General features: G+C 62.4%; 162 protein-coding genes and 1 tRNA gene (1 of these 163 cut by a window edge). 103 read left to right on the forward strand and 60 right to left on the reverse strand.

What is annotated here, in order from left to right; genetic code table 11:
- The 5 genes from C7I85_RS15725 to C7I85_RS15745 form a co-directional block, all read right to left on the reverse strand.
- Window positions 1-374, reverse strand: partial view of a type II toxin-antitoxin system VapC family toxin gene (locus C7I85_RS15725; RefSeq protein WP_106724939.1) — the 5' portion only. The gene continues 28 nt to the left of window position 1, outside the view; only the first 374 of its 402 coding nucleotides appear in the window; it begins with the start codon at window positions 372-374; the stop codon falls past the left edge of the window.
- Window positions 364-618 (reverse strand): FitA-like ribbon-helix-helix domain-containing protein, encoded by a 255-nt coding sequence (locus tag C7I85_RS15730; protein WP_106724940.1) that lies wholly within the window; start codon window positions 616-618, stop codon window positions 364-366. The genes C7I85_RS15725 and C7I85_RS15730 overlap by 11 nt, the downstream gene beginning before the upstream one ends.
- Window positions 619-682: 64 nt before the next feature.
- A complete protein-coding gene (locus C7I85_RS15735) occupies window positions 683-1339 on the reverse strand; it encodes a DUF1345 domain-containing protein (RefSeq protein WP_106724941.1) in 657 nt (218 codons plus the stop codon).
- Window positions 1336-1815: a YaiI/YqxD family protein gene (locus C7I85_RS15740; protein WP_106724942.1), complete on the reverse strand. Its 480-nt coding sequence runs from the start codon at window positions 1813-1815 to the stop codon at window positions 1336-1338. The genes C7I85_RS15735 and C7I85_RS15740 overlap by 4 nt, the downstream gene beginning before the upstream one ends.
- 14 nt (window positions 1816-1829) lie before the next feature.
- The gene (locus C7I85_RS15745) at window positions 1830-2957 is read right to left on the reverse strand and encodes an S-(hydroxymethyl)glutathione dehydrogenase/class III alcohol dehydrogenase (RefSeq protein WP_106724943.1); all 1128 of its coding nucleotides are present in this window, start codon (window positions 2955-2957) and stop codon (window positions 1830-1832) included.
- Window positions 2958-3086: 129 nt separating this feature from the next.
- Between C7I85_RS15745 and C7I85_RS15750 the strand changes: the two genes are divergently transcribed.
- Window positions 3087-3521: an ion channel gene (locus tag C7I85_RS15750; RefSeq protein WP_106724944.1), complete on the forward strand. Its 435-nt coding sequence runs from the start codon at window positions 3087-3089 to the stop codon at window positions 3519-3521.
- A gap of 93 nt (window positions 3522-3614) precedes the next feature.
- Complete coding sequence (locus C7I85_RS15755; protein WP_106724945.1) at window positions 3615-5627, forward strand: acetyl-CoA carboxylase biotin carboxylase subunit; 2013 nt, start codon at window positions 3615-3617, stop codon at window positions 5625-5627.
- 38 nt (window positions 5628-5665) lie between these two features.
- On the opposite strand, the gene panC is transcribed toward C7I85_RS15755, so the two are convergent.
- The gene (gene panC / locus C7I85_RS15760; RefSeq protein ID WP_106724946.1) at window positions 5666-6526 is read right to left on the reverse strand and encodes a pantoate--beta-alanine ligase; all 861 of its coding nucleotides are present in this window, start codon (window positions 6524-6526) and stop codon (window positions 5666-5668) included.
- Entirely contained in the window at window positions 6523-7368 is an 846-nt protein-coding gene (gene panB / locus C7I85_RS15765) for a 3-methyl-2-oxobutanoate hydroxymethyltransferase (RefSeq protein WP_106724947.1), read from the reverse strand. The genes panC and panB overlap by 4 nt, the downstream gene beginning before the upstream one ends.
- 239 nt (window positions 7369-7607) lie before the next feature.
- Between panB and dnaE the strand changes: the two genes are divergently transcribed.
- A complete protein-coding gene (gene dnaE / locus C7I85_RS15770) occupies window positions 7608-11144 on the forward strand; it encodes a DNA polymerase III subunit alpha (protein ID WP_106724948.1) in 3537 nt (1178 codons plus the stop codon).
- Between the two features lie 60 nt (window positions 11145-11204).
- Here the strand turns inward: dnaE and C7I85_RS15775 are convergent, their stop codons facing one another.
- The 3 genes from C7I85_RS15775 to C7I85_RS15785 form a co-directional block, all read right to left on the reverse strand.
- The gene (locus tag C7I85_RS15775) at window positions 11205-11924 is read right to left on the reverse strand and encodes a 3-keto-5-aminohexanoate cleavage protein (RefSeq protein ID WP_106724949.1); all 720 of its coding nucleotides are present in this window, start codon (window positions 11922-11924) and stop codon (window positions 11205-11207) included.
- Window positions 11925-11986: 62 nt separating this feature from the next.
- The gene (locus C7I85_RS15780; RefSeq protein WP_106725100.1) at window positions 11987-12586 is read right to left on the reverse strand and encodes a DUF922 domain-containing Zn-dependent protease; all 600 of its coding nucleotides are present in this window, start codon (window positions 12584-12586) and stop codon (window positions 11987-11989) included.
- Window positions 12587-12683: 97 nt separating this feature from the next.
- Window positions 12684-14012, reverse strand: a complete 1329-nt coding sequence (locus C7I85_RS15785) for a DNA polymerase IV (protein ID WP_106724950.1) — start codon at window positions 14010-14012, stop codon at window positions 12684-12686.
- 69 nt (window positions 14013-14081) lie between these two features.
- Here C7I85_RS15785 and C7I85_RS15790 point away from each other — a divergent pair, with 69 nt between their 5' ends.
- Window positions 14082-14654, forward strand: a complete 573-nt coding sequence (locus C7I85_RS15790) for a GNAT family N-acetyltransferase (protein ID WP_106724951.1) — start codon at window positions 14082-14084, stop codon at window positions 14652-14654.
- Window positions 14655-14669: 15 nt separating this feature from the next.
- On the opposite strand, the gene C7I85_RS15795 is transcribed toward C7I85_RS15790, so the two are convergent.
- Window positions 14670-15323 (reverse strand): hypothetical protein, encoded by a 654-nt coding sequence (locus C7I85_RS15795; RefSeq protein ID WP_106724952.1) that lies wholly within the window; start codon window positions 15321-15323, stop codon window positions 14670-14672.
- Window positions 15320-15619 carry a DUF3572 domain-containing protein gene (locus tag C7I85_RS15800; RefSeq protein WP_106724953.1) on the reverse strand — a complete coding sequence of 100 codons (300 nt, stop codon included), beginning with the start codon at window positions 15617-15619 and terminating at the stop codon, window positions 15320-15322. The genes C7I85_RS15795 and C7I85_RS15800 overlap by 4 nt, the downstream gene beginning before the upstream one ends.
- Window positions 15620-15879: 260 nt before the next feature.
- On the opposite strand from C7I85_RS15800, the gene C7I85_RS15805 reads away from it, so the two are divergent.
- Window positions 15880-16236 carry a response regulator gene (locus tag C7I85_RS15805; protein ID WP_280821061.1) on the forward strand — a complete coding sequence of 119 codons (357 nt, stop codon included), beginning with the start codon at window positions 15880-15882 and terminating at the stop codon, window positions 16234-16236.
- A 37-nt stretch (window positions 16237-16273) separates the two neighbouring features.
- Window positions 16274-17647: a PleD family two-component system response regulator gene (locus C7I85_RS15810; RefSeq protein WP_106724955.1), complete on the forward strand. Its 1374-nt coding sequence runs from the start codon at window positions 16274-16276 to the stop codon at window positions 17645-17647.
- Window positions 17648-18026: 379 nt separating this feature from the next.
- On the opposite strand, the gene rpmG is transcribed toward C7I85_RS15810, so the two are convergent.
- The 6 genes from rpmG to topA all read right to left on the reverse strand — a co-directional run bounded on the left by rpmG (window position 18027) and on the right by topA (window position 25696).
- A complete protein-coding gene (gene rpmG / locus C7I85_RS15820) occupies window positions 18027-18194 on the reverse strand; it encodes a 50S ribosomal protein L33 (RefSeq protein WP_019173400.1) in 168 nt (55 codons plus the stop codon).
- Window positions 18195-18295: 101 nt separating this feature from the next.
- Window positions 18296-19438, reverse strand: coding sequence for an MFS transporter (locus C7I85_RS15825; protein WP_181257196.1), 1143 nt, complete (start codon window positions 19436-19438; stop codon window positions 18296-18298).
- Window positions 19439-19498: 60 nt separating this feature from the next.
- Window positions 19499-20239: an NUDIX hydrolase gene (locus C7I85_RS15830; RefSeq protein WP_106724957.1), complete on the reverse strand. Its 741-nt coding sequence runs from the start codon at window positions 20237-20239 to the stop codon at window positions 19499-19501.
- A gap of 73 nt (window positions 20240-20312) precedes the next feature.
- Window positions 20313-20747, reverse strand: a complete 435-nt coding sequence (locus tag C7I85_RS15835) for a DUF983 domain-containing protein (RefSeq protein WP_106724958.1) — start codon at window positions 20745-20747, stop codon at window positions 20313-20315.
- A complete protein-coding gene (gene rnr, locus C7I85_RS15840; RefSeq protein WP_181257197.1) occupies window positions 20747-23068 on the reverse strand; it encodes a ribonuclease R in 2322 nt (773 codons plus the stop codon). The genes C7I85_RS15835 and rnr overlap by 1 nt, the downstream gene beginning before the upstream one ends.
- A gap of 6 nt (window positions 23069-23074) precedes the next feature.
- Window positions 23075-25696, reverse strand: a complete 2622-nt coding sequence (gene topA, locus C7I85_RS15845) for a type I DNA topoisomerase (RefSeq protein WP_106724959.1) — start codon at window positions 25694-25696, stop codon at window positions 23075-23077.
- Between the two features lie 295 nt (window positions 25697-25991).
- On the opposite strand from topA, the gene C7I85_RS15850 reads away from it, so the two are divergent.
- On the forward strand, window positions 25992-26195 hold the full coding sequence (locus C7I85_RS15850; protein WP_106724960.1) for a hypothetical protein: 204 nt from the start codon (window positions 25992-25994) through the stop codon (window positions 26193-26195).
- Here C7I85_RS15850 and dprA read toward each other — a convergent pair.
- From dprA to C7I85_RS15870, 4 genes are read right to left on the reverse strand one after another with little or no spacing between them, the layout of a single operon-like run.
- Window positions 26157-27290, reverse strand: coding sequence for a DNA-processing protein DprA (dprA, locus tag C7I85_RS15855; RefSeq protein ID WP_106724961.1), 1134 nt, complete (start codon window positions 27288-27290; stop codon window positions 26157-26159). The two genes, C7I85_RS15850 and dprA, sit on opposite strands and share 39 nt — an antisense overlap.
- A complete protein-coding gene (plsY, locus tag C7I85_RS15860) occupies window positions 27287-27898 on the reverse strand; it encodes a glycerol-3-phosphate 1-O-acyltransferase PlsY (protein WP_181257198.1) in 612 nt (203 codons plus the stop codon). Before plsY ends, dprA begins: the two co-directional genes overlap by 4 nt.
- 37 nt (window positions 27899-27935) lie before the next feature.
- Complete coding sequence (locus tag C7I85_RS15865) at window positions 27936-29222, reverse strand: dihydroorotase (protein ID WP_106724962.1); 1287 nt, start codon at window positions 29220-29222, stop codon at window positions 27936-27938.
- Window positions 29219-30184 carry an aspartate carbamoyltransferase catalytic subunit gene (locus C7I85_RS15870; protein WP_106724963.1) on the reverse strand — a complete coding sequence of 322 codons (966 nt, stop codon included), beginning with the start codon at window positions 30182-30184 and terminating at the stop codon, window positions 29219-29221. The genes C7I85_RS15865 and C7I85_RS15870 overlap by 4 nt, the downstream gene beginning before the upstream one ends.
- 169 nt (window positions 30185-30353) lie before the next feature.
- Between C7I85_RS15870 and C7I85_RS15875 the strand changes: the two genes are divergently transcribed.
- Window positions 30354-31979 (forward strand): DNA alkylation response protein, encoded by a 1626-nt coding sequence (locus C7I85_RS15875; protein WP_106725104.1) that lies wholly within the window; start codon window positions 30354-30356, stop codon window positions 31977-31979.
- Here the strand turns inward: C7I85_RS15875 and C7I85_RS15880 are convergent.
- Window positions 31964-32899, reverse strand: a complete 936-nt coding sequence (locus tag C7I85_RS15880; RefSeq protein WP_106724964.1) for an AEC family transporter — start codon at window positions 32897-32899, stop codon at window positions 31964-31966. The genes C7I85_RS15875 and C7I85_RS15880 overlap by 16 nt on opposite strands.
- Before the next feature lie 275 nt (window positions 32900-33174).
- On the opposite strand from C7I85_RS15880, the gene C7I85_RS15885 reads away from it, so the two are divergent.
- Window positions 33175-33471: a DUF6105 family protein gene (locus tag C7I85_RS15885; protein WP_106724965.1), complete on the forward strand. Its 297-nt coding sequence runs from the start codon at window positions 33175-33177 to the stop codon at window positions 33469-33471.
- On the opposite strand, the gene ruvX is transcribed toward C7I85_RS15885, so the two are convergent.
- The gene (ruvX, locus tag C7I85_RS15890) at window positions 33468-33953 is read right to left on the reverse strand and encodes a Holliday junction resolvase RuvX (protein ID WP_106724966.1); all 486 of its coding nucleotides are present in this window, start codon (window positions 33951-33953) and stop codon (window positions 33468-33470) included. The genes C7I85_RS15885 and ruvX overlap by 4 nt on opposite strands.
- 78 nt (window positions 33954-34031) lie before the next feature.
- Here ruvX and C7I85_RS15895 point away from each other — a divergent pair, with 78 nt between their 5' ends.
- From C7I85_RS15895 to C7I85_RS15915, 5 genes are all read left to right on the forward strand, one after another.
- Window positions 34032-34736 (forward strand): metal-dependent hydrolase, encoded by a 705-nt coding sequence (locus tag C7I85_RS15895; RefSeq protein ID WP_106724967.1) that lies wholly within the window; start codon window positions 34032-34034, stop codon window positions 34734-34736.
- A gap of 99 nt (window positions 34737-34835) precedes the next feature.
- Window positions 34836-35123 carry an Asp-tRNA(Asn)/Glu-tRNA(Gln) amidotransferase subunit GatC gene (gene gatC / locus C7I85_RS15900; RefSeq protein WP_106724968.1) on the forward strand — a complete coding sequence of 96 codons (288 nt, stop codon included), beginning with the start codon at window positions 34836-34838 and terminating at the stop codon, window positions 35121-35123.
- A gap of 6 nt (window positions 35124-35129) precedes the next feature.
- Window positions 35130-35594, forward strand: coding sequence for a GNAT family N-acetyltransferase (locus C7I85_RS15905; RefSeq protein WP_106724969.1), 465 nt, complete (start codon window positions 35130-35132; stop codon window positions 35592-35594).
- A gap of 2 nt (window positions 35595-35596) precedes the next feature.
- Entirely contained in the window at window positions 35597-37078 is a 1482-nt protein-coding gene (gene gatA / locus C7I85_RS15910; RefSeq protein ID WP_106724970.1) for an Asp-tRNA(Asn)/Glu-tRNA(Gln) amidotransferase subunit GatA, read from the forward strand.
- A gap of 122 nt (window positions 37079-37200) precedes the next feature.
- The gene (locus C7I85_RS15915; protein ID WP_106724971.1) at window positions 37201-37995 is read left to right on the forward strand and encodes a YdcF family protein; all 795 of its coding nucleotides are present in this window, start codon (window positions 37201-37203) and stop codon (window positions 37993-37995) included.
- On the opposite strand, the gene C7I85_RS15920 is transcribed toward C7I85_RS15915, so the two are convergent.
- Complete coding sequence (locus C7I85_RS15920) at window positions 37947-38690, reverse strand: DUF599 domain-containing protein (RefSeq protein ID WP_106724972.1); 744 nt, start codon at window positions 38688-38690, stop codon at window positions 37947-37949. The genes C7I85_RS15915 and C7I85_RS15920 overlap by 49 nt on opposite strands.
- Before the next feature lie 295 nt (window positions 38691-38985).
- On the opposite strand from C7I85_RS15920, the gene C7I85_RS32020 reads away from it, so the two are divergent.
- The 5 genes from C7I85_RS32020 to C7I85_RS15940 all read left to right on the forward strand — a co-directional run bounded on the left by C7I85_RS32020 (window position 38986) and on the right by C7I85_RS15940 (window position 42711).
- A complete protein-coding gene (locus C7I85_RS32020) occupies window positions 38986-39114 on the forward strand; it encodes a hypothetical protein (RefSeq protein WP_280819087.1) in 129 nt (42 codons plus the stop codon).
- Between the two features lie 191 nt (window positions 39115-39305).
- Window positions 39306-40706 carry an L-serine ammonia-lyase gene (locus tag C7I85_RS15925; protein WP_106724973.1) on the forward strand — a complete coding sequence of 467 codons (1401 nt, stop codon included), beginning with the start codon at window positions 39306-39308 and terminating at the stop codon, window positions 40704-40706.
- A gap of 83 nt (window positions 40707-40789) precedes the next feature.
- Window positions 40790-41227 (forward strand): DUF1489 family protein, encoded by a 438-nt coding sequence (locus C7I85_RS15930; RefSeq protein ID WP_106724974.1) that lies wholly within the window; start codon window positions 40790-40792, stop codon window positions 41225-41227.
- A 63-nt stretch (window positions 41228-41290) separates the two neighbouring features.
- On the forward strand, window positions 41291-42019 hold the full coding sequence (locus tag C7I85_RS15935) for a hypothetical protein (RefSeq protein ID WP_106724975.1): 729 nt from the start codon (window positions 41291-41293) through the stop codon (window positions 42017-42019).
- The gene (locus C7I85_RS15940) at window positions 42016-42711 is read left to right on the forward strand and encodes a DnaJ domain-containing protein (RefSeq protein ID WP_106724976.1); all 696 of its coding nucleotides are present in this window, start codon (window positions 42016-42018) and stop codon (window positions 42709-42711) included. The genes C7I85_RS15935 and C7I85_RS15940 overlap by 4 nt, the downstream gene beginning before the upstream one ends.
- Window positions 42712-42757: 46 nt before the next feature.
- Here C7I85_RS15940 and C7I85_RS15945 read toward each other — a convergent pair whose 3' ends face one another.
- Window positions 42758-44203 carry a D-alanyl-D-alanine carboxypeptidase gene (locus tag C7I85_RS15945; RefSeq protein ID WP_245444966.1) on the reverse strand — a complete coding sequence of 482 codons (1446 nt, stop codon included), beginning with the start codon at window positions 44201-44203 and terminating at the stop codon, window positions 42758-42760.
- Between the two features lie 263 nt (window positions 44204-44466).
- Here C7I85_RS15945 and C7I85_RS15950 point away from each other — a divergent pair, with 263 nt between their 5' ends.
- From C7I85_RS15950 to C7I85_RS15970, 5 genes are all read left to right on the forward strand, one after another.
- A complete protein-coding gene (locus tag C7I85_RS15950) occupies window positions 44467-44796 on the forward strand; it encodes a phasin family protein (protein WP_106724977.1) in 330 nt (109 codons plus the stop codon).
- A 266-nt stretch (window positions 44797-45062) separates the two neighbouring features.
- Window positions 45063-45392, forward strand: a complete 330-nt coding sequence (gene clpS, locus C7I85_RS15955) for an ATP-dependent Clp protease adapter ClpS (protein ID WP_106725106.1) — start codon at window positions 45063-45065, stop codon at window positions 45390-45392.
- 8 nt (window positions 45393-45400) lie between these two features.
- On the forward strand, window positions 45401-47863 hold the full coding sequence (gene clpA, locus C7I85_RS15960; protein ID WP_106724978.1) for an ATP-dependent Clp protease ATP-binding subunit ClpA: 2463 nt from the start codon (window positions 45401-45403) through the stop codon (window positions 47861-47863).
- Between the two features lie 239 nt (window positions 47864-48102).
- The gene (locus tag C7I85_RS15965; RefSeq protein WP_106724979.1) at window positions 48103-48864 is read left to right on the forward strand and encodes an AzlC family ABC transporter permease; all 762 of its coding nucleotides are present in this window, start codon (window positions 48103-48105) and stop codon (window positions 48862-48864) included.
- Entirely contained in the window at window positions 48861-49109 is a 249-nt protein-coding gene (locus C7I85_RS15970; protein WP_428832865.1) for an AzlD domain-containing protein, read from the forward strand. The genes C7I85_RS15965 and C7I85_RS15970 overlap by 4 nt, the downstream gene beginning before the upstream one ends.
- 106 nt (window positions 49110-49215) lie before the next feature.
- Here the strand turns inward: C7I85_RS15970 and C7I85_RS15975 are convergent, their stop codons facing one another.
- Window positions 49216-49641 (reverse strand): HIT family protein, encoded by a 426-nt coding sequence (locus C7I85_RS15975; RefSeq protein ID WP_106724980.1) that lies wholly within the window; start codon window positions 49639-49641, stop codon window positions 49216-49218.
- Between the two features lie 78 nt (window positions 49642-49719).
- Between C7I85_RS15975 and C7I85_RS15980 the strand changes: the two genes are divergently transcribed.
- Complete coding sequence (locus tag C7I85_RS15980; RefSeq protein WP_106724981.1) at window positions 49720-50055, forward strand: DMT family transporter; 336 nt, start codon at window positions 49720-49722, stop codon at window positions 50053-50055.
- A 4-nt stretch (window positions 50056-50059) separates the two neighbouring features.
- Here the strand turns inward: C7I85_RS15980 and C7I85_RS15985 are convergent, their stop codons facing one another.
- From C7I85_RS15985 to C7I85_RS15995, 3 genes are read right to left on the reverse strand one after another with little or no spacing between them, the layout of a single operon-like run.
- The gene (locus tag C7I85_RS15985; protein ID WP_106724982.1) at window positions 50060-51283 is read right to left on the reverse strand and encodes a GNAT family N-acetyltransferase; all 1224 of its coding nucleotides are present in this window, start codon (window positions 51281-51283) and stop codon (window positions 50060-50062) included.
- A 53-nt stretch (window positions 51284-51336) separates the two neighbouring features.
- A complete protein-coding gene (locus C7I85_RS15990) occupies window positions 51337-52062 on the reverse strand; it encodes a glycerophosphodiester phosphodiesterase (protein WP_106724983.1) in 726 nt (241 codons plus the stop codon).
- A gap of 11 nt (window positions 52063-52073) precedes the next feature.
- Window positions 52074-52538 (reverse strand): RidA family protein, encoded by a 465-nt coding sequence (locus C7I85_RS15995; RefSeq protein ID WP_106724984.1) that lies wholly within the window; start codon window positions 52536-52538, stop codon window positions 52074-52076.
- A 135-nt stretch (window positions 52539-52673) separates the two neighbouring features.
- Between C7I85_RS15995 and C7I85_RS16000 the strand changes: the two genes are divergently transcribed.
- The 16 genes from C7I85_RS16000 to lpxB all read left to right on the forward strand — a co-directional run bounded on the left by C7I85_RS16000 (window position 52674) and on the right by lpxB (window position 67806).
- Window positions 52674-53501, forward strand: a complete 828-nt coding sequence (locus tag C7I85_RS16000) for a cell envelope integrity EipB family protein (RefSeq protein ID WP_106724985.1) — start codon at window positions 52674-52676, stop codon at window positions 53499-53501.
- A gap of 7 nt (window positions 53502-53508) precedes the next feature.
- Window positions 53509-53793: a DUF4031 domain-containing protein gene (locus tag C7I85_RS16005; RefSeq protein ID WP_106724986.1), complete on the forward strand. Its 285-nt coding sequence runs from the start codon at window positions 53509-53511 to the stop codon at window positions 53791-53793.
- Window positions 53790-54404, forward strand: coding sequence for a LysE family translocator (locus C7I85_RS16010; protein ID WP_106724987.1), 615 nt, complete (start codon window positions 53790-53792; stop codon window positions 54402-54404). The genes C7I85_RS16005 and C7I85_RS16010 overlap by 4 nt, the downstream gene beginning before the upstream one ends.
- A gap of 193 nt (window positions 54405-54597) precedes the next feature.
- The gene (gene rpsB, locus C7I85_RS16015; protein WP_106724988.1) at window positions 54598-55371 is read left to right on the forward strand and encodes a 30S ribosomal protein S2; all 774 of its coding nucleotides are present in this window, start codon (window positions 54598-54600) and stop codon (window positions 55369-55371) included.
- Between the two features lie 126 nt (window positions 55372-55497).
- Window positions 55498-56421, forward strand: a complete 924-nt coding sequence (tsf, locus tag C7I85_RS16020; protein WP_106724989.1) for a translation elongation factor Ts — start codon at window positions 55498-55500, stop codon at window positions 56419-56421.
- A gap of 162 nt (window positions 56422-56583) precedes the next feature.
- Complete coding sequence (pyrH, locus tag C7I85_RS16025) at window positions 56584-57306, forward strand: UMP kinase (RefSeq protein ID WP_106724990.1); 723 nt, start codon at window positions 56584-56586, stop codon at window positions 57304-57306.
- 46 nt (window positions 57307-57352) lie between these two features.
- Window positions 57353-57913 (forward strand): ribosome recycling factor, encoded by a 561-nt coding sequence (gene frr, locus C7I85_RS16030; protein WP_106724991.1) that lies wholly within the window; start codon window positions 57353-57355, stop codon window positions 57911-57913.
- Window positions 57914-57945: 32 nt separating this feature from the next.
- Window positions 57946-58665, forward strand: coding sequence for an isoprenyl transferase (locus C7I85_RS16035; protein WP_106725107.1), 720 nt, complete (start codon window positions 57946-57948; stop codon window positions 58663-58665).
- Between the two features lie 5 nt (window positions 58666-58670).
- Window positions 58671-59486 carry a phosphatidate cytidylyltransferase gene (locus C7I85_RS16040; protein ID WP_106725108.1) on the forward strand — a complete coding sequence of 272 codons (816 nt, stop codon included), beginning with the start codon at window positions 58671-58673 and terminating at the stop codon, window positions 59484-59486.
- Between the two features lie 114 nt (window positions 59487-59600).
- Complete coding sequence (gene rseP, locus C7I85_RS16045; protein ID WP_106725109.1) at window positions 59601-60740, forward strand: RIP metalloprotease RseP; 1140 nt, start codon at window positions 59601-59603, stop codon at window positions 60738-60740.
- Window positions 60741-60958: 218 nt separating this feature from the next.
- Window positions 60959-63334, forward strand: a complete 2376-nt coding sequence (gene bamA / locus C7I85_RS16050) for an outer membrane protein assembly factor BamA (RefSeq protein WP_106724992.1) — start codon at window positions 60959-60961, stop codon at window positions 63332-63334.
- Window positions 63335-63386: 52 nt separating this feature from the next.
- The gene (gene lpxD / locus C7I85_RS16055; RefSeq protein ID WP_106724993.1) at window positions 63387-64430 is read left to right on the forward strand and encodes a UDP-3-O-(3-hydroxymyristoyl)glucosamine N-acyltransferase; all 1044 of its coding nucleotides are present in this window, start codon (window positions 63387-63389) and stop codon (window positions 64428-64430) included.
- 6 nt (window positions 64431-64436) lie between these two features.
- Window positions 64437-64907, forward strand: a complete 471-nt coding sequence (gene fabZ / locus C7I85_RS16060; protein ID WP_106724994.1) for a 3-hydroxyacyl-ACP dehydratase FabZ — start codon at window positions 64437-64439, stop codon at window positions 64905-64907.
- Between the two features lie 13 nt (window positions 64908-64920).
- Window positions 64921-65754: an acyl-ACP--UDP-N-acetylglucosamine O-acyltransferase gene (gene lpxA, locus C7I85_RS16065; RefSeq protein WP_106724995.1), complete on the forward strand. Its 834-nt coding sequence runs from the start codon at window positions 64921-64923 to the stop codon at window positions 65752-65754.
- Window positions 65729-66631 carry an LpxI family protein gene (locus tag C7I85_RS16070; protein ID WP_106724996.1) on the forward strand — a complete coding sequence of 301 codons (903 nt, stop codon included), beginning with the start codon at window positions 65729-65731 and terminating at the stop codon, window positions 66629-66631. Before lpxA ends, C7I85_RS16070 begins: the two co-directional genes overlap by 26 nt.
- On the forward strand, window positions 66628-67806 hold the full coding sequence (gene lpxB, locus C7I85_RS16075) for a lipid-A-disaccharide synthase (protein WP_106724997.1): 1179 nt from the start codon (window positions 66628-66630) through the stop codon (window positions 67804-67806). Before C7I85_RS16070 ends, lpxB begins: the two co-directional genes overlap by 4 nt.
- 56 nt (window positions 67807-67862) lie before the next feature.
- On the opposite strand, the gene gltA is transcribed toward lpxB, so the two are convergent.
- Together gltA and gltX are read right to left on the reverse strand one after the other, a co-directional pair.
- Window positions 67863-69152: a citrate synthase gene (gltA, locus tag C7I85_RS16080; RefSeq protein ID WP_106724998.1), complete on the reverse strand. Its 1290-nt coding sequence runs from the start codon at window positions 69150-69152 to the stop codon at window positions 67863-67865.
- A gap of 181 nt (window positions 69153-69333) precedes the next feature.
- Window positions 69334-70755, reverse strand: coding sequence for a glutamate--tRNA ligase (gltX, locus tag C7I85_RS16085; protein WP_106724999.1), 1422 nt, complete (start codon window positions 70753-70755; stop codon window positions 69334-69336).
- 159 nt (window positions 70756-70914) lie between these two features.
- Here gltX and C7I85_RS16090 point away from each other — a divergent pair, with 159 nt between their 5' ends.
- Complete coding sequence (locus tag C7I85_RS16090) at window positions 70915-73491, forward strand: ComEC/Rec2 family competence protein (protein ID WP_106725000.1); 2577 nt, start codon at window positions 70915-70917, stop codon at window positions 73489-73491.
- A gap of 31 nt (window positions 73492-73522) precedes the next feature.
- Here the strand turns inward: C7I85_RS16090 and lexA are convergent, their stop codons facing one another.
- From lexA to C7I85_RS16120, 6 genes are all read right to left on the reverse strand, one after another.
- Window positions 73523-74245 carry a transcriptional repressor LexA gene (gene lexA / locus C7I85_RS16095; protein WP_106725001.1) on the reverse strand — a complete coding sequence of 241 codons (723 nt, stop codon included), beginning with the start codon at window positions 74243-74245 and terminating at the stop codon, window positions 73523-73525.
- Window positions 74246-74603: 358 nt separating this feature from the next.
- On the reverse strand, window positions 74604-75809 hold the full coding sequence (locus tag C7I85_RS16100) for a molybdopterin molybdotransferase MoeA (RefSeq protein WP_106725002.1): 1206 nt from the start codon (window positions 75807-75809) through the stop codon (window positions 74604-74606).
- A gap of 1 nt (window position 75810) precedes the next feature.
- Window positions 75811-76299 carry a cyclic pyranopterin monophosphate synthase MoaC gene (gene moaC, locus C7I85_RS16105; RefSeq protein ID WP_106725003.1) on the reverse strand — a complete coding sequence of 163 codons (489 nt, stop codon included), beginning with the start codon at window positions 76297-76299 and terminating at the stop codon, window positions 75811-75813.
- 3 nt (window positions 76300-76302) lie between these two features.
- On the reverse strand, window positions 76303-77121 hold the full coding sequence (gene trpC, locus C7I85_RS16110; RefSeq protein ID WP_106725004.1) for an indole-3-glycerol phosphate synthase TrpC: 819 nt from the start codon (window positions 77119-77121) through the stop codon (window positions 76303-76305).
- A gap of 4 nt (window positions 77122-77125) precedes the next feature.
- On the reverse strand, window positions 77126-78139 hold the full coding sequence (gene trpD, locus C7I85_RS16115; protein WP_106725005.1) for an anthranilate phosphoribosyltransferase: 1014 nt from the start codon (window positions 78137-78139) through the stop codon (window positions 77126-77128).
- 2 nt (window positions 78140-78141) lie between these two features.
- Window positions 78142-80034, reverse strand: coding sequence for a SurA N-terminal domain-containing protein (locus tag C7I85_RS16120; RefSeq protein WP_106725006.1), 1893 nt, complete (start codon window positions 80032-80034; stop codon window positions 78142-78144).
- 150 nt (window positions 80035-80184) lie between these two features.
- Between C7I85_RS16120 and tpiA the strand changes: the two genes are divergently transcribed.
- From tpiA to C7I85_RS16140, 4 genes are all read left to right on the forward strand, one after another.
- On the forward strand, window positions 80185-80949 hold the full coding sequence (tpiA, locus tag C7I85_RS16125; RefSeq protein ID WP_106725007.1) for a triose-phosphate isomerase: 765 nt from the start codon (window positions 80185-80187) through the stop codon (window positions 80947-80949).
- 136 nt (window positions 80950-81085) lie between these two features.
- Window positions 81086-81544 carry a preprotein translocase subunit SecG gene (gene secG / locus C7I85_RS16130; RefSeq protein ID WP_106725008.1) on the forward strand — a complete coding sequence of 153 codons (459 nt, stop codon included), beginning with the start codon at window positions 81086-81088 and terminating at the stop codon, window positions 81542-81544.
- Window positions 81545-81839: 295 nt separating this feature from the next.
- On the forward strand, window positions 81840-82739 hold the full coding sequence (locus C7I85_RS16135; protein ID WP_106725009.1) for a L,D-transpeptidase: 900 nt from the start codon (window positions 81840-81842) through the stop codon (window positions 82737-82739).
- Window positions 82740-82884: 145 nt separating this feature from the next.
- Window positions 82885-84513 carry a CTP synthase gene (locus C7I85_RS16140; protein WP_181257200.1) on the forward strand — a complete coding sequence of 543 codons (1629 nt, stop codon included), beginning with the start codon at window positions 82885-82887 and terminating at the stop codon, window positions 84511-84513.
- A 98-nt stretch (window positions 84514-84611) separates the two neighbouring features.
- Here the strand turns inward: C7I85_RS16140 and C7I85_RS16145 are convergent, their stop codons facing one another.
- The gene (locus C7I85_RS16145; protein WP_106725011.1) at window positions 84612-86069 is read right to left on the reverse strand and encodes an NCS1 family nucleobase:cation symporter-1; all 1458 of its coding nucleotides are present in this window, start codon (window positions 86067-86069) and stop codon (window positions 84612-84614) included.
- A gap of 261 nt (window positions 86070-86330) precedes the next feature.
- Between C7I85_RS16145 and C7I85_RS16150 the strand changes: the two genes are divergently transcribed.
- The gene (locus C7I85_RS16150; RefSeq protein ID WP_106725012.1) at window positions 86331-86606 is read left to right on the forward strand and encodes a hypothetical protein; all 276 of its coding nucleotides are present in this window, start codon (window positions 86331-86333) and stop codon (window positions 86604-86606) included.
- Between the two features lie 53 nt (window positions 86607-86659).
- Here the strand turns inward: C7I85_RS16150 and C7I85_RS16155 are convergent, their stop codons facing one another.
- From C7I85_RS16155 to uvrA, 3 genes are all read right to left on the reverse strand, one after another.
- Complete coding sequence (locus C7I85_RS16155; RefSeq protein ID WP_106725013.1) at window positions 86660-87475, reverse strand: DUF72 domain-containing protein; 816 nt, start codon at window positions 87473-87475, stop codon at window positions 86660-86662.
- A gap of 27 nt (window positions 87476-87502) precedes the next feature.
- Window positions 87503-87973: a GNAT family N-acetyltransferase gene (locus C7I85_RS16160; protein WP_106725014.1), complete on the reverse strand. Its 471-nt coding sequence runs from the start codon at window positions 87971-87973 to the stop codon at window positions 87503-87505.
- 156 nt (window positions 87974-88129) lie between these two features.
- Window positions 88130-91054, reverse strand: coding sequence for an excinuclease ABC subunit UvrA (uvrA, locus tag C7I85_RS16165; RefSeq protein WP_106725015.1), 2925 nt, complete (start codon window positions 91052-91054; stop codon window positions 88130-88132).
- Window positions 91055-92051: 997 nt separating this feature from the next.
- On the opposite strand from uvrA, the gene ssb reads away from it, so the two are divergent.
- The 8 genes from ssb (at window position 92052) to C7I85_RS16205 (ending at window position 100655) form a co-directional block, all read left to right on the forward strand.
- The gene (ssb, locus tag C7I85_RS16170; protein ID WP_106725016.1) at window positions 92052-92585 is read left to right on the forward strand and encodes a single-stranded DNA-binding protein; all 534 of its coding nucleotides are present in this window, start codon (window positions 92052-92054) and stop codon (window positions 92583-92585) included.
- 122 nt (window positions 92586-92707) lie between these two features.
- On the forward strand, window positions 92708-93985 hold the full coding sequence (locus C7I85_RS16175) for a tyrosine-type recombinase/integrase (RefSeq protein WP_146148886.1): 1278 nt from the start codon (window positions 92708-92710) through the stop codon (window positions 93983-93985).
- The gene (locus tag C7I85_RS16180) at window positions 93982-95508 is read left to right on the forward strand and encodes a site-specific integrase (protein WP_146148887.1); all 1527 of its coding nucleotides are present in this window, start codon (window positions 93982-93984) and stop codon (window positions 95506-95508) included. The genes C7I85_RS16175 and C7I85_RS16180 overlap by 4 nt, the downstream gene beginning before the upstream one ends.
- On the forward strand, window positions 95505-97568 hold the full coding sequence (locus C7I85_RS16185) for a hypothetical protein (RefSeq protein ID WP_106725019.1): 2064 nt from the start codon (window positions 95505-95507) through the stop codon (window positions 97566-97568). Before C7I85_RS16180 ends, C7I85_RS16185 begins: the two co-directional genes overlap by 4 nt.
- A 2-nt stretch (window positions 97569-97570) precedes the next feature.
- Window positions 97571-97999 carry a hypothetical protein gene (locus tag C7I85_RS16190; protein WP_106725020.1) on the forward strand — a complete coding sequence of 143 codons (429 nt, stop codon included), beginning with the start codon at window positions 97571-97573 and terminating at the stop codon, window positions 97997-97999.
- Complete coding sequence (locus tag C7I85_RS16195) at window positions 97996-98382, forward strand: hypothetical protein (RefSeq protein ID WP_106725021.1); 387 nt, start codon at window positions 97996-97998, stop codon at window positions 98380-98382. Before C7I85_RS16190 ends, C7I85_RS16195 begins: the two co-directional genes overlap by 4 nt.
- On the forward strand, window positions 98379-100265 hold the full coding sequence (locus C7I85_RS16200) for an AAA family ATPase (protein ID WP_106725022.1): 1887 nt from the start codon (window positions 98379-98381) through the stop codon (window positions 100263-100265). The genes C7I85_RS16195 and C7I85_RS16200 overlap by 4 nt, the downstream gene beginning before the upstream one ends.
- 99 nt (window positions 100266-100364) lie before the next feature.
- Complete coding sequence (locus tag C7I85_RS16205) at window positions 100365-100655, forward strand: hypothetical protein (RefSeq protein ID WP_106725023.1); 291 nt, start codon at window positions 100365-100367, stop codon at window positions 100653-100655.
- Window positions 100656-101116: 461 nt separating this feature from the next.
- Here C7I85_RS16205 and C7I85_RS16210 read toward each other — a convergent pair whose 3' ends face one another.
- From C7I85_RS16210 to C7I85_RS16235, 6 genes are all read right to left on the reverse strand, one after another.
- Window positions 101117-102811, reverse strand: a complete 1695-nt coding sequence (locus C7I85_RS16210; RefSeq protein WP_106725024.1) for a SulP family inorganic anion transporter — start codon at window positions 102809-102811, stop codon at window positions 101117-101119.
- 105 nt (window positions 102812-102916) lie between these two features.
- A complete protein-coding gene (gene ppk2 / locus C7I85_RS16215; protein ID WP_106725025.1) occupies window positions 102917-103729 on the reverse strand; it encodes a polyphosphate kinase 2 in 813 nt (270 codons plus the stop codon).
- A 33-nt stretch (window positions 103730-103762) separates the two neighbouring features.
- The gene (locus C7I85_RS16220) at window positions 103763-104194 is read right to left on the reverse strand and encodes a hypothetical protein (RefSeq protein ID WP_428832867.1); all 432 of its coding nucleotides are present in this window, start codon (window positions 104192-104194) and stop codon (window positions 103763-103765) included.
- A gap of 279 nt (window positions 104195-104473) precedes the next feature.
- On the reverse strand, window positions 104474-105703 hold the full coding sequence (locus C7I85_RS16225; RefSeq protein WP_106725027.1) for an HlyD family secretion protein: 1230 nt from the start codon (window positions 105701-105703) through the stop codon (window positions 104474-104476).
- 3 nt (window positions 105704-105706) lie between these two features.
- Window positions 105707-106240, reverse strand: coding sequence for a hypothetical protein (locus C7I85_RS16230; RefSeq protein WP_106725028.1), 534 nt, complete (start codon window positions 106238-106240; stop codon window positions 105707-105709).
- 271 nt (window positions 106241-106511) lie between these two features.
- Entirely contained in the window at window positions 106512-107141 is a 630-nt protein-coding gene (locus tag C7I85_RS16235; protein ID WP_106725029.1) for a MarC family protein, read from the reverse strand.
- Window positions 107142-107379: 238 nt separating this feature from the next.
- On the opposite strand from C7I85_RS16235, the gene gyrA reads away from it, so the two are divergent.
- The gene (gene gyrA, locus C7I85_RS16240; RefSeq protein WP_106725030.1) at window positions 107380-110145 is read left to right on the forward strand and encodes a DNA gyrase subunit A; all 2766 of its coding nucleotides are present in this window, start codon (window positions 107380-107382) and stop codon (window positions 110143-110145) included.
- Between the two features lie 156 nt (window positions 110146-110301).
- Here gyrA and C7I85_RS32025 read toward each other — a convergent pair whose 3' ends face one another.
- Window positions 110302-110436: a hypothetical protein gene (locus C7I85_RS32025; RefSeq protein WP_280954380.1), complete on the reverse strand. Its 135-nt coding sequence runs from the start codon at window positions 110434-110436 to the stop codon at window positions 110302-110304.
- A 274-nt stretch (window positions 110437-110710) separates the two neighbouring features.
- On the opposite strand from C7I85_RS32025, the gene coaD reads away from it, so the two are divergent.
- From coaD to glpK, 9 genes are all read left to right on the forward strand, one after another.
- Complete coding sequence (gene coaD / locus C7I85_RS16245) at window positions 110711-111211, forward strand: pantetheine-phosphate adenylyltransferase (protein WP_106725031.1); 501 nt, start codon at window positions 110711-110713, stop codon at window positions 111209-111211.
- Between the two features lie 20 nt (window positions 111212-111231).
- On the forward strand, window positions 111232-111819 hold the full coding sequence (locus C7I85_RS16250) for a peptidylprolyl isomerase (protein WP_106725032.1): 588 nt from the start codon (window positions 111232-111234) through the stop codon (window positions 111817-111819).
- A 25-nt stretch (window positions 111820-111844) separates the two neighbouring features.
- A complete protein-coding gene (locus C7I85_RS16255; RefSeq protein ID WP_106725033.1) occupies window positions 111845-112360 on the forward strand; it encodes a peptidylprolyl isomerase in 516 nt (171 codons plus the stop codon).
- Between the two features lie 13 nt (window positions 112361-112373).
- Window positions 112374-112823, forward strand: coding sequence for a DMT family transporter (locus C7I85_RS16260; protein WP_106725034.1), 450 nt, complete (start codon window positions 112374-112376; stop codon window positions 112821-112823).
- Entirely contained in the window at window positions 112823-113899 is a 1077-nt protein-coding gene (queA, locus tag C7I85_RS16265) for a tRNA preQ1(34) S-adenosylmethionine ribosyltransferase-isomerase QueA (RefSeq protein WP_106725035.1), read from the forward strand. The genes C7I85_RS16260 and queA overlap by 1 nt, the downstream gene beginning before the upstream one ends.
- Window positions 113896-115026, forward strand: coding sequence for a tRNA guanosine(34) transglycosylase Tgt (gene tgt / locus C7I85_RS16270; RefSeq protein WP_106725036.1), 1131 nt, complete (start codon window positions 113896-113898; stop codon window positions 115024-115026). Before queA ends, tgt begins: the two co-directional genes overlap by 4 nt.
- Before the next feature lie 37 nt (window positions 115027-115063).
- Window positions 115064-116479 (forward strand): pyridoxal phosphate-dependent decarboxylase family protein, encoded by a 1416-nt coding sequence (locus C7I85_RS16275; RefSeq protein WP_106725037.1) that lies wholly within the window; start codon window positions 115064-115066, stop codon window positions 116477-116479.
- 88 nt (window positions 116480-116567) lie between these two features.
- Entirely contained in the window at window positions 116568-117332 is a 765-nt protein-coding gene (locus tag C7I85_RS16280) for a DeoR/GlpR family DNA-binding transcription regulator (protein ID WP_106725038.1), read from the forward strand.
- Window positions 117333-117423: 91 nt separating this feature from the next.
- Window positions 117424-118917 (forward strand): glycerol kinase GlpK, encoded by a 1494-nt coding sequence (gene glpK / locus C7I85_RS16285; RefSeq protein ID WP_106725039.1) that lies wholly within the window; start codon window positions 117424-117426, stop codon window positions 118915-118917.
- Window positions 118918-118983: 66 nt separating this feature from the next.
- On the opposite strand, the gene C7I85_RS31675 is transcribed toward glpK, so the two are convergent.
- Window positions 118984-119238 carry a BA14K family protein gene (locus tag C7I85_RS31675; RefSeq protein WP_428832866.1) on the reverse strand — a complete coding sequence of 85 codons (255 nt, stop codon included), beginning with the start codon at window positions 119236-119238 and terminating at the stop codon, window positions 118984-118986.
- Between the two features lie 737 nt (window positions 119239-119975).
- On the opposite strand from C7I85_RS31675, the gene C7I85_RS16295 reads away from it, so the two are divergent.
- Window positions 119976-120051, forward strand: a tRNA-Lys gene (locus C7I85_RS16295).
- 95 nt (window positions 120052-120146) lie between these two features.
- Here C7I85_RS16295 and C7I85_RS30990 read toward each other — a convergent pair.
- On the reverse strand, window positions 120147-120308 hold the full coding sequence (locus C7I85_RS30990) for a hypothetical protein (RefSeq protein ID WP_181257204.1): 162 nt from the start codon (window positions 120306-120308) through the stop codon (window positions 120147-120149).
- 428 nt (window positions 120309-120736) lie between these two features.
- Between C7I85_RS30990 and C7I85_RS16300 the strand changes: the two genes are divergently transcribed.
- From C7I85_RS16300 to C7I85_RS16310, 3 genes are read left to right on the forward strand one after another with little or no spacing between them, the layout of a single operon-like run.
- Complete coding sequence (locus C7I85_RS16300; RefSeq protein ID WP_106725041.1) at window positions 120737-121132, forward strand: (R)-mandelonitrile lyase; 396 nt, start codon at window positions 120737-120739, stop codon at window positions 121130-121132.
- 15 nt (window positions 121133-121147) lie between these two features.
- Window positions 121148-122137: an aldo/keto reductase gene (locus C7I85_RS16305; RefSeq protein WP_106725042.1), complete on the forward strand. Its 990-nt coding sequence runs from the start codon at window positions 121148-121150 to the stop codon at window positions 122135-122137.
- A gap of 29 nt (window positions 122138-122166) precedes the next feature.
- Entirely contained in the window at window positions 122167-122907 is a 741-nt protein-coding gene (locus C7I85_RS16310; protein WP_106725043.1) for an SDR family oxidoreductase, read from the forward strand.
- A 60-nt stretch (window positions 122908-122967) separates the two neighbouring features.
- On the opposite strand, the gene C7I85_RS16315 is transcribed toward C7I85_RS16310, so the two are convergent.
- From C7I85_RS16315 to C7I85_RS16325, 3 genes are all read right to left on the reverse strand, one after another.
- Entirely contained in the window at window positions 122968-123147 is a 180-nt protein-coding gene (locus C7I85_RS16315; RefSeq protein WP_106725044.1) for a hypothetical protein, read from the reverse strand.
- Between the two features lie 102 nt (window positions 123148-123249).
- Window positions 123250-124236: a DUF1402 family protein gene (locus tag C7I85_RS16320; protein WP_106725045.1), complete on the reverse strand. Its 987-nt coding sequence runs from the start codon at window positions 124234-124236 to the stop codon at window positions 123250-123252.
- Between the two features lie 154 nt (window positions 124237-124390).
- On the reverse strand, window positions 124391-124906 hold the full coding sequence (locus C7I85_RS16325) for a DedA family protein (RefSeq protein ID WP_106725046.1): 516 nt from the start codon (window positions 124904-124906) through the stop codon (window positions 124391-124393).
- 211 nt (window positions 124907-125117) lie between these two features.
- Between C7I85_RS16325 and C7I85_RS16330 the strand changes: the two genes are divergently transcribed.
- The 4 genes from C7I85_RS16330 (at window position 125118) to C7I85_RS16345 (ending at window position 130202) form a co-directional block, all read left to right on the forward strand.
- Window positions 125118-125864, forward strand: coding sequence for a cytochrome c biogenesis CcdA family protein (locus C7I85_RS16330; RefSeq protein ID WP_106725047.1), 747 nt, complete (start codon window positions 125118-125120; stop codon window positions 125862-125864).
- A gap of 164 nt (window positions 125865-126028) precedes the next feature.
- Entirely contained in the window at window positions 126029-127378 is a 1350-nt protein-coding gene (glmU, locus tag C7I85_RS16335) for a bifunctional UDP-N-acetylglucosamine diphosphorylase/glucosamine-1-phosphate N-acetyltransferase GlmU (RefSeq protein WP_106725048.1), read from the forward strand.
- Between the two features lie 159 nt (window positions 127379-127537).
- Window positions 127538-129361 (forward strand): glutamine--fructose-6-phosphate transaminase (isomerizing), encoded by a 1824-nt coding sequence (glmS, locus tag C7I85_RS16340; RefSeq protein WP_106725049.1) that lies wholly within the window; start codon window positions 127538-127540, stop codon window positions 129359-129361.
- A gap of 82 nt (window positions 129362-129443) precedes the next feature.
- Complete coding sequence (locus tag C7I85_RS16345; RefSeq protein WP_106725050.1) at window positions 129444-130202, forward strand: DUF502 domain-containing protein; 759 nt, start codon at window positions 129444-129446, stop codon at window positions 130200-130202.
- Here the strand turns inward: C7I85_RS16345 and recG are convergent.
- Window positions 130154-132262, reverse strand: a complete 2109-nt coding sequence (recG, locus tag C7I85_RS16350; RefSeq protein WP_106725051.1) for an ATP-dependent DNA helicase RecG — start codon at window positions 132260-132262, stop codon at window positions 130154-130156. The two genes, C7I85_RS16345 and recG, sit on opposite strands and share 49 nt — an antisense overlap.
- Before the next feature lie 93 nt (window positions 132263-132355).
- On the opposite strand from recG, the gene C7I85_RS16355 reads away from it, so the two are divergent.
- The 15 genes from C7I85_RS16355 (at window position 132356) to C7I85_RS16425 (ending at window position 148413) form a co-directional block, all read left to right on the forward strand.
- Window positions 132356-132643 carry a succinate dehydrogenase assembly factor 2 gene (locus C7I85_RS16355; RefSeq protein ID WP_181257201.1) on the forward strand — a complete coding sequence of 96 codons (288 nt, stop codon included), beginning with the start codon at window positions 132356-132358 and terminating at the stop codon, window positions 132641-132643.
- Window position 132644: 1 nt separating this feature from the next.
- Complete coding sequence (mfd, locus tag C7I85_RS16360; RefSeq protein ID WP_106725053.1) at window positions 132645-136145, forward strand: transcription-repair coupling factor; 3501 nt, start codon at window positions 132645-132647, stop codon at window positions 136143-136145.
- A gap of 499 nt (window positions 136146-136644) precedes the next feature.
- Window positions 136645-137529: a VOC family protein gene (locus C7I85_RS16365; protein ID WP_106725054.1), complete on the forward strand. Its 885-nt coding sequence runs from the start codon at window positions 136645-136647 to the stop codon at window positions 137527-137529.
- Window positions 137529-138362 carry a 3-deoxy-8-phosphooctulonate synthase gene (kdsA, locus tag C7I85_RS16370; RefSeq protein ID WP_106725055.1) on the forward strand — a complete coding sequence of 278 codons (834 nt, stop codon included), beginning with the start codon at window positions 137529-137531 and terminating at the stop codon, window positions 138360-138362. Before C7I85_RS16365 ends, kdsA begins: the two co-directional genes overlap by 1 nt.
- 96 nt (window positions 138363-138458) lie before the next feature.
- Window positions 138459-139733, forward strand: a complete 1275-nt coding sequence (gene eno, locus C7I85_RS16375) for a phosphopyruvate hydratase (RefSeq protein WP_106725056.1) — start codon at window positions 138459-138461, stop codon at window positions 139731-139733.
- Between the two features lie 144 nt (window positions 139734-139877).
- Entirely contained in the window at window positions 139878-140204 is a 327-nt protein-coding gene (locus tag C7I85_RS16380; RefSeq protein ID WP_106725057.1) for an FtsB family cell division protein, read from the forward strand.
- Window positions 140205-140379: 175 nt separating this feature from the next.
- Entirely contained in the window at window positions 140380-141420 is a 1041-nt protein-coding gene (gene pdhA / locus C7I85_RS16385) for a pyruvate dehydrogenase (acetyl-transferring) E1 component subunit alpha (protein ID WP_106725058.1), read from the forward strand.
- Window positions 141421-141432: 12 nt separating this feature from the next.
- Entirely contained in the window at window positions 141433-142818 is a 1386-nt protein-coding gene (locus C7I85_RS16390; RefSeq protein ID WP_106725059.1) for a pyruvate dehydrogenase complex E1 component subunit beta, read from the forward strand.
- A gap of 12 nt (window positions 142819-142830) precedes the next feature.
- Window positions 142831-143112, forward strand: coding sequence for a hypothetical protein (locus C7I85_RS16395; protein ID WP_146148888.1), 282 nt, complete (start codon window positions 142831-142833; stop codon window positions 143110-143112).
- A 3-nt stretch (window positions 143113-143115) separates the two neighbouring features.
- Entirely contained in the window at window positions 143116-144492 is a 1377-nt protein-coding gene (locus C7I85_RS16400) for a pyruvate dehydrogenase complex dihydrolipoamide acetyltransferase (protein WP_106725061.1), read from the forward strand.
- Between the two features lie 12 nt (window positions 144493-144504).
- Window positions 144505-145143, forward strand: a complete 639-nt coding sequence (locus C7I85_RS16405) for an SGNH/GDSL hydrolase family protein (RefSeq protein ID WP_106725110.1) — start codon at window positions 144505-144507, stop codon at window positions 145141-145143.
- A gap of 15 nt (window positions 145144-145158) precedes the next feature.
- Entirely contained in the window at window positions 145159-146604 is a 1446-nt protein-coding gene (lpdA, locus tag C7I85_RS16410) for a dihydrolipoyl dehydrogenase (RefSeq protein WP_106725062.1), read from the forward strand.
- An 80-nt stretch (window positions 146605-146684) separates the two neighbouring features.
- On the forward strand, window positions 146685-146969 hold the full coding sequence (locus C7I85_RS16415; RefSeq protein ID WP_106725063.1) for a GlsB/YeaQ/YmgE family stress response membrane protein: 285 nt from the start codon (window positions 146685-146687) through the stop codon (window positions 146967-146969).
- A gap of 8 nt (window positions 146970-146977) precedes the next feature.
- Window positions 146978-147952, forward strand: coding sequence for a lipoyl synthase (gene lipA, locus C7I85_RS16420; protein WP_106725064.1), 975 nt, complete (start codon window positions 146978-146980; stop codon window positions 147950-147952).
- Window positions 147952-148413, forward strand: coding sequence for a type II toxin-antitoxin system RatA family toxin (locus C7I85_RS16425; protein ID WP_106725065.1), 462 nt, complete (start codon window positions 147952-147954; stop codon window positions 148411-148413). The genes lipA and C7I85_RS16425 overlap by 1 nt, the downstream gene beginning before the upstream one ends.
- Here the strand turns inward: C7I85_RS16425 and C7I85_RS16430 are convergent, their stop codons facing one another.
- Both C7I85_RS16430 and C7I85_RS16435 read right to left on the reverse strand, forming a co-directional pair.
- Window positions 148414-148899 carry a CinA family protein gene (locus C7I85_RS16430; protein WP_106725066.1) on the reverse strand — a complete coding sequence of 162 codons (486 nt, stop codon included), beginning with the start codon at window positions 148897-148899 and terminating at the stop codon, window positions 148414-148416.
- Window positions 148896-150119, reverse strand: a complete 1224-nt coding sequence (locus tag C7I85_RS16435) for a bifunctional 2-C-methyl-D-erythritol 4-phosphate cytidylyltransferase/2-C-methyl-D-erythritol 2,4-cyclodiphosphate synthase (protein ID WP_106725111.1) — start codon at window positions 150117-150119, stop codon at window positions 148896-148898. Before C7I85_RS16435 ends, C7I85_RS16430 begins: the two co-directional genes overlap by 4 nt.
- A 139-nt stretch (window positions 150120-150258) precedes the next feature.
- Here C7I85_RS16435 and dusB point away from each other — a divergent pair, with 139 nt between their 5' ends.
- The 8 genes from dusB (at window position 150259) to hflX (ending at window position 160950) form a co-directional block, all read left to right on the forward strand.
- Window positions 150259-151275, forward strand: coding sequence for a tRNA dihydrouridine synthase DusB (gene dusB, locus C7I85_RS16440; protein WP_106725067.1), 1017 nt, complete (start codon window positions 150259-150261; stop codon window positions 151273-151275).
- Entirely contained in the window at window positions 151272-152408 is a 1137-nt protein-coding gene (locus C7I85_RS16445; protein WP_245444967.1) for a two-component system sensor histidine kinase NtrB, read from the forward strand. The genes dusB and C7I85_RS16445 overlap by 4 nt, the downstream gene beginning before the upstream one ends.
- Complete coding sequence (ntrC, locus tag C7I85_RS16450) at window positions 152405-153862, forward strand: nitrogen regulation protein NR(I) (protein ID WP_106725068.1); 1458 nt, start codon at window positions 152405-152407, stop codon at window positions 153860-153862. Before C7I85_RS16445 ends, ntrC begins: the two co-directional genes overlap by 4 nt.
- Window positions 153863-153979: 117 nt before the next feature.
- Window positions 153980-156268, forward strand: a complete 2289-nt coding sequence (locus tag C7I85_RS16455; RefSeq protein WP_106725069.1) for a sensor histidine kinase NtrY-like — start codon at window positions 153980-153982, stop codon at window positions 156266-156268.
- On the forward strand, window positions 156258-157619 hold the full coding sequence (locus tag C7I85_RS16460) for a sigma-54-dependent transcriptional regulator (protein ID WP_106725070.1): 1362 nt from the start codon (window positions 156258-156260) through the stop codon (window positions 157617-157619). Before C7I85_RS16455 ends, C7I85_RS16460 begins: the two co-directional genes overlap by 11 nt.
- 35 nt (window positions 157620-157654) lie before the next feature.
- On the forward strand, window positions 157655-159031 hold the full coding sequence (trkA, locus tag C7I85_RS16465) for a Trk system potassium transporter TrkA (RefSeq protein ID WP_106725071.1): 1377 nt from the start codon (window positions 157655-157657) through the stop codon (window positions 159029-159031).
- 278 nt (window positions 159032-159309) lie between these two features.
- On the forward strand, window positions 159310-159558 hold the full coding sequence (gene hfq / locus C7I85_RS16470; RefSeq protein WP_008838101.1) for an RNA chaperone Hfq: 249 nt from the start codon (window positions 159310-159312) through the stop codon (window positions 159556-159558).
- On the forward strand, window positions 159559-160950 hold the full coding sequence (gene hflX / locus C7I85_RS16475; RefSeq protein ID WP_106725072.1) for a GTPase HflX: 1392 nt from the start codon (window positions 159559-159561) through the stop codon (window positions 160948-160950). It abuts the gene before it with no gap.
- Window positions 160951-160961: 11 nt separating this feature from the next.
- On the opposite strand, the gene mazG is transcribed toward hflX, so the two are convergent.
- Together mazG and C7I85_RS16485 are read right to left on the reverse strand one after the other, a co-directional pair.
- Window positions 160962-161786, reverse strand: coding sequence for a nucleoside triphosphate pyrophosphohydrolase (gene mazG / locus C7I85_RS16480; protein ID WP_106725113.1), 825 nt, complete (start codon window positions 161784-161786; stop codon window positions 160962-160964).
- Window positions 161787-161880: 94 nt separating this feature from the next.
- The gene (locus tag C7I85_RS16485; RefSeq protein ID WP_106725073.1) at window positions 161881-162930 is read right to left on the reverse strand and encodes a LacI family transcriptional regulator; all 1050 of its coding nucleotides are present in this window, start codon (window positions 162928-162930) and stop codon (window positions 161881-161883) included.
- A 239-nt stretch (window positions 162931-163169) separates the two neighbouring features.
- Here C7I85_RS16485 and C7I85_RS16490 point away from each other — a divergent pair, with 239 nt between their 5' ends.
- The 6 genes from C7I85_RS16490 to C7I85_RS16515 all read left to right on the forward strand — a co-directional run bounded on the left by C7I85_RS16490 (window position 163170) and on the right by C7I85_RS16515 (window position 169169).
- Window positions 163170-164423, forward strand: coding sequence for an ABC transporter substrate-binding protein (locus C7I85_RS16490; RefSeq protein ID WP_106725074.1), 1254 nt, complete (start codon window positions 163170-163172; stop codon window positions 164421-164423).
- Window positions 164424-164556: 133 nt separating this feature from the next.
- On the forward strand, window positions 164557-165438 hold the full coding sequence (locus C7I85_RS16495; RefSeq protein ID WP_106725075.1) for a carbohydrate ABC transporter permease: 882 nt from the start codon (window positions 164557-164559) through the stop codon (window positions 165436-165438).
- Window positions 165435-166316, forward strand: coding sequence for a carbohydrate ABC transporter permease (locus C7I85_RS16500; RefSeq protein WP_106725076.1), 882 nt, complete (start codon window positions 165435-165437; stop codon window positions 166314-166316). Before C7I85_RS16495 ends, C7I85_RS16500 begins: the two co-directional genes overlap by 4 nt.
- A 3-nt stretch (window positions 166317-166319) precedes the next feature.
- The gene (locus tag C7I85_RS16505) at window positions 166320-167435 is read left to right on the forward strand and encodes an ABC transporter ATP-binding protein (RefSeq protein WP_106725077.1); all 1116 of its coding nucleotides are present in this window, start codon (window positions 166320-166322) and stop codon (window positions 167433-167435) included.
- Between the two features lie 10 nt (window positions 167436-167445).
- Entirely contained in the window at window positions 167446-168483 is a 1038-nt protein-coding gene (locus C7I85_RS16510) for a hypothetical protein (protein WP_106725078.1), read from the forward strand.
- The gene (locus C7I85_RS16515) at window positions 168480-169169 is read left to right on the forward strand and encodes a D-lyxose/D-mannose family sugar isomerase (protein ID WP_106725079.1); all 690 of its coding nucleotides are present in this window, start codon (window positions 168480-168482) and stop codon (window positions 169167-169169) included. The genes C7I85_RS16510 and C7I85_RS16515 overlap by 4 nt, the downstream gene beginning before the upstream one ends.
- A 75-nt stretch (window positions 169170-169244) precedes the next feature.
- On the opposite strand, the gene C7I85_RS16520 is transcribed toward C7I85_RS16515, so the two are convergent.
- Window positions 169245-170189, reverse strand: a complete 945-nt coding sequence (locus C7I85_RS16520) for a phytanoyl-CoA dioxygenase family protein (protein ID WP_106725080.1) — start codon at window positions 170187-170189, stop codon at window positions 169245-169247.
- Window positions 170190-170308: 119 nt separating this feature from the next.
- Here C7I85_RS16520 and C7I85_RS16525 point away from each other — a divergent pair, with 119 nt between their 5' ends.
- Window positions 170309-171175: a helix-turn-helix domain-containing protein gene (locus C7I85_RS16525; protein WP_181257202.1), complete on the forward strand. Its 867-nt coding sequence runs from the start codon at window positions 170309-170311 to the stop codon at window positions 171173-171175.
- The last annotated feature ends 169 nt before the right edge of the window (window positions 171176-171344 follow it).

A 171344-nucleotide genomic window follows, 5' to 3' on the forward strand; every position in this document is an offset into this window, starting at 1 on the left:
GGTATGTTGAGCGTGCCGGCAAGCGCCGCCAGGCGCCGGTCGGCGGTGATGAGCGTCTCGCGTCTTTCGAGCGCGAGGGCGAGATAGAGGCAGTCGTAGATCTTGTGTCCATTCTTCGCCGCGATCCTGGTCGCGGATGGAAGAAGTTGATGATCAGGAACAAACTGCGAAACGGCGACCTTCAGCGCCTCAATCCCAGCGAGAATGCCATCCAGTGAAATCATGTCGATGCGGGCATATTTGAGCAGCGCATTCGTCGCCTCAACTAGCATCAAATCCGGTGCGGCGCATCGGGCAGAACGCAGTCGGCTTGCGGGTTCGGAGAACGGTGTTTTGACGAGCCAGGAAACAGTAACGCTTGCGTCAACGATCATCGTCTGTTCCGTCCCGCTCGGCGCGCGCTTCTTCCATGATCCTCAAGGCCGTATCGAGGTCTACGGGCTTACTGTCTGCCCGGATCGCGTCGATGGTTGCCCAGGCTTCTTGTGGGGTCATTCCGGCTTCGCGCGCAATCACATCGCGAGCCATTTGCTCCGCCGACTTTCCCTCGGCTCTGGCGCGAGCCTTGAAACTCTCGAGCACATCGTCGGGAATGTTCCTGATGACCATGCTGCCCATGGGCGCCTCCTGGCAAATGATATCACCACGATATCATGCGGAGCCGGTTTCGCAAAACAGGTTCTCAGCCCGCCAGTGACACGACGAGGTTGACCGCGGCTGCGACGATCACCGTGTTGTAGAAGAACGAAATGATCGAATGAACCATCGCAGAGGTGCGCATGGCCGTCTTGGTGATGCCTGTGTCGGCAGTCTGGGCCGTCATGCCGATCACGAGGGCGAAGTAGAGGAAATCCCAGCCGCACGGCCTGCTGGTTCCCGGAAACTCGAGCCCGCCGGCCGGTTTCCTGCTGCGCGTGTCGTCGGATTCGGGGACCTTGTCGCCCTTCCAGTAGAGGTTGGCGTAGTGCAGCGCTGCCATGCAATGGATGGTGAACCATCCGAGCGGCAGCGAAAACATTGCGAATGCAAGCCAGTAGGGATGCGGAATCCGCTTTGCGTTCATCAGCACGAAGAGCGATCCGATCGCAATGCACACCACCGCGAGCGTTACCAGGAAGATGATCCAGACCGGCTCGTCCGCCTGCTGAGCGCGGCGGCTCAGGAAGTCGGGCGTGAGACGCGGCATCTGCCGCAACACCAGAGCGATGTAGGAGATGAAATACGCATTCGCGCCGATCGAATAGGCGAGCGGATGTTTCACCACCAGGGCGATGACGAACGCTATGATCCCGACGGTAGCGCTGACCAGGAAGATCACATGGCGGCCGAAAGGCTTCATTTCATGTCCTCTCCTTTGTGAGCTGCCTCCAGCGCACGCCGCGCCATCTGGTCAAGCGCGCCCAGGAAGCGCGAACGATCCTGGGGGGTGAAGGAGGCGTTGTAGCCTTTGCTTTCGCCGGTCTCACGCAGATGCTGCTTCAGGTCCCGCATGGCGACGGCCATGCCGATCGTCTCGGGCGTGAAGGGCTTTCCGGTCACGCCAAGCACATGAGCGCCGAGCGCCACACTCCGTGCGGCCAATGGAATGTCGGCCGTCACGACGATGTCGTTGGGGCGCGCATGCTCGACGATCCAGTCGTCGGCCGCATCCGCGCCCTTGGAAACCACGACATGGCGCACCATCGGGTCACGCGAGGGGCGCAAGCCCCCGTTGGACACGAAGGTGACCACCAGTCCCAGCCGGTCCGCGACCTTCTCGGCTTCCGCCTTCACCGGGCAGGCGTCGGCATCGACATAGATGATCGGGTCCGGCATGGCGCTGTCTCGGCTTAGTAGACCACCACCGAGCGGATGGACTTGCCTTCGTGCATCAGGTCAAAGCCCTTGTTGATGTCTTCCAACGGCATGGTGTGCGTGATCATCGGATCGATCTGGATCTTGCCTTCCATGTACCAGTCGACGATCTTCGGCACGTCGGTGCGGCCGCGCGCGCCGCCGAAGGCCGTGCCCTTCCAGGTGCGGCCGGTAACGAGCTGGAACGGACGGGTCGAGATCTCCTGGCCGGCGCCGGCCACGCCGATGATGATCGATTCACCCCAGCCGCGATGCGCCGATTCGAGCGCCTGGCGCATGACCTTCACATTGCCCGTGCAGTCGAACGTATAGTCGGCGCCGCCGATCTGGTCGGCTCCGCGCTTGGTCATGTTGACCAGGTAGGGCACGATGTCGCCGTCGACTTCCTTCGGATTGACGAAATGGGTCATGCCGAAGCGCTCGCCCCATTCCTTCTTGTCGTTGTTGAGGTCGACGCCGATGATCATGTCGGCGCCGGCAAGACGCAGGCCCTGGATGACGTTGAGGCCGATGCCGCCGAGACCGAAGACGATGGCGGTCGAGCCGATCTCGACCTTTGCCGTGTTGATGACTGCGCCGATGCCGGTGGTGACGCCGCAGCCGATGTAGCAGATCTTGTCGAAGGGCGCGTCGGGGTTGACCTTGGCCAGCGCGATTTCGGGCAGAACGGTGAAGTTCGAGAAGGTCGAGCAGCCCATATAGTGAAAGATCTTGTCCTTGCCGATCGAGAAGCGGCTGGTGCCGTCGGGCATCAGGCCCTGGCCCTGCGTCGAGCGGATGGCCGTGCACAGGTTCGTCTTGCGGCTGAGGCAAGACGGGCAGGTGCGGCACTCGGGCGTGTAGAGCGGGATGACATGGTCGCCCTTCTTGAGCGAGGTGACGCCCTTGCCGACATCGACCACGACGCCGGCGCCTTCATGGCCCAGAATCGCCGGGAAGATGCCTTCCGGATCGGCACCCGAAAGGGTGAACTCGTCGGTGTGGCAAATGCCGGTCGCCTTGATCTCCACGAGGACTTCGCCCTCGCGCGGCCCTTCCAGGTCGACTTCCATGATCTCCAGCGGCTTTCCGGCTGCCACGGCCACGGCGGCGCGAGTCTTCATCAGGCAATTCCTCCTGGGTAATCGGTCTCAAAATGTCAGTTGCTGGCGCTTTGACGCGCCCTAGCCTGATTAGGCGAAATGTCCCCATTTTGCCATAGCAGGGCCAACTTCTACCCTATAGGTTTATGGATGCTGGCAAATCTCGCACTTGCGACGGTTTTTGACGTCATCACATTTCTGGTCCATGCCGCCGGTCTCATCGCACTCACCCATATGGTTTCGTTCCTTCTGGCCCACCCCGTGTTGAATGGGAAGCAGGGCGAGACGGTCGTGGCCATGGCCTTGCTGGCGGTGGGGCTGTTCATTCTCGTGGGCGTGGAGATTGCGATATGGGCGGCGGGAATGCGCATCGTCGGCGCGTTCCAGGATTTCGACACGGCCTTCTATTTTTCTGCATCCACCTTCGCGACCATCGGCTTCAACGACGTGGCGCCCGCCAAGACATGGCGTCTGCTATCTTCGCTCGAGGGCGTGACCGGCCTTCTGATCGTGGGCTGGACGGCAGCCTATCTGGTCACCTCCGGCGTGCGCTTCGGCCCCTTCGAGCGCGACAAGCATTTTTGACATCCCGCTTCTACCCTGGCCCACGACACCGGCACTTGAGGCATGGCCGGATAGTCCATAAAACAATTCGGCCATCAGAGGAAAAGTGCCTCCATGTTCAAGAAGATACTGATCGCCAATCGCGGCGAGATCGCCTGCCGCGTCATCAAGTCCGCCCGGCGGATGGGCATCGCCACGGTCGCCGTCTATTCGGACGCTGACCGAGATGCCGTGCATGTCGAAATGGCCGACGAGGCGGTGCATATCGGCCCGGCGCCGGCGGCGCAGAGCTATCTGGTGGCGGAGAAGATCATCGAAGCCTGCAAGGCGACCGGCGCCGAGGCCGTGCATCCGGGCTACGGCTTCCTCTCCGAGCGCGCTTCCTTCTGCGAGGCGCTGGAAAACGAGGGCATCGTCTTCATCGGCCCAAAACCCAAGGCCATCCGCGCCATGGGCGACAAGATCGAATCGAAGAAATTCGCCAATGAGGCCAGGGTCAGCACCGTCCCGGGCTATCTCGGCGTGATCGAAAATGCCGACCATGCCGAGCGGATCGCCGGCGAGATCGGCTATCCGGTGATGATCAAGGCCTCTGCCGGTGGTGGTGGCAAGGGCATGCGCATCGCCTGGGACAAGGCCGAGGTGCGCGACGGTTTTGAGCGCGCCCGCTCCGAAGCAAAGAGCTCATTCGGCGACGATCGCGTCTTCATCGAAAAATTCATCGTCGACCCGCGCCACATCGAAATCCAGGTTCTGGCCGACGCGCATGGCAATGCGATCTATCTCGGCGAGCGCGAATGCTCGATCCAGCGCCGCAACCAGAAGGTTGTAGAGGAGGCCCCATCGCCTTTCCTCGACGAGAAGACGCGGCGCGCCATGGGCGAGCAGGCTGTGGCGCTGGCGAAAGCCTTCGACTACCAGAGCGCGGGCACGGTGGAATTCATCGTCGACCGCGACCGCAATTTTTATTTCCTCGAAATGAACACCCGCCTGCAGGTGGAGCACCCCGTGACGGAGCTCGTTACTGGCGTTGACCTCGTCGAGCAGATGATCGACATCGCCGCCGGCGAGAGACTGGCGATCCGCCAGGACGACGTGAGGCTGAACGGCTGGGCGGTGGAAAGCCGGCTCTATGCCGAAGACCCGTATCGCAACTTCCTGCCGTCCATCGGCCGGTTGACCCGTTACCTTCCGCCGGAAGAGGGAAAGTTCGGTGACATCGTCGTCCGCAATGACACGGGCGTGACGGAAGGTTCGGAAATCTCGATGTTTTACGATCCGATGATCGCAAAACTCTGCACATGGGCGCCGACCCGGCTCGAAGCCATCGACGCCATGTCGGAAGCGCTGGACGAGTTCGTGGTCGACGGCATCGAGCACAACATCCCGTTTCTCTCGGCGCTGATGCAGCATCCGCGCTGGCGCGAAGGACGGCTTTCGACTGGCTTCATCGCCGAGGAATATCCGGACGGCTTTACACCGATGAAGCCGAACGACGAGGAAAAAGCGGTGCTCGCTTGCGTGGCGACCGTGATCGAGCTTCTGCGCCGAGACCGCCTGGACAGGCTGACCGGACGGCTGGCACCGCATTCGGGTGTGCTGAAGCCCGAATGGGTGGTTCGCCTGGATGATGAATATATCCCGGTGTCCATCGGCGAAGGCATGGTTTCGATCCCGATGGAAATCGATCTCTCGGTCGCCGGCGGCGAGCCGCAGACAGTGGTTTCGGACTGGCGTCTCGGTGAGCCGGTGTGGCGCGGAACGGTCGGTGGGCGCGTTGTTGCCGCACAGATCAGGCCCATTCTCAACGGCGCCCGCATCGCCTGGAGGGGCCTGTCGGTCACAACCCGCACCATGCTGCCGCGCACGGCCGCTCTCGACAAGCTGATGCCGGTAAAGGTTGCGCCGGATACGTCGAACCTGCTGCTTTGCCCGATGCCGGGGCTGGTCGTTTCCATCGCGGTGACCGAAGGCCAGGAGGTCAAGGCGGGCGAGACGCTTGCGGTGGTCGAGGCGATGAAGATGGAGAATGTTCTCCGCGCCGACCGCGACCTGACAGTGGAAAAAATCGTCGCAAAGCCAGGCGACAGCCTCGCCGTCGATGCGGTGATCATGGAGTTCGCGTGAGGGAACGCCGCGCCTGACTCGGTCCGGCGCGGCAAACCTCAATTCGAACGTGCAGCGCCGACCTCGACATTGTCGATGAGCCGCGTTTCGCCGAGCCACGCCGCGACCAGCAGGCGGGCAGGGCGGTCGAGATGGTCAAGCGGCGAAAGGTCGGCCTCTGCGCGCAATTCCAGATATTCGACCTCGCGGAAGCCGGCGGTCAGGATGGCTGCTTTCGCTCCCTCCAGCGTCGAAGCTAGAGGTGCGCCTGCGGCAAGGCGTTCGGCGGTCGCAAACAGTATCTGCGGCAGCTTCGAGGCAACTGCACGCTCCGCTTCTGACAGCCGGACATTTCGCGACGACATCGCCAAGCCGTCGGCCTCGCGCACCGTCGGGCAGCCGACGACCTCGATCGGGATATCGAGATCGCGCGCCATGCGCTTGACCACATGTAGTTGCTGATAGTCCTTCTCGCCGAACAGCGCCACGTCGGCACCAGTCTGCAGGAAGAGTTTTGCTACCACCGTCGCCACGCCGTCGAAATGGCCGGGCCGGAACGCGCCACACAGGCCTTCGCTGACGCCCGTCACGGACACCGTGGTGGCAAAGCCCTCAGGATAAATCTCTTCGGCGTTTGGTGCGTAGAGCACATGTGCGCCGACTGGGCCGAGCTTTGCCGCGTCCTCCCTTTCGGTACGCGGATAGGCGGCAAGATCGGCCGCGCTGTTGAACTGTTTTGGGTTGACGAAGAGCGTGACGATCACCCGGTCCGCCCGAGAGAGCGCGGCCCGCACAAGGCTGAGATGCCCCTCGTGAAGTGCGCCCATGGTCGGTACGACCGCGACTTTCGCGCCCTCGCGGCGCCATCTCGCGACCGTCGCACGAATCTCGGCCAGGGTGCGGATGATCGGTGCGCTCATTGGGTGTCTCCCTTGGGGACGGCCTTCGGCGCGTCACCGAATACGTGTTCCGCGGCTGGGAAGATCCGTGCCCGCACCTCCGCCGCATACATCTCGATCGCCGAAGCCGCTTCGGTGCCCAACTCGGCATAGCGCTTGACGAATTTCGGCCGGAAGTCGGTGAACATGCCCAGCATGTCGTCCACCACAAGAACCTGCCCGTCGCATGCAGCCGACGCGCCGATGCCGATTGTGGGAATGGCGAGTTCTTTGGTGATCCGGCTCGCAAGCGACTCCGGCACCTTTTCCAGCACGACTGAAAATGCGCCGGCGTCCGCGACGGCCTTGGCATCTCGTATAATCCTGCTGGCGGCCTCGCCGCGCCCCTGCACGGTGTAGCCGCCAAATGTGTTGACGGCCTGCGGGGTCAAGCCGACATGGGCCATGACGGGAATGCCGCGCCGGGTGAGGAAGCGGATCGTCTCGGCCATCGTCTCGCCGCCTTCGAGCTTCACCGCCGCGCAGCCGGCTTCGGCCATGACACGGGAGGCATTGCGAAACGCCTGTTCCGGCCCTTCCTCATAGGAGCCGAAGGGCATGTCCACGACCATGAGCGCGTGTTCCAGCCCGCGCCGCACCGCCTTGCCATGCATGATCATCATGTCGAGGGTGACGCCGAGCGTGGACGGCAGGCCATGGAGAACCATGCCCACGCTGTCGCCGACCAGCGCGATGTCGCAATGCGCATCGACGAGCCGCGCCATAGGGGTGGTGTAGGCGGTCAGGCAGACCAGTGGCGTCCCGCCCTTGGCGGCAACCACTTGTGGCGGCGTTACCGCGCGTGAGTGTCCGGTTGCGCTCATGGCTGCTGCTCCTTGGCGTAGGGACGACCGTGTTGCACATATTTGTGCAATTGCGAAGGCGAATGTGTGCAATTGCGAACACTCGGCGCCGTCGCGAGCGATAATCATTCAGGACTATATTTAGGTCGTGGACGCATGCCGCGTTGAACCACCTTCCTGTGATCGTTATCTGTTCGGACTCGACCGGGCCATTTTCATTCGCGAAGATGCCTGCATCCGACTCTTGAAGCGATGTGCCGATGACCAGCGAACGACCGCCGCGCGATCCGATTCTGCGGAGTGCCCTTGCATCGCAAGCCGGTGCCGCCGCACCGCGGACGCCTGAAGCGCCGACGCGCGCCTTTGTGCATCTGCGCGTGCATTCGGCCTATTCGCTGCTGGAGGGCGCGCTGCCGCTCGGCAAGATCGTCGGCCATGCGGTGAAGGACGAAGCGCCGGCCATCGCCGTCACCGACTCGAACAACCTGTTCGGTGCGCTGGAGTTTGCCCAGAAGGCCACCAAGGATGGCGTGCAGCCGGTGGTCGGCTGCCTGCTTGCCGTCGATTTCGGCGACGGCAACGATGGCGGCCCCCGCAAGCAGGGCATCGAACTGCACTCGCTGGTGCTGATCGCCGCGACCGAGGCCGGCTACGCCAATCTGGTTCGCATCGTCAGCCGCGCCTATCTGGAGACGCCTTCGGGCGAGCCGATACATGCCAAGCTCGACTGGATCGGCAATCTGTCCGAAGGCATCATCTGCCTCACCGGCGGACCACGCGGGCCCATCGGCACGGCGATCAAGTCCGGCCATGCCGACCTCGCGGAAAGCCGCCTGCTTGCCCTGCAGGAAATGTTCGGCGACCGCCTTTATGTCGAGCTGGAACGTCTGGTCGGCTACGATAGGGCCATCGAGGCCGCGACGGTAGAGCTTGCCTACCGCCACCGTCTGCCGCTGGTCGCCACCAACGAGTCGTTTTTCCCCGCACGCGAGGACTATGAGGCACATGACGCGCTGATCGCCATCGCGGAAGGCTCCGTGGTCGCCGAGGACAATCGGCGCCGCCTGACGCCGGACAATTATCTCAAGTCGCAGAAGGAGATGTCGCAGCTTTTTGCCGATCTGCCCGAAGCGATCGACAACACGATCGAGATCGCCCAGCGCTGCTCCTACTACACGCAGACACGGAAACCGATCCTGCCGCGCTTCGCCGGTGCTGACGTGGCCGATGCCGAAGCCGCCGAAAAGGCGGAGTCCGAGGAACTGGCGCGCCAGGCCCGCGAGGGCCTTGCGCAGCGCATCGCGGAGCGCGGTCGCTACGCCGGCTTCACCGAGGAACAGTATCGCGAGCGCCTGGAGTTCGAGATCGGCATCATCCAGCGGATGAAGTTCCCGGGCTACTTCCTCATCGTCTCGGACTTCATCAAATGGGCCAAGGCGCAAGGCATACCTGTCGGGCCTGGCCGCGGCTCGGGTGCAGGCTCGCTGGTCGCCTATGCGCTCACCATTACCGACGTCGACCCTCTGCGCTTCTCGCTGCTGTTCGAGCGCTTCCTCAACCCGGACCGCGTGTCGATGCCGGACTTCGACATCGACTTCTGCCAGGACCGGCGCGAAGAGGTGATCCGGTACGTGCAGGGCAAGTATGGCCGCGACCAGGTCGGCCAGATCATCACCTTCGGTACGCTGCAGGCGCGCGCTGTGCTGCGCGACGTTGGCCGCGTATTGCAGATGCCCTATGGCCAGGTCGACCGGCTATGCAAGATGGTGCCGGCCAACCCGGCCAATCCGGTCAAGCTCAAGGATGCCATCGAGGCCGAGCCGCGCTTTGCCGAGGAAGCCGAAAAGGAACCGATCGTCCAGACGCTTCTCGACACGGCGCAGAAGCTGGAAGGCCTCTATCGCCACGCGTCGACCCACGCTGCCGGTATCGTGATCGGCGACCGCCCGCTGTCGGAACTGGTACCGATGTACCGCGATCCGCGTTCGGACATGCCGGTCACCCAGTTCAACATGAAATATGTCGAGCAGGCCGGGCTGGTAAAGTTCGACTTCCTCGGCCTGAAGACGCTCACCGTCCTGCAGACGGCCGTAAAGCTCATCAGCCGGCGCGGCGTCGACATCGACCTCGCGCAGATTCCGCTCGACGACCCAAAGACCTACGCCATGCTGTCGCGGGGCGAGACGGTCGGCATCTTCCAGGTTGAAAGTGCCGGCATGCGCAAGGCGCTGATCGGCATGAAGCCCGACTGCGTCGAGGACATCATCGCGCTGGTGGCGCTCTATCGCCCGGGCCCGATGGAGAACATCCCGATCTACAACGCCCGCAAGCATGGCGAGGAGGAGATCGCCTCCATCCATCCCATGATCGACCATCTGGTGAAGGAGACCCAAGGGGTTATCGTCTACCAGGAGCAGGTCATGCAGATCGCGCAGGAACTCGCCGGCTACTCGCTCGGCGAAGCCGACCTTCTGCGCCGCGCCATGGGCAAGAAGATCCGCGCTGAGATGGACAAGCAGCGCGAGCGTTTTGTCTCCGGCGCGGTGGAAAAGGGTGTCAGCAAGCAGCAGTCGGACTTCATTTTCGACCTGCTGGCAAAGTTCGCCGACTACGGCTTCAACAAGTCACACGCCGCGGCCTACGCAATCGTTTCCTACCAGACGGCCTATCTGAAGGCACATTACCCGGTCGAGTTCCTCGCCGCGTCGATGACCTACGATATGTCCAACACCGACAAGCTGTCGGACTTCCGTCAGGATGCGATGCGGCTGGGCATCGAGGTGCTGCCGCCGTCGGTCATGACCTCGTATCGTCCGTTCGAGGTGGGCGAGAACCGCATCTACTACGCGCTCGCCGCCATCAAGGGCGTGGGCGAGGCGGCGGTCGATCACATCGTCGCCAAGCGTGCCGAAAAGCCCTTCGAGGACCTCGAGGATTTTTGCGAGCGCATCGATCCGAAGGTCGTTGGCAAGCGCGTCTTCGAAAGCCTGATCAATGCCGGTGCACTGGATTGCTTCGGCCACGACCGTGCGTCCCTGATGGCCGGCGTGGAGCGCATGATGGGCCTTGCCTCGCGCTCGCAGGCCGATGCCGCCGCCGGCATCACCGACATGTTCGGCTCGGCCTCCGTCAGCAAGCAGAAGCAGTTGCGTCTGCCCGCCGCCGAACCGTGGCTGCCGGCCGACCGGCTGCATCGCGAGTTCCAGGTTGTAGGCTTCTATCTCTCCGCGCACCCGCTCGACGAGTACAAGAAGGTGCTGGAGAAGATGCGCGTCCAGACCTGGACCGAATTTGCCGCAGCCGTGAAGCGCGGCGCCAGCGCAGGGCGGCTTGCCGGCACGGTCACGTCCAAGCAGGAGCGCAAGACGCGCACCGGCAACAAGATGGGCGTGGTGATGTTTTCCGACACCTCGGGGCAGTACGAGTCGGTGCTGTTCTCCGAGGCTTTGGCGCAGTATCGCGACTTGCTCGAGCCGGGCAAATCGGTGGTCATCACCGTTGCGGCCGAAGACAGGCCCGAGGGCGTCAATCTGCGCATCCAGACGGTGCATTCGCTGGAGGATGAGGCGAGCCGCGTGCAGAAGGCGCTACGTGTCTACCTGCGCGACGCCTCGCCGCTCAACATCCTGGCCAACCAACTCAACACCAAGGGCGAGGGGCAGGTGAGTTTTGTCCTGATCAAGGACAACGCCCAGGGCGAGATCGAGATCGAGTTGCCCACCCGGTACCGCATCTCGCCGCAGATCGCTTCGGCCATGCGGGCGGTGCCGGGCGTGGTCGAGGTGGAACTGGTGTAGCGACACTCTGCGCTGATGCATGGAGGCAATGACGCTCGATCCGCGTCATTGCCGTTCAGGCTACCGGCCTCGGCGGAATATCGCGAGCGCGGCGGCCACCAGCGCCACGTTGTCGGCGGCCGTCGTTCCGTCCGGAAGATTTTTCCCATCTTCCAGTCCGACCCGCGTCGACCAACGCTCTTGATATGCAAGCTCCACGAACTGCCAGACCGTAGCATCGAAGCCGTGCAACAGGATGGGGCGCCTTACGCCTGCGCGATCGAGTACCATGGCAATTTCGTTGGCCACTTTGCGCGCGATGCCCGCATCCTGCTCCTCGATCTCGATCAGGATGCGAAGAACGCGCCTGTGATCCTTGAGACCTACAAAGCGTTGTGCGTCGGCGGCCGAAGCGAGCCCGGCCTCAATGCCCACGCCTCGCTGGCGAAGCAGGTCCATGATGGCGGGTGCGTCGGGCTCCGAGAGATTCACCGAAGCGTAGTCGGGCAGTCCGGTCCAGCCCGTGATGCAATCGCGGGTTCGCTGCTTATCATTCTCAATCCAGGCGCCGGTCGAAACCCCGATGAGTGTGCCGGGGCAGGCACGGCGAAGGGCGAGCATGGTTGCGTCCACCGCCAGCAAGCTCTCACGGCCGTCCGGTGCGCGCGCGTGGACGTGCAATTCGGCGGCACCAGCGTCCACGCAAGCCGCGCCATGGCGCGCTATTTCCTCCACGGTAGACGGCAGTTGGGGGTGAAAGTCTCTCGATCGAGCGCCGTTGAGGCATGCCTGCACAATCATGACCGCCGTTCCGTAAAAGGAAGATCACCTTAGCATTTGCTCGCCGAAAAAGCCTGCCGCCCCTATTCCCCATTCACCAGCCCGAGGATCAGTCGGTGGATATTGCCGCCATCAGCCATTTCCATTTTGTCGAAGTCGCGGCTGCGCTGGCGCTGCGCCAGGGAGAGTTCCGACAGCTTTTGTGTCAGTTCGGTCCTGATTTTGCTGCACTTGGGATCGTCCGGTACCGTCAAGCCCACACTCACGGCTTCGATCGATTTGACCAAGTCCTTGATGAAGTCGCCATGCACCATCTCGTGCTTGCGCACGCCGGCGGCGAAAACGTCCCACTTGTCGCGGGTCGTGGCCGGCAGCTTTTCGGCAGGCTTGGGCAATGTGTAGGTGATCGTTAGATTCGGCATTGCCGAAGCGAGGATGCAGGAACCATCCGGCTGCGGCTCATATTTCCTCGACCAGGTCAGCGTGAAATTGGTGTGGGCGATGGCGCGAACCAGGCCGGCCTTGGGGCCGCGCTCACCGATCGACCGATAGAGCTCGATGCCGGTCTTGCCGGAGACGACATAGGTCTGCACTTTTTCGACTGCCTGCCAGTCGGCATGGGCGACCGGGAGGAATGACGCGAAGCAGGCCACGGCGAGCCAGAACCGAATAGCTGCTTTCACGCGAATCCCCGCACCCTGATACTTTGTCGCGCGCAAACTAGAGCATGACCCCGAAAAGTTGCAGGCTTTTCGGACGATGTGATGCGTCTTGGCGACTTCAGCGCTCCATATCCTCCGGCGGATGCGCGTTGCGGCCTTTGCCGAAGGTATAGCCGGTCTCAACCGCCTTCTTGCCGAACTTGTCGCGCAGCGCGTCGATGGCGCCTTCGGCCATGGCGCGTTTGCGGGCCTGCAGATCGACCAGGTCCGGCGGATCGGCGCGCTGGGCGTCCGAGAGATCGCTGACGCCGATGCCGAGCAGTCGGTATTTCGTGCCGTCAGTTTCCTTTTCTAGCAGCTGCAGGCCGGTCTGGAATATCCGGTCGGCCAGCCGCGTGGGATCGGTAAGCTGGCGGTTGCGGGTGCGGAGCTTGAAGTCGTGAGTCTTGAGCTTCAGCACCACGGTGCGCCCGGCAATGCCGGCCTTCTTGAGCCGCGCCGAGACTTTTTCGGACAGCGCCCGCAGCACCGGCACGAGATCGGCAGCCGAGGCGAGGTCGGTGTCGAATGTGGTTTCGGCCGACACGCTCTTGGCGTCGTGGTCGGGCACCACGCGGCGATCGTCCTGCCCGCGCGCCAGCCGGTAGAGCCGGTCGCCCATCGTGCCATAGCGGCGCATCAGTTCGCCCCGCTCCATGTGCTGGAGCTGGCTGATCATGCGGATGCCATCCTGCTCCAGCGTGGCCGCAAAGGCCTTGCCGACGCCCCAGATCATCGTCACCGGCTGCTCGGCAAGGAAGCCCACGGCCTCGGCCTGGCCGATGATCGAAAAGCCACGCGGCTTGCGGAAGTCGGAGGCGATCTTGGCGAGGAACTTGCAGTAGGCGAGGCCGGCGGAAACGGTGATGCCGATCTCCTTTTCCACGGCCTGCGAAAAACGCGCCAGCACCAGGGCCGGTGGGCGGCCATGCAGCCGCTCGGTGCCGGAAAGGTCCAAAAAGGCCTCGTCGATGGATAGCGGTTCGACCAGCGGGGTCAGCGCCTGCATCATGGCGCGCACCTCGCGCCCGACGCGGACATATTTTTCCATGTCGGGTTTTATCACGACCGCCTCGGGACAGGCTTCCAGCGCCTTGAACATGGGCATCGCCGAGCGCACGCCGTGGATGCGGGCGATATAGCAGGCGGTGGAGACGACGCCGCGTTTTCCCCCGCCGATGATGACCGGCTTGTCTTTGAGTTCCGGGTTGTCGCGCTTTTCCACTGCGGCATAGAAGGCGTCACAGTCGATATGCGCGATGTGCAGCGAATAGAGCTCCGGATGTCGCGCCAGCCGCGGGCTGCCGCAGGCGCTGCAACGCAGGCCGGCACCGCGCTGAAAGGTCAGGCAGTCGCGGCAAAAACCGTGGCTCGGATCGTTGACAGGCGTGGGCATCGCTGCGAACATAAGTGGAACATCGCGATTTTATGGCAGCCGGTCGTCGCCCACAAGCGGCAGGATGGAGGGAGCGTGTCTGTGCTGACAATTGTGCCGGTTACCGGCGATCTATGGCCGAAATTCGAGGATTTGTTTGGCAAGCAGGGCGCCTGTTACGGCTGCTGGTGCACGCATTATCGCCTGCCGCCGGCAATGCGTCGCGAAAACGATCGCGTCCGCAACAAGGAATTCATCAAGGCCCGAATCGAATCAGGGCCGCCGCCCGGTCTGCTTGCGGTCGAGGATGGTGTCGCCATGGGCTGGATGCAGATCGGTCCACGCGCCGACGTGCCGGAGTGGAATAAGGCGGGCAGGGTGTCGACGCCAGTCGAGCCGGACGATGCCGCCGATCCCGCAGTTTGGGCGATTTCCTGCTTCTTCATCCGCAATTCTGCTCGAGGCAAGGGGCTGACCCATCGGCTGGTCGAGGCCGGTATCGGCTTTGCCCGGGAAAACGGGGCGCGGCTTCTGGAAGCCTGCCCGATGACCGAATCGAAGGATTCGCGCTCGGTCGGGCTCTGCGTCGGTTCGACGCGGGTGTTCGAGAAGGCCGGCTTCGAGCAGATGGCGGAACGCAAAGCGGGACGTCCGCTGATGCGCCTGACTATCTGAAGGCGGGGCCGTGGGTCAGAAGCCGAGCGCCCTGGCGATCTTAGGCGTCGCTTCCTGCCAGTTCTCCACCTCAATAATGCCGTCAGGCAGCGGCGGCATCAGTTCGCGTAGGCCCTTGTGCGCCATGATGTGGAAGAGATGCGCATCGGCCACGCAGGCGCGGGCCGAGACCAGATTGTGCGCAATGTCGTCGACGAAGGCCACCGGGCGCGGATGCTCGCCGCGCAGCTGCAGGATAGCCGGTCCTTTGGCCCGCTCGGTGGTCAGAAGCGGGTAGGGGAAGCCGAGCCGGTCGAGCAATGCACGTCGCGTTGCGCGATGGCGGTGCGGCATCGCCGTCAGCATCACGATCTCGGCACGCTCGGCCAGCGTCGCGATGGCTTCCGTCGCACCCTCCGGGCAGTTCTGCCAGTCGGACTGGACGGTGAAGAACTCCTCGATCAGGTCCGAAACGCGCTCGTCGGCGATTGCCGCCTGCGTTTCTCGGTCAAAGACGTTTCCGTGCACCCGAAACGAATCGATGCGCAGTTCAAGGCCCAGCGTGCCGATGTAGCCGATGAAGGGCTGGATGAATTCCAGCACGACCTCGTCCACGTCGAGCACCAGAAGCGGGCGGTCGTCACGGGCCAGTTCGGCGATCTGGCGTGCTGTTTCCTGGTCTTCGCTCATATCGATGTCTGATAGCTGCTATCGCCCAACGGCAGATGCCGCAGTGCCTTGCCGACCTCGCCCGGCGCGATGTTGGCGGCCTCAGAGAAGCTGATCAGCGTCGGCTCGTGAGCCAGCACGAATTGCAGCACGCCGGCCAAAAAACCTGGTTCGCGGGCCACCTGCCGTATGGCCGAGGCCTCAATGCCGGTGATCGACAGGAAGCGCGGCAGCAGTTCTGGATCCGAGGCAATGAAGCCGAGCGCCTGGATGGCGATGGCTTCGGCGCCCTCATGTACCGCGGATTGCTTGATCATCGCCACATTTCCCTGTCCAGGTGAAACCTGTTTTGAAGTAGCGATTGCTGGCCGCGCGGGCAAGTGCGGCGGACAGTCGTCGCAAAAATGGTGTAGGAAGCAGGTCAACTGGGCGACCGGCAAACCTCTCGGAGGTTTCCGTTTCGTCAATGATCTTGCGCTAGTCTTGCTACGGGTTTGGTGCCATCGGCAGGCAGCGCAGGAGTTTTGGATAACGCGCGATCGGCATTCGGGACGGGATTTCAATGGCTAAGAAGGTAATGATCGTCGAGGACAATGAGCTCAACATGAAGCTCTTCCGCGACCTGATCGAGGCGAGTGGATACGAGACCGTGCGTACGCGCAACGGTCTTGAGGCGCTGGATCTGGCGCGTGCCCATCGGCCGGACCTGATCCTGATGGACATCCAGCTTCCCGAGGTTTCCGGACTCGAAGTGACCAAGTGGCTGAAGGAGGACGACGATCTCCATGTCATCCCCGTCATTGCTGTGACGGCCTTCGCTATGAAGGGCGACGAGGAGCGTATCCGCCAGGGCGGCTGCGAGGCCTACATCTCCAAGCCCATTTCGGTGCCACGCTTCATCGAGACGATCAAATCCTATCTGGGGGACGCGTGATGTTCATGCGCCACCATCTGTCTGGACAGTAACGACCATGACCGCGCGCATCCTCGTCGTCGACGACATCCCTGCCAATGTGAAGCTGCTGGAAGTGCGGCTGCTCGCCGAATATTTCGAGGTGCTGACCGCCACCAACGGTCCCGATGCCATCGAAACCTGCGAGAACGGCAAGGTCGATGTCGTGCTGCTCGACGTGATGATGCCCAATATGGATGGCTTCGAGGTCTGCCGCCGGCTGAAGAACGATCCGGCCACCGCGCACATTCCGGTGGTGATGATTACAGCGCTCGATCAGGTCTCCGACCGCATTCGCGGGCTCGAGGCCGGCGCCGACGATTTCCTGACCAAACCGGTCAACGACCTCCAGCTCATGACCCGGGTGAAGAGCCTGGTGCGGCTGAAGATGCTGACCGACGAGATTCGCCTGCGAGCCTCGACCACTCGCAATATCGGCATCGAGGAATTGTTGAGCCGTGGCCTGCCGAATGATGGCGAAGCGCCGCGTGTGCTGCTGGTCGACGAACGGCCGGCATCCTACGAGCGCATCCAGAAGATGCTTCGCAACAGCATGGATGTCGACCTGGCAACCGATCCGCACAGCGGCTTCTTCCAGGCTGCCGAAAACTCTTACGATTGCGTGGTGATCTCGACCGCGCTGACCGACTTCGATCCGCTGCGGCTTTGCTCGCAGCTGCGCTCGCTCGACCGGACGCGGTTCCTGCCGATCGTCCTGCTGGCGGATATGGGCGAGGAGGAGCGCATCATTCGCGGCCTCGAGCTCGGCATAAACGATTATCTCGTCCGTCCCATCGACCAGCAGGAGCTGACGGCGCGGCTGCGCACCCAGGTGCGGCGCAAGCGCTATAACGACCATCTGCGCGCCAGCGTGGCCCAGACGATCGAAATGGCAGTGACGGACGGTCTGACCGGCCTGCACAACAGGCGCTATCTCGACAGCCACCTGCAGACGCTGTTCGACCGCGCCGTGGCGCGCCGCCGCTCGCTTTCGGTGATGATCACCGATCTCGACCGCTTCAAGTCGATCAACGACACCTATGGCCACGACGGCGGCGACGATGTCCTGCGCGAATTTGCCCGCCGGCTGCGCCAGAACGTGCGCGGCATCGATCTCGCCTGCCGCTATGGCGGCGAGGAATTCGTCGTGGTGATGCCCGACACGGAAGGCCATATCGCCGAGAAGGTTGCCGAACGCATTCGGGCCGAAATCGCACGCACGCCGTTTGCCGTGGGCAAGGATGGCCAGACGCTCGACGTCACCGTTAGTGTGGGCGTTTCGTCGCTCAAGCGCGGCTCCGACACGGTCGCCGACATGATGAAGCGTGCCGACCTTGCCCTTTACGAAGCCAAGTCCGCCGGCCGCAATCGCGTGGTCGCAAAGGCCGCCTGAGTAGCGAGCGCAAACCCGCATCAACCTGTAATGGTTAGGGGTTTACCTTAATTCATTCGATTCGGCGGGTGTGGTTAAGAAACGGTTGATTTTCACCCGGCCATGCGCAACTGTCGCAGCAAGACAGACTGAACGGCGTTTCGACGCCCAAAGTAACCCCATGATGCTCAGGTCCGCCGCATCTCCTGGGTCCATGGGGTCGGCCGGCCGGCTCTGGCACACAGTGGCCTCCTCGTACCGCTGCCAGATAGCCGACCGGCCCCCAAACCACCCTCAAATCATCCGATAGTTTCGAGCGCGCCTTCGTTGGCGTTGATGTTTGCACAAACGAAAACGCCGCCCAGAGGGCGGCGTTTCGAAGTCTCTACCGGATCGAAGATTACTTGATCTTCGTTTCCTTGAATTCGACGTGCTTCTTGGCAACCGGGTCGTACTTGCGGAACGACAGCTTTTCGGTCTTCGTGCGGCTGTTCTTGCTCGTCACGTAGAAGAAACCCGTGTCGGCGGTCGAAAGAAGCTTGATCTTGATGTTTGCGGCTTTGGCCATGATGTTCGTCCGTCTATCTTTGGAGTTCGGGCCGCGTGACCACGGCTAAAAGGCCGGATGCGGAAAACTTGGCGCGACACATAAAGAACGTGTGCAGAAAGTCAAGAGCGCCCGCCAAGAACGAGCCTGCTCCCGGCCAAGATGATGTAGGCGGCAAAGAATGCGCCGAGCGTCCAGGCAAAGCCGCTGGTGCCGAAAACATCCATGCCGATGCCGATCGCCTGTGGGCCGAGGATCATGCCGAATCCGTAGCAGAGCACGAAGGCGGCATTGGCATTGGCCAGTTCGTGGCCGGAGAGCCGCGAGCCGAGATGGGCGAGCCCGATCGTGTACAGAGCCGCCACCACGCCGCCCCAGAGGAACAGCAGGCCTGCCATCACATACCAGTTGGCCTGGATGTGGGGCAGTAGGATCATGCCGGCGAAGCCGACGACGGCACAGATCAGCAGAAGGTACCGCCTGTCACTGACACGGTCCGAGATCATGCCGAGCGGAATTTGCATGAAGACGTTGCCGAGGCCGATCATCGTCAGAAGCAGGGCGGCATCGCCCTCCGAATAGCCGATGCGGTTGCCGAACACTGGAAACAGCGCAAACCCGCCCGTTTCCACCGCGCCGAAGACCAGGACGGCGGCTGTGGCCGTGGGCACGATCCAGATGTAGCGGATGAAGCCGCTGGAACCTCCCTCAGGCACGATATTGGGGCTTTCGCGCCATGCCGCCAGAACGGGAATCGCTGCGATCATGACCAGCACGAATACGGTGCCGAAGGGCATGAAGCCGCCGCTGCCCATCTGCGAGAACAGCCAGGGGCCGGCCGCGAATCCGAGCGAAAGCACGGTCGCATAGATGCCCAGAACCAGCCCGCGGCGATGCGGCGGCGCTGAGGTGCTGATCCAGAACTCCGAAAGGATGAACAGCACCGTCAGGGCGACATGGAGCAGGACGCGCAGCGGAAACCACATCCAGAAGGCTGGGGCGAAATAGAACCCCATGAAGGCCAGCGCCCCGAGCAGGATCATGCCGAGCATGGTCCAGACCACGCCAAATCGCACCGCAAGCGGTGTAGCCAGGGGCGCGGCGGTGATCGACGCAATGCCGGCGATGGCCGTGTTGAGGCCGATCATGGAGGCCGAGTAGCCGCGCGTTTCCAGAATGATGCTGAGCAACGGCATGCCGAGCCCGATGGCAATGCCGACGACGCTGATGGACGCGATGGCCGCCGAAATCGACAACCAGCGCATGGGCATGTCTAAGGCTTGCGATTCGATGCTGCCTGTCATGGATCGTTTAGCCTATGAATTTCAGAAGATGTCGCGGACGAAACTATTGCGGACCATGCGGTAGAAGGGAATTGGTCCGCCGGGGCGCAGCAGGGGATCGGCTGTCAATCGCTGCTGGAGTTCTTCCAATATGGTCCTCGTGATGGCCGGGATATCGGCCTGGCGGGCCTCGCCGAGCGGAAGCCAGACGAGTTCTTCGAGTTCGTTGGTAGGGCCGCCATTTGGCAATTCTACGGCCACGTCGCTGCGCCACGCGGCCAGAAAGCGCGTATCGAATCGGCGAACGCGGCCGGGCGGGGTGATGGCGCGGGCAACAAGCCGCAGCGGCTGCAAGGTGGGCTGCACGCCGTTCTCGACAAAGCCCTGCCAGTCGGCCTTGGCGGTGGCGAAGGGCGCCTTGCGGCCAATCAGGAGACCAGCTTCCTCATAGGTTTCACGGATGGCCGAAAGTGCGATGGCGCGGGCGCGCGTGAGGCTGCGGCGCGCGATGGTGGAAAGCAGCTTGGCCTCCACCTGCGGGTCCAGAGCGTCCGTCACGGGCACGCGCCCGTCGTCCGGATCGGTGCGACCGCCGGGGAAGACGAATTTTCCGGGCATGAAGGCATGGCTTGCATGGCGCCTGCCCATCAGCACGAGCACGTCCTCGCCCTTGCGATCGAGCAGAATCAGGGTCGCCGCGTCGCGCGGCCGCTTTGGACCTGGGCCGAGCGCGAAATCGCGCCCTTCGGCCTTGTCCACCTGGGCTTTGGTCAGTCCTTGCATGCAAGCACCTTAGGGCAATCTGTCGTTGGACGAAATTGTCCCAGCCAACCGAGCGTTGCTCCAGCGGTGGGCTTCACACCTCAGGATGCATCTCGATCTGGTCTTCTTCGCCGCCGAACCCGTGCATATACAGCGCCCATTGCAGGCCGACGACAGCGCCCTTGACTGGGCGCAAAAGTGCAAGCGACATGAAGATCGTAAGCGGCACCCAGATCGCCAGATGCTGCCAGGTCGACAGAGTGCTGGTGGCTTCCACGCCCATGAAGGCGCCAACGACGACGTGACCGACGATGACGACGACGAGATAGGCGGGCAGGTCATCGGCGCGGTGATGGAACATTTCCTCGCCGCAGCTTTCGCACTTGTGGGCGATCGTCAGGAAGGAAGAGAACAGCTTTCCCTCTCCGCAATGCGGGCACCGACCCCTGAAGCCGCGCTTCATCGCCGTCCACAACGGACGTACCGGACGGCTGACGCGCTGCTCTCCGCCAAAAACCTCAGTCTGCATCAACGTCTCCTGCTACGGGTTGCGGCGCGCAATTGCGTTGCCCGCGCCCGCGTTCTTTGTGCCTTTGCCTTGTGGAACGACCGCTTGGAGCCGGGAAGCGGCTTCGGTTCAGTCAGCATCTCGAAGCGCATGGCGCCTGCGAGCGGGGCTACCTCGACAAGGCGAACCTCGACTCGGTCGGCCAACTGGTAGCCTTTCCCTGTACGATCTCCAAAAAGCGCCCGGGCAGTTTCGTCATAAACATAATAATCGCCATCCAGGGATGACACCGGGATGAAACCATCGGCGCCGAACTGCGGCAATTGGACAAAAAGCCCCGCCTTGGTGACGCCGGAAATGCGCGCGTCGAAGGTGTCGTTGAGGCGTCCGGCAAGATAGCCGGCGATCAGCCGGTCGATCGTATCGCGCTCGGCGGACATGGCGCGGCGTTCCGTGGCCGAAATCAGCTCGGAAATGTCTTCCAGCCGCTCTTCCTCGCTGCGGGTGATGCCATCCGAGCCGAGCGACAAGGCGCTGATCAGCGCCCGGTGCACGATCAGGTCGGCATACCGGCGAATCGGCGAGGTGAAATGCGCATAGCGGCGCAGGTTCAGACCGAAATGGCCGAGATTCTCCGGCGAATAGAGCGCCTGGCTCTGCGCGCGCAGCACCACTTCGTTGACCAGCGCTTCATGCTCTGCGCCCTTCACGTGGCTGAGAATCTGGTTGAATTGCGCAGGCTTCATCTGCGCGCCGCGCGCCAGCGACAGGCCGAGCGTAGCCAGGAACTCGCGCAGGCCCTCCTGCTTGGCGAGCGAGGGCGCATCGTGTGTGCGATAGACCAGGCTTTGCTTCTTGGCTTCAAGCGTCTCCGCGGCCGAGACATTGGCCTGGATCATGAACTCTTCGATCAGCTTGTGGGCGTCCAGCCGCTCCGGCACAACGACGCGGTCGACCGTTCCGTCGGGCTTCAGCAGGATCTTGCGCTCGGGCAGGTCGAGTTCGAGCGGCTGGCGCGAATCGCGGCCACGCTTCAGCACGTCGTAGGCTGCCCAAAGCGGCTTCAGGATGGTGTCGAGGATCGGACGCGTCACATCGTCGGGCACACCGTCGATGGCCGCCTGTGCCTGGCTGTAGGCGAGCTTGGCGGAGGACCGCATCATGACGCGGTGGAAGGAGTGGCGGATCTTCCGCCCGTCGGCGGAGAAGGTCATGCGCACAGCAAGCGCTGGCCTATCGACGCCAGCCTTGAGCGAGCAGAGATCGTTCGAGATGCGCTCCGGCAGCATCGGCACGACGCGATCCGGGAAATAGACCGAATTGCCGCGCTTCAGCGCCTCGCGGTCGAGCGGCGTGCCTGAACGGACATAGGCCGCGACATCGGCGATGGCGACATAGGCAACGATCCCGGCCGGATTCTTTTCGTCGGTGTCCGGCTCGGCGAACACCGCGTCGTCATGGTCCTTGGCGTCGGCCGGGTCGATCGTCACCAGCGGCAGGTCGCGCCAGTCCTCGCGGCGATCCATCGCGGCGGGCTTGGCCTCGTCCGCCTCCTCGATCACATCGGCCGGGAAGATGTGCGGAATCTCGTGCATGTGGATGGCGATCATCGAGACCGCCTTTTCGCTCGCCAGCGACCCGACGACGTTCAGAACCCTGCCGCGCGGCAGGCCGTAGCGCGGTGCCCGCTGCGGCAAGACCTCGACCAGATCGCCGCTCTCTGCTCCGTTGCGGAACTCTTTCTCGACGACGAGTTCGGTCTGGCGGCGCTCCACCGGCTCGACCCGGAACGTGCCGTCCTGAAGGATGCGGAAGACGCCGAGAACCGCGTCATGGCGCTTCTCGAATATCTTCATCACGCGAGCGGTGTAGGCCGGCCCGGTCTCAGCATGGGTGGGGAAAGTCTTGGCCAGCACGCGGTCGCCGACGCCTGGCGTCGGCCCGCTGCGCGATACCTTGACCGCCACGACCGTGGGCACGTCGTTATCCTGCTGTTCGACTGACCGAGCTAAAAGCCCGCCGTCTGAATCGCGGCCAAAAATGTCGAGCACAGCGACGGAGGGCAGGGAACCCGGGCGGACGAGCCGCTTGCGCTCCTTCTGCAGCAGCCCTTCGCCCTGGAGGTCGGCCAGCGTGTCCTTCAGCCAGATGCGGTTCTCGCCCTTGATGGAGAAGGCCTTGGCGATGTCGCGCTTGCCACTCTTTTCGGGATTTTCCGCGATATAGCGCAGGATGTCGTCGCGCGAGGGCAGGAAAGCGCCAGCCTTGCCTCCGGAACGGGTGGCGTCGGACGAGCCGGTCTTCGCGCCAGCGCTTTTCCGCCCGGAGATGCTTCTTGCCAAGGCTTGCTATTCCTCTTTCTTCGCCGCGGCCTTCTTGGTCGCCGTCCCCTTGGCTGCCGGCTTCTTGGCGGCAGCGGCCGTCTTGCGCGCGGGCTTCTTGCCGCCGCCCTTGGCTTCCTTCTCGGCAATCAGCGCCAGCGCGTCTTCCATGGTGACGCTCGCCGGGTCCTTGCCCTTGGGCAGGGTCGCGTTGATCTTGCCGTAATTGACATAGGGCCCGTAGCGGCCGTCGCGTACGGTGATCGCGCCGCCGCCCGCTGGGTGGTCGCCGAGTTCCTTGAGCGCAGCCGCCGCCGTGCCGTTGCGGCCGCCCTTTGCCTTCGACTGCTTCTCGGCCAGCACCGAAACGGCGCGGTTGAGGCCGATCGAGAACACGTCCTCGATGCTTTCGAGATTGGCATAGGTGCCGTCGTGCAGCACGAACGGGCCGTAGCGGCCGAGACCGGCGGAGATCATCTTGCCGGATTCGGGATGCTTGCCGACATCGCGCGGCAGCGACAGGAGCGCCACCGCCTTCTCATGGTCGATGCTTGCGGGTGTCCAGCCCTTTGGCAGGCTGGAGCGCTTGGCATCTTTGCCTTCGCCACGCTGCAGGTACGGACCAAAACGGCCGCTGCGCAGCGTGATCTCTTCGCTGGTGTAGGGATCCTTGCCGAGCGACTTGGTGCCGTCCTCGAGGCCTCCCGCTTCACCATTGCCGTTGCCGTCGCCGCCCAGCTGGCGAGTATAGCCGCATTCCGGGTAGTTCGAGCAGCCGACGAAAGCTCCATACTTGCCAAGCTTCAGCGACAGGTTGCCGGTGCCGCATTTCGGGCAGATGCGCGGGTTCGAGCCGTCCTCGCGCTCGGGGAATACGAGCGGCGCAAGCTCTTCGTTCAGCGCGTCGAGCACGTCGGTAACGCGCAGTTCTTTGATGTCGTCGACGGTTGCCGAAAACGCCTTCCAGAAGTCGCGTAGCACATCCTTCCAGGAGAGCTTGCCGTCGGAGATTTCGTCGAGTTTTTCTTCGAGCGAGGCAGTGAAGTCGTATTCGACATAGTGCTCGAAGAAGCTTTCCATGAAGGCCGTGACCAGCCGTCCCTTCGGCTGCGGCATCAGCCGCCGGTTCTCGATCGTCACATATTCGCGGTCTTCCAGCGTTTTCAGCGTGGCGACATAGGTCGAGGGGCGGCCGATGCCGAGCTCTTCCATCTTCTTGATGAAGGAGGCTTCGCTGTAACGCGGCGGCGGCTCTGTGGTGTGGCTGGTGACGTTGATCGACTTGCGGTCGAGCGCGTCGCCCATACGGATTTCCGGCAGGCGCCGGCTTTCCTCGTCCTCCGAGTCTTCGTCCTTCTGTTCGGTGTAGGCGGCGATGAAGCCGTCGAAGCGGACGACCGAGCCGACTGCGCGCAGTTGTGCCGCGCGCGAGCCATTGCGGGCTTCGATCTCGACGGTGGTGCGCTCGATCTCGGCCGGCTGCATCTGGCTGGCGATGGCGCGCTTCCAGATCATCTCATAGAGCCTCGCCTGGTCGGCATCGAGATATTTGCGCATCTCGGCCGGCGTGCGCGAAAAGTCGGTGGGGCGGATAGCTTCGTGCGCTTCCTGCGCGTTCTTGGCCTTGGTCGAGTAGTAGCGCGGCTTCTCGGGAACGTATTTGTCGCCGAATTCGCGGGCGATTGCCGAGCGGGCGGCACTGATCGCCTCAGGCGCCATCTGCACGCCGTCGGTACGCATATAGGTGATGAGGCCGGTGGTCTCGCCGCCGAGGTCCATGCCCTCATAGAGGCGCTGCGCCACCTGCATGGTGCGCACGGCCGAGAAGCCGAGGCGCGAGGATGCGGCCTGCTGCATCGTCGAGGTGGTGAAGGGCGGGCCAGGGTTACGCTTGGTCGGCTTGGCCTCGACCGACAGCGCCTTGAAGGCAGCGCCGTCGAGCATGGTCTTGATCGCGTCGGCCTGTTCCTGGCTCTTGATGTCGAGCTTCTGCAGCTTCTTGCCTTCGTAGGTCGTCAGCTTGGCTTCGAAGGTCTCGGCGCGCGGCGTGGCCAGCATGGCGGCGACCAGCCAGTAGTCCTCGCGGACGAAGCGCTCGATCTCGTTCTCGCGGTCGCAGACGAAGCGCAGTGCCACCGACTGGACGCGGCCGGCCGAACGGGCGCCGGGGAGCTTGCGCCACAGCACCGGGGAAAGCGTGAAGCCGACGAGATAGTCGAGCGCGCGGCGGGCCAGATAGGCGTCGACCAGCGGTGGGTCGATGTCGCGCGGATTGGCCATCGCGTCGAGCACGGCCTGTTTGGTGATGGAGTTGAACACCACGCGCTTGATTGGCTTGTCCTTCAGAACGCGCTTCTGCTTCAGCACTTCCAGCACGTGCCAGGAAATGGCTTCTCCCTCGCGATCAGGGTCGGTTGCGAGGATCAGGCCGTCGGCATCCTTGACCGCCTTGGCGATGTCGGTGAGCCGCTTGGCCGAGGCGCCGTCCACCGACCACGACATGGCAAAGTCCTCGTCGGGCTTCACCGAGCCGTCTTTGGCAGGGAGGTCACGCACATGGCCGAACGAGGCCAGAACTTTGTAGTTCTTGCCCAGATACTTGTTAATGGTTTTGACCTTGTTGGGCGACTCGACGACGACGACGTCCATGTTTTCTCTTATTTCCAATGAGGTCGCCTGCGGGGATCAAGGCGACGCGCGGCGAAAATTTCTGTCAACTGGCCCGTCACATGGCTGTGGTTTTCCGTCCGGTCAAGGGGCGGGGGGCAAAAACGCCTTTTGCGTCTTTAGACGCAGCCATGAAGCGGCCATGTTAGCCGATTGCAATTTAGAGTATATTCAATATAGTGATTATTATCAGGGGTTGTATTAGTTCGGATAATTCATCCTTTCCTTGAGCCTGCTTGGGGTGACCGCCCTTGCGAGACATTGCGGAGTATTGCCGATGCGGCAGTCCTTTACAACGAGGCGTACGGATACGCTCGATTACATCCAGACGCTGCTCGGCCAGCTGCGGGCCATGGCGGAAGCGGAGCGCTGCGACATGCTCACCTATCTGATCGAGATGGCCTATGTCGAAGCGAGCGACATCATAAGGGGCGAACGGGCGTCACGGGTCCAGCAGGACAAGCGAGACCGCGCCTCCTGAATGGCGTTCGAGCCGGCCGGCAAGATCAAGCTCCAGCAGAATCATGAAAACCTGGGACGGATGCAGTCCGGTGTGGCGGATGATCTCGTCCACGCCGACTGGCACGGGGCCCAACGCTTCCACCACCCGATCCCGGTCGTTGTCGCCCGGAGGCGGCGTGACCGAGAAATCCGGCGGTTCGTCGAGCGACAATGCAAGAGGCGACGGTGCCCCGGTCAGCGGCGAGAGCGCGGACATGACATCGCTGGCCTCGGTGACGAGGATCGCGCCGTCCTTGAGAAGACCGTTCGTGCCGGCCGCACGCGGATCGAGCGGCGAGCCGGGCACCGCGAACACCAGCCTTCCCATCTCACCCGCCAGCCGCGCGCTGATGAGCGAGCCGGAGCGTTTGGCAGCCTCCACCACAACCAATCCGAGCGTCATGCCCGCAACGATGCGGTTGCGTCGTGGGAAATCTTGGGCGCGCGGCTCCCAGCCGAACGGCATTTCCGAGACGATGGCGCCGGCGCCAGCGGCGATTCCCTCCATGAGGCCGATGTTCTCGGGCGGGTAGGGTTTGTCGAGCCCTCCGGCAAAGACGCCTACGGTGCCGGTCGCAAGGCTGCCTTGATGTGCTGCGGTGTCTATGCCGCGCGCAAGGCCCGATACGATCGAATAGCCCTCGCGCCCCAGTTCGGCGGCGAGCGAGCGCGCCATCTTTATCCCGGCCAGCGAAGCGTTGCGGGCGCCGACGATTGCTGCCGCGGGCAAGCCGAAGACGGCGCCCGTTCCCTTGATCGCCAGTAAGGGCGGCGGGTTGTCCAATTTTCGCAGCAGGGGCGGATAATCGGGCTCGCCGATGCAAACGAAGCGCGCGCCGTGGCGGCGCGCCATCTCCATCTCGGCCTCCGCTTCATTAACGGAAGAAATGCGAGCTATGCGATTGGCGCCGCCGGAGATCATCAGTTCCGGCAGCATTTCGATGGCTGTTTCGGCTGAGCCGAAGCGGTTGATGAGATCGCGGAAACTGGCGGGCCCGACATTCGGGGTGCGGATAAGGCGCAGCCAGTTCAGTCGCTGCCGGTCGCTGAGGCGGGGACCGGCAGTCTTGTTCATCCCTTGGCCCCGATGCGCGATTCAGTGCCCGCAAGCAGCCGCGATATGTTCGCGTGGTGTTTGATGAACACGATCACGCTCATGAGCACGAAAAGGGTCGCAGTGTCGCGCAGGCCGAGGAAGTAGAGCGCAACCGGCACTGCCACCGCTGCGACCAGCGCGGCAAGCGACGAGTAGCGGGTGAGGAAAGCGACCAGCAGCCAGACCACGGCGAAGACCAGCGCGCCCTGCCAGGCAAGCGCGATCAGCACACCTAGATAGGTGGCGACGCCCTTGCCACCCTTGAACCCGAGCCAGACAGGGAAGAGATGGCCGAGAAAGGCGCCAAGGCCCGCCACCAGCGCGGCTTCCGGAGCATAGAGGCCGGCGATCAGCACGGCTGCGGTGCCCTTCAACGCGTCGAGCAGCAGCGTCAGCGCCGCGAGTTTCTTGCTCCCGGTGCGCAGCACATTGGTTGCGCCGATATTGCCCGAGCCGATCTTGCGGACGTCACCCAGCCCGGCCGCGCGCGTGACCAGCAGGCCGAATGGGATCGAGCCGAGCAAGTAGCCGAAAATCAGCGCTACAATGAGGTATGGCAGCGGCAGCTGCCACGTCAAAGAATCCATCTATCTCCCCCTCGGAGCTGCGTAACCAGCCTCCGGCCTACACCGAAAACACTGTGCGGCCCGAAACCATCGTTTGCAAGACCCTGCCTTGCAGGCGCGCACTCTCGAAGCAGGTGTTTTTCGAGCGCGAGCGAATGTTCTGCTCCTGCACGATCCAGGGTTCGTTCAGATCGACGACCGCGAGATCGGCGCTCGCGCCCGGCTTCAGCGTGCCGACCGGCAGGCCGAACAGTTTTGCCGGCGCGGTCGAGAGCACCTCGATCAGCCGAAGCAGCGGGATTTCGTCGTTATGGTAGAGCCTGAGAGCCGCGCCCAGCAGCGTTTCGAGCCCGATCGCGCCGTCGGCCGCATCCGAGAAGGGCAGCCGCTTGGTGTCGACGTCCTGCGGGTCGTGCGACGAGACCACGATGTCGATCGTGCCGTTGCGCACCGCCTCGATCATCGCCTGCCGGTCGTCTTCGGTGCGAAGCGGCGGTGAGAGCTTGAAGAAGGTACGGTATTCGCCGATGTCGTTCTCATTGAGCGACAGATGGTTGATCGAAACACCTGCGGAGACATTGGCGCCGTCCGCCTTGGCACGGGCAACCGCATTGGCGGAAAGCCCGGTCGAGATCTTGGAGGCGTGGTAGCGGCCGCGCGTCAGGCGGGCGAGCGAGAGGTCGCGTTCGAGCGGGATCAGTTCCGCCTCGCGCGGAATGCCCGAAAGGCCGAGCCAGCTTGCATAGAGCCCTTCGTTCATCACGCCCGAGCCGGCCAGATGCGGGTCCCGCGTCTCATGCGCAATCACCGCGCCGAAATCGCGTGCATAGGTGAGCGCGCGGCGCATGGTCAGCGAGTTGGCGATGGTGTGGCGGCCGTCGGTGAACGCGACCGCACCCGCTTCGCGCAGCAGGCCGAATTCGGTCATCTCGCGGCCTTCCAGGCCCTTGGTAACGGCGGCGGCGGGGAACACGTTGACATGCGCAGTGTCGCGTGCGGTCCGCAGCACGAATTCCACCAGCGCGACATTGTCGATCACCGGATCGGTGTCCGGCATCATGACCACCGAGGTCACGCCGCCGGCGGCGGCGGCAAGGCTTGCGGAGGCGATGGTTTCGCGGTGCTCCGCGCCCGGCTCTCCGATGAAGACGCAGCCGTCCACCAGTCCAGGGATGATGGTCTTGCCGGTGCAGTCGACGATCTTCGCACCCTCCGGCGCGCCCTGGTTCAGGGCAGCGGCGCCAGTGGCGGCGATGGTCTTGCCGTCGACGATTACGGAGCCGATTTCGTCGATGCCGCGCGAGGGGTCGACGATGCGGGCGTTCTGGAAGACGGTGACGCTCATGCCTGGTCTCCGTCCTGGTTGCGGCGCGGGTCGAGCAGCGCCTCCATCACGGCCATGCGCACGGCCACTCCCATTTCCACTTGTTCCTGAATGACGCTTTGCGGACCGTCGGCGATTTCGGACGCGATCTCGACGCCGCGGTTCATCGGTCCGGGGTGCATCACCAGCGCGTCTGGCTTCGCGGCCCTCAGCTTTTCGGCATCGAGGCCGAAATAGCGGAAATATTCGCGCACCGAAGGCACGAAGGCGCCTTCCATGCGCTCGCGCTGCAGGCGCAGCATCATCACCACGTCGGCGTCCTTAAGCCCTTCGGCCATGGTGGGGCAGACCTCGACGCCCATTTGGGCGATGCCCGAGGGCAAAAGCGTGGACGGCGCCACCACGCGCACCCGGGCGCCCATGGCGTTGAGCAGCAGGATGTTGGAGCGCGCCACGCGCGAATGCAGGATATCGCCGCAGATCGCGACGGTGAGCCGCGCAAGTGTGCCCTTGGCGCGGCGGATGGTCAGCGCGTCGAGCAGCGCCTGTGTCGGGTGCTCATGGGCTCCGTCGCCGGCGTTGACGACCGAGCAGCCGACCTTTTGCGCCAGAAGTGCTGCCGCACCCGCAGAGGCGTGGCGGATGATGAGGATATCAGGGCGCATCGCATTCAGCGTCATCGCCGTATCGATCAGCGTTTCGCCCTTCTTCACCGAGGAGCTTGCCACCGACATGTTCATCACATCCGCGCCCAGCCGCTTGCCGGCGAGCTCGAAGGACGATTGCGTACGGGTGGAAGCCTCGTAGAAGAGGTTGATCTGCGTGCGCCCCCGCAACGTCGTCGTCTTCTTCTCGTTGCGGCGGGAAATCGCCACCGCGGCATCGGCGCGGTCGAGAAGCAGTTCTATGTCGATGGGGGAAAGATCGCGTATGCCAAGCAAGTGGCGGTGCGGGTAAAGCGGCAGGGCTGAAGCGTCGGTCATCTTAAAGCCGTCCTATAGGCGCGCAGTGGGGCAATCGCAAGCGCCGGAGGGGGATGAAGGGCCCACTTTCCCGGGATTTTCATCGCGTGGTAAGGATCCCTTGGTTTATAAAGCTTCGACGAAACTTCGGATTCGCATGATGCGCCGAAGAGCACCCTAAGGATTGCGCGTGAGCGACGAGGTAACGAACCAATCTCCGCCCTTGACCGGAGGCAACGCCTGGCGGGGCGATCCGTTGCTGGTTCAGCTTGCCGAAGATTTTTCGGAACCGGTGCGCAAGGACCTCGATGGCATTGGTCGCTTCGTGCTGAGCGCCGAGGCGCAGGATCTCGCGCGGCTCGCCAACACCGAAACGCCGAAGCTCAGGACGCATGACCGGCAGGGCCGGCGGCTCGACGTGGTCGACTACCATCCGGCCTATCACGCCTTGATGCGCCGGTCAGTCACCAATGGACTGCATTCGTCGATCTGGGAGAATGGCGCGCACGAGACCGGCCGCCGCCACCAGGCGCGCGCTGCGCGCTTCTATCTTACCGCGCAGCTGGAAACGGGGCATCTTTGCCCCATCACCATGACCAGCGCGTCGCTGGCGGCGCTGATGGCGAGCCCAAAACTGTTTCGCGAATGGGCGCCGCGCATCACGACGCGCAAATACGACCAGGCTCAGAAGCCGCCGGTGGAAAAGACCGGGCTGACGCTCGGCATGGGCATGACCGAGAAGCAGGGCGGCACCGATGTGCGCGCCAACACCACCCGCGCCGAGCGCGCGGGCAGCGGCTTTTATCGCATCACCGGCCACAAATGGTTCATGTCGGCGCCGATGTCGGACGCCTTCCTGGTGCTGGCCCAGTCGCGTGAAGGACTGTCGAGCTTCCTGGTGCCGCGCATCCTCGGGGACGGCAACAGCAATGGCTTCCGCTTCCAGCGTCTCAAGGACAAGCTGGGCAACCGCTCCAACGCGTCTTCCGAGGTCGAGTTCGTCAACACAATCGGCGAGATGGTTGGCGAGCCGGGGCAGGGCGTGAAGACCATCATGGACATGGTGACGCTTACGCGACTCGATTGCGCCGTCGCTTCCTCGGGCATCATGCGCGCAGGCTTGGCCGAGGCCGTCAATCACACGCGCCATCGCCAGGTGTTCGGCGCCAATCTCATCGACCAGCCGCTGATGCAGCGCGTTCTGGCCGACATGGCGCTCGACGTTGCAGGTGCCACGGCGCTGTCGTTCCGCCTTGCGCGCTCTTTCGACGAGGCCGCGACCAATCGCGGCGAGGCGGCTTTTGCGCGCGTCATGACACCGGTGGTGAAATACTGGGTGTGCAAGATCGCTCCGGCGCTGCTCTATGAGGCGATGGAGTGCCTGGGCGGCAACGGCTATGTCGAGGAAATGCCTCTCGCCCGCTACTATCGCGAGGCCCCGGTCAACGCCATCTGGGAAGGCTCGGGCAATGTTATGGCGATCGACGTGCTGCGCGTTCTCAGCCGTGCTCCCGGTCTGTTCGACGACGTTCTCGCCAGTCTCGAGCAGGATCTCGGCACGAGCGGCCCCGGCACCACGGGCGTGCTGCGCGCGGCGCTTCAGGTGGCGTCGTCCGACGAAGGCTCGGCGCGCATCCTCACCGAACAGCTGGCGCTGTCAGCTGCGGCAGCCGAGCTGCGACGCATGGGGGCTGGGCGCATCGCCGACGCCTTCATCGAAACTCGCCTCGCCGGCCAGTGGCGCGGCACCTACGGCATGCTCGATGCGCGCCATGATGCGCGCATGATCATCGATACGCTCTATCCGGTGATCTGAGCCGTCAGCGAAAGCACCGCCGGTATGGTCAGGAACGAGGCGGCCGTCTGCACGGTGGTGACGGCGGCGTAGAGCTCGGCATCGCCGCCAAGTTGGCGGGCGAGCAGGTAGCCGTTCATGGCGGTCGGCACCGCCGCGCACAGCGCGAGATAGGAAAGCTGGCTGCCAGTGACGCCGAAAGCCACGGCCGCGCCGACGAGCAGGGCCGGGAAAAGCGCTAGCTTCAGCATGACGGGCAACAGAAGCGCGACGCGCGGCCGCCACAGGTCGCCTAGGCGCAGGCCGGCGCCGATGGCCAGAAGCCCCATGCCGAGCGCTGCATTTCCGACCAGACCCAGCGTCTGGTTGAACGGGCCGTAAAGCTGGAAAGGCAGGCAGCGGAACAGGATCGCGGCGAGCGAGCCTAAAATCATTGGATTGATCGCCATGTCGCGGCCGATCTTGCGCCAGTTGGCGCTCCGGTCGGCAAAGCGGGTTACCAGAAGCACCGTCGCGAGGTTGAGCGGAATGATGATGATCGCCATCACCAGCGCCACGACCGCGGTGCCTGCCGGAGGAAAAATCTTCTGGGCGATCGCGAGCGCCATAAAACTGTTCCAGCGTGCGGCGGTTTGGAAAATTGAAGAAAACTCGGTCCGCTTCACGAGCCCGGTGCGATCGAGCAGGGGCCACAAGCCGCAGGTGATCGTCACCATGGCGACGAGTGCAGCCGTCAGCGCCATCATCATCGCATCGAGTTCGAGCCCGCTGAAATCGGCGTTGTAGATGGTGACGAAAAGCAGCGCCGGATAGAGAAACCAGTAGCCGATCTGCTCGAGCCCGAGCCATGCGCCAGGATCGATCAGCGGCAGCCGGCGAAGCAGGTTTCCTCCCAGAATTAGCAGGAAGATCGGAAGGATACTTTCGAAGGCTGCAAGCATTGGATGAAAGCTGGTTGTCCGGAACGAGACTCAGGGGAGTGGAAAACGCCGGAACGAGCCTATCTCTTCCTTATCGCTATGAACAACTACCGGCTGTTAAGGTTAACAAATGGTTTCAATTGCGATGTCGCGGCTTCGGGGTCACTGTCTGTAGCTGGGGTAGGGGTACTCATGTTCAAGTATTTCGGGTCACGTGTGACTTCCGGAACGGCGACGCAATTTGCGCCGTTGCCCGCAGGGTGCATCCGCAAAGCCGGTCTCCGAGGAGTCCGCCGATGCGCTATGTGATCACCCTGTGGGCCGCGCCTTTGCTGTTGTTCTGGGGCTGGTTCGGCCTGTCGTTCTACGACATCAATTTCGGCTACGTCATCCTGAGCCGTCAGCTGCATGACCTCGTCTTCAAGCTTTACGGCGAGGTTCTCGGCATAGATCCGGATACCATTCCGCTCCTGCTCGTCAGAGCCTGCATCTTCGACGCGTTCTTCTTGGCGGCAATTCTTGCCTTCCGCCGGCGCCGTCAGATAGGCGAATGGATGCGGGCGAGGAGCAAGACTTCAGTCCTCGAGGACTAATCCGATCCGGTTTCGCGGCGAAGGGTGTGAAGCCGGTCGAGCACGCCCTGCAAGATGAAGGCGGCGGCCGCCGAATCGATCTTCGTCTTCCGCTTGGCGCGCGACATGTCCATCTCGATCAGGCTGCGCTCGGCCGCGACGGTCGATAGCCGCTCGTCCCAGAAGGCGAAGGGCAGGTCGGTCAGCCTGGCGATATTGCGCACGAATGCGCGCGAAGCCTGCGCGCGAGGGCCTTCGCTGCCGTCCATGTTGACGGGCAGGCCAATCACCACTGCACCGGTGTTTTCCTTGCCCAGAAGATCGAGCAGGCTGGCTGCGTCGATGGAGAATTTTTTCCGGAGGATGACCGGGCGGGGATGGGCGAAGGACAGGCCGCGATCCGAGACGGCGACGCCGATCGTCTTTTCGCCGAGATCCAGCCCGGCCAGTGTCTTGCCGCCTGCGAGTGTCTGCGGCAGGTCCTCGATCGCGACGATGTTCAAGGGCGCGTGGCTTTCCTTTTGACTTGGCTTCGCCGCCTTCTATCCTTTGAACGAGAGAAAATCGAGGAGTCGGCTGCGATGAAAATCACCTGGTACGGGCAATCCGCGTTTCGCGTGGAAGTGGGCAAGGCCAAGATCCTGATCGACCCGTTCATCCAGAACCCGCTCTGGAAGGGAGGCTGGGAAGGCCCTGCCGAGGGCGTCACCCATGTGCTGCTTACCCACGGCCACAACGACCACATCGGCGATTCCGTAGCGATCCTGAAGAAGACCGGCGCGCAGCTCGTCGCCAATTTCGAGATCTGCATGTATCTGGTCGGGCAGGGCGTTAGCGGTGACCAGATCAATCCCGGCAATCATGGCGGCACGGTCGATTGCGGCGGCTTCACCACCACTTTCGTCAATGCGCTCCATTCCTCATCATATGCCGGCGAGGGCGGGACCAACACCTATCTCGGCAATCCGGCCGGGCTCATCCTGCATTTTCCGGACGACCGCACGCTCTACCACATGGGCGACACCGACATCTTCTCCGACATGGCGCTGATCAACGAACTGCATGAGCCGCAGATCGGCATCGTGCCGGTCGGAGACCGCTTCACCATGGGCGGCGCGGTGGCCGCGCTCGCCTGCCGGCGCTTCTTCAATTTCGAGACGGTGATCCCCTGCCACTACAAGACCTTCCCGATGCTCGACCAGACGCCGGACAAGTTCATTGCCGGCATGGAGGGCTCGGGCGTCGAGATCGTCGTACCAAATCTGGGCGAAACCAAAGAGATTTAGCTTCTCGAAGCTCCGGCGCGGACATCAATGTTGCGCGCCGCGCCGGGCGCCGCTATAGCCCAAACACGATAACCAGCCCGGTTTTCCGGAGAATCCCTGATGTCCGTTGATATAGCCACCGTTAAGCGCGTCGCGCACCTTGCCCGCATTGCCGTCACCGAAGAGGATGCCGAGCGTATGACGGGCGAACTGAACGCCATTCTCGGCTTCGTCGAGCAATTGAACGAAGTCGATGTGAGTGGCGTCGAGCCGATGACCTCCGTAACGCCTATGGCGATGAAGAAGCGCGAGGATATTGTCACCGACGGCAGCAAGGCGGCGGATATCGTCGCCAACGCTCCGTCCACCGAAGAGAATTTCTTCCTCGTTCCCAAGGTGGTGGAGTAACGCTTCGTGGCCCTCGCGATCGCGACCGAAAGCCCGTTGCAGGACGATGTGCGCGGCCTGATCGCCGAGCTCAACGCCACCTTGCTCGAGTTGACGCCGCCGGAGTTCTGCTTCCACATGACCGCGGAGCAGATGGCCGGGCCTGAGACCACCGTTTTCATTGCCCGCGACGGGTGCGAGGTGGTGGCTTGCGGGGCGCTGAAGCGGCACGATGGCGATCTCGGTGAGGTCAAGCGCATGTTTACGCGCCCCTCGCATCGCGGCCGGCGTATCGGCTTCGAGATCGTGGGCCGCATCGAGGCGCTGGCGCGCAGCGAGGGTATTTCGCGGCTGGTGCTTGAAACCGGCGACCGGCACCCGGCCGCCTGGGCCATCTACGAGCGCGCCGGCTTTACGCGCTGCGGCCCTGTGCTCGACTATCCGGATTCGGAATGGTCGGTGTTTTACGAGAAGAATTTGCAGGCTGAATGACGATGAGCAACCTGACCAGACTGACCATTTCCGAGGCCCGCTCCAAGCTCCGCGCCAAGGAGATCAAGGCGACCGAGCTAACCGACGCCTATCTCGACGCGATCGATGCGGCCAACGGCGAGTTCAACGCCTATGTTACCGTCACGCACGACAAGGCGCGTGACATGGCCAAGGCTTCCGACGAAAAGCTCGTCAGGGGCGAGGGCGGTGCGCTGGAAGGCATTCCGCTCGGCATCAAGGACCTGTTCGCCACCGAGGGCGTTCACACCCAGGCCTGCAGCCATGTGCTGGACGGCTTCAGGCCGCGCTATGAATCGACGGTCACCGCCAATCTCTGGGCCGACGGCGCCGTCATGCTGGGCAAGCTCAACATGGACGAGTTCGCCATGGGCTCCTCCAACGAGACGTCCTACTACGGCGCGGTGACCAACCCGTGGCGCGCGGCCGGCTCGAACAAGCAGCTCGTTCCCGGCGGCTCCTCCGGCGGTTCGGCTGCTGCGGTTGCCGCCTGGCTGTGCGCCGGCGCCACCGCCACCGACACCGGCGGCTCCATCCGTCAGCCGGCGGCCTTCACCGGTACGGTCGGCATCAAGCCGACCTATGGCCGTGTGTCGCGCTGGGGCACGGTGGCCTTCGCCTCCTCGCTCGATCAGGCAGGCCCGATTTCGCGCGACGTGCGCGACGCCGCGATCATGCTGAAGTCGATGGCTTCGGTTGACGGCAAGGACACGACCTCCGTCGACCTGCCGGTGCCGGACTACGAGGCTGCCATCGGTCGCTCGGTGAAGGGCATGAAGATCGGCATTCCGAAGGAATACCGCGTCGACGGTATGCCCGCCGATATCGAGGCGCTGTGGCAGAAGGGCATTGCCTGGCTGAAGGAAGCCGGTGCCGAGATCGTCGACATCTCGCTGCCGCACACGAAATACGCGCTGCCGGCCTATTACATCGTCGCGCCGGCGGAAGCCTCGTCCAACCTCGCGCGCTATGATGGCGTCCGCTACGGCCTGCGCGTGCCGGGCAAGGACATCATCGAGATGTACGAGAACACCCGCGCTGCCGGTTTCGGCCGAGAGGTCAAGCGCCGCATCATGATCGGCACCTATGTGCTGTCGGCCGGCTACTACGACGCCTACTATCTGCAGGCGCAGAAGGTTCGCACGCTGATCAAGAAGGACTTCGAGGACGCCTTCGCTGCTGGCATCGACGTCATCCTGACGCCGGCCACCCCGTCGGCCGCCTTCGGCGTCGCCGATCAGGAGATGGCGAGCGATCCGGTGAAAATGTACCTCAACGACATCTTCACCGTGACGGTGAACATGGCCGGCCTGCCGGGCATCGCCGTTCCGGCCGGTATGGACGCCAACGGCCTGCCGCTCGGGCTCCAGCTCATCGGCCGTCCCTTCGACGAGGAGACGCTGTTCCAGACCGCCCATGTCATCGAGCAGGCGGCCGGACGGTTCGAACCGGCAAAGTGGTGGTAGGCAGATTCTGCCACCCAAGCATCGCACCGAAAGGCGCCCGGCGTTTTTCGATGCTCGCTCAGAATGTTAGATCGTCCTTCGTGCGTCCAGATGGGCGCACGGCGATCTAATGGGGTGACGGAATGTTCTTTGTCGTTTCCAAGGTCTTCTGGTTTTTCATCCAGCCCTTGAACCTCTCGCTGTTCCTGCTGCTGGCCGGCGTCGTTGCCCTGCTTGCGGGCTGGCGACGCCTGGCGATCACCGGGTGCCTTGGCGGCCTTGTAATCCTCGCGCTCGCGACCTGGACCTCGCTCGGCGCCATCCTGCTCAACCCGCTCGAGGAGCGCTTCCAGCGCCCGAACCTACCCGAAAAAGTCGACGGCATCGTCGTGCTGGGCGGCGGCCTCGAAGGCGCGATCAACCTCGCGCGCGGCGGTTATGAGCTGAACCGGGCCGGCGACCGGTTCGTCGAGACGGCAATCCTCGCGCGGCGTTTCCCCGATGCCAGGATCGTTGTGTCCGGCGGTGTCGGCTCGCTCATCCTCGACGGCGAGGGCGATGCGGCGACGGCCGAGCGACTGCTGACCGCGCTCGGCGTCGAGCGCGAGCGCTTGGTGCTCGAAAACGACTCGCGCAACACCTACGAAAACGCCGTCTTCACCAAGCGGCTCGTATCGCCCAAGCCGGGCGAAACCTGGCTTCTGGTCACCTCGGCCTTCCACATGCCGCGTTCGATGGCGCTGTTCCGCAAGGCAGATTTTGAAGTGCTGCCGTGGCCGGTCGACTATCGCACTTCGGGTCAGGAGGGCGTGGGCCTGCTGCGCGACGACCCGGCGGACGCGCTGCAGAACACAACAATGGCCATCCGCGAATGGATCGGGCTCGTCGCCTACTGGCTGTCGGGAAAGATCGCGTCACCCTTCCCCGGGCCGGCCTGATCTGGCTCAAGCACTGCGCGCCGGGCGGCGGAGAAGAACTGCCGGCGCATCAACACCGCCAGCAGGATGAGCGTGGTGACGACGAATACACCGGCATTCACGAACCAGCCCAGATAGCCGAGCGAAAAGAAGATCGCCCGCAAGCCGGCGTTGAAATGCTTGCCGGCCAGCACGTTCATGCGCGTGGCGCGACGCACCGCCGCTTCCATGCTGGGGCTGTGCGTGCCTTCGCCCTGCATCGGCACCGCTCCCACGAGGATGGAGCAGTAGTTGAACAGCCGGTAAGACCAGCCGAACTTGAAGAAGGCATAGGCCAGGATGATGATCAGGCCGAGGACCTTGATCTCGAAGGTCGAGCGCGAGGGCGCAGCTGCAAAGGGCAGGTCGGCCAGTACCGTCAGAACATGGTCGGATGCTCCGAGCAGCGCAAAGCAGCCGCCCACCGCAATCAACGAGCTTGAGGCGAAGAACGCCGTACCCTGCTGCAAGCCCACCATGATGCTGGTGTCGATCATGCGCAGCTCGCGCCGCGCCATGGTCCGCATCCAGGCCTCGCGCTGCGCGTTCATCGCCCTGGTCAGCGAGATGCGGCGCACGAGGTGGCCATCGACGGTCAGCGTATGCACGGCCCATGCCGCCAGGAAGAAGGCGAGCGCGGCGAGATCAGGGATCGTCAGCTGCAGAGAATCGAGCATTTTGCGAGCTTATCACGGCCCTGATGGACCATCGCAAGCCCGGTTGGCCGCGCGCCAGGCGGGCACAATTTCGACATACAGCTTTCCACTTCGTTGATAGTGCTTTCGCAATAAGCGGATGATTTTATTCGAGTTGTAAGGAGGCTTGCATGGCAGCTATGCGCCGGCGCCATGTTTTCGCCTCTTTTTGCAGTTGCGAAAGGGCCCGCGAAGACGTATCTCTCGCGCAGTTGCGGGGTGGGAAAACGCGGCGAGAAAGCCGTCCGCACAGGTTCTGAGGATAGAAACACACATCATGGACGAACACGTTCAGAAGTCCTGCTGGGGTCTGACGGCCAAGGCAGTGCTAGGGTTTGCCGGTATCATTCTTCTCGCCTGGCTCGTGAGCGGCGCCGACAAGGTCGCCGTGGTCGCCGCGGGTTGATCCAGCCGGTCATTTCCGGAATTCTGAAAGAGGCGCGGGGCTCTCCGCGTCTCTTTTGCTTTGAGGCTTTGCCTCATGTCGTTGGCGAAGCAATCAAAGTCGGGAAGCGCCTAGCTTCGACCGACAAAAGCGCACAATCATCCATATATTAAGGCCAGACTCGCGTCGCATTCACTGGAGATCGCCCGCCCGTGTTCCTGTCGGTATTTGACCTTTTCAAGATTGGCATCGGCCCGTCCAGTTCGCACACGATGGGCCCGATGACGGCGGCCGCGCGCTTTCTCGCCGAACTTCTAGGCAATGACTGGCCGCGCCCGGCCAACACGAAGGTCGATCGCGTCGCCGCCAGCCTGCACGGCTCGCTCGCCTATACCGGCGTTGGGCACGGGACGGACCGGGCCGTCATCCTGGGCCTGTCCGGCCTGATCCCGACAACGGTCGACCCCGACCGCACTGATGCCGTCATCGACAAGATCACGGCCGAGAAGCAGGTCACGCCGCCCGGCCATCCGGGCTATCGGTTCGATCCGGCAAGCGACCTCGTGCTGGACAAGAAGACGCCGCTGCTTGGCCACGCCAACGGCATGGCGTTCTACGCCTATGACGCCGACGACCATCTGCTGCTCAAGCGCATCTACTATTCCATCGGCGGCGGGTTCGTGGTGTCGGAGGAGGAGCTTCAACGCCTCAAGACCCGCAGTGAGCCGGAGTCCGGCACGCCGGTGCCTTACCCGTTCCACAACGCGGTGGAGATGCTCTCCATGGCCGCTCAAAGCGGGCTTTCCATCGCCGAGATGAAGCGCGTCAACGAAGAGACGCACATGTCGCGTGAGGAGCTCGACGCCGGGCTCGACCGTATCTGGGACGCCATGAAGGGCTGCATCGATCGCGGCCTGTCGCAGGAGGGTATCATGCCGGGCGGCCTGAAGGTCCGCCGGCGCGCGCGCCAGCTGCATGACAAGCTGCAGGAGGATTGGCGACAGAATAGGCCGAATCCGCTGCTCGCCAATGACTGGCTGTCGATCTACGCCATGGCCGTGAATGAGGAGAACGCGGCGGGCGGGCGTGTGGTCACCGCGCCGACCAACGGCGCTGCCGGCGTCGTGCCGGCAGTCATGCGCTATTGGCTGCATTTCCATCCGGAGGCCGATCAGGCCAGCATCCGCGACTTCCTGCTGACGGCAGCAGCCGTCGGCGGCATCATCAAGACCAACGCCTCGATCTCGGGCGCCGAAGTCGGCTGCCAGGGCGAGGTGGGCTCAGCCTCGGCCATGGCGGCTGCCGGCCTTTGCGCGGTCATGGGCGGCACGCCCGAGCAGGTCGAGAACGCGGCCGAGATCGCGCTGGAGCATCACCTCGGCATGACCTGCGACCCGGTCGGCGGGCTTGTGCAGGTGCCGTGCATCGAGCGCAATGCGCTTGGTGCGGTGAAGGCCGTGACCGCCGCCTCGCTGGCAATCAAGGGCGATGGCAAGCACTTTGTGCCGCTCGATGCGGCGATCGAGACCATGCGCCAAACCGGCATGGACATGAACGAGCGCTACAAGGAAACCAGCCTGGGTGGCCTCGCCGTCAACGTCGTGGAGTGCTGAGGCGGTTCGGCCTACGAACGGTCTCCAGCGCTCCTGTGGACAACCGGCTTGTCGATAACAGGCGCCGGGAGTAAATCACGGCCATGGCCCTCAACCTGATAAAGCTCTGCGTCGGCTGCGACAGCGTCGAAGATCTGGAAGAATGGATTGCCTTTCGCCTCGACGAGCGCCGGCGCGCCGGCGAGCCCGTCGAGCAGTACCACACGACCCGCATGATGCCGACGCGCGGCGAGGAAATCCTCGGCGGCGGCTCGCTCTATTGGGTCATCAAAGGGAACGTCCAATGCCGGCAAAGGCTGTTGGAAATTCGGCCTATCGTCGATGACGAGGGGATTTCGCGCTGCCAGTTGGTGCTGGAGCCGGTCGTCGTCCGCACCGAATGGCAGCCGCGTCGTGCCTTCCAGGGCTGGCGCTACCTGAAGGCCGATGATGCCCCAGCCGATCTTGGCGCTGGCCGTGCAGGACTTGCGGAAATGCCCGCCAAGCTCAGGCAGGAACTGGCCGATCTCGGCCTTCTTTGAAGAGTTTTTCCGAGTAGCCTGCACCCACTTGCAAGCTTCGAGGGTGCGCTACATCTTCTTGGCATGAACGACAAGAAGGCGCCGGCTCCGTTCAATTCGCCCTCGGCCCCAAGCGGGCCGGTGTCCAGCGCGCAGGAAATCGAAGCCTTTTTGCGCGAGGCAAAGGCGCTCGCTTCCGAAAAATCCGGCGGCCGACTGATCCTGGCACTCGATGCGACCATGAGCCGGCAGCCGACCTGGGATCTTGCCTGCACACTGCAAGCGCAGATGTTCGACGCCGTCGGCAAGACTGGCTCGCTCGACGTGCAACTGGTCTATTTCCGCGGTATCGAAGAATGCCGCGCCTCGAAATTCGTCGGCGACACCGGCGCGCTCAAACGGCTGATGAGCAGCATCCAGTGTCAGGGCGGGCAGACCCAGATCGGCAAGGTCCTCTCACACGCCTTGAGGGAAACCTCGCAGAGCAAGGTTTCGGCTCTCGTCTATATCGGCGACGCAATGGAGGAGAATGTCGACGCCCTGGCTATGAAAGCCGGCCAACTCGGATTGCATGGGGTGCCCGTCTTCATCTTCCAGGAGGGAGACGACCATGTCGCCGAAGCGGCCTTCAAGGAGATCGCGCGGCTGTCCAAGGGTGCCTGGTTCCGCTTCGACCGCAATGCCGCCGCGATGTTGGCTAAACTATTGTCTGCGGTCGCAGTGTTTGCCACGGGCGGCATCAAGGCGCTCGAAGCACGCGGCCGGGCCGAGGATCGGCTGATGATCGAGCATCTGCGGGGCGGACGGAAATGACCATCCTGCTTGGCCTGCTGGGAACGGTTTTGGTGATTGTCCTTATGGGCTCGCTGTTCGTGCGTGCCGAGCCTGCGGCACTTGCCCGCGCGCTGACGCTGTCGGGACCTATCGCCATCGGCATCATAGGCACGATTCTGCTGTTGCTCGGACGAGCTGTTCTGGGCGGCCTTTTGATATCGGCGGCTTTCGGCTGGTATTCGATGGGCCGCATACGCACATCGCGCCGATCGTCGCCGGGAAAGCGCTCGACGGTGCGAACCGCAGCACTTGAGATGGAGCTGGACCATGACAGCGGCCGGCTGGAGGGAGTGGTCCTCGCTGGCCGGCACGAGCAGAAGACGCTGAATTCGATGAGCCTGAGCGAGCTCAGGGAACTGTATTCGGACCTTTACGGAGACCCGGAGAGCCGCCAGCTACTGGAGACCTATCTTGATGGCCGGTTTCCCATCTGGCGCGAAAACGCGGATGCGAATCGTCGCGACAGGCAGGGTGTTGCGCCAAGTTCTGGCGCCATGACTAAGGAGGAGGCCTACAAGATCCTTGGTCTTGAAGCGGGGGCCACCGCGGCGGATGTCCGCAAGGCGCATCGACGCCTGATGCAGCGCCTGCACCCCGATCTCGGGGGCACGTCTTTCCTGGCCGCGCGGATCAACGAAGCCAAGGACGTTCTGCTCACCAATCACGATTAGACCTCCTACGACACGGAACAAGCGGGAGAGTTTCTGCTCGGCCGTCCTAGTTCTGGACGGCATAGCAGGAGATTTTCTTCTTCTTCAGTGCGGCGCAGGCATCCCAGGCGGCGACCTTGGATTCGAAGCCGCCGAAACGTGCGCGGTGATAGGTCACGCCACCTTTCTCGAACTGCACGGTGAAGCCGGAGGCCCTGGCCAGAATGCCGCCCGCCTGCTTGCTGGTCTTGTCGAGAATGGCCTCGGCTCCTTCGCGGTTCGGCGCCGAGGCGATCTGCACCACCCAGCCAGACGGGGTGACCGAGGCGGTCTTGACCGGATCCACATGCTGCACGGCGGGAGCGGGTGCTGCTTCGGCTTCTGCATCGGCACGCTGGAACGGAACCGGTTCGGCATAGGCCTGCAGGGCCGGAGCCGGTACGGATTCCGGCGTCTTAGCGGGCTTGGCAGGAGCTGCTTCAGCCACCTTGGCGGGCGCGGCCTGCTCTTCGTCGTCCATGGCAACCTCTACGTCGCCGTCGGGTTTGACGTCGGGCGTCGGGGCGTCGTGCTTGGGCAGCAATACCTTGGCGATGGCGCCGGCCGGCGAGGTGGTTTCCGCGCGGGCAACCAGCGCACCACGCTTGCCGCCGTTGGAAGCCTGCGGCAGGTACCGCTGGATCAGCTCGACCATGTGGTTGTCGCGGGCGCCGCCGCTCGCGCCACCCATGACGACCGCGACGATACGACGGTTGCCGTCGATCACCGATGAGACCAGATTGAATCCGGAGGCATTGGTGTAGCCGGTCTTGATGCCGTCCATACCCTTCACGCGGCCCAGCAGGTGATTGTGGTTGGGCATGCGCGCACGACCCCAGGTGAAGGAGCGCGTGGAGAAATAGCCGTAATACTGCGGATAGTGCTCGCGCAGCGCCAGGCCGAGCGTGGACATGTCGCGTGCGGTGGTGAACTGTCCGGGATTGGGCAGGCCATTGGCGTTGCGGAACACGGTGCCGGTCATGCCAAGGCTGCGCGCCTTTGCCGTCATCATCCGGGCGAATGTTTCTTCATCGCCCGCGATCAGTTCGGCGAGAGCCGTCGAGGCATCGTTGGCCGACTTGGTCACCAGCGCGTAGATGGCGGTCTCTACATTGACCGAGCCGCCAGCCCGCACGCCGAGCTTTGTCGGCGGCTGCGAGGCGGCATGCGCCGAGAAGGGCACGCGCGTTTCCTTGGTGATCTTGCCGCGGGAGAGCGCCTCGAAGGTGAGGTAGAGCGTCATCATCTTGGTCAGCGACGCCGGGAACCGACGCGAGTCGGGATTGGCCGAGAACAGCGTCTTGCCGGTATTCGCATCGATGACGATCGCCGCGTATCTCGGGTTGGACTTCTTGGCGGCGGCGTTGGCCACGCCGGCCGAGACCACGCTCATGACCACGGCTAGAATCGTTGCGATTGCGGATTTCGCGGAGAAGAACTGCTTGAGGGCAATGCCGGCAAACGCTTGACGCACTGTTGCACCCTTGAATTTTTGTTGCACCCCGAGGCGGCAAAGGTTCCTGCCTCGCTTTGGCGCACACTAGGGCGGCAGCGTTACCAATCCGTTTATGGTAACCGGAACGTTCACCTTTTTATTCGGGCTTTAGAATGAATTTAGTTTTTGTCGCATCCGTGGCCGACGCCGCGTCATTGACTTTTTGTGCATTGCACAATAAATTGACTGCAACGCAAAAAATGCGCCGAGACCATCAGCCAGCATCGAAAGGGAATGCGCAGATGTTGCAGTCGTTTGATGAAGCCAACAAGTTCGGCAAGGAATTCGTGGACAGCGGCCTGAAGAGCTTTGCGGCCATCTCCAAGAGCGCCCAGGCCATCGCCGTCGAGGCAACGGAATACACCAAGAAGTCGTTCGAAACCGGCACCGCCACCTTCGAGAAGGTGATGTCCTCGGGTTCGCTGGAGAAAGCTCTGGAAATCCAGACCGATTATGCCAAGCAGGCCTATGAGGGCTTCGTCGCAGAGGCTACCAAGATGAGTGAACTCTACGCCGATCTCGCCAAGGAGGCCTACAAGCCTTTCGAGTCGGTCGTCGCCAAGGCTAAGTAAGCTCACAGGCACGTGATTGCGGGGCCACGGGTCCCATTGGAGCCCGGTTGCGCAAAGCGGCCGGGTTTTTTGCTTTTGCGGACGCCTGATCGGGATCACGAATGGCTGAAGCGGCATCGGCGGAAACAGCAACCATATTGTCAGCCGAAAAGAAGAGCTTAAAATCCGTGAACGGCTACCTACATTTGAGTGCGGGTGAGGATCCCGCGAAAGGTAAGAGAAGAGTGACGAGCGTCGGGGGCGCCATGGGAATGCGAATGGCGCATATGCAAAATGGCGAGGGTAGTGGCAACGTTCCCGGACGGGGGACGGCGGTTATCACTCGCACAAAGCCGAAGACAAAGAAGCCCAGCCTGTATCGGGTTCTGATCCTCAACGATGACTACACACCGATGGAGTTCGTGATCCATATTTTGGAACGATTTTTCCAGAAGGATCGCGAAACCGCCACTCGGATCATGTTGCATGTACACAATCATGGCGTGGGCGAGTGTGGGGTTTATACATTTGAAGTGGCCGAGACGAAGGTGTCCCAGGTCATGGATTTTGCCCGTCAGAATCAACATCCGCTGCAATGCGTGATGGAGAAGAAATGAGGTTTTGAATGCCGGCTTTCTCACCGGGCCTGGAAAAGGCGCTTCACCAGGCGCTCACATTCGCCAACGAGCGTCATCATGAATATGCGACGCTCGAACATCTTCTGTTGGCCCTGATCGACGACGCGGAAGCGGCGGCGGTCATGCGCGCCTGCAATGTCGACCTGGCTGAACTGAAACGCACCGTCCTCAACTATATCGACACCGAACTCGACAATCTGGTCACCGGCTACGACGAGGATTCCAAGCCTACGGCAGGTTTCCAGCGCGTCATCCAGCGTGCGGTCATCCACGTTCAGTCGTCGGGCCGCGATGAGGTGTCGGGTGCCAATGTGCTCGTCGCGATCTTCGCCGAGCGCGAAAGCCATGCCGCCTATTTCCTGCAGGAACAGCAGATGACCCGTTACGACGCGGTCAACTACATCAGCCACGGCATCGCCAAGCGGCCCGGAGCGAGCGAAACGCGCACGCCGCGCGGCGCCGAGGACGATCATGCCGGCTCTTCCGGCAACGAATCGGAAGAGGGCGGCAAGAAGAAGCAGCAGGACGCGCTGGCGGCCTACTGCATCGATCTCAACAAGAAGGCCCGCGCCGGCAAGATCGATCCGTTGATCGGCCGCGAGCAAGAAATCAATCGCACCATCCAGGTGCTGTGCCGCCGTTCAAAGAACAACCCGCTCTATGTCGGTGATCCCGGCGTGGGCAAGACTGCGATTGCCGAAGGGCTGGCCAAGCGCATTGTCGAGGGCGACGTTCCCGACGTGCTGGCCGATGCCACCATCTTCGCGCTCGACATGGGCACGCTGCTGGCCGGCACGCGCTATCGCGGCGATTTCGAGGAGCGCCTGAAGCAGGTCGTCAAGGAACTGGAAGAGTATCCGGGAGCGGTGCTGTTCATCGACGAGATCCACACGGTGATCGGCGCCGGCGCGACGTCGGGCGGTGCGATGGATGCATCGAACCTCCTGAAGCCGGCTCTGTCGTCCGGCGCGATTCGCTGCATCGGCTCGACCACCTACAAGGAATTCCGCCAGTTCTTTGAGAAGGACCGCGCTCTGGTGCGGCGCTTCCAGAAGATCGACGTGAAGGAGCCGACGGTCGACGACGCCATCGAGATCATGAAGGGCCTGAAGCCCTACTATGAAGAGTTCCACCGGGTGAAATACACCAACGAGGCCATCAAGGCCGCGGTGGAGCTGTCGGCGCGCTACATCAACGACCGCAAGCTGCCGGACAAGGCGATCGACGTGATCGACGAAACCGGTGCCTCGCAGATGCTGCTGCCCGAAGGCAAGCGCAAGAAGACCATCGGCATCAAGGAGATCGAGGCGACCATCGCCACGATGGCGCGCATTCCGCCCAAGACGGTTTCGGCCGACGACGAGCAAGTGCTTGCCAATCTGGAAGCCGAGCTACGCCGCGTCGTCTACGGTCAGGATACAGCGATCACCGCGCTTGCCTCGGCGATCAAGCTGGCGCGTGCGGGCCTGCGCGAACCGGAGAAGCCGATCGGCTCCTACCTGTTCTCGGGTCCGACGGGCGTCGGCAAGACCGAGGTGGCGCGGCAGCTGGCTGCGTCGCTCGGCGTCGAGCTGATCCGCTTCGACATGTCCGAGTACATGGAGCGCCACACTGTCTCGCGTCTGATCGGCGCGCCTCCCGGCTATGTCGGCTTCGACCAAGGCGGCCTGCTGACCGACGGCGTCGACCAGCATCCGCACTGCGTGTTGCTGCTCGACGAGGTCGAAAAAGCTCATCCGGACCTGTTCAACATCCTGTTGCAGGTCATGGACCACGGCAAGCTGACCGACCACAACGGCAAGCAGATCGACTTCCGCAACGTCATCCTGATCATGACGACCAATGCGGGTGCTGCCGACATGGCCAAGGCGGCCATCGGCTTCGGCTCGTCGAAGCGGGAAGGCGACGACATGGAAGCGATCAACCGGCTGTTCTCGCCGGAGTTCCGCAACCGTCTCGATGCCATCATCCCGTTCGGTTCGCTGCCGGTGCCGGTGGTGCATCAGGTCGTGCAGAAGTTCGTCATGCAGTTGGAGGCCCAGCTCTCCGATCGCGGCGTGACCTTCGACCTGTCGCCCGAAGCCATCGCATGGCTGGCCGAGAAGGGCTACGACGAGCGCATGGGTGCACGGCCGCTCAGCCGTGTCATCCAGGAGTACGTCAAGAAGCCGTTGGCTGAAGAGGTGCTGTTCGGAAAGCTCAAGAAGGGTGGCACGGTCCGCGTCACCGTCGAGAAGAAGGAAGACGGCGAGACCGGCCTGAAGCTCGAGAGCATCGCCGACGAGGTGCCGGTGAAGCCCAAGAAGGAAGAGACCAAGGGTCCGGCGAGGAAGCCGGCGGCAAAGAAGGCCGTGGCAAAGAAAGCCACGAGCCAGAAGCCCAAGGCCGCTCCCAATGGCAAGGACGGGACCAAGCGGAGCCTGGTGCCGCAACTGCCGCGCAAGGGCTGAGAAGACACCTGAACCAATGAAGAGCCGCCGGCCGCATAAAGCGGCCGGCGGCTTTCTTTTGGCATGTCGTTAGATGCCCAAGGTGACCAAGCCGGAGACGCTGATTTTCCACGCCGGTCACACTCATTTTGACGGGGCACGCTGTCGGGTGCCTCGAACAAAATCTCTCCTGACGACCGGCGACTGGTCCAAGGTTTTGATGTCGCTGCGTCGGGCGGCGCGTGCTAATCAGCGCCTCGATGCCAGACGATACCTCCACATTACCTGAGCCAGTCCATTCTTCAGGCACCGATGCACGCCGTATCTGGTTTTTGCGGGGCGTCCGGACGGCCTTTTCGGTTCCCGGGCTGATCCTTGCCAGCGCCTTCATCGGATTCGCCGGACTTGCGCGCGAGGCCGGACTGACACTGGCGCAGGCCGTGTTCATGACGGGCATGGTCTGGGCGCTGCCGGCCAAGGTGGTTCTGGTCGGCGCGATCATGTCAGGCGCCTCGCTGCCGGCGGCAACCTTCGCGGTGGCACTGTCATCCATCCGTCTGATGCCGATGGTGGTGGCGCTCGTGCCGGAACTCAAAGGGTCGCGCACGCCTAAATGGCTGCTTTATCTGCTCTCCCATTGCGTTGCCGTCACGTCCTGGGTGCTCGCGATGGAGCGCGTCGGGGGCATTCCAAGGGAAATGCGCGCGACCTATTACGCCGGACTGGGCTTTACGCTGGTGCTGACGAACATGGTCGTCGTCGGCGTGGTGTTTGTGCTCGCGGGCAATCTGCCGCCCATCGTCTCGGCGGGGCTGCTGCTGCTCACGCCGATGTATTTCCTGACCTCGCTCTGGGGCTCGGCGCGCGAGCGGGCAGGGCATGTGGCGATGGTCTTGGGGTTAGGGCTTGGGCCGCTTTTCCACACCGTCTGGCCCGGATTCGACCTGTTGGCGGCGGGGCTCACCGGCGGCGTGGCCGCTTACATCTATCACCGTCTGGCGCGACGGAGGGCGACCGCATGACCTTCACCGCGATCGATGCCTGGTGGTGGCCGTTCCTGTTCATCCTTGTCGCCGGGTGGCTGGCGACCGACAGCTGGCGCTTTCTCGGCGTCTATTTCGGCGGCCGGATTTCGGAAAGCTCGGATATTCTGGTGCTGGTGCGCACCGTGGCGACCGCGTTGGTGGCTGCCGTCATCGGCAACCTGATCGTCTTTCCGACCGGCGCACTGGCAGCGACGTCGCTTGCCTTGCGGATCGGGCCGTAGCGATTGGTTTTATCGCCTATCTTCTGCTCGGCCGCCGCGTGCTGGTGGGCATCATTGCGGCCGAGATCGTTTTGGCTATGGGAATCTTGGTGTCGTAACTGCGCTGCTACGCGGCAGCCAGGGCGGCGCGAAGCTTCTCTGCGTGCTCGGCCAGCACTTCCGGCTCTTCCATCTGGCCCGTATGCGGCTTCAGCGGCACGCCCTCGAAGCGCGGCAAGACGTGCACGTGCAGGTGAAATACGGTCTGCCCGGCGGCCGGCTCGTTGAACTGGATGACCGTCACGCCGTCCGCGACAAAAGCCTCCTTGGCAGCACGGGCGATCTTCTGCACGACGCCCATGAGCGGGCCGAAAACAGCGGGATCGGCGTCCAGGAGGTTGCGGGAAGCGGCCTTAGGAACTACGAGCGTATGGCCCGTGCCCTGGGGCATGAGATCCATGAAGGCGATCGCCGTTTCATCCTCATAGACCTTGTGGGCGGGCAGTTCGCCGCGCAGGATCTTCGCGAACACGTTGGTATCGTCGTATTTCATGGTGTGCCTCTCATCGTGTGCGTGTTCGCGTCATAGTCGTTTCGGCAACAGCCCGCAATCAACGAGACAGGAACACGCATGAATTGGAACTACGGCTATCTGGTCATAGCCATCATATTCGAAGTGCTGGCAACGACGGCGCTGAAGGAAACGCACGGATTCACCCGGCTGCTGCCGTCGCTGGTGACGGTTACGGGCTATGCGCTTGCCTTCTATTTCCTGTCCCTGACCCTGCGTATCATGCCGGTCGGCGTGGTCTATGCCCTCTGGTGCGGCGCCGGCATCATTCTCATCACCGCGATCGGCTGGGTGTGGTTCCGCCAGGCGCTCGACATGCCTGCCTTGATCGGCATGGGGTTCATCATGGTGGGCGTCGGCATCATCAACCTCTACTCGAAGACGCTGGTGCACTGACGCCTTAGCTGTCAGGCTCGGCGAGATCCTTCCTGAACGGGCTGTGCTCGTCGAGATACTCGCCGATCTGCTCGACCTCCTCGCGTTCGCGCTCGAGATAGCCCGCAACCGCGTTTCGCAAGCCCGCATGGACGATGTAGTGGGCCGAGCGGGTCGTGACGGGCCTGTAGCCGCGCGCCAGCTTGTGCTCGCCCTGCGCGCCTGCCTCCACCACCCTCAGCTTGTTGGCGATCGCGAAATCGATCGCCTGATGATAGCAGACCTCGAAATGCAGATAGGGGTGATCCTCGATGCAGCCCCAGTTGCGGCCGAAGAGCGTGTCGGAGCCGATGAAATTGATGGCGCCCGCTATGTAGCGGCCATTGCGCCGTGCCATCACCAGCAGGATGTCGTCGCGCATACGTTCGCCGATCAGCGAGAAGAACGTGCGGTTGAGGTAGGGGCGGCCCCATTTGCGGCTGCCCGTATCCATGTAGAAGGCGAAGAAATCGTCCCAGACGCGCTCCGTCAGGTCGCTGCCGGTCAGCCAGTCGATCTCGATGCCATGCGCCAGCGCCTCGCGACGTTCCTTCTTCAGCGCCTTGCGCTTCCGTGAGGCAAGCGTGGCGAGGAAGTCGTCGTAGCTGGAATAGTTCTCGTTGAAGAAATGGAACTGCTGATCGGTGCGGGTGAGGAAGCCAGCGGCTTCCAGCGCCGCCACGTCGTCCTCTGTAGCGAAGGTCACATGGGCCGACGATACGCCGATTTTGTCCGTCACCAGCTTGAGGCCTGAGGCCAGTGCGGCTCGCACGTTATCGGCGTCGGCAACGCGATGCGCCAGGAGCCGCGGGCCGGTGGCCGGCGTGAAAGGCACCGACGCCTGCAGCTTGGGATAGTACCGCCCGCCCGCGCGCTCGAAGGCATCGGCCCAGCCATGGTCGAAAACATATTCGCCCTGGCTGTGCGATTTCACATAGCAGGGCACCGCCCCGAGAAGACGGCCGCCCGGCGCTTCGAGCCGCAGGTGATGGCCCATCCAGCCGGACCGGCGAACGGCGCAACCAGACTCTTCGAGCGAACTAAGAAATTCGTATGATATGAATGGGTTGTATGGATTTCCGGACTCGTTTCGCGAGGTTCCGGTCAAGCTTTCCCATTCGGCGCGGGCGAAGCCGCCCATGCTGTCGACGACGCGGATGGCGAAGTCGCCATCCGCGTGGGGTTCAGTGCCGTCGCGCGTGCTGTCCATGGGGTTTTAGATACGTAACCCGTATGGCGGTGCAAGAGGGCACTGCAAGACAATCACGAACTTGCCACTTCCGGCTCAAAACCTTCGAAGGTCATCTGGTCGGCGTGGGCGAAGGTCTGGGCCACCGCCGCCTGGTCCCGAACCGTCCAGGTGATCACCGGCATGTTCAGCCTTTCGCGCACGAAGCCGACGAAGCGGTTCGGCAGATCGTAGACGCCGTAGGAAACGAAGGAGATGCCATTTGCAAGCATCGAGAAATGCGCCTCCAACTCGTGGTCCTTGGTGCCATAGGCGGTCAGGCCGGTCGGGATGTCGCCCGCATGAGCCGGGAACTGGCGGATTAGCCAGTGATCGAAAGACATGATCGCCGCTTCGCCGCGATAGTTCCGCAACAAGGCGCAGACCTTCTCGACAAGGCCTTCATCCTTGCCCGGAATGCCCTTGAGCTCGATCACCAATGGCACCCGACCGGCAACACGGTCCAGCATTTCCTGCAGCGTCGGTGCATGGTCTGCCGTACCGCCGATGCGCAGGGCAGCCATTTCGGCCGCCGTGCGCTGCCAGATGAATCCTTCCGTGCCTGTCAGCCGCTTCAGGTCGTCGTCATGGAAGACGACCGGAATGCCATCGGAAGACAGGTGCACATCGCACTCGATCGCGTAGCCCCTGGCTATGGCGCGATCGAAAGCCGACAGCGTGTTTTCCCACACTGCGTTGTTGAGATCGTGGTAGCCACGATGCGCGATCGGCCGTGCCGTCAGCCAGGAGAGTTCGCTCATGATCGGGTCTTTCAGGCGACTTCGACGATGGCTTCGATCTCAACCGCGGCATTGAGCGGCAGAACCGCCACGCCAACCGCCGAGCGGGCATGCTTGCCGGCATCGCCAAGCGCGGCGACGAGGAAATCGGAAGCGCCGTTGGCCACCAGATGCTGCTCGGTGAAATCGGGCGAGGAGGCGACGAAGACCGTGATCTTGACCAGGCGCTTGATCTTCTCGAGATCGCCGAGCGCGGCCTTCACCTGGGCCAGAATGTTGATGGCGCAGTATTTGGCGGCTTCCTGGCCGGCGGCGGTGTCGAGATCGCGGCCGAGCAGACCGGAGGCGACGAGCTTGCCGTCCTTCAGCGGCAACTGGCCCGCCGTGAAAACGTGCTTGCCGCTCTGCATATAGGGCACGTAGTTGGCGGCCGGTGCCGCAGCCACAGGCAGGGTGACGCCCAGCTTGCTGAGCCGGTTTTCGATTGTTTCGCTCATCGTCTTTCCTTATGTTTCGACATGGAAGTCGGTTGCCGCGCGCAAACTGCTATTTTTGCCTCGCTTCCGCCACGACTTTTTTCGAATGTGGACTTCATTTCTGCGGTCGAGTGGCCGCGACACCGGAGTGTCTTCATGCGCGCAGTGCGCCTTGCCTTGCTTGCTCTTCTCTCGACATCCGCCATCGGTACCGTCCCGGCCTTTGCCGTGACCCCGCTTGCTCCGCATCGCGCCGTCTATGACCTCGTCCTGGACAAGGCTACGGATCGCTCCGGCATCACTGGGCTCACCGGCCGCATGGTCTATGAGTTCAACGGCTCGCCTTGCGATGGCTATACGGTGAACTTCCGCTTCGTCACCCAGATCAATACGGGCGACAACACGCGCCTTACCGACCAACAGACGACCACCTACGAGGACGCTGAGGGCAAGACCTTCAGCTTCGTGACCAAATCCTTCGTGGACCAGAACCTTGAGCGCGAGGTGAAGGGTACGGCGACACGCGAGAAGGCGGGGCTGAACGTCAGCATCGACAAGCCGGAAAAGAACCGTCTCGAACTCGGTCGCACCCAGTTTCCGACTCAGCACCTCGAGGAACTGATCCGCAAGGCCAACAGCGGCGAGACCTTCTACGAGACCAATCTCTTCGACGGCTCGGAAGACGCCGACAAGGTCATGACCACCACCGTCATCGTCGGCAAGCAGACGGAATCGTCGAAGACCGATCCCGAGCTGCCGGCGCTCAAGGGCCTGGCCAAAGAAAAGTACTGGCCGGTCAACATCGCCTATTTCGACGAGACCTCGAAAAATGGCGAGGAGATTCCCGAATATCGTATCAGCTTCAAGCTTCACGAAAACGGCCTGACCCGCGACCTGGTCATGGATTACGGCGACTTCTCGATGACCGGCAAGCTGGTCAACCTGAAGCTGTTCGACCAGCCGCAGCAGAAATGCAATAAATAGGCCGCGCTTGGCGGTTTATGTCGATGAAGCCATCTGGCTTTGGCAGGGGCGACTCTGGTGCCACTTGATGGCTGACGATCTGGCTGAGCTGCATCGCTTCGCCGTGCAACTCGGCTTGCATCTTTCTTCCTATCAGGGTCCGCCCAAGACCACCGCACCCCACTATGACATCACCGGCTTCGAGCGTGACCGTGCCCTGCGGCTCGGCGCGATTGCTTGCAGTCGCGATGAAATCGTCGCAGTGTTCCGACGCGTTCGGGTTCGAATGGGCAAGGAGAGGGTGGCTGCATGACCTTGTTTGCGCTTCTGGCCTATGCGGGTGCCGTGTTTGCCGCGGCAGCAAGCCCGGGTCCGTCGATGCTGGCCGTCATCACGACTGGCGTTTCGCGCGGTGCAGCTCCGGCCATCGCGCTCGGGATCGGCATCGGCCTCGGCGATCTCGTGCTCGTCGGCTTGGCGCTGATGGGGCTGGCGGCCGTCGCCCACACGGTCGAGTGGATATTCCTGATCCTGAAATATGCCGGCGCTGCTTATTTGATCTGGCTCGGCATCAAGATGTGGCGCAGCTCGCCGCAGCCGATGGGCGGCGCTGATGAGCGGCCGCGGTCGAAGGCTGGGCGTTCGGTCGCTCTCGGAGCGGCCGTCGGCCTCGGCAACCCCAAAGCCATCCTGTTCCACGCGTCCATCATGCCGCTGATTCTCGATGTGAAGGCGCTGACGCTGCTGGACGGCGTCGTCGTGCTTGGTGTGGTGTTCTGCATCAATGTCGGCATCATGACGTTCTATTCGCTGGCGGCCGGCCGCAGCGCCCGATGGTTCAATACATCAGGCCGCATGCGCTGGATGAACCGTGTCGCCGGCAGCGCCATGATCGGCACCGGAGCGCTTATCGCCAGCCGCTGAGCGAGGCGATAAGAGAGCTGGCCGACGCCCCGCTTGCTTTTCCGTCGTTCTGCCTCTATATGCGCCCGCATTCCACACACGGACTTTGGTATCTGCCCGGGAGAAATCCGGCTGACACCTCCGGTGACAGGGAAGAGATAGCATCTCGACCATGTCGGAACGTCCGTGGAGGCTAACCGGAAAGGAACTAGGAATGGCACTGCCTGATTTCAGCATGCGCCAGCTTTTGGAAGCTGGTGTTCACTTCGGCCACCAGACTCACCGCTGGAACCCGAAGATGGCTCCGTACATCTACGGAGCTCGCAACAACATCCACATCATCGACCTGTCGCAGACGGTTCCGCTGCTCGCCCAGGCGCTCAAGCAGGTGTCCGACACCGTTGCCAAGGGCGGCCGCGTGCTCTTCGTCGGCACCAAGCGCCAGGCTTCGGACATCGTTGCTGACGCTGCCCAGCGCTCGGCTCAGTACTACGTCAACTCGCGTTGGCTCGGCGGCATGCTGACCAACTGGAAGACGATCTCCAACTCGATCCAGCGCCTGCGCAAGCTCGACGAGCTGCTGGCTGGCGAAGCCCTCGGCTTCACCAAGAAGGAGCGTCTGAACCTCGAGCGCGAGCGCGAAAAGCTGGACAAGGCCCTCGGCGGTATCAAGGACATGGGCTCGACCCCGGACCTGATGTTCGTCATCGACACCAACAAGGAAGCGATCGCCATCCTCGAGGCCAAGCGTCTCGGCATCCCGGTCGTCGCCATCATCGATTCGAACTGCGACCCGGACAAGATCGACTTCCCGATCCCGGGCAATGACGACGCCGCCCGCGCCATCTCGCTCTACTGCGACCTGATCGCCCGCGCCGCCATTGACGGTATTGCCCGCCAGCAGGGCGCTCTCGGCGTCGACATCGGCGCTTCGGCTGAGGCTCCGTCGGAGCCGGCGCTCGATGAGGGCACTGCGCCCGAGGCGTAATGGCGTAGAAGGCCGCTCGACGGCCTTCATTTCTCTGAAATAGGACGCGGTCTGTCGCGTCGGCGTCAGGCGCATCATCGATAGTTCGGTGGTGCGCTCACGCATTTAGAACCAAGAGGCAAGAGAATGAGCATTTCAGCAGCACAGGTCAAAGAACTCCGCGAAGTGACCGGCGCGGGCATGATGGATTGTAAGGCGGCGCTCGCCGAGACCAACGGCGACATGGAAGCCGCCATCGACTGGCTGCGTGCCAAGGGCATTGCCAAGGCCGACAAGAAGGCCGGCCGCACCGCTGCCGAAGGCCTGATCGGCGTTGCCGGCGATGCGAATTCGGCCGTCGTCGTCGAGGTGAACTCCGAGACCGACTTCGTTGCCCGCAACGATGCCTTCCAGGATATCGTGCGCAACGTTGCTGCCGTCGCACTTGCCGGCAATGGCGAGTCCGACGCTGTTGCCGCTGCTGCCTATCCCGGCTCGGAAAAGTCCGTCACTGACACCATCAAGGACGCGGTCGGCACCATCGGCGAGAACATGGGCTTCCGTCGTTCGGCCAAGCTGTCGGTTTCGGCTGGCGCGGTTGCCACCTATGTGCACAACGCAGTTGCCGATAGCCTCGGCAAGCTCGGTGTGCTCGTTGCCATCGAGACGACCGGCAACGCCGATGCTGCTCGCGCCTTCGCTCGCCAGGTTGCAATGCACGTTGCCGCCACCAGCCCGCTGGCCCTGACCGCCGAGGAAGTCGACCCGACCGTCGTCGCTCGCGAAAAGGCGATCTTCGTCGAACAGGCCCGCGAATCGGGCAAGCCGGACGCCGTCATCGAGAAGATGGTCGAAGGCCGCCTGCGCAAGTTCTTCGAAGAATCCGTGCTCCTGAAGCAGGCCTTCGTGATCAATCCGGACCTGACGGTCGAGGCAGCCCTCAAGGCCGCCGAGAAGGAAATCGGCGCTCCGGCCAAGATCACCGGCTTCGTCCGCTTCGCTCTGGGTGAAGGCATCCAGAAGGAAGAAAGCGACTTCGCTGCTGAAGTTGCAGCAGCTGTGAAGAAGTAATAGCGCAACACGCGCTTCATGACGCATCATCGGGGGCATCGCGTGACAACGCGGTGCCCTTCGTGTATGCGCAAAACCGCGCACCGGGGATGGATTACCCGCAGGCGGACATTCGCCATCATTCAAGGTGCGTAGACAAAAACAGATCCAAAAGAGGACGAGATGACGGCCAAACCCCTATACCGACGTGTGTTGTTGAAGGCGTCGGGCGAGGCGCTGATGGGTGATCAGCATTTTGGCATCGACGTCTCAGTCGTCGATCGCATCGCATCCGACATCGCCGAGGCGAGGGCGCTTGGCGTCGAGGTGGGCGTGGTCATCGGTGGCGGCAATATCTTCCGCGGCGTGGCTGTCGCCTCCAAGGGTGGTGATCGCGTCACCGGCGACCACATGGGCATGCTGGCGACCGTCATCAACTCGCTGGCGCTGCGCACCTCGCTGGTCAAGCAGGGCGTCGATGCCGTGGTGCTGTCGGCTATCGCCATGCCGGAACTCTGCGAGAGCTTCTCCCAGCGCCAGGCAACCGCCTACATGAACGAAGGCAAGGTGGTGATCTTTGCCGGCGGCACCGGCAATCCGTTCTTCACCACCGATTCGGCAGCCGCGCTCCGCGCCGCCGAAATCGGCGCCGATGCGCTGTTCAAGGGCACCCAGGTGGATGGCGTTTACTCGGCCGACCCCAAGAAAGACCCCACGGCGACGCGCTACGAGCGCATTACCCATGCCGAGGTCATCGCCAAGGGCCTTTCGATCATGGATACCGCAGCGATTGCGCTTGCGCGTGAAAACAACATTCCGATAATCGTCTATTCGATACATGAAAAAGGCGGTTTCGGCGAAATACTCAGGGGCGGCGGCCACTGCACGGTCGTCTCCGACGCATGAACCGCAAAGACTGGCGTGAAGATCTGAAGGTCAAGGAGAAGAAGAAATGAGCAACGGCGCAGATTTCAACGACATTCAGCGGCGCATGGAAGGTGCGGTCAACGCCTTCAAGCACGATCTGGCTTCGCTGAGGACCGGCCGTGCGTCCAGTAACCTTCTCGATCCCATCCATGTCCAGGCCTATGGCTCGGCCATGCCGATCGCACAGGTGGCGACGATCTCGGTCCCGGAACCGCGCATGATCTCCGTCAGCGTATGGGACAAGTCGATGGTCGGCGCCGTCGATCGCGCGATTCGCGAGTCCAATCTGGGCTTCAACCCGATCGTGGATGGCACCACGCTGCGCATTCCGCTGCCCGAGCTCAACGAGCAGCGCCGCAAGGAACTGGTCAAGATCGCCCACACCTATGCGGAGAACGCGCGCGTGGCCGCGCGTCACGTTCGCCGTGACGGCATGGATCATTTGAAGAAGGCTCAGAAGGACGGTGACATCAGCGAAGACGATTCGCGCATCCAGTCCGAGAAGGTCCAAAAACTCACCGACGAAACCATCAGCACGATCGACAGCCTGCTTAGCGGAAAAGAAGCCGAGATCATGCAGGTTTGAGGTTGCCTGGTCGGCGACCCGAAAGCGAGATCATGACAATCCCCGCGCATGTCGCGATCATCATGGATGGGAATGGCCGTTGGGCGAAAGCCCGCGGCCTGCCGCGCTTGGCTGGCCACAAGGCCGGGGTCGAGGCCCTTCGCAAGACCGTGCGTGCCGCCGCAGCCCAGGGCATTCGCTGGCTCACGGTCTATGCGTTCTCATCCGAGAACTGGTCGCGGCCGAAGTCCGAGGTCAGCGATCTCATGGGGCTTCTAAAGCTCTTCATCCGGCGTGACCTTGCCGAACTGCACCAGCACGGCGTGCGCGTGCGGATCGTCGGTGATCGCGTCGGCCTGAAGCCGGACATCGCGGCCTTGCTGGACGAGGCGGAAGCGCTGACGGCCGGCAATGACGCCATCAATCTCGTCATCGCTTTCAATTATGGCAGCCGCGACGAGATCGTTCGTGCCGTGCGAAAGATCGCCGAGCAGGCTGCGGCGGGCCAGATCGTTCCGAGCGAGATAAGCGCCGAAACCTTCGCTGCCGCGCTGGATACCGCCGACATTCCCGACCCGGATCTCGTCATACGCACCAGCGGCGAGATGCGGCTGTCGAACTTCCTGCTCTGGCAGGCAGCCTATAGCGAGTTCATCTTCATGCCTTGCTACTGGCCCGATTTCACCAGCGAGCATCTGGCCGAAGCGCTCGAGCAGTTTGCCGCGCGTGAACGCCGCTTCGGTGGTCTGGCCGCGCGAGGCGTCGCGTCTTGAGTGGCCTGAGCAATCTGCAGCAACGGGTGATATCGGCGATCGTCCTGGCGGTGATCGTCCTCGGACTGACATGGCTCGGCGGGCTCTATTTCCGCCTGCTTTCAGCCGCCATCGCGCTCGCCATGTTCTACGAGTGGAGCGCCATGTCGCGGAGCGCGGCCAACGCCCCCTATCAATGGATTTCGGCCGGACTGCTTGTTCTGGTTCTGCTGTTGCTGGTCGTTGGATTTCCGGCAGCGACTGTCTTGTTGGCTCTCGCGGCTGCCGTCGTGGTTTCTGCGGGGCTTGCGGTGATCGGCAAGCAAGGTAGCTGGAATACGGTGGGCCTCGCCTATGCGGGCCTGTCGGGCATCTCGCTTGCGCTGCTGCGCGGCGCGGACCAGTCTGGTCTGGTCGCGATCCTCTTCCTGTTCGCCGTCGTCTGGGCGACGGACATCCTCGCCTATTTCGTCGGCCGCGCTGTCGGCGGCCCGAAACTTGCACCCGCGATCTCGCCCGGAAAGACCTGGAGTGGCGCAATCGGCGGTACAATCGGTGGTCTCATCGCCGCACTGGCGGTTGCAGTTCTGGCCGGGAGCCCCCACCTGGGGCTCATGGTTCCGGTGGTGCTGTTCTTGTCCATCGTCTCCCAGATCGGCGACCTGTTCGAATCCTGGGTCAAGCGCCGGCATGGCGTGAAGGACTCCAGCCACTTGATTCCAGGTCACGGTGGCGTCATGGATCGGGTCGACGGGCTTGTCGTTGCGGCCCTGGCACTATACGTCATCGGTACGGCTTTCGGCGGCGCCGAAAATCCGGCGGGCGGTCTGTTTCCGCTCTAGTCAGAATGCGCCATGCACGCTGAAGTAGACGTTGCGCCTTGGATTCGCCCGTTTTGGCGTCACACTGCCGGCGCGAGGGCCTTGCGAGATCGATAATCATTTGGGGACATGACCTTGAGCCAGATACTTCCTGCGATGTTCGGCACGGACAGTCTGCTCGTAGGCACCATCATCCCGTTCCTGTTCGTGCTGACCGTGGTCGTCTTCGTCCACGAGATGGGCCATTACCTCGTCGGCCGCTGGTGCGGCATCGGAGTTAGGGCATTCTCCATCGGATTCGGCCCTGAACTCTTCGGGTTCACCGATCGTCACGGCACGCGCTGGAAGCTTTCGGCGATTCCGCTCGGCGGCTACGTCAAGTTCGTCGGCGACATGAATGTCACCAGCACGCCGGACGCCCAGGAAGCCGAAAAGCTCTCCGATGAGGAGCGCAAGGTAGCCTTCCACACGCAACCTGTCTGGAAGCGCGCGGCGACGGTTGTAGCCGGCCCGCTGTTCAATTTCCTTCTGACCATCGCGGTCTTCACCGTGGTGTTTACGATGTACGGGCGGTTTGTCTCGGAACCGATGGTCGCCGAAATCCGGCCGGGCAGCCCGGCTGCCGTGGCGGGTTTTCAGCCCGGCGATCGCTTCGTCAGCGTCGATGGCGAGAAGGTCACGACCTTCTCCGATGTCCAGCGCCTGGTTTCGGGGCGCGCCGGCGACAAGCTCAACTTCGTGCTGCACCGTGATGGCAAGGACATCACTCTGGCCGCCACGCCGGAGCCGATGGAGCAGACCGACGCCCTCGGCAACAAGCTCAAGGTTGGAGTGATCGGCGTCATCAACGACGAGCAGCTCGGCCGCCCGCGCGTGGTCAGCTACAGCCCGGCGGGTGCGTTTGTGGAGGCGGTGCGCGAGACGGGCAACATCATTGCTCGGACGGGGCAGTTCTTCCAGCGTTTCGCGGCCGGCCGTGAGGACAAGTGCCAGCTCGGCGGACCCGTCAAGATCGCCGACATGGCCGGCAGGGCTGCCAAGCTCGGCTTCGAGTGGCTTGTGCAACTGGTTGCACTTCTCTCCGTAGGAATCGGTTTTCTCAACCTTTTGCCGATTCCACCACTGGACGGCGGCCATTTGCTTTTCTATGGGATAGAAGCTGTCATTCGCCGACCGGTGTCTGAGCGGACGATGGAAATTTTCTACCGAATCGGCATGTTGGCCGTTCTGGGATTCATGGTGTTCGTGTTCTGGAACGACCTGTTCGGGTGCTGAAATTGTGAAGAAATTTGCCCTTCACGGGAGGCTTATTGAGGGGGCGTTTACCATGAGTGGCGATATGCGTGACGCGAAAGTCACGGGTCTGCACTGAGTAAATGCAAATTAACCAGAAGCCTTGCGTGTAGGGAAAATCCGGTTAATACGGTATGGGAAATTCACCGCACGTCCGGTTTTCTCGCCGTGGGGACTACGAGAAAAGGTAATATAGCCCGATGAAGGCAGCATCCAGTTTTCTAAGCGCCGCTTCTGCGGTGGCACTGTCCGCGTCTCTGGTGGTGCCGGGGGCCGTGGTTGCGCAGCTGGCCAGCGTTTCGGCTGCTTCGGCAGCCGTCGTCAGCAGCATCGACGTGCGGGGTAATCAGCGCATCGAGGCGCAGACGATTCGCGACTATGTTGCCGTCAAGCCGGGCAAGCCGTTCTCCAGCGCCGACATCGACGAGGCCGTGAAGCGGCTTTTCGCGACCGGCCTGTTCTCGGATGTTAGCATCAACCAGGTCGGTTCGACCCTGGTGGTGCAGGTTTCCGAGCTTAAGGTCGTCAACCAGGTCCTGTTCCAGGGCAACAAGAAGATCAAGGACGCGCAGCTGTCCGGTACGGTCCAGCTCCAGCCGCGCGGCGCCTATTCGGCTGCCACGATGGAGTCGGACGTCGAGGCCATTCGCGAAGCCTATCGCCGAATCGGCCGTAACGACGCTGTCGTCAATGCACGCACCGTCGATCTGGGTGAGAATCGCGTCAACGTCGTCTACGAGATCAATGAAGGTGAGCGCACCAAGATTGCTGCGATCAATTTCGTCGGCAATCACGCCTTCAGCTCGGGTCGGCTGGGAGACGTGATCTCGACCAAGAAGTCGACGATCCTGTCGTTCCTGATGCGCGACGACATCTATGATCAGGAGCGCCTGCGCGCCGACGAGGAAGCGCTGCGCCGCTTCTACTATAATCACGGCTATGCCGATTTCCGCGTGGTGTCCGCTGGTGGCGAACTGGACGCGGCGTCCAATACCTACACCGTCACCATCGTGGTGGAGGAAGGCGATCGCTATAATTTCGGCGACGTCACGGTTGAAAGCTCCATTCCGGAACTCGACACCGCGGCCCTTCAGGCTCAGCTGAAGACCAAGCCTGGCGCCGTCTATAGCGCCAAGAACGTCGAAGACTCGATCATCTCGCTGACGGAAGAAGTCGCCGGCAAAGGCTATGCCTTCGCGCAGGTCAATCCACGCGGTGATCGCAACTTCGAGAATCACACGATTTCGGTCGCCTACACCGTGGATCAGGGTGCGAAGACCTATGTCGAACGCATCGAAATCCGCGGCAACGATCGCACGCGTGACTATGTCATCCGTCGCGAGTTCGACGTGAGCGAAGGCGATGCCTTCAATCAGGTTCTTATCCAGCGCGCGAAGAAGCGTCTCGAAGGCCTTAATTTCTTTGAGAGCGTTCAGATCTCGACCGTGCCGGGCAGCGAGCCCGACCAGGTTGTTCTGGTTGTCGATGTCGTCGAGAAGTCGACCGGTGAGTTCTCCATCGGTGCCGGTTACACGACCGGCGGCGAGACGCCTGGCCCGTCGATCGAAGGCTCGATCACCGAGCGCAACTTCCTCGGTCGTGGTCAGTACATTCGCTTCTCGGCCGGTGGCGGTCGGAAATCGCGTGACTTCGGTCTATCCTTCACCGAGCCTTACTTCCTCGGCCGTCGTATTGCCGCGGGCTTCGATATCTATCGCCAGACCCGCACCTATACGAAGTATGAGAGCGAGTTGAACGGCGCGACCGTCCGCTTCGGCCTGCCGATCACCGAGGCGCTGTCGACGCAGCTGGCCTACAATTTTACGCAGGAAAAGTACAAGCTCCGCAACGATAGTTGTTACGATCCCAACGTCAATTTGGAAACGAACGGACAAAATTGCGGCATTTCACCGGCGATCCTTCAGGGTATCAAGGAAAGCCCGTGGAATAAGTCTTCGGTCTCCGGTTCGTTGCTCTACAATACGATCGACGACATGAAGAACCCGCATTCGGGTCTCTATGCAGGCTTCACGACCGAAGTGGCAGGTCTTGGTGGCGACGCCAGATATGTCAAGTTGACCGGGCGCAGCACCTACTACCAGACGCTCTCCGAGGAGATGGATATCGTCGGCCTTGCCACTGTTGGTGGTGGATATATTGCTGGCTACGGTTCGGAAAATAACCTGCGCATCTTCGACTACTTCCAGGGTACGGATCGCATGGTCCGCGGCTTCGAATATGGCGGAATCGGTCCGTATGACCCGAAGACCGGCGATCATCTGGGCGGCAGCACCTATTGGAATGCTTCGCTCGAAACCCAGTTCCCGCTGCCGGTCGTTCCGGAGAGCTTCGGTCTGCGCGGTGCCGTCTTCGCGGATGCCGCCACGCTCTACGGCAACAGCCTCAAGGACACGCCGATTGCCGGTACCAGTGCGCAGTGGCGTGCTTCGGTCGGCGTCGGTCTGATCTGGGCGTCGCCGTTCGGGCCTCTGCGCGTCGACTACGCGGTGCCTGTCCTCAAGCAGAAGGACGACATCGTGCAGAACTTCAACTTCGGCATTTCGACCCGGTTCTGATATAGAAGCGGGTGGGCTTCCGGGCCAAACGGGCCCGGAAGAGAAGGTTAATATGTCCGATCCGGTTTTCTTCGTGCCGTCGCGCCAGTATACGGCGCTTGAGATCGCGAACCTTACCGGCGCGGAGCTGGCCGATTCGCGCCTCGCGCAAGCCTCCGTATCCACGATTGCTCCGGTGAGCGAAGGTGGTGAGGGGGCTCTTGTGTTTGTCGATGGCAAACGCAACGCAGGCACGCTCGGTGAGCTGCGCGCCGCTGCGGTTCTCTGTACGGCCGACGTCGTCAATCTGGTGCCGCCCGGCATCGCCGTGCTGGTGACGCAGCAGCCACAGGCGGCGTTCGCGCAGATTGGACGCCTGTTGTTTCCTGCCGCTGCATCCCCGCGCCCCTTGACGGGTGAAACGGGTATTTCGCCCGGCGCGCACATCCATCCAACCGCCAAGCTCGAACCCGGCGTTACGGTCGAACCCGGCGCGGTGATCGGTGCAGATGTGGCGATTGGCAGCGGAACGATCATCGCGCCGAATGCCGTCATCGGTGTGTCTACACAGATCGGCAGGGACTGTTTCATCGGCCCCAATTCGACGGTGCAGTGCGCGCTGATCGGCAACAAGGTCGTGGTTCACAACGGTGCCAGCATCGGCCGCGAGGGGTTCGGTTTCGTCGCCGGTCGGAGCGGACCGGAGCGTATTCCTCAGATCGGCCGCGTGATCATCCAGGACAATGTCGAGATCGGCGCGAACACCACCGTGGATCGCGGCGCCATGGCCGACACGATCATCGGTGAGAATACTAAGATCGACAATCTGGTGCAGATCGCACACAACGTCCGCATCGGCCGTGGTTGCGTTATTGCCGGCCACTGCGGCATCTCGGGTTCAGTCACCATTGGCGACTACGTGATGATGGGCGGCCGCGTGGGGCTTGCCGATCATCTGACCGTGGGCAGCGGCGCAAGGCTTGCTGCTGCGAGCGGCTTCATGAACGACGTTCCGGCGGGCGAGGTGTGGGCAGGTCTGCCCGCGCGCCCGATGATGGAGTTCATGCGCGACGTTGCCGCCATCCGCAAACTATCTTCGAAGCCCAAGAGGGGGTGAGACAGCATGGCTGACAACGCCGTAACGACGACACTTGAGGCCGTCGACATCGTCGGACTGATGAAGCTTCTGCCGCATCGTTATCCGCTGCTTCTGGTCGACAGGATCATCGATATCGACGCCGACAATTCCGCGATCGGCATCAAGAACGTCACCGTCAACGAGCCGCATTTCCAGGGCCACTTCCCGGACTTTCCGGTCATGCCGGGCGTGCTCATCGTCGAGGCGATGGCCCAGACTGCCGGTGCCATCTGCATCAAGAGCCAGGTGACTGAGAAGCCGTCGCTGGTCTATTTCATGACCATCGATAACGCAAAGTTTAGAAGACCGGTCGTTCCGGGTGACCAGCTTCACATCCATGTGAAAAAGCTGAAAAAACGAGGCAATATTTGGCGTTTCGCTTGCGAAGCGATGGTTGGCGGCGCAAAGGCAGCGGAAGCGGAAATTTCCGCGATGATGTCGCCGCCCACCGACTGACCAGCGAGAATACATGCAAACTGAAACTTTCATCCATCCGTCCGCCATTGTCGAAGCGGGTGCCCAGATCGGCGCGGGCGTCTATGTCGGCCCGCTCTGCTACATCGGTTCCGACGTGGTGATCGGCAACGGCGTGAAGCTGATCAGCAACGTCACCATCATCGGCGCCACGACCATTGGAGATGGATGCACCATCCACCCGCAGTCCGTGCTCGGTGGCCAGCCGCAGAACAACGCCCACAAGGGCGGCCGCACCACGCTGACCGTCGGCAAGAACTGCACGATCCGCGAGTTCGTGACCATGAATGTCGGCACGGACAATGCCCGCGGCGCCACGATCGTCGGTGACAACTGCAACATCCTTGCCTATTGCCACATCGCGCATGACTGCGTGATCGGCAACAACGTCACCTTCACCAATGGCGCCACGCTGGCAGGGCATTGCGAGATTGGCGACAATGTCGGCATCGGCGGGTTGAGCGCCCTTCATCAGTTCGTTCGCGTCGGCCACAATGCATTCATTGCCGGCGGAACGATGGTCAACAATGACGTCATTCCCTACGCGATCGCTGTGGGTAACCGCGCCAAGCTGCGCGGGTTGAACGTCGTCGGCCTGCGTCGGTCGGGAATGTCGAAGGCGGAGATCCTGAAGCTCCGCCGCGCCTATCTCACGTTGTTCGATCGCTCGCGTCCGCTCAGCGAAAATATCGAGATCGCCCGCGCGGAGTTCAGCGATTCCGAAGCGGCCATGAAGATAATCAATTTCCTCAGCAAACGCGGCAAGCGTCCGTTCACATTCCCACCGCTGAAGGGTGCCGTCGATGACGACGCCGACGACCTGGACTGAGGCCGGGCTTCCGATCAGGCTTGCTCCCGGAGACCGGGTAGGAATCGTTGCGGGCAGTGGCAGACTGCCGATAAACGTGGCTGAGCGGCTGGTTGCGGCCGGACAGGCGCCATTCGTCGTCTTGATCGAAGGCGAGGCGGGGGCTGATCCGGCCCTGCTCGCCTGCGAACACGAGTCTCTGCCACTGGAGAGCTTTGCCGAACTGGTGCCGGTCATGAAGCGGCACCGCGTCACGCATATCGTGCTTGCCGGCGGCATCGACCGGCGCCCCAACTGGCGGGCAGTCCGGCCGACCTTCGCCTTGCTCAGGATTTTGCCTCGGGCAATCGCCGCTCTGGCAAAGGGCGACGACGGATTGCTGCGGATCTTGGTGCGCGGCCTCGAGAGCTTTGGCTTCAAGGTCGTCGGCGCCCATGAAATCATTCCCGACATTCTGGCCCCCAAGGGGGTGATGACGCGCGCTGTGCCAACGGATGCCGATCGGCGCGACCTTGATGCGGCGCTGGAAGCGGCCTTGGCGATCGGCCGGCTGGACATCGGTCAGGGCGCAATCTCTATTGGCGGCCGCGTCATTGCCCTTGAGGGCATAGAAGGAACCGACTGCCTGCTTGCGCGCGTTGCGGATATGCGTGACCATGGCCGCCTTGCAGGCAAGAAGCGGGGGGTTCTTGTGAAGTGCGCCAAGCCGCAACAGGAGAAGCGTGCGGATCTGCCGACCATCGGTCCGGCCACCGTCGAAGGCGCCCACGCAGCCGGTCTAGCCGGCATCGGTGTCGAAGCGGGCAGTTCCCTGGTGCTGGATTTCGGCCGCATGGTCGAGCGGGCCGACGAACTCGGACTTTTCGTTGTCGGGCTGCCAGCTGGTAAGCCCGAATGACGGGCGCTTCTCCGCTGAAAATCGCGATTGTCGCAGGCGAGGAGTCGGGGGATCTTCTGGGTGCCGACGTCGTCCGCGCTCTGCAGCGAACGACCGGCCGGAAAGTCGAGCTGGTCGGGATCGGCGGCCGTCACTTGCAAGAGCTTGGCCTGAAGCCGCTCTTCGACGGTTCGGAAATTGCGTTGATGGGTATCACGGCGATCCTACGGGATCTGCCACGACTCATCCGCCGAATCGGCGAGACGGCCAAGGCGATCGCCGAGGCCAAGGTCGATTGCCTGATCACCATCGATAGCCCGGATTTTTCGTTGCGTGTCGCCGCCAAGGTGCGACGCCTGAACCCGGCCATTCCGATCGTTCATTATGTCTGCCCGAGCGTGTGGGCATGGCGTCCGGGCCGGGCCAAGGCCATGCGCCCGCATGTCGACCGAGTGCTGTGCATCCTGCCTTTCGAAGTCGCGGAACTGGAGCGGCTGGGCGGCCCGCCCGGCACCTATGTGGGGCATCGGCTGGTTCAGGACTCTGGCGTTCTGAGCGCGGCGGCTGCCCAGGCCCAGCCTCGCGACCTGTCGAATGGACGGCAAAAGACGCTGCTGCTCTTGCCGGGCTCGCGGCGCGGCGAGGTCAAGAAGCTGCTCGAACCATTCGGCGAAACAGCGAAGGTGCTGCGCGCTCGCGGCCACCAACTGCGGCTGCTGCTGCCCACCGTGCCGCATGTGGCTCCCATTGTTTCCTCTGCCGTGGCCGGCTGGGACGACAAGCCTGAAGTCATTTTGGATCCTGCCCGCAAGTGGCAGGCCTTTGGCGAAGCCGATGCGGCGCTCATCGCTTCGGGCACGGTTTCGCTCGAGCTGGCGCTGTCCCGCGTGCCCATGGTTTCGGCCTATAAGCTCGATGCCATTGCCGGTCTTCTGCAGGGCTTGGTCACCGTCTGGTCGGCGCTGCTGCCCAACTTGATTGCTGATCGTTCCATTGTACCGGAATTCTATGACCGCTACGTGCGGCCGCAAAATCTAGCGCGGCACCTGGAAGCACTGTTCTCCGACACCGGTTTTCGCGCCTGGCAGAAGGACGGTTTTGCGGAAGTGGCGCGGCGCATGGCGACAGCCCGACCGTCCGGAGAGATTGCCGCCGAGGCCGTGCTCGCGGAAATCGAAAAAGCCTCCGCCAAATAAGAACCGCCAAATGAAAAAAGCGCCCCGAGGGGCGCTTTCTTGTTTCTGCTGGCCGATCAGCGCTTGGCGATTGGCACGTAGTCGCGCTCCGGATAACCCGTGTAGAGCTGGCGCGGGCGGCCGATCCTCTGGTGCGGATCCTCGATCATTTCCTTCCACTGGGCGATCCAGCCCACGGTGCGCGCCACGGCGAACAGCACGGTGAACATGGTGGTGGGGAAGCCGAGTGCCTTCAGCGTAATGCCCGAATAGAAGTCGATGTTCGGGTAGAGCTTCTTTTCGATGAAATATTCGTCGGTAAGAGCGATCTTCTCGAGTTCCATCGCAACGTCGAGCAGCGGATCGTCCTTGATGCCGAGCTCGCCGAGCACCTCATGCGTGGTCTTCTGCATGATCTTGGCGCGCGGATCGTAGTTCTTGTACACGCGGTGGCCGAAGCCCATCAGACGGAACGGATCGTTCCTGTCCTTGGCGCGGGCGATGAATTCCGGAATACGGTCGACATGGCCGATCTCGGCCAGCATGTTGAGCGCTGCTTCATTGGCGCCGCCATGCGCAGGACCCCAAAGGCAGGCGATGCCGGCGGCAATGCAGGCAAACGGATTGGCGCCCGACGAACCGGCAAGGCGAACCGTCGAGGTCGAGGCGTTCTGCTCGTGGTCGGCGTGCAGGATGAAGATGCGCTCCATGGCGCGGGCGAGCACCGGGTTGACCTTGTATTCCTCGCACGGCACCGCAAAGCACATGTGCAGGAAGTTGGCCGCAAAATTCAGCTCGTTCTTCGGATAAACGAAGGGCTGGCCGATATGGTACTTGTAGGCCATTGCCGCAATCGTCGGCATCTTGGCGATCAGGCGGATCGAGGCGACCATGCGCTGATGCGGATCCGAGATGTCGGTCGAGTCGTGATAGAAGGCCGACAGCGCGCCGACCACACCGCACATCACCGCCATCGGGTGGGCATCGCGGCGGAAGCCGGTGAAGAAGCGCGACATCTGCTCATGCACCATGGTGTGGCGCGTGACGCGATAGTCGAAATCGTCCTTCTGGGCCTTGGTCGGCAGTTCGCCGTAAAGCAGCAGGTAGCAGACTTCGAGGAAGTCGCCATGTTCAGCAAGCTGGTCGATCGGGTAGCCGCGATGCAGCAGCACGCCGGCGTCGCCGTCGATATAGGTGATCTCCGACTCGCAGCTTGCCGTCGAGGTGAAACCGGGATCATAGGTGAAGGCCCCGGTGTCCTTGTAAAGCGCCCCGATGTCGATGACCTCTGGTCCGACCGAGCCACTTCGCACTTTGAATTCGTGGGTCTTGCCACCAAATTCTAGCTTGGCTGTCGAGTCGGTCATCGCAAACTTCCTTTATCTCTCTTCGGCGAACGGCATCACCCTTTGGCAATGCCGGACAATCCGGCATTCGAAATGCGGGTTTTTGCTAACGCATTTCCGGGGGTGTGCCAAGTTCGGCAACGCGCATATGTTGCACCGCAGCACGCATGTTGCAATGCCTATCCACGGTGCCACAGAAACGTTAATCGATTTGATCGGAGATGCGCGCCAGGCTCTCTTCCCGGCCTAGCACCGTAAGCACATCGAACACGCCCGGAGAGGTGGCGCGGCCGGTAAGTGCCGCCCGCAAAGGCTGCGCAACGGCGCCGAGCTTGAGCTCGCTTCGGGTCGCAAATTCGCGGATTGCCGACTCGGTGGAGGCAGCCGACCAGTCGTTCACGCCCTTCAGAGCATCGAAGGCGCCGGAAAGCACGGTGCGGGGCTTTTCGCCGACCAGCGAGGCCGCCTTTTCATCCAGGACCAGGGGGCGCTGTGCGAAGAGGAAGGCCGCGCCATCGGCAAGCTCGACCAGCGTCTTGGCGCGCTCCTTGAGGCCGGGCATGGCCGCGAGAAGCTGAGCCTTGGTCTTCTCGTTCAGGCCGGCCAGGATCGGCACGCCATTCTCGAGATAGGGCAGGGTGGCGATGAAGATGTCGAGCAGCTCGGCATCATCCATCTTGCGCATGTAGACGCCGTTCAGCGCCTCGAGCTTCTGGAAGTCGAAGCGGGCCGCGCCCTTGTTGACGTCGACGATGTCGAACCAGTTGATCATGTCGCCCATCGACATCACCTCGTCGTCGCCATGGCTCCAGCCGAGGCGCGCGAGATAGTTGAGCAGCGCCGCCGGCAGATAGCCCATGGCGCGGTAGGCCTCGACGCCCAGCGCGCCGTGCCGCTTGGAAAGTTTTGCGCCGTCCGAGCCGTGGATCAGCGGAATATGCGCCATCTGCGGCACGTCCCAGCCCATGGCGTTGTAGATCACGGTCTGGCGTGCGGCATTGGTCAGGTGGTCGTCGCCGCGGATGATGTGGGTGACGCCCATGTCATGGTCGTCGACGACCACGGCATGCATGTAGGTGGGGTTGCCGTCGGAGCGCAGGATGATGAAATCGTCGAGATCCTTGTTGGGGAAACGGACCTCGCCCTGCACGCTGTCGTTCACCACAGTCTCGCCCTCGGTGGGCGCCTTGATGCGGATGGCGGGCTTTACGCCTGCCGGCGCCTCGGATGCATCGCGGTCGCGCCAGCGCCCGTCGTAACGCGGCGGACGGCCCTCGGCGCGAGCCTTCTCGCGCATCTCGTTCAGCTCTTCCGGCGTGGCGTAGCAGTAATAGGCCTTGCCCATGCGCACCAGATCCTCGGCCACCTCGCGATGGCGCGGCGCGCGCTCGAACTGCGAAACCGGCTCGCCTTCCCAGGTGAGACCGAGCCAGGTGAGGCCGTCGAGGATCGCGGCAGTCGCCGCATCCGTGGAGCGTTCGCGGTCGGTGTCCTCGATGCGCAGCAGCATCGTGCCGTTCGTGTGGCGCGCATAGAGCCAGTTGAACAGAGCCGTGCGGGCGCCGCCGATATGCAGATAGCCGGTGGGCGAGGGGGCGAAACGGGTAATGACTTTGTCGGACATGATGTTTCCAAATGGAACGGAGGAGCCGGCGCAGCCGTAGAAGCGGCGCGCATGGCAATTCGGTAGCGTTCATGTAGCATAGAGGGTCAGGGGTGCAAGGGGCAGGGCCGGTTCAGCGCCGCATGGCGCAGCAAGCCGGACCTGGGAAGGGGGACTTGCATGGCGCGCGGGACGGCCTCCGGCGGGGTAAGCGAACGGGAGCTGTTCGCCTCCGAGGCGGAGAACTTTGCGCCGCGAGAACTGCAAGCCGCTCCTGAGGCCTACGCACGAACCTCGCCGAAGCCGGCAAAACCCGCGCGAGGCGCGAGACCACCCGCAGCCTCATGGCTGGCTGTCGTCAACCTCCTCTATGCCAAGGCAGTTCGCGCGACCACTACCGCACTCGCCACGGAACTGGACCGCGGAACGCCTTTCCTCTTCGTGCCTGCATTGCTCGGCTGCGGCACCATCATCTACTACGGATTGCCTGAAGAGCCCGGATTTCAGCCCCTCATCGGCGGGCTAGTGGTCGCCTCGGTGGCGCTCGCCTTTGTGCCTACGCACCGGCAGGCGCTGCGCCTTCTCATCATGGCGGCGCTGTTCTGCTTGCTGGGCATGTTTCTTGCCAAGTTCGAAACCTGGCGGGCCGGAACGAACATGCTCGGCAGCGAGATTTCAACGCGCCTGACGGGACGTGTCGCCGAGATAGACCATATGGCCAATGGCCGTGTGCGCCTGACCATCGATGTTTTGACAACCGCCAAGCCGAAGCTGCGCTATGCACCCGAGCGCGTGCGCCTTTCGGCCCGCAAGATCCCGCCGGGGCTGGTCGTCGGTTCGGAGATCGAGGGCGCAGTTCGTCTGATGCCACCGACCGGGCCGGTTCGTCCCGACAGTTACGATTTCTCGTTCAGAAGCTATTTTTCCGGCATTGGCGCCAGCGGCTTTTTCATGCGCGGTCCCGACCAGGTCAAGGGCGACACGCCACTGCCGATCGGCGCGCGCCTCTTCAACGGCGTGCAAAATCTCCGCAACACCATCGCCGAGCGCATCCGCGGCCTTATCGGGGGGCCGGAAGGCGAGATCGCGGCGGCGCTGGTGGTGGGCATCCGCGCCCGCATACCCGACGAGATCAACGAGGCGATGCGGCGAACGGGCATCTATCACATCGTCGCCATTTCGGGGCTTCACATGGCGCTGGTCGCCGGAACGGTGATGGGGTCGCTGCGGATGATCTTCGCCCTGTTTCCGGGCTTTTCTTCCCGCCACCCGGTCAAGAAATATGCGGCCATCGCGGCGTTGGCCGCCATCGTCAGCTACCTGTTCATTTCAGGTGGCCAGGTGGCGGCGCAGCGCAGCTGTTTCATGCTGGGCATCATGCTGATTGCGCTGCTGTTCGATCGTGGCGCGCTGACCACGCGCAACCTTGCGATCTCGGCCTTCGTCATCGTTGCGATTTCGCCGCACGAATTGATCGGTCCAAGCTTCCAGATGTCCTTTGCCGCCACGGCCGCGCTTGTCGGCGGCTATGCGCTCTGGTCGGAATACCGTCAAAAGCGTAGGCGTGCGCCACCCGCTACCGGGCGGCCGCTGGCGATCGCAATCGTCAGCAAGATTGCGGGCGATATCGGCAGCCTGATGTTCACCTCCACCGTCGCCGGCATCGCTACCACGGCCTTCGGCGTCTATCACTTCCAGCGCGTCTCCCCGCTCAGCCTCATCGCCAACCTGGCCGTCATGCCGAGCGTGTCGTTCCTGGTGATGCCCTTCGCCGTGCTCGGCTCGCTCGCCATGCCGCTCGGTCTGGATGCGCCATTCTTCTACGTGATGGGCAAGGGCCTGACGATCATGATCACGGTCGCGAAATGGATATCGGACCGTTCGCCCATAGACGGGGTCGGCCTGATTTCGTCGCACTCGCTGGCCCTTTTGACCATTGCACTGGTCATCGTCACCATGGCCACAACCTGGCTGCGAGCACTGGCGCTGCCCTTCGCTTTCGCCGGCATGGTTACGCTGACGGATATTCGCATGCCCGATGTTCTCATCTCCGAAGACGGCCGGCTCGTCGGTGTGCCCATCGGCGATCAAATGCTAGCGGTAAACAGGGCGCGGCCGAATGCATTCACCGTCGAAAACTGGAGACGGGCGCTGCCCACCGAAAAGATCGTCGGCCCGATCGATAGCCTGAAGCCAAAGTCCGGCCGCAAGAGCATTATGATCCTGGAAACGCCGGCCGCCAGCGATCCTGATGATATCCCGGCGGAACAAGTTGCAAGCGGTGTCCCGGACCAGGCCGATGTTGACGCCACCTCGGCGGATGGAGTGACAGGCATCGGTTTCGACTGCCACGACGGGCTTTGCATTGCCGTGCATGCCTCCGGCGCCATCGTCGCGCATGCGACCAACATTTGGGCCGCGCGCCGGGCCTGTGACTATGCAAGCCTCATCGTCATCGAAGATGCCACCGCGAAAAACGTCTGTTCGACCGGTCCGCCACTGATCCTCACCAAACGCGAACTGGCACAGCACGGCAGCGCCGCCGTCTACCTTTCGAATGGCGAAACCGGTCAAGTGTCAGAAGTCAGGTTCGCGCTTTCCGAGCCCTATCGACCCTGGCACGCGCAGAGACAATTTTCGCGCGACGCACGCGGCTTGCCGCCATATGAGCAGAAACAGCGCGCTTACCCAAGCACCAAATTCCCGCGAGTCAAAAAACCGCCAACCGAGTATTCTGCTGAACCATCGGAAGACTAATGCCGACCCCAGCAATGCAGCCGAGGAAGATTCAATAGCGGCGAATGAGACCGACCAGCTTGCCCTGCACCTTCACCCGGTCGGGCCCGAAAATCCGCGTCTCGTAGGCGGGGTTGGCCGCCTCCAGCGCAATCGACGCGCCCTTGCGGCGGAAGCGTTTCAGCGTCGCTTCCTCGTCATCCACAAGCGCCACGACGATTTCGCCGGGGCTGGCGGTGTTGGCGTTGCGGATGATCACTGTGTCGCCGTCGAAAATGCCGGCCTCGATCATCGAGTCGCCCTTTACCTCGAGCGCATAGTGCTCGCCGCCGGCGATCATTTCGGGCGGCACCGAGATGGAGTGGGTTTTATGCTGAATGGCGTCGATCGGCACACCGGCCGCGATGCGGCCCATGACCGGGATGGACACAGCGCTCGCCACATCGTCATTGCCGGCTGCAGGGGCACTGCGGACCGGTTCCGGCGCGCGGCGACCGAGACTGCCTTCGATGACGCTGGGCGAAAACTTGGCGCGCTGCGGGGCAAGGCCCGGGGCGATGGAATCGGGCAAGCGAAGCACTTCAAGCGCTCGCGCCCGGTTCGGCAGGCGGCGGATGAAGCCGCGCTCCTCAAGAGCGGTGATGAGTCGGTGGATGCCAGATTTGGAAGCCAGATCCAGGGCTTCCTTCATTTCGTCGAAGGAAGGCGGGATGCCGCTTTCCTTCAGCCGTTCATGGATGAAGAGCAACAGTTCGTGTTGTTTGCGCGTCAGCATCGCCGGCCCCCGGGAAACCCTAAAACAAAACCAGAACAAACACTATCTGTTCCATTTGTGTTCCGCAACTGTTTAAATTTTAATGAACTCATCAATCCGGCGTAAACCATTACAGCTACGCCAAGCTGCGCGGGCCTACGACATCAGTCGCGGGAAAGCCCGCAGAGCTTTGATTTTATGAAGGTTTTCTTCTGGCACGACCGTCTGTGCCGTGTCGACATTCGCTCGCACCGATATTAACCGGATGACGACGTGTCAGCCGCCAGAGGCGACGGATGGTGAACAAATACCGTCCAAATCACCTTCTAGGAGGCGAAAAGACGATTCGATCTTCTGGCGTTTTTACTGAAGATTGCTGTCAGCGCAGCCGCAGCACACTGCAGATCGTGCCGACCGGTGCCGCGGGCGCAAAAGGTTCGCGGATGATCAGGCCGTTTGCGTCGGCGAAAGTCTTGAGCATCGACGAGTCCTGGGTTTCGAACGGCGTCGCCTTGAGCCCGTCGGGATCGTCGCGCAGCACCGCCCGCACATAATCCTGCCTCAGGTCGTTGGCCGGCATGGGCTTGTCGAGCGTCGCTTGGCAGATATCAGGCCGGTAAGGGCGCCCGCCGAGCCTCGACAGCAGCGGCTTGAGGAACAGGTGCGAGCAGACGAGGCTCGCGACCGGGTTGCCCGGCAGGCCGAGAAAGCGGGTGCGGCCGCGTCGGCCGAACATCAGCGGCTTGCCGGGGCGCATGGCGATCTTCCAGAAATCGAGTTCCATGCCCTCGGCGATCAGCGCTTCGTTGGTGAGGTCGTGGTCGCCGACCGATGCGCCGCCAAGCGTGACCACAACGTCGGCGTCCTGCTCAAGCGCGTGTCTGATGCGCGCGGAGATCGCCGGTCGGCTGTCGGGCACGATGCCGAGATCGAGCACCCTCGCGCCGACCGATTCGGCGATTGCCCCAACGCCGAAGGCATTGGAAGCGACAATCTGGTCAGGGCCGAGCTCGCTGCCCGGCAGCAGCAATTCGTCGCCGGTCGCAATGATTGCCAGCAATGGCTTCTTGATGACCGGCAGGCCAGGGTGGTTTGCCGCCGCCGCCAGCGACACGGCGCCCGCATCGAGCAGCCGCCCCTTCTCCAGCAGCAGATCGCCAGCGCAGAAATCGAGCCCCCTGCGCCTGATGTGCCGGCCCTCAGCCACCGTTTCGACGACTTCGACCGTGTGTTCGTCGAGTCGGTGCGCGTTTTCCTGAATCACGATCGTGTCGGCGCCTGCGGGAACCGGTGCGCCGGTGAAAATGCGCACTGCCTGTCCCGGTTCGATCGCACCGTTGAAGCGGCGGCCGGCTGGCGCCTGGCCGATGACTTGCAGCGTCACCGGCACGGATGCCACGTCGGCAGCGTGCACGGCGTAGCCGTCCATCGCGGTTGCATCGAAGGGTGGCTGAGTTCGAAGTGCACGGACATCGTCGGCAAGCACACGGCCCGCCGTTTCCGCGAGCGGAACATACTCGCCCTCGCGCGGCTCCGCCCCATCGAGCAGCCGTTCCAGTGCCTCGCTGACAGGCAACAATGCCATTTCAGGCACCCGCTTTGTAGTCGCCGGACTTGCCGCCGGTCTTCTCGACCAGTCTTATGCCGGAAATCACCATGCCCCGGTCCACGGCCTTGGCCATGTCGTAGATGGTCAGGCAGGCAACGGAAGCCGCAGTCAGCGCTTCCATTTCCACACCGGTCTTGCCGGTCACGCGCGCCAGTGCGGTCACGCGCAGGCCGGGCAGGCTGTCGTCGGGCTCAATGTCGACCGAAACCTTGGTCAGCAGCAGCGGATGGCAGAGCGGGATCAGCTCATGCGTGCGCTTGGCAGCCATGATGCCGGCCAGGCGCGCCGTGCCCAGCACGTCGCCCTTCTTGGCGTTGCCCTCGCGGATCAGCTTCAGCGTCTCCGGCAGCATGCGAACAAACCCTTCGGCGATCGCGGTGCGCTCGGTTTCAGCCTTGGCGCCGACATCGACCATATGAGCCTGGCCTTCGGTGCCGAGATGGGTGAGGGCGGGCTTGTCGGTCATTGCCTAGCCGTTCGCCGCCTGGGCGGCGGGCGCCCCCGTGAGCAGGGTGCGGGTAGCTGCGGTCACATCGGCCTGGCGCATGAGGCTTTCGCCCACCAGGAATGTGCCGATGCCGCTGCGCTCCAGCCGCCGGCAGTCGTCATGGGTGAAGATACCGCTTTCGCCGACCAGCAGCTTGTTGTCGGGCACCAGCTTGGAAAGCCGTTCAGAAGTATCGAGACTGACTTCGAAAGTGCGCAGGTTGCGGTTGTTGATGCCGATCAGCGGCGAGGCGAGCTTGAGCGCCCGCTCGGTCTCGGCCTCGTCATGCACCTCCACCAGAACGTCCATGCCGAGATGGTGGGCGGTGTCCTCGAGCGCCTTGGCTTCGTCGTCGGTCAGGCTCGCCATGATGACGAGGATGGCGTCGGCGCCCCAGGCGCGCGCTTCATAGACCTGGTAAGGCTCGAACATGAAATCCTTGCGCAACGCAGGCAGCCCGCAGGCGGCGCGCGCGGCGGTCAGGAATTCGGGCGCACCCTGGAAGGAAGGCGTGTCGGTCAGCACGGAAAGGCAGGCAGCTCCGCCAAGTTCATAGGCGCGTGCCAGCGCCGGCGGATCGAAATCCGGCCGGATCAGTCCTTTGGAAGGGCTGGCCTTCTTGATTTCGGCAATGAGCGCGAACTGGCCGGCGGCCCGCTTCGCCCGCAGTGCGGCCAGAAAGCCGCGTGGCTCTTCCACGCCGCGGACTTGCGCCTTGAGCTCGATCAGCGGCAGCCGGGCCTTGGCAGCGGCGATTTCCTCGCGCTTGTAGGCTTCGATCTTCGCAAGAATGTCGCCCATGACGCTACCCGTTGGAGACTTTTACCAGGGCTTCGAGCACGCCCAGCGCCTTGCCGGTGTCGATCGAGGCCGCGGCGGCTGCAACGCCGTCCGAAATATTCGCAACCTTGCCGGAAACGACAAGCCCCGCGCCGGCATTCATCAGCACGGTGTCGCGATAGGCGCCCGGTGTGCCCGACAGCACCGCCCGCAGTTTCTCCGCGTTGTAGCTGGCCTCGCCGCCACGCAGATCTTCCTTGCTGTGGCGCTTCAGCCCGAGCTCCTCGGGGGTCAGCACGAAACTGCGAATCTCGCCGCCGACGAGCTCCGCGACATTCGTTTCGCCCGTGGTGGTGATCTCGTCATAGCCGTCGCCATGGACCACCCAGACGTGATCTGCGCCCAGGGCCTTCAGCGTCTCGGCTACTGGCTTGACCCATTCTGGCGAGAACACGCCGACCATCTGGCGGGTCACGCCGGCCGGGTTGGAAAGGGGGCCGAGCAGGTTGAATATGGTGCGGGTGCCAAGCTCGACGCGCGTCGGACCCACATGGCGCATGGCCGGATGGTGGGCAGGGGCAAACATGAATCCGACGCCTGCTTCACGCACGCAGTTGCCGATCTCGGCGGGCGTCAAGTCGATCTTCACGCCAAGGGCCATCAGCACGTCGGCGGCGCCCGTCTGCGAGGACAGACCGCGATTGCCATGCTTGGCCACCGGCACGCCAGCGCCCGCAATCACGAAGGCGGAAGCGGTGGAGATGTTGACGCTGTGCGAGCCGTCGCCGCCGGTGCCGACGATGTCGACCGCATTTGCAGGGGCTTCGACGCGCAGCATCTTGTCGCGCATCGTCGCTACGGCGCCCGAGATTTCGTCGACCGTTTCGCCGCGCACCCTGAGCGCCATCAGGAAGCCACCGATCTGGCCCGGCGTAGCATCGCCGGACATGATGATGTCAAAGGCTTCCTTGGCTTCTTCGAAGGAAAGCGGGGTGCCTGCAGCGACCTTGGCTAGGTGAGGTTTGAGCGTACTACTCATCGTCAGAACGCCAATGCCTGGCTGATGGCGCTCTGGTTCACCGAGACGGAGTATTCCGCCTGAAGCTTGGCAACCAGCTCGTCCAGCATGTCATCGCCGATGCCGCGTGCGAACTGATTGCGCAGATCTTCCGGCACGGAGCTGGCGTCGGCGGCGACCGGTTCGGACACGTCGGTCACCTTGAACAGGACCTGGGCATCGCCGGAGGGCGAGGGGAACACGCCTACGCCGTTCTGGGCGACGCCGAAGACCGCGGACACGCCGGCGCGACCGAAATCGCCGTCGTCAGCCTCGCGCTTCAGGCCGCGCTTGGTCTGCTTCTCGAGCGACATTTCCGTGGCAAGGGTGTCGAGCGTCGAGCCATCCTTCAGGCGCTTGGACAGTTCCTCGCCCTTGGCGGCAAGGCGCTTTTCCGTTTCGGCCTTCGTCCAGTCGGCGATGGCCTTGTCCTTGACTTCATCGAGCGTGCGGTCTCGGGCAGGGGTGATGCCGTCGACTTCGTAGAAGACGTAGCCCGTCGAGCCCATGGTGATGGGCGGGTTGTCCGCGTCGACTTCGGCCTGGAACACGGCCTGCAGCAGCTGAGGCGACTGCGGCAGCGTGGAGATCGCCTGGCCATTGGAATCCTGGCCCGCCCGGTCGATGGCGTCGATCGTCACTACCTTCAGATGAGACTTGGCGGCGGCGTCCTTCATCGAGTCGCCGGCGGCGCGCGCATCTTCGTAGGCGTCGTGCACTTCCATCAGCTGGCGATTGGCTTCCGCCAGGGCCAGCCGCGTGCGGATCTCAGCTGCCACCTCTTCCAGCGGCTTGACGACTTCGGGCTTGATCTCGGTCACGCGCAGCAGCACCGGGCCGAACTGGCCCTGCACCACGGGGCTGACCTCGTTGGCGCTGAGCGAGAAGGCTGCATCGGCGATCGCCTTGTCGGCGATCTTGTCCTTGCTCACCGTGCCCAGCAGGATGTCTGCCTCGGTCTTGCCTTCGCCTGCGGCGATCTTGTCGAAAGTGGCGCCGCCCTTGATCGAATCCAGGGCCGCTGTTGCCGCTTCCGGGCTCTTGAACACGATCTGCTCGATCGTGCGCTGCTCGGGCGTGGTGTAGCGGGCCTTGTTCTTTTCATACTCCTCGCGCACCTGGTCGTCGGTGATCGACTTTTCGTCGATGATGTCCGAGGGCTCGAGCTTCACGTACGAAATCTTACGGAATTCAGGAGCCGCATACTTCTTCTTGTTCTCTTCGAACCAGGCGGAGAGCACGTCGTTCGACGGCGCGGAGATCGGCTCAACCAGCGACTTCGGCAGAACCAGATAGTCCACCGTGCGGTCTTCGCCACGATAGAGGGCAACGCCGCGCAGGAAGGTATCGGGCGCCTTGAAGCCGTCGGAAATGGCCTCGACGATCTGTTGGCGGATCGCGACCTGCGAGCGATTGGCGAAATAGTCGTCCGGGCGCATGCCGAGCTGGCGGATCACATACTCGAACTGCTGGCGGTTGAAGCGGCCGTCAGCCCCCTGAAAGGCCGGGTCCTCGGCCGTCAGCGCGGCCAGCCGGTCCTTGGAAAGGCCGAGACCCATCTTGCGCGCCTGCTCGTCCAGGAGCGCGCCGGCGACCAGCTGCGACAGTACCTGGTTCTCGAGGCCGAACGCCTTCATCTGCTCGCGCGTCAGGCGCTGGCCCAACTGCTGCTGCAACATATTGACCTGACGGTCGAAGGCCAGGCGGTAGTCGTTGATGGAGACGGTGGTGCCGCCGACTGTCACGACCTTGTTGCCGCCGCTGTGGCCTTCCATCATCTTGCCGGTGATGCCCCAGATGGCAAAGCTCACGACCAGCATAAGAAGCAGGAGCTTCGCAACCCAGGTTCCAGCGGCGTTTCGCAAGCTATCGAGCATGATCTCTTCCGGTTTCTTGTCGTTTTATGACGTGTTTGGCGTCTGATTGAAGGGCAATAGCCTCCTTCACGCCCAGTGTCGATTGCTTTGTGGTCTGATTTTGCTAGTGAGGGCGCGAGGCACCGATCACAAGAACAGGATCAGAGCAATATGACGCCAGGAATTCGGCCGCTGGTCGCCGGCAATTGGAAGATGAACGGAACCAGCGCTTCGCTCGGCGAATTGCGGGCAATCGGGGAGGGGTTCGCGCAGGGGCTTGATGCCGTGGTCGACGGACTGGTCTGTGTTCCCGCGACGCTCATCTCCCGGGCAGCCGAAGCCGTGGCTGGGCTCCCATTCGCCATCGGCGGCGAAGACTGCCATCCCAAGGAAAGCGGCGCGCATACCGGCGACATCTCGGCCGAGATGCTGAAGGATGCCGGCGCCACCTATGTGATCGTTGGCCATTCGGAACGCCGCACCGACCATTGCGAGGATGACGCGACGGTCCACGCCAAGGCCGAGGCCACCTGGCGCGCCGGGCTCGTGGCGATCATCTGCATCGGCGAGACGCAGGCCGAGCGCGAAAGCGGTGCGACTCTGGAGATTCTTTCCCGCCAGATCGAAGGGTCCGTGCCGGCAAACGCAAACGCCGCCAATGCGGTGGTGGCCTATGAGCCGGTCTGGGCAATCGGCACCGGCCTGACGCCGACCGTGGCCGACGTGACCGAAGCACATGCCCACATCCGGGTTCGCCTTGCCGCAAAGCTCGGCGCCGAGGCCGGCAAGATCCGCATTCTCTATGGCGGTTCGGTGAAGCCTACAAATTGCGGCGAGCTCCTGTCGGTCGGAAACGTCGACGGGGCCCTGGTCGGCGGCGCGAGCCTCAAGGCGTCCGACTTTCTCGGCATCGCTTCGGCCTACCAGTCGATCTGATATTTTCGTTGCAATGCGGTCTCCTCATCCCATATTGGGAGACGGACTTGGAAATACAGCGAAAGCGTTGTATTGAGCCGCCTCCCATTCCTCGAGCGCGACGGCGTCCGCAAAACCGCCAGTTTCAGGTGAAGTCATGCAAACCGTAATCATTGTTATTCATCTGATGGTCGTTCTGGCGCTTGTCGGCGTCGTGCTGCTGCAGCGTTCCGAAGGCGGTGGCCTCGGCATCGGCGGCGGCTCGGGCTTCATGACCGCGCGCGGCGCGGCCAATGCGCTGACTCGCGCGACCGCGATCCTGGCAGCCGCCTTCTTCGCCACTTCGCTGATCCTCTCGATCCTTGCGCGCTATGGCGAGCGTCCGATCGACATCCTCGACCGCGTTCCGACGACGCAGGGCAACACCGGCACCCAGGGCGGCAACGGTACCCAGGGTGGCTCGAACGGCGGCGGCGTCCTCAACCAGCTCGGCGGCCAGCAGCCCGCTCCGGCCCAGGCACCTACTGCCGGTGGCAATGCCGCGACCCCGCCTGCTTCGCCTGAGGTTCCCGCAGCTCCGGCGCAGCCGGCCGCTCCGCAGGTTCCGAACCAGTAAGGTTTTCGCCCCGAAGACTCTCGAAAGAGAGGGAATATTTTTCAGCCCCGCCGTGCGTCAAGCGCGGCGGGGTTTTGTTTTGAGGGCTGTCTGGGTGGGCCAATCGCCTACTGTTGTCGTTTGGCCACAGTGGATGCAATTGCGAATCGCATCCACTGAAACCGCCGTTTCCCCCATTGTGCTGATCTTGAGAATCCCAAGTTTAATTGCTTATAAACCCTGAAGCGGCAGTATCTGCTTTCGCACCGCACAGTTGTGCGCTGTCGCAAGCCAAATTATTTTCGGGATCGCTAACATGCATATTCGCAGCCTCGTTGCCTTGGGCATCAGCGCGGCCATCGGCTTTTCGGTACCAGCCTATGCCGAAACGACGCGGGCAAACACTTATCTGGCTCCGTCCAAGGCCGTCGAGGCTGATGTCAAGAGCGACTCGGTTCAGAAGAAAAAGAAGCTGACTTCCAAGCAGAAGGCGAAGGAGGCTGAAAAGCTGGCCGCCAAGGAAGCCAAGACCAACAAGGCCGAATTGACCACTGGCGCCATTACCGACCCGAGCATGATCAGCCGGACCGGCAACAATGGCGAACTGCGCAGCGAAGGGAACGGCCGGCCGCAAGGCAGCTTCCTGGCGATGCTCTTCGGTGGCGATCCGGCAGCTCCTGCGATGTTGCCGCAGACGCGCGCATTGGACGCGGTTCTGGAGCAGCGCCAGTCCAAGAAGCAGTTCAAGGTGAAGGCGGATTTCGAGCCCCAGGAGGTCGCCTTCTCCGGCTACGACCGCGGCACCATCGTCATCGATACCAAGGCCCGCTACCTCTACCTCGTGGAAAGCTCGTCCACCGCGCGCCGGTATGCGATCGCCGTCGGCCGCGAAGGTCTCGAATTCCGCGGCACGGCCAAGGTTGGCGACAAGCAGGAATGGCCGCGCTGGATCCCGACGCAGGACATGCAGAAGCGCGACCCGAAGAAGTACGGCCAGTACAAAGAGGGTATGAATGGCGGCCCGGACAATCCGCTGGGCGCCCGTGCCATCTACCTCTACCAGGGCAAGTCGGACACCCACATCCGCATCCATGGCACCAACCAGCCGCAGACCATCGGCACCAACTCGTCGAATGGCTGCTTCCGCATGGTCAACGACCACGTGATCGACCTCTACAACCGCGTCAAGATGGGCACGGAAGTCGTCGTTCTGTGATCGATTCGCCATCGATGAAAGGGCCGGCCCAGCCGGCCCTTTTTGTTTGGGCGCTTGCCGCCCAGACCAATCAGGCCGGGAAAACGCGCACTGCGTCGTTTTTTCTCTGGCGGAATCAATCTCACAGCGTTAAGCGATGACTCCCATGGCGCGATATGTATTCATCACTGGCGGCGTGGTTTCTTCCCTTGGAAAAGGCATTGCCGCCGCAGCACTAGGTGCTCTCCTTCAAGCTCGCGGTTACCGCGTGCGTATCCGGAAACTCGATCCATACCTGAATGTGGATCCCGGCACGATGTCGCCGTATCAACACGGCGAGGTCTTCGTGACCGATGACGGGGCCGAAACCGACCTCGATCTCGGCCACTATGAACGCTTCACTGGCCGCTCGGCCAACCAGAGCGACAACATCACCACTGGCCGCATCTACAAGAACATCATCGAACGCGAACGTCGCGGCGATTATCTTGGTGCGACCGTCCAGGTCATTCCCCACGTCACCGACGAGATCAAGAATTTCGTCCTCTCGGGCAACGACGACTACGATTTCGTGCTGTGCGAGATCGGCGGCACCGTGGGCGACATCGAAGCGATGCCGTTCCTGGAAGCCATTCGCCAGCTCGGCAACGACCTGCCGCGTAACAACGCGGTCTATGTCCACCTCACGCTGATGCCGTACATCCCAACGGCAGGCGAACTGAAGACGAAACCGACCCAGCATTCGGTCAAGGAACTGCGTTCGATCGGCATTGCACCCGACATCCTTTTGGTGCGCGCCGACCGTCCGATCCCCAAGGAAGAGCGCAGGAAGCTGTCGCTGTTCTGCAACGTGCGCGAATCCGCGGTCATCCAGGCGCTCGACGTCGGCCACATCTATGATGTGCCGCTCGCCTATCACAAGGAAGGCCTGGATTCGGAAGTGCTGGCCGCGTTCGGCATCGACCCGGCCCCCAAGCCGCGTCTCGATGCATGGGACGAAGTTTCGCAGCTCATCCACAATCCGGAAGGCGAGGTCACCATCGCCGTGGTGGGCAAGTACACAGGCCTCAAGGACGCCTACAAGTCGCTGATCGAGGCGCTGTCGCATGGCGGTCTGGCCAACCGAGTCAAGGTCAAGCTCGAATGGATCGAGTCGGAGATCTTCGAGAAGGAAGATCCGGCACCATGGCTCGAAAAGGTGCACGGCATTCTCGTGCCGGGCGGCTTCGGCGAGCGCGGCGCGGAAGGCAAGATCCTTGCGGCCAAGTTCGCCCGCGAACGTAAGGTGCCGTATTTCGGCATCTGCTTCGGCATGCAGATGGCCTGCATCGAGGCGGCCCGCTCGTTGGCCGGCATCGAGAACGCGTCTTCGACCGAGTTCGGTCCGGCCCAGGAGCCGGTCGTCGGCCTGATGACCGAATGGCTGAAGGGCAACATGCTCGAGAGGCGTCAGTCTGCGGGTGATCTCGGCGGCACGATGCGGCTTGGCGCCTATCAGGCGCGGCTGGCCGAGGGCTCGAAGATCGCGGAAATCTACGGCGACATTGACATTTCCGAGCGTCACCGCCACCGCTACGAAGTCAATGTCGACTACAAGGAGCGGCTGGAAGAGTGCGGCCTGGTCTTTGCCGGCATGTCGCCCGACGGCGTCCTGCCCGAGACGGTCGAGTATCCGGACCATCCCTGGTTCATCGGTGTGCAGTACCACCCCGAACTCAAGAGCCGACCGCTCGATCCGCATCCGCTGTTCGCGAGCTTCATCGAGGCGGCGGTCGAGCAGAGCCGTCTGGTCTAATCTCGGCGTCGCAGCCTTGCGAATGCGCGGCTGTCAGCAGTGAACAAAAAACGGGCGGGATTTTCCCGCCCGTTTTTCTTTGTGTGTGTGTCGCCCGCTCAGGCCCGCGCCACCGGCCTGTTCACGCCCACCTTGGCTGCGCGCAACACGTAGTAGATCGCGCCCGCGATGCCGACGCCGAAGAACCAGCCATAGACGCCCCACCACTCGGGCAGCCAGTTGGTGAGGTTCGGCAGGATCGACGAGAACAACGCACCGATGCCGGCTGCGATGAAGGCCGGAACATGCCAGCCCGACTGGAACCGGAACTCGCCGTTTTCGCGATACAGGTCCTCGACATGGATCTCGCCTTTGCGGATGAGGTAGTAGTCGACCATCATCACGCCGAAGATCGGGCCCATCGTGGCGCCGATCACGCCGACGAAGGAGGCCGCGCTGCCTTCCCACGGTGCGAAGGGATAGAGCACAAGCGCAATCAATGCAGCGATGTAGCCGCCTTTCTTGAAGTCGATCTGTCTCGGGAAGACGTTCGAGAAATCGAAGGCCGGCGAGACGAAGTTGGCCACCACATTGATGCCGAGCGTCGCCACCGCGAAGGTGATGGCCGCCAGCGCCGCCAGGAAGAAGCTGTCGAACTTGGCCGAAATCTGGTCGGGGTGCAGCAGCACCTCGCCATAGACGTCATAAGCCGCGATCGTGGTGACGCCGGCAACCAGCGAAAACAGGATCAGGTTGACGGGCAGGCCCCAGAGGTTGCCCTTGCGCACGGCGGCCTTGTCGGGCGCATAGCGCGAGAAGTCGCAGAAGTTCAGGTATAGGGCCGAGAAATAGGTCACCCAGATGGCGGCGACAGCGGCCAGCGAAGCGACCGAGCCCGGCACGCCGGGCACGCCGGCATCGTTGGTCTTTTCCAGTAGAACTTCCATCGGAATGTCGCTGCTGAACGCCAGCCCGCCGGCCTTCCAGCACAGGTAGATGGCAAGCAGCAGCATCATCACCCACACCGCCGGACCGGCCCAGTCCTGGAAGCGGCGTACCGTCTCCATCCCGTGTTGGATGATCAGGAGTTGCAAGGCCCAGACCACCAGGAAGCAGATGACCTCGAGCCCGGAATGGCCAAGGAAATGCACGTTCTGATGGAAGTTTGCGAACAAGTCGCTGCGAATGAGCAGCGCGACGATGGCGCCTGACGCAGCCGCCGTCTGCGCGCCGTACCAGAAGCAGGCGACGATCGCGCGCACCAGCGCTGGAATGTTGGCGCCCCAGATACCGAAAGAGGCGCGAGCCAGAACCGGGAAGGGCACGCCGGTTTTGACGCCCGCGTTGCCGATCAGGTTCATCAGCGCGAAGATGATCAGCGAGCCTATGCCGATCGCGATCAGGAAATTCACGAAGCCGCCGCAGAAGAGAAAAAGGCTTGCGGCGAGGTAATAGCCCCAGAGGCTATGCACGTCCGATGTCCAGACGTTGAATATGCTGAATGCGCCCCAGTTGCGCACTTTGGCCGGAGCCAAGTCTTCATTGTATAGCGATGACGACGCGCCGGTAATGTTCATGCCAGTCTCTCCCCCAAGACTCACACCAATTTTCCATTAGCCAGCGAAAGCTATGCCTGACGTTGGGGAAAGTCCACGGCCGCGATCACAAAGCGGCGTTCGCCTCGGGGTGTCGGCACACCCAGATGTGAGCGGCGGTTGTTCAACGCATCGTTCACTCAAACGCGCCTGAAAATCCAAATCTCGTTCACTTACCTATCAGTCATCGGAACTGCACTGCAGCCACCCGACAGATTTTGAAAGAGATTATTGGAGATTGAAATGAACAAGATCATCCTTACCCTTGCCGCTGTCGTCCTTGCCTCTGGTACGGCTTTTGCAAACGACCGTTTCGGCGATGCAGCCCCGGCCCTGAACGACATCAATCGCGGCGTCATTGCCACCACCTTGCCTCAGACGCTCGTCCGTTCGGGCGACGCCGCTACGGCTTCGGTCGTGGTCAAGGCTCCTTCGTTCGATCACAGTTCGGCCGTCGGCTTCGGCGCGACCAGCAACCGGATTGGCGCCAGCCCGCGCATTCTCTACGGCAGCAACTAAGTTCGTAATTTCAGCCAACACGGGCGGCAGGCTACGGCCTGGCCGCCCTTGGTTTATCTGGCGTTCGCGTTGACGCGTTCCATGAAGGCCACGGCGCCATTGGGCGCATTCACCTTGCCCGAGGTGATGAAATAGACGAACACATCGCGCGGCTTGACCGGCGTATCCTGCGCGGGATCCGCGCGTGGCAGGTCGGCCGGCACGCCGCCTTGCGCCCAGGTCTCGGCGCGGGCAACCCATTCGTCCAGCGCCTTGGGCTCGTAACAGGTCGCAATGTCGTCAGAGCCCGTCTGCAGCCGCGCATAGACGAAATCACCAGTGACATCGGCGATCGCCGGGTAGGTGGCATGATCGGCATAGACCACCGGCACATTGTATTTGCGCAGCAGCGCGGCAAATTCCGGCACGACGAAGGAGGGGTGGCGCACCTCGACCGTGTGGCGCAGCACCACGCCATCCTGCTTTTCGGGCAGCAGTTTCAGGAAGGCCTCGAAGTCGTCGGGGTCGAACTTTTTCGTGTGCGCGAACTGCCACAGGATCGGCCCAAGCTTTTCGCCGAGTGCGGCGACGCCCGATCCCAAAAAGCGCATCATGGATTCGCCTGCCTCGCCCAGCACACGGCGATTGGTGACGAACCGGTTGCCTTTCAGCGAGTAGACAAAACCGTCCGGCGCCTCGCTCGCCCATTTGACGAAGGTGGGCTCCTTGAAGCTCGAATAATAGGTGCCGTTCACCTCGATGGTCGGCACCTGGCGGCTCGCATATTGCAGCTGCTTCGCCTTGGGCAGCTTTTCGGGATAGAAGGACGTGTCCCAGGGTTCGAAAGTCCAGCCGCCCATGCCGGCGCGGATAGTTCCGGACTTGGCCATTCGTTCTTCCTCCGACAAAACAAAAATCTAAGCTAGAGCCGCAGCGTCAACACGCTTTGCCATATCGACCAGGATCCACCCTGGCCGATAAGGATTGGGTCGGCGACCCGTTTCCTGAAAACCATAGGCAAGATAGAGCGCGATGTTCCGCTCCATGCGAGCATTCGTATAGAGCCGGACTTCCGGCAGGCCCATTTCGCGCGTCCGTTCTTCGAGCCACCGCAGCAGGGCGATGCCAAAGCCCTTGCCCTGATGCGCCGGTGAAACGGCGACGCTGAAGATCATGACATGGTCCGCATCGCGCTCGAACACCATCAAGCCGGCGATTTCGCCATCTGACTCCAGAAGCCAGACTTCACCCCTGGCGATACGCGGCGCGTAATCCTCGGTGACGGGGATGGGCAATCCGTTCAGAAGGGCCGTGTAGGGCGCATATGCAGTCGTGGTCAGTTCTACGACTGCCGCAAGATCGGCCGGCTTTGCTTCCCTGAATTCCAAGATAAATCCCTCTCACTTCGCGGCCACTTACAGGCCCCGAAGACTGCCCCGTATCCACCGTTCAAGACCAGCAGCCAGTCGGGTCAGTTCGTGCAATCCAGCCTCGAGCGCATCCACCGGCGGCCGGCTTGTCTCGCCAAGCCGCGTTCCCGCTCATCACTCCGCCGCTTCCCGCTTGCCCTTCGGTCGCCGCTCCAGCAGTTCCTTCAGGAACTGGCCGGTGTAGCTGCGCGGCTCGGCGATGATGTCTTCCGGCGTGCCGACGGCCACGAGTTCGCCGCCGCCGTCGCCGCCCTCGGGGCCAAGGTCGAGGATCCAGTCGGCCGTCTTGATGACCTCGAGATTGTGCTCGATCACCACGACCGTGTTGCCTTGTTCGACCAGTTCGTGCAGCACTTCCAGGAGCTTGGCCACGTCGTGGAAATGCAGGCCGGTCGTCGGCTCGTCGAGGATGTAGAGCGTCTTGCCGGTCGCCTTGCGCGACAGCTCCTTTGCAAGCTTGATGCGCTGCGCCTCGCCGCCCGAAAGCGTCGTCGCCTGCTGGCCGACATGGATGTAGCCCAAGCCCACCTTGACCAGCGTTTCCAGCTTGTCACGCACCGCCGGAACGGCCGCGAAGAATTCCGCGCCTTCCTCCACTGTCATATCGAGCACGTCGGCGATCGACTTGCCCTTGAAGGTCACATCGAGCGTTTCGCGGTTGTAGCGCTTGCCGTGGCAGACGTCGCAGGTGACGTAGACGTCCGGCAGGAAGTGCATTTCGATCTTGATGACGCCGTCGCCCTGGCAGGCCTCGCAGCGGCCGCCCTTCACGTTGAAGGAGAAGCGGCCGGGCTGGTAGCCGCGTGCCTTGGCCTCCGGCAGGCCCGCGAACCAGTCGCGGATCGGCGTGAAGGCGCCGGTATAGGTCGCCGGGTTGGAGCGCGGCGTGCGCCCGATCGGCGACTGGTCGATGTCGATGACCTTGTCGAGGAATTCGAGCCCCTCGATGCGGTCATGCTCAGCCGGATGCTCGCGCGAGCCCATGATGCGGCGCGACGCTGCCTTGAACAGCGTCTCGATCAGGAAGGTCGACTTGCCGCCGCCTGAAACGCCCGTGACGGCCGTGAAGGTGCCGAGCGGAATTTCGGCGGTGACATTCTTCAGATTGTTGCCGCGCGCGCCGACCACCTTGATGCGCCGGCCCTTCTTCATCTGCCGCCGCGCCTCGGGCACCTGAACCTCGAGCTCGCCGCTGAGATACTTGCCGGTGATCGAGTTGGGATTGGCCATGATCTCGGCCGGCGTGCCTTGCGCGATGATCTGCCCGCCATGGATGCCGGCGGCGGGACCGATATCGACGACATAGTCCGCAGTGAGAATCGCGTCCTCGTCATGCTCCACCACGATCACCGTGTTGCCGAGGTCGCGCAGATGCTTCAGCGTGTCGAGCAGACGGTCATTGTCGCGCTGGTGCAGGCCGATCGACGGCTCGTCGAGCACGTAGAGCACGCCGGTCAGGCCCGAGCCGATCTGCGAGGCAAGGCGGATACGCTGGCTCTCGCCGCCTGACAGCGTGCCCGAATTGCGCGCCAGCGTCAGATAGTCGAGGCCGACATCGTTGAGGAAGCGCAGGCGTTCGCGGATCTCCTTGAGGATACGGACCGCGATCTCGTTCTGCTTTTCATTGAGGCTGGCCGGCAGGTCCTCGAACCAGGAATTGGCCTTGCGGATCGAAAGCCCGGTCACCTCGCCGATATGCTTGCCGCCGATCTTCACCGCCAGCGCTTCCGGCTTCAGGCGATAGCCCTTGCAGACGGGGCAGGGGGTGGACGACATGAAGCGCTCGATTTCCTCACGCATCCAGGCCGATTCCGTTTCCTTCCAGCGGCGCTCCAGGTTCGGGATCACGCCTTCGAAGGTCTTGGTCGTCTTGTAGGAGCGCAGGCCGTCGTCATAGTTGAACGCGATCTCGCGCTCGCCGGTGCCGTAGAGCACGGCCTTTTGCGCTTCTGCCGACAGGTCTTTGAACTTGTCACCCAGCTTGAAGCCATAGACCTTGCCCAGCGCTTCCAGCGTCTGCGAGTAGTAGGGCGAGGTCGACTTCGCCCACGGGCTGACTGCGCCGTCGCGCAGCGAGACATTGTCGTCCGGCACGATCAGGCTGGCATCGATCGCACGCTGGCTGCCGAGGCCATCGCAGGCCGGGCAGGCGCCGAACGGGTTGTTGAAGGAAAACAGCCGCGGCTCGATCTCCGGAATGGTGAAGCCGGATACCGGGCAGGCGAATTTTTCCGAGAAAAGAATGCGCTCATGCGTGTCGTTGGCCGACTTGTTGGCCGCGCCGCCTTCGGCCGTCTCCGCGGGCGGAAGCGGCCTGTCGGCGAACTCGGCAACCACCAGGCCCTCGGCCAGCTTCAGCGCCGTTTCCATGGAGTCGGCAAGACGGGTCGCCAGATCGGGCCGCACGACGATACGGTCCACCACGACGTCGATGTCGTGCTTGTACTTCTTGTCCAGCGCGGGCACGTCGGCGATCTCATAGAAGGTGCCGTCCACCTTCACGCGCTGAAAGCCCTTCTTCTGCAGTTCGGCCAATTCCTTGCGGTACTCGCCTTTGCGGCCGCGCACCAAGGGAGCCAGGATGTAGAGGCGGGTGCCTTCGTCCAGCGCCAGCACGCGGTCGACCATCTGACTCACCGTCTGGCTTTCGATGGGCAGGCCGGTGGCCGGCGAATAGGGCACGCCCACGCGCGCGAACAGAAGGCGCATGTAGTCGTAGATCTCGGTGACGGTGCCGACCGTCGAACGCGGATTGCGCGAGGTCGTCTTCTGCTCGATCGATATGGCCGGAGACAGGCCGTCGATCTGGTCGACGTCCGGCTTCTGCATCATCTCGAGGAATTGCCGGGCATAGGCCGAGAGGCTCTCGACATAGCGCCGCTGGCCCTCTGCATAAATCGTGTCGAAGGCGAGTGACGACTTGCCTGAACCAGACAGGCCGGTCATCACGATCAGCGAGTCCCGCGGCAGGTCGAGATCGACGTTCTTCAGATTATGTTCGCGCGCGCCGCGAATGGAGAGGTATTTGTGCTCGGCCATGCCGGTTCGCCGCCTCGATTTCAAAGTTTTCGGCTTGGCTGGTTTGTCCGGCCAAACCGCTCATGTAGGTATTCTCGTCAATCTGTCGAGGGATGCACACGCCCCGAGCTTTGGGGGTTTAACCGCCTTTGCCGGGCGGGAGCAAGTAAAAAGAACAAAGGCCGAACAAGCTCCTGACATGTTTTGTCGGAGGGCGGTTACCAGATCTTCCGCCACCGGCACGGTATCTGGACCTTGGCCTACATGCGCGTGGAGGCGTTGACGGCATGAGGCAGGCCGCCTGCGGTCATTTGGCACGGCTGTCACTCCGAGGTTGACCCTACGGAAGGATGGGGGCACAATGCCTTTGTCATTCGAGGCTGAGCATCTGAGATGTTCTTCGTGGCCGACGGGCAAGTTTGCGAGACGCCGCAAACGGCGAATAATCGCCTCGGAAGGCAAGGCGTTAACAGCAATGGAGCGAGGTATGACCCCACCGGACAATCCGAATTGGCTTCACCTCGCTGTGAGGCCGCAGCAGGCCTGACCGCCTTGGGTACCGGGTAAGGTCCGCCGGCTGTATCATCCAAAAATCTGGAATAATTCACACATCGGACCGTAGCGTGAAAACTACGGAATCTCTGAACACAAAGTCGGTAAACCACTCCCGACATCTGGCGAAAATATGCCACAAAGGCCTCGTGCGCTCCTGAACGAGCGGCGAGGCCGTTCTCATTTGGGGGTGAGAGTTTGGCTTCTGCCGACGCTCGGCCACTCGCAAGTCAGATCGGGACGTGGCCACAGCCATGACCGGATCGTCCCGCCGGGAAAGGACTGCGTGCGGCCGCTGATAACGAAGCCTTGCAATTCGGCGAAAGCTATCTTAGAACAAAAATAGAACAAAACAATTTGTGGACAGAGTTCGAATTTTGCCGGGTCAGGAGGCCCGGCTTGCGGCGATCATATAGGATGCGCGGGCAGCAGTGCAGTTTTGTTAGGATGAGCGCGGAGCGGTGTCATGGCGGGTAGCGTCAATAAAGTCATTCTGGTCGGAAATCTTGGCGCGGACCCCGAAGTCAGGCGTTTGAACTCGGGCGAGCCGGTCGTGAACATTCGCGTCGCGACCTCGGAAAGCTGGCGCGACAAGAACTCGGGCGAGCGCAAGGAAAAGACCGAGTGGCATAACGTCGTGATCTTCAACGACAATCTGGCCAAGGTCGCCGAGCAGTACCTGAAGAAGGGCATGAAGGTCTATGTCGAGGGTCAGTTGCAGACCCGCAAGTGGCAGGACCAGAATGGCAACGAACGCTACACCACCGAAGTGGTGCTGCAGAAGTTCCGCGGCGAGCTGCAGATGCTCGACGCCCGCGGTCAGGGCGGCGACAGCGGCCAGGTCGGATATGGTGGCGGCGGCGGCGGTTATGGCGGCGGCCGTGGCTCCGATTTCGGCCAGTCTGGCCCAACGGACGACTATGGTCGCGGCGGCGGTGGCAATCGCGGCGGCGGCGGTGGCGGTTCCTCGCGCGACCTCGACGACGAGATTCCGTTCTAACTGACAATAGTTCGCATTTTGCAAACTAGCGGCACCCAAGATTTTGGAATCGCTTAGTTTTTTATTGACGAAGTATTTTTGGTCTTCTACGTTCCGCCTCGGATGGGGCGGAACGCTGGTTTTTGTCAACTAAGAGCGAGAATCCTTATTTAATTCGGTGGTCCAAGTTCGCGAGTGGCGAGCGGATGCCATTCCTCGTTCCGAGAGCCATCGGTGTGCCCCTGGAGCCGCCGACCTTCTGGATCCTGGCAACCAGGCGTGCATTCGGCCTGCAGCCAAATACATTGGCCAATGAGCTAAGAGCGCTCTCCCATCTCTTCCTGTGGGGAGACGCGCGAGGGGTCGATGTCGTCGAGCGGATCAGGGAAGGCATCTTCTTCTCACTCTCGGAAACCCTCGACATCGTGAACTTCTGCAGCCGCCGGGTGGCGGAGGCTATAGCCGAGATTCACGAGCGGCTTTCGAACGTGGTCAAGTTGCAAACCCGCAGGAAGCGCAAAGTTCAAGTTGTCGGCTTCGAAGAGAAGCGCAACCGCCTTGCGGCCATCAGGTCGTTCATCGCCTTCACCAGCGCCGATATCCTCTCAAGTCTGGCTCGATGGCCTCAGCGGCATCAGCAATACGGTGCCGTTCGCAATCAATTCCTCGAACTGATCGACGGGCATATCGCCGGACTCGCGAAGACCGGCCGCCATGACCTCGACCTCCCGGAGGGACTCGCGGCTGCCGCTGTGAAGCGCCTCAGGGAGGTGATCGAGCCGGACCATCCCGAAAATCCATTCCATCCATCGGTGCGCTTCCGCAACTATCTCATTGTCAGGCTGCTGCTTGATCTCGGCATCCGCCGCGGGGAACTGCTCGGCATCAAGGTTGCCGATTGCGAACTCGGATCCAGGGGGCAGATCACCATCCACCGGAGACCGGACGACCCCGAGGATCCCCGGCCGGAAAAGCCAGCAACGAAGACCAAGGCTCGGGATCTTGCGCTCAGTCCGAGGCTGGCCGAGATCCTGCACGAGTACATTGTCCACCACAGAGCGCGCATCCCCAACGCGCGGCGACACCCCTTTCTCATCGTCAGCACTGACAGCGGCAAGCCCATGTCTCTGTCGAACGTGAACAAGATCATGGAGGCTCTCAGGGATCGGGTGCCGGACATGCCGGAAGAGCTGGGTCCGCACAGGCTTCGCCACACCTGGAACGAAGCCTTCTCCGACGACATGGACGCAAAGAAGGTCTCCGCCGAGGACGAGGTAAAGTGGCGTACGCGTCTCCAGGGATGGCGGAGCGAGATGTCCGCGCAAGCCTACCTGAGACGGACGGTGCGTCGCCGTTCGAACGCCGCGCTTAGGGAAATGCAGGAGAAACTGGACATTGCAACGAGCAGGGGCGACGAATGACGCTAGGCATTGCATCGGCGCTGGACTATGCGGCGCCCAGTCTTCCCGATGTCGCCACGACAAGGGATGGGGCGACGTTCGACCCGCGGCCGGATATATGGTCGGTGGCTTCACTCCGATCTCGAAACGCTACCTTCGACTTCACTCGGCTATCTTCAATCTCAGATGAAATGCGCCACAAGATCAAGCTGGCGATACTCTGGCACCTCCAGAACTCATCATTCAGCCATGCCTTCAATCAATATTACCGCTTCAGGGCGTTCCACGACGAAGTGCTGGCAAAGCAGAACCTTCCCGTCAAGCTGGTCGGACTGGGGCATATTCTCAACTACCGAGCGTCGCTATCAGACGCAACGGAATGGGAGCTTGGTGTCATTCGGATCCTGTTGGAGAGCATGCAGAGGCTGGGGATTGGCATTGTCTCGATGGAGGGTCTTGCCTATTTCGCTGAAGCGACAATCAAAGCCAACGTAAAAGGCACCTCAATCAGGACCCGAGATCCCAACGAGGGTGCTTTCAGCGACCTCGAGTTGCTGGCGATCCAGTCCGCATTGAACAATGCCTACGCCAAGGGTGAGATCGAACTCTACCCTTACGCACTGGCTTGGCTGCTCCTGGCCTACGGGTCGCGTCCGATCCAGATTGCATTGCTGAAAGAACAGGATCTCGTTATCTCCGAAAGTGACGGGCAGAAGCTCTACGCCCTGATGATTCCGCGGGCAAAGCGCCGGGGCGTGGCGCTCCGTTCGTCTCTGAAAATGCGGTATTGCAGCAAGCAGATCGGTCTGCTTCTCGAACAGGTGATACGGCACAATTCCAAGCTCCGCGAGCAACTCGGACTGGCGGGTGGCGACTGGCCGATGTTCATGTCGCCGAAAGCTGGCGGACTTCCTGGCCTTGAACACCATATGTCGGCGCTCGAAATCGGGGCCTTCTTCATCGAAGCCCTCGGCAAACTTACCGGACTGAAGACCAATGCGAAGCGGTTCCGGATCACGCTCGCCCAGCGGGCTGTCGACGACGGCAAGGATAAGTTCACCGTCGCCGAGATGCTCGACCACTCGGACACACAGAGCGTCAAGGTCTACTACGAGGCCAGCCCGTCCGTGGTGCTGCGGCTCGACCGGCATCTTGCGATGGAACTCGCACCGCTTGCACAGGCATTCGCTGGTGTTCTGGTTGCAATGGAAGGCGAGGCGAGGAGAGGTGAGGACCGTAGCAGCCGGATATACGACAGATCACTGGTCGACAATGTAAACGATCCTCTCGGTACCTGTGGTCAGATGAGCTTCTGCGGTCTTCTGGCTCCGGTAGCCTGCTACACTTGCCGAAACTTCCAGCCATGGCTCAATGGCCCGCACGAGCAGTTCATGGCTGCCCTTATCGCCGAACGCAAGCGGATGGAGCAATCGGGCATCCCAGCCCAGGCATACGCGAACCGAGACCGCACCATTCTCGCCATCGCCGAAGTGATCCAGCTTTGCGCCGCCGAGGTCGAACTGCGCGGAGAAACCGCCGCATGAACATCTACACGCTGTCTCCCGACACGCTGATGCTCGCGCGGGATCGGGTGCTTGACTTCATCCGGCTGGCACGGGAGGAAATCACTGCGCTGATACCTTCGGAGCAATGGGACGAGGACATGTGGCTGGTCGCCGGGGAGTTCGACGAGAAGGGCCAAAACCACGGTCATCGCATTCTTGCCTTCTACAACAGTGATGCGACCACCTCGAGTCAGCAAGTCGTCAGGGGCGACCCGCTTCACCCGCTCATCAAGGATTTTGCCAAGGCATACATCCGCTACATGCACTCGACGTCCCCCGTGGCGTACTCGAACACTCGAAGGCGGATGGGGGCCATCGAATTCATCGAAGCCGCCTTCAGAAAGCTTGGCTGCGAACCCGCTATTGAGCGCCTCAATGTCGTCATACTGAACGAGGCCGTCGAGCTCGCGCGGCATGGAGTCGGAGCTGGCAGGTACTACCAATTCGCCTCAAGCATCCAGGCGGTCTACAGGTTCTGCATGGCGCGGCACTTCCTCGACGCGCCGTTCCAGTGGAAGCATGGGGTGCAAAAGCCGAAAGACGCGAGCGAGGCCATTGGCGAAGCCGCAAAGGAACGGCGTGACGAGAAGCTGCCAACGCCGGAAGCCTTCCATGCGCTCGCGAAGGTGTTCCGGACGTCGACGACGTTCATCGATCGGCTTTATTCGTCCATATGCGCCATTTGCGTGTCGATCCCGATACGGGCTCATGAAGTCCTTCAGCTCCGACTCGATTGCGAAGTGGAGGGGCGCGTTGTCTCGCCCGAGACTGGCGAGGAAGTCGAGACCTACGGCATCCGGGTCTGGCCCGGCAAGGGCAACCCGCCTCAGGTCAAATGGGTTCCGACTGTGATGGTCTCCGTCGTCCGTGAGGCTGTCCAGCGGCTTCGCACGATGTGTGCGTCTGCCCGAGAACTGGCAGCGTGGTATGAAAGAAACCCCGGTCAACTTTGGCTGCCGGAAAACCTCGAATCCTGCAGGAAAAGTGGCTGGGTGCCCATCGTAGCCCTGACCGATGTGATGGGCTACCTGGATCCTTCGGCGATCCGTAAGCGTCTGCGCCATCTGAAGGTTGAGCAGACGTTCGAGAGCGCCAGGCTGAGTTCGCTCGCCCCCGCTCTTCTCGACCTGATGCCGACCGACTTTCCGCACTTCAACGGCGACAAGGATCAGCGGTACTCCGAAACGCTTATCGTCCTTTTTAACAACGAAGGTCACGCGCAGCGCGGCACCTGTCCGGCACTGCTCGACAAGGCGACCGTGTCGAGCTTCGGACACTGGCTGTCTGGCCATGAAAATGGCAAGTGGCCAAGCGTATTCGAGGTGCACGGCTTCACCGAGCGCGATGGGAGCAGGATCAAGATCACGACCCACTCGTTCAGGCACTGGCTGAATACAGTCGCCCAGTTCAAGGGCTTGAGCGACCTCGATATCGCCAAGTGGAGCGGCCGCAACATCGAGCAGAACAAGACCTACAACCATGTGACATCGGAGGAGATCCTCTCACAGATCAGGAAGGCTCTGGACGATGGGACGGCCAGCGGGCCGATGTTCGAGGCAACCAGGATTCAGGGACCGAACCGTCCCGTCGACCCTCGCGACTTCGTCGAAGCCCAGCTCGGCTCCGCACTCGTGACAGACGTCGGCATCTGCGTTCACGACTACTCGTTGCTGCCATGCCAGGCGCACGGCAACTGCGTTGGCTGTTCCGAGAACGTGTTCATCAAGGGCGACCCGAAGCATCGCGAAAATATCGAGCAGCGCCTGGATCTCGCAAACGTTCAGCTCGCCCATGCTCTCGAAGCCATGGGCGAGGAATTCCATGGGTCCGACCGCTGGGTGGATGCTCATCGAAGGAACATCGACCGCATGAAACGAATGCTGGCCATACATAACGATCCGTCAATCCCCGATGGCACGGTTGTTGCTCTTCCCGACGGCTCGCCGGACAACGAAGTCGCCATGGCTCTGCGGGATCGCGCTGCAGAGGACGAGGATCAGACCCTCCGTGATTTGCTCTCTGGCATGTGGAAGGACTGACCATGGCGAGAGCAAGACTGACGGACAAGGAAGTCGAGATGATCGTCGGGACGCTCGCGTCGTGGAAGGGCACGCTGACGTGGAAGAAGCTTCTCGACCGGGTCCAGCCGTTTCTGCGGCGATCCTTCACCCGGCAGGGACTGGACAAGAACGACAGCATCAAGCTGGCCTACGGTCTGGCCAAGGATCGGATTCGAACACGCCCAAAGAGAAAAGACGTCGAAAGCGATCTGCCGCCCGAGCTTGCATACGCCCAGCGGCGCATCGACACGCTAACTGCAGAGGTCGCCCGGCTCGAGGCCGAACGGGAGAGGTTCCTGGAAAGGTTTGCCACCTGGCTGTACAACGCGAGAAGCCGTGGCCTCAGCGAAGCCGATCTAAATCTCGGCCTGCCTCCGATTGATCGCGGTCCGAGTGAGGTGATGCGATGAGCCTCAACTCCTTCCAGCAGATCAGCGAGGAGAACTTCCTCCGTCTCGAGGCGTACATCGAGAAGATGCAGAACGCTGGGCTGAAGCTGCCAAGTCGGGGTGGCAAGGTCAACAAGACGGCCGTCGCCACGGCGTGCGGGTTCAATCGAGAGACGTTCACCCAGAACAAGCGCTTCGAGCAGCGGCTGGATGAGGCCGTCGTCACGCTGGGTTTGGAAAGCCCGACTGCACCGGAGCCACCGAGGCGGGATGGAGCCGCCAAGGCGCGCATTACGATGCTCGAGCAGCAGCTCGCGGCGCTGAGGGGCGAAAACTACGAGCTGCGGCGAAAGCTCGCGAGGTACGAGCATGCGACGCTGACGGGGAGGCGGGTGATCCCATGACGGCAATCCCGCGCGGTCGCCACATCGTCGAATTCCTTGCCTCGCGACCGGAGTTCGTCGGCGTAGGCAAGGCGACGGCCGCGCGCCTGTGGGAGCGGTTCGGATCGCACCTCTACGCCATTCTCGGCGATGGCGACGTCGACCGCCTGTCGGAGCTGCTCGACCACAATCAGGCTGCTATCGTCATCGCGGCTTGGCGGAACCAGCAGGCGCTGGCCGACTGCGTGGTGTTCTTCGACGAGCACGGGATCGAGATCGGCATCTCCCGGAAGGCGGTCGACTTCTGGGGCGATGAAGCCGTCCTGAAGATGAGGGACAATCCGTATCGGCTGCTGACAGTATGCACATGGCCGCAGGTCGACCGGGTCGCGACAGCTCTTGGCATCCGGAAGGACGATCCCCGAAGGCTTGTCGCTGCTGTCGAAAGCGTTCTCTACGACCGCCTCGACCGGAAGCATACCTGGTGTGGCGGATCCGCTCTCGTCGGTCTCGTGGCAAAGCGGCTCGCCACGACGGCAGAGCACGCCTCGGCGGCGGTGGAACTGGCGGTCGCCGACGGCGCGGCAATCCCGATCGAAGGCGGCTTCCAGCCTGCGGGCGCTGCCTACATGGAGCGGTTCATCGAAGCCCGGATCGACGGCCATCTCCGAAGCTCGTCCGACCGGGACCTGTTCCTCGATGGCATTCGCTCGGAGGACATCGCAAGCTTTCTTGCTGGGTTCGATCCGTCCAGATCTCTGACGGACGAGCAGCGCAAGGCGGTCGAGATGGCAATGCAGAACACCTTCTCGCTGCTGATCGGTGGCGCAGGCGTTGGCAAGACCACCGCACTCCGAGCCATCAACGCGGGTGCCCGGCACTTCGGTATGAACGTCTACCAGCTCGCTATCGCCGGGCGCGCCGCCGGGCGGATTGCCGAGGCTACGGGGCAGCCTGCCCAGACCGTCGCGTCCTGGCTGAAGGGCGTAACCGATGGCCGCATCGAACTCGGGCGGCATACGCTCGTCATTGTCGACGAGGCCTCAATGCTCGATCTGCCGACGCTCTACCGGATCCTCTTCCATCTTCCGGAAGACGCCCGCTGCCTGTTGGTTGGCGACACAGCACAGCTCCCGCCGATCGGCTTCGGTCTCACGCTGCACCGCCTTGTCCTCGAGGGTCGGATCCCGAAAACCGAACTCACCCGGATCCTGAGAGCTTCGGCGGAATCCGGCATCCCGGAAGTGTCTCTTGCTATACGTCAGGGCCACCTTCCGCCAATCCCCGCATATAATAATGAGTGCGTCGGCTGCAGCTTCGCGGCGGCCTCGGAAACTCGGATCGTCGAAGCCATCGAGGACATCCTCCATGATCTCCGCGGCGAGGAGGTGCAGGTGGTGGCGGCTATCTACGCCGGAGCCGCTGGAATCGACGCCATCAACGCTTACTTCCACGAACTGCGGAAGCGGGCTGGCTTTGGCACCATGCATGGCTTCGCCGAGGGTGATCCCTGTATTTGGAATGTGAACGACTACGACCGCCATCTCTGGAACGGATCGATGGGAATGGTCGCAGGCTTCAATGGCGACGCTGTCGTCGCGATGTTCGATGGGAAAACCCACCGGATTGGACCGGGCGAGATCCAGAAACTCAGCCTTGCCTACTGTATCAGTGTCCACAAGGCTCAGGGCAGCCAGTTCAGGAACGTGGTCATGCCCGTTTTGCCGACGGCGAACATGGATCGGGCAATGATTTACACGGCGGTGACACGGGCGATCGACCGGGTCATCCTCGTGGGTTCCGAGGTCGGGTTCAGCAAGGGTGTTCGACCACACCCCAAATCACTGGACAGGGACGTGGCGCTCACGCTCAGGTTTAATGAAAATGCGCTAGTGTCGCTGTGAGGATGCCCGGAGGAGCACCGCTCGACAACAAACGCGGTCCAAGGCGAATTCCCACGATCGTATCAATGGAGAACTACTTTGCAGGAAACCACACGCCAGATGGAAGTCTTCTCCGCCGTTGTCTTCGACGAGACGCTGCACTTCCTTACGCTTCCGGATGGCAAGACTGATGAGGGTTGGGGCGTCGCTGGGATCGAAGGCCTGCTCGACAAGTACCTTGACGATGATGCCGAGCTCGCAAAGCACTTCTTCCGCCGCGTCGATCAGTTGTATCCTGGCGGCTACGATATGACAGTCAAGATCAGGGGCGCCAACCTTTACGACATCAGATTATCGCAGGGTGGCGAGACCGAGATTTATCCCAATCGGTTCGTCTTCTTTGAATCCTGATCAATTGGGCTGGCGCTTAATTGCCCATGGCCTGAAATAGAAACGGACTGGCTTTCGCCAGTCCGTCATCGTTCACACGGTCATCGCCGTCCCCGGCTGTACCGTGGATCCTGAGTACCATGGAAATCGTTCACTGCAAATATCCTAGCGGGTGAATGATGCCCCTCCGGGGCATCAGAGGGGCGGCAATGAGCCCCTGTCTTTGCGGAGCAAAGAATGTAAACTTTAGCCCAAAAGGGAGGCGTAAAACGGTCGATAGTTTACAGAATGAGAAATGGAGAGATGCTGTACCGATGATAAGCGTCGGAAATTGCTTTCGTTCTCTCTCGCAGTTTACATCTATGGTGGTCTTTACCGTTCTAGAGCATTTTCCAGCCCAGCGGAGCCGCTTGGCGTCGCACAAATGCGGCTAAAACAATAAGATATAGCGGATCAGGGCATCCGTCAGGATGGCCGCCGCTCTAAGCGCGGTCATCCAGCTGCGGTTTCGGCGACTGCTGGCCCTTGTCGAAAGCGGTCGCCACGTCTTCGAGGTCGTCGAAGATCATTGCCTCGCCTACTTTCTGGAGCAGGCCCGCCCGCTCCAGAATGTCAGTCGGCTCGATATGCAGTTCAGCAAGGCCGAAGGCGAGGCCGCGTTCGGCGCATGCCTCCCGGATCTCTTCCAGCATTTCTGCCGCCGTCGAATCGATCTGGACGATGGCACTTGCGTCGAGCACGAACCATCGCGTGTCCTTGGGAAGGCCTTCCAGGATCGCTCTCAGCCGCGCTTTCACGTAATCCACGTTGAAGAACAGCAGGCTTCCCTGGATCAGGCAGATCGCCAGGCCGGAAACGGGCCGGGCCAGCTTCGACCTGTGCAGCTTGTAGAAGCCGTGCTGGCCGGGGATTTGGCCGAGCAGGGCGTCCCGCGGGCGCATCTCCTTCAGAAGCACGTAAAGCAGGGTGCCCGCGACGGCGATCACCACTCCTTGGAGCACGCCAAGGCTGATTGCGCCCCACATGCCGATCAGCGCAAAGGCGAACTCCAACTTGCTGATGTGCCAGATCTCGCGCAGGCTTTTGACGTCGATGAGGCTGATCGCGGCAGCGACAAGGATGGCGCCGAGCGCCGGTTGGGGCATCAGCCTGAGTGCATCGTTGAGATAGAAAAGCGAGATCGTAAGCGCCAGCGCGGCCACAAGCCCGGCCAGCTGCGAGCGGCCGCCAACCGAGATGTTGGTTGCGGTGCGCGAGTCCGAAACGGTTACCGGAAAGCCGCTGAACAGGCCCGATGCGATGTTGGCCGCCCCGAAGCCGTTGAGTTCGGCATTGGCGTCCACTTCCAATTTCTCGCGCGCGGCAAAGCTTCGCGCGGTAACGAGCCCCGAGCCGAAGCCGACCAGCCAGACGGCGGCGCCCCCTAACAGAAGATCCCTGGCGGATATTGTCGGTGAGAGTGGGAAGGAGAGGGCAGGAAGCGACCGGGGCAGGGTGCCCACCACCTTGATGCCCCTGCCTTCGAAGTCGAAAAGCGCCGAGGCCGCAACGGCGATGACGACGACCACCACCGGGCCGGGAATTGGCGAGCGCTTGAGCGCAATCAGGATGACCAGCATCGCAACGCCGAACAAGACTGACGGCCAGTGGATCGAACTGGATTTTTGCAGCAGTTCCACCAAGGGCGGGATGAGCCCGTCGGACTCGATGCGCAGGCCCGTGAACCGTCCTATCTGACCTACAAGGATGGAAATGGAAATTCCGCTGATGAAGCCGACCAGGATCGGCTTCGACAGGAATGCGGCCAGCACCCCAAGGCGAAGCCTGCTGCCGATGAGGCAGTAAACGCCAACGACCAGGGCCAGCGCCGACGCGACCACGACACGATCCCGGGGCGTGTTTGCCATCGTGTTCGCAAGTACTGCGGCCAGCACCGTCATCGTCGCGGCATCCGGCCCGACGATGAGTTTGCGCGAGGGGCCGAATAGGGCGTATCCGACGAGCGGCAGGATGCTCGAATAGACGCCCACTTCCGGCGGCAAGCCGGCGATCGCGGGATAGGCAATCGCGCTTGGAATAGCCACGGCGGCGATTGCGAGGCCGGCGGTCACGTCGTTACGGATCCAGGCGGACTGATAGCCTCTCAGGCTGGTCAGAACGGGAAGCCGGCCAAGCACTGCGGACTCCTCCTCCTCGCAAGGTCCAAGTTCCGCCCGGGGCTGGCGCGCGGCAATCGCCCCTCATTTTCCGAATATCGCGGGTCGACCTAGCCGAAGGCCCGATCAGTACTCTTGCGGCGCAAAGAACGCATCGCGAAGGCTGGCCTGGTCGTCATAGGCGTCCTTGGTCGATCTGCTAGGCAGCACGACCGGCTTGTTCGGCGCTTTCTCGTACGGGATCAGCTTCAGGATCTGCGAAATACAGTTGAGGCGTGCGCGGCGCTTGTTGTCGGAGCGCACGACATACCAGGGCGCGTGCTCGGTATGGGTTGCGTGCAACATGCTGTCGCGAGCTCTCGAATAGTCATACCAGCGCCGGTACGACTCCAGATCCATCGGGCTCAGCTTCCATTGGCGCAACGGGTCGTCTATGCGCGCCTCGAACCGCTTTTTCTGCTCCTTCATCCCGACCTCAAGCCAGAGCTTGATCAGAAGGATGCCGCCATCGACGACGTATTTCTCGATTTCCGGGCACAGTTTCAGGAAGCGGTGATATTCGCTGTCGGTGCAATAGCCCATCACATGTTCGACGCCGGCCCGGTTGTACCAGCTGCGGTCAAAAATGACGATTTCGCCGCCCGCCGGGAAATGGGCCATATAGCGCTGCATGAACATCTGGGTCTTTTCGCGGTCGGACGGGGCGGGAAGAGCCACGACCCGGAACACGCGCGGGCTCACCTTCTCGGTCAATGCCTTGATGGTGCCGCCCTTGCCGGCAGCGTCTCGGCCCTCGAACAGGATGATGACGCGCAGTCCCTTGAATTTCACCCATTCCTGAAGGTCGCAGAGCTTTACCTGGAGCTTGCGCAGCTCCTTGAGGTAGGTCTTGCGGTCCATCTGCTCGAGTTCTTTGCGGTTTGCCTTCTTGTCCAACATGGGAACACCGTTCTTTGTCACGACGAAGGGCGCTTAATGCCAGCTCAAGGTTACTCCGATTTTCCCCGGAACTCCGCCGGGATATTCGACGGTCTGATAACGGATCTTGTAGCCGCGCGGCTTCAGGTGCTCTTGCCAGAGCTCATAGATTTCGCGCGGGATTCCCGTCAGCGTGTCTTCCCAGCCCGGTTCGTTCTGATTGAGGGCGCGTCCACCATCGGTGCATAACTCGTTGGGGAAACGGTAGACCTCGATCTCGGTGAGGCCATTGTTTACCGCTCGCTGGATTACGCCGGCGGCTAGCTTGATCCTTTCCTCCCGGGTAAGCCCGGAAGGCTTGCGCAGCTTTTCGATCAGCTGCTTCTTTTCGTCCTCGATGTGCTTTGCCCGCTGCATCGCTTCGGAGGCTTTCTCGCCTTCGATCACCGCAAGCTTCCGCATCACATCCTTGGCGGTCGGCAGCATCTGCTCGATGTCGTCGCCTTTCGTGGGATCGGTAGTAGTCATTGGGGCACCTTTCTTTCGGCAGACCCAGCACGTTTGCGCTCAACTGGTCCCCCAAGTTCCTGGCCTCGCCAATAGGCGAACCAGGCAGAATTCCGATCGGAGCGGGCCACAGGCAGCGATCGAACTTGGCACCGACAAATGCAGTCGATGGCGATAGTAAATGTTCTCACCTTTCCCAGGTTCCATCGAGGTGGAACGAAGATAAATGCAGCTGTCATAGCCTGCCGAACAGCCTTGTCAGTGCCCCGTCAACACGAGCGTCTGGACTGGCAGCAAGATCGCTTGCAGGCGCAATATCATGGCATGCACCAGCCCAACCGCATCGATCATATGCAGGACGAACCAGCGCGGGGTGCTCAGGTTCCCGTGCTCCAGTTCGTCATGGTTGCTGGTATAGGCATTGGCGATGCAACTGCTGCCGGGAGGGATGCCGTCGAGTTGTCCCTCGTACAGCGGCTCCAGATAGGTGGTCAGCGTTCCGGGGCGCGCCATCTGCTGCACATCGACGAGCTGATCCGTCGGGCGGACCTGGCCGGCGGCAATGACCTTCTGGACCTCGGTCACGACCATCGGAATGATGGTGAAAGGCTTGCCGATGCACGTCACCTCGGCGATCATCCCTTGCCTGAGGACCTGGGACTCGATCTGGCCGAAGCCTGCGACCAGAGCTACGCGGCGATTGTCGGGTATCAGGATGCCGGCAGAGCGGATCAACGGGTTGACGATATCGCCCGGCCGCAGCGCAAACTGCTGAACTGTTCCTGCCGTGCCGGCGCGGACGACAGTCTTCTCCAGCTCCACCTGCGCCTGCGCCAATTCCGCTTCGGCGCTCGCTTTCTGCGCCGGCAGGAGCGAGGAGATTTTGGTTTCCAACGTCGTTTTGTTCGCCAAAGCCGCGGCTACCCCGCCCTTTTTTGATTCTGTCGCGACTTGGAGCTTCTCGATCTCACGCCTGGCCACGACGTTCGGATTGCGCTTGTTCAACTCGACCTGGGTTTCATATTCGTCGACAGCCTGCTGGTAGGCACCTTCGGCCTGCGCGATCAAACCGTCGGCTTCCGCCAGCTCGGTTTCCGTCACACTCGTCTCGGCATCTATTTCAGCCACGCGCCGGCGGTCGGTTTCGACGGCGGCCTTTTGCTTCTCGTCGTCCAGCCGGAATAGCGGAGCGCCTTCCGCCACCTTGTCGTTGGTGCCGACATAGACCTCTGCGACGCGGCCGTTTATTTCCGGCAGGATGGTGACAGTCCGGAAGATGGCCGTAACGTTGCTGGTGGAGGGGTGGAAGTAGAAGATCGCGGTGATCAGCGATAGGGTGAGGATCACGCAAGCGGTTATGCCCCACCGCAGCTCGAACCACATCGAATAGAGGTTGATCTCGTGGCCAATTCTCTTGCCCTGGACATAGCGGCGGAAGAGATAGTCCGGAAAGATCGTAAGCAGGGAGCAGATCATGAATTCAAGCATGGCTCATCCCCTGCGTTCGGAAAGTTCGTCGCCGGGAGCCGGGTCGAGTTCGACCGGCGACAACTGAGGTTCGGTCTGAACCGCATGCGGCTTTTGAGGCTCCGTCTGGGCGGGATGGGCTGTTGCGGGCGTCTCCTTGGTTTCTGTCGGCGTCCCTTGGGCTTCCGTCGGCACCGGCTCGGGGGGCGGGGCGCCTTGGCCGGCGATCCTCCGAAGCGATCTGGCAATTGAGTTCATGGGACTTGAAAAATCCGGAAACTCGATCAGTGCCAGGAGCAGTGCCGCAATCCAGAACAGGTGATTGTGCGTAAACAGGGCAATCAGTGCCAGCACGGCAACCAGCTGTAGCTGCCCCTTGCTGGCACCATGCGCCATGTGCTCGGGCAGGGCGTGAAGCCGAAAGTACAAGACCCCGACCAGGAAGATGATCACCAGAATGAATATGACCATCACGACGAGGAGAACATCCGTCTGCCCCGGCGCGGTGATGAAAAAGGGCAGATGATCCACTGCCGCTGGATGCAACGACTCCGCCATGTCTGAGCTCTCCTAACAAGAGTAGCAAGCACTTGGCCGTGAAAACGCTGACATCGATGCAAGGAAGGCGGTCCTCGACGTTGAAGTCGCTTACGCCTTGGACTTATGGGGCTTCGCTTCGCTCCGTGGTCACGTCGTTCTTCGATAGGATTATATAGGGAGCGACGTCGTTTTGTGTCTCACGATATCTTGCGTGGTGCCCGAAGGGGACAAGCTGCCGATCCGGCGGAGATATGTGCCGACCGCGCCTCAATGCAATGGCGGATAACTCCTACGACGCCGCGAGCGCCTTGATGCCGTCGGCAACGAACTGAACCGCCAGCGCCGCAAGGATCACGCCCAGCAGTCGCGTCAGGATCGAGCGGCCGGTCTGGCCGAGCAGGCCGTCGATGCGTTCGGCAAGCACGAAGACCAGATAAGTCAGGATCAGGCAGGCTAGGATGATTCCGACAAGCGTTACCTGTGCCATCCAGCCCTGGAACGAACCGGACAAAAGCACCGTCGCCGAGATGGCGCCGGGACCCGCGATCAGGGGGATTGCCAGCGGAAAGGCGGCGAGGTTGTGGATGTGGTCGCGCGTGATGGCGACGTCGGAGATCTTCTCCTTCCGGTCCTGCCGCTTTTCGAAAACCATCTCGAAGGCGATGAAGAACAGGAGCATGCCGCCGGCCACGCGGAAGGCGGGCAGGGTGATGCCGAATACCGAGAGGATCGCTGAGCCGGCAATTGCGAAAAGCGCCAGCACGCCGAAGCCGATCACGCTGGCGCGGATCGACACCTGCTGTCGCTCCTGGCGTGTCATGCCGCGCGTCAGTGCCAGGAAGAGCGGCGCCAGTCCGGGAGGATCGATAGTGACGAGTATGGTCACGAAGGCATTGAAAACACTGTCGAAACTTTGCATCGATCATCCTCCCGCCCGCAAGCTAGCCTGACGCCGTGCGTAGCGCCAGCCCCAAAGCGGCCGCTTCGTATGGTGGGTTCGTTATTTTCCGCGCAGGTGCCGCAGGGTCATCGCTTTTCCATTTATCCATTTGAATTATCGATGGAAAAGCAGTTCTGGAAAAGAGCGGCCGAAGTTGGAGAATTCCGAGTCGTTCCTATATAAAGAAGGTTGATTCCAACGGACTCAGTGATCTGATTTGACCGACCAGAAGATACCGGGTGGACCCGGCGGCCCCTCCGACATCGAGCCTGTCTCGATTATCGAGGAGATGCAGCGCTCCTATCTCGACTATGCGATGAGCGTCATCGTCAGTCGTGCGCTTCCGGACGTGCGCGACGGCCTCAAGCCGGTTCATCGCCGCATCCTCTATGCCTCGCACGAGAGCGGCTACCACTGGAACCGAAAATATGTGAAGTCGGCTCGCCCCGTCGCCGACGTGATGGGTAAATACCACCCGCACGGCGACGCCTCGATCTATGACGCCTTGGTTCGCATGGCGCAGGACTGGTCGTTGCGTGTGCCCATGATCGACGGGCAGGGCAATTACGGCTCCATCGACGGCGATCCGCCGGCGGCGATGCGTTACACGGAAGCTCGCCTGACCAAGGTCGCGCATGAGCTTCTGGAGGACATCGACAAGGATACCGTCGATTTCCAGGAGACCTATGACGCCTCGGGCAAGGAGCCCCGCGTTCTGCCGGCGCGCTTCCCCAACCTTCTGGTCAACGGTTCGGGCGGCATTGCGGTCGGTATGGCGACCAACATCCCACCGCACAATCTCGCCGAAGTGTGCAACGGCGCGATCGCCCTCATCGACAATCCGGTGATGGACTTGCCATCGCTGATGGAGATCATTCCGGGCCCGGATTTCCCGACCGGCGGCATCGTGCTTGGCCGCTCCGGCATCTACAGCGCCTATTCCAGCGGGCGCGGCTCCATCGTCATGCGCGGTCGTGTCGAGATCGAAAAGATCCGCAACGAGCGCGAAGCCATCATCGTCTCCGAGGTCCCCTATCAGGTGAACAAGGCGACGATGATCGAGAAGATGGCCGAACTGGTGCGCGACAAGCGCATCGAAGGCATCTCCGACATCCGCGACGAGTCCGACCGCCAGGGCTACCGCGTCGTCATCGAGCTCAAGCGCGATGCGAATGCCGAGGTCATCCTCAATCAGCTCTATCGCTTCACGCCGCTGCAGACCTCGTTCGGCGCCAATATGGTGGCGCTCAACGGCGGCAAGCCGGAAGTGCTGACGCTGGTCGATATGCTGAAGGCCTTCGTCGGCTTCCGCGAAGAGGTGATCAGCCGCCGCACGAAATACCTGCTGCGCAAGGCGCGTGACCGTGCCCACGTCTTGGTGGGCTTGGCCATTGCCGTCGCCAACATCGACGAAGTGATCAAGCTGATCCGCACCGCGCCCGATCCGCAGTCGGCGCGCGACCAGTTGATGGAGCGCCGCTGGCCAGCGAGCGATGTGGAAAGCCTGATCCGCCTGATCGACGATCCGCGCCATCGCATCAACGACGACGGCACCTACAATCTGTCCGAGGAACAGGCCCGCGCCATCCTCGAACTGCGCCTGCAGCGCCTTACAGCACTTGGTCGTGACGAAATCGCCGACGAGTTGAACACGATCGGCGCCGAGATCACCGACTATCTCGACATCCTGTCGTCGCGTGCGCGCATCCAGCAGATCGTCAAGGACGAGCTTGCGCTGGTTCGCGACGAGTTTGGCACGCCGCGCCGCACGGAGCTGTCCGAAGGCGGCGCCGACATGGAGGACGAGGACCTCATCCAGCGCGAGGACATGGTCGTCACCGTCACGCATGGCGGCTACATCAAGCGCGTGCCGCTCTCGATTTATCGAGCGCAGAATCGTGGCGGCAAAGGCCGCTCCGGTATGTCGACCAAGGACGAGGATTTCGTCAGCCGGCTGTTCGTGGCCAACACGCATACGCCGGTGCTGTTCTTCTCCTCGCGCGGCATCGTCTACAAGGAAAAGGTCTGGCGCCTGCCGGTGGGCAACCCGCAGTCGCGGGGCAAGGCGCTCATCAACATGCTGCCGATCGAGCATGGCGACCGCATCACCGCCATCCTGCCGCTGCCCGAAGACGAGGCAAGCTGGGGTGAGCTCGACGTGATGTTCGCGACCACGCGCGGCACCGTGCGCCGCAACAAGCTGTCCGACTTCGTCGACGTGAAGCGCAACGGCAAGATCGCCATGAAGCTCGAGGAGGAAGGCGACGAGATCCTCGGCGTCGAAACCTGCACCGAGTTCGACGACGTGTTGCTGACGGCCGCCTCCGGCCAGTGCATCCGCTTCCCGGTTACGGACGTGCGCGTCTTCGCAGGCCGCAATTCCATCGGCGTTCGCGGCGTTGCCATGGCCGATACCGACCGCGCTATCTCGATGACCATCCTTCATGGCGTCGATGCCACGCCGGCGGAGCGCGCCGCCTACCTCAAGCAATCGGGCGCCGAGCGTAGACTCGCTACTGGCGAGGAGGAGGAAGTCGCTCTCACCAACGAGGAAATCGGCGAGGAGACCAGCCTGTCGGCCGAGCGCTACGAAGAGCTTAAGGTGCGCGAGCAGTTCGTGCTCACCGTCACCGAATATGGCTACGGCAAGCGTTCCTCGTCCTACGATTTCCGTCTGACGGGCCGTGGCGGCAAGGGCATCCGCGCCACCGACGTGTCGAAGGCTGCGGAAATCGGTCGTCTCGTTGCCGCCTTCCCGGTGGCCAACGAAGACCAGATCATGCTGGTTTCCGACGGCGGCCAGGTGATCCGCGTGCCGGTCGACGGCATTCGCATCGCCAGCCGCGCCACCAAGGGCGTCACCATCTTCAACACCGCCGAAGGCGAGAAGGTGGTCTCCGTCGAGCGGATTTCCGAGCCGGAAGCTGAAGGCGAGGAAGGCAACGGAGGGGCTGAAGGAGCGGCTGAAGAGGTCGCGGAATAAGCGCTCGCTCCCGCGTAAAATCAGAGCCCCGTTCCTTTTGATAGGAATGGGGCTCTACCAAGCCGATGGATCATTTAACGAAAGATCTGTCGGAGGCTTTCGACAGCTCCGACGCGAGAACCGCCTCGTCGGGAGGAAGCGAGGCGGTGAGGGCGGTCAACGGCGGCCGAAGCCCTTGGAGCGCACCTTCTGCTCCTTGAAGCGCAGGCGTTGCGACTCCTGATGGAGACCGACTGCGGTTGCAATCAGCATGGCCACGGTCATTGCAGCAGCAAGCATGTAAATCATCATGGTCTTGTTCTCCTGACCCTCCAACGCTTGATTTGGAGGTTTGGTTTCATGCTTTCCAGATGACGTTACATGTCGTGACTTGAACTTGTTGTGATCGCTCCGTTCACTCGCAGTTCGGCGTTGGCGAGCCGGCAGATTGCCTTTGAGCCGAGTAGCCATTACGGCCCAAAGCGTCCCAAAGGGCAGTTAAAGGACGCTGTAACGCTTTGAATTCACGCATAATCCTGCCTAAAAATCGATTTCGATTTTTAGGGTAATGCGTTAGAAACACGCAATGACCAATCGCGTTGCCATCTATGCCGGGTCCTTCGACCCTCTCACCAACGGCCATCTCGACGTGCTGAAGGCCTCGCTCGCCGTCGCCGACTTGGTCTATGCTGCCATTGGCGTACAGGCGAACAAGAAGCCGCTGTTCTCGTTCGAGGAGCGTGTGCATCTGATCGAGAAGGCCGCAGCCGACGAGTTCGGTGCGGAAAGCCGGCGTATCAAGGTGGTGGCGTTCAGCGGCCTCGTCATCGATGCCGCCCGCAAACACGGCGCCTCGATCATGATCCGCGGCCTGCGCGACGGCACCGACCTTGACTACGAAATGCAGATGGCTGGCATGAACGAGACCATGGCGCCGGAACTGCAGACCGTGTTCCTGCCGGCCAGCCCGTCGGTGCGTACCATTACCGCCACACTCGTTCGCCAGATAGCGTCGATGGGCGGCAACATTCGTCCTTTCGTGCCAGAAGTCGTCGCCGACGCCCTGGCCGCCAAATTCTCAAGCTAGAGCAACAGGAGAGAACCTTCATGCAGTTCAAGAGGCTCGCTTCGTCATTCGTCGTCATGGCTGGCCTTGTTGCCGCCTCGCTTCCCGCCTGGGCGGCCGACCCCGACAACACCATGGTCATCACGCTCAAGGACGGCGACGTCACCGTCGCGCTGCGGCCGGACCTGGCGCCCAAGCATGTCGCGCAGATCAAGAAGCTCGTGCGTGAAGGCGCTTACGACAATGTCGCCTTCCACCGCGTCATCGATGGCTTCATGGCCCAGACCGGCGACGTGAAGTTCGGCAACATGGCCAAGGGTTTTGATGCTGACCGCGCCGGCACGGGCGGCTCGGATCTGCCCAACCTGCCGGCCGAGTTCTCCAGTGAGCACTATATCCGTGGCACCGTCGGCATGGCGCGTGCGCAGAACCCGAATTCGGCGAATTCGCAGTTCTTCATCATGTACGCCCCGAACCCCGGCCTCGACGGCAACTACACCATCGTCGGGAACGTCGAGAGCGGTATGGAATTGGTCGATAAGATAAAAAAGGGTGATCCCGCCGCCAACGGGGTTGTCAGCGAACCCGATCGCATGATCAAGGTGCGCATCGCCGGCGACGGCAAGTAATTGGCATCCGGAAAGGAAATCTGACATGGCCGAAATCAAGGATCGCGAAAACGCGCTCATCATGGAGACCACGAAGGGTAAGGTCGTCATCGAACTCTTTCCCGACCTCGCTCCCGGCCACGTCGGCCGCATCAAGGAACTGGCGCGCGAAGGCGCCTATGACGGCGTCGTGTTCCACCGCGTCATCGACGGCTTCATGGCCCAGACCGGCGACGTCAAGTTCGGCAAGTCGGACGGCCCGAACTTCAACCCGGCCCGCGCCGGCATGGGCGGCTCGGACAAGCCGGACCTGAAGGCCGAGTTCTCCAACATGAACCACGGCCGCGGTACCTGCTCGATGGCGCGCGCGCAGAACCCGAACTCCGCCAACTCGCAGTTCTTCATCTGCTTTGAGGACGCCAGCTTCCTCAACCGCCAGTACTCGGTCTGGGGCCAGGTCATCGAAGGCATGGAGAATGTCGACAAGATCAAGCGCGGCGAGCCGGTGCAGGATCCCGACAAGATCGTGTCGATGAAGGTCGCGGCCGACGTCGCCGAATAAGGAATACACGGCCGTGGCGAATGTTCTCTGGTCTCTGCTCGGTATCCTGTCTGGCGCTTTCATCGCCATTCAGGCGCCGATCAATGCCCAACTCGCGCGCGGGCTGGGCGTGCCCGTCGCCGCGGCCGCCATTTCCTTCCTTGCCGGTGCGGTGGTTCTGAGCCTCATCACCTTCTTTACGACGAGGACGCAGGGCCTTGAGATAGACTGGCGTGCGCCCGCACCCTGGATGTTCCTGGCAGGCGGCGCGCTGGGCGCGGTCTATGTGACGAGCTCGGTGTTTCTCACGCCGCGCATCGGCGCGGCGGCGCTCATGGCGTTCCTCGTGGCAGGGCAGCTCTTGGCGGGCATGATGGTCGACCGTGTCGGTTTCCTCGGCGTGGCCGTCCGCGAAATCTCCATGGGCCGCATCGTCGGCGCGGTGCTGCTGCTCGTCGGAGCCTTGATGATCCGACTGTACTGATGCGCGTAGACCTTTTCGATTTCGATCTGCCGGAAGAGCGCATCGCTCTTCGCCCGGCCGAACCGCGCGATTGCGCGAAGCTTTTGCTGGTGCACCCTGGCGAGCCGCTCGAGGACAAGCGCGTCGGCGACCTGCCGTCGCTGCTCGAGCCGGGTGACGTGCTCGTCTTCAACGACACCAAAGTCATTCCCGCCCAGTTGAAGGGCATCCGCCAGCGCGGTGAGGCCGTGGCCCATGTCGATGCCACCTTGCACATGCGCGTCGGTCCCGACCGTTGGAAGGCCTTCGTGCGACCCGGCAAGCGCGTTGCCGAGGGCGATCGCATCCAGTTCGGCCACAGCGCCGAGGCCTGCATGCTTGGCGGGCTCGACGCCACCGTCGTCGAAAAGGGCGAGGCGGGTGAAGTCTTGCTCGCCTTCGACCTGTCGGGCCCGTTGCTCGACGAGGCGCTGCACGCAGTCGGACACATCCCGCTACCGCCTTACATCGCCTCCAAGCGGCCGGACGACGAGCGCGACCGCAAGGACTATCAGACCGTCTATGCGCGGGAGGAGGGCGCGGTTGCTGCCCCCACCGCCGGTCTTCATTTCACGCCTGAACTGTTCGCAGCACTCGATGCACGCGGCATCGAGCGTCGCTTCGTGACGCTGCATGTCGGCGCTGGCACCTTCCTGCCGGTCAAGGCCGACGACACGGCCGACCACAAGATGCATGCCGAGATCGGCTATGTCTCGGAAGAGACGGCCGCCGCCATCAACGCCGCACGCGCCGAGGGCCGCCGCGTCGTTGCCGTCGGCACCACCTCGCTGCGCCTGCTAGAAAGCGCGGCAGCACCCGACGGCACCATGACCGCCTGGTCCGGCGCGACCGACATTTTCATCACCCCCGGCTACAAGTTCCGAGCGGTAGATATGCTGATGACCAATTTCCACCTGCCGCGTTCGACGCTGTTCATGCTGGTTTCCGCCTTCAGCGGACTGGAAACCATGCGCGAAGCCTATCGGCACGCAATCGAAACCGGCTACCGCTTCTATTCCTACGGCGACGCAAGCCTGCTGTTCAGGACCGATAAATGAGCACCGAGTTTACCTTCAAAGTCCTCGCCACCGACGGCAAGGCGCGGCGCGGCGAGATCACCATGCCGCGCGGCACCATCCGCACGCCGGCCTTCATGCCCGTGGGCACCGGCGGCACGGTGAAGACCATGTATATGGATCAGGTGCGCGATCTCGGCGCCGACATCATCCTCGGCAACACCTACCACCTGATGCTGCGGCCGGGTGCTGAGCGCGTCGCGAAGCTTGGCGGCCTGCACGAATTCGCCCGCTGGCCCCATCCGATCCTCACCGACTCCGGCGGCTTCCAGGTCATGTCGCTGTCGAAGCTGCGCAAGATCAACGAGCAGGGCGTGACCTTCCGCTCGCATATCGATGGCGCGCCCTACGAAATGTCGCCCGAGCGCTCGATCGAGATCCAGGGGCTGCTCGATTCCGACATCCAGATGCAGCTAGACGAATGCACCGCGCTGCCGGCCAAGGAGCCCGAGATCGAGCGCGCGATGGAGCTTTCGCTGCGTTGGGCCGAGCGCTGCAAGACGGCCTTCGGCGACCAGCCCGGCAAGGCGATGTTCGGCATCGTGCAGGGCGGCGACAATCCGCGCCTGCGCGAGCGCTCGGCACAGTCGCTGTCGGGCCTGGGTCTCAAGGGCTATGCCGTCGGCGGTCTCGCGGTCGGCGAGCCGCAGGAAGTGATGCTCGACATGCTCGACATCACCTGTCCTGAACTGCCGACCGACAAGCCGCGCTATCTGATGGGCGTCGGCACACCCGACGACATCGTAAAGTCCGTCGCCCGCGGTATCGACATGTTCGATTGCGTGATGCCGACCCGCGCCGGCCGCCACGGCCTCGCCTACACGCGCCGCGGCAAGGTGAACCTGCGCAACGCCCGCCACGCGGATGACCACCGTCCGCTCGACGACGAAAGCGATTGCCCCGCCGCGCGCGACTATTCGCGCGCCTATCTGCATCATCTGGTGCGTTCCCAGGAGGCGCTGGGCGCCATGCTGCTGACCTGGAACAACCTTTCCTATTACCAGAGCCTGATGCAGGGCCTGCGGAACGCCATCGAGCAGGGCAGGTTTGCCGAGCATGTGGCCGAGATTTCGGAAGGCTGGGCGAGGGGCGACATTTCTGCTCTATAGTTTTCAACGGACATAGATCCGGGCAGGGGAGGATGAATTGAACGGCGAAGAATTTCGGCATTGGTCGCTGAAGGCGGCCGAATGGGGCGCGGATTATCGTGAAAGCCTGCGCGAGCGGCCGGTGCGGGCGCAGACCCAGCCCGGCGAGATCGCCGCGCGCATTGCAGCCTCTCCGCCCGAAACGGCCGAGCCCATGGAGCAGATTTTCGCCGATTTCGAGGAGAAGATTCTGCCCGGCATGACGCACTGGCAGCATCCGCGCTTCTTTGCTTATTTCCCGGCCAATGCGGCGCCGGTTTCTGTGGTGGCCGAGTATCTGGTCACGGTGATGGCCGCGCAGTGCATGCTCTGGCAGACGTCACCCGCCGCCACCGAACTCGAGACCAAAGTGATCGACTGGCTGCGCCAAGCGCTCGGACTGCCGGAAGGCTTTTCAGGCGTGATCCAGGACAGCGCCTCGTCGGCCACTCTGGCGGCCGTGCTCTGCATGCGCGAGCGCGCGCTTTCCTGGCAGGGCAACAAGCAGGGCTTGTCCGGCCAGCCCCGCCTGCGCATCTACTCGTCCGATCAGGTCCACACCTCCATCGACCGCGCCATCTGGGTTTCCGGCGTCGGCGAGGACAATCTCGTCCGCATTCCGGCTGACGGAAAGTTCCGCGCGATGGATGTGGCGGCGCTCGAAGCGGCGATCCTGGCCGACAAGGAGAGCGGCTTCCTGCCGGCGGGCATCATTGCCTGCGTGGGCGGCACCAGCGTCGGCGGCACCGACGACGTCGTCGCCGTGGCTGCGATTGCGCAGAAATACGGCCTCTATCTGCATGTCGATGCGGCCTGGGCCGGATCGGCCATGATCTGCCCAGAATTCCGGCACTTCTGGACCGGCATCGAAGGCGTGGATTCGATCGTCTTCAATCCGCACAAATGGCTCGGCGCGCAGTTCGACTGCTCGGTGCAGTTCGTGCGCGACCCCGACGTGCTCGTCCGCACGCTGGCCATCAAGCCTGAATATCTCAAGACGCACGGCAAAGACGGCATCATCAACTACTCCGAATGGTCGGTGCCGCTCGGCCGTCGCTTCCGCGCGCTGAAGCTTTGGTTCCTGCTGCGCGCGCACGGGCTGGAGGGGCTGCGCCAGATGATCCGCAATCACGTAGCCTGGGCGGAAGCGCTTGCGGCGCGGCTCGGTGAAGAGCCCGGCTTCGAGATCATGACGGAGCCCATGCTGTCGCTGTTCTCGTTCCGCCACGCGCCGACAGGCGTTGCCGATCTCGATGCGCACAACCAGCGGCTTCTCAACGCCATCAACGACGACGGCCGCATCTACCTCACCCAGACGCGCGTCGACGGGCGCTTTGCCATCCGCTTCCAGGCCGGCCAGTTCGAGGCGACCGAGCAGGATGTGCGGGACGCCTTTGCGGTCATCACGGAAATCGCAGCTTTGCTATCGCTGTGAATAACGTGGTTGGGCCGCCAAACGGCCCAACTTCCGCCGCCTTTCGTTTTGCATTAATGTATGCGGAAACGAAGACTGGAGTTGTTTTGTGTTCCTGTCGCCGCGGCATGCCGAAATAATCCAGATGGCCAAGGATTCGGGCCGTGTTCTGGTCGATGAACTGGCGACCCATTTCGGCGTCACCCCGCAGACAATCCGCAAGGATCTCAACGACCTATGCGACCAGCGGCTGCTCAGCCGCATCCATGGCGGCGCGCTGTTTCCCTCTGGCATCGAGAACGTCGAATACGAGGCCCGCCGCAAGATTGCGGCCGAGGAGAAAGAGGCGATCGGCCGTGCGGCGGCCCGCCTGATCCCCGACAAGGCCTCGCTCTTCATCAACATCGGCACTACCACCGAAGCGGTCAGCAAGGCGCTTCTCGACCACACCGGCCTGATGGTGATTACCAATAACATCAATGTCGCCAATAGGATGCGCGTATATCCGGAGATCGAGGTCGTGATCTCGGGAGGCGTCGTGCGCGGCTCGGATGGCGGCATCGTCGGCGAGGCGGCGGTCGATTTCATCAAGCAATTCAAGGTCGATTATGCCGTCATCGGCACCTCGGCAATCGACGAGGACGGCGGCCTGCTCGATTTCGACTTTCGCGAGGTGAAGGTGGCGCAGGCCATCATCGCCAATGCGCGCCATGTCATCCTGGTCGCCGACGCGACGAAATTCGAGCGCATGGCGCCGGTGCGTATCGGTCATCTCTCGCAGGTCGACACCTTCATCACCGACCGCTGCAACAGCGAGGAAATCCGCAGGATCTGCCGCGAGGCCGAGGTCCAGCTGATCGAAACCAGTCTTTGAAATCTTATGCTGGCCGTTTCGTTAGTTTTCGTTTGACATTCGTTCCCGCCATCCCCATCGAATGCTTCAAAGGCATGAAGGGGGAGCGCGAATGAACGGTCTGGTGCTGGCAATCGATCAGGGCACGACCTCGAGCCGCGCCATCGTCTTCAATCAGGACAGGCGCGCCATCGGTGTCGGCCAGCAGGAATTTCCGCAGCATTTTCCCGCCTCCGGCTGGGTCGAGCACGATCCGGAAGACATCTGGCAAAGCGTTGTCGCCACTTGCCGGACAGCGCTGCAGCAGGCCAACTGCCGTCCGACCGACATTGCCGCCATCGGCATCACCAACCAGCGCGAAACCGTGGTCATCTGGGACGAGGAGACGGGAAAGCCGATCCACAATGCCATCGTCTGGCAGGATCGCCGTACCGCTTCGCTTTGCCGAAAGCTGAAGGCGCAGGGGCTTGAGCCGCTTTTCGCGCGCAAGACCGGGCTGCTGCTCGATCCCTATTTCTCCGGAACCAAGATCGCCTGGCTGCTCGACAAGGTGAAGGGTGCGCGCAAGCGGGCGGAGAAGGGCGAGTTGCTCGCCGGCACCATCGACAGTTTTCTGATCTGGCGGCTGACCGGCGGCAAGGTCCACGCCACCGATGCCACCAACGCCTCGCGCACGCTGGTCTACAACATCCGCGACAACGCCTGGGACCCGGAGCTTCTGGACATCCTCCGCATTCCCGCCTCGCTGCTGCCCGAGGTGAAGGACTGCGCCGACGACTTCGGCGTGACGGACAAGGAGCTGTTCGGCGCTGAAATCCCCATCATGGGCGTTGCCGGCGACCAGCAGGCGGCCACCATCGGCCAAGCCTGCTTCGAGCCGGGCATGATGAAATCGACCTACGGCACGGGCTGCTTTGCGCTGTTGAACACGGGCGCCGATTTCGTCAGCTCAAAGAACCGGCTGCTGACCACGATCGCCTATCGGCTGAACGGCAAAACCACATACGCGCTCGAGGGCTCGATCTTCGTCGCCGGCGCGGCCGTGCAGTGGCTGCGCGACGGCATCAAGGTCATCGGCAAAGCCGAGCACAGCGGCGAACTCGCAAATCACGCCGACGATACCCAAAACATCTATCTGGTGCCTGCCTTCGTCGGCCTCGGTGCTCCGCATTGGGATGCCGAGGCGCGGGGGGCGATATTCGGCCTGACGCGCAACACAGGCCCGGCCGAATTCGCGCGTGCCGCGCTCGAATCGGTCGCCTTCCAGACGCGGGACCTGCTCGACGCGATGAAGAAGGACTGGAAGGTCAATTCCTGGAAGACGGTCCTGCGCGTCGACGGTGGCATGGTCGCCTCGGACTGGACTATGCAGCGCCTCGCCGACATTCTCGATGCGCCGGTCGACAGGCCGACCACCTTGGAAACCACCGCCCTGGGTGCTGCCTGGCTTGCCGGCTCGCGGGCAGGGGTGTGGCCCGATGAAAAGACATTCGCCCAATCCTGGGCGCTCGACCGTCGATTCGAATCGCGGATGGACGAGAAACAGCGTGTGGCCAAGCTGAAAGGCTGGCGCGACGCGGTGCGCCGCACGCTCACCAAGACCTAGAAGTCGACGCAGAAATTATAGAGCCCGCATTTCCCAATGCGGGCCCAGAGTGTTTTTCGACAGTCATCAGCCAAAGGGCGAGACGCACTGGCGCCGCGGCCCGTTGAAGGGCTGGAAGGTGTTGTCCGCAGGCCGATACGACCGGAAGCGGTTGGCACACCACTGCGCATGGGGGTTGGACATATAGAAGGTGGGACCAGCAATCGCTCCACCTGCGAAAGCAGCTGCCGGGAACCACCAGCCGTTGTAGAAGCGGAAGCCCGGCCGGGCGGTGCGGAAGCCGCGATACCCATGCCAATAGAAGGCGTTGCCGCGCCACACGCCACCACGCGGACCATGCCAGCGCGCGACGGGCCTGGCGCCTATGCCATGCCATGCTACGCCGCGACCACGAGGCCCGTGCCATCGCACGACGCTTCTGCCGCCTATTCCATGACGCCATCGCACGCTACTGACACCGCGAGGCCCGCGCCACGCGGCGCCGCCACCTCGTGGTCCGTGCCAGCGGACGCCGCCGGCACGTCTCCGATACTGGACCGTCTGCAGACCCTCGTTATTCGGCTGCACCGTTGCCGGCCTCGGAATGTTTATCTCCCCCGCGCCAGCTGGCACAACGGGAGAAACGGCAACGGAAAGCGTAAGAAACGAGGCGCAAAGGCTCGAAAGAAGCTTACTCATCATAATCTCCTGCTACGAAAGCATAAGCATCCCTCGTTTGCATGAACGTCTCGCTTGCAGCGTTAGTTCCAGAAAATCACCAAGGCGCTGAAACTACAGGTATTTTTGCTTGTCACCGTGCGTTCGAACAGGATTTTGGTCGGCGCCCGGACGCCGTTTCCAACAAGCTGCTGAAAAGGTTGTTTTTCCGGTTGACCCGCCGAAGCACTCTCCCTATGTTCCGCCCCAATTTCGCGGTCGCCACAGGCGGCTCACGAAGACGCCCACCCTGGCTTCGGCCGACGATCCGGAAACAGATATTGCGGACCTCGTCTGCATTTTCGGTTTGCAGCGTTTCGGGGTATTTTGTTCGGCAACGGACGACAGGGCGGCTTGGCGAAGGGCTGGTAGCTCAGATGGTAGAGCACGGAACTTTTAATTCTGGGGTCATGGGTTCGAGTCCCATCCAGCCCACCAAAACTAGTAAGTAATTGATATTATTTCATTTTTTCGCTAGCCGGCGAAGGCGACAGTCCGCGTTCGGATCATGTCGCCGCGTGTCTCGATCGCTCTCACTTCCCTGAAGTTATCATCCCGTAGGCGAGAACCGCAGCAAAGGCGACGAAAACGGCGGTCACGCAGACCGTAACGATGATCGAGTCCATAGGCATCGGGAAAGCCTCTTTGCCTTGCGATCCGGCCCGATCGCCTTCTTTCAGATCGGCGGCCGGCAAGGCCGCCAAGCTTCAGAAGAGATTGCGGCCGTATTCGTTGGTACGATCTCCCTCATTCACGTTCGGGCCAGCCGGGCGCGTGGGGGTGATGCCGTAAGTTCTGGCGTGCGTTCTGCCGTCCACCGTGCGACCATAGTGATAGCGGGGAGGAGCTGTGACCCCGTACGCCCTGTGGCCTACCGTACGACCATAGTAGTTGGCAGGAGCTGTGATCCCGTATGCACCGCCAACGCCCGTGGTCGAGCATGCGGACGCAAGAGCCATGAGGCTCATGGAAAGCGAGAAAAGCAACGTGCGCATAGCCGTCACCTCCTTAGCCTTGGTTCACAAGCGTGCGCCTGCTCCGCGGGGTGCGCCAGTCAATTCATTTCACGATTTCAGTACTGGCGGGACGCCGAAAGGCTGACGAGAACCGAAGGGAAAGAGACATGCAAATCAAGCGAATCGGATCACAGCCGTCCGGCAAGGGACCGGCTGAATATTTCACTGGAACTGTACGCCTCGACTCCCCGTTTTCGGCAAGCGCGCCGGCGCGCGTCGGCGGTGCGATCGTCACCTTCGAGCCTGGCGCCCGTACGGCCTGGCACACGCATCCCTTGGGCCAGACGCTGATCGTGACGTCGGGCTGCGGCTGGGCGCAACGCGAGGGCGGCCCGGTCGAGGAAATCCGGCCCGGCGACGTGGTGTGGTTCGAGCCGGGCGAAAAGCACTGGCATGGCGCGACCGCAACGACGGCCATGACACACATCGCCATCGCCGAGTCACTCGACGGCAAAATCGTCGACTGGATGGAAAAGGTCAGCGACGAACAATACCGGGCATGACGCGAGGAGATCGCAATGCAAAAGCGCAGACTTGGAAACAGTGGCCTTGAGGTTTCGGCCATTGGGCTCGGTTGCATGGGGCTCAGCTCCGGCTACGGCCCGGCCACGGAAACGCAACAGGCGATCAAGCTCATTCGCGGCGCGTTCGAGCGTGGCGTGACGTTCTTCGATACGGCAGAGGTCTATGGCCCGTTCAAGAACGAGGAGCTATTGGGCGAGGCACTCGCGCCGATACGCGAGCAGGTCGTCATCGCCACGAAATTCGGCTTCGAATTCGACGACAAGGGCCGCCAGAGCGGCACGAACAGCCGCCCCGACCACATCAGGCAAGTCGCCGAAGCGTCGCTCAAACGGCTCAAGACCGACCACATCGACCTCTTCTATCAGCATCGCGTCGACCCAAACGTCCCCATCGAGGACGTAGCGGGGACCGTGAAGGAGCTGATCCGCGAAGGCAAGGTCAGGCACTTCGGACTGTCCGAGGCTGGTGCGCAGACCATTCGGCGGGCGCATGCGGTGCAGCCGGTCACGGCGCTGCAAAGCGAATATTCGCTGTGGTGGCGCGAGCCCGAGACCAAGGTTTTTCCGACGCTGGAGGAACTCGGGATCGGCTTTGTTCCGTTCAGCCCGTTGGGCAGGGGATTTCTCACCGGCACGATCACCGAAAACACGAGCTTCGACAGCAATGACTTCCGCAACAACGTGCCTCGGTTCACGCCCGAAGCCCGCAAGGCCAACCAGGCCCTGGTCGACCTGGTCGGCCAGATCGCGGCGCGGAAGAAGGTCACGTCCGCGCAGGTCGCGCTTGCCTGGCTGCTTGCCCAGAAACCCTGGATCGTGCCGATCCCCGGCACCACCAAACTGCACCGCCTGGAGGAAAACATCGGCGCGGCAAACATCTCGCTGACGCCCGACGACCTCCGCCAGATCGAGGTGTCTCTGGCGAGCGTCGAGGTGAAGGGGGACCGCTATACGCCTGAAATGCAGGCCAAGGTCGATCGCTGAGGCATCGACCACAAATCTAGGAAATCGCCATGACTGAGAACATCAAGGACAAAGTCGTCGTCATCACCGGCGCGAGCAGCGGGTTGGGAGAAGCGGCAGCGCGTCGTCTCGCCCGGGACGGAGCCAAGCTCATGCTCGGCGCGCGCCGTATTGAGCGGCTGCAGGCACTGGCCACGGATCTCTCACTGGGCAAGGACGCTGCTATCGAGACCGACGTCTCGCATTTCGAGCAGGTCAAGCATCTTGTCGACCGCGCGGTAGAGATGCACGGCCGCGTCGACGTCATCATCAACAATGCCGGCCTGATGCCGCAGTCGCTCCTCGAAAGCCTCAAGATCGACGAGTGGGACCGCATGATCGATGTCAATATCAAGGGCGTGCTCTACGGGATCGCGGCGGTACTGCCGTACATGAAGGCCCAGAAGAGCGGCCATATCATCAATGTAGCCTCGGTTGCCGGCCATAAGGTGGGACCGGGCGGCGCTGTGTACTCCGCGACCAAATATGCAGTGCGTGTGATCTCCGAGGGGCTGCGGCAGGAGGTAAAACCCTACAACATCCGCACGACCGTGATTTCTCCCGGCGCGGTCGCCACCGAGCTTCCCGACACCATCACCGACCCGAATGTCGCCGATAGGGTGCGCCAGCTCTACGATCAGGTCGCCATTCCGGCCGACTCCTTCGCCAGCATGGTGGTATTTGCCATGAGCCAACCGGAGGACGTCGACGTAAATGAGATCGTCTATCGGCCTACCAGGCAGGAGTATTGATCAAGGGATCGAGACGAGCGCCGTTTCGGCGACGGCGGCCGCTCGTGCGATCCGCGGCGATCAAACCGGAGGAAATGGCTGGGCCGGCGACGGGATGATCTCTTCTTCGAGCGGGTCGATCTGCTCACGTTCCTCATCGAGCTCGGGATCGAAGTCCGAAACATCAGGCTCCCATGACGGAGTGTCCGTCGAAGGGTCCTTTTCGGGCGTGGGACGCGGAGGGGCGCTGTCGGGCGACATGGCTGTTCTCCCTTTCAGGCGAAAACGTCGTCCGAAAGCCGATGTTCCGCCGAATGAGGTAGACCTGGCCGCAAGCGGAAGGCAGCCGCCAGACCGTCTAAATCACTGCGTCGTGGTGCCGAGCAGGGCTTTCAGTTGGTCCAGCCTGTCATTGATCAGCCAGCCATAATAGTTCTCGACGGGCAGCTTGCGGTCGCTGCCGCTGGCCACCGCCGCCCGTAGTTGGGCGGCGCGCCGCCTTGGCTGGCCCACATTGTAGAGCGTGGCGGTGATGCCGGGATTGCCGGAAATATCAAAGCCCTTGGCCGCATAGGCGTCGATGGAGTCGCGCACGATGGCGGCGATGTAGATGGAGGCCCGGTCCGGATCCATGATGTCGCGATAGATCGCCTGCGGCCGATCGGGTGTCAGGCGGTCGAAGCCGCTCACCTTGTTGACCATGTCGGTCACTTCGAGCGCCGTCAGCGGGCTGATCTGGCCGAGGCCAAAAGTCTGGCCGGCATAGAAGGGCTGGAAGAAGGCGCGCTGGAAGCTCAGCGGCTCATAGGCGACGCCGCCGACCGTCTTGCCGCGAAACGCCTCGTCCCACACCTGGTCGCGGCAGCTCCACAGCTCGGCGCTGCCCTGTTTGGCGGTGCAGCGCGAAAATTCTGGCCGCTCGAGGAAGGTCTGCACCGCGACGCCCTTGTAGCGGAAGGCGAAGTCGGCATTGGCATAGGCGAGCGCCTTCACATAGTAGGTCTGCATCGTACCGACGGCGCTGACATTGTAGGTGTGCTCGCCGACCAGCGCGCCGACGATATGGATCGGATCTATCCTATAGGTGGCGGCGGCCTTCTTGATCTGCGCCATCAGCTTGGTTTCGCGCTTCAGCAGCGCGATGATCTGCTCGTATTTGGCCTCGTAGGTGGTGTTGAAGGCGCGCGCCCTGAGTGCGGAAGTGTTCGGAATCGGTGGCTGGGTTGCGGACCTGTTGCCAGCGGGCACGACTACCATGGCGTCGGCCTGGACCGCGCCGACCGCAAGCGACCCGGCAACCAAGGCAGCCGCAAGCGCAACAGTGAGCCCCAACCTGTTCCAAGCTTTCATGAATGTCCTCCGCCGGATCCGCGGCCGACAAACCACGAATTGGCCCCAGATGCTAGAGCGACGGGCATTCTGACGAATGCTATTCCGCCGCTCTATCCGTTTTCCTAGCCGCATTTGTGCGACGCCAGACGATTCCGTCTGGCTGCAAAATGCTTTAGAAGATTTGACGCAGAATGGAGCCGGGCGCCAGCAGCACGAAAGCCCAGACGATGGCCGAGGCGACATTGGCCAGTTGGAAGTGCAGGCTGCGCATGGCAAACATGCCGGCGAGCAGCGGCACGACGGCGCGGAAGGGGCCGAAGAACCGGCCGAAAAACACGCTCCACGGTCCCCAGCGATCGAAGAAGACGCGCCCGCGCTCGACCATGGCCGGATGCCTGGAAAGAGGCCAGACCTTCGTTGCAGAATCCTTGAAATGGTAGCCGAACAGGTAGGACAGCCAGTCGCCCACGATGGCGCCGAGCGCGGCGCCCAGCCACACCGGCCAGAAATCCAGCTCGCTTATGCCCACAAGCGCACCGATGCCGATCAGGATGCCCCAGGCGGGTACCAAGAGCGATACGATCGCCATGGATTCAGCAAACGCCAGCGCGAACACAATGTAGGGCGCCCAGCTTGCGTTTTCCTGGGTGAAGGCGATGATCCCATTTACCAGCGTTTCGATGCTCATGCGTGCCTTTTAGAGGTTGAAAAGGTCCGCGTCGAGGCGCCGTCAGGGCGCGTTCGGCGGCGGGAATGCCCGGATATATGGAGGAAGACGTCGATATACAGGGCTGGCCCTCGCTCATTTTGCCAGGGTGACGATCTGCCACGCAGTCGTGATTGGAGCGACTGGTCTAGCGTGGCTATAAGCGGCGCAGACCTAAAGGGGCAATGAAAGCATGGCGTTGGATGTCGGTTATCTGAGTGCGATCGGGGCGGGGGCGCTGTCGTTTCTGTCCCCCTGCGTCCTGCCTCTGGTGCCGCCTTATCTTTGCTATATGGCCGGCGTGTCGGTCGAGGATTTCCGCGCCGGCGAGGGCAAGGCCTCGCGGACTGGCACGCGCAATGCGCTGCTTTTCACCTCCCTTGCCTTTGTTCTCGGCTTTTCGACGGTCTTCGTAGCCCTTGGCGCCGGCGCCTCGACGATAGGCCGCGTGCTGCGCGTCTGGCAGGAACCGCTGGCGATGGCGGCCGGTGTTCTTATCATCATCATGGGGCTCAATTTCCTCGGCGTCATCAAAATCCCGTTCCTGTCGCGCGAGGCGCGTTTCCAGGCGGAGGGCAAGCCGGCCAATGCCGTTGCCGCCTATGTCATGGGACTGGCCTTCGCGTTCGGCTGGACGCCCTGCATCGGACCGGTCCTCGGACCGATCCTGACGCTGGCCGGGGGGCGCGAGACTATGGGCGAGGGCGCTCTGCTGCTTGCCGCCTATTCGCTCGGCCTCGGAATACCGTTCCTGCTCGCGGCATTGTTCTCGGACAGCTTCATGCGCTTTCTCGGCCGTTTTCGCGTGCACCTCGGGCGCGTCGAAAAGGTAATCGGTGCGCTGCTCGTCGTCGCCGGCGTGCTGTTCCTGACCGGCGGCGTGCAGACCGCGTCCTACTGGCTGCTGGAGACGTTTCCCGTTCTCGGGCGGCTCGGCTGACCCCGGCGCGATGAGTTGAAAATGGCCTAACAAGGCATAACGCCCTGCCAGCGTCATAATCCTTTGCAGATCGTGACCCGGGGCATTTGCAAAACCCCTTCGCATTCTTGCGAATCGTGCTCTAGAACTGAGCCGATTCTTCCCGTTCACTTTCGGAAATCGCCATGACCGCACGTTCCTGCCTGTCGATCATCCTTGCCGCCGGTGAAGGCACTCGCATGAAAAGCGCCTTGCCCAAGGTGCTGCACAAGATTGCCGGCCTGCCGATGGTCGCGCATGTGACGCGCGCAGCCGAGGCCGCCGGCGCAGGCGATCTCGCGCTGGTCATCGGCCATGGCGCCGAACAGATGCGCGAGGCCGCGGCCTCCTTCGCACCGCGCGCCGAAACCTTCGTCCAGGCCGAGCGTCTCGGCACCGGACATGCCGTGCTTTCGGCGCGGTCCGCGATCGAACGAGGCTACGACGATATTCTGGTGATGTTCGGCGACACGCCGCTAGTCGACGCGGAGGCGCTGCTGGCTGCCCGCAGGAAGCTTGCCGACGGGGCCGCGGTTGTGGTTGTCGGCTTCCGCCCGCCCAATCCGGCAGGTTATGGCCGTCTCATCGAAAAGGATGGGGAACTGATCGCCATCCGCGAGGACAAAGACTGCACCGACGAGGAAAGGCGAATCGGCTTCTGCAACAGCGGGTTGATGGCGATTGCGGGCAAGCATGCTCTCTCGCTGCTCGACAAGGTCGGCAACGACAATGCCAAGGGCGAGTATTATCTGACCGACGTCGTCGAGATCGCCCATGCCGCGGGGCTGAAGGTGGTCGCCACCGAGGCAAGCTACGATAGCGTGCTCGGCATCAACAACCGCGCCGAGCTCGCCGAGGCCGAGGCCATCTGGCAGAAGCGCAAGCGCCGCGAGGTCATGCTGTCCGGCGTGACCATGATTTCTCCGGAAACCGTTTTCTTCTCGCACGACACCGAGATCGACCCGGATGTGCTGATCGAGCCGAACGTCTATTTCGGCTCGGGCGTCGCCGTGGCCAGCGGCGCGATCATTCACGCCTTCAGCCATCTTGAAGGCGCAAATGTCGGCCCCCGCGCCGAGATCGGTCCGTTCGCGCGGCTGCGGCCGGGTGCGAACCTTCACGAAAAGGCCAAGGTCGGCAATTTCTGCGAGGTCAAGAAGGCCACGATCGAGGCGGGCGCCAAGGTCAACCACCTGACCTATATCGGCGACGCGCGTGTCGGTCCGGGCGCCAATATCGGCGCCGGCACCATCACATGCAACTATGATGGCTATTCGAAGTTCTTCACCGATATAGGCGCCGGCGCCTTCATCGGCTCGAACTCCTCGCTGGTCGCGCCCATCATGATCGGCGACCGCGCCTACATCGCTTCGGGAAGCGTGGTGACCGAGAATGTGCCTGAAGACGCCTTGGCCTTTGGCCGCGCCCGCCAGAAGACACTGCCAGAACGCGCCAAGCAGCTGCGTGAACGACGTGCCAGCGCAGCGAAAAAATAACTTCGACAGATTATTCCTACGCATGAGCCGAAGGGCCGGCGGGTCGCCCGGCTCGGCCCTTCCGGCTGATATGAAACGACACGCAATGTGACTTTCTCCTGCCTGCGGCAGTCAGTAGACAGCCGCAGGGGCGAAATTCGGAATCGGGGCAAGCGAACGATGTGCGGAATTGTTGCGATTGTCGGCCAGACGGCCGTGGCGCCACTGATTGTCGATGCACTGAAGCGGCTTGAATATCGCGGCTATGATTCCGCAGGCGTCGCTACCATCGAACGCGGCAAGCTTGCGCGCCGACGCGCCGAAGGCAAGCTGGTCAATCTCGAAAAGCGCCTTAAGGCCGAGCCGCTCGACGGCAATATCGGCATCGGCCACACCCGCTGGGCCACCCACGGCATTCCCAACGAGACCAACGCGCACCCGCATTTCTCCAACGATGTGGCGGTGGTCCACAACGGCATCATCGAGAATTTTGCGGAACTGCGCGCCGAACTCACCGCCGATGGCTACGAATTCACCTCGCAGACAGACACCGAGGTGGTCGCCCATCTCGTCTCGCGCGAGCTCAAGCGCGGCGCCGATCCGGTTGCGGCTGCTCATGCTGCCCTGAAGCGCCTGGAAGGTGCCTTCGCACTCGCCATCATGTTCCGCGGCGACGAAAACCTCATAGTCGGCGCCCGCAACGGCCCGCCGCTGGCCGTCGGCCATGGCGAGGGCGAGATGTTCCTCGGCTCCGACGCCATTGCGCTCGCGCCCTTCACCAATTCCATCACCTATCTGGAAGACGGCGACTGGGCGGTGGTGCGCCGGGATTCGTTCAACATCTTCGACATCGAAGGCCAGCCCGTCGAGCGCAAGCGCCAGCAGTCGCTCAGCACCAGCTTCATGGTCGACAAGGGCAACCGCCGCCATTTCATGGAAAAGGAAATCCACGAACAGCCGGAGGTCATCTCCCACACGCTCGCCAACTATGTGGACTTCACCTCCGGCATTTCCAAGCCGCTCGACCTGCCCTTCGACTTTGCAAAAATCGACCGGCTGGCGCTGTCGGCCTGCGGCACGGCCTATCTCAGCGGCCTCATCGGCAAATACTGGTTCGAGCGCGTCGCGCGGCTGCCGGTGGACATCGATATCGCTTCCGAGTTCCGGTACCGCGAAATGCCGATCTCGAAGAACAGCGCAGCACTGTTCATCTCGCAGTCGGGCGAAACCGCCGACACGCTGGCCTCGCTGCGCTACTGTCGCAAGGCGGGCGTTCCCATCGGCGCCATCGTCAATGTCCGCGAATCGACCATCGCACGCGAATCCGACGTAGTCCTGCCGACGCTGGCTGGTCCTGAAATCGGCGTTGCCTCGACCAAGGCCTTCACCTGCCAGCTTTCGGTGCTTGCCTCGCTTGCCGTGCGCGCCGGCGTGGCACGCGGCACCATCTCGACCGAGACGGAAAAGGTTCTGATCCGCGCGCTCTCCGAAGCGCCGCGTTACGCCAACCAGGTCCTGAAGCTCGACGAGCAGATCGAGAAGGTCGCGCGCGAGCTTTCGCACTATCGCCATGTGCTCTATCTCGGCCGCGACACCAATTTCCCGCTCGCCATGGAAGGCGCGCTAAAACTCAAGGAAATTTCCTACATCCATGCCGAAGGCTATGCCGCGGGCGAGCTGAAGCACGGGCCGATCGCGCTCATCGACGAAAACATGCCGGTCATCGTCATCGCCCCGCACGACCGCATCTTCGAAAAGACCGTTTCGAACATGCAGGAAGTGGCTGCGCGCGGCGGCAAGATCATCCTGATCACCGACCGCAAGGGTGCCGAGCAGGCCTCGGTAAACACGATGGAGACGATCGTGCTGCCGGATGTGCCGGAGATCATCACGCCCATCGTCTATGCGCTGCCGATCCAGATGCTGGCCTATTTCACCGCCGTGTTCATGGGCACCGACGTCGACCAGCCGCGCAACCTCGCCAAGTCGGTGACGGTCGAATAAGCGGCCGCTCGGCCAAATTCGCTGTTCCAAAGGACGGTGTGCTTCACTAATGTTGCGCTGCAACCAGCGCGGCGGGTAAAGCATGTCTGATACGCACAAGACCTCGGCGATGACCCGGTTGAGGAATTATTTCCTGACCGGCTTCGTCGTCTGCGCGCCGCTGGCGATCACGGCCTACATCGCCTGGTCGTTCATCGGCTGGGTCGATTCATGGGTAAAGCCCTACATTCCGGCCGACTACAACCCCGATACCTATCTCTCGGTCAGGGTGCCGGGGTTTGGCCTCATCGTGGCGCTGGTGCTGATCACGCTGATCGGCTTCCTCACCGCCAACATCATCGGCCGCACGGTCATTTCGCTCGGCGAGCGCATCCTCGACCGCATGCCGCTGGTGCGCAGCATCTACAAGGCGCTGAAGCAGATTTTCGAAACCGCGCTTTCGAACAAGAACGAGATGTTCCGCACCGTCGGCCTGGTCGAATATCCGCGCAAAGGCGTCTGGTCGCTCGTCTTCGTGGCCGGCGACAAGCGCACGGAAATCAATGAAAAGCTGGACGGCGACGCGGAGGACCCGCTGATTGGTGTGTTCATGCCCTGCACGCCCAATCCCACCACCGGCTTCCTGATGTATGTGCGCAAATCCGAGATCGTCGTCCTCGACATGAGCATAGAGGACGGCGCCAAGCTCATCGTCTCGGCCGGCCTCGTCGCGCCCGAGGTCAAGAAGGCGGTCAAGGCCAAGGGTGTCACGATCGACGGCGCGATCGGCAATCCGGCCTTGGCCGACGCCGATCAGCCCGCGCGCAGCAGCCTCACCGCCTCGTCGCGCCCGAACAAATAGAGCAGCGTCCGCACGGCTTGCCCGCGCTCGGTCTTCAGCTCCGGGTCGCGCGTGAGCAGCAACCTCGCATCGTCGCGCGCGATTTCCAGCAAGTCCGCATGGGCCTCGATGCGTGCGACCTGGAATCCAGGCGTGCCGGACTGGCGCGTGCCAAGCAGCTCGCCTTCGCCGCGCAGCTTCAAGTCCTCCTCGGCGATGCGAAAACCGTCCTCCGTTTCGCGCATCACTGAAAGCCTGCGCTTGGCGGTTTCGCCCAGCGGGTCCTTGTAGAGCAGAACGCAGGTCGAGGCCTTGGAGCCGCGTCCGACTCGTCCGCGCAGCTGGTGAAGCTGCGCGAGGCCAAAGCGCTCGGCATGTTCGATGACGATGATCGTGGCATCCGGCACGTCGACACCCACCTCGATGACGGTGGTGGCGATCAGGATGCGCGTTTCGCCCTCCTTGAAGGCGCGCATGGCTTCGTCCTTCTCCGCGCCCTTCATGCGCCCGTGGACGAGGCCGATCCGGTCGCCGAACACGGGTTTCAGCGATGAAAACCGCTCTTCGGCCGACATCAGCTCGACCTCTTCGGACTCCTCCACGAGCGGACAGATCCAGTAAACTTTTTGACCCTCCGCGACGGCGTCGCGCATGCGCCCGACCAGTTCATTGAGGCGGTCGAATGGCAAGGTGACGGTGCGGATCGGCTGGCGCCCGGCCGGCTTTTCGGTCAGGCGCGAAACGTCCATGTCGCCGAAGGCCGTCAGCACCAGCGTGCGTGGGATCGGCGTCGCCGTCATCACCAGCATGTCGGGCGCATCGCCCTTGGCCGTCATGGCAAGCCGCTGATGCACGCCGAAGCGGTGTTGTTCGTCGATCACCGCAAGCGCCAGGTCCCGAAACTGCACCGTTTCCTGGAACAGCGCATGCGTGCCGACGACGAGATTGATCTCGCCATTCTCAAGCCCGGCCAAGATATCGGCGCGCTCGCGGCCCTTTTCGCGGCCGGTGAGGACCGCGATCCGCAAGCCGACCTTCTCGGCAAGTGGCGAAATGGACGCAAAATGCTGGCGGGCGAGAATTTCCGTCGGCGCCATCAGTGCCGCCTGTCCGCCGGCTTCCACCGCGCGAGCCATGGAAAGCAGCGCCACGACCGTCTTGCCCGACCCGACATCGCCCTGCAGCAGGCGCAACATGCGCTCCGGCTTCTGCAAATCGGCATCGATCTCGGTCAGCGCCTCGGTCTGCGAACGCGTCAGCTCATAGGGCAGGGCTTTTTTCAGCGCCGCGATCAGCTTGCCGTCGCCGGTCAGCGGCCGGCCGGAAAGCTTGCGTACGGTCGCCCGCACCAGCGCCAGCGAAATCTGCCCGGCCAGAAACTCGTCATAGGCGAGCCGCCGCCACGCCGCGCTGTCGGGCGAAACGTCGAGCGGGTCCGCCGGGTTGTGAATGCGCTGCAGCGCGTCGCGCATGGCGGGAAAAGTCTGCCGGCGCATCACGTCGGCGTCCTGCCACTCGGGCATTTCCGGCACGCGCTCCAGCGCCTGGCCAATGGCGCGGCGCAGCACTTTTGGCGACAGGCCCGCGGTGAGCGGATAGACCGGCTCGACCAGCGGCAGGCTGCCGGCCTCGGCCTTGCGCGCGATATGGTCCGGATGCACCATGCTCGGCCGGCCGTTGAACCACTCCATGCGGCCGCTCACGATCACCTCTTCGCCCACAGGCAGCGCACGCTCCAGCCACGAGGCGTTGGCGTGGAAGAAGGTCAGCGCGATTTCGCCCGTCTCGTCGAAGGCGTAGACCCGGTAGGGCACCGACTTGTTGCCGCGTGGCGGCGGCATGTGGCGGTCCACCGTCACCTCCAGCGTCACGATGGCGCCCGATGGCGCGAGCGCAATGCCGGGCCGGTTGCGCCGGTCGATCACCGAATTGGGCAGCGTAAAGACGAGATCGGCCGCGCGCGCCGGCCGGTCGCTGAGATCAGCAGGCACGATCTTGGCGATCAGGTCGGCTATTTTCGGCCCCACGCCGGCAAGCGAGGTGATCGGCACGAACAGCGGGTCGAGGAGGGAAGGGCGCATGTTTGGCAGCTTATGCGCCGCGCGACCATGTGCAAGGCTGACAGGCCGCGTCATCCACGCTATATGCGCCGCTCGGCAATCAGGATGTGGAAGATGACAGGCACGACGCGATCAAGTGAGGGACTCGACACGCGCCGCCGCAAGCTGCTGTTCCGATCCTGGCACCGCGGCATGCGCGAGATGGATCTGATTCTCGGCACTTTCGCCGACACCACCATCCACGATCTGTCCGACGCCGAACTCGACGAATACGAAAAGCTGCTGGAACTGCAGGATGCAGACCTGCTTTCGTGGTTCACCGGCGAGAGCGCCATTCCGGTCGCGCAAGACACCGCAATCTATCGCAAGATACTGGCCCAGCGCCTGTCCATGAGCTTCTAGGATGAGCCTGATCAAGAAAATCGGCCTGCCGAAGAGCGGCACCGGCCAGTTCATCGTCGATGGCGTGGCCGATGGCTACGAGGCCTTCGCACTCGTCACCGCTGCGCTCGAGGCCGCGCCCGACGGCCCCGTGATCTTCGTCGCCCGCGACGGTCAGCGCCTGCCAGCGATAACCGATGCGCTGGCCTTTGCCGCGCCGGAGCTGCCGGTGCTGGATTTCCCGGCCTGGGACTGCCTGCCCTATGACCGCGTGTCGCCCGGCGCCGATGCTGCAGCCCGGCGCCTCGACGCAATGGCCGCCATGGCTTCGCTAGCCAAGCAGCCGCACCGCGCCGTCATCCTCACCACGGCGAACGCGCTTCTCCAGCGCGTGCCGCCGGCCTCTGCCATCGAGGCGCAGACCTTCCATGCGCGGCCCGGCAACCAGGTCGACATGAACGTACTGATCGCGCGGCTGGAGAATTCCGGCTTCGACCGCGTCGCGACCGTGCGCGAGGTCGGCGAATTCGCCGTGCGCGGCGGCATTCTGGACCTTTTCGCCCCGGGTGCGGACGAGGCGCTGCGGCTCGACTTCTTCGGCGACACGCTGGAATCGATCCGCGCCTTCGATGTGGCAACCCAGCGCACCACCGGCCAGCGCAATGCGCTGACCATGCAGGCGATGAGCGAGGTGGCGCTGACACCCGAAGCCATCAGCCGCTTCCGCCGCCAATATATCGAAGCCTTCGGCGCGCCGTCGCGCGACGATGGGCTCTATGCGGCCGTCACCGAAGGACGCCGCTTCGCCGGCATGGAACACTGGCTGCCCTTCTACTACGAGCGGCTGGAAACCATCTTCGATTACCTGCCTGACGCGCCGGTCGTGTTCGACCATCTGGCGCGCGAGGCGTTGGGCGAACGCCACACGCTGATTCTCGATTATTACGAGTCGCGCCGCCATCCGGCGACGACGGGTGCGTTGAAAGAGGCGGTGCCCTACAAGCCGGTTCCCCCGGCCGAGATGTATCTGTCGCCCGACGACGTGGCGGCAGCCGTTGCCGACCGCATGGCGGTGGAATTCACGCCCTTCGACACGCCCGAAACCGGCGGCCGCAAGCTCTTGCATGCCGGCTCCAAGCCCGCACGCGGCTTCGAGCTCGAACGCGCCGATCCGAACGTCAATGTCTTCGAGCGGGTCGTGAATTATGTCGGCGACCTGCGCGCGGCCAAGCGGCGCGTGCTCATCGCCGGCTGGACGGAAGGCTCGCTCGACCGCCTGACGCAGATCCTGACCGAACATCAACTCGGCAACCTCAAATCTGTCGCGACGCTCGCCGATGTCGAAAAGCTCGGCCCGGGGCAGGCCGGTCTTTCGGTGCTGCCGCTCGAGGCCGGCTTCGAGACCGACGAACTCGTCGTCGTCGCCGAGCAGGACATTTTGGGCGACCGCCTGGTGCGCCGCTCCAAGAAGCGCAAGCGCGCTTCCGATTTCATCGCCGAAGCCGCGGCCCTTTCGGCAGGTGACATCGTCGTCCATGCCGACCACGGCATCGGCCGCTTCGTCGGCCTGCGCACCATCGAGGCCGCCGGCGCGCCGCACGACTGCCTCGAAATCCACTATGCCGGCGACGACCGGCTATTCCTGCCGGTCGAGAACATCGAGCTTCTGTCGCGCTACGGCTCGGATTCGGCCGAGGCCACCCTCGACAAACTCGGCGGCGGTGCCTGGCAGGCGCGCAAGGCCAAGCTCAAGCGCCGCCTGCTCGACATGGCCGGCCAGCTGATAAAGCTCGCCGCCGAACGCCAGATGCGCTCGGCCCCCGTCATCAGCCCGCCGGATGGCGTCTATGGCGAGTTCGCCGCCCGCTTCCCCTACGAGGAGACGGACGACCAGCAGCGCGCCATCGACTCGGTCATGGACGATCTCTCGGCCGGCAAGCCTATGGACCGCCTGGTCTGCGGCGATGTCGGCTTCGGCAAGACGGAAGTGGCGCTGCGCGCGGCTTTCCTCGCCGCCATGGAAGGGTTCCAGGTGGCGGTCGTGGTGCCCACCACGCTGCTCGCGCGCCAACATTTCAAGACCTTTTCGCAGCGCTTCGCCGGGCTTCCGGTGGTGGTGCGTCAGGCCTCGCGCATGGTCGGCTCCAAGGAGCTCGCTGAGACCAAGAAGGCAATTGCGGAAGGCACGGTCGACATCGTCGTCGGCACACACGCGCTGCTCGGCAACACGATCACCTTCAAGAACCTCGGCCTGCTTATCATCGACGAGGAGCAGCACTTTGGCGTCAAGCACAAGGAGCGCCTGAAGGAACTCAAGAGCGACGTGCATGTGCTGACGCTGTCGGCAACGCCGATCCCGCGCACGCTGCAGCTGGCGCTCACCGGCGTGCGCGAGCTTTCGCTCATCGCCACACCGCCGGTCGACCGCATGGCGGTTCGCACCTTCATCTCGCCCTTCGACCCGCTCGTTGTGCGCGAGACGTTGCTGCGCGAGCGCTATCGCGGCGGCCAGAGCTTCTATGTCGTCCCGCGCATTACGGACCTTTCCGAGATCCGCGACTTCCTGCACGGCTCGGTGCCCGAGCTGAAGATCGCCACCGCCCACGGCCAGATGCCGGCGGGCGAGCTCGACGACATCATGAATGCCTTCTACGACGGCCAGTACGACGTGCTCCTGTCGACCACGATCGTCGAATCCGGCCTCGACATCCCGACCGCCAACACGATGATCGTGCACCGGGCGGACATGTTCGGCCTCGCCCAGCTTTACCAGCTGCGCGGCCGCGTCGGCCGTTCCAAGCTGCGCGCCTATGCGCTGATGACCTTGCCGGCCAACAAGAAGCTGACCGACACCGCCGACCGGCGCCTCAAGGTGATGCAGTCGCTCGATACGCTGGGCGCTGGCTTCCAGCTCGCCAGCCACGACCTCGACATCCGCGGCGCCGGCAACCTGCTCGGCGAGGAACAGTCGGGCCACATCAAGGAAGTCGGCTTCGAGCTCTATCAGCAGATGCTGGAAGAGGCGGTGGCCGAGATCAAGGGCGATGGCGAAGCGCTGGACGGCGGCTGGTCGCCGCAGATCACCGTCGGCACGGCCGTCATGATCCCCGAAGGCTATGTGCCCGATCTGCAGCTGAGGCTCGCGCTCTACCGGCGCCTGGCCGATCTCGATTCGCCGGAAGAGATCGATGCGTTCGCAGCCGAGATGATCGACCGGTTCGGCCCGTTGCCTGAAGAGGTTCAGCATCTGTTGAAGATTGTCTTCATCAAGGCGCTCTGCCGCAAAGCCAATGTCGAGAAGCTCGACGCCGGCCCGAAGGGCGTCGTCATCCATTTCCGCAAGCGCGAATTCTCCAACCCTGCAGGGCTGGTGAAATTCATCGGCGAGCAGGGCTCGCTTGCCAAGATCAGGGCGGATCACTCCATCGTCTTCATCCGCGACTGGCCGAGCGCCGAAAAGCGCCTCGCCGGCTCGGCCGTGGTCATGACGCAGTTGGCGCGGCTGGTCGAAAAGGCTGCCTAGGCAGTTACCGCGCGAAGATGGGGATGAAATTCATCCCGCTTCGCGCGTAAGTTTCTGAAATCATTGGCTGCGAAACAAATTTGCAGCCCATTTCATCCCCCGCTTCTCTGCCTCGCGCATAATCGCGTGCATCGGCCTCACCGGGAACACGGGTCATGAACCGGATGAGCGTGGGGGCCGACGATGTCCGGGCTGGTGGCGTGACGGTAGCGCTGCTGGATGATGAATCCCCAAGTCCGGGCCCAGGGTGTGGCTGGCCGCGCGAATGCGGAGGCGAACAAACCCAGGCAAGCGCATCGAACGGGCGGTCGAAGGACCGCAAGATTTACCTAAACGAGCGTGTCCGACGACCGCCCGTCTTCCCAGGTTCCCTCATCCCGAGCCTGTCGAAGGGTGACAATGGCCAGACGCGAAAGCGGGCGTGGCGATGACGAAGCACGCCGCCGCTGACGACATGGCCGCTTGAACGCGCGCCGAATTTGGGGCACATGGCAGCCAGATGAGCACATCCGCTACGCCCCGTCCGCTCGACCACCTCGTGCTGCCGACCGCAGACCTCGGTATTGCGCGCGAGAGGCTGTCGGCGCTTGGCTTTACCGTAGCACCCATCGGCGTGCATCCCTTCGGCACCGAGAACGCCTGCGTTTACCTCTCCGACGGCACTTTCCTCGAACCGCTGGTCGTCGGAGACGCCGCCAAGGCCGACGAAGCGGTGGCGACGAAAAACGTCTTTGTCGCGCGCGACCGACAATTCCGCGTACGAAATGGCGAGGAGGGGCTTTCGGCTATCGTCTTCGGCACCGAGGACGCGGATGCCGACCATAAGACCTTCGTTGATGCCGGCGTTTCGGCAGGCGACCGGCTGGATTTCTCCCGGCCCTTCAAGGATGCTTCGGGCAAGGCCGACATGGCCTCCTTCCGGCTGGCCTTTGCCGCCGAGACGGACGCGCCGGACGCCTTCTTCTTCACGTGTGAGCGAGCCAATGTTCCGCAGGTCGACCGATCGGCCTTGCAGGCCCATGCCAACGGCGCCAAGCGCCTTGCGTCAATCATTGCCTGCGTAGACGATCCCGCAAGCCATGCGCGCTTCTTCGAAGCCGTCGCAAATGCTCCTGCGCTGCCTGCCGCAAACGGCGTGCTCCAGGTGATACTGCCGAACGCTGCGATCGAGCTTGTCGACCCCGCCGCATTCAAGGCCGATACCGGGCTCGGCGCACCTGCGGGCAATCTTCGGCTGGTTGCGATCGTCTTTGGCGTCGCCAGCCTGACCCAGACAAACAAAATTCTTCGCGCCAATGTCATCGAGTTCGACCATCGTGACAATCGGCTGATCGTACCTGCGGCACCCGGTCAGGGCGCCATTTTCATATTCGAGGAGCTTTGATGAACACGCCGAACCCGACCGTTACCGTGGGCAATGTGGTCTTCGACAACAAGGCGCCGCTGGCGCTGATCGCCGGCCCTTGCCAACTCGAGTCGCGTCAGCACGCCTTCGACATGGCCGGCGCACTGAAGGAGCTGACCCAAAAACTCGGCATCGGTCTGGTCTACAAGTCCAGCTTCGACAAGGCGAACCGCACTTCGCTGTCCGGCAAGCGTGGTGCCGGCCTCGAAACCGCACTTCCCATTTTCGAGGATATCCGCAAAGAGTTCGGCTTGCCGGTGCTCACCGACGTCCATACGGAAGAGCAGTGCGCTCTCGTGGCCGGATCGGTCGACATTCTGCAGATCCCGGCGTTCCTGAGCCGCCAGACCGACCTTCTGGTTGCTGCGGCCAACACAGGTAAGCCGGTCAACGTGAAGAAGGGCCAGTTCCTCGCTCCCTGGGACATGAAGAATGTCGTGGCCAAGGTCACGAACTCGGGCAACGCCAATGTGCTTGTCACCGAGCGCGGCGCGTCTTTCGGCTACAACACGCTGGTTTCGGACATGCGCTCGCTGCCGATCATGGCCGAGACGGGTGCGCCGGTGATTTTCGATGCCACCCATTCGGTGCAGCAGCCGGGCGGGCAGGGTGGCTCCTCGGGCGGCGACCGCCGTTTCGTGAAGACCCTGGCGTCCGCGGCCGTGGCCGTCGGCGTCGCCGGCGTCTTCATCGAGACGCATGAGGACCCGGACAACGCCCCTTCCGACGGTCCGAACATGGTTCCGCTGAAGGACATGCCCGCGCTGCTTGAAAAGCTGATGGCGTTCGACCGCGTCGCCAAAGGCAACTGAGTTCGACGCCCGGTCGCCCGGGCGTCTCATTGCGTTTTTACTGCCCATCGCTAAGACGGGCGCCACCTTATCCGCCACGATCCGAGGGACACCACAATGACCGCCATCATCGAAATCATCGGCCGCGAAATTCTCGACAGCCGGGGCAACCCGACCGTGGAAGTGGACGTGGTGCTGGAAGACGGCTCCATGGGCCGTGCTGCCGTGCCGTCCGGCGCCTCGACCGGCGCGCATGAGGCCGTGGAACTGCGCGACGGCGGGCCGCGCTATCTCGGCAAGGGCGTCGAGCGCGCCGTCGAAGCGGTCAATGGCGAGATCTTCGAGGCCATCGGCGGCATGGAGGCCCAGCACCAGGCCGAAATCGATCAGACCATGATCGATCTCGATGGCACGCCCAACAAGGCTCGCCTCGGCGCCAACGCAATTCTCGGCGTCTCGCTTGCCGTCGCCAAGGCAGCGGCAATCGCCTCGAACCTGCCGCTCTACCGCTACGTCGGCGGCACCAATGCACATGTGCTGCCGGTGCCGATGATGAACATCATCAATGGCGGTGCCCATGCCGATAATCCTATCGACTTCCAGGAATTCATGATCATGCCGGTGGGCGCGCCCACCTTCCGCGACGCCGTTCGCTGGGGCTCGGAGATCTTCCACACGCTGAAGAAGGCGCTGAAGGATGCCGGCCACAACACCAATGTGGGCGATGAGGGCGGCTTTGCGCCGAACCTGAAGAACGCCCAGGCTGCCCTCGACTTCGTCATGCAGTCGATCGAGAAGGCCGGCTACAAGCCCGGCGACGATGTTGCCATCGCGCTGGACTGCGCATCGACCGAATTCTTCAAGGGCGGCAACTACGTCTACGAAGGCGAGAAGAAGACCCGCGATCCCAAGACCCAGGCCAAGTATCTCGCCAAGCTGGCAGCCGACTACCCGATCATCTCGATCGAGGACGGCATGGCCGAGGACGATTGGGAAGGCTGGAAGATGCTGACCGATCTGGTCGGCAAGAATGTTCAACTGGTTGGTGACGACCTGTTCGTCACCAACTCGGCCCGCCTGCGCGACGGCATCCGCATGGGCGTTGCCAACTCGATCCTGGTCAAGGTCAATCAGATCGGCACGCTCACCGAGACGCTCGACGCGGTCGAGACCGCACACAAGGCGGCCTACACCGCCGTCATGTCGCACCGCTCGGGAGAGACGGAAGACTCGACCATCGCGGACCTGGCCGTCGCCACCAATTGCGGGCAGATCAAGACCGGTTCGCTCGCGCGCTCCGATCGCACGGCCAAGTACAACCAGCTCATCCGCATCGAGGAAGAGCTCGGCAAGCAGGCTCGCTATGCCGGCCGCTCGGTTGTGAAGGGCTGACAAGGGCCGGATTTTCCGGCGCTATCCTGATCGGACAGGGGCGAGGGCAACCTCGCCCTTTTTCATTGGGGCCGGAATTTTTATCCCCCGTAACCGGACATTAAGCATAATGGGGCCAGATGAGACGCATCAAGGAAATGCGCCATGTGGACACGTCAGCATAGAGAGAGAAATACCGGCCGCTTCATCGTGCCGGGCCTCACCGTTCTGTTCCTTTCCTATTTCGGCTTCCACGCCTATCACGGCGAGCTGGGTATCTATTCCAAGTACCGGCTGCAGGCGCGGGCGGTCGAATTGCAGGCGCAACTCGATGCCGTCAGGTCCCGTCGCATCGATCTTGAGCGCCGCGTTCAGTTGCTGCATGATGGCACGCTCGAGAAGGACATGCTCGACGAGCAGGCCCGCAAAGCGCTGAACCTTTCGCACACGGATGAGATCACCATCATCCGTTCGTCCGACTGGGCAAATTAACCGAAATCCGGTTAATCGAAGATATCCCCAATGATTGCAGGTGCTTAGCTGCATGCCTGCCATGCATTTTTCCGCATAGCGGAAGGGTGGATTGCGTGCTAGTTTTCTCCCCAATCGGAGGGGGATTGTGCGCTCCCTCCAATGTCCGAAAAGAGACATTACTAGGGAGTGATGCATGGCATCTGCCGCCAGGACGGCGTCCGCGAAATCGAAAGCGGACGGCAAGACCACCGCGCTTGTAGCGCCCAAACCCGTAGAATTCACCAAGGAGCAGGAGCTCAAGGCCTATCGCGACATGCTGCTGATTCGGCGCTTCGAAGAGAAGGCCGGCCAGCTTTACGGCATGGGCTTCATCGGCGGCTTCTGCCACCTCTATATCGGCCAGGAAGCTGTCGTCACCGGCATGCAGATGGCGTTGATCGAGGGCGACCAGATGATCACCGCTTACCGTGATCACGGTCACATGCTTGCCATGGACATGTCGCCGCGCGGCGTCATGGCCGAGCTTACCGGGCGCCGCGGAGGCTACTCCAAGGGCAAGGGCGGCTCCATGCACATGTTCTCCAAGGAGAAGAATTTTTATGGCGGCCACGGCATCGTCGGCGCCCAGGTTTCGCTGGGCACGGGCCTGGCCTTCGCGAACCGCTACCGCGACAACAAGAACGTCTCCCTGACCTATTTCGGCGACGGCGCAGCCAACCAGGGCCAGGTCTACGAAAGCTTCAACATGGCCTCGCTGTGGAAGCTGCCGGTGGTCTATATCATCGAGAACAACCGCTACGCCATGGGCACCTCGGTGAGCCGCTCTTCGGCCGAGACCGATTTCTCGCATCGCGGCGCTTCGTTCAAGATCCCCGGCATCCAGGTCGACGGCATGGACGTGCGCGCAGTGAAGGCAGCCGCCGATCTCGCCGTGGAATGGTGCCGCTCCGGCAAGGGTCCGATCATTCTCGAGATGCAGACCTACCGCTATCGCGGCCACTCGATGTCGGACCCCGCAAAATACCGGTCGAAGGAGGAGGTGCAGAAGATGCGCTCCGAGCACGACCCGATCGAGCAGGTCAAGGCGCGGCTGCTCGACAAGAAATGGGCGACGGAAGACGACCTGAAGGCGATCGACAAGGAGGTGCGCGACATCGTGGCCGACTCGGCCGAGTTCGCGCAGACCGATCCGGAGCCGGATGTGTCCGAGCTCTACACCGACATCACGCTGTAAGGGGGCACAGACATGCCGATCGAAATCCTCATGCCCGCCCTCTCGCCGACCATGGAAGAGGGCAACCTGTCCAAGTGGCTCAAGAACGAAGGCGACAAGATCGCCCCCGGTGACGTGATCGCCGAGATCGAGACCGACAAGGCAACCATGGAAGTGGAAGCCGTCGACGAAGGTACGCTTGGGAAGATCCTCATCCCCGCCGGCAGCGAAGGCGTCAAGGTGAACACCCCGATCGCCATCCTCGCCGTCGAGGGCGAAGACATCGACAAGGTCGGAGAAGGCATCGGCGAGGAAGAAGTGTCGCCCAAGGCGCCGGTTGCCGCTGAGAAGCCTGCCGAGCCTGCAAGGCCCGCTCCCGTTGCCGCCGCGCCGAAGGTCGAAGTGGCTGCAGATCCGGATATTCCGGCCGGCACCGAGATGGTTTCCATGACGGTCCGCGAAGCGCTGCGCGATGCGATGGCCGAAGAGATGCGGCGTGACGCCGACGTCTTCGTGATGGGTGAGGAAGTCGCCGAATATCAGGGCGCCTACAAGATTACCCAGGGCCTGCTGCAGGAGTTCGGCCCGCGTCGCGTGGTCGATACCCCGATCACCGAGCACGGCTTTGCCGGCGTCGGCGTCGGTGCGGCCATGGCCGGCCTGAAGCCGATCGTGGAGTTCATGACCTTCAACTTTGCCATGCAGGCCATCGACCAGATCGTGAACTCGGCCGCCAAGACGCTCTATATGTCCGGCGGCCAGATGGGCGCTCCGATCGTCTTCCGTGGCCCGAACGGCGCGGCAGCCCGCGTCGCCGCCCAGCACTCGCAGTGCTATGCGGCGTGGTACAGCCACATTCCAGGCCTCAAGGTCGTGATGCCTTATACGGCAGCCGACGCAAAGGGCCTGCTGAAGGCCGCGATCCGCGACCCGAACCCGGTCATCTTCCTCGAGAACGAAATCCTCTACGGCCACTCCTTCGATGTGCCGAAGCTCGATGATTTTGTCCTCCCGATCGGCAAGGCCCGCGTCCACAAGCAGGGCAAGGACGTCACCATCGTCTCCTTCGGCATTGGCATGACCTATGCGGTGAAGGCCGAGGCCGAGCTGCGCGAGATGGGCATCGACGCCGAGATCATTGACCTGCGCACGATCCGTCCGCTTGACTACGACACGATCATCGAGTCGGTGAAGAAGACCAACCGCCTGGTCGTCGTGGAAGAAGGTTTCCCGCAGAGCTCGGTCGGCGACCACATCGCCAATCAGGTCTCGCGCCGCGCCTTCGACTATCTCGATGCACCGGTCATCACCATCGCCGGCAAGGACGTGCCGATGCCTTACGCCGCCAACCTCGAAAAGCTGGCGTTGCCGAATGTCGGCGAAGTCGTCGAGGCGGTCAAAGCGGTGACTTATCGGTAGGAGATGTAGGCGATGCCGTCTTTATTGACCCTGGCCGCCATCATCGCTGCGACCATCGCGGTCGCGCTTGTCGTCCGCTCGATGACTAGCCGGTTCGACGGCGTGCTGCAGATGCTCAGCGGCGCATCGTCCCTCATTTTGGCCGCGGTTGCAACCAGCGCCATGCAGGGCGCCGGCGGGATGATGGCGCTTGAGATGAGCGAAAGCAGTTTCAACATCGGCGTTCTGCCGCCGGTGTTCATAATCGCCACGCTGACCGTCATGCGCGGCCTGTTCAAAATTATCCAGGAGTGAGCGATGCCGATCAACATCACAATGCCGGCGCTCTCGCCGACGATGGAAGAGGGCAATCTCGCCAAGTGGCTCGTCAAGGAAGGCGATAAGGTTTCGCCGGGCGACGTGATCGCTGAGATCGAGACCGACAAGGCGACGATGGAAGTCGAAGCCGTCGACGAAGGCACCGTTGCCAAGCTGGTCGTCCCGGCCGGCACCGAAGGCGTCAAGGTCAACGCCGTGATCGCCATTCTGGCGGGCGAGGGCGAAGATGCTGGCGCTGCCGCCAAGGCGGATGCCGGCGCCAAGCCCGCGGCCCAGCAGACCGCTGCACCTGCTCCGGTAAAGGCTGAAGAAGCCAAGCCGCAGCTTGCGCCCGCTGCTCAACCCGCGCCGGCTGCGCAGCCTGCACCGGTAGCTATGGCGAATGGCAAGGCGGTCGCCGAGGAAGGACGCGTCTTTGCGTCGCCGCTGGCCCGCCGCATCGCCAAGGATGCCGGCGTCGATATCTCGGCAGTGAAGGGCACGGGGCCGCATGGCCGCGTGGTGAAGGTCGACGTCGAGACGGCGATTTCCGCCGGCGGCGCCAAGGCTGCCCCGACGGCCGCACCGATCTCTGGCGCTCCGGCCCCAGTTCCGGCCGCGAAGACGATGTCGGACGAGCAGGTTCTGAAGCTGTTCGAACCGGGCAGCTACGAGCTGGTCCCACACGACAATATGCGGAAGGTCATCGCGCGGCGTCTGGTCGAGGCCAAGACCACCATCCCGCATTTCTATCTGACGCTCGATTGCGAACTCGACGCCTTGCTGGCGCTGCGCGCCCAGCTCAACGGGGCCGCGCCGATGCGCAAGACGGAAAAGGGCGATGTGCCGGCCTACAAGCTGTCGGTCAACGACCTGATCATCAAGGCGATGGCGTTGGCACTGCGCGACGTGCCGACCGCGAACGTGTCGTGGACGGATAGCGCCATGGTTCAGCACAAGCATTCGGACGTCGGCGTTGCCGTTTCGATCCCGGGCGGCCTCATCACGCCGATCGTGCGCCGGGCCGAAGAAAAGAGCCTGTCCACCATCTCCAACGAGATGAAGGACCTCGCCAAGCGTGCCCGCGATCGCAAGCTGAAGCCCGAGGAATATCAGGGCGGCACCACGGCTGTGTCCAATCTGGGCATGTTCGGCATCAAGGACTTTGCCGCCGTCATCAACCCGCCGCATGCGACCATCCTGGCCGTGGGTGCGGGCGAGGAGCGGGCCGTGGTGAAGAACGGCGAGATCAAGATCGCCAACATGATGTCGGTCACGCTTTCGACCGATCATCGTGCCGTGGACGGTGCGCTCGGCGCCGAGCTGCTCGGCGCCTTCAAGCGGCACATCGAAAACCCGATGGGCATGCTCGTATAGGAGCCGGCTTTGGTGAAAACCGTCCTCTGCTACGGAGACTCGCTTACCTGGGGCTACAATGCCGAAGGTCCTTCGCGCCATGCGCCGGAGGACCGTTGGCCGAGCGTGCTGCAGGCGGAGTTGGGTAGCGGAGTACGGGTCATCGCCGAAGGGTTGAACGGCCGCACGACGGCCTTCGACGACAACCTTGCCTCGGAGGATCGCAATGGCGCGCGCGTGCTGCCGACCTTGCTCGGCACGCATTCGCCGCTCGATCTGATCATCATCCTGCTCGGCTCAAACGACATGAAGCCGTGGATCCATGGCAACCCGTTCGCCGCCAAGCAGGGCATGGCACGGCTGGTGAAGATCGTGCGCGGCCATCCCTATCCGCTCGATGCCGCCGCGCCGGAAATCCTGCTGGTCTCGCCGCCGCATGTCACACGTACCCAAAACGTCGACTTTGCGGAAATGTTCGCCGGCGGCGACAAGGGCTCGCAGAAGCTGGCGGAACTATATGACGGACTGGCCGACGAGCTCGGCTGCGGCTTTTTCGATGCCGGCTCCGTTGCAAGTACCACGCCGCTCGACGGTGTCCATCTCGACGCGGAAAACACGCGCAAAATTGGCGAAGCGCTCGCGCCCCTGGTGCGGGTAATGCTCGCTCTCTGATCTCAGGAGAAGACTGTGGCCGAAAATTACGACGTGATCATCATCGGCTCGGGCCCCGGCGGCTATATCGCGGCGATCCGCGCCGCGCAGCTCGGCCTCAAGACCGCTATCGTCGAGCGCGAGCACCTCGCCGGCATCTGCTCGAACTGGGGCTGCATTCCGACCAAGGCGCTGCTCCGCTCGGCCGAAATATTCCACTACGCCGAAAATGCGAAGAATTACGGCTTCAAGATCGACGGTAAGATCGAAGCCGACCTGAAGGCGGTCGTCACCCGTTCGCGCGGTATCGCCGAGCGCATGAACGCCGGCGTCGGCTTCCTGATGAAAAAGAACAAGGTCGACGTCATCTGGGGAGAAGCCAAGCTTACCAAGCCGGGCGAGATCGTCGTCTCCAAAACCACCAAGAAGCCGATGCAGCCGCAGGCGCCATTGCCCAAGAATACCAAGGGCGAGGGCACTTACACCGCCAAGCACATCATCGTCGCGACCGGTGCGCGGCCGCGGGCGCTGCCTGGCATCGAGCCGGACGGCAAGCTGATCTGGACCTATTTCGAGGCGATGGTACCGCCGGAAATGCCGAAGTCGCTGCTCGTCATGGGCTCGGGTGCCATCGGCATCGAGTTCGCCTCCTTCTACCGCACCATGGGCGTCGACGTTACGGTCGTCGAGTTGCTGCCGCAGGTGATGCCGGTGGAAGACGCCGAAATCTCGGCCTTCGCCAAGAAGCAGTTCGAGAAGCAGGGGATGAAGATCATCCTCGATGCCAAGGTGACCAAGGTCGAGAAGGCGGCAAATTCGATCACGGCCCATGTCGAGTTGAAGGACGGCAAGGTGGAAAAGATCACCGCCGACCGGTTGATTTCGGCCGTTGGCGTCCAGGGCAATATCGAGAACATCGGCCTCGAGGCGCTGGGCGTGAAAACTGATCGCGGCTGCATCGTCATCGACGGCTATGGCAAGACCAACGTCCCCGGCATCTACGCGATCGGCGACGTCGCCGGGCCGCCCATGCTGGCCCACAAGGCAGAGCATGAGGCTGTCGTCTGCGTCGAAAAGATCGCCGGGCTGCCGAACGTGCATCCGATGGACAAGCTGAAGATTCCGGGCTGCACCTACTGCAGCCCGCAGGTCGCTTCGGTCGGCCTCACCGAAGCCAAAGCCAAGGAATCCGGCTACGACATTCGCGTGGGCCGCTTCCCCTTCGTCGCCAACGGCAAGGCAATCGCGCTCGGCGAAGACCAGGGCATGGTCAAGACCATTTTCGACAAAAAGACCGGGCAGTTGCTTGGCGCACATATGGTGGGTGCCGAAGTCACCGAGTTGATCCAGGGCTTTGTGGTGGCGATGAACCTCGAAACCACCGAGGAAGAGCTGATGCACACCATCTTCCCGCACCCGACCCTATCGGAGACGATGAAGGAGAGCGTGCTGGACGCCTATGGCCGCGCGCTGAACGCATAACAGGGGAGCCTTTGCCGGGCTGTTGTTTCGGCGGCTTCTGACTTATATGGGTCTTTGGCAGCGGTCGCGAGGAGACTGTGATGGACCAGAGCGCGGGTTTCATGAGCATGCCGGGCGTCGGCTTCTTCGGCATGCTCGTCATCGGCTTTCTTGCCGGCTATGTCGCCGAGAAGACCATGAACCGCGACCATGGCTTCTTCACCAACATCCTCGTCGGCATTGCCGGCTCATTCGTGGGAGGCACCTTGGCGGGCCTCCTCAAGGTTCACTATTACGGTTTCTTCGGAAACCTGCTCGTCGCCATCTTTGGCGCGATCATCATTCTCTGGATATTCGGCCGCACACAATCGCCGCGGCCGCGCTAGGAACTGACATGGTCACTGTGCTCGATCTCTCCAACGCTCCTCGTGTGCGCCACCCCGAAAAGGCCCACCGGCCGGATCAGGAAGTGCTGCGCAAGCCGGACTGGATCCGCGTCAAGGCGCCGGTCTCCAAGGGCTATGCCGAGACCCGCGAGATCGTCAGGTCTCACAAGCTGGTGACGGTGTGCGAAGAGGCGGGCTGCCCCAACATCGGCGAATGCTGGGAAAAGAAGCACGCCACCTTCATGATCATGGGCGAGATCTGCACCCGCGCCTGCGCCTTCTGCAATGTGGCGACCGGCCGTCCGCTGCCGCTCGACGCGAACGAGCCGGAAAGCGTGGCGAAGGCCGTCGCCAAGATGGGGCTTACCCATGTCGTCATCACGTCGGTCGACCGCGACGACTTGGCCGACGGTGGCGCGCAGCACTTTGCCGACACGATCCGCGCGATCCGCGCGCTGAACCCCAATACGACGATCGAAATCCTGACGCCGGACTTCCTGCGCAAGGACGGCGCATTGGAGATCGTGGTCGCGGCCAAGCCTGACGTTTTCAATCACAATCTCGAAACCGTGCCGTCGAACTATCTGACAGTTCGTCCGGGCGCGCGCTACTTCCACTCCATCCGCCTGTTGCAGCGGGTGAAGGAACTCGATCCGTCGATCTTCACCAAGTCCGGCATTATGGTCGGCCTGGGCGAAGAGCGGAACGAAGTCCTCCAGCTCATGGACGACCTGCGCAGCGCCGACGTCGATTTCATGACCATCGGCCAGTACCTGCAGCCGACCAAGAAGCACCATGCGGTCAAGAAGTTCGTCACGCCGGAGGAGTTCAAGTCTTACGAGACGGTCGGTATGACCAAGGGCTTCCTGCTCGTCGCATCGAGCCCGCTGACGCGCTCGTCCCATCACGCCGGCGAGGATTTCGCCCGGCTGCGGGCTGCGCGCGAGGAACATCTGCGGAAGTCGGCCAAAGCTTCTGCCTGATGCCGAAATTCGAGACTATACGCCGCGTCTCCCATGCGCCGGACCAGATGTTTGCCCTGGTAGCGGATGTGGAGCAATATCCGCAGTTCCTGCCGCTTTGCGAAGGGCTGACGGTGCGCTCGCGCAAGGAGCGCGACGGACGCACGGTGCTCGTCGCCGCGATGACCGTTGGCTACAAGGCGATCCGCGAGACCTTCACCACGCAGGTCTACCTGAAGCCGGACGAGAGCGCTATCGAGGTGAAATATCTCGACGGCCCGTTCAAATATCTGACCAATATCTGGCGATTCGATCCGACGGATGGCGGCGCAACCGACATCCATTTCTTCATCGACTACGAATTCAAGAGCCGCGTTCTCGGGGCGCTGATGGGCGCGATGTTCGACCGCGCCTTTCGCATGTTCGTGGAAGCCTTCGAGCGTCGCGCGACCGAAATCTACGGTCCGGCGAAAGTCGCCTGATCAGTCGAGAGCTTTTAGGCCGAGATTAAGGGCAGTCCGAACAGTTTCGCGCCGGACGAAGTCTCGCCCTTCATTCGGGAAAATCCGGCTTTCGGCCACGGCTGGCTGACCGCGCAGCGCCAGCCCGAACCAGACGAGCCCAACTGGCTTTGTTTCTGAGCCGCCATCGGGGCCGGCTATGCCGGTGACCGCAAGCGCGATGCTGGCGCGGGAGTTCTGGATGGCGCCAGCGGCCATTTCCAATGCAGTCTCGCGGGAGACGGCGCCATGAGCGGCCAGCGTCGTCTCGGAGACACCCAGCATCTCCATCTTGGCTTCATTGGAATAGGTGATGAAACCGCGGTCCACCACCGTCGAGGAGCCTGGGATATCGGTCAAGGCGGCTATGATCATGCCGCCCGTGCAGGATTCCGCCGTCGCGGCCATGATGCCGTGCCGCTCGCAAGCCCTCAGGAATTCAATCGCCAGTTCGCGCAGTTCGCTCATTCGGGCAGTTCTCCCGGGTAGACGACGCTCGCCGTGGCGATCGCCGCAATGCCTTCCTCACGCCCTACAAAACCCAGCCGCTCGTTTGTGGTTGCCTTGATCGACACCCGACCCCTGTCGATGCCAAGCATGTCGGAAAGGGCAGCTGTCATCGCCTCGCGGTGCGGGCCGACGCGCGGCGCCTCGCAGATGAGCGTAATGTCGGCATTGGCGATCCGTCCGCCCTTCGAACGCACAAGTTTCACGGCATGCTCCACGAAGATGCGTGAGGCAGCGCCCTTCCACTGCGGGTCGGATGGCGGGAAATGGGTGCCGATGTCGCCGGCGCCGATGGTTGCGAGCAGTGCGTCGGTCAGTGCATGCAGGCAGACATCGGCATCTGAATGGCCGGAGAGTTTTTTCGTGTGGGGAATTGCCACGCCGCACAGCGTCACGTGGTCGCCGGGCTCGAAAGAGTGCACATCGTAGCCATTGCCGGTGCGCACGTCGGGAAAAGCACTACTTGCTGCAGACAGGCGTTGATCGGCCATTGCGATGTCCCTTGCCCAGGTCAGTTTCACATTGTCGGGTGAGCCCAGCACGATGCGCACCGGCATGTCGGCCCATTCGGCGATTGCCGCATCGTCGGTGAAGTCGCTGCGCCCCTGTCTGTGCGCGGCCTGATGCGCGGCCAGAATTGGTGCATAGGGGAATCCCTGCGGAGTCTGGGCTGAATGAAGGCCAGCCCGCGCCACAGTCTCCGCCACCGCGCCGCCAGCGGCCTCACGCTTGAGGGTGTCGGACACCGGTAATGCAGGCAGGGCGCCATGATTTTCGTCGATCGACGCGATTACCCGGTCGATGAGTCCGGCATCGGCAAAAGGCCGCACGCCGTCATGGATGAGCACCGCGCCCGGGTTTTCGGACTCTAGAGCCAGGAGGCCAAGCCGAGTGGAGTCCTGTCGCGTCGCTCCCCCGTGAACGACGATCACCTTCTCGACGAGGGCGCCGAGTGCCTGCTTTAGCAGAGCGCCGTCGTCCGGGTGGATCACGACCACGACCGTTCCGATTGCCGGATGGCGGAGAAAATTCTCCACGGTGCGCGCAAGAACGGCACGTCCGCCAATTAGGCGATACTGCTTGGGCCCATCAGCTTGTCCTGCACGCTCGCCACGCCCTGCGGCCACGACCACCACGGCGGTCGGCAGTTTTCTCGACGATTCAGATCTGCTCTTTTCCATGCGCAGAGGCTTAGTCGCAACCTTGCGCAAAGGCGAGAGTTTTCCCTGGTGCACGCCCTGCCGCGCCGTTTCCGCATTGCACAATATGCCGAAACTGGCTACTGAATAAGCAAAAGACAAAATTGCTTGGAATTTGTGCATGCCAGATTTCACGGCTCATGCAAAACCGCTCGAAATTGGTGGCGTTAAAATTCGCAACCGTGTCTTTCTGGCGCCGATGTCCGGCATCACGGACGACGCGTTCCGCAAACGCGCCTATGCCCACGGCGCGGGGCTCGTTGTGTCCGAAATGGTCGCAAGCGGCGAGTTGGCCAAGGGGCACTCGGAATCGGGACGCCGTATTCGTCACTCCGGCTTGCCCGTGCACATGATCCAGCTTGCGGGGCGCGAATCCCGCCATATGGCGGAAGGCGCACGTATCGCGGCCGGCGAGGGCGCCGACATCATCGACATCAATATGGGCTGCCCCGCCAAGAAGGTGACGGGCGGCTATGCCGGTTCCGCACTGATGCGCGACCTAGATCACGCCGTGTCGCTGATCGATGCGGTCATCGGGGCCGTGGATGTGCCCGTGACAGTGAAGATGCGCCTTGGCTGGGACGACGCGGCTCTGAATGCGCCAGAACTCGCACGTCGTGCGGAGGCGGCCGGCGTGAAGATGGTGACCGTGCACGGCCGCACGCGCTGCCAGTTCTATCAAGGCAAAGCAGATTGGCGCGCGATTGCGCGCGTCAAGGAGGCGGTCTCCATTCCGGTGGTTGCCAATGGCGACGTAAGGAACCTCACCGATGCTACGGAAATAATTGAACAATCTGGCGCGGATGCGGTGATGGTCGGGCGTGCCAGCTATGGCGCACCTTGGACGGCAGGCGTCATTGCAGCAGGAACTGAGTGCGCGCCAGACATGCCGCGTACGGCCGCGGAAGTGGCTGACTATGTCGTTTCGCATTACGAGGACATGCTGGCGCTTTACGGCATTGAAAGCGGCCTGCGGCAGGCGCGCAAGCATCTCGGCTGGTATCTCGATCGTCATGCCAGGGACATCGCGCCGGAGTTGCGCGCGAGGATCATGACTTCGCTCGATCCGGCCGAAGTGGTTCGCGGCTTGCGAGAGGCTCTCCGTTTCTCCGATATGCAGGAAAGGAGCGCCGCGTGACGGTCAGCAATCGGGCCGAGGTCGCCGACGCAGCGCAGATCGTCCTCAACACGATCCGTCGGCCGGTCATCATGATCGGTTCCGACGATCGCATCAGCTACGCCAACGCCGATGCCGAAGACTTTTTCCGCTCCAGCGCGGCAATGCTGGCTCGTTCCACGCTGGAACGTTTCGTGCCCTTCGGCAGCCCGATCCTGTCCCTTGTCGAACAGGTGCGCGAGCGGCTGGCGCCGGTGAACGAGTACCGGGTCGACATTTCCTCGCCGCGTCTCGGCATCGAGAAGGTCGTCGACATTTATGTGGCGCCGGTTCCTGAATTGCCCGGCTCGGTCGTGGTCATGTTCCAGGAACGGTCGATGGCCGACAAGATCGACCGCCAGATGACCCATCGCGGCGCGGCTCGCTCCGTAACCGGCCTTGCCGCGATGCTGGCGCATGAGATCAAGAACCCGCTCTCCGGTATCCGTGGCGCAGCGCAACTTCTGGAGACGTCCGTATCGGACGAAGATCGCGCGCTGACGCGCCTGATCACCGATGAGACCGACCGCATCGTGGCACTAGTCGACCGCATGGAGGTTTTTTCGGACGAGCGCCCCATCGACCGCTATCCGGTCAATATCCACGTCGTCCTCGACCATGTGAAGGCTATTGCGCGAAACGGTTTTGCCAGCAAAGTCAACATCGTGGAGGAGTATGATCCATCACTGCCTCCGGTATTTGCCAATCGCGACCAACTCGTCCAGGTGTTCCTCAATCTGGTGAAGAACGCGGCCGAGGCCATAGGAACGCGGAGCGAAGGCGAGATCAAGCTCTCTACAGCCTTTCGCCCCGGCATGCGCGTCTCGGTGCCCGGATCGCAGGATCGCGTGTCGCTGCCGCTCGAATTCTGCGTGCATGACAATGGTGCCGGCGTCTCCGAAGACATTCTGCCGATTATCTTCGACCCGTTCATCACGACAAAGCCGAATGGTTCGGGGCTTGGTCTGGCGCTCGTCGCAAAGATCGTCGGGGAACATGGCGGGGTCATCGAGTGCGAATCCACGCCGCGCGGCACGATGTTTCGCGTGCTGATGCCTGCGTGGAAAGACACCTCATTGCTCCATGAAGAGCAGACCGAAGGAAACAAGGCATGACGCCCCGCGGCAACATTCTGGTGGCGGACGACGACGCGGCAATCCGCACCGTGCTGAACCAGGCTTTGTCACGTTCGGGACACGAGGTGCGTGTCACCTCCAATGCCGCGACGCTTTGGCGCTGGGTGGCGGCGGGCGAGGGCGATCTGGTGATCACCGACGTCGTCATGCCGGACGAAAACGCCTTCGACATGCTGCCGCGCATCAAGAAGGCCCGCCCGGAACTGCCGGTCATCGTGATGAGTGCCCAGAACACCTTCATGACGGCCATCCGGGCGTCGGAAACCGGCGCCTATGAATACCTGCCCAAGCCGTTCGACCTCACCGAGCTTCTGAACATCGTCAATCGCGCCCTGGCGGAGCCCAAGCGCCCCAAGCTCGATGCGCGCCACGACGATCAGCCGGAAGCCATGCCCCTGATCGGGCGCTCTGCCGCCATGCAGGACATCTACCGCATGTTGGCGCGCATGATGCAGACCGACCTGACGGTGATGATTTCGGGCGAATCGGGCACCGGCAAGGAACTGGTGGCGCGCGCGCTGCATGAATATGGCCGGCGGCGGAACGGCCCGTTCGTCGCAATCAACATGGCGGCCATTCCCCGCGATCTGATCGAATCGGAGTTGTTCGGCCACGAGAAGGGCGCATTCACGGGCGCGCAGAACCGTTCCAGCGGACGCTTCGAGCAGGCCGAGGGCGGTACGCTTTTCCTCGACGAGATCGGCGACATGCCCATGGAGGCGCAGACCCGTCTCCTCCGCGTGCTGCAGCAGGGCGAATACACCACCGTCGGCGGGCGAACCCCGATCAAGACCGACGTGCGCATCGTCGCCGCCACCAACAAGGATTTGCGCGCCGGCATCGCCCAGGGGCTGTTTCGCGAAGACCTGTTTTATCGCTTGAATGTCGTGCCGCTGCGCCTGCCGCCGCTGCGCGAGCGGTCCGAGGACGTTCCTGACCTCGTCCGGCACTTCTTCAAGCAGGCCGAAAGCGAGGGCCTGCAGGCCAAGCGAATCTCAAGCGGCGGCCTTGAACTGATGAAGCGCTATCCGTGGCCGGGCAATGTGCGCGAACTGGAGAATCTCGTCAGGCGCCTTGCCGCACTCTACCCGCAGGAAGAGATTTCTACCGAGATCATCGAATCCGAATTGCGGACGAGCCAGGAGCCTGCTCCGGAAAATGGCGCGCTCGTGCCGGACAACCTTTCTATTGGCCAAGCGGCGGAAATATTCCTTCAACGCTATTTCGCGTCCTTCGCCGGTGAATTGCCGCCTCCGGGGCTCTATGAGCGCATTCTCGCCGAGGTCGAGTTCCCGCTGATTCTGGCGTCGATGACGGCAACACGCGGCAACCAGATCAAGGCGGCCGAGCTGCTCGGGCTGAACCGCAATACATTGCGCAAGAAGATCCGCGAGCTTGGTGTAAACGTTTATCGCGCTTCCAAGCAAAGCTGACCTCTCTGGGTCATGCGAGAAAATCGCGCCAAAGATTTTCGGCAACTGTCAGTCTAGTTGCATAATCGCCACAATGCGTTGCATAGGTGCGACGCATAACGGTCCTTGTAGGGGCGCATGGCGAATCAGAAGCTGAAATTCAGGCGATCCATTTTTCCGGCACAGTCCGGCGGAGATGGCAGACGCCTTCTTGCACTGCCCGGCATTATTGCCGTGGTGGGCGCACTGCTTACGGCCGCCGTATCCTTCGCCATTCTTTTCGGCGTCACGCCGATCACGCCGAATGAAACGACCACCCTGATCATCATTTGCGTGAACGCCGCGTTCATTCTCTTCCTGCTCGCGCTGGTCGTACGCGAGGTTCATCGCATCCTCACTGCACGCCGAATCGGCAAGGCGGCGTCGCGGCTGCATGTGCGCATCGTCACGATGTTTGCGCTGGTCGCCGCAATTCCCGCCATCGCAGTCGCGGTCATTGCCTCGATCACGCTGAACATCGGCCTCGATCGCTGGTTCGAGATACGCACGAAGACGATCGTCAACTACTCGTTGTCCATCGCGGACGCCTATGTCCAGGAAAATGCTCGCAACCTTCAGGGCACGACCTTGTCCATGGCCTACGATCTGGACAATGCGCGTACCCTCTACAATCTCGACCGCACCGGGTTCCGAAACTTCATGAGCCAACAGGCAGTGGGGCGCGCGCTGGCGCACGCTGCCCTGATCAATGCCGACGGCTCCTTCGTGATGACAGCACAGACGCCCGCCGAATTTGCCATGCCGGAACCGCCACCAGGTTCTGTCGAGACGGCAGCGGACGGCAAGCCGGTGCTGATCGAGCCGCGTACTCGCAACATCGTTGGCGCAATCATCAAACTGCGTGAGATCCCGGGGCTCTATCTCTACACGATCAGGCTGGTCGACCCTGAGGTGATCAAGGCGCGCGAGGTCGTGCGGGCAAATGCTGACGAGTACCGAGGCCTGGAAGCCAACCGGCGCACGTCGCAGGTTGCCATTGGGCTCCCTTACCTGTCGCTGACCCTGATCGTGATCCTCTCGGCGATCTGGACGGGTATAGCGGTCGCAGACAGGCTCGTCCGTCCGATCCGCCAACTGATCGGCGCGGCGGACGAGGTGGCCACGGGCAATCTTAACGTCTCGGTCCCGGTTCGACCGTCCGACGGCGACGTCGCCTCGCTAGCCGACACCTTCAACAAAATGCTGCTGCAACTGAAATCGCAGCGCGATGAGATCCTCACGGCCAAGGATCTCGTCGACGAGCGCCGGCGCTTCTCGGAAGCGGTTCTGGAAGGCGTGACGGCCGGCGTCATCGGCATCGACCATTTTGGCACGATCACCATCGTCAATCGCTCGGCCGAGGCGATGCTTGCCATTTCCGCCGACACATCGGTGGGGCAGAATCTTTCGGTGGTGCTGCCCCATGTCGGCCGCGTCTTCGAGATTTGCCGTAGCTCCGAGCGCCGCGTCTACCGCGAGCAGGTGACCTTCTATCGCGCCGGCGCTGAGCGCACCTTCAACGTGCAGGTCACGATCGAAGAAGGCGACGACGAGAGCCAGGAAAAATCCTATGTCGTCACGGTCGACGACATCACTGATCTGATGCAGGCGCAGCGCTCGTCCGCCTGGGCCGATGTTGCCCGCCGCATCGCGCACGAGATCAAGAACCCGCTGACGCCGATCCAGCTGTCAGCCGAGCGCATCCGCCGGCGCTACGGAAAGGTGATAACCGAAGACCGCGAAGTTTTCGATCAGTGCACGGACACGATCATTCGTCAGGTCGAGGACATCGGCCGCATGGTCAACGAGTTCTCCGACTTCGCGCGTATGCCGAAGCCGGAGATGAAGAACATCGACCTGCGGGAGCCGCTGCGTGAAGCCTCGTTCCTAATCGAAGTCAGCCGTTCGGACATCAAGTTCGAGCGTGATTTCGGTGCCGAACCGCTCAAGGGGACCTTCGACAACCGCCTTCTGTCGCAGGCGTTCGGCAACATCATCAAGAATGCCTCCGAAGCAATCGACGGCGCCGAGCGCAGCGAGGGGGAGGTTGGAGCAATCCGGATTCAGGCGTGCCGTGAAGAAGCCATGATCCGGGTGGACGTGATGGACAACGGCAAGGGGCTGCCGCGCGAAAATCGCCAGCGTCTCCTCGAGCCATACATGACCACGCGTGAAAAAGGGACCGGTCTTGGCCTCGCGATCGTCAAAAAGATCGTCGAAGACCATGGCGGCCGGTTGGAACTTCATGACGCGCCGGCCGACTTCCATGGCGGTCGGGGCGCGATGATCAGCATCCTGCTTCCTCTGGCAGCCGACGATACGGCGGCTCCGCAAGACGGAAGCATTGAAGACAAACATAGAACTGAAAAGGTCGGTAATGGCATCTGACATCCTTGTCGTCGATGACGAAGAAGATATCCGAGAGCTCGTCGCCGGGATTTTGAGCGATGAAGGTCACGAAACGCGAACGGCCCATAACGCCGACAGCGCCTTGGCGGCGATCGCCGATCGTGTACCCAGGCTGGTCTTTCTAGACATCTGGATGCAAGGCTCGCGCCTCGATGGCCTGGCGCTCCTGGATGAGATCAAGACGATACACCCCAACCTTCCGGTGGTGATGATCTCGGGCCACGGCAACATCGAAACGGCGGTTTCGGCGATACGGCGCGGCGCATACGACTTCATCGAGAAGCCTTTCAAGGCCGATCGTCTGATTCTCATTGCCGAAAGGGCGCTGGAGACGTCGAAGCTCAGGCGCGAGGTGTCGGACCTCAAGATGCGCAATGGCGATTCGTTCGAGCTCATCGGCATGTCATCGGCCATGACCCATCTGCGCCAGACCATCGAGCGTGTTGCGCCGACCAACAGCCGCATCATGATCGTTGGACCGTCCGGCTCCGGCAAGGAACAGGTGGCACGCGCCATTCACGCGACGTCGTCGCGCAAGAGTGGGCCATTCGTTTCGGTAAATGCGGCGACGATTACGCCGGAACGCATGGAGATCGAGCTTTTCGGAACCGAGTCCAACGGCTCTGAGCGTAAGGTCGGCGCACTCGAGGAAGCTCACCGCGGCATCCTCTACCTGGACGAAGTGGCCGATATGCCGCGCGAGACGCAGAGCAAGATCCTGCGTGTGCTCGTGGACCAGCAGTTCGAGCGCGTGGGCGGCACCAAGCGCGTGAAGGTCGACGTACGCATCATTTCCTCGACCGCGCAGAACCTCGAAGCCATGATCGCCGAGGGGCGCTTCCGCGAAGACCTCTATCATCGCCTCGCGGTCGTGCCGGTAGTCGTGCCAGGGCTTGCCGAGCGGCGCGAGGACATTCCCTATCTGGTCGATGGTTTTATCAAGCAGACAGCGCGCCAGGCAGGCATCAAGCCGCGCCGCATCGGCGATGACGCCATGGCCGTCCTTCAGGCGCACAACTGGCCCGGCAACGTCCGCCAGCTTCGCAACAATATCGAGCGTCTGATGATCCTGACGCGCGATGTCGATGCCGACAAGCCGATCACCGCCGACCTGCTGCCGGCGGAGATTGGAGACGTCATGCCGCGTGTTCCCAATCAGACGGATCAGCACATCATGGCGCTGCCACTGAGGGAAGCGCGCGAAATGTTCGAAAAGGAATATCTGATCGCCCAGATCAACCGCTTCGGCGGAAATATCTCGCGTACGGCGGAGTTCATCGGTATGGAGCGCTCGGCACTTCACCGGAAACTCAAGTCGCTCGGAGTTTGAGATTGTTTCATCCAGATAGCCGGTCGGCCATCTAAATGCGCGTCATAATCTGCGGAGCGGGGCAGGTTGGTTTCGGTATTGCCGAACGCCTGGCTGCCGAAAAGAACGACGTGTCGGTGATCGACACGTCGCCCGAGCTCATTCACGCCATTCGCGATTCGCTCGACGTTCGCGGTTTTGTCGGTCACGGCTCTCATCCGGAGGTTCTGGAAGCCGCGGGCGCGCAGAATGCGGACATGATCATCGCCGTGACGCTTCACGACGAGGTCAACATCGTCGCCTGCGAGGTTGCGCACGCGCTGTTCAACGTGCCGACCAAGATCGCGCGCATCCGTGCCCAGTCCTATCTCAGGCCGCACTACCAGGATCTGTTCTCGCGCGAGCACATGCCCATCGACGTGATCATCTCGCCGGAGATGGAAGTCGGCGAAATGGTGCTGCGTCGCATCGCGCTGCCGGGCGCATCCGACGTCGTTCGCTTTGCCGACAACAAGATCGTCATGCTGGCGATCGAATGTCTGGAAGATTGCCCAATCGTCCACACTCCGCTCGCGCAGCTTTCCGAGCTTTTTCCCGATCTGCCGTCCACGGTGGTGGGCATTACCCGCGGCGGAACGCTCTTCATCCCCCATTCTGCGGACCAGCTCGAGCCCGGCGATCTTGCCCATGTCGTGACGGCCAAGGAGCAGGTTCACCGTACCTTGGGTCTTTTCGGCCATGAGGAGCAGGAAGCCACGCGCATCGTGTTCGCCGGTGGCGGCAACATCGGCCTCTATGTCGCCAAGACGATCGAGCAGCGCCAGAGCCGCACTAAGATCAAGATCATCGAGTCTGTGCGCGAACGGGCTGTGACCATAGCCGACCAGTTGCGCCGCACCGTCGTGCTGAACGGTAGCGCACTGGATCAGAAGCTCCTGATGGAAGCGGATATCCAGGACGCGGACTTGATGGTCGCCCTGACCAACAACGACCAGGCGAACATCCTGTCAAGCGTCATGGCCAAGCGGCTGGGCTGCAAGGCAAACCTGGTTCTGATCAACAATCCGGCCTATCAGGACCTGACCAAATCGCTCGACATCGACGCCTATGTGAATCCGAGCTCGGTCACGATCTCCCGCGTGTTGCAGCACGTTCGCCGCGGCCGCATCCGCGCCGTCCACAGCGTTCAGCGCGGCGCTGCAGAGATCATAGAAGCCGAGGCGCTGGAGACGTCGCCCTTGGTAGGCTCGAACCTGAGCGATCTGGATTTGCCGGATGGCATGAGGATCGGTGCCATCTATCGCGATGGCCAAGTGATCAAGCCGAATGGCCAATCGAGAATCAAACCCAAGGACCGGGTCGTCATCTTCGCGCTGGCCCATGCCGTCCGGCATGTGGAGCAGATGTTCCGCGTCAGTCTCGAGTTTTTCTGAAATGTGGTCGGCTGCACATATCGGACCTTGGATTCTTGCGCCGTTTCAACGATATGTACCGCATCGCGATGTGGCAGGTTCGGACTTTTGTCGCACCACGCCTTTTTGGCGTTGCGGAAGAAACGCTGGCCTGATAACCGCTTAAGTGGAACTGATTCAAATCAACTCGTTCTGCTTGCCTGGACTATGGTAAGCGATAGATTTGTTGGGCTGGCAAAGGTCGATAATTAGAGCGCGGCAGCTGACAAATCGACGGGGGTCGACGAAAGATAAGAAAAATGGCGGAACGTACGCAAAATCTTCAGGACCTCTTCCTGAATTCGGTTCGTAAAAGCAAGAACCCACTGACGATCTTCCTTATCAACGGCGTTAAGCTGACTGGTGTAGTTACGTCGTTTGACAATTTCTGTGTTTTGTTGCGTCGCGACGGACATTCGCAACTCGTCTATAAGCACGCCATCTCCACCATCATGCCGAGCCAGCCGGTTCAGATGTTTGATGGCGAGGAAAACGGCCAGGGCGCCTGATTGGCTCAAGGCAAGAACGCAGGTAAGAACGGGGCGCGCGCTTCACGAACCAACGGTTCGGAGCGCTCATCTCAGGAAAAGCCGACGACTGCGGTCGTCATCGTCCCCGTGCTGGCTCGTCAGCCACGCGGGGAAGATGATTCCAATCGCCCGCGCTTGACGCGGTCATCTGATGCCCGCTTGGACGAGGCGGTAGGGCTTGCGAGCGCCATCGACCTCGACGCGGTCCACACTGCCATCGTGACGGTGAGTGACCCGCGGCCGGCGACGCTGCTCGGCACCGGCAAGGTCGATGAACTGGCCGAGATCGTCAAGGAAACCCATGCGGAGCTGGTGATCGTGGATCATCCGCTGACGCCGGTTCAGCAGCGCAACCTTGAAAAGGCGACCAACGCCAAGGTCCTGGATCGCACTGGCTTGATCCTGGAAATCTTTGGCCGGCGTGCGCGCACCAAGGAAGGCACGCTGCAGGTCGATCTTGCGCATCTGAACTATCAGAAGGGCCGACTGGTCCGCAGCTGGACCCACCTGGAGCGCCAGCGCGGCGGTGCCGGTTTCCTCGGCGGCCCCGGCGAAACGCAGATCGAGGCCGACCGGCGCGCTCTTCAGGAAAAGATCATGCGCCTCAAGCGCGAGCTTGAGACCGTGCGGCGCACCCGCGATCTGCACAGGGCCAAGCGCAGGAAAGTGCCGTTTCCAGTCGTCGCCATCGTCGGCTACACCAATGCCGGCAAGTCGACGCTGTTCAACCGGCTGACCGGGGCAGGGGTGCTGGCGGAAGATATGCTGTTTGCGACGCTCGACCCGACCCTGCGCCGGGTGCGACTGCCGCATGGTACTCCGGTGATCTTGTCGGATACGGTGGGTTTCATCTCCGACCTGCCGACGCATCTCATCGCCGCCTTCCGCGCGACGCTGGAAGAAGTGGTCGAGGCAGATCTCATCATCCACCTTCGCGATATTTCCGACCCGGATACCGCTGCCCAGGCGGAGGACGTGGAACGAATCCTTGGCGATCTCGGCGTCGATGCCTCGGATGACATGCGCATCGTCGAAGTCTGGAACAAGATCGACCGGCTGGACGAGGGAAATCGCGAGCGGCTTCTAGCCGAAAGCGCGAGCGGCAAGCCCGCACCACCGATCGCAATCTCCGCGATCACCGGCGAAGGCATCGATGCGCTGACGGCGCTGATCGAAGAGCGGGTTTCGGGCGAGCTGAAACCGGTAACGGTCACGCTAGCCCCTGACCAGTTGGGCCAGGTGGATTGGCTCTACCGCAATGGCGACGTTACTGAGCGGGTAGACAATGAAGACGGCAGCGTGACCATCGCGCTTCTGGCGACGGAGTCGGCGCGCGAAGAAATCGAATCCAGGCTGCAGCGCAAGAGATAGGGCTAAGAGCCCTATTTCGCTTTCTTTGCCTGCTGCCAGAGCGCTTCCATTTCATCAAGGCTTGCTTCGTCGAGGCTGCGTCCTGCGACCTCCAGTTCGCGCTCCACGTGATGAAAACGCTTGCGGAACTTGTCGTTGGTGCCGCTCAGCGCGGCTTCTGAATCGATGTGCAGGTGCCGGCCGAAATTGACCAGCGCAAACAGCACATCGCCGAATTCGTCCTGAATGGCGGCCTTGTCGGCCTTGCCCATGGCTTCGCGCAACTCGCCGATCTCTTCCTCGATCTTGTCGAGGATGGGTGCGGCCTCTTTCCAGTCGAATCCGACCCGGGCAGCCTTTTCCTGCAGCTTCAGCGCTCTGGTCAGGGCAGGGAAGGCAACGGGAATGCCGTCAAGGAAGCCCTTGCCGTGATCTTCGGGGTCAAGCCCCCGCGCAAGACGAGTGGCCCGCTTCTCGGCCTTCTCTACGGACTTGATCTGCTCCCACATTCCCTTGGCCATGCCGGCGCTACGAGCCTCTTCATCGCCAAATACGTGCGGGTGGCGCCTGATCATCTTCGTGGTGACGGCCTCGACAACGTCGCCGAAGTCGAACTCGCCGATCTCTTGTGCCATCTGCGCGTGATAGACGACCTGTAGCAGGAGGTCGCCCAGTTCCAGGCGCAAGTCGTCGAAATCGCCGCGCGCAATTGCGTCCGAAACCTCATAGGCTTCCTCGATCGTGTAGGGCGCGATGGTCTCGAAATTCTGCTCGATGTCCCACGGGCAGCCAGTGTTAGGCGCACGGAGAGCCGCCATGATTTCGATGAGACGCGAGATGTCCTTGGAAGGTTTCATAGCCTGGCCCGAGATATTGAGGCGAACCGTCGACGGACGGGCAGGGAACGGCCGCGCCGAAATCGTCAACGACCAGGGCGTTAAAGCCGATTGCTCAGCTTACCGCAATGAAATTGAGCTTGGGTGACTGCAATATCTGAAGGTCGGCGGTGTCCGCCCCGCCCAATGCGGCAAGCAGGATCCGCCCCATCTGGAGCCCGGCGTCGGTGATATCCTCATAGATCGTGTCGACCTGCGGCCGGACGAGGTCGAAGAGCCCGGATGTCTGCTTGGCGACGATGCCGACATCGGCGCCGGGCTTGAGGCCGCGGTCGCTGAGCGCAGCCATCACCGCAAGCGCTGAAACTTCACCGCCGCAGACATAACCGTCGGGCGGGTCGGCCAGCGCCATGCGAGCGAATACACTTGCTCGGATGGCGCCGGCGGAACTGTCGAGGTCCACGTCGTCGATGACCTCGAACGCCACCCCGCTTTCGCGCACGGCGGTCATGAAGCCATACTGGATGTGCTGGAAAAAGGTGAAACGACGCGGCGGCAGAATGATCGCCAGACGCTTGCGGCCATTGGCGATCAGGCGCCTTGTGGCCTCATACGCAAAGCTGAAATTGTCGAAATCGACGTATGGATGCGACGTGCCAAGTTCGGTGCGGCCGTGGCAGACGAATGGAAAATCGTGCTCGAGCAGCAATTTGACCCGCTCGTCGAACGGTTCCGTGCGCGAGAAGACGACCCCGTCCGCCATTCGATTGCGGATGATGCGACGCACCGGGTCGATGCTCGGCACATTGGCGAAATGCGGTGTGACCACGAGATGATACGGCGTGTCGCGAAGCGCTTCGGTCAGTCCTCGAATCAGGGACGTGCTGAAGCCGAGGATTTCCTCGTGAGGATCGAGCACGAGCGTGATCACGTTGGTGCGGCCAGTGCGGAGCCGTTGCGCCGCGCGATCGGGCAGGTAGCCGATTTCCTCGGCGACTTGCTGTACCCTCTGCCGGGTTTCCAGCGCGATCTGCGGTGCGCCGCCGAGTGCCCGCGAAACCGTTGTCACGGCCAGGCCGGTGAGCTCGGCGATGGTCCGCAGCGTGGGTTTTACCGCCGAGGCCTCTCCGTTCTCCCGTTTTCCGCCTCTGTCGGAACCGTCCATCGGCCGTGCCTCTTGTACCCGCAGCGCATCCGTCGGTGCATTTATAACGTTATAAATTGGATCATGTCGCCTGGAAAGGCAGCCGATTTCCACACCTTATGTCCATTTAGGTCATGTAATTCAAGGGACTGCCGATAAGGCGCGGCCATTGTCGCCTCGCAGCTTGACACAAGTCCGATTTATATCGTTATAAATTCACAGCTGGCGATATTGCCGCCAAGCAACCTGGGAGGGATTCAATGTCATTGCGTACGATCACGAAGCTTGCCGTCGGTGCGGCGCTCATCGCCCTGACTTCGGGCGCGGCCAAGGCTGGCGATAACGTCGAAGTTCTGCACTGGTGGACGTCGGGCGGCGAAGCCTCGGCGCTGGACGTGCTGAAGAAGGATCTGGAATCGAAGGGCGTCACCTGGTCCGACATGCCGGTTGCCGGCGGCGGCGGCGAAGCGGCGATGACCGCACTGCGCGCCCGCGTCACCGCAGGCAACCCGCCGACAGCCGTGCAGGCACTTGGCTTCGACATCACCGACTGGGCCAAGCAGGGCGTGGTGGGTGACCTCAGCGAAGTCGCCAATGCGGAAGGCTGGGACAAGGTGATCCCGACCGCGCTGCAGAACTTCTCGAAATATGACGGCAAGTGGATTGCCGCACCGGTGAACGTCCACTCCACCAACTGGGTGTGGATCAGCAAGAAGGCGCTCGACGCCGCCGGCGGCAAGGAGCCCCAGAACTGGGACGAATTCGTCGCCATGCTGGACAAGATGAAGGCAAACGGCATCACGCCGCTCGCCCATGGCGGTCAGCCCTGGCAAGATGCGACCCTGTTTGACGCGGTCGTGCTGTCGCTGGGCACGGACTTCTACAAGGCTTCGATGATCGACCTCGATCCAGCTGCGCTGAGCGGCGACAAGATGAAGGAAGCCTTCACTCGCATGGCGAAGCTTCGTTCCTATGTGGACGATAACTTCTCCGGCCGCGACTGGAACCTGGCCTCGGCCATGGTCATCGAAGGCAAGGCCGGCGCGCAGATGATGGGCGACTGGGCCAAGGGCGAGTTCCTCAAGGCCGGCCAGAAGCCGGGCGCCGACTTCGTCTGCATCCGCTTCCCGGGCACGCAGGGCGCAGTCACCTTCAACTCTGACCAGTTCATGATGTTCAAGGTGGGCGAGGACAAGCAGAAGGCGCAGCTGATGATGGCTTCGGCCATCGAGGACCCGAAGTTCCAGTCGGCCTTCAACGTGGTCAAGGGTTCGGTTCCGGCCCGCACCGACGTGCCGAACACCGCCTTCGACGACTGCGGCAAGAAGGGCATGGCCGACCTGGCCGAAGCCAACGAGAAGGGCACGCTGTTCGGCTCCATGGCTCACGGCCATGCCGTGCCGGCGTCGATCAAGAACGCCATGTATGACGTGATCACGCGTCACTTCAACGGCGACCTGTCGACCGACGAGGCGCCCGCCGAACTCGCCGCTGCCGTCGCTGCTGCAAAGTAACGATATGAGCCTGCCGGCGGTGCGCATCCGCGCCCGCCGGTAACCTCAGAGGCTTTGCGAAAATTCGCCTGGATGCCTCTGTTTTTCCAACGCAAATGCGTGATCGCATCACGCCGTTTGCGGGGTAGCGGACATGCCGACACGCAATCAGTTGCAGTCGATCGTACCCAAGCTGGTGCTAGCCCCCAGCTTCGCGATGATCCTGCTCTTCGTTTATGCCTTCATCCTCTACACCGGCTATCTGTCGTTGACGGATTCGAAGATGCTGCCGTCCTACGGGCTGGTGGGCTTCGAAAACTACTCCAAGCTTTGGCAGCTTCCGCACTGGTGGCGTGCGCTGACCAATCTGGCCATCTTCGGCACGCTTTACATCGTCGTGTGCTCGGTGCTCGGGCTGTTCGTGGCCATCCTGCTCGATCAGAAGATCCGCGCCGAAGGCTTCCTGCGCCCGATTTATCTCTATCCGATGGCGCTGTCCTTCATCGTCACCGGCACCGCCTGGAAATGGTTCCTCGACCCCGGAATCGGGCTAGAGCACACCATGCACCTCTGGGGCTGGGAGAGCTTTTCCTTCACCTGGATCAAGGATAGGAACCTGGCGATCTACACCGTGGTCATGGCTGCCGTCTGGCAATCGTCCGGCTTCGTCATGGCGATGTTTTTGGCCGGCCTGCGCGGCGTCGACAATGAGATCATCAAGGCCGCCCAGATCGACGGCGCCTCGACCATGACCATCTACCGACGCATCATCATCCCGCTGATGCGGCCGGTGTTCCTGTCGGCCTTTGTGGTGCTGGCCCACCTTGCCATCAAGTCCTACGACCTTGTCGTAGCGCTGACCGGCGGCGGGCCGGGGCAGGCGACCGAACTGCCTGCGACCTTCATGTATTCCTACACCTTTACGCGCAACCAGATGGGCATCGGCGCCTCGTCGGCAATGATCATGCTGATCATGATCTTCTCCATCATCATCCCGTATCTCTATACGGAACTGCGGGGAGGGCCGCGCCAATGAGCATGCCGTCGGCCGACAACGCAACACAGGTCAACAAGCTCGCACGCGGGCTGATCTACATCGTGCTCATCCTGTTTGCGATCTACTACCTGCTGCCGCTCTACGTGATGATCGTGAACTCGGTAAAGCCGCTCTCCGAGATCCGGGAGGGCAATATGCTGGCCCTGCCGCGGGAGTTCACGCTCGATCCGTGGTACACCGCCTGGTCGACGGCGCAGATCGGGGTGCAGGCAACCGGCCTGAAACCCTATTTCATCAACTCGATCCTGATGGCTGTGCCCGCCGTCGCAATCTCAACGCTGCTGGGCGCTCTGAACGGTTTTGTCCTGACCAAATGGCGCTTTCGCGGGGACAATCTGGTGTTCGGGCTGATGCTTCTGGCCTGCTTCATCCCGTTCCAGATCGCGCTCATTCCCGCCGCGCGCATCCTCGGCATGCTCGGCCTTGCCGGCACGACGCGCGGGCTGGTGCTGGTCCACGTGGCCTACGGCCTCGGCTTCACGACCCTGTTCTTCCGCAACTACTACGCCGCGTTCCCGACGGAACTGGTGAAGGCCGCCCAGATCGACGGCGCTAGTTTCTTCCAGATATTCCGGCGCATCCTGCTGCCGTCGTCAGCACCGATCATCGTGGTGACGGTCATCTGGCAGTTCACCAACATCTGGAACGACTTTCTGTTCGGCGCGTCGTTCGGCGATTTCAAGTCGCAGCCGATGACTGTGGCGCTGAACAACCTCGTGTCTTCTTCGAGCGGCGTGAAGGAATACAACGTCCATTTTGCCGGCGCGATCCTGGCGGCGCTGCCCACGCTGTTCGTCTACATAGTGTCGGGCCGATATTTCGTGCGTGGCCTCATGGCCGGCGCGGTGAAAGGTTAGAGCATGTCCTTCCTGCAAATCCGCAATCTCGAAAAGACTTTTGGCAATGTGAAGGTGCTGAAAGGCATCGATCTCGAGGTGGAGGAGGGCGGTTTCCTGGTCCTCGTCGGGCCCTCCGGCTGCGGCAAGTCGACCCTGCTCAACTCCATCGCCGGACTGGAGGCCATCACCGGCGGCTCGATCAGCATCGGCGGCAAGGCGATCGACGGGCTGCATCCTTCGCAGCGCGACATCGCCATGGTGTTCCAGTCCTACGCGCTCTACCCGAACATGACTGTCGCCGGAAACATCGGCTTCGGCATGGAAATCCGCGGCGTGGCGAAGCCCGAGCGGGACAAGGCCATCGCCACCGTGGCCGAGATGCTGCAGATCGGCCACCTGCTCGACCGCAAGCCGAGCCAGCTTTCCGGTGGTCAGCGTCAGCGTGTCGCCATTGGCCGCGCTCTTGTGCGCAAGCCGCAGGTTTTCCTGTTCGACGAGCCGCTCTCCAACCTCGACGCCAAGCTGCGCGTCGACATGCGCACCGAAATCAAGCGGCTGCACCACCGCATGGGCACAACCATCGTCTACGTCACGCACGACCAGATCGAAGCGATGACGCTCGCCACGAAGATTGCCGTGCTGAAGGACGGGGTGCTGCAGCAATCCGGCACGCCGGCCGAAATCTACAACAATCCAGCCAATCTCTTCGTCGCTGACTTTATGGGCTCGCCGGCCATGAACCTCATCCCGGTGACGATCAAGCGGAACGGGTCGGGCGTTTCGATCTCGACACCCCGCGAGGAACAGGACCCGCTCGTTCTCGGTGTGCCCAATGCACCGGCGGGCTTGTCGGCGCATGACGGCAAGGAAGTCATCTTCGGCATTCGGCCCGAAGCGTTGACGGACCGCGACGGCGCCGACCGCAATGCAGCGAATGTCGCCGAGAGCGAATGCCTGATCGAGGTGGTGGAGCCGGCCGGCTCCGACACATTCGCCGTCACGCGGCTGGGCCGCAAGCATGTCACGGCACGCCTGCGCGCCGACGCCAATGTCGCCGCCGGCAAGAAGACAAAGCTCGCCTTCAATCTCGACAAGGCGGTGTTCTTCGACCCCGCGAGCGGGCTGCGGATCGTCTGAGGATCGGAAAGTGTCATCGGCTGGTAGCAACGCTCTTGTCAGCACGCACCTGAACGGTCTCGCAGGTTCGCACGAACCCGTTTGGCGGATTTCATGGGACCGGGGCCACGCGGACGTCTTTGCCGTTGGTGCCGCGCTGCACAATCTGGCTCTCCAACTGGACAACGGTTCGACGATAGAACCGTTGGCAGAGGCGCCATGGATCGGCGAGCCAGAAGTGGCTGGAAATGAATCATTCCCGGCCCATCTGCGTCAACTGGGCGGCGAATGGCCTTGCGTGCCATTCGGCACGACCGAGATCGATCCACACCATCACGGCTTCGGCACTGACAATGAGTGGCACGTCATAGAACGCTCGGCAGAGGCCATCACACTCGCGATCGACTATCCGAAGTCTCATCCGATCAGGCGTCTTGAGCGGCGGATTGAAGGTGTCCGGGGTGACGCCACGGTCTCCCTGGAATTGACGGCAGAAGCTCGGACAGACTGCATTCTGCCCGTTGGCCTGCATCCGATATTCAAGCTTGCAGGCGAGGGGCGCCGTATGCAGCTCGACCCGGGCGCATTTGCGCGCGGCTACACTTTTCCGAAGGTTTTTGAGCCGGGCGCGTCCCGGCTAAAACCGGCCGCCGAATTCGCGCGGCTCGATGCCGTACCGTTGACGGGCGAGGGCGCAATTGACCTATCGTCCCCTCCCGCCGGCTTGGGAGAAGAGATCCTGCTCCTGGCCGGCGTGCCCGGCTGCACATGCCTCACCTACCCGGATAACGGCTACCGAGTGGAGCTCAGCTGGAATGCCGGCGACTTTCCCTCGCTCGTCATCTGGCTTTCGAACCACGGGCGTAGCGCATCGCCCTGGTCGAACCGCTTTCGCGGAATCGGCATAGAACCCGTGCGGGCATTTTTCGACGACACCGCCCTTGCACCACATCGGCCAAGCAGCTTGTCGCCAGGACGCGCATTCAGCGCCGGCGAACGATGGACGACAAAGTACCGAATTTCCGCATCAAGCCTGAACGCCAGCAAGCACGAAGGATTCGCCAAATGAAGCGCTCCCGCGTCAACGAAATCATCCGGGAAGGGGACGCGTTTATCCGTTCCTTCGGCTATGTCATGCCGCCCTTTGCCTATTGGTCGCCCGAGGAACTGAAGAGCCGTCGGCCCGCTGGCATCGTCGATTCCCGTCTCGGCTGGGACATTACCGACTACGGTCAGGGCAAGTATGATGAGCTTGGCCTGTTCCTGTTCACCGTGCGCAACGGCAGCGCAGCGGACCTCTCGCGCGGTCGCGGCATGCTCTATGCCGAAAAGATCATGATCACGCGCCAACACCAGCTCTCGCCGATGCATCGGCACAATGTGAAGGCGGAGGACATCATCAACCGAGGCGGCGGCAAGCTCGTGCTCGAGCTTTTCATGCCGGACGAGGAGGGGAACATCGACCGCCATCGTGAAGTCGAAGTGCCTACTGACGGCGTGATCCGCAAACTGCCGGCCGGCGGGCTGTTGAAGCTCGATCCGGGCGAGAGCGTGACCCTGCTGCCAGGTGTCTGGCACGCGTTCTGGGCCGAGGGTGCCGACGTGCTGATCGGCGAGGTTTCGACGGTCAATGACGACCTGACCGACAATGTTTTCGTCGATCCGATCGGACGCTTTTCCAATGTCGAGGAGGACGAGGCGCCGCTTCACCTGCTAGTCTCCGACTATGACCGCTTCGTCGACGGCAAAGCCTGATCGAGCCGGATAGCCTTTTGGCTCTGCGTAACCTGCGGCGGCTTTGCATTTTACGCAAATCCGCCGCAGTCACGTTTATTGCCAGCTATCGAGGCCCAGCAGTTTGCGGCCCAATCCGCTCAGCTCGGCTACCTTGGCGTTCTTCTTCTCCCAATCACGCGGGTCACCGGGATAGGAGGCGCGCTTGGGAGCCTCGCGCTCCCGCCAAGAGTGTATGCGGGCCGCGCGTTCGTCGGCATCTTCCTCGTCAGCCGGGAACATCGAGATGTACTGGGCCATGCGCACCCGGTCTTTCGAGTGGTTCGGCCGCACGCCATGCGCGAGAAGCGTATTGAAGATCATAAGATCGCCCGGCTCCATCTCGATATTGGTAATCGTCAGGCCGGTCAGGTCGGGATGATGCGGATCGCGGTCGGCGGGCTGGGTCTTCACCCACTTCTCAAAATTCTCGAACAACTCGGGAATGCATTGGAAGCCGCCGATGTCGCCATCCTGCTTAACCAGCGAAAGGACGCCCTGGACGCCGATCGGGAGAGGGCGCAGCGAGGTGTCGCTGTCCCAATGGATGAAGCCGTTGGGATTGCCTGGCGTCTTCTTCGGCGGATTGAGATTGGCGCGGTCGATGGCGACCCACAGATCCTCCCGGTCCCAGATGTCGACAAAGGCGTCGTAGACGCGCTGCATCTGCCGGTTATCCCACAGGTACTGGTGATTGTAGATTTCCACCATGCCGGCGCCGTTTAGCTCCTTCATGATGTGGTCGCGTCGCTGAGGCGCGTACCAGGTGGACGGATCCTTGGGATCCTTTTCGTCGAACTCCCAAAGAATATCCGTCAGCCGCTGGACGTTCTCCTGCGGCACGGCATTGCGCACGATCACATAGCCCTTGGTGATCCAGTGCTGCCAATCGTCTTCGCCGAGGACACGGAGCGGAAGTTTTTTCTCGATATCCTTCAATTGCGTCGTGACATTCTTCGATGTCGGGTGGGCATCCTTCTTAAGGTCGGTTGCGTGCGCCATGATCTCCTCCGCTCAATTGCGTTTGCTGCAGAAAATCCTAGTGCAGCGCGGGCAGGGAAGTTGTACTGCCAGAGCCGGCTCTGATACTATTCTGGCGTTCTGATCCAAAAACTGTCACGATGAAGCCGTTTCTCGAGAAGCTGCAGCCATTACCGGGCACATCCTGGGCCATGCTGAACCGCAGGCTCGATGACGCGATTCCGTTTCAATGGCATCATCATCCCGAGCTTGAGCTGACCCTGACTCTCAATTCACGCGGCCAGCGCTTTATCGGCGACCACATCGGCAGCTATGACGACGGCGACCTGGTGCTGATCGGCCCGAACCTCCCACACAGCTGGAGTTCGACCGAGAAGATCGACCCAGACAAGCCGCATGTCGCGCTGGTGATGTGGTTCCGGCCGGAATGGGCGAGGGCGATGACGGAAACCTTCGTCGAGCTTGGGGCGGTTACGGCGATGGTCGAACGGGCCTCAACCGGGCTTAAATTCACGCCTGCTAATGCAGTGCGCGCTCGCCCGCTGATCGAAGATCTCTTCACGCGTCCGGCGGACGAGCGACTGCTTTGCCTGATGCAGGTTCTGAACATCCTGGCTCAGGACAGTGAGGCCGATCCGCTGGCAAGCGCAAAGAGCGTTCCTGCGGCGGCCGGTTCAGACCGCACGCGGATCGACCGTGTGCTCGACTACATTCATCTCAACTACGCCTCGAGCCCGTCGCTGACGGAGCTTGCCGATGTAGCTGCACTCAGCTCGTCGGGGCTGCATCGGTTGTTCCGGCGCCACACACAGCTTTCGATCACCGACTACATCATGCGGCTGAAGATCGGCGAAGCCTGCGCGATGCTTTCCGCCAGCACGCGTCCGATTGCGCACATTGCCGAGACTGCGGGCTACACCTCGCTCGCCAATTTCAATCGACAGTTTCTGGCGTTGAAGGGCATGACACCGCGCAGCTACCGACAGAGCTTTCAGAAGGCACGCTGAGCGAACGCTGGAACATCAACGGCGCTGGGGACCGCTATCCGTTGTGGCGGCCATGTTGAAATGTCCGCCAGTGAGCAAAATAGAAATGTCACTTTGACCCGCCACACGGCACAACGACCAGCCCCGATCTGACCGGCTGGTCCGGGTTGCAAGGCAGATCGGGGCGGGT

Origin of the sequence: Pseudaminobacter soli (ex Li et al. 2025) (genome assembly GCF_003012705.1) — a bacterium.
Classification (GTDB): domain Bacteria; phylum Pseudomonadota; class Alphaproteobacteria; order Rhizobiales; family Rhizobiaceae; genus Pseudaminobacter; species Pseudaminobacter soli.

Excerpts from the sequence above, each read along its gene's own strand:
- C7I85_RS15730 (WP_106724940.1), bottom strand. The coding sequence starts at position 618 with ATGGGCAGCATGGTCATCAGGAACATTCCCGACGATGTGCTCGAGAGT.
- C7I85_RS15735 (WP_106724941.1), bottom strand. The coding sequence starts at position 1,339 with ATGAAGCCTTTCGGCCGCCATGTGATCTTCCTGGTCAGCGCTACCGTC.
- C7I85_RS15740 (WP_106724942.1), bottom strand. The coding sequence starts at position 1,815 with ATGCCGGACCCGATCATCTATGTCGATGCCGACGCCTGCCCGGTGAAG.
- C7I85_RS15745 (WP_106724943.1), bottom strand. The coding sequence starts at position 2,957 with ATGAAGACTCGCGCCGCCGTGGCCGTGGCAGCCGGAAAGCCGCTGGAG.
- C7I85_RS15750 (WP_106724944.1), top strand. The coding sequence starts at position 3,087 with ATGCTGGCAAATCTCGCACTTGCGACGGTTTTTGACGTCATCACATTT.
- C7I85_RS15755 (WP_106724945.1), top strand. The coding sequence starts at position 3,615 with ATGTTCAAGAAGATACTGATCGCCAATCGCGGCGAGATCGCCTGCCGC.
- panC (WP_106724946.1), bottom strand. The coding sequence starts at position 6,526 with ATGAGCGCACCGATCATCCGCACCCTGGCCGAGATTCGTGCGACGGTC.
- panB (WP_106724947.1), bottom strand. The coding sequence starts at position 7,368 with ATGAGCGCAACCGGACACTCACGCGCGGTAACGCCGCCACAAGTGGTT.
- dnaE (WP_106724948.1), top strand. The coding sequence starts at position 7,608 with ATGACCAGCGAACGACCGCCGCGCGATCCGATTCTGCGGAGTGCCCTT.
- C7I85_RS15775 (WP_106724949.1), bottom strand. The coding sequence starts at position 11,924 with ATGATTGTGCAGGCATGCCTCAACGGCGCTCGATCGAGAGACTTTCAC.
- C7I85_RS15785 (WP_106724950.1), bottom strand. The coding sequence starts at position 14,012 with ATGTTCGCAGCGATGCCCACGCCTGTCAACGATCCGAGCCACGGTTTT.
- C7I85_RS15795 (WP_106724952.1), bottom strand. The coding sequence starts at position 15,323 with ATGAGCGAAGACCAGGAAACAGCACGCCAGATCGCCGAACTGGCCCGT.
- C7I85_RS15800 (WP_106724953.1), bottom strand. The coding sequence starts at position 15,619 with ATGATCAAGCAATCCGCGGTACATGAGGGCGCCGAAGCCATCGCCATC.
- C7I85_RS15805 (WP_280821061.1), top strand. The coding sequence starts at position 15,880 with ATGATCGTCGAGGACAATGAGCTCAACATGAAGCTCTTCCGCGACCTG.
- C7I85_RS15810 (WP_106724955.1), top strand. The coding sequence starts at position 16,274 with ATGACCGCGCGCATCCTCGTCGTCGACGACATCCCTGCCAATGTGAAG.
- rpmG (WP_019173400.1), bottom strand. The coding sequence starts at position 18,194 with ATGGCCAAAGCCGCAAACATCAAGATCAAGCTTCTTTCGACCGCCGAC.
- C7I85_RS15825 (WP_181257196.1), bottom strand. The coding sequence starts at position 19,438 with ATGCGCTGGTTGTCGATTTCGGCGGCCATCGCGTCCATCAGCGTCGTC.
- C7I85_RS15830 (WP_106724957.1), bottom strand. The coding sequence starts at position 20,239 with ATGCAAGGACTGACCAAAGCCCAGGTGGACAAGGCCGAAGGGCGCGAT.
- C7I85_RS15835 (WP_106724958.1), bottom strand. The coding sequence starts at position 20,747 with ATGCAGACTGAGGTTTTTGGCGGAGAGCAGCGCGTCAGCCGTCCGGTA.
- topA (WP_106724959.1), bottom strand. The coding sequence starts at position 25,696 with ATGGACGTCGTCGTCGTCGAGTCGCCCAACAAGGTCAAAACCATTAAC.
- C7I85_RS15850 (WP_106724960.1), top strand. The coding sequence starts at position 25,992 with ATGCGGCAGTCCTTTACAACGAGGCGTACGGATACGCTCGATTACATC.
- dprA (WP_106724961.1), bottom strand. The coding sequence starts at position 27,290 with ATGAACAAGACTGCCGGTCCCCGCCTCAGCGACCGGCAGCGACTGAAC.
- plsY (WP_181257198.1), bottom strand. The coding sequence starts at position 27,898 with ATGGATTCTTTGACGTGGCAGCTGCCGCTGCCATACCTCATTGTAGCG.
- C7I85_RS15865 (WP_106724962.1), bottom strand. The coding sequence starts at position 29,222 with ATGAGCGTCACCGTCTTCCAGAACGCCCGCATCGTCGACCCCTCGCGC.
- C7I85_RS15870 (WP_106724963.1), bottom strand. The coding sequence starts at position 30,184 with ATGACCGACGCTTCAGCCCTGCCGCTTTACCCGCACCGCCACTTGCTT.
- C7I85_RS15880 (WP_106724964.1), bottom strand. The coding sequence starts at position 32,899 with ATGCTTGCAGCCTTCGAAAGTATCCTTCCGATCTTCCTGCTAATTCTG.
- C7I85_RS15885 (WP_106724965.1), top strand. The coding sequence starts at position 33,175 with ATGCGCTATGTGATCACCCTGTGGGCCGCGCCTTTGCTGTTGTTCTGG.
- C7I85_RS15895 (WP_106724967.1), top strand. The coding sequence starts at position 34,032 with ATGAAAATCACCTGGTACGGGCAATCCGCGTTTCGCGTGGAAGTGGGC.
- gatC (WP_106724968.1), top strand. The coding sequence starts at position 34,836 with ATGTCCGTTGATATAGCCACCGTTAAGCGCGTCGCGCACCTTGCCCGC.
- gatA (WP_106724970.1), top strand. The coding sequence starts at position 35,597 with ATGAGCAACCTGACCAGACTGACCATTTCCGAGGCCCGCTCCAAGCTC.
- C7I85_RS15915 (WP_106724971.1), top strand. The coding sequence starts at position 37,201 with ATGTTCTTTGTCGTTTCCAAGGTCTTCTGGTTTTTCATCCAGCCCTTG.
- C7I85_RS15920 (WP_106724972.1), bottom strand. The coding sequence starts at position 38,690 with ATGCTCGATTCTCTGCAGCTGACGATCCCTGATCTCGCCGCGCTCGCC.
- C7I85_RS32020 (WP_280819087.1), top strand. The coding sequence starts at position 38,986 with ATGGACGAACACGTTCAGAAGTCCTGCTGGGGTCTGACGGCCAAGGCA.
- C7I85_RS15930 (WP_106724974.1), top strand. The coding sequence starts at position 40,790 with ATGGCCCTCAACCTGATAAAGCTCTGCGTCGGCTGCGACAGCGTCGAA.
- C7I85_RS15935 (WP_106724975.1), top strand. The coding sequence starts at position 41,291 with ATGAACGACAAGAAGGCGCCGGCTCCGTTCAATTCGCCCTCGGCCCCA.
- C7I85_RS15940 (WP_106724976.1), top strand. The coding sequence starts at position 42,016 with ATGACCATCCTGCTTGGCCTGCTGGGAACGGTTTTGGTGATTGTCCTT.
- C7I85_RS15950 (WP_106724977.1), top strand. The coding sequence starts at position 44,467 with ATGTTGCAGTCGTTTGATGAAGCCAACAAGTTCGGCAAGGAATTCGTG.
- clpS (WP_106725106.1), top strand. The coding sequence starts at position 45,063 with ATGCAAAATGGCGAGGGTAGTGGCAACGTTCCCGGACGGGGGACGGCG.
- clpA (WP_106724978.1), top strand. The coding sequence starts at position 45,401 with ATGCCGGCTTTCTCACCGGGCCTGGAAAAGGCGCTTCACCAGGCGCTC.
- C7I85_RS15965 (WP_106724979.1), top strand. The coding sequence starts at position 48,103 with ATGCCAGACGATACCTCCACATTACCTGAGCCAGTCCATTCTTCAGGC.
- C7I85_RS15970 (WP_428832865.1), top strand. The coding sequence starts at position 48,861 with ATGACCTTCACCGCGATCGATGCCTGGTGGTGGCCGTTCCTGTTCATC.
- C7I85_RS15975 (WP_106724980.1), bottom strand. The coding sequence starts at position 49,641 with ATGAAATACGACGATACCAACGTGTTCGCGAAGATCCTGCGCGGCGAA.
- C7I85_RS15980 (WP_106724981.1), top strand. The coding sequence starts at position 49,720 with ATGAATTGGAACTACGGCTATCTGGTCATAGCCATCATATTCGAAGTG.
- C7I85_RS15985 (WP_106724982.1), bottom strand. The coding sequence starts at position 51,283 with ATGGACAGCACGCGCGACGGCACTGAACCCCACGCGGATGGCGACTTC.
- C7I85_RS15990 (WP_106724983.1), bottom strand. The coding sequence starts at position 52,062 with ATGAGCGAACTCTCCTGGCTGACGGCACGGCCGATCGCGCATCGTGGC.
- C7I85_RS15995 (WP_106724984.1), bottom strand. The coding sequence starts at position 52,538 with ATGAGCGAAACAATCGAAAACCGGCTCAGCAAGCTGGGCGTCACCCTG.
- C7I85_RS16000 (WP_106724985.1), top strand. The coding sequence starts at position 52,674 with ATGCGCGCAGTGCGCCTTGCCTTGCTTGCTCTTCTCTCGACATCCGCC.
- C7I85_RS16010 (WP_106724987.1), top strand. The coding sequence starts at position 53,790 with ATGACCTTGTTTGCGCTTCTGGCCTATGCGGGTGCCGTGTTTGCCGCG.
- rpsB (WP_106724988.1), top strand. The coding sequence starts at position 54,598 with ATGGCACTGCCTGATTTCAGCATGCGCCAGCTTTTGGAAGCTGGTGTT.
- tsf (WP_106724989.1), top strand. The coding sequence starts at position 55,498 with ATGAGCATTTCAGCAGCACAGGTCAAAGAACTCCGCGAAGTGACCGGC.
- pyrH (WP_106724990.1), top strand. The coding sequence starts at position 56,584 with ATGACGGCCAAACCCCTATACCGACGTGTGTTGTTGAAGGCGTCGGGC.
- frr (WP_106724991.1), top strand. The coding sequence starts at position 57,353 with ATGAGCAACGGCGCAGATTTCAACGACATTCAGCGGCGCATGGAAGGT.
- C7I85_RS16035 (WP_106725107.1), top strand. The coding sequence starts at position 57,946 with ATGACAATCCCCGCGCATGTCGCGATCATCATGGATGGGAATGGCCGT.
- bamA (WP_106724992.1), top strand. The coding sequence starts at position 60,959 with ATGAAGGCAGCATCCAGTTTTCTAAGCGCCGCTTCTGCGGTGGCACTG.
- lpxD (WP_106724993.1), top strand. The coding sequence starts at position 63,387 with ATGTCCGATCCGGTTTTCTTCGTGCCGTCGCGCCAGTATACGGCGCTT.
- fabZ (WP_106724994.1), top strand. The coding sequence starts at position 64,437 with ATGGCTGACAACGCCGTAACGACGACACTTGAGGCCGTCGACATCGTC.
- lpxA (WP_106724995.1), top strand. The coding sequence starts at position 64,921 with ATGCAAACTGAAACTTTCATCCATCCGTCCGCCATTGTCGAAGCGGGT.
- C7I85_RS16070 (WP_106724996.1), top strand. The coding sequence starts at position 65,729 with ATGACGACGCCGACGACCTGGACTGAGGCCGGGCTTCCGATCAGGCTT.
- lpxB (WP_106724997.1), top strand. The coding sequence starts at position 66,628 with ATGACGGGCGCTTCTCCGCTGAAAATCGCGATTGTCGCAGGCGAGGAG.
- gltA (WP_106724998.1), bottom strand. The coding sequence starts at position 69,152 with ATGACCGACTCGACAGCCAAGCTAGAATTTGGTGGCAAGACCCACGAA.
- gltX (WP_106724999.1), bottom strand. The coding sequence starts at position 70,755 with ATGTCCGACAAAGTCATTACCCGTTTCGCCCCCTCGCCCACCGGCTAT.
- C7I85_RS16090 (WP_106725000.1), top strand. The coding sequence starts at position 70,915 with ATGGCGCGCGGGACGGCCTCCGGCGGGGTAAGCGAACGGGAGCTGTTC.
- lexA (WP_106725001.1), bottom strand. The coding sequence starts at position 74,245 with ATGCTGACGCGCAAACAACACGAACTGTTGCTCTTCATCCATGAACGG.
- C7I85_RS16100 (WP_106725002.1), bottom strand. The coding sequence starts at position 75,809 with ATGGCATTGTTGCCTGTCAGCGAGGCACTGGAACGGCTGCTCGATGGG.
- moaC (WP_106725003.1), bottom strand. The coding sequence starts at position 76,299 with ATGACCGACAAGCCCGCCCTCACCCATCTCGGCACCGAAGGCCAGGCT.
- trpC (WP_106725004.1), bottom strand. The coding sequence starts at position 77,121 with ATGGGCGACATTCTTGCGAAGATCGAAGCCTACAAGCGCGAGGAAATC.
- trpD (WP_106725005.1), bottom strand. The coding sequence starts at position 78,139 with ATGAGTAGTACGCTCAAACCTCACCTAGCCAAGGTCGCTGCAGGCACC.
- C7I85_RS16120 (WP_106725006.1), bottom strand. The coding sequence starts at position 80,034 with ATGCTCGATAGCTTGCGAAACGCCGCTGGAACCTGGGTTGCGAAGCTC.
- tpiA (WP_106725007.1), top strand. The coding sequence starts at position 80,185 with ATGACGCCAGGAATTCGGCCGCTGGTCGCCGGCAATTGGAAGATGAAC.
- secG (WP_106725008.1), top strand. The coding sequence starts at position 81,086 with ATGCAAACCGTAATCATTGTTATTCATCTGATGGTCGTTCTGGCGCTT.
- C7I85_RS16135 (WP_106725009.1), top strand. The coding sequence starts at position 81,840 with ATGCATATTCGCAGCCTCGTTGCCTTGGGCATCAGCGCGGCCATCGGC.
- C7I85_RS16140 (WP_181257200.1), top strand. The coding sequence starts at position 82,885 with ATGGCGCGATATGTATTCATCACTGGCGGCGTGGTTTCTTCCCTTGGA.
- C7I85_RS16145 (WP_106725011.1), bottom strand. The coding sequence starts at position 86,069 with ATGAACATTACCGGCGCGTCGTCATCGCTATACAATGAAGACTTGGCT.
- C7I85_RS16150 (WP_106725012.1), top strand. The coding sequence starts at position 86,331 with ATGAACAAGATCATCCTTACCCTTGCCGCTGTCGTCCTTGCCTCTGGT.
- C7I85_RS16155 (WP_106725013.1), bottom strand. The coding sequence starts at position 87,475 with ATGGCCAAGTCCGGAACTATCCGCGCCGGCATGGGCGGCTGGACTTTC.
- uvrA (WP_106725015.1), bottom strand. The coding sequence starts at position 91,054 with ATGGCCGAGCACAAATACCTCTCCATTCGCGGCGCGCGCGAACATAAT.
- ssb (WP_106725016.1), top strand. The coding sequence starts at position 92,052 with ATGGCGGGTAGCGTCAATAAAGTCATTCTGGTCGGAAATCTTGGCGCG.
- C7I85_RS16180 (WP_146148887.1), top strand. The coding sequence starts at position 93,982 with ATGACGCTAGGCATTGCATCGGCGCTGGACTATGCGGCGCCCAGTCTT.
- C7I85_RS16185 (WP_106725019.1), top strand. The coding sequence starts at position 95,505 with ATGAACATCTACACGCTGTCTCCCGACACGCTGATGCTCGCGCGGGAT.
- C7I85_RS16190 (WP_106725020.1), top strand. The coding sequence starts at position 97,571 with ATGGCGAGAGCAAGACTGACGGACAAGGAAGTCGAGATGATCGTCGGG.
- C7I85_RS16195 (WP_106725021.1), top strand. The coding sequence starts at position 97,996 with ATGAGCCTCAACTCCTTCCAGCAGATCAGCGAGGAGAACTTCCTCCGT.
- C7I85_RS16200 (WP_106725022.1), top strand. The coding sequence starts at position 98,379 with ATGACGGCAATCCCGCGCGGTCGCCACATCGTCGAATTCCTTGCCTCG.
- C7I85_RS16205 (WP_106725023.1), top strand. The coding sequence starts at position 100,365 with ATGGAAGTCTTCTCCGCCGTTGTCTTCGACGAGACGCTGCACTTCCTT.
- ppk2 (WP_106725025.1), bottom strand. The coding sequence starts at position 103,729 with ATGTTGGACAAGAAGGCAAACCGCAAAGAACTCGAGCAGATGGACCGC.
- C7I85_RS16220 (WP_428832867.1), bottom strand. The coding sequence starts at position 104,194 with ATGCTGCCGACCGCCAAGGATGTGATGCGGAAGCTTGCGGTGATCGAA.
- C7I85_RS16225 (WP_106725027.1), bottom strand. The coding sequence starts at position 105,703 with ATGCTTGAATTCATGATCTGCTCCCTGCTTACGATCTTTCCGGACTAT.
- C7I85_RS16230 (WP_106725028.1), bottom strand. The coding sequence starts at position 106,240 with ATGGCGGAGTCGTTGCATCCAGCGGCAGTGGATCATCTGCCCTTTTTC.
- C7I85_RS16235 (WP_106725029.1), bottom strand. The coding sequence starts at position 107,141 with ATGCAAAGTTTCGACAGTGTTTTCAATGCCTTCGTGACCATACTCGTC.
- C7I85_RS32025 (WP_280954380.1), bottom strand. The coding sequence starts at position 110,436 with ATGATGATTTACATGCTTGCTGCTGCAATGACCGTGGCCATGCTGATT.
- coaD (WP_106725031.1), top strand. The coding sequence starts at position 110,711 with ATGACCAATCGCGTTGCCATCTATGCCGGGTCCTTCGACCCTCTCACC.
- C7I85_RS16250 (WP_106725032.1), top strand. The coding sequence starts at position 111,232 with ATGCAGTTCAAGAGGCTCGCTTCGTCATTCGTCGTCATGGCTGGCCTT.
- C7I85_RS16255 (WP_106725033.1), top strand. The coding sequence starts at position 111,845 with ATGGCCGAAATCAAGGATCGCGAAAACGCGCTCATCATGGAGACCACG.
- queA (WP_106725035.1), top strand. The coding sequence starts at position 112,823 with ATGCGCGTAGACCTTTTCGATTTCGATCTGCCGGAAGAGCGCATCGCT.
- tgt (WP_106725036.1), top strand. The coding sequence starts at position 113,896 with ATGAGCACCGAGTTTACCTTCAAAGTCCTCGCCACCGACGGCAAGGCG.
- glpK (WP_106725039.1), top strand. The coding sequence starts at position 117,424 with ATGAACGGTCTGGTGCTGGCAATCGATCAGGGCACGACCTCGAGCCGC.
- C7I85_RS16300 (WP_106725041.1), top strand. The coding sequence starts at position 120,737 with ATGCAAATCAAGCGAATCGGATCACAGCCGTCCGGCAAGGGACCGGCT.
- C7I85_RS16305 (WP_106725042.1), top strand. The coding sequence starts at position 121,148 with ATGCAAAAGCGCAGACTTGGAAACAGTGGCCTTGAGGTTTCGGCCATT.
- C7I85_RS16310 (WP_106725043.1), top strand. The coding sequence starts at position 122,167 with ATGACTGAGAACATCAAGGACAAAGTCGTCGTCATCACCGGCGCGAGC.
- C7I85_RS16315 (WP_106725044.1), bottom strand. The coding sequence starts at position 123,147 with ATGTCGCCCGACAGCGCCCCTCCGCGTCCCACGCCCGAAAAGGACCCT.
- C7I85_RS16320 (WP_106725045.1), bottom strand. The coding sequence starts at position 124,236 with ATGAAAGCTTGGAACAGGTTGGGGCTCACTGTTGCGCTTGCGGCTGCC.
- C7I85_RS16325 (WP_106725046.1), bottom strand. The coding sequence starts at position 124,906 with ATGAGCATCGAAACGCTGGTAAATGGGATCATCGCCTTCACCCAGGAA.
- C7I85_RS16330 (WP_106725047.1), top strand. The coding sequence starts at position 125,118 with ATGGCGTTGGATGTCGGTTATCTGAGTGCGATCGGGGCGGGGGCGCTG.
- glmU (WP_106725048.1), top strand. The coding sequence starts at position 126,029 with ATGACCGCACGTTCCTGCCTGTCGATCATCCTTGCCGCCGGTGAAGGC.
- glmS (WP_106725049.1), top strand. The coding sequence starts at position 127,538 with ATGTGCGGAATTGTTGCGATTGTCGGCCAGACGGCCGTGGCGCCACTG.
- C7I85_RS16345 (WP_106725050.1), top strand. The coding sequence starts at position 129,444 with ATGTCTGATACGCACAAGACCTCGGCGATGACCCGGTTGAGGAATTAT.
- recG (WP_106725051.1), bottom strand. The coding sequence starts at position 132,262 with ATGCGCCCTTCCCTCCTCGACCCGCTGTTCGTGCCGATCACCTCGCTT.
- C7I85_RS16355 (WP_181257201.1), top strand. The coding sequence starts at position 132,356 with ATGACAGGCACGACGCGATCAAGTGAGGGACTCGACACGCGCCGCCGC.
- mfd (WP_106725053.1), top strand. The coding sequence starts at position 132,645 with ATGAGCCTGATCAAGAAAATCGGCCTGCCGAAGAGCGGCACCGGCCAG.
- C7I85_RS16365 (WP_106725054.1), top strand. The coding sequence starts at position 136,645 with ATGAGCACATCCGCTACGCCCCGTCCGCTCGACCACCTCGTGCTGCCG.
- kdsA (WP_106725055.1), top strand. The coding sequence starts at position 137,529 with ATGAACACGCCGAACCCGACCGTTACCGTGGGCAATGTGGTCTTCGAC.
- eno (WP_106725056.1), top strand. The coding sequence starts at position 138,459 with ATGACCGCCATCATCGAAATCATCGGCCGCGAAATTCTCGACAGCCGG.
- C7I85_RS16380 (WP_106725057.1), top strand. The coding sequence starts at position 139,878 with ATGTGGACACGTCAGCATAGAGAGAGAAATACCGGCCGCTTCATCGTG.
- pdhA (WP_106725058.1), top strand. The coding sequence starts at position 140,380 with ATGGCATCTGCCGCCAGGACGGCGTCCGCGAAATCGAAAGCGGACGGC.
- C7I85_RS16390 (WP_106725059.1), top strand. The coding sequence starts at position 141,433 with ATGCCGATCGAAATCCTCATGCCCGCCCTCTCGCCGACCATGGAAGAG.
- C7I85_RS16395 (WP_146148888.1), top strand. The coding sequence starts at position 142,831 with ATGCCGTCTTTATTGACCCTGGCCGCCATCATCGCTGCGACCATCGCG.
- C7I85_RS16400 (WP_106725061.1), top strand. The coding sequence starts at position 143,116 with ATGCCGATCAACATCACAATGCCGGCGCTCTCGCCGACGATGGAAGAG.
- C7I85_RS16415 (WP_106725063.1), top strand. The coding sequence starts at position 146,685 with ATGGACCAGAGCGCGGGTTTCATGAGCATGCCGGGCGTCGGCTTCTTC.
- lipA (WP_106725064.1), top strand. The coding sequence starts at position 146,978 with ATGGTCACTGTGCTCGATCTCTCCAACGCTCCTCGTGTGCGCCACCCC.
- C7I85_RS16425 (WP_106725065.1), top strand. The coding sequence starts at position 147,952 with ATGCCGAAATTCGAGACTATACGCCGCGTCTCCCATGCGCCGGACCAG.
- C7I85_RS16430 (WP_106725066.1), bottom strand. The coding sequence starts at position 148,899 with ATGAGCGAACTGCGCGAACTGGCGATTGAATTCCTGAGGGCTTGCGAG.
- C7I85_RS16435 (WP_106725111.1), bottom strand. The coding sequence starts at position 150,119 with ATGGAAAAGAGCAGATCTGAATCGTCGAGAAAACTGCCGACCGCCGTG.
- dusB (WP_106725067.1), top strand. The coding sequence starts at position 150,259 with ATGCCAGATTTCACGGCTCATGCAAAACCGCTCGAAATTGGTGGCGTT.
- ntrC (WP_106725068.1), top strand. The coding sequence starts at position 152,405 with ATGACGCCCCGCGGCAACATTCTGGTGGCGGACGACGACGCGGCAATC.
- C7I85_RS16455 (WP_106725069.1), top strand. The coding sequence starts at position 153,980 with ATGGCGAATCAGAAGCTGAAATTCAGGCGATCCATTTTTCCGGCACAG.
- C7I85_RS16460 (WP_106725070.1), top strand. The coding sequence starts at position 156,258 with ATGGCATCTGACATCCTTGTCGTCGATGACGAAGAAGATATCCGAGAG.
- trkA (WP_106725071.1), top strand. The coding sequence starts at position 157,655 with ATGCGCGTCATAATCTGCGGAGCGGGGCAGGTTGGTTTCGGTATTGCC.
- hfq (WP_008838101.1), top strand. The coding sequence starts at position 159,310 with ATGGCGGAACGTACGCAAAATCTTCAGGACCTCTTCCTGAATTCGGTT.
- mazG (WP_106725113.1), bottom strand. The coding sequence starts at position 161,786 with ATGAAACCTTCCAAGGACATCTCGCGTCTCATCGAAATCATGGCGGCT.
- C7I85_RS16485 (WP_106725073.1), bottom strand. The coding sequence starts at position 162,930 with ATGGACGGTTCCGACAGAGGCGGAAAACGGGAGAACGGAGAGGCCTCG.
- C7I85_RS16490 (WP_106725074.1), top strand. The coding sequence starts at position 163,170 with ATGTCATTGCGTACGATCACGAAGCTTGCCGTCGGTGCGGCGCTCATC.
- C7I85_RS16495 (WP_106725075.1), top strand. The coding sequence starts at position 164,557 with ATGCCGACACGCAATCAGTTGCAGTCGATCGTACCCAAGCTGGTGCTA.
- C7I85_RS16500 (WP_106725076.1), top strand. The coding sequence starts at position 165,435 with ATGAGCATGCCGTCGGCCGACAACGCAACACAGGTCAACAAGCTCGCA.
- C7I85_RS16505 (WP_106725077.1), top strand. The coding sequence starts at position 166,320 with ATGTCCTTCCTGCAAATCCGCAATCTCGAAAAGACTTTTGGCAATGTG.
- C7I85_RS16515 (WP_106725079.1), top strand. The coding sequence starts at position 168,480 with ATGAAGCGCTCCCGCGTCAACGAAATCATCCGGGAAGGGGACGCGTTT.
- C7I85_RS16520 (WP_106725080.1), bottom strand. The coding sequence starts at position 170,189 with ATGGCGCACGCAACCGACCTTAAGAAGGATGCCCACCCGACATCGAAG.
- C7I85_RS16525 (WP_181257202.1), top strand. The coding sequence starts at position 170,309 with ATGAAGCCGTTTCTCGAGAAGCTGCAGCCATTACCGGGCACATCCTGG.